At 54.5% G+C, this 230,686-nt stretch carries 223 protein-coding genes, 7 tRNA genes, 3 pseudogenes and 1 riboswitch (1 of these 234 only partly in view); of the genes and pseudogenes, 105 read left to right on the forward strand and 128 right to left on the reverse strand.

The genetic code is table 11. The features are described from left to right. Together prs and dauA are read left to right on the forward strand one after the other, a co-directional pair. A partial coding sequence (prs, locus tag B3B59_RS12615) for a ribose-phosphate diphosphokinase (RefSeq protein WP_286809154.1) occupies positions 1-819 on the forward strand: 819 nt, incomplete at its 5' end. 120 nt (positions 820-939) lie between these two features. After that, positions 940-2,616 carry a C4-dicarboxylic acid transporter DauA gene (gene dauA, locus B3B59_RS12620; RefSeq protein ID WP_040078463.1) on the forward strand — a complete coding sequence of 559 codons (1,677 nt, stop codon included), beginning with the start codon at positions 940-942 and terminating at the stop codon, positions 2,614-2,616. Here the strand turns inward: dauA and B3B59_RS12625 are convergent. After that, positions 2,611-3,645: a MerR family transcriptional regulator gene (locus tag B3B59_RS12625; protein WP_286809157.1), complete on the reverse strand. Its 1,035-nt coding sequence runs from the start codon at positions 3,643-3,645 to the stop codon at positions 2,611-2,613. The two genes, dauA and B3B59_RS12625, sit on opposite strands and share 6 nt — an antisense overlap. 116 nt (positions 3,646-3,761) lie before the next feature. Next, the gene (ychH, locus tag B3B59_RS12630) at positions 3,762-4,037 is read right to left on the reverse strand and encodes a stress-induced protein YchH (protein ID WP_046885176.1); all 276 of its coding nucleotides are present in this window, start codon (positions 4,035-4,037) and stop codon (positions 3,762-3,764) included. A 273-nt stretch (positions 4,038-4,310) separates the two neighbouring features. Between ychH and pth the strand changes: the two genes are divergently transcribed. Continuing rightward, a complete protein-coding gene (gene pth / locus B3B59_RS12635; protein WP_040075229.1) occupies positions 4,311-4,895 on the forward strand; it encodes an aminoacyl-tRNA hydrolase in 585 nt (194 codons plus the stop codon). Positions 4,896-5,021: 126 nt separating this feature from the next. After that, positions 5,022-6,116 (forward strand): redox-regulated ATPase YchF, encoded by a 1,095-nt coding sequence (gene ychF / locus B3B59_RS12640; RefSeq protein WP_286809159.1) that lies wholly within the window; start codon positions 5,022-5,024, stop codon positions 6,114-6,116. A 57-nt stretch (positions 6,117-6,173) separates the two neighbouring features. On the opposite strand, the gene B3B59_RS12645 is transcribed toward ychF, so the two are convergent. Together B3B59_RS12645 and B3B59_RS12650 are read right to left on the reverse strand one after the other, a co-directional pair. Beyond that, a complete protein-coding gene (locus B3B59_RS12645) occupies positions 6,174-8,168 on the reverse strand; it encodes a TonB-dependent receptor domain-containing protein (RefSeq protein ID WP_207291894.1) in 1,995 nt (664 codons plus the stop codon). Between the two features lie 10 nt (positions 8,169-8,178). After that, entirely contained in the window at positions 8,179-9,237 is a 1,059-nt protein-coding gene (locus B3B59_RS12650; protein ID WP_286809161.1) for a YncE family protein, read from the reverse strand. 267 nt (positions 9,238-9,504) lie between these two features. Between B3B59_RS12650 and B3B59_RS12655 the strand changes: the two genes are divergently transcribed. From B3B59_RS12655 to B3B59_RS12665, 3 genes are all read left to right on the forward strand, one after another. Next, positions 9,505-11,793: an FdhF/YdeP family oxidoreductase gene (locus B3B59_RS12655; protein ID WP_286809163.1), complete on the forward strand. Its 2,289-nt coding sequence runs from the start codon at positions 9,505-9,507 to the stop codon at positions 11,791-11,793. Positions 11,794-11,893: 100 nt separating this feature from the next. After that, a complete protein-coding gene (locus tag B3B59_RS12660) occupies positions 11,894-12,631 on the forward strand; it encodes an AzlC family ABC transporter permease (RefSeq protein WP_263617498.1) in 738 nt (245 codons plus the stop codon). A gap of 55 nt (positions 12,632-12,686) precedes the next feature. After that, positions 12,687-12,953 carry an AzlD domain-containing protein gene (locus tag B3B59_RS12665; RefSeq protein WP_286783680.1) on the forward strand — a complete coding sequence of 89 codons (267 nt, stop codon included), beginning with the start codon at positions 12,687-12,689 and terminating at the stop codon, positions 12,951-12,953. Here the strand turns inward: B3B59_RS12665 and B3B59_RS12670 are convergent. Both B3B59_RS12670 and B3B59_RS12680 read right to left on the reverse strand, forming a co-directional pair. Next, positions 12,951-13,733: pseudogene (locus tag B3B59_RS12670) on the reverse strand (phosphate/phosphite/phosphonate ABC transporter substrate-binding protein); the annotation flags it as partial. The gene B3B59_RS12665 and the pseudogene B3B59_RS12670 overlap by 3 nt on opposite strands. A 216-nt stretch (positions 13,734-13,949) precedes the next feature. Then, entirely contained in the window at positions 13,950-15,152 is a 1,203-nt protein-coding gene (locus B3B59_RS12680; protein ID WP_286809166.1) for an MFS transporter, read from the reverse strand. Positions 15,153-15,267: 115 nt separating this feature from the next. Here B3B59_RS12680 and B3B59_RS12685 point away from each other — a divergent pair, with 115 nt between their 5' ends. Continuing rightward, positions 15,268-16,224, forward strand: a complete 957-nt coding sequence (locus tag B3B59_RS12685; protein WP_212475659.1) for an AraC family transcriptional regulator — start codon at positions 15,268-15,270, stop codon at positions 16,222-16,224. A gap of 52 nt (positions 16,225-16,276) precedes the next feature. On the opposite strand, the gene B3B59_RS12690 is transcribed toward B3B59_RS12685, so the two are convergent. Next, complete coding sequence (locus tag B3B59_RS12690) at positions 16,277-17,026, reverse strand: phage antirepressor KilAC domain-containing protein (RefSeq protein WP_040075218.1); 750 nt, start codon at positions 17,024-17,026, stop codon at positions 16,277-16,279. 141 nt (positions 17,027-17,167) lie between these two features. Continuing rightward, positions 17,168-17,953 (reverse strand): OBAP family protein, encoded by a 786-nt coding sequence (locus B3B59_RS12695; RefSeq protein ID WP_040075216.1) that lies wholly within the window; start codon positions 17,951-17,953, stop codon positions 17,168-17,170. Between the two features lie 227 nt (positions 17,954-18,180). On the opposite strand from B3B59_RS12695, the gene B3B59_RS12700 reads away from it, so the two are divergent. Next, complete coding sequence (locus B3B59_RS12700) at positions 18,181-19,857, forward strand: alpha,alpha-trehalase (protein WP_286809169.1); 1,677 nt, start codon at positions 18,181-18,183, stop codon at positions 19,855-19,857. A 38-nt stretch (positions 19,858-19,895) separates the two neighbouring features. Here the strand turns inward: B3B59_RS12700 and B3B59_RS12705 are convergent, their stop codons facing one another. Further along, a complete protein-coding gene (locus B3B59_RS12705) occupies positions 19,896-20,150 on the reverse strand; it encodes a GlsB/YeaQ/YmgE family stress response membrane protein (RefSeq protein ID WP_046885150.1) in 255 nt (84 codons plus the stop codon). Between the two features lie 204 nt (positions 20,151-20,354). On the opposite strand from B3B59_RS12705, the gene ycgR reads away from it, so the two are divergent. Continuing rightward, positions 20,355-21,086 (forward strand): flagellar brake protein YcgR, encoded by a 732-nt coding sequence (gene ycgR / locus B3B59_RS12710; protein ID WP_286809172.1) that lies wholly within the window; start codon positions 20,355-20,357, stop codon positions 21,084-21,086. 36 nt (positions 21,087-21,122) lie between these two features. On the opposite strand, the gene emtA is transcribed toward ycgR, so the two are convergent. Continuing rightward, entirely contained in the window at positions 21,123-21,734 is a 612-nt protein-coding gene (gene emtA / locus B3B59_RS12715) for a membrane-bound lytic murein transglycosylase EmtA (RefSeq protein WP_040075211.1), read from the reverse strand. 113 nt (positions 21,735-21,847) lie between these two features. Between emtA and ldcA the strand changes: the two genes are divergently transcribed. Beyond that, positions 21,848-22,762 (forward strand): muramoyltetrapeptide carboxypeptidase, encoded by a 915-nt coding sequence (gene ldcA, locus B3B59_RS12720; protein WP_286809175.1) that lies wholly within the window; start codon positions 21,848-21,850, stop codon positions 22,760-22,762. 97 nt (positions 22,763-22,859) lie between these two features. Beyond that, a complete protein-coding gene (locus B3B59_RS12725; RefSeq protein ID WP_233804200.1) occupies positions 22,860-24,593 on the forward strand; it encodes a potassium/proton antiporter in 1,734 nt (577 codons plus the stop codon). A gap of 444 nt (positions 24,594-25,037) precedes the next feature. Here the strand turns inward: B3B59_RS12725 and dadX are convergent, their stop codons facing one another. Together dadX and B3B59_RS12735 are read right to left on the reverse strand one after the other, a co-directional pair. After that, on the reverse strand, positions 25,038-26,108 hold the full coding sequence (gene dadX / locus B3B59_RS12730) for a catabolic alanine racemase DadX (protein WP_207291904.1): 1,071 nt from the start codon (positions 26,106-26,108) through the stop codon (positions 25,038-25,040). A gap of 13 nt (positions 26,109-26,121) precedes the next feature. Next, on the reverse strand, positions 26,122-27,420 hold the full coding sequence (locus tag B3B59_RS12735; protein WP_286809178.1) for a D-amino acid dehydrogenase: 1,299 nt from the start codon (positions 27,418-27,420) through the stop codon (positions 26,122-26,124). A gap of 323 nt (positions 27,421-27,743) precedes the next feature. On the opposite strand from B3B59_RS12735, the gene B3B59_RS12740 reads away from it, so the two are divergent. Then, a complete protein-coding gene (locus tag B3B59_RS12740; RefSeq protein ID WP_040075205.1) occupies positions 27,744-29,276 on the forward strand; it encodes a SpoVR family protein in 1,533 nt (510 codons plus the stop codon). Positions 29,277-29,307: 31 nt separating this feature from the next. On the opposite strand, the gene fadR is transcribed toward B3B59_RS12740, so the two are convergent. Then, entirely contained in the window at positions 29,308-30,027 is a 720-nt protein-coding gene (gene fadR, locus B3B59_RS12745; protein WP_040075204.1) for a fatty acid metabolism transcriptional regulator FadR, read from the reverse strand. Positions 30,028-30,223: 196 nt separating this feature from the next. On the opposite strand from fadR, the gene nhaB reads away from it, so the two are divergent. Together nhaB and dsbB are read left to right on the forward strand one after the other, a co-directional pair. Continuing rightward, positions 30,224-31,762 carry a sodium/proton antiporter NhaB gene (gene nhaB, locus B3B59_RS12750; RefSeq protein ID WP_286809179.1) on the forward strand — a complete coding sequence of 513 codons (1,539 nt, stop codon included), beginning with the start codon at positions 30,224-30,226 and terminating at the stop codon, positions 31,760-31,762. Between the two features lie 144 nt (positions 31,763-31,906). Next, a complete protein-coding gene (gene dsbB / locus B3B59_RS12755) occupies positions 31,907-32,437 on the forward strand; it encodes a disulfide bond formation protein DsbB (protein ID WP_040075202.1) in 531 nt (176 codons plus the stop codon). A gap of 43 nt (positions 32,438-32,480) precedes the next feature. On the opposite strand, the gene B3B59_RS12760 is transcribed toward dsbB, so the two are convergent. The 3 genes from B3B59_RS12760 to B3B59_RS12770 all read right to left on the reverse strand — a co-directional run bounded on the left by B3B59_RS12760 (position 32,481) and on the right by B3B59_RS12770 (position 33,997). Beyond that, positions 32,481-32,921, reverse strand: a complete 441-nt coding sequence (locus B3B59_RS12760; protein WP_040075201.1) for a YcgN family cysteine cluster protein — start codon at positions 32,919-32,921, stop codon at positions 32,481-32,483. Between the two features lie 94 nt (positions 32,922-33,015). Then, positions 33,016-33,675, reverse strand: coding sequence for a fumarylacetoacetate hydrolase family protein (locus B3B59_RS12765; protein ID WP_046885141.1), 660 nt, complete (start codon positions 33,673-33,675; stop codon positions 33,016-33,018). Positions 33,676-33,721: 46 nt separating this feature from the next. Next, complete coding sequence (locus B3B59_RS12770; protein ID WP_040075199.1) at positions 33,722-33,997, reverse strand: YcgL domain-containing protein; 276 nt, start codon at positions 33,995-33,997, stop codon at positions 33,722-33,724. 124 nt (positions 33,998-34,121) lie between these two features. On the opposite strand from B3B59_RS12770, the gene minC reads away from it, so the two are divergent. From minC to minE, 3 genes are read left to right on the forward strand one after another with little or no spacing between them, the layout of a single operon-like run. Then, complete coding sequence (minC, locus tag B3B59_RS12775) at positions 34,122-34,829, forward strand: septum site-determining protein MinC (protein WP_286809180.1); 708 nt, start codon at positions 34,122-34,124, stop codon at positions 34,827-34,829. A 23-nt stretch (positions 34,830-34,852) separates the two neighbouring features. Next, positions 34,853-35,665 carry a septum site-determining protein MinD gene (gene minD, locus B3B59_RS12780; protein ID WP_040075197.1) on the forward strand — a complete coding sequence of 271 codons (813 nt, stop codon included), beginning with the start codon at positions 34,853-34,855 and terminating at the stop codon, positions 35,663-35,665. 3 nt (positions 35,666-35,668) lie between these two features. Then, positions 35,669-35,938, forward strand: a complete 270-nt coding sequence (gene minE, locus B3B59_RS12785) for a cell division topological specificity factor MinE (RefSeq protein ID WP_040075196.1) — start codon at positions 35,669-35,671, stop codon at positions 35,936-35,938. A 42-nt stretch (positions 35,939-35,980) separates the two neighbouring features. Here minE and rnd read toward each other — a convergent pair whose 3' ends face one another. The 5 genes from rnd to B3B59_RS12810 all read right to left on the reverse strand — a co-directional run bounded on the left by rnd (position 35,981) and on the right by B3B59_RS12810 (position 42,366). Then, positions 35,981-37,108, reverse strand: coding sequence for a ribonuclease D (gene rnd, locus B3B59_RS12790; protein ID WP_286809181.1), 1,128 nt, complete (start codon positions 37,106-37,108; stop codon positions 35,981-35,983). A 74-nt stretch (positions 37,109-37,182) separates the two neighbouring features. Then, a complete protein-coding gene (fadD, locus tag B3B59_RS12795) occupies positions 37,183-38,868 on the reverse strand; it encodes a long-chain-fatty-acid--CoA ligase FadD (RefSeq protein WP_286809182.1) in 1,686 nt (561 codons plus the stop codon). Positions 38,869-39,071: 203 nt separating this feature from the next. Next, a complete protein-coding gene (locus tag B3B59_RS12800) occupies positions 39,072-39,656 on the reverse strand; it encodes a Slp family lipoprotein (protein WP_286809183.1) in 585 nt (194 codons plus the stop codon). Between the two features lie 37 nt (positions 39,657-39,693). Further along, a complete protein-coding gene (gene tsaB / locus B3B59_RS12805) occupies positions 39,694-40,389 on the reverse strand; it encodes a tRNA (adenosine(37)-N6)-threonylcarbamoyltransferase complex dimerization subunit type 1 TsaB (RefSeq protein WP_212475639.1) in 696 nt (231 codons plus the stop codon). 66 nt (positions 40,390-40,455) lie between these two features. After that, positions 40,456-42,366: an ATP-dependent DNA helicase gene (locus B3B59_RS12810; protein WP_286809184.1), complete on the reverse strand. Its 1,911-nt coding sequence runs from the start codon at positions 42,364-42,366 to the stop codon at positions 40,456-40,458. A 126-nt stretch (positions 42,367-42,492) separates the two neighbouring features. Between B3B59_RS12810 and B3B59_RS12815 the strand changes: the two genes are divergently transcribed. After that, entirely contained in the window at positions 42,493-42,837 is a 345-nt protein-coding gene (locus B3B59_RS12815) for a RidA family protein (RefSeq protein ID WP_040075190.1), read from the forward strand. An 8-nt stretch (positions 42,838-42,845) separates the two neighbouring features. Here the strand turns inward: B3B59_RS12815 and B3B59_RS12820 are convergent, their stop codons facing one another. Continuing rightward, positions 42,846-43,028 (reverse strand): YoaH family protein, encoded by a 183-nt coding sequence (locus tag B3B59_RS12820; protein WP_040075189.1) that lies wholly within the window; start codon positions 43,026-43,028, stop codon positions 42,846-42,848. Positions 43,029-43,089: 61 nt separating this feature from the next. Here B3B59_RS12820 and pabB point away from each other — a divergent pair, with 61 nt between their 5' ends. The 4 genes from pabB to B3B59_RS12840 all read left to right on the forward strand — a co-directional run bounded on the left by pabB (position 43,090) and on the right by B3B59_RS12840 (position 48,311). Further along, positions 43,090-44,451, forward strand: coding sequence for an aminodeoxychorismate synthase component 1 (gene pabB, locus B3B59_RS12825; protein WP_286809186.1), 1,362 nt, complete (start codon positions 43,090-43,092; stop codon positions 44,449-44,451). A 3-nt stretch (positions 44,452-44,454) separates the two neighbouring features. Further along, positions 44,455-45,033: a CoA pyrophosphatase gene (locus B3B59_RS12830; protein WP_040075186.1), complete on the forward strand. Its 579-nt coding sequence runs from the start codon at positions 44,455-44,457 to the stop codon at positions 45,031-45,033. Positions 45,034-45,216: 183 nt separating this feature from the next. Further along, positions 45,217-46,581, forward strand: coding sequence for an L-serine ammonia-lyase (sdaA, locus tag B3B59_RS12835; RefSeq protein ID WP_040075185.1), 1,365 nt, complete (start codon positions 45,217-45,219; stop codon positions 46,579-46,581). A gap of 131 nt (positions 46,582-46,712) precedes the next feature. Then, positions 46,713-48,311 (forward strand): EAL domain-containing protein, encoded by a 1,599-nt coding sequence (locus B3B59_RS12840; protein WP_286809190.1) that lies wholly within the window; start codon positions 46,713-46,715, stop codon positions 48,309-48,311. On the opposite strand, the gene yoaE is transcribed toward B3B59_RS12840, so the two are convergent. Then, complete coding sequence (yoaE, locus tag B3B59_RS12845; protein WP_040075182.1) at positions 48,312-49,871, reverse strand: CNNM family cation transport protein YoaE; 1,560 nt, start codon at positions 49,869-49,871, stop codon at positions 48,312-48,314. It lies immediately after the preceding gene. Positions 49,872-50,334: 463 nt separating this feature from the next. On the opposite strand from yoaE, the gene manX reads away from it, so the two are divergent. The 5 genes from manX (at position 50,335) to mntP (ending at position 54,471) form a co-directional block, all read left to right on the forward strand. Further along, positions 50,335-51,297: a PTS mannose transporter subunit IIAB gene (gene manX / locus B3B59_RS12850; protein ID WP_040075180.1), complete on the forward strand. Its 963-nt coding sequence runs from the start codon at positions 50,335-50,337 to the stop codon at positions 51,295-51,297. 47 nt (positions 51,298-51,344) lie between these two features. Then, positions 51,345-52,145, forward strand: a complete 801-nt coding sequence (gene manY / locus B3B59_RS12855) for a PTS mannose transporter subunit IIC (protein WP_040075179.1) — start codon at positions 51,345-51,347, stop codon at positions 52,143-52,145. Between the two features lie 12 nt (positions 52,146-52,157). Further along, positions 52,158-53,009 carry a PTS mannose transporter subunit IID gene (locus tag B3B59_RS12860; RefSeq protein ID WP_040075177.1) on the forward strand — a complete coding sequence of 284 codons (852 nt, stop codon included), beginning with the start codon at positions 52,158-52,160 and terminating at the stop codon, positions 53,007-53,009. Positions 53,010-53,064: 55 nt separating this feature from the next. Next, entirely contained in the window at positions 53,065-53,523 is a 459-nt protein-coding gene (locus B3B59_RS12865) for a DUF986 family protein (RefSeq protein WP_286809192.1), read from the forward strand. 197 nt (positions 53,524-53,720) lie between these two features. Beyond that, a riboswitch (yybP-ykoY riboswitch) is annotated at positions 53,721-53,856 on the forward strand. A gap of 48 nt (positions 53,857-53,904) precedes the next feature. Beyond that, complete coding sequence (gene mntP / locus B3B59_RS12870; RefSeq protein WP_040075175.1) at positions 53,905-54,471, forward strand: manganese efflux pump MntP; 567 nt, start codon at positions 53,905-53,907, stop codon at positions 54,469-54,471. Here the strand turns inward: mntP and rlmA are convergent. From rlmA to mgrB, 7 genes and pseudogenes are all read right to left on the reverse strand, one after another. After that, positions 54,468-55,283, reverse strand: coding sequence for a 23S rRNA (guanine(745)-N(1))-methyltransferase (gene rlmA / locus B3B59_RS12875; RefSeq protein ID WP_233802935.1), 816 nt, complete (start codon positions 55,281-55,283; stop codon positions 54,468-54,470). The genes mntP and rlmA overlap by 4 nt on opposite strands. Positions 55,284-55,349: 66 nt before the next feature. Continuing rightward, positions 55,350-57,068 carry a peptidoglycan glycosyltransferase FtsI gene (gene ftsI, locus B3B59_RS12880; protein WP_212475631.1) on the reverse strand — a complete coding sequence of 573 codons (1,719 nt, stop codon included), beginning with the start codon at positions 57,066-57,068 and terminating at the stop codon, positions 55,350-55,352. A gap of 219 nt (positions 57,069-57,287) precedes the next feature. Further along, positions 57,288-57,497, reverse strand: a complete 210-nt coding sequence (cspE, locus tag B3B59_RS12885; RefSeq protein ID WP_001062678.1) for a transcription antiterminator/RNA stability regulator CspE — start codon at positions 57,495-57,497, stop codon at positions 57,288-57,290. Positions 57,498-57,509: 12 nt separating this feature from the next. Then, positions 57,510-57,654, reverse strand: a pseudogene (locus B3B59_RS12890) (DUF2627 domain-containing protein). Positions 57,655-58,177: 523 nt separating this feature from the next. Beyond that, a complete protein-coding gene (locus B3B59_RS12895; RefSeq protein WP_286809194.1) occupies positions 58,178-59,167 on the reverse strand; it encodes an MBL fold metallo-hydrolase in 990 nt (329 codons plus the stop codon). A gap of 20 nt (positions 59,168-59,187) precedes the next feature. Beyond that, complete coding sequence (locus B3B59_RS12900) at positions 59,188-59,478, reverse strand: YebO family protein (RefSeq protein ID WP_046885127.1); 291 nt, start codon at positions 59,476-59,478, stop codon at positions 59,188-59,190. A gap of 74 nt (positions 59,479-59,552) precedes the next feature. Further along, positions 59,553-59,696, reverse strand: coding sequence for a PhoP/PhoQ regulator MgrB (gene mgrB, locus B3B59_RS12905; RefSeq protein WP_207291949.1), 144 nt, complete (start codon positions 59,694-59,696; stop codon positions 59,553-59,555). A gap of 161 nt (positions 59,697-59,857) precedes the next feature. Here mgrB and B3B59_RS12910 point away from each other — a divergent pair, with 161 nt between their 5' ends. Further along, entirely contained in the window at positions 59,858-60,097 is a 240-nt protein-coding gene (locus tag B3B59_RS12910; RefSeq protein ID WP_286809522.1) for a YobH family protein, read from the forward strand. Positions 60,098-60,146: 49 nt separating this feature from the next. On the opposite strand, the gene kdgR is transcribed toward B3B59_RS12910, so the two are convergent. After that, positions 60,147-60,938 carry a DNA-binding transcriptional regulator KdgR gene (gene kdgR / locus B3B59_RS12915; protein ID WP_040075168.1) on the reverse strand — a complete coding sequence of 264 codons (792 nt, stop codon included), beginning with the start codon at positions 60,936-60,938 and terminating at the stop codon, positions 60,147-60,149. A 177-nt stretch (positions 60,939-61,115) separates the two neighbouring features. On the opposite strand from kdgR, the gene B3B59_RS12920 reads away from it, so the two are divergent. Next, positions 61,116-62,486, forward strand: coding sequence for an MFS transporter (locus B3B59_RS12920; RefSeq protein ID WP_286809196.1), 1,371 nt, complete (start codon positions 61,116-61,118; stop codon positions 62,484-62,486). Between the two features lie 48 nt (positions 62,487-62,534). On the opposite strand, the gene htpX is transcribed toward B3B59_RS12920, so the two are convergent. From htpX to B3B59_RS12940, 4 genes are all read right to left on the reverse strand, one after another. Next, entirely contained in the window at positions 62,535-63,416 is an 882-nt protein-coding gene (htpX, locus tag B3B59_RS12925) for a protease HtpX (RefSeq protein WP_046885124.1), read from the reverse strand. A 193-nt stretch (positions 63,417-63,609) separates the two neighbouring features. Beyond that, entirely contained in the window at positions 63,610-65,658 is a 2,049-nt protein-coding gene (gene prc, locus B3B59_RS12930) for a carboxy terminal-processing peptidase (protein WP_207291951.1), read from the reverse strand. 19 nt (positions 65,659-65,677) lie between these two features. Continuing rightward, positions 65,678-66,364 (reverse strand): RNA chaperone ProQ, encoded by a 687-nt coding sequence (proQ, locus tag B3B59_RS12935; protein WP_040075164.1) that lies wholly within the window; start codon positions 66,362-66,364, stop codon positions 65,678-65,680. A gap of 97 nt (positions 66,365-66,461) precedes the next feature. Beyond that, complete coding sequence (locus B3B59_RS12940) at positions 66,462-66,959, reverse strand: GAF domain-containing protein (protein ID WP_040075162.1); 498 nt, start codon at positions 66,957-66,959, stop codon at positions 66,462-66,464. A 131-nt stretch (positions 66,960-67,090) separates the two neighbouring features. Here B3B59_RS12940 and yebS point away from each other — a divergent pair, with 131 nt between their 5' ends. The 5 genes from yebS (at position 67,091) to B3B59_RS12965 (ending at position 73,132) form a co-directional block, all read left to right on the forward strand. Beyond that, complete coding sequence (gene yebS / locus B3B59_RS12945) at positions 67,091-68,374, forward strand: membrane integrity lipid transport subunit YebS (protein ID WP_046885122.1); 1,284 nt, start codon at positions 67,091-67,093, stop codon at positions 68,372-68,374. Next, a complete protein-coding gene (locus B3B59_RS12950; RefSeq protein ID WP_046885121.1) occupies positions 68,343-70,976 on the forward strand; it encodes a PqiB family protein in 2,634 nt (877 codons plus the stop codon). Before yebS ends, B3B59_RS12950 begins: the two co-directional genes overlap by 32 nt. Before the next feature lie 76 nt (positions 70,977-71,052). After that, positions 71,053-72,495 (forward strand): 16S rRNA (cytosine(1407)-C(5))-methyltransferase RsmF, encoded by a 1,443-nt coding sequence (rsmF, locus tag B3B59_RS12955; RefSeq protein WP_286809198.1) that lies wholly within the window; start codon positions 71,053-71,055, stop codon positions 72,493-72,495. A gap of 103 nt (positions 72,496-72,598) precedes the next feature. Then, on the forward strand, positions 72,599-72,838 hold the full coding sequence (locus B3B59_RS12960; RefSeq protein WP_040075156.1) for a YebV family protein: 240 nt from the start codon (positions 72,599-72,601) through the stop codon (positions 72,836-72,838). Positions 72,839-72,940: 102 nt separating this feature from the next. Further along, positions 72,941-73,132 (forward strand): YebW family protein, encoded by a 192-nt coding sequence (locus B3B59_RS12965; RefSeq protein ID WP_040075154.1) that lies wholly within the window; start codon positions 72,941-72,943, stop codon positions 73,130-73,132. On the opposite strand, the gene pphA is transcribed toward B3B59_RS12965, so the two are convergent. Then, the gene (gene pphA / locus B3B59_RS12970; protein ID WP_286809200.1) at positions 73,133-73,777 is read right to left on the reverse strand and encodes a protein-serine/threonine phosphatase; all 645 of its coding nucleotides are present in this window, start codon (positions 73,775-73,777) and stop codon (positions 73,133-73,135) included. It abuts the gene before it with no gap. Positions 73,778-73,891: 114 nt separating this feature from the next. Between pphA and B3B59_RS12975 the strand changes: the two genes are divergently transcribed. Continuing rightward, positions 73,892-74,134, forward strand: coding sequence for a hypothetical protein (locus B3B59_RS12975; RefSeq protein ID WP_046885117.1), 243 nt, complete (start codon positions 73,892-73,894; stop codon positions 74,132-74,134). 175 nt (positions 74,135-74,309) lie between these two features. Here the strand turns inward: B3B59_RS12975 and B3B59_RS12980 are convergent, their stop codons facing one another. Genes B3B59_RS12980 through yobA form a run of 3 tightly spaced genes read right to left on the reverse strand, consistent with a single transcriptional unit; the run spans position 74,310 to position 75,904 of the window. Continuing rightward, positions 74,310-74,648, reverse strand: a complete 339-nt coding sequence (locus B3B59_RS12980) for a YebY family protein (protein ID WP_040075152.1) — start codon at positions 74,646-74,648, stop codon at positions 74,310-74,312. A gap of 16 nt (positions 74,649-74,664) precedes the next feature. Beyond that, complete coding sequence (gene copD / locus B3B59_RS12985) at positions 74,665-75,537, reverse strand: copper homeostasis membrane protein CopD (RefSeq protein WP_286809204.1); 873 nt, start codon at positions 75,535-75,537, stop codon at positions 74,665-74,667. Position 75,538: 1 nt separating this feature from the next. Continuing rightward, positions 75,539-75,904: a CopC domain-containing protein YobA gene (gene yobA / locus B3B59_RS12990; protein ID WP_286809206.1), complete on the reverse strand. Its 366-nt coding sequence runs from the start codon at positions 75,902-75,904 to the stop codon at positions 75,539-75,541. A 137-nt stretch (positions 75,905-76,041) separates the two neighbouring features. Here yobA and B3B59_RS12995 point away from each other — a divergent pair, with 137 nt between their 5' ends. Together B3B59_RS12995 and exoX are read left to right on the forward strand one after the other, a co-directional pair. Continuing rightward, the gene (locus B3B59_RS12995; RefSeq protein WP_040075148.1) at positions 76,042-76,272 is read left to right on the forward strand and encodes a DNA polymerase III subunit theta; all 231 of its coding nucleotides are present in this window, start codon (positions 76,042-76,044) and stop codon (positions 76,270-76,272) included. A 326-nt stretch (positions 76,273-76,598) separates the two neighbouring features. Continuing rightward, positions 76,599-77,261, forward strand: a complete 663-nt coding sequence (gene exoX / locus B3B59_RS13000; RefSeq protein WP_207291958.1) for an exodeoxyribonuclease X — start codon at positions 76,599-76,601, stop codon at positions 77,259-77,261. On the opposite strand, the gene ptrB is transcribed toward exoX, so the two are convergent. From ptrB to yebF, 3 genes are all read right to left on the reverse strand, one after another. Then, on the reverse strand, positions 77,258-79,318 hold the full coding sequence (gene ptrB / locus B3B59_RS13005; RefSeq protein ID WP_286809208.1) for an oligopeptidase B: 2,061 nt from the start codon (positions 79,316-79,318) through the stop codon (positions 77,258-77,260). The two genes, exoX and ptrB, sit on opposite strands and share 4 nt — an antisense overlap. Before the next feature lie 89 nt (positions 79,319-79,407). Beyond that, entirely contained in the window at positions 79,408-80,058 is a 651-nt protein-coding gene (locus tag B3B59_RS13010; RefSeq protein ID WP_207291960.1) for a tellurite resistance TerB family protein, read from the reverse strand. Between the two features lie 92 nt (positions 80,059-80,150). Continuing rightward, positions 80,151-80,498, reverse strand: coding sequence for a protein YebF (gene yebF, locus B3B59_RS13015; RefSeq protein WP_286809211.1), 348 nt, complete (start codon positions 80,496-80,498; stop codon positions 80,151-80,153). A gap of 149 nt (positions 80,499-80,647) precedes the next feature. On the opposite strand from yebF, the gene purT reads away from it, so the two are divergent. Next, the gene (gene purT, locus B3B59_RS13020) at positions 80,648-81,826 is read left to right on the forward strand and encodes a formate-dependent phosphoribosylglycinamide formyltransferase (RefSeq protein ID WP_286809212.1); all 1,179 of its coding nucleotides are present in this window, start codon (positions 80,648-80,650) and stop codon (positions 81,824-81,826) included. Between the two features lie 44 nt (positions 81,827-81,870). Here purT and kdgA read toward each other — a convergent pair whose 3' ends face one another. The 3 genes from kdgA to zwf all read right to left on the reverse strand — a co-directional run bounded on the left by kdgA (position 81,871) and on the right by zwf (position 86,071). Beyond that, positions 81,871-82,512 carry a bifunctional 4-hydroxy-2-oxoglutarate aldolase/2-dehydro-3-deoxy-phosphogluconate aldolase gene (gene kdgA / locus B3B59_RS13025; protein ID WP_040075141.1) on the reverse strand — a complete coding sequence of 214 codons (642 nt, stop codon included), beginning with the start codon at positions 82,510-82,512 and terminating at the stop codon, positions 81,871-81,873. Between the two features lie 39 nt (positions 82,513-82,551). Then, a complete protein-coding gene (edd, locus tag B3B59_RS13030; protein WP_286809214.1) occupies positions 82,552-84,363 on the reverse strand; it encodes a phosphogluconate dehydratase in 1,812 nt (603 codons plus the stop codon). Positions 84,364-84,595: 232 nt separating this feature from the next. Further along, complete coding sequence (gene zwf / locus B3B59_RS13035; RefSeq protein ID WP_040075139.1) at positions 84,596-86,071, reverse strand: glucose-6-phosphate dehydrogenase; 1,476 nt, start codon at positions 86,069-86,071, stop codon at positions 84,596-84,598. Between the two features lie 360 nt (positions 86,072-86,431). On the opposite strand from zwf, the gene B3B59_RS13040 reads away from it, so the two are divergent. Both B3B59_RS13040 and pyk read left to right on the forward strand, forming a co-directional pair. Beyond that, complete coding sequence (locus tag B3B59_RS13040) at positions 86,432-87,301, forward strand: MurR/RpiR family transcriptional regulator (protein WP_046885109.1); 870 nt, start codon at positions 86,432-86,434, stop codon at positions 87,299-87,301. 108 nt (positions 87,302-87,409) lie between these two features. Next, on the forward strand, positions 87,410-88,852 hold the full coding sequence (gene pyk, locus B3B59_RS13045; RefSeq protein ID WP_046885108.1) for a pyruvate kinase: 1,443 nt from the start codon (positions 87,410-87,412) through the stop codon (positions 88,850-88,852). A 46-nt stretch (positions 88,853-88,898) separates the two neighbouring features. Here the strand turns inward: pyk and lpxM are convergent, their stop codons facing one another. From lpxM to znuA, 3 genes are all read right to left on the reverse strand, one after another. After that, positions 88,899-89,870: a lauroyl-Kdo(2)-lipid IV(A) myristoyltransferase gene (gene lpxM, locus B3B59_RS13050; RefSeq protein WP_286809215.1), complete on the reverse strand. Its 972-nt coding sequence runs from the start codon at positions 89,868-89,870 to the stop codon at positions 88,899-88,901. A 118-nt stretch (positions 89,871-89,988) separates the two neighbouring features. Next, positions 89,989-91,308, reverse strand: coding sequence for a murein DD-endopeptidase MepM (gene mepM, locus B3B59_RS13055; protein WP_046885107.1), 1,320 nt, complete (start codon positions 91,306-91,308; stop codon positions 89,989-89,991). Positions 91,309-91,323: 15 nt separating this feature from the next. Next, entirely contained in the window at positions 91,324-92,268 is a 945-nt protein-coding gene (gene znuA / locus B3B59_RS13060) for a zinc ABC transporter substrate-binding protein ZnuA (RefSeq protein ID WP_046885106.1), read from the reverse strand. Between the two features lie 77 nt (positions 92,269-92,345). Between znuA and znuC the strand changes: the two genes are divergently transcribed. Then, positions 92,346-93,101, forward strand: a complete 756-nt coding sequence (znuC, locus tag B3B59_RS13065; protein ID WP_040075130.1) for a zinc ABC transporter ATP-binding protein ZnuC — start codon at positions 92,346-92,348, stop codon at positions 93,099-93,101. Beyond that, entirely contained in the window at positions 93,098-93,883 is a 786-nt protein-coding gene (gene znuB / locus B3B59_RS13070) for a zinc ABC transporter permease subunit ZnuB (protein ID WP_040075128.1), read from the forward strand. The genes znuC and znuB overlap by 4 nt, the downstream gene beginning before the upstream one ends. Before the next feature lie 39 nt (positions 93,884-93,922). On the opposite strand, the gene ruvB is transcribed toward znuB, so the two are convergent. From ruvB to aspS, 6 genes are all read right to left on the reverse strand, one after another. Further along, a complete protein-coding gene (ruvB, locus tag B3B59_RS13075; RefSeq protein WP_040075127.1) occupies positions 93,923-94,933 on the reverse strand; it encodes a Holliday junction branch migration DNA helicase RuvB in 1,011 nt (336 codons plus the stop codon). 8 nt (positions 94,934-94,941) lie between these two features. Next, a complete protein-coding gene (gene ruvA / locus B3B59_RS13080) occupies positions 94,942-95,553 on the reverse strand; it encodes a Holliday junction branch migration protein RuvA (protein WP_040075126.1) in 612 nt (203 codons plus the stop codon). A gap of 81 nt (positions 95,554-95,634) precedes the next feature. Further along, entirely contained in the window at positions 95,635-96,156 is a 522-nt protein-coding gene (gene ruvC, locus B3B59_RS13085) for a crossover junction endodeoxyribonuclease RuvC (protein ID WP_040075124.1), read from the reverse strand. Between the two features lie 34 nt (positions 96,157-96,190). After that, positions 96,191-96,931, reverse strand: coding sequence for a YebC/PmpR family DNA-binding transcriptional regulator (locus B3B59_RS13090; RefSeq protein WP_040075122.1), 741 nt, complete (start codon positions 96,929-96,931; stop codon positions 96,191-96,193). Positions 96,932-96,958: 27 nt separating this feature from the next. After that, entirely contained in the window at positions 96,959-97,402 is a 444-nt protein-coding gene (gene nudB, locus B3B59_RS13095) for a dihydroneopterin triphosphate diphosphatase (protein ID WP_040075121.1), read from the reverse strand. A 1-nt stretch (position 97,403) separates the two neighbouring features. Then, on the reverse strand, positions 97,404-99,176 hold the full coding sequence (gene aspS / locus B3B59_RS13100) for an aspartate--tRNA ligase (protein ID WP_207291967.1): 1,773 nt from the start codon (positions 99,174-99,176) through the stop codon (positions 97,404-97,406). Between the two features lie 264 nt (positions 99,177-99,440). On the opposite strand from aspS, the gene B3B59_RS13105 reads away from it, so the two are divergent. Genes B3B59_RS13105 through cmoB form a run of 5 tightly spaced genes read left to right on the forward strand, consistent with a single transcriptional unit; the run spans position 99,441 to position 103,020 of the window. After that, positions 99,441-100,007 carry a hydrolase gene (locus B3B59_RS13105; protein ID WP_286809217.1) on the forward strand — a complete coding sequence of 189 codons (567 nt, stop codon included), beginning with the start codon at positions 99,441-99,443 and terminating at the stop codon, positions 100,005-100,007. Beyond that, complete coding sequence (locus B3B59_RS13110) at positions 100,004-100,822, forward strand: DUF72 domain-containing protein (RefSeq protein ID WP_040075117.1); 819 nt, start codon at positions 100,004-100,006, stop codon at positions 100,820-100,822. Before B3B59_RS13105 ends, B3B59_RS13110 begins: the two co-directional genes overlap by 4 nt. A 50-nt stretch (positions 100,823-100,872) precedes the next feature. Continuing rightward, entirely contained in the window at positions 100,873-101,268 is a 396-nt protein-coding gene (locus tag B3B59_RS13115; RefSeq protein WP_040075115.1) for an MAPEG family protein, read from the forward strand. Positions 101,269-101,308: 40 nt separating this feature from the next. Beyond that, positions 101,309-102,052 (forward strand): carboxy-S-adenosyl-L-methionine synthase CmoA, encoded by a 744-nt coding sequence (gene cmoA / locus B3B59_RS13120; RefSeq protein WP_040075113.1) that lies wholly within the window; start codon positions 101,309-101,311, stop codon positions 102,050-102,052. Then, the gene (gene cmoB / locus B3B59_RS13125; RefSeq protein WP_207291970.1) at positions 102,049-103,020 is read left to right on the forward strand and encodes a tRNA 5-methoxyuridine(34)/uridine 5-oxyacetic acid(34) synthase CmoB; all 972 of its coding nucleotides are present in this window, start codon (positions 102,049-102,051) and stop codon (positions 103,018-103,020) included. Before cmoA ends, cmoB begins: the two co-directional genes overlap by 4 nt. A gap of 145 nt (positions 103,021-103,165) precedes the next feature. On the opposite strand, the gene cutC is transcribed toward cmoB, so the two are convergent. Both cutC and B3B59_RS13135 read right to left on the reverse strand, forming a co-directional pair. Continuing rightward, the gene (cutC, locus tag B3B59_RS13130; RefSeq protein WP_286809219.1) at positions 103,166-103,909 is read right to left on the reverse strand and encodes a copper homeostasis protein CutC; all 744 of its coding nucleotides are present in this window, start codon (positions 103,907-103,909) and stop codon (positions 103,166-103,168) included. 85 nt (positions 103,910-103,994) lie between these two features. Continuing rightward, positions 103,995-104,555, reverse strand: a complete 561-nt coding sequence (locus B3B59_RS13135) for a VOC family protein (protein ID WP_046885098.1) — start codon at positions 104,553-104,555, stop codon at positions 103,995-103,997. A gap of 173 nt (positions 104,556-104,728) precedes the next feature. On the opposite strand from B3B59_RS13135, the gene argS reads away from it, so the two are divergent. Then, entirely contained in the window at positions 104,729-106,462 is a 1,734-nt protein-coding gene (argS, locus tag B3B59_RS13140) for an arginine--tRNA ligase (protein ID WP_207291972.1), read from the forward strand. 35 nt (positions 106,463-106,497) lie between these two features. Here argS and B3B59_RS13145 read toward each other — a convergent pair whose 3' ends face one another. The 24 genes from B3B59_RS13145 to flhD form a co-directional block, all read right to left on the reverse strand. Further along, a complete protein-coding gene (locus tag B3B59_RS13145; RefSeq protein WP_286809222.1) occupies positions 106,498-107,637 on the reverse strand; it encodes a glycoside hydrolase family 88/105 protein in 1,140 nt (379 codons plus the stop codon). A gap of 10 nt (positions 107,638-107,647) precedes the next feature. Beyond that, positions 107,648-109,225, reverse strand: a complete 1,578-nt coding sequence (locus B3B59_RS13150; protein ID WP_046885096.1) for an MFS transporter — start codon at positions 109,223-109,225, stop codon at positions 107,648-107,650. Positions 109,226-109,482: 257 nt separating this feature from the next. Then, positions 109,483-110,013, reverse strand: coding sequence for a DUF805 domain-containing protein (locus B3B59_RS13155; RefSeq protein WP_286809225.1), 531 nt, complete (start codon positions 110,011-110,013; stop codon positions 109,483-109,485). Positions 110,014-110,050: 37 nt separating this feature from the next. Further along, on the reverse strand, positions 110,051-110,440 hold the full coding sequence (locus tag B3B59_RS13160; RefSeq protein ID WP_286809227.1) for a hypothetical protein: 390 nt from the start codon (positions 110,438-110,440) through the stop codon (positions 110,051-110,053). 243 nt (positions 110,441-110,683) lie between these two features. Beyond that, a complete protein-coding gene (flhE, locus tag B3B59_RS13165) occupies positions 110,684-111,076 on the reverse strand; it encodes a flagellar protein FlhE (protein WP_046885093.1) in 393 nt (130 codons plus the stop codon). Further along, positions 111,076-113,154, reverse strand: a complete 2,079-nt coding sequence (flhA, locus tag B3B59_RS13170) for a flagellar biosynthesis protein FlhA (RefSeq protein WP_046885092.1) — start codon at positions 113,152-113,154, stop codon at positions 111,076-111,078. Before flhA ends, flhE begins: the two co-directional genes overlap by 1 nt. Further along, positions 113,147-114,295 carry a flagellar biosynthesis protein FlhB gene (gene flhB / locus B3B59_RS13175; protein WP_207291976.1) on the reverse strand — a complete coding sequence of 383 codons (1,149 nt, stop codon included), beginning with the start codon at positions 114,293-114,295 and terminating at the stop codon, positions 113,147-113,149. Before flhB ends, flhA begins: the two co-directional genes overlap by 8 nt. Before the next feature lie 145 nt (positions 114,296-114,440). Beyond that, a complete protein-coding gene (cheZ, locus tag B3B59_RS13180) occupies positions 114,441-115,085 on the reverse strand; it encodes a protein phosphatase CheZ (protein WP_040075096.1) in 645 nt (214 codons plus the stop codon). A gap of 10 nt (positions 115,086-115,095) precedes the next feature. Beyond that, positions 115,096-115,485 carry a chemotaxis response regulator CheY gene (gene cheY / locus B3B59_RS13185; protein WP_046885090.1) on the reverse strand — a complete coding sequence of 130 codons (390 nt, stop codon included), beginning with the start codon at positions 115,483-115,485 and terminating at the stop codon, positions 115,096-115,098. A 16-nt stretch (positions 115,486-115,501) separates the two neighbouring features. Beyond that, entirely contained in the window at positions 115,502-116,551 is a 1,050-nt protein-coding gene (locus B3B59_RS13190) for a protein-glutamate methylesterase/protein-glutamine glutaminase (protein ID WP_040075094.1), read from the reverse strand. Continuing rightward, complete coding sequence (gene cheR / locus B3B59_RS13195; RefSeq protein WP_040075093.1) at positions 116,548-117,414, reverse strand: protein-glutamate O-methyltransferase CheR; 867 nt, start codon at positions 117,412-117,414, stop codon at positions 116,548-116,550. Before cheR ends, B3B59_RS13190 begins: the two co-directional genes overlap by 4 nt. A gap of 19 nt (positions 117,415-117,433) precedes the next feature. Then, the gene (tap, locus tag B3B59_RS13200; protein ID WP_046885089.1) at positions 117,434-119,035 is read right to left on the reverse strand and encodes a methyl-accepting chemotaxis protein IV; all 1,602 of its coding nucleotides are present in this window, start codon (positions 119,033-119,035) and stop codon (positions 117,434-117,436) included. A 44-nt stretch (positions 119,036-119,079) separates the two neighbouring features. Next, positions 119,080-120,747 carry a methyl-accepting chemotaxis protein II gene (gene tar, locus B3B59_RS13205; RefSeq protein WP_046885088.1) on the reverse strand — a complete coding sequence of 556 codons (1,668 nt, stop codon included), beginning with the start codon at positions 120,745-120,747 and terminating at the stop codon, positions 119,080-119,082. A gap of 83 nt (positions 120,748-120,830) precedes the next feature. After that, positions 120,831-121,796 (reverse strand): Csu type fimbrial protein, encoded by a 966-nt coding sequence (locus B3B59_RS13210; RefSeq protein ID WP_286809230.1) that lies wholly within the window; start codon positions 121,794-121,796, stop codon positions 120,831-120,833. Next, positions 121,793-124,174, reverse strand: coding sequence for a fimbria/pilus outer membrane usher protein (locus B3B59_RS13215; protein ID WP_207291981.1), 2,382 nt, complete (start codon positions 124,172-124,174; stop codon positions 121,793-121,795). Before B3B59_RS13215 ends, B3B59_RS13210 begins: the two co-directional genes overlap by 4 nt. Beyond that, entirely contained in the window at positions 124,150-124,908 is a 759-nt protein-coding gene (locus B3B59_RS13220) for a fimbrial biogenesis chaperone (RefSeq protein ID WP_040075086.1), read from the reverse strand. Before B3B59_RS13220 ends, B3B59_RS13215 begins: the two co-directional genes overlap by 25 nt. 15 nt (positions 124,909-124,923) lie before the next feature. After that, entirely contained in the window at positions 124,924-125,472 is a 549-nt protein-coding gene (locus B3B59_RS13225) for a Csu type fimbrial protein (protein ID WP_286809231.1), read from the reverse strand. An 11-nt stretch (positions 125,473-125,483) separates the two neighbouring features. Then, on the reverse strand, positions 125,484-126,053 hold the full coding sequence (locus B3B59_RS13230; protein WP_040075084.1) for a Csu type fimbrial protein: 570 nt from the start codon (positions 126,051-126,053) through the stop codon (positions 125,484-125,486). Between the two features lie 454 nt (positions 126,054-126,507). Further along, entirely contained in the window at positions 126,508-127,011 is a 504-nt protein-coding gene (cheW, locus tag B3B59_RS13235; protein ID WP_040075083.1) for a chemotaxis protein CheW, read from the reverse strand. 21 nt (positions 127,012-127,032) lie between these two features. After that, on the reverse strand, positions 127,033-129,051 hold the full coding sequence (cheA, locus tag B3B59_RS13240; protein WP_286782495.1) for a chemotaxis protein CheA: 2,019 nt from the start codon (positions 129,049-129,051) through the stop codon (positions 127,033-127,035). 4 nt (positions 129,052-129,055) lie between these two features. After that, positions 129,056-129,985, reverse strand: a complete 930-nt coding sequence (motB, locus tag B3B59_RS13245) for a flagellar motor protein MotB (RefSeq protein WP_046885083.1) — start codon at positions 129,983-129,985, stop codon at positions 129,056-129,058. After that, positions 129,982-130,869: a flagellar motor stator protein MotA gene (gene motA / locus B3B59_RS13250; RefSeq protein WP_040075080.1), complete on the reverse strand. Its 888-nt coding sequence runs from the start codon at positions 130,867-130,869 to the stop codon at positions 129,982-129,984. Before motA ends, motB begins: the two co-directional genes overlap by 4 nt. A 123-nt stretch (positions 130,870-130,992) precedes the next feature. Beyond that, complete coding sequence (gene flhC, locus B3B59_RS13255) at positions 130,993-131,571, reverse strand: flagellar transcriptional regulator FlhC (protein WP_040075079.1); 579 nt, start codon at positions 131,569-131,571, stop codon at positions 130,993-130,995. 2 nt (positions 131,572-131,573) lie between these two features. Next, positions 131,574-131,924 (reverse strand): flagellar transcriptional regulator FlhD, encoded by a 351-nt coding sequence (gene flhD / locus B3B59_RS13260; protein ID WP_040075078.1) that lies wholly within the window; start codon positions 131,922-131,924, stop codon positions 131,574-131,576. A 792-nt stretch (positions 131,925-132,716) separates the two neighbouring features. On the opposite strand from flhD, the gene uspC reads away from it, so the two are divergent. Continuing rightward, entirely contained in the window at positions 132,717-133,145 is a 429-nt protein-coding gene (uspC, locus tag B3B59_RS13265) for a universal stress protein UspC (RefSeq protein ID WP_286809232.1), read from the forward strand. Between the two features lie 19 nt (positions 133,146-133,164). On the opposite strand, the gene otsA is transcribed toward uspC, so the two are convergent. The 6 genes from otsA to B3B59_RS13295 form a co-directional block, all read right to left on the reverse strand. Further along, entirely contained in the window at positions 133,165-134,589 is a 1,425-nt protein-coding gene (gene otsA, locus B3B59_RS13270) for an alpha,alpha-trehalose-phosphate synthase (RefSeq protein WP_046885081.1), read from the reverse strand. Beyond that, positions 134,564-135,370: a trehalose-phosphatase gene (gene otsB, locus B3B59_RS13275; protein WP_207291986.1), complete on the reverse strand. Its 807-nt coding sequence runs from the start codon at positions 135,368-135,370 to the stop codon at positions 134,564-134,566. The genes otsA and otsB overlap by 26 nt, the downstream gene beginning before the upstream one ends. A 173-nt stretch (positions 135,371-135,543) precedes the next feature. Continuing rightward, a complete protein-coding gene (gene araH, locus B3B59_RS13280) occupies positions 135,544-136,524 on the reverse strand; it encodes an arabinose ABC transporter permease AraH (RefSeq protein ID WP_040075074.1) in 981 nt (326 codons plus the stop codon). Between the two features lie 14 nt (positions 136,525-136,538). Then, complete coding sequence (gene araG / locus B3B59_RS13285; RefSeq protein ID WP_212475588.1) at positions 136,539-138,053, reverse strand: L-arabinose ABC transporter ATP-binding protein AraG; 1,515 nt, start codon at positions 138,051-138,053, stop codon at positions 136,539-136,541. Positions 138,054-138,122: 69 nt separating this feature from the next. Beyond that, on the reverse strand, positions 138,123-139,112 hold the full coding sequence (gene araF / locus B3B59_RS13290; protein ID WP_286809234.1) for an arabinose ABC transporter substrate-binding protein AraF: 990 nt from the start codon (positions 139,110-139,112) through the stop codon (positions 138,123-138,125). Between the two features lie 316 nt (positions 139,113-139,428). Beyond that, positions 139,429-139,986 (reverse strand): DJ-1/PfpI family protein, encoded by a 558-nt coding sequence (locus tag B3B59_RS13295; protein WP_212475586.1) that lies wholly within the window; start codon positions 139,984-139,986, stop codon positions 139,429-139,431. A gap of 534 nt (positions 139,987-140,520) precedes the next feature. Between B3B59_RS13295 and B3B59_RS13300 the strand changes: the two genes are divergently transcribed. Then, complete coding sequence (locus B3B59_RS13300) at positions 140,521-141,024, forward strand: non-heme ferritin-like protein (RefSeq protein ID WP_040075070.1); 504 nt, start codon at positions 140,521-140,523, stop codon at positions 141,022-141,024. A 167-nt stretch (positions 141,025-141,191) separates the two neighbouring features. Continuing rightward, complete coding sequence (locus B3B59_RS13305) at positions 141,192-142,535, forward strand: anaerobic C4-dicarboxylate transporter (protein ID WP_286809235.1); 1,344 nt, start codon at positions 141,192-141,194, stop codon at positions 142,533-142,535. Positions 142,536-142,613: 78 nt separating this feature from the next. On the opposite strand, the gene B3B59_RS13310 is transcribed toward B3B59_RS13305, so the two are convergent. Together B3B59_RS13310 and azuC are read right to left on the reverse strand one after the other, a co-directional pair. Beyond that, positions 142,614-142,865 carry a DUF2766 domain-containing protein gene (locus B3B59_RS13310; RefSeq protein ID WP_263616072.1) on the reverse strand — a complete coding sequence of 84 codons (252 nt, stop codon included), beginning with the start codon at positions 142,863-142,865 and terminating at the stop codon, positions 142,614-142,616. 108 nt (positions 142,866-142,973) lie between these two features. Next, the gene (gene azuC, locus B3B59_RS13315) at positions 142,974-143,057 is read right to left on the reverse strand and encodes a stress response protein AzuC (protein WP_154298819.1); all 84 of its coding nucleotides are present in this window, start codon (positions 143,055-143,057) and stop codon (positions 142,974-142,976) included. A gap of 211 nt (positions 143,058-143,268) precedes the next feature. On the opposite strand from azuC, the gene B3B59_RS13320 reads away from it, so the two are divergent. Next, entirely contained in the window at positions 143,269-144,690 is a 1,422-nt protein-coding gene (locus tag B3B59_RS13320; protein WP_286809238.1) for an MFS transporter, read from the forward strand. A gap of 41 nt (positions 144,691-144,731) precedes the next feature. Here B3B59_RS13320 and B3B59_RS13325 read toward each other — a convergent pair whose 3' ends face one another. After that, positions 144,732-145,370: an RpiB/LacA/LacB family sugar-phosphate isomerase gene (locus B3B59_RS13325; protein ID WP_046885073.1), complete on the reverse strand. Its 639-nt coding sequence runs from the start codon at positions 145,368-145,370 to the stop codon at positions 144,732-144,734. 249 nt (positions 145,371-145,619) lie between these two features. Here B3B59_RS13325 and B3B59_RS13330 point away from each other — a divergent pair, with 249 nt between their 5' ends. From B3B59_RS13330 to ftnA, 3 genes are all read left to right on the forward strand, one after another. Beyond that, positions 145,620-147,797 (forward strand): HD domain-containing phosphohydrolase, encoded by a 2,178-nt coding sequence (locus B3B59_RS13330; protein WP_286809240.1) that lies wholly within the window; start codon positions 145,620-145,622, stop codon positions 147,795-147,797. Positions 147,798-147,894: 97 nt separating this feature from the next. After that, a complete protein-coding gene (yecR, locus tag B3B59_RS13335) occupies positions 147,895-148,233 on the forward strand; it encodes a YecR family lipoprotein (protein WP_040075065.1) in 339 nt (112 codons plus the stop codon). Between the two features lie 208 nt (positions 148,234-148,441). After that, a complete protein-coding gene (gene ftnA, locus B3B59_RS13340) occupies positions 148,442-148,939 on the forward strand; it encodes a non-heme ferritin (RefSeq protein ID WP_040075064.1) in 498 nt (165 codons plus the stop codon). Between the two features lie 38 nt (positions 148,940-148,977). On the opposite strand, the gene B3B59_RS13345 is transcribed toward ftnA, so the two are convergent. Both B3B59_RS13345 and B3B59_RS13350 read right to left on the reverse strand, forming a co-directional pair. Then, positions 148,978-149,217 (reverse strand): YecH family metal-binding protein, encoded by a 240-nt coding sequence (locus B3B59_RS13345; RefSeq protein ID WP_286809242.1) that lies wholly within the window; start codon positions 149,215-149,217, stop codon positions 148,978-148,980. A gap of 66 nt (positions 149,218-149,283) precedes the next feature. Further along, positions 149,284-149,625, reverse strand: coding sequence for a hypothetical protein (locus B3B59_RS13350; protein ID WP_046885071.1), 342 nt, complete (start codon positions 149,623-149,625; stop codon positions 149,284-149,286). A gap of 250 nt (positions 149,626-149,875) precedes the next feature. On the opposite strand from B3B59_RS13350, the gene tyrP reads away from it, so the two are divergent. After that, complete coding sequence (tyrP, locus tag B3B59_RS13355; RefSeq protein WP_286809245.1) at positions 149,876-151,087, forward strand: tyrosine transporter TyrP; 1,212 nt, start codon at positions 149,876-149,878, stop codon at positions 151,085-151,087. Between the two features lie 33 nt (positions 151,088-151,120). Here tyrP and B3B59_RS13360 read toward each other — a convergent pair whose 3' ends face one another. Further along, positions 151,121-151,789, reverse strand: coding sequence for a YecA family protein (locus B3B59_RS13360; RefSeq protein ID WP_046885069.1), 669 nt, complete (start codon positions 151,787-151,789; stop codon positions 151,121-151,123). A 424-nt stretch (positions 151,790-152,213) separates the two neighbouring features. On the opposite strand from B3B59_RS13360, the gene B3B59_RS13365 reads away from it, so the two are divergent. The 5 genes from B3B59_RS13365 to B3B59_RS13385 all read left to right on the forward strand — a co-directional run bounded on the left by B3B59_RS13365 (position 152,214) and on the right by B3B59_RS13385 (position 157,214). Further along, positions 152,214-153,335 (forward strand): branched-chain amino acid ABC transporter substrate-binding protein, encoded by a 1,122-nt coding sequence (locus tag B3B59_RS13365; RefSeq protein ID WP_046885068.1) that lies wholly within the window; start codon positions 152,214-152,216, stop codon positions 153,333-153,335. A gap of 97 nt (positions 153,336-153,432) precedes the next feature. Next, entirely contained in the window at positions 153,433-154,347 is a 915-nt protein-coding gene (locus B3B59_RS13370) for an ABC transporter permease subunit (protein WP_040078459.1), read from the forward strand. Between the two features lie 10 nt (positions 154,348-154,357). After that, positions 154,358-155,629 (forward strand): high-affinity branched-chain amino acid ABC transporter permease LivM, encoded by a 1,272-nt coding sequence (gene livM / locus B3B59_RS13375; protein ID WP_286809249.1) that lies wholly within the window; start codon positions 154,358-154,360, stop codon positions 155,627-155,629. Further along, the gene (locus tag B3B59_RS13380) at positions 155,626-156,501 is read left to right on the forward strand and encodes an ATP-binding cassette domain-containing protein (protein ID WP_286809251.1); all 876 of its coding nucleotides are present in this window, start codon (positions 155,626-155,628) and stop codon (positions 156,499-156,501) included. The genes livM and B3B59_RS13380 overlap by 4 nt, the downstream gene beginning before the upstream one ends. Beyond that, positions 156,498-157,214, forward strand: coding sequence for an ABC transporter ATP-binding protein (locus B3B59_RS13385; RefSeq protein WP_040075056.1), 717 nt, complete (start codon positions 156,498-156,500; stop codon positions 157,212-157,214). The genes B3B59_RS13380 and B3B59_RS13385 overlap by 4 nt, the downstream gene beginning before the upstream one ends. Before the next feature lie 71 nt (positions 157,215-157,285). Here B3B59_RS13385 and B3B59_RS13390 read toward each other — a convergent pair. The 6 genes from B3B59_RS13390 to uvrY all read right to left on the reverse strand — a co-directional run bounded on the left by B3B59_RS13390 (position 157,286) and on the right by uvrY (position 160,826). Then, positions 157,286-157,372: transfer RNA gene (locus B3B59_RS13390), tRNA-Leu, on the reverse strand. A 12-nt stretch (positions 157,373-157,384) separates the two neighbouring features. Continuing rightward, a tRNA-Cys gene (locus B3B59_RS13395) sits at positions 157,385-157,458 on the reverse strand. A 50-nt stretch (positions 157,459-157,508) separates the two neighbouring features. Beyond that, positions 157,509-157,584: transfer RNA gene (locus tag B3B59_RS13400), tRNA-Gly, on the reverse strand. Between the two features lie 151 nt (positions 157,585-157,735). Then, complete coding sequence (gene pgsA, locus B3B59_RS13405) at positions 157,736-158,284, reverse strand: CDP-diacylglycerol--glycerol-3-phosphate 3-phosphatidyltransferase (RefSeq protein ID WP_040075055.1); 549 nt, start codon at positions 158,282-158,284, stop codon at positions 157,736-157,738. A 56-nt stretch (positions 158,285-158,340) separates the two neighbouring features. Further along, the gene (uvrC, locus tag B3B59_RS13410) at positions 158,341-160,173 is read right to left on the reverse strand and encodes an excinuclease ABC subunit UvrC (protein ID WP_040075054.1); all 1,833 of its coding nucleotides are present in this window, start codon (positions 160,171-160,173) and stop codon (positions 158,341-158,343) included. Beyond that, on the reverse strand, positions 160,170-160,826 hold the full coding sequence (gene uvrY / locus B3B59_RS13415; protein ID WP_040075052.1) for a UvrY/SirA/GacA family response regulator transcription factor: 657 nt from the start codon (positions 160,824-160,826) through the stop codon (positions 160,170-160,172). Before uvrY ends, uvrC begins: the two co-directional genes overlap by 4 nt. Before the next feature lie 360 nt (positions 160,827-161,186). Between uvrY and B3B59_RS20550 the strand changes: the two are divergent. Further along, a pseudogene (locus B3B59_RS20550) lies at positions 161,187-161,258 on the forward strand (hypothetical protein); the annotation flags it as partial. A gap of 35 nt (positions 161,259-161,293) precedes the next feature. After that, positions 161,294-161,518 carry a DUF2594 family protein gene (locus tag B3B59_RS13420; RefSeq protein ID WP_040075051.1) on the forward strand — a complete coding sequence of 75 codons (225 nt, stop codon included), beginning with the start codon at positions 161,294-161,296 and terminating at the stop codon, positions 161,516-161,518. A gap of 68 nt (positions 161,519-161,586) precedes the next feature. On the opposite strand, the gene sdiA is transcribed toward B3B59_RS13420, so the two are convergent. The 7 genes from sdiA to fliA form a co-directional block, all read right to left on the reverse strand. After that, entirely contained in the window at positions 161,587-162,309 is a 723-nt protein-coding gene (sdiA, locus tag B3B59_RS13425; RefSeq protein ID WP_040075050.1) for a transcriptional regulator SdiA, read from the reverse strand. Between the two features lie 222 nt (positions 162,310-162,531). Beyond that, positions 162,532-163,284: an L-cystine ABC transporter ATP-binding protein TcyN gene (gene tcyN, locus B3B59_RS13430; protein ID WP_207291998.1), complete on the reverse strand. Its 753-nt coding sequence runs from the start codon at positions 163,282-163,284 to the stop codon at positions 162,532-162,534. Then, positions 163,281-163,949, reverse strand: coding sequence for a cystine ABC transporter permease (gene tcyL, locus B3B59_RS13435; protein ID WP_046884874.1), 669 nt, complete (start codon positions 163,947-163,949; stop codon positions 163,281-163,283). Before tcyL ends, tcyN begins: the two co-directional genes overlap by 4 nt. 20 nt (positions 163,950-163,969) lie before the next feature. After that, positions 163,970-164,956, reverse strand: coding sequence for a D-cysteine desulfhydrase (dcyD, locus tag B3B59_RS13440; RefSeq protein ID WP_046884873.1), 987 nt, complete (start codon positions 164,954-164,956; stop codon positions 163,970-163,972). Positions 164,957-165,060: 104 nt separating this feature from the next. Further along, positions 165,061-165,861, reverse strand: coding sequence for a cystine ABC transporter substrate-binding protein (gene tcyJ, locus B3B59_RS13445; RefSeq protein ID WP_046884872.1), 801 nt, complete (start codon positions 165,859-165,861; stop codon positions 165,061-165,063). Positions 165,862-165,948: 87 nt separating this feature from the next. After that, positions 165,949-166,500, reverse strand: coding sequence for a flagella biosynthesis regulatory protein FliZ (fliZ, locus tag B3B59_RS13450; RefSeq protein WP_046884871.1), 552 nt, complete (start codon positions 166,498-166,500; stop codon positions 165,949-165,951). Between the two features lie 55 nt (positions 166,501-166,555). Continuing rightward, positions 166,556-167,275, reverse strand: a complete 720-nt coding sequence (gene fliA / locus B3B59_RS13455; RefSeq protein ID WP_286809254.1) for an RNA polymerase sigma factor FliA — start codon at positions 167,273-167,275, stop codon at positions 166,556-166,558. A 456-nt stretch (positions 167,276-167,731) separates the two neighbouring features. On the opposite strand from fliA, the gene B3B59_RS13460 reads away from it, so the two are divergent. The 10 genes from B3B59_RS13460 to B3B59_RS13505 all read left to right on the forward strand — a co-directional run bounded on the left by B3B59_RS13460 (position 167,732) and on the right by B3B59_RS13505 (position 176,798). Then, positions 167,732-168,376 carry an acetyltransferase gene (locus B3B59_RS13460; RefSeq protein ID WP_286809256.1) on the forward strand — a complete coding sequence of 215 codons (645 nt, stop codon included), beginning with the start codon at positions 167,732-167,734 and terminating at the stop codon, positions 168,374-168,376. A gap of 104 nt (positions 168,377-168,480) precedes the next feature. Then, complete coding sequence (locus B3B59_RS13465; protein ID WP_046884869.1) at positions 168,481-168,723, forward strand: hypothetical protein; 243 nt, start codon at positions 168,481-168,483, stop codon at positions 168,721-168,723. Between the two features lie 3 nt (positions 168,724-168,726). Beyond that, positions 168,727-169,470, forward strand: coding sequence for an SDR family NAD(P)-dependent oxidoreductase (locus B3B59_RS13470; protein WP_046884868.1), 744 nt, complete (start codon positions 168,727-168,729; stop codon positions 169,468-169,470). An 11-nt stretch (positions 169,471-169,481) separates the two neighbouring features. After that, positions 169,482-170,225 (forward strand): SDR family NAD(P)-dependent oxidoreductase, encoded by a 744-nt coding sequence (locus tag B3B59_RS13475; RefSeq protein WP_286809258.1) that lies wholly within the window; start codon positions 169,482-169,484, stop codon positions 170,223-170,225. Then, on the forward strand, positions 170,222-171,049 hold the full coding sequence (locus B3B59_RS13480; protein WP_286809260.1) for a transketolase: 828 nt from the start codon (positions 170,222-170,224) through the stop codon (positions 171,047-171,049). Before B3B59_RS13475 ends, B3B59_RS13480 begins: the two co-directional genes overlap by 4 nt. Then, entirely contained in the window at positions 171,042-172,004 is a 963-nt protein-coding gene (locus B3B59_RS13485) for a transketolase family protein (RefSeq protein WP_233802785.1), read from the forward strand. The genes B3B59_RS13480 and B3B59_RS13485 overlap by 8 nt, the downstream gene beginning before the upstream one ends. Positions 172,005-172,007: 3 nt before the next feature. After that, on the forward strand, positions 172,008-173,387 hold the full coding sequence (locus tag B3B59_RS13490; RefSeq protein WP_286809261.1) for an AMP-binding protein: 1,380 nt from the start codon (positions 172,008-172,010) through the stop codon (positions 173,385-173,387). Continuing rightward, positions 173,371-174,456: an acyl-protein synthetase gene (locus B3B59_RS13495; protein WP_046884863.1), complete on the forward strand. Its 1,086-nt coding sequence runs from the start codon at positions 173,371-173,373 to the stop codon at positions 174,454-174,456. The genes B3B59_RS13490 and B3B59_RS13495 overlap by 17 nt, the downstream gene beginning before the upstream one ends. Beyond that, positions 174,440-175,687, forward strand: coding sequence for an acyl-CoA reductase (locus B3B59_RS13500; protein ID WP_286809263.1), 1,248 nt, complete (start codon positions 174,440-174,442; stop codon positions 175,685-175,687). Before B3B59_RS13495 ends, B3B59_RS13500 begins: the two co-directional genes overlap by 17 nt. After that, complete coding sequence (locus B3B59_RS13505; protein ID WP_286782542.1) at positions 175,671-176,798, forward strand: FkbM family methyltransferase; 1,128 nt, start codon at positions 175,671-175,673, stop codon at positions 176,796-176,798. Before B3B59_RS13500 ends, B3B59_RS13505 begins: the two co-directional genes overlap by 17 nt. 35 nt (positions 176,799-176,833) lie before the next feature. Here the strand turns inward: B3B59_RS13505 and B3B59_RS13510 are convergent, their stop codons facing one another. After that, complete coding sequence (locus tag B3B59_RS13510) at positions 176,834-177,973, reverse strand: DegT/DnrJ/EryC1/StrS family aminotransferase (RefSeq protein WP_233802777.1); 1,140 nt, start codon at positions 177,971-177,973, stop codon at positions 176,834-176,836. A gap of 257 nt (positions 177,974-178,230) precedes the next feature. On the opposite strand from B3B59_RS13510, the gene B3B59_RS13515 reads away from it, so the two are divergent. Beyond that, positions 178,231-179,055, forward strand: a complete 825-nt coding sequence (locus B3B59_RS13515; protein ID WP_286809265.1) for a methyltransferase domain-containing protein — start codon at positions 178,231-178,233, stop codon at positions 179,053-179,055. Positions 179,056-179,139: 84 nt separating this feature from the next. Here B3B59_RS13515 and B3B59_RS13520 read toward each other — a convergent pair whose 3' ends face one another. The 3 genes from B3B59_RS13520 to B3B59_RS13530 all read right to left on the reverse strand — a co-directional run bounded on the left by B3B59_RS13520 (position 179,140) and on the right by B3B59_RS13530 (position 184,974). Beyond that, entirely contained in the window at positions 179,140-182,496 is a 3,357-nt protein-coding gene (locus tag B3B59_RS13520) for a methyltransferase regulatory domain-containing protein (protein WP_286809267.1), read from the reverse strand. A 45-nt stretch (positions 182,497-182,541) separates the two neighbouring features. Beyond that, positions 182,542-183,936: a hypothetical protein gene (locus B3B59_RS13525; protein WP_286809269.1), complete on the reverse strand. Its 1,395-nt coding sequence runs from the start codon at positions 183,934-183,936 to the stop codon at positions 182,542-182,544. Between the two features lie 201 nt (positions 183,937-184,137). Next, positions 184,138-184,974 (reverse strand): flagellin, encoded by an 837-nt coding sequence (locus tag B3B59_RS13530; RefSeq protein WP_046884856.1) that lies wholly within the window; start codon positions 184,972-184,974, stop codon positions 184,138-184,140. A 378-nt stretch (positions 184,975-185,352) separates the two neighbouring features. Here B3B59_RS13530 and fliD point away from each other — a divergent pair, with 378 nt between their 5' ends. The 4 genes from fliD to amyA are packed head-to-tail and all read left to right on the forward strand — an operon-like array spanning position 185,353 to position 189,109. Beyond that, positions 185,353-186,771: a flagellar filament capping protein FliD gene (gene fliD / locus B3B59_RS13535; protein WP_286809270.1), complete on the forward strand. Its 1,419-nt coding sequence runs from the start codon at positions 185,353-185,355 to the stop codon at positions 186,769-186,771. A 13-nt stretch (positions 186,772-186,784) separates the two neighbouring features. Then, on the forward strand, positions 186,785-187,189 hold the full coding sequence (gene fliS / locus B3B59_RS13540; RefSeq protein WP_046884854.1) for a flagellar export chaperone FliS: 405 nt from the start codon (positions 186,785-186,787) through the stop codon (positions 187,187-187,189). A gap of 5 nt (positions 187,190-187,194) precedes the next feature. Then, positions 187,195-187,569 carry a flagella biosynthesis regulatory protein FliT gene (fliT, locus tag B3B59_RS13545; protein ID WP_046884853.1) on the forward strand — a complete coding sequence of 125 codons (375 nt, stop codon included), beginning with the start codon at positions 187,195-187,197 and terminating at the stop codon, positions 187,567-187,569. A gap of 52 nt (positions 187,570-187,621) precedes the next feature. Further along, positions 187,622-189,109, forward strand: a complete 1,488-nt coding sequence (gene amyA, locus B3B59_RS13550) for an alpha-amylase (RefSeq protein ID WP_233802885.1) — start codon at positions 187,622-187,624, stop codon at positions 189,107-189,109. 41 nt (positions 189,110-189,150) lie between these two features. On the opposite strand, the gene yedD is transcribed toward amyA, so the two are convergent. Beyond that, a complete protein-coding gene (yedD, locus tag B3B59_RS13555) occupies positions 189,151-189,564 on the reverse strand; it encodes a lipoprotein YedD (protein WP_286809523.1) in 414 nt (137 codons plus the stop codon). Between the two features lie 69 nt (positions 189,565-189,633). Continuing rightward, entirely contained in the window at positions 189,634-189,948 is a 315-nt protein-coding gene (gene fliE / locus B3B59_RS13560; RefSeq protein WP_040074974.1) for a flagellar hook-basal body complex protein FliE, read from the reverse strand. 229 nt (positions 189,949-190,177) lie between these two features. Between fliE and fliF the strand changes: the two genes are divergently transcribed. The 14 genes from fliF to rcsA all read left to right on the forward strand — a co-directional run bounded on the left by fliF (position 190,178) and on the right by rcsA (position 201,689). Continuing rightward, complete coding sequence (gene fliF / locus B3B59_RS13565) at positions 190,178-191,860, forward strand: flagellar basal-body MS-ring/collar protein FliF (protein WP_046884852.1); 1,683 nt, start codon at positions 190,178-190,180, stop codon at positions 191,858-191,860. Then, a complete protein-coding gene (gene fliG / locus B3B59_RS13570; RefSeq protein ID WP_040074972.1) occupies positions 191,853-192,848 on the forward strand; it encodes a flagellar motor switch protein FliG in 996 nt (331 codons plus the stop codon). Before fliF ends, fliG begins: the two co-directional genes overlap by 8 nt. Beyond that, complete coding sequence (fliH, locus tag B3B59_RS13575) at positions 192,841-193,551, forward strand: flagellar assembly protein FliH (RefSeq protein WP_046884851.1); 711 nt, start codon at positions 192,841-192,843, stop codon at positions 193,549-193,551. The genes fliG and fliH overlap by 8 nt, the downstream gene beginning before the upstream one ends. Further along, complete coding sequence (gene fliI, locus B3B59_RS13580; protein ID WP_046884850.1) at positions 193,551-194,921, forward strand: flagellar protein export ATPase FliI; 1,371 nt, start codon at positions 193,551-193,553, stop codon at positions 194,919-194,921. The genes fliH and fliI overlap by 1 nt, the downstream gene beginning before the upstream one ends. Positions 194,922-194,942: 21 nt before the next feature. After that, positions 194,943-195,386 carry a flagellar export protein FliJ gene (gene fliJ / locus B3B59_RS13585; RefSeq protein ID WP_040074969.1) on the forward strand — a complete coding sequence of 148 codons (444 nt, stop codon included), beginning with the start codon at positions 194,943-194,945 and terminating at the stop codon, positions 195,384-195,386. Continuing rightward, positions 195,383-196,594 (forward strand): flagellar hook length control protein FliK, encoded by a 1,212-nt coding sequence (gene fliK, locus B3B59_RS13590; protein ID WP_286809272.1) that lies wholly within the window; start codon positions 195,383-195,385, stop codon positions 196,592-196,594. Before fliJ ends, fliK begins: the two co-directional genes overlap by 4 nt. 106 nt (positions 196,595-196,700) lie before the next feature. Then, entirely contained in the window at positions 196,701-197,168 is a 468-nt protein-coding gene (gene fliL / locus B3B59_RS13595) for a flagellar basal body-associated protein FliL (RefSeq protein ID WP_040074967.1), read from the forward strand. A gap of 4 nt (positions 197,169-197,172) precedes the next feature. Beyond that, on the forward strand, positions 197,173-198,177 hold the full coding sequence (gene fliM, locus B3B59_RS13600) for a flagellar motor switch protein FliM (RefSeq protein WP_040074966.1): 1,005 nt from the start codon (positions 197,173-197,175) through the stop codon (positions 198,175-198,177). Next, the gene (gene fliN, locus B3B59_RS13605; RefSeq protein WP_040074965.1) at positions 198,174-198,587 is read left to right on the forward strand and encodes a flagellar motor switch protein FliN; all 414 of its coding nucleotides are present in this window, start codon (positions 198,174-198,176) and stop codon (positions 198,585-198,587) included. Before fliM ends, fliN begins: the two co-directional genes overlap by 4 nt. Before the next feature lies 1 nt (position 198,588). Beyond that, positions 198,589-198,963: a flagellar biosynthetic protein FliO gene (gene fliO / locus B3B59_RS13610; protein WP_286809274.1), complete on the forward strand. Its 375-nt coding sequence runs from the start codon at positions 198,589-198,591 to the stop codon at positions 198,961-198,963. Then, on the forward strand, positions 198,963-199,700 hold the full coding sequence (gene fliP, locus B3B59_RS13615; protein WP_040074963.1) for a flagellar type III secretion system pore protein FliP: 738 nt from the start codon (positions 198,963-198,965) through the stop codon (positions 199,698-199,700). The genes fliO and fliP overlap by 1 nt, the downstream gene beginning before the upstream one ends. A gap of 9 nt (positions 199,701-199,709) precedes the next feature. Further along, the gene (gene fliQ, locus B3B59_RS13620) at positions 199,710-199,979 is read left to right on the forward strand and encodes a flagellar biosynthesis protein FliQ (RefSeq protein ID WP_040074962.1); all 270 of its coding nucleotides are present in this window, start codon (positions 199,710-199,712) and stop codon (positions 199,977-199,979) included. Between the two features lie 8 nt (positions 199,980-199,987). Beyond that, entirely contained in the window at positions 199,988-200,782 is a 795-nt protein-coding gene (gene fliR / locus B3B59_RS13625; protein ID WP_040074961.1) for a flagellar biosynthetic protein FliR, read from the forward strand. A 283-nt stretch (positions 200,783-201,065) separates the two neighbouring features. Continuing rightward, on the forward strand, positions 201,066-201,689 hold the full coding sequence (gene rcsA, locus B3B59_RS13630; protein WP_046884848.1) for a transcriptional regulator RcsA: 624 nt from the start codon (positions 201,066-201,068) through the stop codon (positions 201,687-201,689). A 78-nt stretch (positions 201,690-201,767) separates the two neighbouring features. On the opposite strand, the gene dsrB is transcribed toward rcsA, so the two are convergent. Further along, a complete protein-coding gene (gene dsrB / locus B3B59_RS13635; protein WP_046884847.1) occupies positions 201,768-201,956 on the reverse strand; it encodes a protein DsrB in 189 nt (62 codons plus the stop codon). 126 nt (positions 201,957-202,082) lie between these two features. Here dsrB and yodD point away from each other — a divergent pair, with 126 nt between their 5' ends. Together yodD and B3B59_RS13645 are read left to right on the forward strand one after the other, a co-directional pair. Continuing rightward, positions 202,083-202,310 (forward strand): YodD family peroxide/acid resistance protein, encoded by a 228-nt coding sequence (yodD, locus tag B3B59_RS13640; protein WP_046884846.1) that lies wholly within the window; start codon positions 202,083-202,085, stop codon positions 202,308-202,310. A 298-nt stretch (positions 202,311-202,608) separates the two neighbouring features. Beyond that, positions 202,609-203,421 carry a mannosyl-3-phosphoglycerate phosphatase-related protein gene (locus B3B59_RS13645; RefSeq protein ID WP_286809275.1) on the forward strand — a complete coding sequence of 271 codons (813 nt, stop codon included), beginning with the start codon at positions 202,609-202,611 and terminating at the stop codon, positions 203,419-203,421. On the opposite strand, the gene dgcQ is transcribed toward B3B59_RS13645, so the two are convergent. The 3 genes from dgcQ to B3B59_RS13660 form a co-directional block, all read right to left on the reverse strand. Continuing rightward, complete coding sequence (gene dgcQ, locus B3B59_RS13650) at positions 203,406-205,094, reverse strand: cellulose biosynthesis regulator diguanylate cyclase DgcQ (RefSeq protein WP_286809276.1); 1,689 nt, start codon at positions 205,092-205,094, stop codon at positions 203,406-203,408. The two genes, B3B59_RS13645 and dgcQ, sit on opposite strands and share 16 nt — an antisense overlap. 116 nt (positions 205,095-205,210) lie before the next feature. Continuing rightward, entirely contained in the window at positions 205,211-205,393 is a 183-nt protein-coding gene (locus tag B3B59_RS13655; protein WP_040074953.1) for a YodC family protein, read from the reverse strand. Between the two features lie 67 nt (positions 205,394-205,460). Then, positions 205,461-206,372: a DUF808 domain-containing protein gene (locus B3B59_RS13660; RefSeq protein ID WP_046884929.1), complete on the reverse strand. Its 912-nt coding sequence runs from the start codon at positions 206,370-206,372 to the stop codon at positions 205,461-205,463. A gap of 178 nt (positions 206,373-206,550) precedes the next feature. Here B3B59_RS13660 and yedA point away from each other — a divergent pair, with 178 nt between their 5' ends. After that, positions 206,551-207,465, forward strand: a complete 915-nt coding sequence (gene yedA / locus B3B59_RS13665; RefSeq protein ID WP_233802756.1) for a drug/metabolite exporter YedA — start codon at positions 206,551-206,553, stop codon at positions 207,463-207,465. Here yedA and B3B59_RS13670 read toward each other — a convergent pair. From B3B59_RS13670 to B3B59_RS13680, 3 genes are read right to left on the reverse strand one after another with little or no spacing between them, the layout of a single operon-like run. Continuing rightward, positions 207,425-207,928 (reverse strand): very short patch repair endonuclease, encoded by a 504-nt coding sequence (locus B3B59_RS13670; protein ID WP_286809278.1) that lies wholly within the window; start codon positions 207,926-207,928, stop codon positions 207,425-207,427. The two genes, yedA and B3B59_RS13670, sit on opposite strands and share 41 nt — an antisense overlap. Beyond that, complete coding sequence (locus tag B3B59_RS13675) at positions 207,909-209,342, reverse strand: DNA cytosine methyltransferase (RefSeq protein WP_286809280.1); 1,434 nt, start codon at positions 209,340-209,342, stop codon at positions 207,909-207,911. The genes B3B59_RS13670 and B3B59_RS13675 overlap by 20 nt, the downstream gene beginning before the upstream one ends. A gap of 50 nt (positions 209,343-209,392) precedes the next feature. Then, positions 209,393-210,088, reverse strand: coding sequence for a phosphohydrolase (locus B3B59_RS13680; RefSeq protein ID WP_286809282.1), 696 nt, complete (start codon positions 210,086-210,088; stop codon positions 209,393-209,395). Between the two features lie 620 nt (positions 210,089-210,708). Between B3B59_RS13680 and B3B59_RS13685 the strand changes: the two genes are divergently transcribed. The 3 genes from B3B59_RS13685 to dcuR all read left to right on the forward strand — a co-directional run bounded on the left by B3B59_RS13685 (position 210,709) and on the right by dcuR (position 214,237). Beyond that, the gene (locus tag B3B59_RS13685) at positions 210,709-211,785 is read left to right on the forward strand and encodes a porin (RefSeq protein WP_286809283.1); all 1,077 of its coding nucleotides are present in this window, start codon (positions 210,709-210,711) and stop codon (positions 211,783-211,785) included. 131 nt (positions 211,786-211,916) lie between these two features. Continuing rightward, positions 211,917-213,515 (forward strand): sensor histidine kinase, encoded by a 1,599-nt coding sequence (locus tag B3B59_RS13690; RefSeq protein WP_286809284.1) that lies wholly within the window; start codon positions 211,917-211,919, stop codon positions 213,513-213,515. Then, a complete protein-coding gene (dcuR, locus tag B3B59_RS13695; protein ID WP_263616090.1) occupies positions 213,512-214,237 on the forward strand; it encodes a two-component system response regulator DcuR in 726 nt (241 codons plus the stop codon). The genes B3B59_RS13690 and dcuR overlap by 4 nt, the downstream gene beginning before the upstream one ends. Before the next feature lie 146 nt (positions 214,238-214,383). Here the strand turns inward: dcuR and B3B59_RS13700 are convergent. Further along, a tRNA-Ser gene (locus tag B3B59_RS13700) sits at positions 214,384-214,473 on the reverse strand. Positions 214,474-214,566: 93 nt separating this feature from the next. On the opposite strand from B3B59_RS13700, the gene mtfA reads away from it, so the two are divergent. Together mtfA and B3B59_RS13710 are read left to right on the forward strand one after the other, a co-directional pair. Next, positions 214,567-215,364 carry a DgsA anti-repressor MtfA gene (gene mtfA, locus B3B59_RS13705; RefSeq protein ID WP_207292012.1) on the forward strand — a complete coding sequence of 266 codons (798 nt, stop codon included), beginning with the start codon at positions 214,567-214,569 and terminating at the stop codon, positions 215,362-215,364. Positions 215,365-215,464: 100 nt separating this feature from the next. Beyond that, a tRNA-Asn gene (locus B3B59_RS13710) sits at positions 215,465-215,540 on the forward strand. Between the two features lie 61 nt (positions 215,541-215,601). Here B3B59_RS13710 and B3B59_RS13715 read toward each other — a convergent pair. The 3 genes from B3B59_RS13715 to nac form a co-directional block, all read right to left on the reverse strand. Next, positions 215,602-216,609, reverse strand: a complete 1,008-nt coding sequence (locus B3B59_RS13715; protein ID WP_286809287.1) for a hypothetical protein — start codon at positions 216,607-216,609, stop codon at positions 215,602-215,604. 317 nt (positions 216,610-216,926) lie between these two features. Beyond that, on the reverse strand, positions 216,927-217,877 hold the full coding sequence (gene cbl / locus B3B59_RS13720) for an HTH-type transcriptional regulator Cbl (protein WP_040074944.1): 951 nt from the start codon (positions 217,875-217,877) through the stop codon (positions 216,927-216,929). A 96-nt stretch (positions 217,878-217,973) separates the two neighbouring features. Continuing rightward, on the reverse strand, positions 217,974-218,891 hold the full coding sequence (gene nac / locus B3B59_RS13725; protein ID WP_040074943.1) for a nitrogen assimilation transcriptional regulator NAC: 918 nt from the start codon (positions 218,889-218,891) through the stop codon (positions 217,974-217,976). Positions 218,892-219,213: 322 nt separating this feature from the next. Between nac and B3B59_RS13730 the strand changes: the two genes are divergently transcribed. Continuing rightward, positions 219,214-219,289 (forward strand) — tRNA-Asn (locus B3B59_RS13730). A 116-nt stretch (positions 219,290-219,405) separates the two neighbouring features. On the opposite strand, the gene B3B59_RS13735 is transcribed toward B3B59_RS13730, so the two are convergent. Genes B3B59_RS13735 through B3B59_RS13750 form a run of 4 tightly spaced genes read right to left on the reverse strand, consistent with a single transcriptional unit; the run spans position 219,406 to position 224,156 of the window. After that, positions 219,406-219,933: a fimbrial protein gene (locus B3B59_RS13735; protein ID WP_286809289.1), complete on the reverse strand. Its 528-nt coding sequence runs from the start codon at positions 219,931-219,933 to the stop codon at positions 219,406-219,408. 42 nt (positions 219,934-219,975) lie between these two features. After that, positions 219,976-220,929, reverse strand: a complete 954-nt coding sequence (locus tag B3B59_RS13740) for a fimbrial protein (protein WP_286809291.1) — start codon at positions 220,927-220,929, stop codon at positions 219,976-219,978. Then, positions 220,913-223,447 (reverse strand): fimbria/pilus outer membrane usher protein, encoded by a 2,535-nt coding sequence (locus B3B59_RS13745; RefSeq protein ID WP_286809292.1) that lies wholly within the window; start codon positions 223,445-223,447, stop codon positions 220,913-220,915. Before B3B59_RS13745 ends, B3B59_RS13740 begins: the two co-directional genes overlap by 17 nt. A 34-nt stretch (positions 223,448-223,481) precedes the next feature. After that, positions 223,482-224,156 carry a fimbrial biogenesis chaperone gene (locus B3B59_RS13750; RefSeq protein WP_207292017.1) on the reverse strand — a complete coding sequence of 225 codons (675 nt, stop codon included), beginning with the start codon at positions 224,154-224,156 and terminating at the stop codon, positions 223,482-223,484. 332 nt (positions 224,157-224,488) lie between these two features. Between B3B59_RS13750 and shiA the strand changes: the two genes are divergently transcribed. The 3 genes from shiA (at position 224,489) to B3B59_RS13765 (ending at position 229,161) form a co-directional block, all read left to right on the forward strand. Then, positions 224,489-225,799, forward strand: a complete 1,311-nt coding sequence (shiA, locus tag B3B59_RS13755) for a shikimate transporter (protein WP_286809294.1) — start codon at positions 224,489-224,491, stop codon at positions 225,797-225,799. A 113-nt stretch (positions 225,800-225,912) separates the two neighbouring features. Further along, a complete protein-coding gene (locus B3B59_RS13760; protein WP_286809295.1) occupies positions 225,913-227,367 on the forward strand; it encodes an AMP nucleosidase in 1,455 nt (484 codons plus the stop codon). A gap of 18 nt (positions 227,368-227,385) precedes the next feature. Beyond that, positions 227,386-229,161, forward strand: a complete 1,776-nt coding sequence (locus tag B3B59_RS13765; RefSeq protein ID WP_286809296.1) for an aminopeptidase P family protein — start codon at positions 227,386-227,388, stop codon at positions 229,159-229,161. Positions 229,162-229,214: 53 nt separating this feature from the next. On the opposite strand, the gene B3B59_RS13770 is transcribed toward B3B59_RS13765, so the two are convergent. Then, positions 229,215-229,290, reverse strand: a tRNA-Asn gene (locus tag B3B59_RS13770). 80 nt (positions 229,291-229,370) lie between these two features. Further along, positions 229,371-230,686, reverse strand: partial view of an EmmdR/YeeO family multidrug/toxin efflux MATE transporter gene (locus B3B59_RS13775; protein WP_286809298.1) — the 3' portion only. The gene runs 148 nt beyond the window's last position; 1,316 of the gene's 1,464 nt are visible here — the last part of the coding sequence; its start codon lies beyond the right edge, outside the window; it ends in the stop codon at positions 229,371-229,373.

Below are 230,686 nucleotides of genomic sequence, written 5' to 3' on the forward strand. Positions count from 1 at the left end.
ATTAACGAAAATGTACGCGGTGGTGATATTTTCATCATCCAGTCCACCTGTGCTCCAACGAACGACAACCTGATGGAATTGGTTGTTATGGTCGATGCCCTGCGCCGTGCTTCTGCAGGCCGTATCACGGCTGTTATCCCTTACTTTGGCTATGCCCGCCAGGACCGTCGCGTCCGCTCCGCGCGTGTGCCAATTACCGCTAAAGTTGTTGCTGACTTCCTCTCCAGCGTAGGCGTTGACCGTGTTCTGACGGTTGACCTGCACGCTGAGCAGATCCAGGGCTTCTTCGACGTTCCGGTTGATAACGTATTCGGCAGCCCAATCCTGCTCGAAGATATGCTGCATCTCAACCTGGACAATCCTATTGTGGTTTCTCCGGATATCGGCGGCGTGGTTCGCGCACGTGCTATTGCCAAACTGCTGAACGACACCGACATGGCGATCATCGACAAGCGTCGTCCGCGCGCTAACGTCTCTCAGGTGATGCACATCATCGGTGACGTTGCTGGCCGCGACTGCGTGCTGGTTGATGACATGATCGATACCGGCGGCACCCTGTGCAAAGCCGCGGAAGCCCTGAAAGAGCGTGGTGCTAAGCGTGTATTTGCTTATGCAACACACCCTATCTTCTCGGGTAATGCGGTAAACAACCTGCGCAACTCCGTTATTGATGAAGTTGTGGTTTGCGACACTATCCCGTTAAGTGATGAGATCAAGGCGCTGCCAAACGTGCGCACCCTGACCCTCTCCGGGATGCTGGCCGAAGCGATTCGTCGTATCAGCAACGAAGAATCTATCTCGGCTATGTTCGAACACTAATCGGACGCAGCCTGAAAACCCGCTACGGCGGGTTTTTTTGTCTGTGAGTTTCATTTGTATGATTAATGCCTCCTTCACCTGCCATTGATATGACAGATGATGCGCACACGGATGATGATTGTGAAAAACGCTTCCTCTCATGTTCTGCCCTTTCGCGCCCTCATCGACGCTTGCTGGAAAGAGAAGTACACCCTGTCGCGCCTGACGCGTGACCTGATAGCCGGGATCACCGTCGGCATTATCGCCATCCCGCTGGCGATGGCGCTGGCGATAGGGAGCGGCGTGGCGCCGCAGTATGGCCTCTACACCGCCGCAGTGGCGGGGATCGTTATCGCCCTGAGCGGCGGATCGCGCTACAGCGTCTCCGGCCCCACCGCCGCCTTTGTCGTGATTCTCTATCCGGTTTCCCAGCAGTTTGGTCTTGCCGGCCTGCTGGTTGCCACCCTGATGTCAGGCGGATTTCTGATCCTGTTTGGCCTGGCGCGCTTCGGCAGGTTGATTGAGTACATCCCTCTTCCGGTGACCCTGGGCTTCACCTCCGGGATCGGGATCACTATCGGGACCATGCAGATAAAAGATTTTCTTGGCCTGCAGTTAACGCATGTGCCGGAACATTACTTGCAAAAGGTGGGCGCGCTGGCGATGGCGCTGCCGACGGTCAATCTGGGGGATGCCGCGATTGGCATCGTCACGCTCGGCACCTTAATTCTGTGGCCACGGTTAGGCATTCGCCTGCCGGGGCATCTTCCGGCGCTACTGCTGGGCTGTGGGGTCATGGGCGTAGTGAACCTGTTGGGTGGGCAGGTGGCCACCATCGGTTCGCAGTTCCACTATCTTCTGGCGGATGGCACGCAGGGCAACGGTATTCCGCAGCTGTTACCCCAGTTGGTTCTCCCCTGGGATATGCCGGGTTCTGATTTCACCCTGAGCTGGGATTCTCTGCAAGCCCTGCTTCCCGCTGCGTTTTCAATGGCGATGCTGGGTGCTATCGAATCACTCCTGTGCGCCGTGGTACTGGACGGCATGACGGGCACCAAACACAACGCCAACAGTGAACTGATAGGCCAGGGGCTGGGGAATATCGTTGCACCGTTCTTTGGCGGGATAACCGCCACGGCCGCGATTGCCCGTTCTGCCGCCAACGTACGCGCCGGGGCGACGTCGCCCATCTCCGCAGTGATCCACGCCCTGCTGGTGATCCTCGCCCTGCTGGTGCTGGCACCGTTACTCTCATGGCTGCCGCTCTCGGCGATGGCTGCCCTGCTGCTGATGGTGGCCTGGAACATGAGCGAGGCGCACAAGGTGGTGAACCTGCTGCGCCGGGCCCCGAAAGACGACATCATCGTGATGCTCATCTGTATGTCCCTGACCGTCTTGTTCGACATGGTGATAGCGATTAGCGTCGGGATCGTACTGGCATCCCTGCTCTTTATGCGCCGCATTGCCCGCATGACGCGACTTGCCCCGGTAAATGTCATTGTGCCCGACGACGTGCTGGTGCTGCGGGTTATCGGCCCGCTGTTCTTCGCAGCGGCAGAGGGGGTGTTTAATGACCTGGAGGCCCGAATCGTAGATAAACGCGTCGTGGTGCTGGAGTGGGACGCAGTGCCGGTACTGGATGCGGGCGGTCTGGACGCCTTCCAGCGCGTTGTGCAACGTCTGCCGGAAGGCTGTGAATTACGGATCTGTAACCTGGAGTTCCAGCCGCTGCGCAGTATGGCGCGTGCGGGGATCCAGCCAGTTGCTGGCCGCTTGTCATTCTATCCGACCCGCGACGCAGCGTTAGAAACGTTATGAATGGCGGCGCTGCATCATGATGCCAATCGCCTGTTGTAGCCAGCCAAGCACTTCAGGCGTCATCCAGGTCCCTTTCATCAGATGGGGCTCCTGCTCCATCGCCTGGCGAAATTTCTGCTGCGTCACCGGGTCGGTTCCTGCATAGGACTGAAACAGTTCGAGCCACGTTTGCGCCAGAGCCTGCGCCTGCGGGCTCGCGGCTGACAGCCCTTCCCGACAGGCCTGGTGCAGTTTCGCCACCAGCGAGGGCCACTCCATCATCCGATCAAAGTAGTGGGCGCGGGTAAAGGCCATCTCCTGCGGGGTGAGATAGCGCTGCCAGATGGCGAGCTTGCTCTCGGCAAAGGCCCGGGTGATAAAATCGAGGATATCGGTGTTGATACCGGTCTGTTCGCGCATCTGCGGCTCCACGCTGTGCATCTCGTTCAGCCGGGTCAGAAACTCGGGCTTGCCGGCGGTATCTTGCTCCAGCTGCGTCATCCAGCGGGTGGCTAATGCTGTCGCACGCGGATCATCCACCCCGACGCTCTCTTCCAGCAACGCCTGCGCCTCGGCAACCAACCCGCTCCAGGTAGCGGCCAGCGCCTCTCCCTGTACGGCAAACGGCAACTGCTGTAACTCTTCTTTGCTAAACCAGCGATCGTACATATTCATTAACTCCAGCGTGTGTAGCCAGGACTCCAGATCGGGCTCGCCGCCGGCGGCCAGTTCGCAGCGCAGGCCAGCCAGCTGCTCTCGCAGGGTATGAATGCTGCGTAGTTGCTTATCCAGCAAGGCAATTTGCCCATCAAGCAGTTCAGCCATAGAGTGCGTATCCCGATCGAGGCAATCCTTTATCTCAGCAAGCTCCAGCCCGGCTTTAGCCAGCACCTGAATACGGTGCAGGCGCTGAACATCCGCCAGGTTATAGAGTCGGTAGCCTGCCGCACTTCTGGCGGAGGGGAGCAGTAAGCCTGTTTGTTCATAGTGGTGAAGTGTCCGGACGGTGATCCCCGCTCGCGTTGCCAACTGCCCAACCTGAATTAACATTGCTGCTCCTTTTTTCGCGCCATCGATGACACTGTGGATCCTGACGTTACGTGAGGGTCAAGGCAAGGGGCAAAAAAAAACGGCTCCCGCAGGAACCGTCTTGATGGCATCCCAGATTAACTGGGCTTATGTTGATCGCGGCGACAACGTTTGTCGTAGTGGCGTACCCACCAGTATTTGTCGCAGACCTGCTCATGGCCGCTGACGCGGGCTCCTGCGAGCCAGAGAACGGCGCCCAGGAAGATGCTCAGTATCGCGCCATGCGCAAAGTATTGTGGCAGGTTAAATTGCGGAAGCTGGTTTAAAATAGAGTAACCGACGCCCCCTACCATGACGATCAATCCCAACCCCATGAGCACGTTACCGAGTAACGAAGCGTTTCTGCGTTTCATGTGTCACCTCCGGAACTTTGGGTTGCAGGGTTAACTATCCCTAATCCTGATGTGCAAAGTATAGACAGCCCCCCTTTTATTGGTTGCGGGAGCGATCACATTTATGCACTTTGAGTCAACAAAACTTTACAAATAACCTATTGAGCTACTTGAAAATCTAATGATTCAGCGGAGCAATTATTCCATTCCCAAACATCGGGCGGCAGAATTTTGTCAAGCGGCGCGGCAGACAGTACACTACGCGCCAGACTTAGAACCCTCAGGAAGTTAAACGTGACGATTAAATTGATTGTCGGCCTGGCCAACCCTGGCGCGGAATATGCGGCAACCCGCCACAATGCGGGCGCATGGTATGTCGACCTGCTGGCTGAGCGGTTACGTGCCCCCCTGCGCGAAGAGCCAAAATTCTTCGGCTATACCTCCCGCATTAACCTTGCCGGCGCAGATGTGCGTCTGCTGGTGCCGACCACCTTTATGAATTTAAGCGGCAAAGCCGTGGCGGCGATGGCCACCTTTTATCGCATCAACCCGGACGAAATCCTGGTGGCGCATGATGAGCTCGATCTGCCGCCCGGCGTGGCGAAGTTTAAACTCGGTGGCGGCCACGGTGGCCATAACGGCTTAAAAGACATTATTAGCAAACTGGGCAATAACCCGAATTTCCACCGTTTGCGCGTCGGGATAGGCCATCCGGGCGATAAAAACAAAGTTGTAGGCTTTGTGTTAGGTAAACCTCCCGCCTCCGAGCAGAAATTGATCGACGACGCGGTTGACGAAGCGGTGCGTTGTACGGAGATCTGGATTAAAGAGGGCTTAACCAAAGCCACTAATCGTCTGCACGCTTTCAAAGCGCAATAAGCGGCGTCACGCCCCTTTTTTGCCCCGCGCGCTGCGGGTTACGTGTATAATAGGCGTAGTTATTTACTTTTCTTCGACTCGTTATGCTTAACGTGTTGAATATCAAGATATTAAGGTGATTCAGAAATGGGATTCAAATGCGGTATCGTTGGTCTGCCTAACGTTGGCAAATCCACCCTGTTCAATGCGCTCACGAAAGCGGGTATCGAAGCGGCTAACTTCCCGTTCTGTACCATTGAGCCAAACACCGGTGTCGTGCCGATGCCTGACTCACGCCTGGATCAGCTGGCAGAAATTGTTAAGCCACAGCGTATTCTGCCGACGACGATGGAGTTCGTGGATATCGCGGGGCTGGTAAAAGGGGCTTCTAAAGGTGAAGGTCTGGGCAACCAGTTCCTGACTAACATCCGTGAGACCGAAGCGATTGGCCACGTTGTGCGTTGCTTTGAGAACGACAACATTATCCACGTGAACAATAAAGTGGATCCGGCTGACGATATCGATGTGATCAACACCGAACTGGCGCTGGCGGATCTGGATACCTGTGAACGTGCGCTGCAGCGCGTGCAGAAGAAAGCCAAAGGCGGCGACAAAGACGCGAAAGCGGAACAGGCTGCGCTGGAAAAATGTCTGCCACAGCTGGAAAACGCCGGCATGCTGCGTGCGCTGAAAAACTTGACCGACGAAGACAAAGCGGCGATCAAATACCTGAGCTTCCTGACTCTGAAGCCAACCATGTATATCGCAAACGTCAATGAAGACGGTTTCGAGAACAACCCTTACCTGGATAAAGTACGCGAAATCGCCGCTGCGGAAGGCTCCGTTGTGGTGGCGGTTTGTGCGGCTGTTGAATCCGACATCGCTGAGCTGGACGACGCCGACCGTGAAGAGTTTATGGCCGAGCTGGGTCTGGAAGAGCCGGGTCTGAACCGCGTGATCCGCGCGGGCTACCAGCTACTGAACCTGCAAACGTACTTCACCGCTGGCGTGAAAGAAGTGCGTGCATGGACCATCCCGGTAGGCGCAACGGCTCCGCAGGCGGCTGGTAAAATCCATACCGACTTCGAGAAAGGCTTTATCCGTGCACAGACCATCGCCTTCGACGACTTCATCACCTATAAGGGTGAGCAAGGGGCGAAAGAGGCCGGTAAGATGCGTGCAGAAGGGAAAGATTACATAGTGAAAGATGGCGACGTGATGAACTTCCTGTTCAACGTCTAATTCTCCCCTGCCCAAACAAAAATCCACGCCCCGGCGTGGATTTTTTTTTAACTGTCCTTAGAACTCTACCCTTGCGCCAAGGTTGTAGCGGCGCCCTTCCAGGACCGACGCTTCGTTATAAGAGGTGGAATGAAGCGGATTCGCATCAAACAGGTTATAGATGCCCGCCATTAACGTCAGGTTCTTATTCACCCGATACCGCGTCCCCAGATCCATTACAGCATAGGCTTCGGTCGAGGTGGATTTACCGATATCCGGCGTGTTGCTCCGCCAGCTCGCTTTCGTCCAGAGTTCCAGATCGTTCAGCGCTTCCCAGGTCAGGGAGATATTGGCCATGCTGGTCGGGAATTCGTTCAGCGCATCCCCTTTATACTGGCCGCTCTTCTGCTCGCTGTGGGTATAGGTGTAGTTTACGTTAGCCTTCAGGGTCGGCGTGGCCTGCCAGTCACCGTTCAGCTCCAGACCGTAAATTTCCGCATCACTGACGTTAAAGTACTGGGAGACCGATTCAGCTTCGTAACCGTTGTAGACACACATCTGCGTCGCGGTCGCGGTACAGATGGTGTAATCGCTGATCTTGTCTTTGAATTTGGTGTGGAAGACAGTGGCATCCAGCGCCAGCGTATCCTTCTGCCAGTAAACCCCCACCTCGGTGTTGACGCTCTTCTCCGGTTTCAGGTCGTCATTACCGATACCAATCTCAGAGTAGGGATAGCTGCCATACACGCTGGTAAAGCCGGAGTTGTTCTGACGGAGGTCCGGCTTTTTATAGCCCGCAGAGACGCCGCCTTTTACTGCCCAGTTTTCATCGAGCGTCCAGTTGCCGTAAAGTTTTGGCGTTACGTGGTAGCCGAAGTAGCTGTCGTGATCCAGACGCGCCGAGGTGGTCATCGTAAAGTCTGGCACAATCATCCATGCATCTTCAGCGAACACCGCCCAGCCATCGCGGCTGATCTTGCTTACCGGCGTTACCCCTGGCACCTCTTTGTCGGCGATGCCGAAGGTGTCGTCCAGCTCATTACGCGTATAGTTTGCCCCCAGCGTCAGCTTGTGATCGCCCAGGGTGAAGGTGTTGGCACTGTTGGCCTCAAAGTTATTCTGTTTGACGAATTGCGGTGACAAATACGGCACGCGGTACTCAGTACGTGCTTTTTCATAGCTGACAAAGTTCTTCGACTCGAGGATATCACCGTACCAGGCGTGCTGAGACAGCGAGATTGCATCGCGATCGAAACCCCAGTACCAGGGGTTACCGTGGCGGGTTTTCTCCTGATGCCCTTTGACCGCATTGAGATCCCAGAGCTGTGTATCGGTCGGCGACATGGAGATGGTGGCATCCAGGTTGCCCGCCTCGTGCTTAACGAAGCGCTCTTTATCGGGGCTGTCATCATCGCGACGATCCAGATAATCCGCCGCCAGGCTAACGCCAAGCTTGCCCGGAATAACGGGCCCCATCAGGAACAGATTGGTCTGGTTGGTATTACCGTATTCGCTCTTTTCCTGCAGGAAGTAGTTATCCTCCAGCACGCCGGTCCAGCTATCAAGGTTATAGCCTTTTTTGGTGATCACGTTGACCACCCCACCGATGGAGTCCGAGCCATACAGCGAAGACATAGGTCCACGAATGACCTCTATACGCTCGATGGCCGCGATTGGCGGCATAAAGGCCGCTTCGGTACCAATGTGGTGACCATATGGACGAGATTCACGGGTCCCCTGCTTGATCCCGTTCACCATATACGACGTATAGGACGAGTCCATACCGCGCATCTGCACGTCACCGGTCGCCAGGCTACCGTTGCCGCTGCCCGTTAACACACCCGGCATCTCCCGGAGTGCCTCGGTAACGTTCTGGTTCGAGCGGGTGTTCAGCTCTTTCTCATTGACCACCGAGATGGTGGCCGGTGCTTCGCGGCGCTCCTGGCTGAAACCGGTGGCGGTTACTACCAGCTGATCTTCGTTCGCCGGATCGCTATCGGCGGCGATGGCGGCAGGCGTTATGCCGGTTAAGGCGAGCGAAATCGCCACGGCCATGCGTGTCCTGGTTATCACGACGTATTCCTTAAAGTTGGGTTAAATCGATCTTGAGAACGTAGTCAGCTTTATTCGCCTTCTCATCCTGTTTCACGCTGACATACAACGTGTTGGCATCCGGAGAGAGCACCAGGCTGTTAGGCATCGCCGCCGTTGTAATGGTGTGTTTGACGGCGTTGGTTTTCGCATCGATGACGCTAATCTGGCGATCGTTACGATGGGTGACATAGACCTCGTTGCGCACGCCGTTGTAAAGCGCGGCAATGGAGTTCGGGGTGGCGATGCGTTGCTTTAGCTTGCCGGTCGCCAGCTCGACCACCAGCACATCGCGCGTATTGGTATCTGCGATATAGCCCACGCCCGCTGCGGGGTTAAGCGCAATATTGAGGAAGTAATGGTCGGTCTCTTTGGGATCCACCTTCACGCGCGAAAGCACCTCTGAACTCTTGCCATCCAGGGTCACCAGCTCGCCGCTTCCGGTTACGGCATAGACTTTGTCCGCTGCAGCATCCACCGCAAACCCAACCGGATCCATCCCTTCGAGGGTTTTCGTCAATGCCTGTTTTTGCGTATCCACGACCCACAGCAGCCCTTTTCCTTTGCCGCCCATGCCGGAGATATAAAGACGCTGATGCTTCTTATCCAGCACCGCTTCGCGCGGATGGATCCGTTTCTTAGGATCGCTGGCGTCACTCAGTTGCAGAGTTTTGATCGCCTTGCCGCTGTGGGTATCCAGCGCGGTGATGGAGCCATCCAGCGCATTGCCCATCCAGAGCACGTGGTTCTCCTGATCGAGCGCCAGCGCAAAGATGCGCCGTTCGGTATCGATGCTCTTTTTCACCGCCAGAGAGTCTGCAGCCAGTTCAAAAAGGATGCCGGTGGTTTTGTCGGCCGCAAAAGAGGGGGAAGAGGCGGCATAGACCGTGTGCCGGGCGTTGTCATAGGCCAGTTCGTAAACCCCGCGCCCCAGCGCCTGGGAGTGAAAATCCTTTTCGCTAAATGTTTTTGCTAACGCTGAACCAGAGTACAGGGCCAGCGCAATAGCCACTGCGCAGAATGCTTGTTTCTTAGGTTGTTGAGGTGTCATGTCATTTTTCTTTACATTTAATTACGTAAAGCAAATGATAATTATTATTAATATCATATTTAATTGCACTGCAAACTTAAATACCTACCAATTTTTGCCTTATTTGCGCATTTATTAACCACCGGATATTAAAATGCCAACCCGATCCCGCTTTTCCTCACGAAAGTACGGCGTCAGTGACCCAATGTTTACTTTTCTCCACGTCTAAAAATGCTATTACTAATAAGCAACATTTATGTAGCAATTTCAGATCAGTCAGGAGTTCCAATGAATAAGAAAAGACGCTCCGTTCCCGGCATCCGTCATTACGATGGCCCCGCCGGGGGATGGGGAGCGCTGAAAGCCACCGCCATCGCCGTACGCACTCAGATGGATGCCCTGGAAGCCCCTGCTACGCTGTTACGCACTAACCAGCCCGACGGCTTTGACTGCCCCGGCTGCGCATGGCCCGATAAAGAACACAAATCCACCTTCCAGTTTTGTGAAAACGGCGCAAAAGCCGTCACCTGGGAGGCGACCACCAAACGCGTCACCCCGGAATTTTTTGCCAACAACAGCGTCTCCTCGCTGTGGGCTAAAAGCGATTACGAGCTGGAGGGCTATGGTCGCCTGACCCACCCGATGGTGTACGACAAAGCCAGCGACTCCTTCCGCCCGGTTGAGTGGCAAGAGGCATTCAGGCGAATCGGTGAGAAACTCCGTCAACTCGACCCCGACGCCGTTGAGTTCTATACCTCTGGCCGGGCGTCGAATGAAGCGGCGTTTTTACTGCAGCTTTTTGCCCGTGAGCTGGGCACCAATAACTTCCCGGACTGCTCCAATATGTGCCACGAAGCCACCAGCACCGGTCTGCCGCGCTCAATCGGCATCGGCAAAGGCACCGTATCGCTGGAGGATTTCGATAAAACCGAGCTGGTTATCTCTATCGGCCATAATCCCGGGACTAACCACCCTCGGATGATGGGCACCCTCCATGAGCTCTCGCGCCGCGGCGTGCCGATCATCGTCTTCAACCCGCTGCGTGAACGCGCTCTGGAGCGCTTCGCCGATCCGCAAAGCGTGGTTGAGATGGCAACCCTGGGTTCAACAGACATCGCGTCAACCTACTTTCAGGTCAAAGCAGGCGGCGATGCCGCCGCGCTAAAAGGGATCGCCAAACATCTGCTGGAAAGAGAAGTACGCGAGGGCGGGATCCTCGACCAGCCGTTTATCGACGCACATACCCAGGGATTTGCCGATTTCGCCGCGGATATCGCGGCCACGGGCTGGGAAGAGATTGAGCAAGAGTCCGGGTTAACCCGTGAGGATCTGGACGCGGTAGCGCGCGCCTACGCTAAATCGAACGCTACTATCATTACCTATGGCATGGGTGTTACTCAGCACAACAAAGGCACCGCTAACGTGCGCCTGATTGCTGACCTGCTCCTGCTGCGCGGCAATATTGGAAAGCCCGGTGCGGGCATCTGCCCCCTGCGTGGCCATTCAAACGTACAGGGCAACCGCACGGTGGGCATTACCGAAAAACCGACCGCCGCCTTCCTGTCCCGTATCGAAGAGGTGTTTGGCTTTACCCCGCCGACAAAACATGGCCACGATGCGGTGATGGCCACCCAGGCGATGATCGCCGGGGAAGCCAAAGCGCTGATCTGCCTGGGCGGTAACTTTGCCGTGGCAATGCCCGACCATGAACAGGCGTTTCCGGCACTGCAGAAGCTCGACCTTAGCGTCCACGTAGGCACGAAGCTAAACCGCACCCACCTGCTGGTGGCGAAAGAGACCTGGCTCTTCCCGTGCCTGGGACGCACCGAGCTCGATATGCAGCGCACCGGGCGTCAGTCGATAACGGTTGAGGACTCCATGTCGATGGTACATGCCTCGTCGGGAAAACTCCGTCCCGCCTCGCCTCACCTGCTCTCAGAGCCGGCCATTGTGGCCGGGATGGCGAGAGCCGCCCTGCCCGACAGCAAAGTCAACTGGGAGGAGCTGGTCGCTGATTACGATCTGATCCGCGATCGTATTGAGCAGACTATTCCCGGCTTTACCGACTACAACCAGCGCATCCGCACGCCGGGCGGTTTTCGCATGCCCTTACCGCCTACCGAACGCGTCTGGCCTACCCCAAGCGGCAAAGCGATGTTCTCGGTCTTTGAGGGGGTTGATGAGAACGCCAAAGGGGTGGGCGAGAGTGTACTGCGCCTCATAACCCTGCGCAGCCACGACCAGTACAACACCACCATTTATGCCATGGATGACCGCTACCGCGGGGTCTTTGGCCGCCGCGATATTCTCTTTATGAACGAAGAGGACATGACGGAACGTGGGCTGGAGCATGGCGACAGGGTAGATATCGAAACCGCGCTGTCGGGTCACGCCCAGCGTCTGGAAGATATTACGGTGGTCGCCTACAGCATCGCCCGGGGCTCGGTTGGGGCCTATTATCCGGAAGCCAACGTGCTGGTGCCGCTGGATTATCTTGATAAAGAGAGCGGCACCCCTTCTTACAAATCGGTACCCGTTCGCCTTACGCTGCGCTCGAAAGAGATCCGCCCGCTGTAGCGTTTGTCATGCCGGGCAGTACGCCCGGCATAAATTTTACTGTCGCGCATTCCCCGTTTTCTGAAGATAATCACCCGGTGAGGATAAAACGGGACGCGCGATGTTAATGAAAACACAACCACTCCACAGGGATGCCGTTTTGGCGTTTCGCGCAGGCGTATCGGCCTGTTTACCAACCATTCCGGGCTACTGGAGCATTGGCTTTGCCGCCGGCGCCATAGGCACCCTTTCCGGTTTCACCACCCTACAAACCGCACTGCTGGCCAGCCTGCTTTACGCCGGGTCGGCGCAGTTTCTGTTTTACTCCCTCTGGGCGACGGGGGCAGAGGTCGCCTCGGTGGTGTTCAGCGTTCTGCTGGTCAACCTGCGTTATTTACTGATGAGTTCAGCCATGAGCGTCTTTTTTCGCGAACACACTACCCTGCAAAAGATCGTGAGCGGCCTGCTGTTAACGGACGAAACCTTCGGCGTGGCGGTACAACATGGCAGCCAGCAAAGCAAAGTCCGCTTTGCCTGGATGTTCGGACTGAACGTGGCCGCCTGGCTAAACTGGATCCTGGCCTGCGTGGTAGGGGCATGGCTCGCCGCTGCGCTGCCACCGGCGTTGATGGAGGGGCTGAGCTTTAGCCTAGTGTCGATGTTTATTGGCCTGGTGCTGATGCTGTGGTTTGCCAGCCAGCGCAAAATTCTGGAGACCTTCAGCATTTCGGCGGCGGTTATCGTCACCCTCTTCACCGCCGGGCAGACCGATATCAGCATTGTTATTATCATTGCCGCCTCGGTGGCCGCGACCCTGTCGACCCTGGGTCTGCGCCTGTTCTACAAAGGAGAGCGCTAATATGGAGCGAAATATTCTGCTGGCGATCGTCGCGTCTGCCCTGGTGACCGCCCTGATGCGCACTATACCGATTCTGCTGCTATCACGTTTCCGGCTCGCCCCGGTGGTGCAACAGTGGCTGAGCTTCATCCCCGCCGCGATCATGGCGGCGATCATCACCGCCGAGCTGCTGGGTAAACCGGCGCTTACTCCCTCCGGCATGAGTCTCTCCCTCGTGGCGGCCATCGTCGCTGCGGTGGCCGGGGTGGCGACCCGCAGCCTGTTTGCCACGGTCATCGTCGGCATGATGGCCTTCACCGCACTCAATTTCTTTTTCGGATAGACGCGTGACCCTGAGCCCGGCGGCGGCATCACGCCGGGTCAACAGCACTTGCCACGCCTCGCGCGACATTTCGCTAAATCCCCTGATCAGCACCCTTTGCGCCGTCGGGCTGTGAGCGACCTCCTCCAGTGCGCCGCGTAATGCCGACACCGTCGCATCCGGCGTGCCTGCTGGGGTGATGAGCGGCAGCCCCGGCGCGAGTGGGCTACGGCCGATAATAGATAACCCCTGCAACAGCTCCGGCTCATGACGCTGTAATAGCGCCCAGGTCACACAGTCGATCGCGGCAATATCCGCCTGCCCTTCGCGTAGCGCCACCAGCGACTGGCGATGGCTGCCGCTAAAGAGGGTCGCAGCGAAAAAATGTGTTTCAACGCCGAGTCCGGCGATCATGCCCAACAGCACGTTATAACCGGACCAGGAGTCGGGGGCGTTACATACCACCCTTCGGCCACGAAAATCCGCCAGGGTTTTGCCCTCCTCCTCTGAGCGGGCCACCAGCCAGCTGCGGTAATGAACGCCTTCGCATCCCAGCGCCGAGTAATGAAATGCTCCCACCACCTGCACATCGGGTAGTTGGGTCATTAAAGGAAAGCCGCAACTCTGGCTCAGGAGCAGATCGGGGCTGCGCCAGTGGTGGAGAAGGTCGGCGGGCAGGACGGGTTGAAGATGATCGACCGCCAGCCCCTGCTTCACCAGTTGCGTTTTTACCGCCAGCCAGAAGGCCTGGTTGTCATCCGGATTAACCGCGTACATGGGAAAGGCGAGCGGACTGCTCATCCGCGCCTCCCGGATGGGCAGTGACATCCAACGGGCGTTTCCAGAACTGGCGTAACCATTCGCTATCCCCCTTACCACAATTTCCTGGTTGCGCCGGTGATAACGTACCCTGTCGCGCAGCCACACCGTGCGAAGACCGTACCAGGGCCACCCTGGCAGGTCGTGATGTAGAGAATGATAGTTGAGATTAAAAACCGCAGCTGCCGGTAAAGGAACTCACTCCGCTTGCCCGGTTACCGGTTTAACCCGCACGCCGGCAAAGACCATCACCATCGCAGCGACCAGCAGCACGCCGCTGGCGGTAAAGACGCCGCTGGCACCGTTAAGATCAAATACTGCTCCGCCCCCTGCTGCACCGGCGCTGATGGCCAGTTGAATGGAGGCCACCATTAACCCGCCGGCACTTTCCGCTTCATCTGTGACCGTAGTGGCAAGCCAGGTTGACCAGCCCACCGGCACCAGCCCAAAGGCAAACCCCCACAGCGCTACCAGCAGACCATCCAGCATCGCCAGGTGCCCGAAAGCCGCCATCAGCAGTGCCAGGATACCCATGGCAAACGGCACCAGAGCCAGCGTGAGACGGAGGTTTCGCGCCAGCAGGTGTCCGGCAATGGAGGTCCCCACAAAGTTGGCAATACCAAAACCGAGCAGGATCAGTGAAATGGTCTCGACGCTCGCCTGGCCAACGGTCTCAAGGAAGGGGCGCAGATAGGTGAAGAAGGCAAAATGACCGCTGAAGATGAGGATGGTGGCCAGCAGGCCGCCAACCATTCCCGGGCGGCGGAGCACATGCAGCAACGTGCGCAGGCTGCCGCTGTTTTCCGGACGCATAGCAGGCAGTACCCACAGCTGCCAAAGCAGCGCCAGGCCGCTGGGGATCGCACAGAGGATAAAGACGTTACGCCAGCCAATCAGGCTGCCAAGATAGCTGCCGAGCGGTGCGGCGACCACCGTGGCAATCGACACGCCGGAGAAGATGATCGCCAGCGCCTTTGGTACATCGGCGGGGGGCACCAGGCGCATGGCGGTGGCCGTGGACATCGCCCAGAATCCGCCTATCGCTACACCCAGCAGCAGACGGCCTGCCAACAGTACCTCCAGCGAAGGGGCAAATGCCACCAGCAAGCTAGAGACAATCTGCATGATTGAGAAGAACATTAACACCCAGCGCCGATCGTTGCTTTTGGTCGCCGGGGTGATCAGCAACCCCGTCACCAGCGCCACCAGCGCAGTGGCAGTCACGGTCTGCCCTGCCACGCCCTCGCTAACGCCCAGGCTTGCCGCCATTGGGGTGAGCAGGCTGGCAGGCAAAAACTCGGCGGTAATGAGCCCGAAGACCCCCAGCCCCAGTGACCAGACCGCACGCCAGGCGGGTCTGGCAGGGGTTAAGGCCTGGCTGGCCGCGATAGATGAATTCATCTGTTATTCTCCGGTTATTAAAATGTGACATCTGTCGCAAATAATAGGAAGTTCACCCCGGACGATCTATGACATATAATCTCCAATTATTGATTAATCGTCCGGAGTTGCCGTTATGACCCTCCATGCCCCTGATTTGATCAGCGAAATGCTGCGCGGAATGCGCCTCTCCGGGGTGAAATATCGCCGTATCGAAGCCAGCGCCCCCTTCGGCGTAGCGTTCAGCCATGCGCCCGGAAAGGCACAGTTTCACTTTATTAGCCGGGGTCCGGCGGTACTGAAAATGGAGAGCGGCGCAACCTTTGCGCTGAACAGCGGCGATGCGCTGTTTATTCCCAACGGTAATTCACATGCCCTGCTCTCTGACGAACATGCCGACGTTACGCCGGTGTCGGCCTTCCCCAGCGAGCCGATTTGCAATTCGGTATGTGATATTCACTGCGAGCCGTGCCCGGACAGTGAGAATGTGATTATTTTCAGTGGATGTATGGATTTCGAACTGGGGGGGATGCAGCCGCTGATCCGCGCCATGCCTGAGGTGATGATGGTCAGCCGACTCATGTCCACCTGGCCTGAAATTCACCCGTTACTGGCCGCGATGGAGCGCGAATCGACAGCCCAGCAGGTGGGTTTTGCCGGGATACTCGCCCGTCTGGCAGACGTGGTAGCCGCGCTGATCGTGCGCGGCTGGGTTGAATCCGGCTGCGGCAAAGCCACGGGTTGGGTACAGGTGCTACGCGACCCACGCCTGAGCCGGGCGATTTATGCCATGCACCAGCAGCCAGGCATAAACTGGAGCGTGGCGGAGCTGGCCAGAGAGGCGGGGACATCGCGCTCGGTCTTTGCTGAGCGTTTTCTCTCCGCCACCGGCACGACGCCGGCCAAATATCTGGGCGAGCTTCGGATGCGGCTGGCGATCCAGTATATCGGGCAGGAAAATCAGGCCATCGAGACCGTGGCACTGCGCCTGGGCTACAGTTCGCTGGCGGCCTTTAGCCGGGCATTTAAGCGTATCGTCGGCCATTCGCCGGGGGCGCTGCGCGAGGCAGGCCAGGTGCCTGAGGAGATTTGACCCTCTCGCCCCCGGCGTGGCGCCGGGGTACGAAGGGTGATGTACGCGGGGGTTATAGCCAGTTTTGCCCTGGGGTTGCCCCCTCGCTGCGCTCATCGCGCGGTACTTCAATCAACAGCGAAGAGAGGTGTTTTGCCCACAGTCCGGCAACCCATTTCACGCCGCGCGCCGTAAAGCGAGCCTGAGACCAGCTATGCTGGTTTTCACCCACGCCGCTGTGCAGGGTAAAATAGCCCGCCTCAATGTGATGCTGTGGCGGTACCAGGGTTCCCCCCACGCGCTGCATGATATTACGCTCCAGTAAAAATGCCCGGAACGCAGGCTCTTTCGCGTTCAGCATTTTACAAAGCTGACGAAAGCCCAGCGATGTATTCACGCTAATGAACTGATCAAAAAAGGCGGCCTTTGGGGCGGAACGGGCAAGTTCCTCCTCCGCACGCTGGCGTTTTTCGTACTGCTCGGCCCACGCGCGCGCCGCCGCTGCCGGGTTAGTGAAATCAGGAAGATTGACGCTTTTCTCTCGCTCCTGCCAGCGATCCAGCATGGTGGCGGTAAAGGCCGGAGAGATGCGCGACACCGTCAGCAGGGAGTCGCGTTTGTTCAGCAAAAACTCCTGCCGCATTTCACCTTCACGCTCATACACACTCGCCGTCACCGGCTGCGAAAGACGTTGCGCCGTTTCCAGGCTTTTAACCATGCGCTTCACCTCGGTATGGGTCATACCGATCACCTTCGCGATTTCACGGCTGCTGATGGTGGCAGGCTGCTCATAGGACGGGAAACTTTCAACAGGAATTACCATAGGATTCACCCCTCACTCATACAATACTCGGGTAATTTGCTCTAATAGTATACAAATACCTGTTTAAATATCCAGTATAATTTTTGTCCATTTTACGACGCGTGCTGGCCTACCACTAACAGGATCCCATCATTATGATCTTTAAGGTGAATGCTGTTCAGAGGTGCCGAAATGCGCGGTATCACCCTTGCCATGCTCTCCACTTCCCTTCACGCGCTGGAGCTGTATGACCTCCCCGTGCTGCCAGGCATTGGCCCCCTTCGCTACCGGGTGCGCGACGATATCAGCGCGCTGACGTTTAATCTCCTGCGTATTGATCTTCAGACGACGATCGCGATCCGCCAGCAGCCCAGGATCGAGTTGCCCTTCTCCCGTGAAGCCCATCATCAGTGCCGGTATACCCAGCGGCAGGTTTTTATCCCGATCGGTATGCCAGGTGTGCCAGGTCTTGCCGTAGGTGTTCACTATTTTTTTCATTAACGCCTTATCCGCGACGGCAGGCAGCCCCGGCGCCACCAGACTCCCTGATTTCACTTCGTACTGATGGCTGTGCCAGAGTTTTTTCTCTTCTGGCGGTAAGGTGTTAAAGAGACGTTCGCTGATGATGTACTCCACCCCCATCAGCCGGGCATCCCGGGTATTACCATCATAAATGACCGCCTGCATGACATCGTCATTCAGTACCGTCACATAATGATGGGCCTCCATTTGCCCATTTTTATCCCCGCTATAGAAATGGAAACCATCCAGATAAGCGCTAATGGCATCAATAGGGGGGCGAGACTGAATGACTTGCGCACCCGTTTCCAGCGTACTGAGAGTCGCGGAAGTCTTCTCTCCGGGGATCGGCGTTTGCGGCGGCGTGTTATTCGCCCCGCAGCCGACAAGCATCACCATGGCTGGAACGAACAGAGACAGAAATTTCATGAGCACTCCCTTTATGTTAACCCGGTTATGAAGGTAGTGCAGGCTCGGGAATTAATCCGGTGAAAAGGCAAAAAAGCGCACTTTTACTCTGGCCACTGCGCAGCGGTAAATTGTCTGTAACTGCGCAAAATGCCGTATCCGGCACGCGAAATGTCTCAGATTCGTCTAAGGTTTTCAGGTGATTGATGACAGCGGACACGCTGCTCAGCAACTTAAGGAGAATCACCATGATAACACCTCAACTGCGCCCTGCGCTGCGGCTGGCAATGGGTGGCATATTGCTTGGTTTTAGCGCCTGTAGCCTTGCAGACGATGCCCCTGCCGGGCAGCCGCAATCCCCTGATATCCTGTTTGGTCCGCTGTTTAATGATGTACAGAGCGCCAAGCTCTTCCCCGACCAGAAGACCTTTGCCGATGCGGTACCCAAAAGCGATCCGCTGATGATCCTGGCCGATTACCGTATGCAGCGAAATCAGTCCGGCTTCGATCTGCGCCATTTTGTGGATATGAACTTCACCCTGCCCAAAGCGGCCGAAAAGTATGTTCCCCCCGCAGGACAGAGTCTGCGTGAACATATTGATGGTCTCTGGCCCGTGCTGACGCGCACCACCGATACCGCCGGCAAATGGGACTCCCTGCTTCCGCTGCCTAAGCCGTACGTAGTGCCGGGCGGCCGTTTTCGTGAGGTCTATTACTGGGATAGCTATTTCACCATGCTGGGGCTGGCGCAGAGTGGCCACTGGGATAAGATTGCCGATATGGTGGCGAACTTCGGGCATGAGATCGACGCCTGGGGACACATTCCTAACGGCAACCGCAGCTACTACCTGAGCCGCTCCCAGCCGCCTTTCTTCTCACTGATGGTAGAGTTACTGGCGACCCACGATCCCGAGGCGCTGAAGCAGTACCGTCCTCAGATGGAGAAAGAGCATGCCTACTGGATGGAGGGCGTCGATGCACTCCAGCCGGGCCAGGCTAATCAACGCGTGGTGAAACTGGAGGATGGATCCATTCTCAACCGCTACTGGGACGATCGTGACACGCCGCGTCCGGAGTCGTGGATGGATGATGTGACTACCGCCAAAAACAACCCCGATCGACCGGCGACGGAGATCTACCGGGATCTGCGTTCTGCGGCCGCTTCCGGCTGGGACTTCAGTTCGCGCTGGATGGACGACCCGAAAAAGCTGGGCACCATACGCACCACCAGCATTGTGCCGGTAGATCTGAACGCCCTGATGTTCAAGATGGAAAAACTGCTGGCAAAAGCCAGCCAGGAAGCGGGTGACAGCGCCGCGGCCAGCAAATATGACGGCCTGGCGAGCGCACGTCAGAAGGCGATGGAGAGCCACCTGTGGAATGATAAAGAGGGCTGGTATGCCGATTACGACCTGAAAACCAAAAAGGTCCGTAACCAGCTGACCGCCGCTGCACTCTTCCCGCTGTATGTGAATGCGGCTGCGCAGGATCGCGCCGATAAAGTGGCGAAGGCCACCGCGTCGCGTCTGCTGAAACCCGGTGGCATTACTACCACTACCGTTAACAGCGGTCAGCAGTGGGATGCCCCAAACGGTTGGGCGCCGCTGCAGTGGGTCGCAACCGAAGGGTTGCAGAACTACGGGCATAAAAAAGTGGCGATGGATGTGACCTGGCGCTTCCTGACCAACGTACAGCACACCTACGACCGGGAGAAAAAACTGGTGGAGAAATATGACGTCTCTACCACCGGCACGGGTGGCGGTGGCGGCGAATATCCGCTGCAGGATGGTTTCGGCTGGACTAACGGCGTGACCCTACAGATGCTGAGCCTGGTTTGTCCTAAAGAGAAACCGTGCGATAGCCTGCCCGCAAACCAACCCGCGGCAAACGATGAGCCTGCCCCGCAGGCTCAGGCCGCGCAATAAAGAAAAAGGCCCTCAGATGAGGGCCTTTTTTTACGACGTTATGCGCGACGTAACAACCTGAATATACCCAGCACAACGATGGCGCCGACCACGGCGACCAGGAAACTGTGCAAATTAAAACCGGATACACTGCCGCCGATACCGAACATGGTGGCCAGCCAGCCGCCCACGACAGCACCCACGACGCCCAGGACACAGGTCAGAATAAAGCCGCCGCCATCACGACCAGGCATAATAAACTTGGCGATAACGCCAGCAACCAGACCAAACACAATCCAGGCGATGATACCCATAGCGATGCCCTCTTGCTTTGAATGGTGCGCGAGACACCTGTCCGCGCAGGTAATGTAAGTATAGGCAATGGTGGGAAAATCATTTTCTTCTCACTGACTTAATTCGCCAGGCATAACGAAAAAAATCCCTGGTTTGTATTAAGTTCTGCGCAGGTGCTGCCGATAACTCAGGGATAGTCTCTCAATATCGAGGAGCCCCAGGGCGTGAGTAATTACAGTGAGCAGTTCCTGAAAAACAATCCGCTGGCTGTGTTAGGTGTATTACGGGACCTGCAAAAAAATGATGTCCCGGTGCGTATTAGCTGGGGCAACAACCAGTTTATTAGCAAGATTCTCGACCTCTCACCTGATAACGTGATTATTGACCTGGGTAGCCAGGACTATGAAAACCGCGCGGTGCTGCGCGCTGAGAGCCTCTGCATCACGGCAGATACCAAAGGCGCCAAGGTTGAATTCACGCTGCCGGCATTTGAAGAAGGAGAGTATCAGTCGCTGCCTGCTTTCGTTGCCCCCCTGCCCGATTCCGTCTGGTTTATTCAGCGTCGCGAGTTTTTCCGTATTCCTGCGCCACTGCACCCCGCTTACTACTGCAGAGCCAAAATGCCGGACAAGAGTGAACTGCGCTTTCGCCTGTATGACCTCTCGCTGGGGGGGATGGGCGCATTAATGGAGGGCGCGAAACCGGAGTCGCTGGTAGAAGGAATGCGTTTTTCGCAGCTTGAGCTGGATATGGCGAACTGGGGGATATTTCGTGTCGATGCCCAGCTGATCTCCGTGAGCGAGCGGCAAGTGGTGGACGGTAAAAACGAGACCATTTCTACCCCGCGTCTCAGCTTCCGCTTCCTGAACGTCAGTCCGGCGGTTGAGCGCGATCTGCAACGTATCATCTTCTCACTGGAACGCGATGCGCGCGAGCGCGCGAGCAAAGTGCGCTGAGGATAACCGGGCAGCGTGGGGCTGCCCGGCCTGTTTTTACATCGCGTCCATCGCTTTCTGTACTTTCCAGATATAGCGCGGTGCCTGCGGAGCCGGATGGTTTTGCACTACGTGATCGTAAAACTCCTGTTTATTGAGATCGTTGATCTCGCTTATTGCCTTTTTACGATCCGACGAGAAGGTTCGCAGTAACGCGCCTGCCCCGTTCACGTATGAAACCACCAGCGCATACTGCATCACTTCCGGGTCTTCAATTCCCTTCAGAATGCCGTGTTCGAGAATACTCAGATAGGCCGTGCCCATCGAGATATTGCGCTCCGGGTTTTTCAGCTCGCTGGTAGAGGGCTCACCCTTCCAGCCCATATAGCGATACACTTCGCGCCCGGCCGTGGAGGCTTTAAGCTGCATCAGCCCAACCGCGTTGGATTTACTCACCAGCGTCGGATTACCACCCGACTCCACCGCGATAATAGCGGTGATCAACCGTGGGCTCACCCCCCATGCCGCACCGGCTTTTTCGGTGATAGGCATCCACTGCATAGCGCGTTTGACCGGCACTTCCGGGTTCCAGGGTTGTTGTTTGTAATCCTGCTTCGACGAACAGCCCGCCAGCAATACCATTAAAAAAGCAAACCATCTCAATTTCACGTCATCTATCCTTATGGCCAGTCATCGCAGCTGCCCTCTCATCCACTTGCTGAAGGGCAATAACAAGCGGCATGATATATACATTTGGTTTTATAAGTCAGCAAGGAAATGCCATGTCTCAGTTTCATCTTATCGCTCCGTCCGGGTACTGCATAAACCAGGAGGCGGCGCAGCGGGGAATAGCGCGTCTCATTGAGAGCGGCCATAGCGTACAAAATCAGACAATTGTACCCCGCCGCCAGCAACGTTTTGCCGGCACCGAAGCGCAGAGACTGAACGATATCAATGCGCTAGCCACGCTGCCCGGCGCTGATCAAATTGTGATGGCGGTACGCGGCGGCTACGGTGCCAGCCGCCTGCTGGAGCAGATTGACTGGGCAGGGCTGGGGAGACGTCAGCAACAGGATCCGCTGCTCATCTGCGGTCACAGTGATTTTACCGTGATTCAGTTGGGTCTGCTGGCGCTGCACAATGTCATCACCTTTAGCGGCCCCATGCTGGCGGGCAATTTCGGCGCCCCGACGCTGGATGCCTTTACCATCGACCATTTCTGGCGGGCGCTGAGAAATCCTACCTTCACCCTGCACTGGCAGGGTCAGGGCCCTTGTTGCACCTGCGAGGGTCAACTCTGGGGCGGCAACCTGGCGATGCTGGTATCGCTGATTGGCACCCCCTGGCTACCCGTCATTGAGAACGGCATCCTGGTGCTGGAAGATATCAATGAGCATCCGTTCCGTGTTGAACGCATGCTGTTGCAGCTACACCATGCGGGTATCCTCGCGCGCCAGCGGGCGATTGTGTTGGGCAGTTTTAGCGGCGCAGCCGCCAATGATTACGATGCCGGCTACGATCTGCAAACCATGATCGATTACCTTCGTAGCAGAGTAGCGGTACCGGTGATCGCCGGACTCGATTTCGGCCACGAACAGCAGACGGTCACGCTGCCGCTGGGTGCGCAGGCAGTCCTTTTAAACGATGAAAAGGGCACCTCTTTAACGGTTAGCGGCCATCCGGTCATAAAGTCATAAAAAAAGGTGCTTAACCGCCTCATTTAAACGCTGTGAGTGTCGTTAATATGTTAGGGTTTTAATAACAGTCACAGCGTCAGGCGGGAGTAAGCAAACATTGGATGCCGCAGCAATAATCAGTCTCTTTATCCTGGGTTCAGTTCTTGTAACCTGTAGTATTTTATTAAGTTCGTTTTCTTCCCGTCTCGGCATACCTATTCTGGTTATTTTCCTGGCTATCGGCATGCTCGCAGGCGTTGATGGCGTGGGCGGTATTCCTTTCGATAACTACCCCATGGCGTACATGATCAGTAACCTCGCGCTGGCGGTGATCCTCCTTGACGGCGGCATGCGCACGCAGGCCAGCTCCTTTCGCGTAGCGCTGGGCCCGGCCCTGTCGCTGGCCACGGTCGGAGTGCTTATTACCTCAGGCCTGACGGGAATGATGGCGGCATGGTTATTTAAGCTGGATATCATGGAGGGGCTGCTGATTGGCGCCATTGTCGGCTCTACCGACGCCGCCGCGGTTTTTTCCCTGTTGGGGGGCAAGGGGCTTAACGAACGTGTCGGCTCCACGCTTGAGATTGAATCCGGCAGCAACGATCCCATGGCGGTATTTCTCACTATCACGCTGATTGAGATGATTCAGCAGCACGAAACCGGCCTCAGCTGGATGTTCGCCTGGCACATCATCCAGCAGTTTGGTCTGGGCATCATTATCGGTCTCGCCGGGGGGTATTTGCTCCAGCAGATGATTAACCGTATTTCGCTGCCTGGCGGTCTCTACCCCTTACTGGCGCTCAGCGGCGGGATTTTGATCTTTGCCCTTACCACCGCGCTGGATGGCAGCGGCATCCTGGCGGTTTATCTGTGCGGCTTTTTGCTGGGTAACCGGCCTATCCGTAACCGGCACGCCATTTTGCAGAACTTCGACGGGCTAGCCTGGCTGGCACAAATTGGCATGTTCCTGGTGCTGGGGCTGCTGGTGACCCCGTCCGATCTGCTGCCAATTGCCGTACCGGCGCTGCTCTTATCGGCATGGATGATCTTCTTCGCGCGTCCACTGTCGGTGTTTGCTGGCCTGCTGCCGTTCCGCGGATTTAATCTCCGCGAGCGCATCTTTATCAGTTGGGTTGGTTTACGCGGCGCGGTGCCGATCATCCTGGCCGTCTTCCCGATGATGGCGGGGCTGGATAACGCCCGCTTGTTCTTCAATGTGGCCTTCTTTGTGGTGCTGGTGTCGTTACTCTTCCAGGGGACGTCGCTGGGCTGGGCGGCCAAAAAAGCCAAAGTGGTGGTGCCGCCGGTCGGCTGGCCGGTCTCCCGCGTCGGGCTGGATATTCATCCGGAGAACCCGTGGGAGCAATTTGTTTACCAGCTCAGCGCCGATAAGTGGTGCGTGGGCGCGTCACTGCGCGACCTGCACATGCCCAGCGAAACACGCATCGCCGCGCTGTTTCGTGATAACGCTCTGCTGCACCCTACCGGTAGTACCCGCCTGCGCGAGAACGATATTCTCTGCGTGATTGGCCGCGAGCGAGACCTGCCTGCGCTGGGCAAGCTGTTTAGCCAGTCGCCGCCGGTGGCGCTGGATCAGCGCTTCTTCGGTGATTTTATTCTGGAGGCCAGTGCCAAGTTTGCCGATGTGGCCTTGATCTACGGTCTTGATGAAGGTCTGGAGTATCGCCAACAGCAGCAGACACTGGGTGAGATTATTCAGCAACTGCTGGGCGCCGCGCCGGTAGTGGGTGACCAGGTGGAGTTTGCCGGGATGATCTGGACCGTCGCTGAGAAGCAAGATAACGCAGTCCTGAAGGTGGGTGTTCGCGTTGCTGAGGATGGTGAAGAGTAGCGGCCTTGTTTATCGTATAAACAAGGCAATCTGAGGGTTGTAATGCCGATCAGTTAAGCACGGTGGAATTGTTCCGTTCACCTCATGTTCAGCAGAATATGGCATCACACCACCCGTGAACGTGATAAGGGGGACCGCCGGGTCCCCCTTATCAATCCCCGCGGCCCCGCGACGAAATCGGTGCTTCGCACTGCGCTCACCTCCCGACCTCCTGCCTGCGGTCGGCTCAACTCGACGTCCCTGTCTCGCTTCGCCTCTGGCCGCCATCCATGGCGTCCAGCCCTTGTCATCCGGTCTCCGGTTCGCCGATTTCAGCGGGGAGTCAACACCCGTGCCCCGGTCAGGCCGCTGAGGAAACGGCATAGAACAGAAATGCTTTAGTTAACGGAACAATTCACCCTACTTAACTGACTGGCATGACATCCCACGTTGTTTTTTTAGTGGTTACACCGTCACGACCGGTACCCGCGGCGCCAGGGCGCACATCAACTCGTAACCGATGGTGCCTGCCGCTGCGGCGACATCATCAATTTTTATCTCGTTGCCCCAGAGCTCAACCGGTGAACCGATACCCGCCTGCGGGCACGGCGTTAAGTCAATGGCCATCATATCCATTGAGATAGCGCCAACGGTGCCGGTGCGTACCCCATCCACCCATACCGGGGTGCCGTTGGGGGCGATGCGCGGATAACCATCGGCATATCCCCCCGCCACGATGCCGATCCGCTGCTCCCCGCTGGCGCGGTAGCGGCTGCCATAACCTACGGCATCACCCGCCTTCAGGGTCTGTACGCCGATAATTTCGCTGCGCAGGGTCATCACCGGTTTTATTCCGCTATTCGCTACATCCTGCCACTGACCCGACGGCGAGGCGCCGTACAAAATGATGCCGGGGCGCACCCAGTCGAAATGGGCCTGAGGATGCCAGAGCGTGGCCGCCGAGTTAGAGAGCGACCGCGGGCAGTTAAGCCCCTCGGCCGCCTGTTCGATACGCGCCATTGGCGCGGTAATTCCGTCGGGCAGTTCCGATTCGGCGAAGTGGGACATTAAAGTCATTTCGCCCACATTCTGCATGGCGCGCAGCTGCTGCCAGACGCTGTGCACCCGCTCAGGTGGGAAGCCCAGCCGATTCATGCCGCTGTTGACCTTCACGTAAATATCCAGCGGCGCGTGCAGTTTCGCATTTTGCAGAACCTTGACCTGCCAGTTGCTGTGAATGCTGGTGGTAAGACGATATTTATCCAGCAGGGGTAACTCATCCGCATGGAAGAATCCCTCGAGCAGCAAAATCGGCCCTTTCCAGCCGCGCTCACGCAGCAGGATCGCCTCTTCAAGATTGAGCAAGGCAAAACCATCGGTAGCGCTTAAGGCGCTCCAGATGCGATCCAGACCATGGCCATATGCATTAGCTTTGACCACCGACCAGACGCGTGAAGCTGGCGCAGCGCGACGCACAACCTGCAGGTTATCCTTCAGGGCCTGCAAATCGATCTGTGCCAGAACGGGACGGGACATGACGACTCCTTTATTAGTTATGTGCGCCGTGCAGGTGTTGTGCGCGTGACGGAGAGTATCCCGGACGATAGCGCGCCACACTTAAATCATCAAACGGAATTACCGGCGTCCGCCCGGAGATCAAATCGCTCAGCAGCTGACCAGAGCCACACGCCATGGTCCAGCCCAGCGTGCCGTGGCCGGTATTGAGCCACAGGTTTTTAAACGGCGTGCGGCCTACCACAGGCGTACCGTCCGGCGTCATCGGACGCAACCCGGTCCAGAAAGTGGCCTGCTCGATAACACCGCCGCGTGGGAAAAGATCCCCGACGACCATCTCGAGCGTTTCACGCCGCGGCTGCAGCAGCTCGGTGTTAAAGCCGACAATTTCAGCCATGCCACCCACGCGGATGCGGTTATCAAAGCGGGTGATGGCAATTTTATAAGTCTCATCGAGAATGGTCGAAACCGGGGCGCCACTCTCCTCTTTCACCGGGATGGTGAGCGAGTAGCCCTTCAGCGGATAGACCGGAATGTCGACAATGCCTTTCAGCATGGCGGTGGAGTATGAGCCAAAGGCCATAACGTAGGCATCCGCTTTGACCACCTCTTCCCCGCATTTCACGCCGTAGATTTTTTCCCCTTCGTACAGCAGCTGATCGACAGCGGTGTTGTAACGGAATTTCACCCCTGCCTGCTCCGCCATCAGAGCCAGGTTCTGGGTAAAGAGCTGGCAGTCGCCGGTTTCATCGTTAGGCAGACGCAGGCCGCCGGTCAGTTTATGCGCCACGTCCGCCAGCGCAGGCTCAATCTGGGCCAGTTGACTGGCTTCCAGCAGTTGATAAGGCACGCCCGCATCCTCCAGCACCGCAATATCACGGGTGGCGTTCTCGTACTGCTGCGCCGTGCGGAACAGCTGCAGGGTGCCGCCCTGCCGTCCTTCATACTGGATATTAGTGCTGGCGCGCAGCGCTTTCAGGCAGTCGCGGCTGTATTCGGCCAGGCGCACCATGCGGCCTTTATTCTCCATATAGTGGCGCGTGTCGCAGTTACGCAGCATCTGCCACATCCACTTTAACTGAGACTGGGTGCCATCCAGGCTTATCGCCAGCGGCGCATGACGCTGGAACATCCATTTAATCGCCTTCAACGGCACACCGGGTGCCGCCCATGGCGCCGCATAGCCTGGCGAAATCTGCCCCGCGTTCGCGGCGCTGGTCTCCAGGGCCGGGCCCGGCTCCCGATCGATGACGGTCACATCATGTCCCGCCTGACTCAGATACCAGGCGCTGGTTACGCCAACGACGCCACTTCCCAGTATGACAACACGCATAGCCACTCCGTTAATAAGCAAAAGAACAATCTTCTGATTACAGATTGATAACTCAGATGAAAATATTATTCAACATACGGCTTTTTTATGGTGACTTACCTCACACCTTCCCCATCAGGCGGGGATGGGCGTTATTTGGCATCTCCTGCTGCGCGTCATTTTTAACCAGTATAAAATTCTGCCAGGACCCCATTTTACCCCGTATTGAAAATGGGAAATCGCAAAGAAAAAAATCCTGCGTCAGCACGCTTTTGAATGGGGTGTTCTATGCTTGAAAAGAGGTTCTCCAGACAGAGAGAGCTAATCACAATGAGGGCGCGCTAATGGCTACTATTGATTCGATGAATAAGGACAGCACACGTCTCAACGACGGACCCGACTGGACCTTCGAGCTGCTGGATGTCTATCTGGCAGAGATCGATCGGGTGGCAAAGTTGTACCGTCTGGATACCTATCCTCATCAGATTGAGGTCATCACCTCCGAACAGATGATGGACGCCTACTCCAGCGTCGGGATGCCCATCAACTATCCGCACTGGTCATTCGGCAAAAAATTTATCGAAACCGAACGCCTCTACAAGCATGGCCAGCAAGGGCTGGCGTATGAAATTGTGATTAACTCTAACCCCTGCATTGCCTATCTGATGGAAGAAAACACCATCACCATGCAGGCGTTAGTGATGGCCCACGCCTGTTACGGACACAACTCTTTCTTCAAGAACAACTATCTGTTCCGCAGCTGGACCGACGCCAGTTCGATTGTTGATTATCTGATTTTCGCCCGAAAATACATCACCGAGTGCGAAGAGCGCTACGGCGTGGATGAGGTGGAGAAGCTGCTCGACTCTTGCCACGCGCTGATGAACTATGGTGTGGATCGTTACAAACGCCCGCAGAAGATCTCTTTGCAGGAGGAGAAAGCGCGGCAGAAAAGCCGCGAAGAGTATCTGCAAAGCCAGGTGAATACGCTGTGGCGTACCCTGCCAAGACGCGAGGAGGAGAAGGCCATGCCCGAGGCTCGCCGCTATCCCTCCGAGCCGCAGGAGAATCTGCTCTATTTTATGGAGAAAAACGCCCCGCTGCTGGAGTCCTGGCAGCGTGAGATCCTGCGCATTGTGCGCAAGGTGAGCCAGTATTTCTATCCGCAGAAACAGACCCAGGTGATGAATGAAGGCTGGGCCACCTTCTGGCACTACACCATCCTTAATCATCTGTATGACGAAGGCAAAGTGACCGAGCGCTTTATGCTGGAGTTTCTGCATAGCCACACGAATGTGGTGTTCCAGCCGCCCTATAACAGCCCCTGGTACAGCGGAATCAACCCCTACGCGCTGGGCTTTGCCATGTTCCAGGACATCAAGCGTATTTGCCAGACGCCGACAGAAGAGGACAAGTATTGGTTCCCGGACATCGCCGGTTCAGACTGGCTGACAACGCTCCACTTCGCGATGCGCGACTTTAAGGATGAGAGCTTTATCAGCCAGTTCCTGTCCCCCAAAGTGATGCGCGACTTCCGCCTGTTCACGGTCATGGATGACGATCGCAATAACTATCTGGAGATTTCCGCGATTCATAATGAAGAGGGATACCGTGAGATTCGCAATCGCCTCTCCTCTCAGTACAACCTGAGTAACCTTGAGCCGAATATTCAGGTGTGGAATGTGGACCTGCGGGGCGACCGTTCATTAACGCTGCGTTATATCCCGCATAATCGCGCGCCGCTGGATAAGGGACGCAAAGAGGTGCTGAAACATGTGCATCGTCTGTGGGGATTTGACGTCACGCTGGAGCAGCAAAACGAGGATGGCAGCGTGGAGTTACTGGAACGTTGCCCTCCGCGAATGAACACGCTGTAAACAAAAAAGCCTCTCGATGAGAGGCTTTTTTTTAGTGACCGTGAATGGCCAGATCGCCGGGCAGCGTCTTCTGCATACGGTGCCAGATCTCACCACTCTCATGACCGTAGCGGCGTACGGTTTCATATACCTGGTCGTGCTGGCTTTCTGAACAGAGCTCGCTGAGCTTGTGGTAAAAACCGAGCGCCAAAGCGCGGGCTTCCGGATTGGCGAAGTAGTGACGCCCGATGCGGGTATACAGACCTTTCATTCCGTTCAGGATCAGCCCGTAAATAGGGTTGCCGGAGGCAAAGGCCAGGCCGCGGAAGATGTTGTAATCCAGGGTGGCAAAGGCATCGGCATGATCTTCAACTTCGGTTGCACGTGCCAGCACTTCCAGCGCCTGGTCCGGATGCTGGCGGAATGCCGTGCGGATGAAGATAGTCGAGATGTTCGTGCGCACAGAGAGCAGGTTATCGATCAACTGCGGTACACTTTCATGATCGAGGCGCGCCAGCGTTTCGAGGATGTTCAGCCCCGATGTCTCCCAGAAGTTATTCACTTTGGTCGGTTTGCCATGCTGGATCGTCAGCCAGCCATCGCGGGCCAGACGCTGCAACACTTCACGTAAGGTAGTACGGGTAACACCAATCAGTTCAGAGAGTTCTCGTTCAGCGGGAAGGATCGATCCAGGTGGGAAACGGTTATTCCAGATGCTTTCGATGATGTACTCTTCCGCGAAACCCGCCGGGCTTTGCGCCTTAATGACCATAGTGAGATTTCCATTACACAGCTTTTTGCTAATGGACTCATCATACCAGAGGCAGGCAGAGGCAGATAGCGCAGCGACGCGAGAAAAAAGGGATCGCTGTTCTATTTTTGTCAATTTACGTCTGCCTCCATGCCCCCTGTGCAGCTCAGTTGCGTATACTTAAATTGTAATTATGTGATGGGCAAGGAAATCTGCTGTGGAAATCTCTTATGGGCGCGCTTTTTGGCGCAATTTTTTAGGTCAGTCGCCGGACTGGTACAAACTGACTCTTCTCGCGTTTTTGATTATCAACCCGGTGATCTTTTTCATTCATCCCTTCACCGCGGGCTGGCTGCTGGTGGCGGAGTTTATTTTCACCCTGGCGATGGCGCTAAAATGTTATCCGCTGTTGCCCGGCGGGCTGTTGGCCTTCGAGGCGATCGTGATCGGCATGACCAGCGCGGACCACGTGAAAACAGAGCTGGCGAATAATCTGGAAGTCTTGCTGCTGCTGATGTTTATGGTGGCAGGGATCTTCTTTATGAAGCAGTTGCTGCTGTTTATCTTCACGCGCCTGCTGCTGAGCATTCCGTCAAAGACCCTGCTCTCCCTTGCTTTCTGCTGCGCAGCTGCATTCCTGTCGGCGTTTTTGGATGCGCTGACGGTAGTAGCGGTGGTCATCAGCGTCGCCGTGGGCTTTTACGATATTTATCACCGGTTCGCCTCCTCGCGCCCGGCAGAGACGCTACAGGATGACAGCCATGTCGATGCCCAACAGCGCGATGTGCTGGAGCAGTTTCGCGCCTTTTTACGCAGCCTGATGATGCACGCCGGGGTGGGTACCGCGCTGGGTGGCGTCATGACCATGGTCGGCGAGCCGCAGAACCTGATTATCGCTAAAGCGGTGGGCTGGGGCTTTGGTGACTTCTTCCTGCGCATTGCACCCGTTAGCTTGCCAGTTCTGGTGTGCGGGCTCTTCACTTGCTGGCTGGTGGAAAAGAGAAAATGGTTTGGCTACGGGACTGAACTGCCTGCCCCGGTACGCCAGGTGCTGCAGGATTATGATGCGAAAAGCCGCAGCCAGCGGACTCGTCAGCAGACGCTTAACCTGATTGTCCAGGGGGTCATTGGCGTCTGGCTGATCATTGCCCTGGCGTTTCATCTTGCTGAGGTAGGCCTGATTGGCCTGTCGGTGATTATTCTCGCCACCTCGCTCACCGGCGTGACCGACGAACACGCCATCGGCAAGGCGTTTACCGAGGCGCTGCCTTTTACCGCTCTGCTGGCGGTCTTTTTTGCGGTGGTGGCGGTCATTGTTGATCAGCAACTGTTTGCGCCTATTATCCACTTTGTTCTGCAGGCCGAGCCGGACGCGCAGCTCACGCTGTTTTATCTCTTTAACGGCCTGCTGTCGTCGATTTCGGATAACGTCTTTGTAGGCTCGGTCTATATTAACGAAGCCAAAGCGGCGCTGGAGAGCGGAGCCATTGATCGCCAGCAGTTCGAGATGCTGGCGGTGGCGATCAACACCGGGACTAACCTCCCCTCGGTTGCCACTCCAAACGGCCAGGCCGCCTTCCTCTTCCTGCTCACCTCTGCGCTGGCCCCACTCATCAGGCTCTCTTATGGCCGCATGGTATGGATGGCGTTACCCTACACGGTGGTCTTAACGCTGGTTGGTTTGTTGTGCGTCAAAATTATGTTGATTCCTCTTACCCACTGGATGATCGGGGCGGGTATACTGGCCGCGCAATAAGTCAGTCAAACCGGGCAGTCAGATGCCCGGTTTGACTTTCCGCATGATAAATATCCGATTACGTTTTATTTTTCGCTGAGCAGGTGGCGTGTGAAATGAATTCGTTTACACTGCGCTTTCTAAGCATGTCCCAGGGAAATGATTATGTTGAGATTTTTGAACCAGTGCTCGCGCGGTCGCGGAGCGTGGTTATTGATGGCGCTGACCGCCTTTGCGCTGGAAATGGTCGCGCTGTGGTTCCAGCATGTGATGCTGCTGCAACCCTGCGTGATGTGTATCTATGAGCGTTGTGCACTATTTGGCATTATGGGTGCCGGTCTGGTCGGCGCTATCGCGCCGAAGACGCCGTTACGCTACGCGGCTATCGCCATCTGGTTATACAGCGCCTGGCAAGGCGTTGAGCTGGCCTGGCAGCACACCATGATCCAGCTGCACCCCTCGCCGTTTATGACCTGCGATTTTGCCGCTCGCTTCCCAGGCTGGCTGCCGCTGGATAAATGGCTGCCGCAGGTGTTTGTGGCATCGGGCGACTGCTCTGTGCGTCAGTGGGAGTTTCTGTCACTGGAGATGCCGCAGTGGCTGGTTGGTATTTTTGCGGCTTACTTCATCGTGGCGCTGCTGGTACTGATTGCGCAACCCTTCAAACCGAAAAAACGCGATCTGTTTGGTCGGTAATGAATGCGAATAAAAAAACCCGCCTCGGCGGGTTTTTTTATGCTTAACGATTGGGATGATTCAAAATGTGGTCTTCCCAGTCGCGCACCTCAGACTCTTTCACCGCAATATGGCGTACCGAAATACGCTCGCCGTGCATCGCCGCTTTCGAACCGGTCAATAACGGGTGCCACGTCGGTAACCCCTTCCCTTCCGCCAGCAGACGATAGGCGCAGGTATGGGGCAACCACTCGAAGGTTGGCAGGTTATCCCGGGTCAATTTTATGCAGTCCGGCTCAAGTTCGAAGCGACGCTCATAATTACGACACTGACAGGTTTTAATATTGAGTTGGTTGCAGGCGACGTTAGTGAAATAGATCTCATCAGAGTCTTCATCCATCAGCTTATGCAGGCAGCACTGCCCGCAGCCATCGCACAACGATTCCCACTCCGCGTCGGTCATTTCGTCGAGAGTTTTGCTTTGCCAGAAAGGGATTTCGCTCATAAGGATGTCCACACGTCAAAAAGAAAGCGCACCTTATAACCAGTCTGGCACGGGGATGCAAGTTTTGCCGCCCATTAGCGGCGGCAAGCTGTGCTTACAGCACGCGGGTTTTCAGCGACTGGCCGTTAAAAGCCACTTCCAGTTCATCCCCGCTATTCAACGGCCCAACCCCATCCGGGGTGCCCGTCAGGATCACATCACCCGGTTTCAGGGTGAAGAAACGGCTCATATAGGCAATAAGCGGGACGATTTTATGGATCATGTCTGCCGTGGTGCCTTCCTGACGCACTTCGCCGTTCACCTTGAGGCTGAGCGGGGTATTTTGTGGATCGTCAGGAAATTCAGAAACAGGCACAAATCCGGAGATCGGGCAGGAATTATCAAAACCTTTGGCTTTTTCCCACGGCTGACCGGCTTTTTTCATTTTGCCCTGTAGGTCGCGCAGCGTCAGATCCAGCGCCACACCATAACCCGCAATCGCCTTCTGGACATGCTCTTCCGAGGCCTGACGAAGCGTTGCGCCAATCAGTACCGCCAGCTCAACTTCATGATGAACTGATCCCAGCCCCTGCGGGAGGGCCAGCGGCTGGCGAATATCGCAAAGCGCTGTTTCAGGTTTAATAAACAGCACGGGTTCGTCCGGAACCGCGCTACCCATTTCCTGAATATGCTTCGCATAATTACTGCCTACGCAAACTACTTTACTTACAGGATAATCGAGTAATGCCCCTTGCCAGTTATGATGCTGATACATAATCGTCCCCTAAAAGGTTAATGTGACGCTGACAGATAATTCTGAACTACTTTTTTCCCTGCTCCGCAAGATGCTGTTTAAGTAAATTCTCCGGAGGAGGAGGAAGCTGTAAATAATAGCCTTGCTCGGCCAGTGCGGTTTTTACTTTTTCGAGGTCGGCATTGATCAATTTTTTACGGCCATCCAGCGGCAGAAGCATCGCCAGCTGGCGTGGACCAAACTGCTTCAGTAATTCTTCAGGCACGCGGGAAAAATCGTCTTTTTTTTCGACATACAGATAAGCCTGGTCGCGTTTGGTACTTCTATAGATCACACAAAACATACTTTTACTCTGAATTAATGGGTGGTTGCTTGCCTCAATATAATAGTGACTATAACATGCCTGATACTCTTCGGAATATCGCGTCGGATACGTCGCGGTTCAAAGCAAATTGAGTAAGGCCAGGATGTCAAACACGCCCATCGAGCTTAAAGGCAGTAGCTTCACCTTATCAGTGGTTCATTTGCATGATGCAAAACCCGAGGTTATTCGTCAGGCGTTAGAAGACAAAATCGCTCAGGCGCCCGCATTTCTAAAACATGCTCCCGTGGTCATTAATGTTAGCGACCTTGACGCACCGATCAACTGGCAGCGCCTGCAGCAGGCGGTGACCTCTACCGGACTACGGATCGTGGGCATTAGCGGCTGCAAAGATGCCGAACTGAAAGCTGAAATCGATCGGGCTGGCCTGCCGCTGTTGAATGAAGGCAAAGAAAAAGCCCCACGCGCCACCCCCACCGAGGCCGCTCCGCCTGCCCCGCCGGTTGAAATTGATAGCACAGTCACAAAAACGCGATTGATTGATCTGCCGGTTCGTTCCGGTCAGCGCATTTATGCGCCAAACTGTGACTTAATTGTGACCAACCACGTTAGCGCGGGCGCGGAACTGATCGCGGATGGCAATATTCATATTTATGGCAGCATGCGTGGACGCGCGCTGGCCGGCGCCAGTGGCGATCGCGACGCGCAAATTTTTTGTACCCACCTGTCGGCGGAGCTGGTTTCCATCGCAGGGGTTTACTGGCTGAGCGATAAAATCCCGGCCGAATTTTATGGCAAAGCGGCGCGTCTGCAACTGGCAGATAACGCTTTGACTGTTCAACCGTTGAATTGATCCCTTTTTAACAAGGAATTTCTATGGCACGCATTATTGTTGTTACTTCGGGTAAAGGAGGCGTTGGCAAGACCACCTCCAGCGCGGCCATCGCTACTGGTTTGGCCCAGAAGGGAAAGAAAACCGTCGTTATCGATTTTGATATCGGCCTGCGTAACCTCGACCTGATCATGGGCTGCGAGCGTCGCGTGGTGTACGACTTCGTTAACGTTATTCAGGGCGATGCCACCCTAAACCAGGCGCTGATCAAAGATAAGCGCACGGAAAACCTTTATATCCTCCCCGCGTCTCAGACGCGCGACAAAGACGCGCTGACGCGTGAAGGCGTGGAGAAAGTGCTGGATGAGCTGAAAAAGATGGAGTTTGACTTCATTGTTTGCGACTCGCCAGCAGGGATTGAAACCGGTGCATTGATGGCGCTCTACTTTGCTGATGAAGCCATCATTACCACCAACCCTGAAGTCTCGTCTGTTCGTGACTCCGATCGTATCCTGGGTATCCTGGCGTCCAAATCACGTCGTGCGGAAAATGGACAGGATCCAATCAAAGAACACCTGCTGCTCACCCGCTACAACCCGGGCCGGGTCAACAAAGGTGACATGCTGAGCATGGAAGACGTGCTCGAAATTCTGCGCATTAAACTGGTGGGCGTTATCCCGGAAGATCAGTCCGTGCTGCGCGCGTCAAACCAGGGTGAACCTGTTATTCTCGACGCCACCGCCGACGCGGGTAAAGCTTATGCTGATACCGTAGACCGTCTGCTTGGTGAAGAACGTCCTTTCCGCTTCATTGAAGAAGAGAAGAAAGGTTTCCTCAAACGCCTGTTCGGAGGATAAGTTATGGCATTACTGGACTTTTTTCTCTCGCGGAAAAAAAGCACCGCCAACATCGCGAAAGAGCGACTGCAAATTATTGTGGCGGAACGACGCCGCAGCGACGCTGAGCCGCACTACCTGCCTCAGCTGCGTAAAGACATTCTGGAAGTGATTTGTAAATACGTGCAGATTGACCCGGAAATGGTCTCTGTACAGCTGGAGCAACGGGACGGGGATATCTCGATTCTGGAGCTCAACGTCACCCTACCAGAAGCGGAAGAGTCACGTTCATAGTGACGTATAGCGCCGGGCAGCGCGCTGCCCGGCCTACCCTTCTTACAGCGGATAGTTTTTCAGCAGTGCGTTCAGGCGTTCAGCCATCAACTCCCCGCGCCAGCCTGCCATCAGCTCCGGCAACCCGTTCTGCGGTTTTAACTGCCAGTGCCAGTTGAGCAACTGATTGATTTGACGACGTGACGCCAGCAGCTCTGCGCTGAGTTTGCTCTCTGTCGCCACCTCCTGGACCAGCGCCTTGATCTCTTTAAACGCTTTACGGTAGCCAGGCATGTCCATAAGATTCAACAGCGATTCCGGCAGTTCGTCTTCCGGGATCTCCTGCGCTTTGGCCACCAGCGCCAGTAACGTTTTGCCGTGGAAACGGATCTCGCTACCGGAGAGGCCAATGCTGTCCAGCTCACCCATGCTGCCCGGCATAAAGCGCGCCACGCCCCAGAGATGTTCTTCCCGCACCACAAAATTCACCGCCATGTCGCGGTCGCGGGCTTTACGCAGACGCCATTCCGCCAGCAACTGCAGACAAGCCAGCTGGCGCGTACGCAGCTGTGAAGCGTTATTGATGTCGCGCCAGGCGTCTTTCGGGTCGACGGTCTCCTGACGACGCTGCTGCGTCATCCGGCACTCGTCCAGCGCGGCTGGCAGCCAGCCAGAGGCTTCGGCCTCTTTCATCAGCTGTCCGGCAATGGGCAGCAGATAGAAAACGTCGGCGGCGGCGTAATCAAGCTGGCGCTCGGTAAGCGGACGCGCCAGCCAGTCGGTACGGGATTCGCTCTTATCGATAGCCAGTCCGGTGTACTCTTCGACCATCGCGGCAAAGCCCCAGGAGAGCGGACGACCGGAGAAGGCGGCCAGAATCTGAGTGTCGATAAGCGGTTGCGGCATAATGCCGAAGGTATTCAGGAAGACTTCCAGATCTTCACTCCCGGCATGCAGATATTTGGTCACAGCGGTGTTCAGCATCAGCTCGCGCAGCGGCGCCCAGTCGGTGATGCCGAGCGGGTCAATTAAGGCCAGCCGTTTGCCATCATACATCTGGATCAGGCCCAGCTGTGGATAGTAGGTGCGGGTACGAACAAACTCGGTATCCAGGGCGATAGCGGGTGCATCACGCGTGACATCGCACAGGGAGGCCAGCTCGTCGTTGGTGGTGATCATCTGGTAATTCAAAACAAGTTCTCTTTGGTTTGCGCCCATAAAAAAACGCCGGCTTAGCCAGCGTTTTGGGGTGACTCACACGAAGCTCAGGCCTTATTGTCGCTTTTGGCGCGCGCTTCGTCACGTAATTCTCGTCGTAATATCTTGCCGACGTTGGATTTTGGCAGTTCATCACGAAACTCAACCAGTTTCGGGACTTTATACCCGGTAAGCTGGCGTCGGCAGAAGGTAATCAGCGCCTCTTCGGTCAGCGACGGATCCTTTTTCACCACGAAAATCTTCACCGTTTCGCCGCTTGTACCGGCCGGTACGCCGACAGCGGCCACCTCCTGCACCCCGTTGTGCTGCATAACCACTTCTTCGATTTCGTTGGGATAGACGTTGAATCCGGAGACCAGAATCATATCTTTCTTACGATCGACAATACGCAGGAAACCCTCGTCATCCATCACGGCGATATCACCGGTATGAAGCCAGCCGTCTTTGATGATCTCATCGGTGGCGTCCGGACGCTGCCAGTAACCCAGCATGACCTGAGGCCCTTTCACGCACAGCTCGCCGGGCTCGCCTGGCGCCACTTCATTATCGTTATCATCCACCAGTTTGGCTTCCGTCGAGGGCACCGGCAGGCCAATGCTGCCGCTGTGATAGTCAATATCGTGCGGGTTGACGCTGACCAGCGGCGAGCACTCGGTGAGCCCGTAGCCTTCAAGCAGATATTGGCCGGTCAGTTTCACCCAACGTTCGGCAACCGCCTGCTGCACCGGCATACCGCCACCGGCAGAGAGGTGCAGGGTTGAGAAATCGAGTTGCTGGAACTCTTTGTTGTTCAACAGCGCATTAAACAGGGTGTTAACCCCGGTCATGGCGGTGAAGGGGTATTTCGCCAGCTCCTTCACCAGGCCCGGGATATCGCGCGGGTTGGTGATAAGCACGTTTTGTCCGCCCAGTTCGATAAAGAGCAGGCAGTTCATGGTTAGTGCAAAGATGTGATACAGCGGAAGCGCGGTGATCACCAGCTCTTTGCCACGATGGAGCAGCGGGCCGTAGGTGGCGTTTACCTGCTCGAGGTTGGCCAGCATATTTCGATGGGTCAGCATCGCCCCTTTCGCTACGCCGGTGGTGCCGCCGGTATATTGCAGAAACGCCAAATCTTCCGGGACGATTTCGGGTTTAACATACTGCATGCGGTAGCCCGTCTGCAGGGCCCGGCGGAAGGAGATAGCATCTGGCAGGTGATATTTGGGTACCAGCCGCTTAACGTATTTGACGACGAAGTTCACCAGCGTACCCTTCGCGGTGGAGAGCTGATCGCCCATCCGTGTCAGGATCACGTGTTTGACCTGAGTTTTATCCACCACTTTTTCCAGCGTGTGGGCAAAGTTAGAGACGATAACAATCGCCGCCGCACCGCTGTCATTTAGCTGGTGCTCCAGCTCACGTGGGGTATAGAGCGGGTTGACGTTAACTACGATCATGCCTGCGCGCAAAATGCCAAACAGCGCGACCGGGTATTGCAGCAGGTTTGGCATCATCAATGCCACCCGATCCCCTTTTTGTAACCCTAAGCCTTGCTGGAGATAGGCGGCAAAAGCCCGGCTGCGCTCTTCCAGTTTGCGGAAGGTCATGACCTCGCCCATGTTCATGAACGCGGGCTGGTCGGCATAGCGTGCCACCGAATGTTCAAACAGTTCAACCAGGGATTGATAGCGGTCAGGATTGATCTCCGCAGGAACATCCGCGGGATAACGGTTTAGCCAAACCTTATTCAATGAATCACCTCTGAAATGAGTATTTGTCGTCATCACAACCCCGGTTAAATACAAAGTGTTAACATTATATTAACTCAGCGTACCAGTTTATTAATTGTCCGCTTTTCGGGTTGCGAAGCACGTCACTATTTATTTTTGTTATATCCGTATAAAACGAGAAACAGCGGCGAGGCCGCTGTTTCTTTTTCAATAATAACAGTAAGTTACTCTGTCACTACGTTCTGAACGCGAGCTGGACCGGGGTTATACCAGCCCCAGCCACCGTAGCCGCCATAACGGTACGGATGGGGTCCCCAGTACCAGGGATCGATAGGCTGCGGCGGCATCATGACCTGTTGCGTAACATGCCAGCGTTTGTAGCCGTTGGCCTGCATGGTCATAAATTTATAGGGGGTGCTGCCCACCTTGCCTTCCGCCGTACCGGTGATAGGACCCACGACGGTGACCAGTTGCCCACGGAAATCAACCGGGTCGAGGAACCCGTTCACGTCCGCATAGATACGGCCACGTGACGCTTCGCCCAGGATCGGACGCGCGCCACTATCGAGTGCGACCGTGGCAATCTCCAGCCGGGTTTTACCCTGCTGGTTGTACACCTCGACCACCTTACCGCCAAAACGCGCTTCCTGGCCGACGTAAAGTTGAGGTGCGTTCATCACCCGGACCAGATCTTGCTGCGGCGTCGGGCTGCTGCCTTTGATGGCGTCCGGTACCGATACGCATCCACTCAATGCCAGCGCCACCGCGCCGGCCGCCAGAAGGCGTACTACATAATTATGAACCGCCATGATGCGACCCCTTTTTCTCAGTTCCTGATACTGAGATTCACTCGCGGCCTGGAAGTTTCTTCCATGCAACCTCGTTTCGTAAATAAACTGGTTCGGCCTTCTCAACCGCCACCGTTTTGCCTGCTGCCAGCAGCTGGCAGGCGATGGGGAGCATGTCTTCGGCTTCAGGCAGCAACATCTCGCCCTCTTCCAGCGTTACGCCACTCTCCTGCGCCATATCCGGCCAGGCTTTCCAGCCCGTACCCACCGTAGCCCAGACGCCGGAAAGCTGCTTCAACCGTTCGCTGACGGCTTCCGGCTTGAGTACCGCTTCACTCTCTTCACCGTGCCAGACGCCCTGTTCATCACGGGTGTACTCCGCCCAATAAACTTCACCCATGCGGGCATCAATGGCGGCCAGCACGCGGGTGGCGCCGGTTTTACGCCAGGCGCCCTGCGCCATGGTTGCCAGGGTAGAGACGCCAATCATTGGCAGCCCGGCGCCGAGCGCCAGCCCTTGCGCAATACCGATGCCAATACGCACGCCGGTAAAGCTCCCCGGGCCGCGGCCAAAGGCCAGTGCGTCGAGGTCGGTTAAAGTGGTGTCGCCCTGAGTCAGGATCATCTTTACCAGCGGTAAAATGCGCTGGGTGTGTTCTCGTGGGCACTCTTCGAAATGAGCAGAGATGGCACCGTCATTCCACAGGGCAACAGAACAGGCCTCTGTGGCGGTATCAATAGCCAGAATTCGCATCAGTTGTCGCGCTCTCGCAGTGGGTCAATACAAAATGGCGCGCATCTTAGCACACTCCAGGGCAAATTACTCCGCCGATGGCGCGGCCAGGAAACGCACTGCTCGATTGATGTCCCGCGTGCGCGGCGCGGGTGGCAGACTGGCAATAAAGGTTGCGCCGTAAGGACGCATCACCAACCGGTTGTCGCATATCACCAGCACGCCCCGGTCGTCTATATCGCGGATAAGACGCCCTACCCCCTGTTTAAGGGTGATCACCGCGTCCGGTAGCTGCACATCGTCAAAGGGATCGCCTCCGCGCAGGCGGCAATCCTCCATACGGGCCTTCAGCAACGGATCGTCCGGCGAGGTAAAGGGCAGCTTATCGATAATGACCAGAGAAAGCGCATCGCCGCGGACATCCACCCCTTCCCAGAAGCTGCTGGTTGCCACCAGCAGGGCATTGCCGTGGCTAACAAACTGCTGCAACAGTTGACCTTTGCTGGTCTCACCCTGTAGCAGCACCGGCAGGGTCATGGTAGCGCGGAACTGCTCTGCCAGGTCGCGCATCATGGCGTGAGAGGTGCAGAGCATAAAGCAGCGCCCGTTGTTCGCCTCGATCATCGGTTTAAGCATCGCCGCCAGGTGGCGCGCTGCGCCGGGCTGATTCGGCAGCGGTAAATTGCGTGGCACGCAGAGCAACGCTTGGGTCGCGTAATCAAACGGGCTGGGTAGCAGCAGCGACTCCGCCTCGTTAATCCCCAGTCGTTCGGTGAAGTGGTGCAGGTCATCATTTACCGAGAGGGTCGCGGAGGTGAAAATCCAGCTCCCCGGTTTGTCGGCCATGACTTCTTTGAATTTGTCCGCCACGGTAAGCGGCGTAAGGGCCAGGGTGAAATGGCGTGAGTTACATTCGTACCAGTAGCTATATCCTGGTTGGTTGATCTCTTTCAGGCGCTTAAGACGGGCACGGTAGAGGGTGGCGCGTTCAAAGGCGGCGTCCAGTAATGCGGAGCGGCCCAGAGATAATTTCGCCACGTCATAGCAGAGCGCCAGCGCATCATCCAGCAGCAGGAGCGCGCGCTGAATAGTATTGTCTGCCAGAAGTTCACGCAGATTGCCGCGAAAGCCCGGATCGCCCAGCTGCATGCGGAAATCCTGTGTACTCTGCGCCAGACGGTCCGCGCATTTTTGTAACTGCTGGGTATCCTTCAGTTCGGTGCGGTAAGCGATAGTGAAATCTTTGGCCAGATCCAGCAGCTGACGGCTGGAGAGGGACTGGCCGAAATATTGACTGGCAATATCCGGCAGCTGATGGGCCTCATCGAAGATCATCACGTCAGCCTCGGGGATCAGTTCACCAAAGCCGCTCTCTTTCACCACCATATCGGCCAGAAAGAGGTGATGGTTGACCACCACGACGTCAGCGTCCATCGCCGTCTTACGCGCTTTCACCACGAAGCAGTCTTTATAGAGCGGGCAGTCGCTACCGAGGCAGTTATCGTTGGTGCTGGTGACCAGCGGCCAGGCGGCAGAATCTTCGGCCACGCTGGCGCAGGTGCTGATATCGCCATCCTGGGTCTGGTTGGCCCAGGCGCGAAGGATGATGACATCGCTCAGCGTTTGTACCGGCAGATCGCCCCCCGCCAGCGCTTGTTGCTCCAGACGTTCGAGGCAGAGGTAGTTTGAGCGCCCCTTCAGTAATGCCAGCCGGCCTTTATATTTGAGAGCCTTGGCCACGGTGGGCAGATCGCGACTGTAAAGCTGATCCTGAAGCGCTTTCGAACCGGTCGAGATAATGACCTTTTTCTTCGCCCGTAGCGCAGGCGCCAGATAGGCGTAGGTTTTCCCGGTCCCGGTCCCCGCTTCCACGACCAGCGGCTGCCCGTTATCGATCGCGCGCGCGACGGCATGCGCCATCTGGCGCTGGGGCTCACGCGGTTTAAAGCCAGGAATTGCTTTTGCTAACTGCCCGTCTGCTGCGAAATCGTCTGCCACTCTGCCCCCTGTAATTTTGCACAGGGGATTATGTCAGGCTGCCGGGCCTTGCGCCAGTCGATAGTGACGGCGGCGAGACAATATGGCAGTCTTGCCCGGCAATGAAAAAATAACGAGGAGACGTTTATGACAATTGTGCGCATTGATGCCGAAGCCCGCTGGTCTGATGTGGTGATCCACAACCAGACCCTCTACTACACCGGGGTACCGGAGAATCTGGATGCCGACGCCTTTGAGCAGACGGCCAACACCCTGGCACAGATTGACGCTATCCTGCAAAAACAGGGCAGCGATAAATCGAAGATCCTGGATGCGACCATTTTTCTGGCGAATAAAGATGATTTTGCGGCCATGAACAAGGCCTGGGATGCGTGGGTAGTCGCGGGCCACGCGCCGGTACGCTGCACCGTACAGGCCACGCTAATGAAACCGCAATATAAGGTTGAGATTAAGATTATCGCCGCGGTATAACGCGCCGGTTATTCTTCTTCATCATCCTCAAAACGCGCCACGATCCGCTCGCCGGTATGGGTGGCGCGAAGTTCTTCTGCCACCTGCGCAATGGCCTGGCCGCTGCTCATCCCTTCGGACATTAACGTCTGAATGCGTTCAACTGCTTTCTGCTGCTGCTCGTGGCTCAGTGAAGGTAAACCTGCAAACATCATTAACTCCTGCTAGATTATCAGCGCTAATTATTTCACGCTGCCCGGTTGTTTGCTATAGATGAACTCGTTATCCCCCACCGTTATTTCGTTACCCTGGCGTCCAGACGCCGCTGAAGCATGGTTTGCGCCGCTGAGCCATCAACCCTGGGCGATGCTGCTGCATTCCGGCCACGCTGACCATCCCTATAGCCGGTTTGATATTCTGGTGGCCGATCCCGTCGCCACGCTGGTTACCGAGGGTGAGCTTACCCGAATAACGCGGGAGACGGTGTTCGAATCGTCTGGCTGCCCATTGAGCTTGCTGCAGCAGACGCTGGACGACCTGGGCCTGCCTGCGGATGCGCACCCCGATCTGCCTTTTCAGGGCGGCGCGCTGGGGCTCTTTGGCTACGATCTGGGTCGTCGCTTTGAAACACTGCCGCAGCAGGCAGTTGACGACATCAGCCTGCCGGATATGGCGGTGGGGCTGTACGACTGGGCGGTCATTGTTGATCACCATAAACAGGCCGTATCGCTGGTCTGCCATGGCGATGCGAAGGCGCGACTGGCGTGGCTGGAAGCACAGCGTCCCCCGACCAGGCAAACCCCGTTTCGCCTCACCTCTGACTGGCGCGCAAACATGACCGCGCTGGAGTATGACGCAAAATTCCGCCAGGTGCAGGCTTATCTGCACAGTGGCGATTGCTATCAGGTGAATCTTGCCCAGCGTTTTCAGGCTCACTATCAGGGTGATGAGTGGCAGGCATTTACTCGCCTGAATGCGCAGAACCGCGCCCCCTTCAGCGCCTTTATGCGCCTTGAACAGGGGGCGATTCTGAGCCTGTCACCTGAGCGCTTTATTCATCTGGCCGAGGGCGAAATTCAGACCCGCCCCATTAAAGGCACGCTACCGCGTCTTACCGATCCCGACGACGATCGCCAGCAGGCGGAAAAACTGGCCGCCTCCCCGAAAGATCGCGCCGAAAATCTGATGATCGTAGATTTGATGCGTAATGATATCGGGCGCGTGGCCGAACCCGGCAGCGTGCGGGTGCCCGAACTGTTCGTGGTGGAGCCTTTCCCGGCGGTTCACCATTTAGTGAGTACGATTACCGCGCGCCTGCCCGCATCGCGCAGCGCCTGCGATCTGCTGCGGGCGGCATTTCCAGGGGGGTCGATTACCGGTGCGCCAAAGGTGCGGGCAATGGCAATTATCGACGAACTGGAACCCCAGCGCCGTAACGCCTGGTGCGGCAGCATCGGCTATATCAGCCTCTGCGGTACCATGGATACCAGCATTACCATCCGCACCCTGACCGCCTTTGACGGGCAGCTATACTGCTCTGCAGGCGGCGGTATCGTGGCTGACAGTGAGTCGGCGGCGGAGTATCAGGAAACCTTTGATAAAGTGAACCGTATACTGCAACAACTGGAGAGTTAAAGCGTGGAGACCCGCAATCTGACCCTGGATGATTTTTTATCGCGTTTTCAGTTATTACGGCCGCAGGTCAATAGCGCCTCGCTTAATCAGCGCCAGGCCGCGGTGCTGATCCCGGTGGTACGTCGCGACGAACCCGGACTGTTGCTCACTCAACGCTCCCCGCTGATGCGTAAACATGCCGGTCAGGTTGCCTTCCCCGGTGGCGCGGTAGACAGCAGTGATGCTTCGCTGATTGCCGCCGCGTTGCGCGAAGCGCAGGAAGAGGTGGCGATTCCGCCCGAGGTTGTGGAAGTGATTGGCGTGCTCCCGCCTGTCGACAGCGTGACCGGGTTTCAGGTTACGCCGGTGGTGGGGTTGATTCCGCCAAATCTGCACTATCACGCCAGTGAAGATGAAGTGGCGGCGGTATTTGAAATGCCACTGGCGGAGGCCCTGCGTCTGGGTCGTTATCACCCCCTCGATATTCATCGTCGCGGCCACCATCATCGGGTCTGGTTATCCTGGTACCAGCATTATTTTGTCTGGGGCATGACGGCAGGCATTATTCGTGAACTGGCGCTGCAAATTGGCCTGAAGCCTTGACTATACTTTACATTCCCGACTTTTTACTGCGTTTGCGATCGCTCTCTCGCTATTAGTAAAACCGCCGTTAGCCATTAGTTTAATTCATGTGAATAGTTGAGCTGACGATCAGGTTCCCTCTTACACTATGCGCAGTTATAACATCGTTACTGGAAACCCGGTAACCCTGTCAGGAGTGTTAAAGTGATTAGTATATTCGACATGTTCAAAGTGGGTATTGGCCCCTCCTCTTCCCACACTGTCGGCCCTATGAAGGCCGGTAAACAGTTCGTCGATGACCTGGTCGAAAAAGGATTACTGGAAAGCGTTACCCGTGTTGCCGTAGATGTCTATGGCTCGCTCTCTTTAACGGGTAAAGGCCACCACACCGATATCGCCATCATAATGGGTCTGGCCGGAAATATGCCGGATACCGTTGATATTGACGCCATTCCGGCGTTTATTCGCGACGTTGAAACGCGCGGCCGCCTGCTGCTGGCTAACGGCCAGCACGAAGTCGATTTCCCGCAGGATGACGGCATGCGTTTTCGCAGCGACAACCTCTCACTGCACGAAAACGGTATGCAGATCCACGCCTTTAACGGCGATAAAGTGATTTACAGCAAAACCTATTACTCCATCGGCGGTGGTTTCATCGTTGATGAAGAGCATTTCGGTAAAGATACGGCCGGTGATGTCAATGTCCCCTATCCGTTTAAATCCGCCCAGGAGATGCTGAACTACTGCAAAGAGACCGGCCTGTCGCTTTCCGGCATGGTGATGCAGAACGAACTGGCGCTGCACAGTAAGAAAGAGATCGAAGAGTACTTTGCGAACGTGTGGCAGACCATGCGTGCCTGTATCGATCGCGGTATCAATACTGAAGGCGTATTGCCTGGCCCACTGCGCGTGCCGCGTCGTGCCTCGGCGCTGCGTCGCATGCTGGTGACCACCGACAAATACTCCAATGACCCGATGAACGTGGTGGACTGGGTAAACATGTTTGCCCTGGCGGTCAACGAAGAGAACGCAGCCGGTGGCCGCGTTGTGACGGCCCCAACTAACGGCGCCTGCGGGATCGTGCCGGCGGTACTGGCTTATTACGATCACTTTATCGAATCCGTGAGCCCGGACATCTACATTCGTTACTTCCTGGCCGCGGGTGCGGTGGGCGCGCTCTATAAGATGAACGCCTCCATTTCCGGCGCGGAAGTAGGTTGTCAGGGTGAAGTGGGCGTGGCCTGCTCGATGGCTGCTGCCGGTCTGGCTGAGCTGCTGGGCGCCAGTCCGGAACAAGTTTGCGTTGCTGCAGAGATTGGCATGGAGCATAACCTCGGTCTGACCTGTGACCCGGTCGCCGGTCAGGTACAGGTACCGTGCATTGAGCGTAACGCCATTGCGTCGGTCAAAGCGATCAATGCCTCACGCATGGCGATGCGTCGTACCAGCGAGCCGCGCGTTTCACTGGATAAGGTTATCGAAACCATGTATGAAACCGGGAAAGATATGAACGCGAAATATCGCGAAACTTCCCGCGGTGGCCTGGCTATTAAGGTGCAGTGCGACTAATACTCCCTTTCGCCCATCTGCAACGGATGGGCGAAATTTCTCCCCTCGTCTCGTCTCCTTAATATTTCCCCACTACACTTGCTGTATTGCCTGCGGCATTGGGTGCCCCTGGCTTACCGGATGACCCCTGCATGCAAACTGCGCAAAGGATAATCACCCATTATCGTCGAAAACGCCTCGCGGTTTGCGTGGTGGTTGCGGTTCTCACCCTGATTACGACCCTTGGCATCCGCTTTATTTCACAACGTAATCTCAACCAGCACCTTACTGTTGCCTTTGTCACCCACGCCGTCGAGGCGCTGGATAAAATTTTGCTGCCGTTGCAAGCCAGCCGTGAAACGCTGCTGCCGCTGGTAGGACGACCATGCCTTTCTACCCACTTGCTGTTGCGCCGACATGCCGCCACCCTGCAGACGGTGCGCACGATCGGGCTGGTTAAAGACGGGATCCTTTACTGCTCCAGTATTTTTGGTCAACGCGATGTGCCTGTTCGCCAACTCCAACCTGCGCTTCCCTTCCCGGAACCTTTACTGGTGCTGTCGACGGATCGGTCACTGCTGCATGGTAGCCCCATTCTGATCCAGTGGTATCCGCTGCCTGGTAACAGCCAGAACGGGGTCATGGAGGGGGTCAATATCGATCTGATTGCCCGCATGATCCTCGAACCGCAAGCCCCCCTGATTAACGAAGTTACCCTGAGCGTAGGCAATAAACACCTGCGTTACGGATCGAATGTCTCTGATACCCTGACACACAATGCTGGCGACAAAATTTATCGCCAGCCGTCGGGTAATTTCCCCTTTACCATCACCGTCAGCGGCCCGGGCCCTACGGCGTTAGCGTTAAAGGATCTTCCTGGCCAGTTGCCACTGGCTCTGCTGTTAAGCCTGCTACTGGGCTATATCGCCTGGCTGGCCACCGCAAACAGGATGAGCTTTACCTGGGAGATAAATCTCGGCCTTGCCGCCCGCGAATTTGAGCTGTTCTGCCAGCCGCTGATGAACGCGCGTAATCAGGAGTGCGTCGGCGTGGAGATCCTGCTGCGCTGGAACAATCCGCGCCAGGGGTGGATCTCCCCTGACGTGTTTATCCCCCTGGCTGAGGAACATAATTTGATTATTCCCCTCACCCGCTATGTCATCACGGAAACCGTACGCCAGCTGACGGTATTCCCGGCAGATCCTGGCTTCCATATCGGAATCAATGTTGCCGCCAGCCATTTCCGCCATGGCGTGCTGCTGCGCGACCTGAACCACCACTGGTTTAACGCCCGCCCGGTACAACAGCTCATAATTGAACTGACCGAGCGCGATGCCCTGCTGGACGTGGATTGCCGCCTGGTACGGGAATTACACCGAAAAGAGGTCAAACTGGCGATTGATGATTTTGGCACCGGGAATTGCTCGCTCTCATGGCTGGAAAAGCTGCATCCGGATGTCCTGAAAATTGATAAGTCATTTACGGCTGCGATAGGGACGGACGCGGTGAACTCTACCGTGACCGATATCATTATTGCCCTTGCACAGCGGTTGAACATTGAACTGGTGGCAGAAGGGGTAGAAACCCCTGAACAAGCGCGTCATCTTCGCCAGCGCGGGGTGCACATTTTGCAGGGATATTTTTATGCGCGACCGATGCCGCTAAGAGACTTTCCGGGGTGGCTGGCGGGGAGTTCGCCCCCGCCAGCGCCGCATAACGGGCAGATCATGCCCGCGATGCCGCTACATTAATTACTCGTCTTCTTCGTGCTCTGACTGCTCTTTAACAATACGCACCAGATCCACACGGTAGTCGTTCGCCGTCACAATGGTGATCTTCAGCGGCGGCAGTTCCAGAACATCACCGGTACGCGGGATCTGACCATTAATGGCAATGACCAGACCGGCTACGGTGGCGATATCGTCATCATGGTTAGTCAGGTGCTCCAGCCCCAGCGTGTGTTGCAGCGCATGCAGGTCGGTGGCGCCTTTTACCAGCCAGCCGTCGTTATCGGCAACGATTTCCGGCGTTTCGTCGGCATCCGGGAACTCACCGGCAATCGCCTCCAGCACGTCCAGCGGCGTAACCAGCCCCTGAACCACACCAAACTCGTTGGTCACAATAACAAAGCTACCGCGAGCACGACGCAATACGCCCAGCAGGTTAATCGGGTCGAGCGTTTCCGGTACCACAATGGCCGGCGATGCGGCGGCTATAGCCTCGACATCTACACCCTCTTCCAGCGCAACCAGAAGCTCTTTAGCACGTACCACACCGATAATTTCATCCAGCTCGCCGCGACATACCGGGAACAGACTGTGTGGCGAAGAGAGCAGTTGCTGGCGGATTTCATCCATGCTCAGGCTGGCGTCAACCCAACTGATTTCACCGCGGGGCGTCATGATGCCACGCAGAGAGCGGGAGGCGAGCGACAGTACGCCGTTAATCATGTAGCGCTCTTCTTCAACAAAAGCACCTTCGGGTACCGGCACCGTCACATGGTTTTCGCTCTCCGGCTGAACCGTTGCCTGGCGACGACCGCCCATCAGACGCAAGATGGCATCCGCAGTACGCGCACGCAACGGCTGGTTAGATTGCTGACGAATGAAGTTACGTCGCGCAACCTGGTTGAAGAACTCAATGATGATCGAGAAGCCAATCGCCGCGTACAGGTAACCTTTCGGAATATGGAAGCCGAAACCTTCTGCGACCAGGCTCAAACCAATCATCAGCAGGAAGCTCAGACAGAGCACCACCACCGTCGGGTGTTCGTTGACGAATCGCGTCAGCGGTTTCGAGGCCAACAACATCACCGCCATGGCAATGACCACCGCGGCCATCATGACCGGAAGATGGTTTACCATACCCACTGCGGTAATGACCGCATCCAGGGAGAAGACCGCATCCAGCACCACAATCTGCATTACCACAACCCAGAAGCTGGCGTAGCCTTTACCATGCCCGCCATCATGCTGCCGGTTTTCAAGCCGTTCGTGTAGCTCAGTCGTGGCTTTGAAGAGAAGGAATAGTCCCCCCACTAGCATGATCAGGTCGCGTCCTGAGAAGGTAAAATCCCACACGCTGAAGAGCGGTTTGGTGAGAGTAACCATCCACGAAATAACGGAAAGCAGCGCAAGACGCATAATCAGCGCCAGCGACAGGCCAATAAGGCGTGCTTTGTCACGTTGTTTAGGCGGCAGCTTGTCCGCAAGAATGGCAATAAACACCAGGTTGTCGATGCCGAGCACAATCTCGAGCACCACCAGCGTGAGAAGCCCCACCCAGATTTGCGGGTCCATTAAGAATTCCATGACAAGCTCCTGCTGAAGGAATGACAAAACGGCGCCGCGTTAGAAACGGGCGAAGCGGTAAAAGACGATTTAAGTGTGTGGCGAGAATCGCCGGTGAGGCTGATCCAAAGGGATCGGGTAGGTGACTGACGTCGGTGACGGTCCATACAGTGGGCTATAGCCCATTACTCCTGACAATTAAACGGAAGGTAAACATATCAGAGACATGAGCTTTAAGGCAAAGATTTACTTTCCTTTGCAAACAGATGTTACCGTCTCCATTTCGCGCCGCAAATTATCCAACACGCTAAAGCTAAATTACGGATCTTCATCACATAAATTATTTTTTCACTGTCTAAAATAATTCGCTGAAGTCTGAGTTAGTTCTACTCTAACCCTTATCTGAATCGATTCGCTGTAATGAACACGATTTATGATGCCCTCGTCACACAGGTGCATAAACGATAATAAATGGAGGTAGCAAGTGACCATTGCTATTGTAATAGGCACACATGGTTGGGCTGCAGAGCAGTTACTCAAAACAGCAGAGATGTTGCTTGGCGAGCAGGAAAATGTTGGCTGGATCGATTTCGTGCCCGGCGAAAATGCCGAAACATTAATCGAGAAATACACGGCTCAACTTGAAAAGCTCGATACCCGCAGCGGCGTGCTGTTTCTCGTCGATACATGGGGTGGCAGTCCGTTTAACGCCGCCAGCCGCATTGTCGTCGATAAAGAGCACCATGAAGTCGTGGCTGGCGTTAACATTCCGATGCTGGTCGAAACGCTGATGGCGCGTGACGATAACCCGAGCTTTGACGAACTGGTAGCACTGGCGGTAGAAACCGGCCGCGAAGGCGTGAAAGCGTTGAAAGCTCAGCCAGTAGATAAACCCGCGCCGGTGGCGGCAGCGCCGAAAGCGGCAACGCCTGCCAAACCGATGGGGCCAAATGATTATATGGTTATCGGCCTTGCCCGTATCGATGACCGTTTAATTCACGGCCAGGTGGCAACGCGCTGGACCAAAGAGACCAATGTACAACGCATTATCGTCGTCAGTGATGAAGTTGCCGCAGACACCGTCCGCAAAACCCTTCTTACCCAGGTCGCTCCACCGGGCGTAACCGCTCACGTGGTGGACGTTGCCAAAATGATCCGCGTTTACAACAACCCGAAATATGCGGGTGAACGCGTCATGCTTCTGTTTACTAACCCGACAGACGTCGAGCGTCTTGTTGAAGGCGGCGTGAAAATCACCTCCGTCAACATCGGTGGTATGGCTTTCCGTCAGGGAAAAACGCAAGTCAACAACGCGATTTCAGTCGATGAAAAAGATATCGAAGCCTTCAATAAACTGAATGCACGCGGTATCGAGCTGGAAGCCCGTAAGGTTTCTACCGATCAGAGACTGAAAATGATGGATTTGATCGGCAAAGTTGGGAAATAACCCGGCGCTGATTTTTCACACAAAGCTTATGTTATAGGAGAAGTACAATGGAGATTACCACTCTTCAGATTGTGCTGGTGTTCATCGTCGCGTGTATTGCGGGTATGGAATCCGTACTTGATGAATTTCAGTTTCACCGTCCGTTGGTCGCCTGTACCTTAATTGGTGCCGTTCTTGGCGATATGAAAACCGGTATTATCATCGGTGGTACCCTGGAAATGATCGCCCTGGGCTGGATGAACATCGGTGCGGCCGTTGCCCCGGATGCGGCCCTCGCCTCCATCATCTCTACCGTTCTGGTTATTGCCGGGCACCAAAGTATCGGCGCCGGTATCGCGCTGGCTATTCCACTGGCCGCGGCAGGCCAGGTTCTGACCATCATTGTTCGTACTATCACCGTTGCCTTCCAGCACGCTGCCGATAAGGCGGCCGATAACGGCAACCTGACGGCACTCTCCTGGATCCACGTTTCATCCCTGTTCCTGCAGGCGATGCGTATCGCAATCCCGGCGGTTATCGTTGCTATCTCCGTCGGTACCAGCGAAGTGCAGAGCATGCTGAACGCCATACCAGAAGTGGTAACCGGGGGTCTGAACATCGCCGGTGGCATGATCGTTGTGGTCGGTTATGCGATGGTTATCAACATGATGCGTGCAGGCTACCTGATGCCGTTCTTCTACCTCGGCTTCGTGACCGCGGCGTTTACTAACTTCAACCTGGTTGCTCTGGGTGTGATTGGCGCCGTCATGGCGATTCTCTACATTCAGTTGAGCCCGAAATACAACCGCGTAGCGGGTGCGCCAGCGCAGGCGGCTGGTACTAACGATCTCGATAACGAACTGGACTAACAGGTGAGCGACATGGTTGATATGACTAAAACTACCCCAGAGAAGAAACTGACTCCGGGCGATATTCGTGGCGTGTTCATCCGTTCAAACCTGTTCCAGGGTTCGTGGAACTTCGAACGTATGCAGGCGCTGGGCTTCTGCTTCTCAATGGTGCCGGCGATTAAACGCCTGTATCCAGAAAATAACGAAGCACGACGTCAGGCAATTAAACGTCACCTGGAATTCTTCAACACCCATCCGTATGTTGCCGCCCCGGTTCTGGGCGTGACTCTGGCGATGGAAGAGCAGCGTGCGAACGGCGCAGAGATTGACGATGGTGCCATCAACGGTATCAAAGTAGGTCTGATGGGGCCGCTGGCGGGCGTGGGTGACCCGATCTTCTGGGGTACGGTGCGTCCAGTCTTCGCCGCGCTTGGCGCTGGTATTGCGATGAGCGGTAGCCTGCTTGGTCCACTGCTGTTCTTCATTCTTTTTAACCTTGTCCGCCTGGCAACCCGTTACTACGGCGTGGCTTATGGCTATCGTAAAGGCGTGGACATTGTTAAGGATATGGGCGGCGGCTTCCTGCAAAAACTGACCGAGGGGGCCTCCATTCTCGGCCTGTTTGTGATGGGCGCGCTGGTTAACAAATGGACGCACGTTAACATCCCGCTGGTGGTCTCTACCATCACCGGTCAGGATGGTCAGACGCGCGTGACCACGGTGCAAACCATCCTTGACCAGCTGATGCCTGGCCTGGTTCCGCTGCTGTTGACCTTCGCCTGTATGTGGCTTCTGCGTAAGAAAGTTAACCCACTGTGGATTATCGTTGGCTTCTTTGTCATCGGTATCGCGGGCTATGCTGTTGGCCTGCTGGGTCTGTAAGACGTTGCGTTAAACGCCGGGGGCTTGCCCCCGGCTTTTTTTATCTGGAGGATGAATGACGATCACGGACATCGTACTGGTTTTGTTTATTGTTGCCCTTCTGGCTTATGCCATCTACGACGAATGGATCATGCCGCGACGTCATGGCGCGACGCTGCTGTCTATCCCCCTGCTACGTCGCGGCCGCGTTGATGCCTTCATCTTTGCCGGCCTGCTGGTGATTCTGATTTATAACAACGTAATGAACGGCGGTGCATTATTAACCACATGGTTATTATGTGCGCTGGCATTAATGGCGATCTATCTGTTCTGGATCCGGGCACCCAAAATCATCTTCAAAAAGGATGGGTTCTTTTTCGCCAATGTATGGATAGAATATAACCGTATTAAAGAGATGAATTTATCGGAAGATGGCGTGCTGGTGATGCAATTAGAACAGCGGCGTCTGCTCATTCGGGTACGGAATATAGACGACCTGGAAAAGATATACAAATTACTTGTTAAAACTCAATAGCTTAAAATTATAGCACTGGCTATATTTGGACTGGTTTTCTCCGCACAATTATAGCCAAAGCTATATTAGACAATAAAATCCACTTATATTTATTAACGTTATTCTCACCAATAAACCCAAATGAAAATCGTTATCAATAAGTTAGTGAAATTATAATTCCTGAATATTGTTTTAACGGCTAAAAATATGTTAAGGTTGCGCCCGTCGTTGGGGAGTAGCCGATTTCCTTTCAAGGAAATGTACGTGTCAACATACTCGTTGCAAAACGTGGCACGTACGGACAGTTCATATCAGAACTGTCAGGCGAGACCATAGATACATCTACTGCTGTTTACTGGGGGCAGTGATGTGTCATATGGAGATCCCGGTCTGGACGCACTTATGAATCTCTCAGCAACACTTCTACTGGCCTTTGGCATGTCGATGGACGCATTTGCGGCCTCGATGGGGAAAGGCGCCACCCTGCATAAACCTAAATTCTCTGAAGCACTGCGCACTGGCCTTATCTTTGGCGCAATCGAAACCCTGACGCCGCTTATCGGCTGGGGTTTGGGTATGCTGGCAAGCCAGGTTGTGCTGGAGTGGAATCACTGGATCGCCTTTGTGCTGCTGGTCTTCCTCGGTGGGCGTATGGTCATTGAAGGTTTTCGCAACGAGCGTTGTGAAGATGACGCGCCGGTTCGCCGTCACGGCTTCTGGCTGCTGGTGACTACCGCGATTGCCACCAGCCTGGATGCGATGGCGGTGGGCGTCGGTCTGGCATTTCTGCAGGTTAATATTATCGCCACCGCCCTGGCCATTGGCTGTGCGACATTCATCATGTCAACGCTCGGGATGATGATCGGTCGGTATATTGGCCCGCTGTTGGGTAAACGGGCCGAAATTCTGGGAGGCGTTGTACTGATAGGTATTGGTGTACAAATCCTCTGGAGCCACTTCGCTGGTTAATCGACACGCTGCCAGCAGTGGATGCTGAAATCCGTCTGGCAACGGAATACCTTCTCGTTCTTTAATGCGTCCCACACCGCCGGTTTTGCCCGCCAGGCAAACGGCGTCATCTGTAACAAGGCTACCGCCTCTTCTCCGCTCAGGTTCATCTCATACCCGAGTTCTTGCTCATCAGCCAGTCGGAAACCGCTCAGTTGCTCAGAATGTGGAGCGTGAAGCTGTACCTCATCGTAAATCAGACCTTTTAGCTCCATCAGATGGCGTGGCCCTGGCGTCACGGTGATCACCCAACCCCCTGCTTTCACCACTCGCGCCAACTCTTCGCCTTTGCACGGGGCATAGATGCGGATAACCGCGTCCATGCTGTTATCGTTAAACGGCAAGCGATGGCTGGAGGCCACACAAAAAGTCACGGCAGGGTAGCGTTTGGCGGCAGCGCGAATAGCGACCTTAGAGACATCGAGGCCAAACGTGCTTGCCCCCTTTTGCCGGGCGATATCTGCAAACGCGGCGGTGTAATAGCCTTCACCACAGCCGATATCCAGAATCGTGGCGGCGTTATCTGCCAGTTTCGTTGCCAGCAAGTGCCCAACCCGGTCGCGCAGTGGCTGATAATGGCTGGCGTCCAGGAAAGCCCGGCGTGCCTGCATCATCTCTGCGCTGTCACCCGGATCTTTAGAGCGTTTATGCTGTACCGGCAGCAAGTTAACATACCCCTCTTTCGCCAAATCGTAGCGGTGCCCCTGTGGGCAGGCATAGCTTTTATCGGTTAGCACCAGCGGCGCATGGCAAAGTGGACAACAGAAGGACATGGTAACTCCGGGCAATCGTAAAGGGCGAGAGTTTACCGCTAATTGCCCGGTTATAAAACGCCTGACTTAACGCATCACAATGAGATGGCTCGATTCCGGAGCGAGACCATCGGGTGGAATATTTTCGAGCCGAAGCACATCTCCCATTATCTGGCTAAAGACCGGAGCCGACACCGCCCCGCCATAGTAGGCGCCGTTCTGGGGATCGTTAATTACCACCGCCAGCGCAAAGCGCGGACGACTGGCGGGCGCAACGCCGGCAGTATAGGCCACGTACTTATCGACATACTTACCGCTCTCATCAATCTTTTTCGCGGTACCGGTCTTAACGGCAACCCGGTAGTCACGTACCGCCGCTTTCACGCCGCCGCCGCCCGGCAGCGCCACGCTCTCCATCATATGCTCAACCTCTTTCACGATCTCTGTCGGCATGACCTGGGTGCCCATGACCGGAGGATCGATACGCGTGATCGACAGAGGGCGCTCTACGCCGTAGCTACCAATAGTGGCATAGACGTGTGCCAACTGCAGTGGCGTGACCATCAGTCCATAGCCAAAGGAGAACGTAGCCCGATCCAACTGACTCCAGAATTTGCGCTCAGGTAGCAGGCCGCTGCTTTCGCCGGTTAGCCCCAGCCCGGTGCTGCGTCCAAAACCAAAACCTTTATAAGTATCCAGCAGGCGCTGAATGGGCATCGCCAGCGAAAGGCGTGATACCCCGGTATCGCTCGATTTTTGCAAAATGCCGGTCATCGTCAGCTCAGGATAGTAACCTACGTCGCGGATACGGTGTCCGGCCAGCGTATAGGGATGCGTATCGATTACGCTGTCAGGCTGCACCAGCCCTTGTTTGAGAGCGGTCATCAGCACCAGCGGCTTAACGGTTGAGCCGGGTTCGAAGGTGTCGCTAATGGCGCGGTTGCGGAAATCGTTCAAGGTTGCCCCTTCACGATTATTGGGGTTGAAGTCCGGGAAGCTCGCCATGCTGAGAATTTCACCCGTCCGCACGTCAATCAGTACTGCTGCACCGGATTCCGCTTTGTTCCAGGCGACGGCATTATCCAGGGCATCCTCTGTAATCGTCTGCAATCGTGCATCAATGCTGAGGTGAATAGTATGAGCGGGGACCGGTGGCTGCTCGGTGATATTTTCAATGACATGCCCATATCGGTCTTTACGTACCTTGCGCAGGCCCGGTTTGCCAGTGAGCTGTCGATTAAAGCTCTTTTCAATCCCTTCTATACCTTGCCCATCAATATTGGTAAAACCAATTAAGTTGGCCGCTACGTGTCCTGAAGGGTAAAAACGGCGCGACTCATCTCGTAGGTTAATGCCCGGCAGATGCAGTTTCTCGATCCATTGCGCCTGCGCCGGATCGATCTGTCGAGCCAGGTAAATAAAACGACCACGCGGATTACTATTGATACGCTGTGACAAGGTGTCGAGCGAGAGATGCAGTGTGTTCGCCAGGGCTTGCCAGCGGTCATCAAACCCTACGCCCCCCTTCTCCCGCACCGTTTTGGGGTCGGCCCAGACCGCCTGAACCGGCACGCTCACTGCCAGCGGCCTGCCCTCCCGGTCAACTATCATTCCGCGAGGTGCATCGATGGGTACCTCACGCAAGGAGCGCCTATCCTCCTGCGCCACCAGCGTATCCGGCTTGATAATTTGTAACCAGGCCACGCGAGCCAGTAGAAAAACGAGGCTGCAAAGTATGACAAAGCAGAGTAAAGCAAAACGCGTCGGGGTGAAATTTGCTGCGGGGTTGAAAGGTCTTTTTTTCACCGTGGCTCCAGGGCTATTAAACAACGCCCTGATTTAACGGGAAATTTGCACGGTGCGGGTAAAAACAATGCTAATAACTTCGCAGCTTTGCAACAAACTGCGAACAGAAGGCCTTGTGTTAACACTTTGAAAAGCAGGCATTAAAAAGCCCCGCATTAGTGCGAGGCTTTATGTGCTCAGCTGAAACGAACTGGCGTTTCAACGTTGGCAGGGGTTCGATCAGATAGCGGTTACGTTAACAGCAGCCGGACCTTTCTGGCCGTCCTGAATTTCGAACTCAACGTTCTGGCCTTCAGCCAGAGTTTTGAAGCCATTGCCCTGGATTGCAGAGAAGTGTACGAATACATCTTTGCTGCCGTCAGCTGGGGTAATGAAGCCAAAACCTTTAGACTCGTTGAACCACTTAACTTGACCTTTAATCTTTGCCATTTGCAAAATTCCTTAGAGTGTTTTCATAGCCCGCAGGCATTAACTGAGATAAAACTGAGACATTACTGCATGAGGCACTAATATAAGGTTCGGCAGAGAAGCGGTATTCAACGACAACGTGTTTACTCAGGACTTCTTTACTGAAAATGCCACACATAAACAGAACTGTACCTCGTTTGACCCAAACCGTGTTATCACATACAACGTAAATAATGGCAAGCCATTTTTAAACGTGTCTCGATCAGTCGCACAAATTCCGAAGCTAACTTGCCACAATCTGCACGGTAAGCAACGTGTACGGTATACCGGGCCTGAGTGGTGCTTGTCCAGTCACTGTCTTCATAAGCGCTGTAATCTAAGACTTTTTTACCATAGCTCAATAACTTCCGAACGTCCAGCCAGGCTATTAATTTTTCTGGATGAGGCTATTTTGTTAGAACTTTTTCCGAAACGTTATGCACAAATGATCGTAACGGTAAAGTGGGTTGTCTTGATAAAACATTGTATATCGCTTCGCCTCTTTCTCTATTTACATGGGCAATTCTAATTTCTCTCTGCACCAAAATAATGAAACTTTTATGATCTTGCCTCAAAAAAAGGCAAGCAAAACGTTTCGATAAAAATAAAACATTAATGGTACAGGTTAATATCAGAATAATAGTAAACGAAGCGATGAATAGTCATAAGGATAAATATTGACCGATGTTTAGTATTTTGAAGTTATTGTTAATTGTGGCTGTATGATTGAATGCTTGCCGTAGTTCAGCCACGGGTTCATCAAGCGACTCATCGGCCAGTTCGAAGACGCCCCAGTGAATGGGGATGGCAAGCGGCATTCCTAGCTGCTGCCAGAGGGAGACTGCCGAACGCGGGTCCATATGGTTTGTCGCCATGAACCATTCTGGTGCATATGCGCCTATCGGGAGGGCGATCGCATCGAGTTTACCGAAACGCTGCGCAATGGTGAGTAACTCTGGCGTATATCCGGTATCGCCGCTGAACCAAAATCGCCGTTCACTGCCCTCGAATACCCATCCACACCAAAGCGCACAGTTCCGATCCCAAAAGCTACGCATGCTCCAGTGCTGGGCCGGAACGGCACTGTAGGTGATGCCTTGATGCACATAGCTTTGCCACCAGTCCAGTTCAACAATGTGCTTCGCGCCCCGACGTCGAAACCAGTCCCCCAGCCCCAGAGGGACAAACAGAGTAAGCTCTGGAAATCGTTGCAATAACTGACGAACGGTAGCGGAATCGAGGTGATCATAATGATTATGAGAGATGACTAGCGCATCGATGGGCGGTAGCCCAGCCACGCTAATCACCGCAGGGGTTTTGCGCAGCGGTCCGGCAAAACTTACGGGCGAGGCACGCCGGGAGAACACCGGGTCCGTGAGAATATACTGACCACTGATTCGCAGCAATAGACTGGCATGGCCCAGCCACCAGACAGCGTCACCTTCGGGGGTAGTAAGATCGACAGGTTGGCACCAGTCCTGGATAAATTTTTCATAGCCGCCGCGAGGAGGTTTCGGTAAACCGGCAGCTTTGCGCTCTTTGCGCCAGCGCTCAACGTCTCCAGGCTGGTGCCCAGCAGCAGAAGTATTGCGAAAACCCTGCGGGGTATGGTGAGGCAGGGAGGGGTTATACCAGGGATTTTTCCGGGTCATGTTCACCTCCCCAAACGCGATTAACGCTCAGCGACCAGACGAATAAAGTCGTCGCTCTCATCTTTCACGGGCGCAGCAGCGGGTTTTACCTCTTCTTCGACGTCCGGTTCATTGGCTTCACACAGACGACGAAGCAGCGCATTTTGTCTTTTCTGGAGATCAACTAACGTCTCCAGTAACTCAATTTGTTCATTTGTCCGGGAGCTGGCGCGGTTGACGAAAAACCACAGTACCAAACCCACCACCAGCAACACGACGGATATGACCAGAGATGCCATGCTAAGCACTCCAGTATTCAACAACTCACCCATTTCACCACCTCACTAAAAACGGCTATTTTACCACTCGCGTTGAGGAAGGAAATCACTTGCCATAAAAATGCCTGCTACCAGGGGATAAACTTATTGATAGAACATATACCGCTAAAAAACTGTACATCCTGATCGCACATCACATTGATCATCTGCGTCCACATAACGACGCAGGCAATCAACACTACCACCAGAATGACCCAGCGTATTTTCTTCACTACACTCTCCGTCTACTCACTTAGGCTACCAGGTTACCATGCTTAACTTAAACCGGGGCTAACTGTAACGCCATCGTCCCGTTTTCGGAATCATGTACTTGTTTCATATAGCTAACAGGATAGGCTTAGAGGCAGGAAGAACCATTATAAAAGAGGCAATGATGCGCTTAATTATTCGCACAGTTGTGATTTTAGCCCTTATCTGGATTGGTTTATTGTTGTCAGGCTACGGTATCTTGATTGGCAGTCATGAAAACGCTGCGGGGCTGGGTATCCAGTGTAAATACCTCACTGCACGTGGCACCAGCACGGCCCAGTACATCCATTCGGATAGTGGGATTATCGGCCTGACCAACTGCCCAATTTTGCGTAAAAGCGCAACGGTCGTTGATAACGGCTAACCATCGGTATTAGTGAAAAGCCGCTAACATAGCGGCTTTTTTTTAGTGTTCAGAACGGATAGTCGTTATAGCCCATCTGTTCAGAAATTTTTCGTGCCGCGGTATGCAGCATTTCAACGTACTCATGCAGACGCTCTTCAGAGAAGCGTAGCGTCGGGAAAGAGATACTCAGGCCAGCGATCACCACACCAAAGCGGTCAAACACCGGGACGCCAATACAGCGCAGCCCTTCTTCCTGTTCCTCGTTATCTTCACCGTAACCCTGTTCACGTACCTTATCCAGTACCGTGAGTAACCCTTCCGTGGTGGTGATCGTACGCTCAGTACTGCGTTTGTACTCGACACCTTCCAGAATTTGCTTAACCTCTTCGCGGTCACGCCATGCCAGTAAAACCTTACCGATGGCCGTGCTGTAGAGCGGATTACGGCGACCGATACGGGAGTACATACGCAGGTTGTACATCGAGTCGATCTTATGGATATAAACAATGCTGTCTTCGTCCAGCGCCCCCAGGTGCACAGTCTCTTTCGTCAGACGCGAGAGTTCACGCATCTGAATATCTGCGCTACGAATCAGGTCGACGTTTTGCAACGCGCGCGCGCCCAGCTCAAACAGCTTCAGGGTCAGAGAGTATTTTTCCGACTCCCCTTCCTGCGCAACATAGCCCAGTGACTTCATGGTCTGCAAAAAGCGATAAACGGTGCTTTTCGACATCATCACACGCTGTGACAGCTCGGTAATACCAATTTCGCGCTCTTCTCCAAGCGCCTGCAGGATGCCAAACACCTTCAACACAGAAGAGACAGAATCTGGTTGTTTATCCAAATCTGCGATTGCCATTTATCACCTCAAAGCAAGTGTTTTATAAAAATCAGAACTGGTTTTTATTATAAATTCGTACTGGCTTCGCTGCAATCAATCCTGGCTTACCTGGTTACAAATCTGCGACATATAACCAAAATAAGCATGTTAAAATAATTACCCTGAATATAATTACCTCTGACGCAGATCGATGACATGACCACGACTCCTCCTGATGGCCTGCCCTTACCGCAGCGCTATGGCGCGATAGCCACTATTATTATTGGCATCTCCATGGCCGTACTGGACGGGGCCATTGCCAACGTCGCGCTGCCAACCATTGCCAGCGATCTGCACGCCTCTCCTGCCAGTTCTATCTGGATTGTTAACGCCTATCAAATTGCCATCGTTATCTCGCTGCTCTCGTTCTCTTTTCTCGGGGATATGTTTGGCTATCGCCGCGTTTATCAATGCGGCCTGGTGGTCTTTACCATTACGTCGCTATTTTGCGCTCTCGCAGATAACCTCCCGATGTTGACGCTGGCACGTATTGCGCAGGGCTTTGGTGGTGCGGCGCTAATGAGCGTTAATACCGCGTTAATCCGGCTCATCTTTCCGAAGCGCCAGCTTGGGCGCGGCATGGGCATTAACTCGTTTATTGTGGCGGTCTCTTCCGCCGCGGGACCGACCCTCGCAGCGGCGATCCTCTCCGTGGCCTCCTGGCAGTGGTTATTCCTCATTAACGTACCGCTGGGCGTTGTGGCGCTGCTCTTTGCGCTGCGTTTTCTTCCCGCGAATGCGGCGAAGAGCAGCATGCCGCGCTTCGATCTACCGAGCGCCGTCATGAACGCCCTGACCTTCGGTTTGCTTATTACTGCCCTCAGCGGCTTTGCTCAGGGGCAATCGCGGCTCTTAATCGCCGGTGAAGTGATTGCATTGTTGATTATCGGCTTCTTTTTTGTCCGTCGTCAGCTCGCCCTGCCGGTGCCGCTGCTGCCGGTAGACTTACTGCGTATTCCGCTCTTCTCCCTCTCTATTTGCACCTCGATTTGTTCATTCTGCGCGCAAATGCTGGCCCTGGTTTCGTTGCCCTTCTTCCTGCAAAGCGTGGTTGGACGTTCGGAAGTGGAGACGGGACTGCTCCTGACCCCCTGGCCGCTGGCAACCATGGTGATGGCCCCGCTGGCAGGCTACCTGATTGAGCGTCTGCATGCCGGGTTACTGGGGGCACTGGGACTGGCCGTGATGGCATCCGGCTTGTTTGCCCTGGCTTTGCTGCCCGCCGCCCCGGGCGATCTGGATATCATCTGGCGTATGATTTTATGCGGCGCGGGGTTTGGACTGTTTCAGTCGCCCAATAATCACACGATCATCACCGCCGCCCCACCCCACCGCAGCGGAGGAGCCAGCGGTATGCTCGGCACGGCGCGCCTGCTGGGGCAGAGTAGCGGCGCTGCGCTGGTGGCATTAATGTTCAATATGGCCGGCGATAAGGGTACGCATGTGGCTTTGATCACCGCAGGTGCCCTCGCGACGCTTGCGGCGGTAATAAGCGGTATGCGGATCACCCAGTCTAAACGCAGCTAATAAAAAAGCGCGTCGAATGACGCGCTTTATTTGTCTGCCCGGGCGGGCTTACTTCAGATATTCCCCACTACGTAACGCTTCGATACGTTTATCCAGCGGCGGGTGAGACATGAACAGCTCGCTCAGCGATTTAGATTTACCGTTGATGCAGAATGCCATCATGGTGTTTGCTTCCTGCGGTTCGTAGCTGGTTTTCAGACGCTGCAGGGCAGCAATCATCTTCTCGCGACCCACCAGTTTTGCCGAGCCCGCATCCGCGTGGAATTCACGGTGGCGGGAGAACCACATGGTGATAATGCTTGCCAGGATACCAAACACCAGCTCCAGCACCATTGAAACTGCAAAGTAGATCAGTGGGTTGCCGTTGTTACCTTCACCTTCATCACGGTTGCCGCCCATAAATCCGGCCGCGATCTGCGCCAGAATACGTGAGATAAAGATCACGAAGGTGTTCACTACGCCCTGGATCAGGGTCATAGTCACCATATCACCATTGGCAATGTGGCTAATTTCGTGAGCGATAACCGCTTCGGCTTCGTCACGGCTCATGTTCTGCAGCAGGCCAGTGCTGACGGCAACCAGTGAGGCGTCACGACGCGCACCCGTTGCGAAGGCGTTGATATCCGGCGCGTGGTAAATAGCCACCTGTGGCATTGCGATACCTGCCTGGCGGGACTGGTTTGCCACGGTGGTCATCAGCCACTGTTCCATATCATTGCGGGGTTGCTCAATCACTTCGCCGCCCACGGATTTGAGCGCCATCCACTTCGACATCAGCAAAGATACAAAGGAGCCACCAAAACCAAACAGCAGCGCCATAATTAACAAGCCCTGAACGCTGCTCGACTGAATTCCCGTCAGGCTTAGCACGAGCCCGAAGACCACCATCACCGCAAGGTTGGTGAGCAGGAAGAGCGCGATTCGCATCATAATTTTCTTTTAACCTCAGTTTAACAAAACGCACTATGCGATTACCCACATCGTATGGGTATTGCGGCTATTTTCAAGGATTCAGGGGGCGTAAGTCATCAGAAAGACACAACTTTACATTAGAAATGGACTCGCTTACCGCAGCATGCAGAAAGCAAAAAAACGGGCACAATTTCTTGTGCCCGTGGGGGGATTATTTTGTCGGAGCGGGCTCAGCCGCGGGCCGATCTTTTTCCTGTTTCGCCAGGTCAATGGCGATTTTTACCGTCTCGTCCAGATAAGGATCGGGCTCCTGGTAATCTTTCGGTAGATCGTCCAGTTTTTTGAGCAGCGGTTTGCCTTCGCGTTTGAAACGATCGTTAATGCGCGCCAGGCGGGTAGCATCATCTTCTTCGTTCTCTTTCTCACGCTGAGCGTAGTTCAGGGAGACAATATTTCGCTTCGCCTTCAGCGCATTGAAGCGGGCAATGTCCTTCATGATGTACTGGAATTCCGGATCTTTCGCGATACGTTCGTCATGCTGTTTTAACAGCGCCGGACCAAACTGCGTCATATCACCGGACTTCACGTAGGTGGCAGCGTTAATGCTATCCCACGGCAGTGCATTATCCTCGAACTTCTCGCCGGTTTCCGTCTCTTCATTGCCGGTCGGCATGATGATGTCTGGCGTCACGCCTTTACGCTGCGTACTGCCACCGTTCACGCGATAGAATTTCTGAATGGTGTACTGTACAGACCCCAGAGCCGGCCATTCCGGACGGAGCATCTGATCGTAAATACGGTTCAGGGAGCGATACTGCTGTACCGTACCTTTCCCGAAGGTTGGCTCGCCGACCACCAGGGCACGTCCATAATCCTGCATTGCCGCCGCAAAGATTTCTGAAGCAGAGGCGCTGAAGCGGTCAACCAGTACGACCAGCGGGCCTTTGTAATAGACTACGCCATCGGTATCGGCATCTTCACGCACTTTACCGTTGTTATCACGAACCTGAACGACCGGGCCGGACGGAATGAACAGACCAGAGAGCGAAACCGCTTCAGTCAAGGCACCGCCGCCGTTAGTACGCAGATCAATGATCACACTGCTGACGTTCTGTTTTTCGAGCTTCTGCAGCTGCACTTTTACGTCGTCCGTCAGGCCGACGTAGAAACCTGGGATATCCAGTACCCCAACCTTCTCTTTACCGACGGTTTTCACCGACATTTTGACTGCACGGTCTTCCAGACGGATACGCTCGCGGGTCAACGTAATGATACGGGTTTTCGTGCCTTTCCCGGCAGGCAAGATCTCAAGACGCACTTTGCTGCCTTTAGGCCCTTTGATCAGGGCAACAACGTCATCCAGACGCCAGCCAATCACATCGACCATATTCTGGCCCGTCTGGCCGACACCAACGATGCGATCGCCAACGCTAATGGCCTTACTCTTGGCAGCAGGGCCACCCGCAACCATAGAGTTGATCACGGTATAGTCGTCATCCATCTGCAGCACCGCGCCAATCCCCTCGAGTGAGAGGCTCATCTCGGTATTGAACTGTTCGGTGTTGCGTGGGGAAAGATAGTTGGTGTGAGGATCAATTTCGTGCGCGAAGGCAGTCATCGCCAGCGAGAACACATCTTCGCTGTTGGTCTGCGCCAGGCGGCGAATAGCAAATTTGTAGCGGCGGGTCAGCGTTTCGCGGATCTCTTTCTCATCTTTACCGGTGAGTTTGAGGCTCAGCTGATCGTACTTCACTTTACCGTCCCACAGCGCATTCAGCTCGGCTTCATCTTTAGGCCACGGCGATTTGCTGCGATCGAGATTAAAGGTGTCGTTGCCGGTAAAGTCCATCGGACGCGCCAGCACCTTGAGCGCATATTCATAACGCTCAAAACGACGCTTCTGCGCCAGATTGTACAGGTCGTAGAAGAGGTCGAGTTTACCGCTGCGCAGTTCGTCGCCCACCACCGATTTACGCTTCGCAAACTGCTCGACATCGCTGGCCAGCAGAACGTTGTGGCTATAATCCAGCAGGTTCAGATAGCGGTCAAAGATTTTGCCTGAGAAAGCCTGATCGAGGTCGAACTGACGGTAATGCGAGCGAGTGAAGCGCGATGTAACGCGCTCACTGACCGTTGCGTGCTGGGTCTCTTCCTTCAGAACCGGAATTTGATCCACCCGCGTAATCTCGTCCACCGCAAAAGCGTGGCCTGTTATAGCAAACAGGCCAGCCAGCGCGGTGAGCTTAAAAAATGTGTTCATGCCGGGCCTGGCCTCCGTTTCAGAACAACAAGTGCTCTGCGCGTACAATCATTGACATACCAGAAGTCAGCTGTACTCGTACGCCATCTTTGGTGATTTCCGTTACGGTGGCGTCCATAGCGTTATTACCCGCTTTCACCTTCAGTGCCTGACCCACGCTCAGTGCGTTGATATCAGAAACCGGGGTGTGGCGCTGCTCTTCACGAGGCGCACGAGGGGCTTTCGCTGCTGGTTTATCAGCACGAGGCTTACGCTCGGTGTTGTCGGTACGACGCTGGGCCGGACGAGGTTTACGCTCACGACGTGGCGCCTCTTCCTGACCGTTCGCCGCTGCAGCTTCGCGTTTTTTCGCCTGCTGCTCAGCACGCTGAGCCTGTACGCGTGCTTTGGCTTCTTCGAGCTGCTTACGCGCATGTTCTACGTGTTGCTCATCCAGCACACCGCATGGGTTGCCATCAAGATCAACACGCGTTGCGCCCGCTTTGATACCGTACAGGTAGCGCCAGCTCGATGTATAAAGACGTAATGCGGAACGAAGTTGGGTCTTGCTGAGATTCAGCTCGCCCTCAACACGCGATACGAGATCCTGGAAGATACCAATCTTCAGGGGGCGTGCTTCGCCTTCGGCACTGAAACAGTGAGGAAAACGTTCGGCCAGAAATGCGATAACTTCTTTACTGCTATTCAACTTAGGTTGATTTTCCATGAAATTTCCTGATTACAACGGACGTTGCCAACTCGCCGCAGGCATGAACAGGCGTCATTATAATGACGCCATCGGTAAATGCTACGTTATCCGTTGATTATCCTGCGACACTCGCAAAGAATTTTTGATAATCGGTCGCCGCCAGCACGTTTTCGAGATTCGCCACCAGCTCGCGCAGCCCCTGCTCATCCTCGTGTGAGAAGCGGCCGAAAGCCGTGCTGTCGATATCCAGTACGCCAATAATCTGATTTTTGACCTGCAGAGGCAGGACGATTTCAGAATTACTGGCTGCGTCGCAGGCAATGTGCCCGTCAAATGCGTGAACATCTTCCACACGCTGCACCTGATTTTGCGCCACGGCGGTACCACACACACCGCGCCCTACCGGGATACGCACACAGGCCAGACGGCCCTGGAACGGCCCCAACACCAGGGTTTCGCCTTCCAGTAAATAAAATCCCGCCCAGTTGACTTCACTCAGACGCTCAAACAACAATGCACTGGTATTTGCCAGGGTGGCTAAAAAACTGGTTTCACCTGCCATTAATGCCTGAAAATCACGGTTGAGATCCGTGTAGAATTCTGTTTTGTTCATTATTCAATCACTTGGTTGACTTACAAAATTACAGCATAGCCTATTAAAATAAGCATTAAATGCGTTCATGCTCAAGATGAATCCATTCATGAGTTAAGATAACTATTAACTATCCTTTTCATGCGCGACCCATGGCACTTAAAACACCGAAAATAACGCCAGTAAAAAAGATAACCGTGCATTCCGTCGGCGACGCACTGCCTCGTGCACATTATCAGCGTTGCCCGCAATGCGATACGCTTTTTACGTTGCCAAAGATGAAATCGCACCAAAGTGCTTATTGTCCTCGCTGCGACGCTAAAATTCGTGATGGACGTGACTGGTCCTTGACCCGACTGGCGGCGATGGCGGTCACCATGCTGCTGCTCATGCCGTTCGCCTGGAGCGAACCGCTGCTGCATCTGTATCTTCTCGGAGTGCGCATCGATGCCAACCTCCTGCAGGGGATTTGGCAAATGAGTCAGCAGGGCGATCCCCTCACCGCCTCCATGGTGCTGTTCTGTACCGTCGGCGCGCCAGCGGTGTTAGTAGCGGCTATCGCTTATCTCTGGCTGGGCAACATCCTGGGAATGAATTTGCGTCCGGTACTGTTAATGCTGGACAGGCTTAAAGAGTGGGTCATGCTGGATATTTATCTGGTGGGCATTGGCGTGGCCTCCATCAAGGTCCAGGATTATGCCTTCCTCCAGCCAGGCATCGGCCTTCTGGCATTTATTGCTCTGGTATTGCTGAGTATCTTGACGATGATTCACCTCAACGTTGAGCAATTGTGGGAGCGATTTTACCCACAACGCCCAGCAACCCGCTATGATCCCGCATTGCGGGCCTGTCTCGGTTGCCACTTTACCGGGCTGCCGGATGCGCGCGGACGCTGCCCGCGCTGCCATATCCCGCTACGCCTGCGTCGCCATAATAGCCTGCAAAAGTGCTGGGCTGCGCTAATTGCCTCGATGGTATTGCTGTTGCCTGCTAATCTTTTGCCCATCTCGATCATTTATGTGAACGGCGAACGGCAGGCAGATACCATCATGTCGGGGATTATTTCGCTGGCAGACAGCAACATCGCTGTCGCCGCGATTGTCTTCATCGCCAGTATTCTGGTGCCCTTTACCAAAGTTCTGGTGATGTTTACCCTGCTAATCAGCATTCATTTCAAATGTGAGCAAGGGCTGAAAACCCGTATCTTATTATTACGTTTCGTCACCTGGATTGGCCGTTGGTCAATGCTCGATTTGTTTGTTATTGCCTTAATGATGTCGCTGATCAATCGCGATCAGCTCCTCGCTTTTACTATGGGACCCGCAGCGTTCTATTTCGGCTCTGCGGTGATATTGACTATTCTTGCAGTGGAATGGCTGGACAGCCGCTTACTTTGGGACGCACATGAGTCAGGAAACGCCCGCTTCGCCGACTGAAGCGAGAATTAAAACGAAACGTCGTATTTCACCGTTCTGGTTACTGCCTGTCATCGCGCTAATGATCGCGGGATGGCTGATCTGGACCAGCTACCAGGATCGCGGCAACAGCATCACCATCGACTTCCAGAATGCGGATGGCATCGTGGCTGGCCGCACCCCTGTGCGTTTTCAGGGGGTGGAAGTTGGCACCGTACAGGATATTTCGCTGGATAAAAAACTGAACAAAATTCAGGTTCGCGCCAGTATTAAATCCGACATGAAAGATGCCTTGCGCGAAGAGACCCAGTTCTGGCTGGTCACGCCAAAAGCCTCCCTGGCCGGGGTCTCCGGGCTGGATGCGCTGGTCGGCGGTAACTATATCGGCATGATGCCGGGCAAAGGCGAGCCGCAGGATCACTTTACCGCGCTGGATACTCAGCCGCGCTACCGTCTGAACAACGGCGATCTGATGATTCACCTGCATGCGCCCGATCTGGGATCGCTCAACAGCGGTTCGCTGGTCTACTTCCGTAAAATTCCCGTTGGGCGCGTTTATGACTATGCCATCACCCCTAACAAGCAGGGGGTGACGATTGACGTCCTGATCGAACGCCGCTTCACGAACCTGGTGAAAAAGGGGAGCCGCTTCTGGAACGTCTCCGGGGTAGATGCGGATATCAGCCTGAGCGGCGCAAAAGTGCAGCTCGAAAGTCTGGCCGCACTGGTTAACGGCGCTATCGCCTTTGACTCACCGGAAGACTCCAGCCCGGCCAAACCGGAAGATAACTTTGGTTTGTACGAAGATCTGGCTCACAGTCAGCGTGGGGTTATTGTGAAGCTGGCCCTTCCCTCAGCTGAAGGTTTAAAAGCCAACTCCACGCCGCTGATGTACCAGGGTCTCCAGGTCGGTCAGTTGACTAAACTGACGCTGAACCCGGGAGGTTCCGTTACCGGTGAGATGACGGTCGACCCGAGCGTGGTGGATCTGCTGCGTGAAGATACTCGCCTTGAACTGCGCAGCCCAAAACTGTCGCTGAACAATCCAAGTATTAGCACCCTGCTGACGGGCAGCACCTTTGAGCTGATCCCCGGCGGCGGTGAGCCCACCAATACTTTCGTGATTGCCCCTGCGGATAAAGCCTTGCTACAAAAACCCGGCGTTGCCACCGTAACCCTGAGTGCGCCGGAAAGCTATGGCATCGAGGCCGGACAGCCGCTAGTTTTGCATGGGGTGCAGGTCGGCCAGGTACTGGAGCGCAAGTTGACCAGTAAAGGCGTCAGCTTCTCGGTCGCCATCGATCCCGAGTTCCGGGAATTGATTCACGGTGACAGCAAATTTATCGTGAACAGCCGTGTCGATGTCAAAGTCGGGCTGGATGGCATTGAGTTCCTTGCCGCCAGCGCCAGCGAATGGGTCAGCGGCGGTATTCGTATTCTGCCTGGCGCCAAAGGGGAGCTGCGTAACAGTTACCCTCTTTACGCTAATCTCGATAAAGCGCTGGAGAACAGCCTTAGCGATCTGCCGACCACGACCCTCACGCTGACTGCCGACACCCTACCGGACGTGCAGGCAGGCTCCGTGGTGCTATACCGTAAATTCGAAGTGGGTGAAGTGATTACCGTGCGCCCAAGGGCCAATGCCTTTGATATCGATCTGCATGTCAAACCGGAGTACCGCAATCTGCTAACCGCCAATAGCGTGTTCTGGGCAGAAGGCGGAGCCAAAGTTCAGCTCAACGGCAGTGGGTTAACGGTGCAAGCCTCTCCACTTTCGCGCGCCCTGAAAGGAGCCATCAGCTTTGATAACTTAAGTGGTGCAGGCGCCACCCAGCGTAAGGGGGATAAACGGATACTTTATCCATCCGAAACCGCCGCGCGCGCGGTGGGCGGGCAGATTACGCTCCACACCTTCGATGCGGGCAAGCTGGCAGAAGGGATGCCGATTCGCTATCTGGGCATTGATATTGGCCAGGTCCAGTCCCTGAAGCTGATTACCGCACGTAATGAAGTGCAGGCGAAGGCGGTACTTTACCCGGAGTATGTCGACACCTTCGCCCGGGCCGGTACGCGTTTCTCGGTCATCACCCCCCAGATCTCCGCTGCCGGTGTGGAACATCTCGATACTATTCTTCAGCCTTATATCAACGTCGAGCCAGGCCGGGGTAATGCGCGTCGTGATTTTGAACTGCAGGAAGCCACCATCACCGACTCGCGCTATCTGGATGGGCTAAGTATCGTGGTGGAGGTACCAGAGGCAGGTTCACTGGGCATCGGTACACCGGTCCTGTTCCGCGGCATCGAAGTGGGTACGGTTACTGGCCTGACGCTGGGGACGCTCTCCGATCGCGTTATGGTTGGCCTGCGTATCAGCGAACGTTACCAGCATCTGGTGCGCAATAACTCCGTTTTCTGGCTGGCCTCAGGCTATTCGCTTGATTTCGGCCTGGTAGGCGGCGTGGTGAAAACCGGTACCTTTAACCAGTTTATCCGGGGCGGTATTGCCTTTGCGACTCCGCCTGGCACACCGCTGGCACCGAAAGCCCAGCCGGGTAAACATTTCCTGCTGCTGGAAAAAGAGCCGAAAGAGTGGCGTGAGTGGGGAACCGCCCTGCCGCGCTAAGCTGCACGCTCCGGTGTCAACCCACCGGAGCGTTTATGGTACACTGCGCGCCTCTTTGACTCCCTGTGGTGCGCCCGTGACTCAACGTCCCGTATATCTTCCTGAAGACTTCCTGGTGCAGATGCGCCAGGCCATGCCTGAACATCTCTCTTTCGATGCGTTTATCGCTGCCTGCCAGCGCCCTCTGCGGCGCAGTATTCGCGTAAATACGCTGAAGATAAGCGTGAGCGATTTTCTCACGCTGGTCGCCCCTTACGGCTGGCAACTTACGCCGGTTCCCTGGTGTGAAGAGGGATTCTGGATCGAGCGTGATGACGAAGAGGCCTTGCCGCTGGGCAGTACCGCAGAACATCTATCCGGTCTGTTTTACATTCAGGAAGCCAGCTCCATGCTGCCGGTTGCCGCCCTGTTTGCCGATGGCGAATCACCCACCCGGGTGATGGACGTGGCCGCTGCGCCGGGCTCTAAAACGACCCAGATTGCCGCCAGAATGGGCAACCAGGGAGCTATTCTGGCCAATGAGTTTTCTGCCAGCCGGGTCAAGGTGCTGCATGCCAATATCAGCCGCTGCGGTATTAGCAACGTAGCATTAACCCATTTTGATGGCCGCGTCTTCGGCGCAGCCCTGCCGGAGGCTTTCGACGCCATTCTGCTCGATGCCCCCTGCTCCGGTGAAGGGGTGGTCCGTAAGGATCAGGACGCCCTGAAAAACTGGTCAGTAGAGAGTAACCAGGCGATCGCCGCGACCCAGCGTGAGCTCATTACCAGCGCGTTTCACGCCCTGCGACCTGGCGGTACGCTGGTTTACTCCACCTGTACCCTCAATCGCGACGAAAATGAAGCGGTCTGCCTGTGGCTGAAAGCGCAGTATCCGAACGAGGTCGAGTTCCTGCCGCTGGATGGACTTTTTGCCGGGGCAAAAGAGGCCACTACCTCCGAGGGCTTCCTGCACGTCTTCCCGCAGATTTTTGATTGTGAGGGTTTCTTCGTGGCTCGCCTGCGTAAAATTGCCTCTGTCGAACCGCTCCCGGCCCCGACCTTTAAGCCTGGAACCTTTCCTTTCATGCCAGTAAGAAACAAAGAAGCGGCGCTCATTACCGCGGCGGCAAATCGGAGCGGCCTGAACTGGGGCGACCATCTGCGTTTATGGCAGCGTGATAAAGAGATCTGGCTCTTCCCGGTAGAGATGGAACCGCTAATTGGTAAAGTGCGTTTCTCACGCATTGGTATACGCCTGGCAGAAGTCCATAATAAAGGCTATCGCTGGCAACACGAGGCGGTAGTGGCGCTGGCAGGTGACAGCAACTGCTTTGAACTCAGCTGGCAGGAAGCCGAGGAGTGGTATCGTGGGCGTGATGTTTACCCAGAGGTGATGCCCACCGGAGACGATGCGATTGTCACTTTCCAGGGCATTCCAATTGGTCTGGCGAAAAAAGTGGGGTCGCGCCTGAAAAATAGCTATCCACGTGAACTGGTTCGTGACGGTCGGCTCTTTACCGGTAACGCTGAAAAAGGCTAAAAAAGGCACTTTTTTACTGGCGCATTTGCTTTTCCTTTACCAGGCTAAAAGATGGGTGACCATACTGGTCGTACCAGAATTAGCCTGTATACCGGAGAGCATTATGACGAAAACCAATGTGCGCATTGGCGCATTCGAAATCGATGACGCCGAGTTGTCTGGCGAAAATCAAGGCGATCGAACGTTACGGATCCCCTGTAAATCCGACCCGGATCTCTGCATGCAGTTAGACGCATGGGATGCCGATACCAGTGTCCCCGCGATTCTCGATGGAGAACATTCAGTCCTGTACCGTGAGCACTACGATCATCAATCTGATGCCTGGATCATGCGCCTTGCCTGATTCAAAGAGAACCCGCCCACAGGCGGGTTATTTATCTCATAATTACCTCTCCTCCCAATCATCCCCTACAATATCAGTACGGTAGTTAATTTTGAGGACGTGATGTTCGCACTGGTTCTGTTTGTGTGTTACCTGGACGGTGGTTGTGACGATATTGTGGTGGATGTCTATAACACCGAAGAGCAATGCGTTGCCTCCATGGACAATCAGCGAATACGCCACGGCGGTTGCTACCCGGTAGAGGATTTTATCGATGGATTCTGGCGGCCTGCGCAGGAGTATGCCGATTTCTAATCACTGCAACTGCGCCAGCGTCAAGGTGCCGCCAAAGACCGCGCCGGTATCAATATAGTGAAGGCCGGCAAAATCGATGCGTTTTTCCAGTGGCGTGTGGCCAAACCAGAAGTGGTCGGCGCCGCCAATCCCCTCCCCTTTTCCTGCCATCAGCTTGCTAATGCGGCTGCGATCCCACAGCAAGCTATGCTTATCTACGGGTTTATCCCGCACATAACAGGAGGCAGGGTAATCTGCATGGGCAATCACGTTCAGGCCGTTTCGGCAGGTGATCTCGATTACCCAGGGTAGCTTGTCGCAAGCAGCAAAGAGGGTCAGCGCCTGAGCTTTTGAATCATCGTCCAGTTCTGCAAACCATGCACCACCATTCATCAGCCAGAGCGCATAGGTCTGAGATGCAATCGCATCCAGTGCCATCTGCTCATGGTTTCCCCGTACGGCGCGAAACCATTTTTCAGTGATAAGGTGCAGACACTTCAGGCTTTCTGGGCCGCGATCGATGAGATCCCCTACGGAAATAAGGAGATCCTGATAGGGATTAAATTTCTGACGCTTTAGATGCTGCATCAGCAGTTGATAGCAGCCGTGAATATCGCTGACCACCCAGACGTGCCGCCAGCGATGGCCATCAAGTGAGAGATACATAACGCCTCCTCGCGCACTGTATTGGCCCGTCAGACGAAAGGGAGAAATGGCCTGCGAAATTAAATAATTACTCCTGAAAATGACAATATCGCGTTCAGATCGTAAGGCGCTAAAATGGGTTCTCGCCAAATCGCTGCTTTCATTACTATCGAACAAAAATTTAACAAAACGACAAAAAAGCGCTGGACTCCTGCCTGCCCCGTTGTGGTATGGTTTAAAGAATTATCAGGGATGAAATCGATCTGCAAAAATATGCAATGGAAAATAGCATTTATTTTCAAGCAGATAAAAAGAGACCGAATACGATTCCTGTATTCGGTCCAGGGAAATGGCTCTTGGGAGAGAGCCGTGCGCTAAAAGTTGGCATTAATGCAGGCTAAAGTCGCCTTGCACTATAAGAATAGATGACAGCGCCAGGTTTTCCAGTCCGCATCAAAAGTGGTCAGAAAAAAAGCGCCCGCCTGTTCTTAAACAAAAAAAACCGCAACGCTTCCAAAGAGAAGCCTGCGGTTTTTTTACTGGAAAGACGTTATTAGCAGAGCTTGCTGGCGCGCTCAATAAACGGGGCCAGACTCATCTTCTGTCCTGGGTTAGCCGGGTCATCAACCTGAATCACGCTGATTGGCTGACCACTACTTTTACCGCTTTTCACCTGCTGTTGTGCAACCTCGTTCAGGGGATACTGCACCAGAGTGCTGGGGTTGATGGCATAGAGCGCCTGACCCGGACGGCAGGTCAGCATGACCTCTTCACGGTTAAAAGCCCATTTATCTTTACCCACTTCAAACCGGCTAACGGTAATCACCTGCGGCGCAGCCATGGCGGTGGCGGAACAGGCCAGCAATAAAAGAGTAAGTACGGTTTTTTTCATCTGTAGATTCACCTTGTCAGAAGGGCTCCCAGGTAGCAAACAGGCTGACCATCGCCAGCACCAACGCCCCCAGCACAACCTCAGTCTGCGTCATTCTGATAAAAAACTGTTGCGCAGGCCCATGATGAGCAGTAAAACGCGGAACCAGAACATACCGGTTCACTAGCGCAATTGCCACCATCAACGCCACCAGCGCACATTTCAACAAAAGCATCTTTCCCCAGTCGCTGTTCAGGGGATTGGTCCAGCCCCGGATAAGCAGCGCATTATTCACACCGCTTATCACCACCCCGGCAACGGCATAGTGGCCATAACGGGAAAAACGCATCATGGTATGGATGGCCGCATTTTGCCAGTGTCCGCGCGTCAGGCGCAGACAAAAAAGCAGCGGCAGTAAACTGCCAACCCAACTGGCGGCGCAAAGCAGATGCAGGGCATGATTAATGCGTTGCGCTAACCCTGCCGCACCGTCGTTCATCGCTGAATGACCCGTTCCGGCCAGTAACACAAACTGCGCGCAAGCCAACAGTAGCAGTAAACGTGGACCACTTCGGGGCTCCAGCCAGGCGATACAGGCGGTAATAACGGCCAGCAGAATCTGCCATAACCAGACTCGACCAAACTGCGTGCTGGCCACTGCCTGCCAAATATCGGGACGTAACACATCTTGCCAGCCATTCCCCATTAGCCCACCCTGCAGCATCATCATGAGCAGCGCCGAAATGGCACTCACTAATACCGCATATTTCTGCTGGCGCGCAAAGCGACGGGTCATAAGCCGACGCAGCGACGAGGGTGCCAGCCATGCGCTGTAGAGCGCATTGCCGAACAGCATCATCAATGCGGCAAAATGGATAAAGCGCAGGGTGACGTAGCAAAGCCCCAGCATCTTATTTCACGCTAAAGCGGTAGCTGCCTTTAGTCTTATGTCCATCCACCGAGACCACATGCCAGTCCACTTTATAGCTGCCAGGCTTCAGGGGGGTTTCGAGCGGCACAATCAACTGAGTGTGATCCTTCTCGTTGCGTTTGATGGCGCCGGTTTTAATAATTTGCTCTTTATCCCCCGTCACCGAGACGCCACTAAAACCGGTCTCAACCCCTTCGGAAAAATTCAGGGTCAGGGCCTGCGGTGCGGCAGTTACGGCTGCATCGGCGGCGGGATACTGGTGTTTAAGGTGCGCGTGGGCCAAAACGGCGGGGGCCGTCAAGGCCGCGAGTAAAACCAGCGCGGTGCGAAAAGCGGTGTGTGCCATAATGAGCATTCCTTTTGGTTATGACTGTTTGATAAAGAATAACGCTCTATAATGCTTGCGTCGAGGATCATCCCATCCGGGCTTGCCAGCAGCCCAATCTGCAGGTAACGTTGCCCCGCAATATAAAGGAGACGGATATGCAAACCAATCTCGCCGCCCTCCCGCAGGAGGAGATGGACAAAGTGAATGTCGATTTAGCTGCGGCCGGCGTCGCGTTTAAAGAGCGCTACAATATGCCTATAGTGGCCGAAGTTGTAGAGCGTGAACAACCCGCCCACCTGCGTGACTGGTTCCGTGAGCGCCTGATTGCGCACCGCTTGAGCTCTGTCAATCTCTCCCGCCTCCCCTGGGAGCCGAAAGTTAAGTAAAGTATTTCCTTATACTGAGTATGCAGAATACAAGGCCCCTGATGACAGAGGGGCTTACTGGATCTTTGCAACCAGGTGCATAAGGAAATCAGGATATCTCACCGGCCAATCGCCACGATCCGGTATCCCCCTCAGCATCATCGGGGAGTGGTTACTCCCCTCGTTCGTCATCATTTAATGACCCCGCCGTTCAGGGGCGCTGCCCTCTCTGGTCTGTTTTCCATAACAGAGCCACAGGTGATGCTCTGCCCCGCCGCTTTACGGCTCAGGGTTGGCAAGGGGATATCATTCCATTACGCTAAGCGTTTTAGGGCCAGGAGAGCGCCATGTTACGCGTCATCGATACCGAAACCTGCGATTTACAGGGTGGGATAGTAGAAGTGGCTTCTGTCGACGTTGTAAACGGACAGATCGTCAACCCCATGAGCCATCTGGTGCGTCCAGACCGGCCCATCAGCCCGCAGGCCATGGCAATCCATCGCATCACGGAGTCGATGGTAGCGGATAAGCCCTGGATTGAAGAGGTGATCCCGTTTTATCACGGCAGCCCGTGGTACGTAGCGCATAACGCCAGTTTTGACCGTCGCGTGTTACCGGAAATGCCCGGCGAGTGGATCTGCACCATGAAACTGGCGCGTCGCCTGTGGCCAGGTATTAAATACAGCAATATGGCGCTTTATAAATCCCGTAAGCTAAGCGTGAAAACGCCGGAAGGGTTACATCATCACCGGGCTTTATATGACTGCTATATTACGGCCGCATTGCTGATTGATATAATGAACACCACGGGCTGGACGCCGGACGAGATGGTCACCATTACCGGCCGCCCCGCCCTGTTAACCACCTTTACCTTTGGTAAATACCGTGGAAAACCGGTCGCAGAAGTGGCGGATAAAGATCCGGGCTATCTCCGCTGGTTATACAACAATCTGGATCGGATGAGCCCGGAACTGCGTCTGACCTTAAAACACTATCTTGGCGAAGCCTAATCGGCCTCCCGGCCTGTCAGCGTCCCCTGTGCCAGGCCGATAATGAAGGCATACTCCAGGGCTACCCCTTCGTACGATTTAAAGCGTCCCGATTTACCGCCATGTCCCGCGTCCATATCCGTACAGAGCAACAGCAGGTTATCGTCTGTCTTCAGCTCTCTCAGCTTCGCCACCCACTTAGCCGGCTCCCAGTATTGAACCTGAGAGTCGTGCAGCCCGGTAGTCACCAGCATATGCGGATAGGCCTTAGCCTCGACGTTGTCATAGGGGCTGTACTCTTTCATGTAACGGTAATAGGTTTCATCCTGCGGATTCCCCCACTCTTCAAATTCGCCAATCGTAAGGGGAATAGATTCATCCAGCATGGTGGTCAGCACATCAACAAACGGCACCTGCGCAACCACGCCTTTGAACAGTTCAGGGCGTTGATTAATCACGGTCCCCATTAACATACCGCCGGCGCTGCCGCCCATCGCAAAACACTGCTCCCGATCACCGTAGCCCTGAGCCAGCAGCCCTTCGCAGACGTCCAGATAGTCATTGAAAGTGTTTTTCTTCTTCAGGAATTTGCCATCTTCATACCAGTGCTGCCCGAGCTCACCGCCACCGCGTATATGAGCGATAGCATAGACAAAGCCGCGATCGAGCAGGCTTAAGCGGCTTCCGCTGAAGTCGGCGTCGATGCTGGAACCATACGAACCATAGCCGTAAATCAGGATGGGATTTTTACCGGGCTGGAAGTGCTGCTTATGGTAGACCAGCGATACCGGCACTTCACTGCCGTCGCGAGCCACTATCCAGACGTGTTCACTGCGGTAATTTTCAGCATTGAAGCCCTTAACTTCAGCCTGCTTAAGCACCTTGCGTTCCCCGGTATCCATATCCAGTTCAAACAAGGTGTCAGGCGTGGTCATCGATGAATAACCGTAACGCAGGCGTGAGGTCTCCGCCTCAGGGTTATAGCCGATCCAGGTCACATAGGCCGGATCGTCAAACGCAATACCGATCACCTCGCGAGTTTTGCGGTTGATCTGGCGAATACTGGTCAGCCCACGCTGGCGCTCCTCAACGACAAGCCAGTCGGTGAAAAGGGTAAAGCCTTCCAGCATCACCTGCTCCCGCGCCGGGATCAGCACCTCCCACTTACGCTCATCGCGTACCCGGGTTTTGTAGAGACCAAAGTTTTTCCCTTCCCGATTCGATCGCAAATAGAAGGTGTGCTGGAAATGGTCAAGGCTGTATTCATGATCCTTGCGTCGGGGCAGGAAGCAGAGCGGCTGCGCGTCGGGCAATTCGGCATCCAGCAGCAACACTTCTGTGGTGGTCGCGCTGGCCAGAAAGATAATGATGTAGTGCTTCGAGGTGGTTTTATGCAGGCTAACGTAAAAGGTTTCGTCTTTCTCTTCATACACCAGTTCGTCAGTGGCCGCAGGTGTACCGACGGTATGACGCCACACCTGATAAGGCAGCAGCGTTGTAGCATGTTTTTTAACGTAGTACACCGTTTCGGAATCGTTCGCCCAGACAAAATCTGGCGAGACATTATCCAGCATTTCCGGATACCAGTTACCGCTCTCCAGATTGCGAAAACGCAGGCCATACTGACGCCGTGAGAGGTAATCTTCTGCCAGAGCCATAATGGTGTTGTCTGGCGAGATGCCCATGCCACCCAGGGTGTAAAACTCGCTGTGCGCCGCACGCTTGTTGGCATCCAGCAGCGTTTCCCACTCTTCCCACTCAGCGCAAAGCACCGACTGACGCTGATAAATGGCGTACTCATTGCCCGGTTCATAGACGTGACGGTATCGGTAGCCGTTTCTGCTCCACGGCGCAGAGACATCCCGCTGCGGTACGCGTTCTACCATCTCGCTGAGAAGGCGATCTTGGAGCGCCTGTTGTGAGGCCATGACCTTACGGCCATAGTCATTCTCCTGGTGCAGGTAATCCAGCACTTCCGGTTGCGAACGATTATCGTCCCGCAACCAGTAGTAGTTGTCGATACGCGTATCACCGCGGGCGGTGATCGCGTGAGGAATACGGCGGGCTTTCGGTGGCATGACGATTTTATTCTTCTGCGATTAACACCCTATAAGGGTGGCAAATCACACGAATGATGCAAGCGAAACGCGCGGTCATGCACAAAAATTTATCCCGGTAGTGCCTGTTTCTGCTGCTTTATATCCTGTTCAATGCCCTCCCGAACCTCCTGCGGGATCTTTAAAGCATCGCCCAGCGCATTCAGATAGCTGCGCTCCATAAAATGGTCGATGTCGATGGCGGCACAGCTCAGAAAGTAGACCTCCAGCGCCTCTTCCTCGTTTTTGACCCCCTGGGCCAGGCGTGCGGGATCAAGAGGTTGTTCGATGGCGCGTGCGACCAGGGCCCGGCCCTGCTCTTCTACGCCTGCTTCACGCATCTGCTGCTCGATTGCGGCACGTTCGGTCGCATCAATATGTCCGTCGCTTTTTGCGGCAAACACCAGCGCAAGAATAAGGCGCTCACTGCGTTCATCGAGGGAGGATGACTGTTGACCAAACTGCGGCTCATCCTGATGCGCCCCTCGAATTTTGTCCTTATATTTATTCCACAGCACCGTACCAGCAACCGCTCCGCCCCCGGCCAATAACGCACCGGTGCCATATTTAGTCAGCAATTTTCGGGATGATTTATTAGCGACCAACAGGCCGGCAAGCCCGCCCAACGCGCCGGGTACCAGCAATTTACTCAGCCCTTCACCCGAGCCGTTCGATGACTTCTGACCCAACATAGACTGTATTTGATTCAACCAGTTCGACATGATTCCCCTCGCATTTTAGTTCATCAATTTCACAGCCTAAGCGAGGGGATGTCAGGAAATGTCTGCGGCATAAAAAGAAGCGAAAATTCATATTACTGCGCGACGTACTGCGCGCTGCCGGCTGCGCAATCAATTTTTACCTGATAATGAATATCGGCGCTCTTACCGCGCACCGTCAGCGGCACGGTCCAGTGGTTATCCTGACTTTTGACCTGTTGCGGATTGATCCAGGCGACCGGATCGGCCTGCCCCAGCTTCTGTTGATCGTCCGCCCAGCGGACAATACGATTTTGCAGGTAATCCCGTTTTACGCTGGCGGCGATACCTTCCGCATTTTGCCCTTCACAGGCAGGAAACTTCACCGTTTTCTCACTTTTTGCCTGCGCGCCGACGCTGGCGACCAGTAGCACGGCGACCATTACGACCCCTGTTTTGTTCATGCTCTTCTCCTGTGATTTAACACATTGACAAGCATGGACTAAAAACAGGGCTTTGCCAGTAACGCGCTGTAACAGAGGCAGATTCTGTAACAGAAGACAGACGCAAACGTTTTCGTTTATACTGTGCGCAACTTTTTCAGGGGGATGTTATGACTCGTTTAGGTACTGCGCTGCGTCCGGCAGCCACGCGTGTAATGCTGTTAGGCTCCGGTGAGCTGGGAAAAGAGGTCGCCATTGAGTGCCAGCGTCTGGGAATTGAAGTTATAGCGGTCGATCGTTATCCCGATGCGCCCGCCATGCACCTCGCGCATCGCTCGCACGTCATTAACATGCTCGACGGCGATGCCCTGCGCGCCCTGATTGCTAAAGAGAAACCGCATTTTGTGGTTCCCGAGATCGAAGCCATCGCGACCGACACCCTGCTGGCGCTTGAGGCCGAAGGCCAGCGCGTGGTGCCCTGCGCCCGCGCCGCGAAGTTGACCATGAACCGTGAGGGCATCCGTCGGCTGGCCGCCGAAGAGCTGGCGATCCCCACCTCCAGCTACCGTTTTGCCGACAGCAAAGAGGCCTTTTTACAGGCGGTGAACGAGATTGGCTACCCGTGCATCATTAAGCCCGTGATGAGCTCTTCTGGCAAAGGCCAAAGCTTTATCCGTACGTCTGAACAGCTCGATGCGGCCTGGGATTACGCGCAACAGGGTGGTCGCGCGGGAGCCGGACGGGTGATTGTTGAGGGCGTTGTGAAGTTTGATTTTGAAATCACGCTGCTTACCGTCAGCGCCGTCGACGGGGTGCACTTCTGCGATCCTATTGGTCACCGTCAGGAAGATGGCGATTACCGCGAGTCCTGGCAGCCACAGCAGATGAGTCCTCTGGCGCTGGAGCGCGCGCAGGAGATCGCCCGCAAAACCGTCTTAGCCCTGGGCGGTTATGGTCTGTTTGGCGTGGAGCTGTTTGTCTGCGGCGATGAGGTGATCTTTAGCGAGGTCTCCCCTCGCCCGCATGATACCGGCATGGTGACCCTGATATCGCAAGATCTGTCCGAGTTTGCGCTGCACGTGCGTGCTTTCCTCGGCCTGCCGGTGGGCGGAATTCGTCAGTACGGCCCGGCGGCATCGGCGGTGATTTTGCCTCAGCTTACCAGCCAGAATGTCATTTTCGACCATCTCGACGACGCGGTCGGTGCCGGTTTGCAGCTTCGTCTGTTCGGCAAGCCCGACATCGACGGATCCCGTCGCCTGGGGGTGGCGCTGGCGACCGGCGAGACCCTTGACGACGCGGTTACACGGGCTAAAGCCGCTGCCAGCGCGGTGAAAGTGGAAGGATAAAAAAAACGGGCCTGATGGCCCGTTTTTTTATGCTCTGACAGCGATTACTGCTGCGCACCCTCAACGGCTTCGCGCGCCAGTTTGGTGATACGATCCCAGTCACCCGCTTCCAGTGCATCAGCAGGAACCAGCCAGGAGCCACCGATACAAAGCACGCTTTTCAGCGCCAGGTAGTCACGGTAGTTGGCTGGAGAGATACCGCCGGTTGGGCAGAAACGAACCTGAGAGAATGGACCCGCAATTGCCTGCAGCGCTTTGGTGCCGCCGTTCGCTTCCGCCGGGAAGAATTTGAACTCTTTCAGACCGTAGTCCATGCCCAGCATCAGCTCGGAGACGGTGCTGATCCCAGGAATCAGAGGAATAGTGCCTTCGGTTGCTGCTTTCAGCAGCGGCTCAGTCAGGCCCGGGCTGATAGCAAACTGCGCACCGGCTTCGGTGACGTCGGCCAGTTGCTGCGGGTTCAGTACGGTACCTGCGCCAATGATCGCCTCGGGCACTTCTTTCGCAATGGCACGGATAGCATCCATCGCGCATGCGGTACGCAGGGTCACTTCCAGCACACGTACGCCGCCAGCGACCAGGGCTTTCGCCATCGGTACCGCATGTTCCAGCTTGTTCACCACAATTACCGGCACAACCGGGCCCGTTTTCAGGATTGCTTCTGCACTTGTTTTCCAGTTTTTCATCAGAGTTTTTCTCTCGCCAGATCGATAATTCTTGTCGTCTTAAAACGTAATACAGGTCGCGCCCTGCTCCGCGCCGGAGAGTTTCTCGCGCAGCGCGCTGAACATTTCGCGCCCTGTGCCCACGCGCGATGCGCTCAGGTCAGGAATATGCGGCTTGCGTGCGGCAAGCACGTCTTCATCCACCAATAAGGTCAACTCACCGTTCTGGCCGTTTACGCGGATGATGTCGCCATCGTAAACCTTCGCCAACAGACCACCGTCATACGCTTCCGGGGTGACGTGGATAGCTGAAGGCACTTTACCTGATGCGCCGGAGAGGCGTCCATCGGTTACTAACGCAATTTTGAAACAGCGGTCCAATAATACACCAAGTGGCGGCATAAGTTTATGTAATTCTGGCATCCCGTTCGCCTTTGGCCCCTGATGACGTACCACCACCACGCAGTCTCTATCCAGCAGACCTGCCTCGAAAGCAGGCAATACATCATGCTGGCTTTCAAAGACCACCGCGGGGGCTTCTATGATCTGGTTTTCTACCGGCACCGCAGAGGTTTTCATCACCGCCCGGCCCAGATTCCCACTCAGCACTTTAGTACCGCCGTGGAGAGAGAACGGTTTTTCGATGGTGGCAATGACGTTTTCATCCAGCGACGCGGTTGCGCCGTCGCGCCAGTCCAGCTCGCCATTATTCAGCCAGGGCTCCAGGGTGTAGCGCGTCAGGCCAAAGCCTGCCACGGTGTTGACGTCTTCATGCAGCAGGCCACCTTTCAGCAGCTCACGCATTAGCACCGGTACGCCGCCCGCGGCCTGGAAGTGGTTAATATCTGCCGGGCCGTTCGGGTAGAGGCGAGCCATCAGCGGCACCACTTCAGAGAGTTCGGAGAAGTCATCCCAGTTAATCAGGATACCTGCCGCCCGCGCCATCGCCACCAGGTGCATGGTGTGGTTGGTGGAGCCACCGGTTGCCAGCAGGGCTACGATCCCGTTCACCACCACTTTTTCATCGACCATTTTGCCCATCGGCATCCATTCGTTGCCGTTGCCGGTAAGACGCGTCACCTGACGGGCGGCGGCTTCAGTCAGAGCCTGCCGCAGAGGCGCATCCGGTTGAATGAAAGATGAGCCCGGAAGCTGCATACCCATGAACTCCACCACCATCTGGTTGGTGTTGGCGGTACCGTAGAAAGTGCAGGTTCCCGGTGCATGGTAGGAGGCCGCTTCCGCCTCCAGCAGCGCGGCACGATCGGCTTTGCCTTCTGCGTAGAGCTGACGGACGCGGACTTTTTCTTTATTAGGTAAGCCGCTGGCCATCGGGCCTGATGGCACGAAGATTGCCGGAAGGTGACCAAAAGAGAGCGCCGCCATCACCAGGCCCGGGACAATTTTATCGCACACGCCCAGATAGAGCGCGCCATCAAACATATTATGAGACAACCCTACCGCGGCGGACATGGCAATGACTTCACGGCTCAGTAGCGACAGTTCCATACCGTCCTGCCCCTGGGTTACACCATCACACATAGCCGGAACTCCGCCCGCAACCTGCCCCACCGCATTGGCGCTGTGCAGGGCTTTGCGAATGATATCCGGGTAGCGCTCGTAAGGCTGGTGAGCCGAGAGCATGTCGTTATAGGAGGTGATAATCGCGATATTGTTACGCAGCATGCTCTTCAGCGAGGCTTTGTCTTCCGGCTGGCAGGCGGCAAAGCCGTGGGCCAGGTTGCCGCAGGCTAACTGCGAACGGTGTACCGTGTCACGCTTCGCCTGCTGGATGCGCGCGAGGTAGTCTGAACGGGTCTGTTTTGAGCGCTCAGCAATGCGTTGTGTTACCCGTAACAATGTCGGATTCATAGATGCTCCTCAATATTAATCTGTCCAGGCTCAGGGATTAACAAAGTGTTTCGCACTCTATAACATCGCGGAAACGCTTTATTGCCGGAGCTCAGGGGCAAAATCGCTTCCGGCAGTGTAATAAAAAAAGCTCCGCGGGGAAATCCACGCGGAGCTTAAATGATTAAAAATTACACCGGGCCTGAGTTAGATCATGTTACCGGTAAAATAACCCTCAAGGATTATCCTGACCTTACTCAAATTCGTTCCAGGAACGGCCATCGCGCGTGATCATCGCCACAGAAGCGACCGGACCCCAGGTGCCCGCCTGATAAGGCTTCGGCGCGTCCTGATCGGCAGCCCAGGCTTCGGTGATGGAGTCGACCCACTTCCAGGCCTCTTCCACTTCATCGCGACGCACGAACAGCGCCTGGATACCCCGCATGGTTTCCAGCAGCAGACGCTCGTAAGCATCGGCCAGATGAGTTTCGTTGAAGGTTTCGGAGTAGCTCAGATCCAGCTTGGTAGTCTGCAGGTTGTGTTTGTGATCCAGACCCGGCACTTTGTTCAGAACCTGGATATCCACGCCTTCGTCCGGCTGCAGACGGATGGTCAGCTTGTTCTGCGGCAACTCCTGCCAGGACTCTTTAAACAGGTTCAGCTCTGGGTTCTTGAAGTAAACCACCACTTCAGAACATTTGGTCGGCAGACGCTTACCGGTACGCAGGTAGAATGGCACACCCGCCCAACGCCAGTTATCGATATCAACGCGGATCGCCACAAAGGTTTCGGTATTGCTGGATTTGTTGGCACCCTCTTCTTCCAGGTAGCCCGGCACTTTTTTACCCTGCGCAAAGCCTGCAGTGTACTGACCGCGTACGGTCTTCTCACGCACATTCGAGCGATCGATACGGCGCAGGGACTTCAGCACTTTCACTTTCTCGTCGCGAATATTGTCAGCAGAGAGATCGGACGGCGGCGACATGGCGATCATGCACAGAATTTGCAGCAGGTGGTTCTGGATCATGTCACGCATCTGACCAGCCTGGTCAAAGTAACCCCAGCGGCCTTCGATACCCACCTCTTCCGCCACGGTGATTTCCACGTGATCGATGGTGCGGTTATCCCAGTTGTTCGCAAACAGTGAGTTGGCAAAACGCAGCGCCAGAAGGTTCAGAACCGTCTCTTTACCCAGATAGTGGTCAATACGGTATACCTGACACTCTTCGAAATATTCGCCTACCTGGTCGTTAATTTCGCGGGAGGTATCCAGCGACGTACCCAGGGGTTTCTCCATCACAACGCGTGCTGGTTTGGCGTTCAGCTTCGCTTCGCCCAGCCCTTTGCAGATTGCACCAAAGGTGCTTGGCGGCATGGCAAAGTAGTTGATGGTAACGCGGTTTTGCTGGTCCAGCATCTCGCCCAGGCGGGTAAAGGATGCCGTGTCATTCACGTCCAGGTTGCAGAAATCAAGACGTCCGCTCAGCGTATCCCACAAACTTTCATCGATCTTCTCCTTCATGAAAGTTTCCAGCGCTTCGCGAACGACCCTGGTGTACTCCTCTTTATCCCAGTCCGCGCGACCGACGCCCAGGATACGGGTTTCCGGATGGATCTGGCCCGCTTTTTCCAGTTGATACAGGGAAGGCAGCAATTTACGGCGTGCAAGATCGCCTTTCGCGCCGAAAATGACCAGGTCACATGCCTGGGCTGTTTGCGTTACCGCCATGTCATTCTCCTCAGTTGGATATGCTGGTGCTTTTGCCAGCATATCGTTGTAATTTTATTACAATGCACTGTACTGCTTTTACGTCATTCCCGAAACCATTAGCGCTTAACGACGCGTGCGATACGCTGTTTTTTCATCGCCTGGGCACATGCAGCACGGTAACGACTTATGAAACCGTTTAAAAATCGTCCTGGCTGCGGGAGGCTAAAACCCGACAGCGATCAAGTAATGAAAAAAAACAACAACATTTCTCAGCACGATTTGCCTTTTCCGGAAGTCACAGGCGTATATTCTTGCTAATTAGATCCATGATTTCACGTATTAATGAAATCGCTTCCACCCATGGGCGCCTTGTTAACAATGAACATGCTGGAAAAAATCCAGTTCCAACTGGAACACCTTAGCAAATCCGAGCGAAAAGTGGCTGAAGTCATTCTCGCCTCCCCCGCTCAGGCCATACACTCAAGCATTGCGGCACTGGCGCAGGGATCCGGGGTCAGTGAACCGACCGTCAACCGTTTCTGCCGCAGCATGGACACTCGCGGCTTTCCTGATTTTAAACTGCATCTGGCTCAGAGTCTTGCTAACGGCACACCTTATGTAAATCGTAATGTCGATGAAGACGATAGCGTGGAAGCTTATACCGCAAAAATCTTTGAGTCGGCTATGGCAACGCTCGACCAGGTGCGCCAGTCACTGGATATGACGTCGGTAAACCGCGCTGTAGACCTGCTCACCCAGGCGAAGAAAATCGCATTTTTTGGGCTCGGCTCATCCGCTGCGGTGGCACACGATGCCATGAACAAATTTTTCCGCTTCAACGTGCCTGTTATCTATTCCGACGACATCGTGTTACAACGCATGAGCTGTATGAATTGTAACGAAGATGACGTGGTGGTGTTAATCTCGCACACCGGTCGCACTAAGAGCCTGGTTGAACTGGCGCAACTCGCGCGCGAAAATGATGCCATGGTCATTGCTCTGACCACCGTTGGGACACCGCTGGCGCGGGAAGCCACCCTGGCGATCACCCTCGACGTCCCCGAAGATACCGACATTTATATGCCGATGGTCTCCCGTCTGGCGCAGTTAACGGTGATCGACGTTCTGGCTACCGGTTTTACCCTGCGTCGCGGTGCGAAATTCAGAGATAACTTGAAGCGGGTCAAAGAAGCGCTCAAGGAATCGCGTTTTGATAAAGAGTTACTTATAAAGGGTGATATGCCCTAATCGTTAAAACAAGGTTGTTACTTTTTTCGCTATTCGGTAAGTTTCTGCACAGAGCGCCGAATCAATGTTCACGCAACACCAAAGTTGTTTCAGTCAACGGAGTATTACATGTCCAGAAGGCTTCGCAGAACCAAGATCGTTACCACTTTAGGCCCAGCCACCGACCGCGATAATAATCTCGAGAAAATCATTGCTGCAGGTGCCAACGTGGTACGTATGAACTTCTCACACGGCACGCCAGAAGATCATAAACTTCGTGCGGACAAAGTCCGCGAGATCGCGGCTAAACTGGGACGTCATGTCGCCATCCTTGGCGATCTTCAGGGACCGAAAATTCGCGTTTCGACCTTTAAAGAAGGCAAAGTTTTCCTCAATATCGGCGATAAATTCCTGCTCGACGCCAACCTGGGTAAAGGCGAAGGCGACAAAGAGAAAGTGGGTATCGACTATAAAGGTCTGCCTGCTGATGTGGTACCGGGCGATATTCTGTTGCTCGACGATGGACGCGTTCAGCTGAAAGTGCTGGAAGTCCAGGGAATGCGCGTCTTCACCGAAGTGACCGTTGGCGGCCCGCTTTCTAACAACAAAGGGATCAACAAACTGGGCGGCGGCCTCTCTGCCGAAGCGCTGACCGAAAAAGACAAGGCCGATATTCTTACCGCGGCCCAGATCGGCGTGGATTACCTGGCCGTCTCCTTCCCGCGCTGCGGCGAAGATCTGAACTATGCTCGCCGTCTGGCGCGCGATGCCGGCTGCGATGCGAAAATCGTCGCAAAAGTTGAGCGTGCTGAAGCGGTCTGCAGCCAGGATGCGATGGATGACATCATTCTGGCCTCTGACGTGGTGATGGTGGCACGTGGTGACCTGGGCGTGGAAATTGGCGACCCGGAACTGGTCGGTATCCAGAAAGCGCTCATCCGCCGCGCCCGTCAGCTGAACCGCTCCGTGATCACCGCGACGCAGATGATGGAGTCGATGATCACCAACCCTATGCCAACCCGTGCGGAAGTCATGGACGTCGCCAACGCCGTGCTGGATGGCACCGATGCGGTCATGCTCTCTGCCGAGACGGCGGCGGGTCAGTATCCGGCTGAAACCGTAGCGGCCATGGCGCGCGTCTGTCTGGGTGCAGAAAAGATCCCAAGCATTAACGTCTCAAAACACCGTCTGGACATTCAGTTCGACAATGTGGAAGAGGCGATTGCAATGTCCGCGATGTACGCCGCCAACCACCTGAAAGGCGTAACCGCCATCATTACCATGACCGAATCTGGCCGTACCGCGCTGATGACATCCCGTATCAGCTCTGGTCTGCCCATCTTCGCCATGTCTCGCCATGAACGTACCCTGAATCTCACCGCACTCTATCGCGGTGTAACCCCGGTCTACTTCGACAGCAATAATGACGGCGTCGCCGCAGCTAACGATGCCGTTAATCTGCTGCGTGACAAAGGCTACCTGGTTTCCGGCGATATCGTTATTGTGACCCAGGGTGATGTGATGAGCACCATCGGCTCAACCAACACCACGCGCGTCATGACCGTCGAGTAATCTGTCGCGTTATCGTGATCTAAAAAAGCCCCTGACGGGGCTTTTTTTATTTCTTGCGATAGAGGTCGCTACGTTTGTAGGGCTGTATCTCCCCCGGCTTACGCGTCTTCAGCAACTTAAGGATCCAGGTATACTGCTCCAGATGCGGTCCCACCAGCAGTTCAACCTCTTCATTCATCCGGCGGGCGATGGTGTGATCGTCAGCGGTCATCAGGTCGTCCATCGGCGGGCGCACTTCTATAGTCAGACGGTGGGTCTTGCCATCGTAAATAGGGAACAGCGGCACCACGCGCGCGCGACATACTTTCATCAGGCGGCCAATTGCCGGTAACGTAGCTTTATAGGTCGCAAAGAAATCGACGAACTCGCTGTGCTCAGGGCCGTGGTCCTGATCGGGAAGATAGTATCCCCAGTAGCCCTGACGCACGGACTGAATGAAAGGTTTGATACCATCGTTACGAGCATGCAGACGCCCGCCAAAGCGGCGTCGGACGCTGTTCCAGACGTAATCAAAGACCTTGTTTCCCTGATTGTGGAACATCGCCGCCATCTTCTGCCCCTGGGATGCCATCAGCATCGCAGGAATATCGACGCCCCAGCCGTGCGGCACCAGAAAGATGACCTTTTCGTCATGACGACGCAGCTCGTCGATAATCTCCAGCCCTTTCCAGTCAACGCGCTTTTCCAGCTTTTTTGGGCCGCGCATCGCCAGCTCTGCCATCATCGCCATCGCCTGCGGAGCAGTCGTGAACATGTCGTCAATGAGGGCTTCACGCTCTGCTTCACTCTTTTCGGGGAAGCAGTAGAGCAAGTTAATCTGCGCGCGACGACGCGCGCTTTTACCAAACTTTCCCGCCAGACGCCCTACCGCTCCCAATAGCGGATCGCGAAACGCGGCCGGAGTCAGCGCCAGGCCCGCAAATGCAAAAACACCGATCCAGGCGCCCCAGTGGCGCGGATGGCGAAAGTCTTTCTCAAACTCAGGAATGTATTCAATATTGTTTTTTCTGGTTTCCATGCTTTTTCCAGTGGCGGGTGACGCTGAAAAGAATAATGAGATAGTTTAGCGAGGCAGTGCGTAACGCACAAAAGAAAAAGCCGGCACAGTCACTGTACCGGCTTTGTCAGCAGAGAAATTAATCGATGCTGAGTTGTGGCAGCACCTGTTTCACCTGCGCCAGGTAATCGGTGCGGTCTTTACCGGTCAACCCTTCGGTACGCGGCAGTTTCGCCGTTAATGGGTTAACCGCCTGCTGGTTGATCCACACTTCATAGTGCAGGTGCGGGCCAGTAGAACGACCCGTGTTACCAGAGAGCGCAATACGGTCACCGCGCTTCACTTTCTGGCCGGGTTTCACCAGCAGTTTACGCAGGTGCATATAGCGGGTGGTATAAGTACGACCATGACGCACTGCCACGTAGTACCCTGCTGCACCGCTACGTTTAGCGATCACCACTTCGCCATCACCGACTGACAGCACAGGCGTGCCCTGCGGCATCGCGAAATCAACGCCACGGTGCGGCGCAATACGCCCAGTTACAGGGTTCAGACGGCGTGGATTAAAGTTAGAGGAGACGCGGAACTGTTTAGCGGTCGGGAAACGCAGGAAGCCTTTCGCCAGTCCGGTACCGTTGCGGTCATAGAATTTGCCATCTTCTGCGCGGACAGCATAATAATCTTTCCCATCTGAACGCAGTCGGACACCTAAAAGCTGGCTCTGCTCACGTTTACCGTCCAGCATTTCGCGGGACATCAATACCGAGAACGCATCGCCTTTTTTCAGTTTGCGGAAGTCCATCTGCCACTGCATGGCTTTGATCACCGAGCTGATTTCACCGCTCGTCAGGCCGGCATCACGGGCGCTGGCAACAAAGCTGCCGCCCACGGTGCCTTTAATGGCGCTATTCACCCATTCACCCTGCTGCATCTCACTGCTCATCTTGAAACCGTTTGCAGTACGATCGTAGGTGCGGGTTTCACGACGGGACATTTCCCAGGTCAGGCGTTGTAAATCACCGTTGTCGGTCAGTGTCCAGGAGAGTTGCTGGCCAATTTTCAGGTTACGCAACTCTTTATCGGAGGCAGCAAGCTGGCTGATTTCGCCCATCTCAATGCCATACTGATTAAGAATGCTGCTTAAGGTATCGCCGGTCGAAACGACGTATTCATGGACACCGGCTTCGTTTGCGGTTTTGTCATCGAGCTCATCCTGCGGGATGGCTTCCTCTTCCTGGGGGGCCTGGTCAATAGGCTCACTCGCTTCCGGCAGCAAAGAACGAATTTCACTTCGTTCAAGCTCAATGGTTTTAACGATAGGTGTCGAAACCGGGTGGTAAACGTAGGGTCGCCAGACGGCGACCGCTAAGGTAAGAACGGTAAGCGACCCCAGCATGACGCGGTGGGGCCGGGGCAAATTATTAAATGCCAGGGCGACAGAGCGGGCTATCTGTTGCACGTATTCACTTCCTCGTTAATCTCCTTTCAGGCAGCTCGCATACTGGTTCGCCAGTTGGCTGAGGAACTGCGAATAGCTCGCTTTGCTCAACTGGATATTCGTTCCTAGCGGGTCAAGGGTGCCCATGCGCACGGATGTTCCCCTTGCCACGGCTTCAACGACCGCTGGCCTGAACTGTGGCTCAGCAAAAACGCAGGTCGCTTTTTGCTCAACCAACTGTGTTCTGATTTCATGTAAACGCTGCGCACCGGGCTGAATGACAGGATTCACGGTAAAATGGCCAAGCGGCGTGAGACCGTAATGTTTTTCGTAATAGCCATAGGCGTCATGAAAAACGAAATATCCTTTACCTTTCAATGGTGCGAGCTCGGTACCTACCTGCTTATCGGTTGCGGCAAGCTGTGCCTCAAAATCCTTCAGGTTGGCGTCTAGTTTGGCTCGACTTTGCGGCATAAGTTCCACTAATTTTTCGTGGATTGCAACCGCAGACAACCGCGCTATCTCGGGTGACAGCCACAGGTGCATGTTGTACTCGCCATGATGGTGATGTGCATCACTATTTTCATCGTCACCCTCGCCGTGACCATGATCATGATCGTGGTCCTCTGCCCCTTTCATGAGCAGCGGTTTAACACCAGACAGATCGGCGATGGCAACCTGATTCGCCGCAGGGACCTGTTTGGCAGACTTCTGCATGAAAGCTTCCATCTCAGGGCCAATCCACACAACTAAGTCCGCGTTTTGTAAGCGTTTTACATCAGATGGGCGTAAGGAGTAATCGTGTTCGGAAGCGCCATCCGGCAGTAAAACCTCGGTCTCGGTCACGCCATCGGCAATGGCGGAGGCGATAAAACCGAGTGGTTTAAGCGAAGCGACAACGGCGGCGTTAACATCTTGTGCTGCGGAACCCCACAGCGCAGCGGATAATGCTGCGAAAAGAAGCGTATTTTTATGTAACATAATGCGACTACTGTTCGTAATGAGTGTGTGGAATGTGATATTATAACATTCGATGACTTCTGCAAGCTTAAATTGACATGACTAATTTAGTTTCTCTCGAAAATGTATCGGTCTCTTTCGGTCAGCGCCGCGTCCTTTCTGACGTCTCTTTGTGCCTGAAACCCGGAAGAATACTGACGTTGCTTGGCCCCAATGGCGCCGGAAAATCCACGCTGGTTCGTGTGGTCCTCGGTCTGGTAGCACCGGACGAAGGGCTCATCAAGCGTGACGGAAAGCTGCGCATTGGCTACGTACCCCAGAAATTACATCTGGACTCCACCCTGCCGCTGACCGTAAATCGCTTTTTGCGTTTGCGTCCTGATACGCGTAAAGAGGATATCCTTCCCGCTTTAAAACGCGTGCAGGCCGGACACCTCATCGACGCCCCGTTGCAAAAACTTTCTGGCGGTGAGACCCAGCGCGTCCTGCTAGCCCGCGCCCTGCTGAATAATCCGCAGCTACTGGTGCTGGATGAGCCAACGCAGGGGGTGGATGTTAACGGCCAGGTTGCGCTGTACGATCTCATCGACCAGCTGCGTAAAGAGCTGAATTGCGCCGTGTTGATGGTCTCCCACGACCTGCACCTGGTGATGGCCAAAACCGATGAGGTGCTCTGTCTCAACCACCATATCTGCTGCTCCGGTACCCCGGAAGTGGTCTCTATGCACCCGGAATTTATCTCTATGTTCGGCCCACGCGGTGCGGAACAGCTGGGTATTTATCGCCATCAACATAACCACCGTCATGATTTGCAAGGACGAATTGTTCTGCGCCGGGGAAATGGTCACTCATGATTGAATTATTACTGCCCGGCTGGCTGGCCGGGATTATGCTCGCCTGCGCCGCTGGCCCGCTGGGTTCGTTTGTTGTCTGGCGTCGAATGTCCTACTTTGGCGATACGCTGGCCCACGCCTCGCTGCTGGGGGTGGCCTTTGGCTTGCTGCTGGATGTTAATCCATTCTATGCAGTCATCGTTGTTACCCTGCTGCTGGCAGCCGGTCTGGTCTGGCTGGAGAAGCGCCCTCACCTCGCGGTGGATACCCTGCTGGGTATTATGGCCCACAGCGCGCTATCCCTGGGCCTGGTCGTGGTCAGCCTGATGTCGAATATTCGTGTCGATCTGATGGCCTATCTCTTTGGCGACCTGCTGGCCGTGACGCCAGAAGACTTAATCTCCATCGCCATCGGGGTGGTTATTGTTCTCTCCATCCTCTTCTGGCAATGGCGAAATCTGCTGGCCATGACCATCAGCCCGGACCTGGCCTTTGTCGATGGCGTAAAATTGCAGCGCGTGAAGCTGTTACTGATGCTGGTCACCGCGCTTACTATTGGTGTGGCAATGAAATTTGTCGGGGCATTAATTATCACCTCGCTGCTGATCATTCCGGCGGCGACTGCGCGCCGTTTTGCCCGCACGCCGGAGCAAATGGCGGGTGTCGCCGTTGTTGTGGGGATGGTTGCGGTTACGGGCGGGTTAACGTTCTCGGCCTTTTACGACACGCCTGCCGGGCCGTCGGTGGTGCTGTGCGCGGCGCTGTTATTTATCTTCAGCATGATGAAAAAACCCGCCAGCTAGGCGGGTAGGTCCCCTCTCCCGCCGGGAGAGGGAGAAGCCTCACGGCATAGCGGGTGGGGTGATACCAAAGTGATTCCACGCCCGTACCGTCGCCATTCGCCCACGCGGCGTACGCTGTAAAAAGCCCTGCTGAATCAGATAGGGCTCCAGCACGTCCTCAATCGTTTCGCGCTCTTCACCAATAGCCGCCGCCAGGTTATCCAGCCCTACCGGGCCGCCGAAGAATTTATCCAGCACCGCCAGTAGCAGCTTCCGGTCCATATAATCAAAACCTTCCGCATCGACGTTAAGCATATCCAGCGCCTGGGCAGCGATGTCGGATGAGATCGTCCCATCGTGCTTCACCTCAGCAAAGTCACGCACGCGGCGCAGCAATCGGTTGGCGATACGCGGCGTTCCGCGGGAGCGTTTGGCGACTTCGAAAGCCCCCTCCTCGCTCATCTCCAGCCCCATGTACCGCGCGCTTCGACCCACGATGTGTTGCAGATCCGCGACCTGGTAAAACTCCAGACGCTGCACAATGCCAAAGCGGTCGCGCAGTGGTGAGGTTAATGATCCCGCACGGGTGGTGGCACCAATGAGGGTAAAAGGCGGTAAATCGATTTTAATGGAGCGCGCGGCCGGGCCTTCGCCGATCATGATATCGAGTTGATAATCCTCCATCGCCGGGTAGAGCACCTCTTCTACCACGGGGGATAAGCGGTGGATCTCATCGATAAATAAGACGTCATGCGGCTCAAGGTTAGTGAGCATGGCCGCCAGATCGCCCGCTTTTTCAAGCACCGGGCCAGAGGTGGTACGCAGATTCACCCCCATTTCGTTAGCAACGATATTGGCAAGTGTGGTTTTACCTAGCCCCGGGGGACCGAAAATGAGCAGATGATCGAGGGCATCTCCGCGCAGTTTCGCCGCCTGGATGAAGATCTCCATTTGCGAACGCACCTGAGGCTGGCCAATATACTCGTCCAGTAACTTTGGGCGGATTGCGCGATCCACTGCATCTTCTGTCTGAACGCTGCCTGCCGACACCAGACGGTCTGCTTCAATCATCCTTTACCTCACAATGCCGCGCGTAGCGCTTCACGAATCAGAGTTTCACTGTTGGCGTCCGGCTTCGCGATTTTACTCACCATGCGGCTCGCTTCCTGAGGTTTATAGCCCAGCGCCACCAGCGCGGCAACCGCTTCCTGCTCGGCATCGTCGGTTACAGGTGAGCCCGGAGAGGTAAGCACCAGATCTGCCGCCGGCGTGAACAGGTCGCCATGCAGCCCTTTGAAGCGATCTTTCATCTCAACGATCAGACGCTCCGCGGTTTTCTTCCCGATGCCCGGAAGTTTAATCAGCGCCGCAGGATCTTCGCGCTCCACGGCATTCACAAACTGCTGGGCTGACATGCCGGATAAAATAGCCAGGGCCAGCTTCGGTCCGACGCCGTTGGTTTTTATCAGTTCGCGGAACAGGGTACGTTCTTGTTTGTTATTAAAACCATACAGAAGCTGAGCATCTTCTCGCACCACAAACTGAGTAAAGACAATCGCCTCTTTGCCTGCGTCCGGCAGTTCGTAGAAGCAGGTCATCGGCATATGGACTTCATAGCCCACGCCTCCCGCTTCGAGCAGTACTAACGGGGGTTGTTTTTCAATGATGATGCCTCTAAGTCTGCCTATCACGTGACGCTCCTGCGTTAAGGGCTAAAAATTTCTGCTGCCATAATAAAAAAAGGCTGGATAAACATCCAGCCTGATTTGTCATTATCGTAACCTGCCTCGCGCCAGATTGAGCCGCGACTCGCTCATTTGCACGGCGTTCTGGCTAATATGGCAATGCGTAATCGCAATGGCCAGCGCATCGGCGGCGTCGGCCTGCGGATTAGCGGGGAGCTTTAGCAGAGTTCGCACCATATGCTGCACCTGGCTTTTCTCCGCGCTGCCTATACCCACTACCGTCTGCTTGACCTGCCTCGCCGCGTATTCAAATACTGGCAAGTCCTGGTTCACCGCCGCCACGATGGCGACACCGCGTGCCTGACCGAGCTTTAACGCTGAGTCGGCGTTTTTCGCCATAAAAACTTGCTCAATGGCGAAATAGTCGGGCTGGAACTGAGTGATGATCTCCGACACGCCCGCGTAGATCAGCTTCAGGCGTGACGGGAGATCGTCCACTTTGGTGCGGATACAACCGCTGCCGAGATAGGTTAACTGGCGTCCCACCTGACGAATAACGCCATACCCGGTGATGCGTGAGCCAGGATCAATCCCAAGAATAATCGACATCACGCCTCTCCTGTAATGGGTTTACACGCTCTCATCAGAGCGTCGCTGCAACCTCATCAGAGATTTCACCGTTGTGATACACTTCCTGCACGTCGTCGCAGTCTTCGAGCATGTCGATCAGACGCAGCAGTTTTGGTGCAGTTTCCGCATCCATGTCGGCCTTGGTAGACGGGATCATAGAGACTTCAGCGTTGTCCGCTTTCAGGCCAGCCGCTTCCAGTGCATCGCGCACGGCACCCATCTCTTCCCACGCGGTATAAACGTCGATAGCACCGTCATCGAAGGTTACGACATCTTCCGCACCCGCTTCCAGCGCCGCTTCCATAATCACGTCTTCGTCGCCTTTCTCGAAGGAGATGACGCCTTTTTTGCTGAACAGGTAAGCCACGGAGCCGTCGGTACCCAGGTTGCCACCGGTTTTGGTGAACGCATGGCGCACTTCGGCAACGGTACGGTTACGGTTGTCGGACAGGCATTCCACCATGACCGCCGTACCGCCAGGACCGTAACCTTCATAAATGATGGTTTCCATGTTCGCGTCTTCGTCACCGCCCACGCCACGTGCAATAGCACGGTTCAGGGTGTCACGCGTCATGTTGTTGGACAGCGCTTTATCAATAGCGGCACGCAGACGTGGGTTAGAACCCGCGTCGCCACCGCCCAGACGTGCCGCTGTTACCAGCTCACGAATGATTTTGGTAAAGATCTTACCGCGTTTGGCATCCTGTGCCGCTTTACGGTGTTTGGTGTTGGCCCACTTACTATGACCTGCCATAAAAAGTTCTCCAAAAATCGCGCCTTCTCAGGCAGCGTTAATTACAAATTCTTCAATCGCCTGCCGGTTGCTCCACGACTTGGTCAGTGCAGCGGCTTCCGTCGCATTGACCCAGCGGTAGGTCAGGTGTTCGGTGAACACAATCTCCCGTTCGCGGGGGAGCGCGAGACAGAACCAGGATTCTGTATTGCGCTCGGTACCCGGCGCATAGCGATGACGTAAATGGCTAAAAATTTCAAACTCCACCGTGCGCTGACAGTCCTTCAGGGTCAGTTGCTCGCAAGCAACATCGATGGCGACCTCTTCCTTTACTTCGCGCGCGGCGGCCTGCAGCGCGGTTTCTCCCGCCTCCAGGCTGCCGGTAACCGACTGCCAAAAAGCGGGATCATCGCGCCGCTGCAACATCAGCACCCGCTTCGTGTCCTGGGCATAAATGACAACTAAGACAGAAACGGGACGCTTGTATGCCATATCAGTTTTTCTCTTCCTTTTTCACCACTTCGATGCCGAGCTCAGCCAGAGAGGTCGGGTTGGCGAAGCTTGGCGCTTCTGTCATCAGACAGGCCGCGGCGGTGGTTTTCGGGAAGGCGATAACATCACGGATGTTATCAGTACCGGTCAGCAGCATGGTCAGACGGTCGAGACCGAAGGCCAGACCTGCATGCGGCGGCGTACCGTATTTCAGGGCGTCCAGCAGGAAGCCAAACTTCTCGCGCTGCTCTTGCTCTTCAATGCCGAGGATACCGAACACCGTTTGCTGCATTTCACCGCGGTGAATACGCACGGAACCGCCGCCCACTTCATAACCGTTAATAACCATATCGTAGGCGTTGGCAATGGCCGTTTCCGGCGCAGCTTTCAGCTCGTCTGCGGTCATCTCTTTCGGTGCGGTGAACGGGTGGTGCATCGCGGTCAGGCCGCCTTCGCCGTCGTCTTCAAACATCGGGAAGTCGATTACCCACAGCGGCGCCCATTTGGATTCGTCGGTCAGGTTCAGGTCTTTGCCAACTTTCAGACGCAGTGCGCCCATCGCGTCGGCAACCACTTTCTTGTTGTCCGCGCCGAAGAAGATCATATCGCCATCCTGTGCGTCTGTACGCGCGAGGATCGCTTCCACGATGTCAGCGTTGAGGAATTTCGCCACGGGGCTTGTGATCCCTTCGATGCCTTTCGCCCGCTCGGTCACTTTGATGTACGCCAGCCCTTTGGCCCCGTAAATCTTAATAAAGTTGCCGTAATCGTCGATCTGCTTACGGCTGAGTGCGGCACCACCTGGTACACGCAGGGCAGCCACGCGGCCTTTTGCATCATTAGCCGGGCCCGCGAATACCGCAAACTCAACCTCTTTCACCAGGTCCGCCACGTCAACCAGCTCCATTGGGTTACGCAGGTCTGGCTTATCGGAACCGTAACGACGCTCTGCTTCGGCGAAGGTCATGATCGGGAAGTCGCCGAGATCGACACCTTTCACGTCCTGCCACAGACCGCGCACCAGCGCTTCCATCACTTCACGCACTTGTTCAGCCGTCATGAAGGAGGTTTCGACGTCGATCTGGGTAAATTCAGGCTGGCGGTCAGCACGCAGGTCTTCGTCGCGGAAACATTTTACAATCTGATAATAGCGATCGAAGCCGGACATCATCAGCAGCTGTTTAAACAGCTGAGGGGACTGCGGCAGCGCGTAGAATTTGCCTTTATGGACGCGGGAAGGAACGAGGTAGTCACGCGCGCCTTCCGGGGTCGCTTTGGTCAGCATCGGGGTTTCGATATCGAGGAAACCGTGATCGTCCATAAAGCGGCGCACCAGGCTTGTGATCTTGGCGCGCGTTTTCAGGCGCTGAGCCATCTCCGGGCGACGGAGATCCAGATAACGGTATTTCAGACGCGCTTCTTCAGTATTGACGTGGTTGGAGTCGAGCGGCAGCGACTCTGAACGGTTAATGATAACCAGATCGGACGCCAGCACTTCTACTGCCCCCGTTGCCATCTCCGCGTTGACGTTTTTCTCGTCGCGCGCACGCACGGTACCGGTGACCTGAATGCAGAACTCATTACGCAGTTCAGAGGCCAGTTTTAACGCATCCGCGCGATCCGGATCGAAGAACACCTGCACAATGCCTTCACGGTCGCGCAAATCGATAAAGATAAGGCTACCAAGATCACGACGACGGTTGACCCAACCACACAGGGTAACCTGCTGCCCGACATGGGTCTGACGCAGCTGCCCGCAATATTCTGTACGCATGAGATATCCCTTAACTTAGCCGACGGCTAAATGTTGCCTGTGATGCAGGCTACTATGTCGCAGCTTTTTGTATGTCACAACTGGATGAAAAAAGGCGGCTATTATACTGGAAATTCCGCCGGACGATAAGAGCGAAGCACGGCCAGAAGCGCGATTGCTACTCGCATCTTGCATATTCTCACAAAAATTAACAAAAATATCAGACCTGGAACAGGCCTCCACAGCGTAAGGTGTAGCGAAGCTATTTATTTGACTGGAGAAATTATGTTGAACCTCGACGCCACCAAAACCGCCCTTGTCGTGATTGATTTACAGGAAGGGATCCTGCCGTTCGCCGGAGGTCCTTACACGGCGGACGATGTGGTCAGTCGTAGTGCGCGTCTGGCCGACAAGTGCCGGGCCAGCGGGTCACCGGTAGTGATGGTACGCGTCGGCTGGTCTGCCGATTTTGCCGAAGCGCTGAAACAACCGGTAGATGCTCAGGCTCCGGCGCACGCCCTGCCCGATAACTGGTGGACGTACCCGGTTGCACTGGGTAAACGCGACAGCGATATCGAGGTGACCAAACGCCAGTGGGGCGCATTCTACGGCACAGATCTGGAACTGCAGCTGCGTCGTCGCGGTATCGACACCATTATTCTGTGCGGCATCTCCACCAACATCGGAGTGGAATCAACCGCGCGTCACGCCTGGGAGATGGGCTTTAGCCTGATTATCGCCGAAGATGCCTGCAGTGCCGCCTCAGCAGATCAACACCAGGGCAGCATGACGAACATCTTCCCGCGCATTGGCCGCGTGCGTAGCACCGACGAGATCCTTAGCGCGTTATGATCTATCTGGGCCTGCCCCAATGGTCGCACCCGAAATGGGTGCGGCTGGGTATCACCAGCCTTGAGGAGTATGCTCGCCACTTTAACTGCGTGGAGGGCAATACGACGCTATACGCCCTGCCCCGGGCGGAGATTGTTGAACGCTGGCGTGAGCAGACGACCGATGATTTCCGCTTTTGCTTCAAGTTTCCATCCACCATTTCACACACTGCTGCACTGCGCAACTGCGACGATCTCACAGCGGAATTTTTTACCCGTATGGATCCCCTGGCGAACCGCATCGGTCAATACTGGCTCCAGCTCCCGGCAACATTTGGCCCGCAGGGGCTGCCGGCGCTGTGGCACTTTCTCGATACCCTGCCCAAAGCCTTTACTTACGGAGTGGAAGTGCGCCATCCAGCGTTCTTTAATAAAGGCGAAACGGAAAAGGCGCTCAACCGGGGGTTACATGAGCGCGGCGTGAATCGCGTGATCCTCGACAGTCGTCCCGTACACAGTGCCGTACCCCACAGTGAAGCCGTTATCGACGCCCAGCGGAAAAAACCGAAGGTGCCGGTGCATGCCGTGGTGACCGCCAGCAACCCGATGGTGCGCTTTATCGGCAGCGATAATATGCAGCAAAACCAGCAGATGTTCGCCGTCTGGCTGCAAACATTAGCGAAATGGCAGCAGACCACCACCCCCTATTTGTTTCTGCATACCCCGGATATTGCCCAGGCCCCGGAACTGGTCGATGCTCTCTGGCAGGCCTTGCAGGACGCGCTTCCGGGCCTGGGTCCTGCCCCTGCCATCCCACAACAATCTTCTCTTTTCTAGCCGCACCCCCTATCATAGAAGTGCCATCTGCCAGATAACAGGGAGTTTGTATGGTCAGCGCGCTGTATGCGGTTTTGGGTGCGTTACTGTTAATTAAGTTTTCGTTCGATGTTGTGCGTCTGCGGATGATGTATCGCGTCTCCTGGGGCGACGGTGGGTTTTCTGAGCTGCAAAGCGCGATTCGTGTGCATGGGAATGCCGTGGAGTACATCCCGGTTGCCCTGATCATGCTGCTTTTTATGGAAATGAACGGCGCTGAGACGTGGATGGTGCACGTTTGCGGTTTGCTGCTGATTGCCGGTCGCCTGATGCATTACTACGGCTTTCACAATCGGTTGTTCCGCTGGCGTCGCTCAGGCATGAGCGCCACCTGGTGTTCGCTTTTGCTGATGGTGCTGGCTAACCTCTGGTATATGCCGTGGGAGTTGGTTTTCTCCCTGCATTAGCGCACAATACGCCCCTTTATTTTTCCCGGATTTTAACGTTATGTCAGATCGCGACACGCTTTTTTCTGCGCCTATCGCCAGTCTGGGCGACTGGACCTTTGATGAACGGGTGGCTGAAGTCTTCCCGGATATGATTCAGCGCTCAGTGCCCGGTTACTCTAATATCATCTCCATGATCGGCATGCTGGCGGAGCGTTTTGTTCAGCCTGACACGCAGGTATACGATCTGGGTTGCTCGCTGGGCGCGGCTACGCTGTCGGTTCGTCGTAACGTTAATCAGCCAGGCTGCAAAATTATCGCCGTGGATAATTCCCCGGCCATGGTTGAGCGCTGTCGCCGCCACATCGACGCCTGGAAAGCCTCCACGCCAGTGGAAGTCATTGAGGGCGATATCCGTGATATCGAAATTCATAATGCCTCCATGGTGGTACTGAACTTTACGCTGCAGTTTTTAGAGCCCGCCGATCGTCAACTGCTGCTGAATAAGATCTATCAGGGGCTTAACCCGGGCGGCGCCCTGGTGCTGTCAGAGAAATTTAGCTTCGAAGATGCCAACGTCGGTGAACTGCTGTTCAACATGCACCACGATTTTAAACGTGCCAACGGCTATAGCGAGCTGGAGATCAGCCAGAAACGTAGCATGCTGGAAAATGTGATGCTGACCGATTCGGTCGAAACGCATAAGGCTCGCCTGCGCAGCGCAGGTTTTGAGCATAGCGAGCTGTGGTTCCAGTGTTTTAACTTTGGCTCTCTGGTGGCACTGAAAGGCGGCGAAGCGGCATGATTGAATTCAGTAATTTTTATCAGCTGATTGCAAAGAATCACCTTTCCCACTGGCTGGAGACCCTGCCCGCGCAAATCGCCACCTGGCAGCGCGACCAGCAGCATGGCTTGTTAAAGCAGTGGTCTAACGCGGTGGAGTTTTTGCCTGAGCTTACGCCTTACCGTCTCGACTTGCTGCACAGCGTTACGGCAGAGAGCGAAACGCCGTTAAGCGCCGGGCAGACGAACCGTATTGAAACCCTGCTCCGTAACCTGATGCCCTGGCGTAAAGGGCCCTTCTCGCTCTATGGGGTGGACATTAATACCGAATGGCGTTCTGACTGGAAGTGGGATCGCGTTTTGCCGCACCTGTCTGACCTGTCAGGCCGCACCATTCTTGACGTGGGCTGCGGTAGCGGCTATCACCTGTGGCGCATGATTGGCGCCGGCGCGCACCTTGCGGTCGGTATCGATCCTATGCAGCTGTTCCTCTGTCAGTTCGAAGCGGTGCGAAAACTGTTGGGTAACGATCAGCGCGCGCATCTGTTGCCGTTGGGTATTGAACAACTGCCTGCCCTGAAAGCCTTCGATACGGTCTTCTCGATGGGGGTGCTTTACCACCGTCGCTCCCCGCTGGAACATCTGTGGCAGCTGAAAGATCAGCTGGTCAACGGGGGTGAACTGGTGCTGGAAACACTGGTAATTGAAGGTGATGAGAACGCGGTGCTGGTGCCAGGCGACCGCTACGCACAGATGCGAAATGTCTATTTCATTCCATCCGCGCTGGCGCTGAAAAACTGGCTTGAGAAGTGCGGCTTCGTGGATGTGCGTATCGCCGACGTCTGCGTAACCTCGACCGAAGAGCAGCGTCGTACCGACTGGATGATCACCGAGTCGCTGGAGCAGTTCCTGGATCCGGCTGACCAGAGCAAAACGGTGGAAGGCTATCCTGCGCCGATGCGTGCAGTACTGATTGCAACGAAGCCGTAATCTCTCCTCAATCAGGGCAAGCGAGGCGACTAACGCCGCTGCGGCCTGAAATATGCAGGAGAAAAAAAGGCCCCTGTGTAAAAGGCAGGGGCCTGGTACAAACAAGCATCATATTGGGCGACATGATGCGGCGGTAAAAACGTTGCTACACGTGATAACGGTCAATAATCGCTTTCATTACCGCAACCGACTCTCCATCAACGCTATAGCGGGAGTACTCATCCGCCTCGGCATCCGTCGACATAGACAACCCTGTATTGCGATAACGCATGGGCGAGGGTATCCATTTACCCGCTGAGCTATGCAGCTCCTTCACCCCTGCGTCGAGAAACTTATGCAGATTGCCGGCGCGCACGCCTGCTCCTGCCATGATTATTGGAACACCAGATCGGCCAATAAGTTCCGTAATTAATGAAAGACCTTTCTCTGCGGATGCTTGCTGCCCCGAGGTAAGGATCCGCGCGACGCCGAGTTCCGCCAGCTTTTCATAAGCTTGTCGTGGATCGGCACACATATCGAAGGAGCGATGAAATGTCACCGCCATCCCCTTCGCAGCCGCCATCAGCTTGCGCATTGCCGGCATATTGACTTCGCCATCTTCATCGAGCAGGCCAATCACCACCCCCGGAAAGCCCAGCGCGTTGATATGCGCCACATCGTCCAGCATGGCGCTTAGCTCGCCTGAGCTGTAACAGAAATCGCCGCCGCGGGGACGGACAATGGGATGAACCGGAATAGTGACGGCCTCACGCACTGATTTCAGTACGCCATAAGAGGGGGTTAAGCCCCCCTCTTTCGGTGCCGCGCAGAGTTCGATGCGATCGGCCCCCTGTTGCTGTGCGGTCACGGCGCACTCCATGCTGTAACAGCAGATCTCCAGCACTGCCATGATTCCTCCTTCAAACATCATGAATACGGCATCATGCCATGCCCGAACAGGCCGGACACGGCGGTCGCTCACAAACTTCTACGCGTTATGCTTCGCTGGCGACGATCTGCTCGATAGTCCAGGGGTGAAACTTCACCGTCACGCTACCGTCCGTCACCGCCAGGGTGGGATTCGGCAGGCGCTCGCGCTCCCCTTTGGGTGAACTGCATTTCACAAAAATCCCCGGCTGGCTTAACCCTTCGTCAGAGAGCAGCGCCAGCGCGCGGGCATTCAGGCCGTCGGGGTCGCCGGGCAGAACGATCTCAATGTGCTCCCACCCTTCATGGGGATAGCGCTTCTCACCCGGCCATGGCAGCTCCACCACGTCAAATTGCCAGTGGGCGACGCAGACGGGCTCATGCAGTTTAAACAGGCAGATTGGGCGGCCATTAATGATGTTTTCAGAGAGCAGCTCGCCGCACTGCTCAAAACCTCGACGCCAGCGCTCGGCGGTGGCATTCTGGTGACAGCGCAGGGAGATATGGTCTGCCGCCAGCGGAGCGATCTCTAGCCCCAGGCGTTGAGTCAGCGCGTGAAAATCGCGGGTAAAGCGCGGCAGGTCGGCGCGGATGTCCTGCAGTTCGTCAATGGATTGCCAGTTCGCCATTATTATTACTCGTCCTATCGTACAAAACGGTTAATTTACTCTGTTGCGCGCCGCCCACCAACCGCTGATTTGTCCGGTGCTGACGGCAAGAGGCAATTGCAGTATACTCCCGGCCTCATTCTTAAACTGGCGCGGATGGTTGGTCTGCCGCAGCAAAAAAGTAAGGTATCCAGGTGAATATTCAGGCACTTCTCTCAGATAAAGTCAGTCAGGCACTGATTGCCGCAGGCGCGCCTGCGGATTGCGAACCTCAGGTTCGTCAGTCAGCAAAAGTACAGTTTGGCGACTATCAGGCAAATGGCGTGATGGCCGTAGCTAAAAAACTGGGCATGGCGCCGCGACAACTCGCAGAGCAGGTACTCACTCATCTGGATCTTGACGGTATCGCCAGCAAAACTGAAATTGCCGGACCGGGCTTCATCAATATCTTCCTCGACCCGGCCTTCCTTGCCAGCCACGTTGACGCGGCGCTGAAATCTGACCGTCTGGGCGTAAACCAGCCGGCAGCGCAAACCATCGTGGTGGACTACTCGGCCCCTAACGTGGCGAAAGAGATGCACGTAGGCCATTTGCGCTCCACCATCATCGGTGATGCGGCCGTGCGTACGCTTGAGTTCCTGGGCCACAAGGTAATCCGCGCTAACCACGTTGGCGACTGGGGTACCCAGTTCGGGATGCTCATCGCTTATCTCGAGAAGCAGCAGCAGGAAAATGCCGGTGAAATGGCGCTGGCGGACCTGGAAGGTTTTTACCGCGAAGCGAAAAAACACTACGACGAAGACGAAGCCTTCGCCGAGCGCGCGCGTAGCTACGTTGTTAAGCTGCAGGGCGGCGACGAGTACTTCCTGCAGATGTGGCGTAAGCTGGTGGACATCACCATGTCCCAGAACCAGATCACATACGACCGCCTGAATGTGACCCTCACCCGCAAGGATGTGATGGGTGAAAGCCTCTATAACCCTATGCTGCCAGGCATTGTGGCCGATCTGAAGGCCAAAGGGCTGGCGGTCGAGAGCGAAGGTGCGACCGTGGTCTTCCTTGATGAGTATAAAAACAAGGAAGGCGAACCTATGGGCGTCATCATCCAGAAGAAGGATGGCGGCTATCTCTACACCACCACCGATATCGCCTGCGCCAAATATCGCTACGAAACGCTGCATGCGGACCGCGTTCTCTATTACATTGACTCTCGCCAGCACCAGCACCTGATGCAGGCGTGGACTATCGTGCGTAAAGCCGGTTATGTGCCGGACTCCGTACCGCTGGAACACCACATGTTCGGCATGATGCTGGGTAAAGACGGTAAGCCGTTCAAAACCCGCGCTGGCGGTACGGTGAAGCTGGCCGATCTGCTGGACGAAGCGCTGGAGCGTGCGCGCCGTCTGGTGGCGGAGAAGAACCCGGACATGGCGGCGGACGAGCTGGAAAAACTGGCTAACGCGGTCGGTATCGGCGCGGTTAAATATGCGGATCTCTCCAAGAACCGTACCACGGACTATGTGTTCGACTGGGATAACATGCTGGCCTTCGAAGGCAATACGGCTCCTTACATGCAGTACGCCTATACCCGCGTGCTCTCCGTATTCCGTAAAGCGGCAGTGGATGAAGCGGCCCTTGCCGCCGCAGCGGTAGTCATCTCTGAAGATCGTGAAGCCCAGCTGGCAGCACGCCTGCTGCAGTTTGAAGAGACGCTCTCTGTGGTCGCCCGTGACGGTACCCCGCACGTGATGTGCTCATACCTGTATGACCTGGCTGGCCTCTTCTCTGGCTTCTACGAACACTGCCCTATCCTCTCTGCCGAGAGCGAAGCCGTGCGTAACAGTCGCCTGAAGCTGGCGCAGCTTACGGCGAAGACCCTGAAGCTGGGTCTGGATACCCTGGGTATCGAAACCGTCGAGCGCATGTAAAAAAACAAACCCGGCAATCGCCGGGTTTTTTCTTATCAGAAGTACTTTCGCAAATACTCCGTCAGACAGAGTATCGCCATGGCCTGACCATACGGCATGGAGGTGAGCGGTATCTGGCGATAGAACTCCAGATCGCTGCCCATCCCTGTACCGAATGAGGTTTGCAGCAGCTCCCCTTCCGGCGAAATGTTTTTCACAATGCCGCGAATCGCTTTTTCTGCCACCCCGGCATACTCTGCGCCGACGTACCCTTTGCGCACCGCCTTCAGGATCCCGTAAGCAAAGCCTGCCGTGGCAGAGGCCTCCAGATAGGAGTCAGGATCGTCGAGCAGCGTGTGCCAAAGGCCACTATCATCCTGGCATTTAGCCAGCGCAGCGATTTGCGCATTCAATACCTGAACCAGATAACGGCGCACCGCATTCTGTTTCGGCAGATCCACCAGCTCGAGGAAATCCGGGATCACAATTGTTAACCAGCTATTGCCACGCGCCCAGCGCGCCCTGGCAAAGTTGTGCTGGCCGTCGTAATTCCAGCCGTGGAACCAGAGGCCGGTCTCCCGATCCATCAGGTTCTGTACGTGCAGCAGGAACTGGTAAACCGCCTCTTCCACATACTCGGGACGATTGAGCAGCTTGCCGATTTTTGCCAGCGGCAGCACGGTCATCATCAGAGTGTCATCCCACATCTGCTGATGGTTCTCTTCCGCCAGCGTGATGTGCTGCATGCCACCGTGATCGGTACGCGGCATCTCGTTCATCGCCCACTCCGCCCAGCTCTCCAGCCAGGGCAACCAGGCCGGATTGCGGCTCTCTTCATACCGGTAGGCCAGGGTCAAAAAGGGTGACATCGTATTGACGTTCTTGGTGGTGGCCCCTTCGTTGAAGCGGTCGCGGAACCAACTGTCGATGATATCGCGCATCCCCTCATCACCGGTCTGGCAGTAGTACTGCCAGATACCGTAGAGACCAACGCCGTGCGTCCACTCCCACCCCGCCCAGCCTTTGGTATCGATCACGCGCCCGTCGTCCAGCCGCAGTAAAAACTCACCGGTCTTATCGTGAATGTTCACCAGGTTATGCGTCACCTTTTCAATCAGCGACTTCAGTTCATCCCGGGCGATAAACCGCTCTGGCTGACGCAGTAATGGGCTATGTTTGACAGGCCAAACCTTCATATTCTTAACCTCAGTTATATGTCGAATTCAGTGATGCACGATGTTTCAGAGACGGCGCAGCGGGCTTGTTGCGGTTCAGATAACCGATATTGTTGTTACCCCACAGACACTCGTAAGGCATACCGGCCAGCATTTCCACGGTGGCGCGTGCTTGCGGGGTTGCCGCTTCAGGCATTGCCCTGCCACTTTCACGCATTTTTGCCGTCTCTTCCCGCAGGACACTGTGGGTCTGCAGATTGAGTTTGAAGCGCAGTGAGACCAGGAAGCCGCAGATCAATACCAGAATGGTCCCCACGCTTAAGATCATCAGAATGGTGTGACTCACCCCTTCAGCCTGCACTTTCTGGCCGCTGACGAAGCCGGACATCTGCATCACAATCCCCACCAGCATGACGGCACCCGCCTGGGACGCTTTACGGGTCAGCGTCATGATGCCAGCGAAGATCCCTTCGCGGCGTTGGCCGGTCACGACCTCATCCACATCGGCGATGTAGGTATAAGTATTCCATGGCACATAGTTGATCCCGCCGCGACCCAGACCCGCAACCGCAGAGATCAGCAGCAGCAGAGAGTAGACGTCGCTTAAGCCGGCATAGTAGAGACCCGCATAGGAGAGCGAGGCCAGACCAAAGAGCACAACAACCATGCGATACGAAGGTGCCGGTCCGAAGCGGATGCAGAGCGGGATCATGGCGATAACCGCGATGAACTGGAAGATAGCCATGGTGCCCAGCAGGTTAGAGGCCATGGAGGCTTCCTGCATCAGCACAAATACGACGTAGTAGGTGAATACGGCGTTGAACACATCCTGTGCGATATACCCCCCAAGGTACATCCCCAGATGCTGGCGGAAGATCTTGATGCGCAGGGTTGAGCTCAATTCGGTGATCAGGCGGCTCAGGCTCTGGCTAAGGGTCAGGCTCTTCTTCTCTTCTTCCGCGCGCAGGGCCGCTTCGCTCCACTCTTCACGCGGTCGTTCCCAGGTGAAGAACCAGACGAAGGTCAGCATCAGGGCGCAGAGCACCGAGAAGACCAGGCTGGCATAGAAGAAGGAGATGGGGTTGTCTTTGCCGAATGCGGTCAGCAGGACACCCGGCAAGAACGAGGCGAGAATCGCTGACATCTGCGCCATAGAGATACGGGCGCCAGAGAATTTGGTCTTCTGTTTGAAGTCATCGGTCATCTCCGGTACCAGCGTCTCATACGGCACCAGAATCATGGTGTAGACAATATCAAACACCAGATAGGTGAGCAGGTAGTACCAGAAGCTCATGTCACCGACCCACATCAGCGAGTAGCTGAAGACGCACGGGATACCCAGCAGAATAAAGAATTTGCGACGGCCAAAGCGTTTGCCAAGCCAGGTGGTGCCGAAGTTATCGGTCAGGAAGCCCATCAGCGGACTCACCACCGCATCCAGCACCCTTGCCGCGGCAAAAATAAAGGTGGCTTCGATAGGGGTAAGGCCACAGAAGGTGGTGTAGAAGTATAAAAGCCATGCGGCCGTCAGCGCAGTGGTGCCGGCCCCAAGAAAATCGCCTGATCCGTAGGCCAGGTAGTTTGTGAGTCCAATTTTACGTGTTTTCATTGCCGTCAACCCTGTAAGTTTTGGGAGACTCCCTGACAACCACATTCTTTACGGGAGTGATTACACGGCTACAGTAAGAGTATCACCAGTGGGATACCTTTCTGTTTCTGCCATCCGGGGAAACCATCTGGCAAAAATGCAAAGAGACTCACTACGCGTGTCACTGATTTATAAAACAGTGTTTCTTTTGCTTCAAAAGAGAGGGTCAGAATTGCGAGCCAGTCATCAGATTCGCCTGATGACTGGGCAAAAAGTGATCAGAGCAGTGCGCCTGGGCGGCGGGTATCAGGGCGGGGTTCATTACCAGGAACCGTCGGTTTACAGCATAGCCAGAGGAGAACACAGGACATTATGGTCCCCGCTAAGCTCGCCATGGGGATAACCCACAGGTCGACGGCGTTAACAGGCAGGAGCCGCGAAGCCAGAGTAATCAGCAGCGGCAAGCCAGCCAGTTTGGCGAAAAGCAGCCCGCCGAACCACCAGCCCGATTTACCGATATCGTGCATCCGGCGGATCCCCGCGGCTACGATCGGCGGCAAGAGCACCAGCGGGGCAAGACCGCCAAGCGGAAGTAAGACATACCAGCCCCACACCAGCAACATACCGCCACGGCCTGTCTCGTTCGTCACGCTCAGGGTCAGACCCAAATAGGTCAGCACCGCTATAAATAATAAAATAATAATATTGATGAATATAAATAACCAGAACGCACGCCGTGTCGAACGCCCCCGGTAATCCCCTATTTTCTTCCAGCCTTCGGTGTAGCATTCCATCGCCGTTTTATTCATTTTCCTTCCTTGTTTGTGTGTTAGTAAAAGAGAGCGCTCAGGTTTCTAGCCGTTTGGTTAATAACAGTGAGGCCACCTTCAGGATCTCCGAGGCAATTAACAGACTGAACGCAAGGGTGACGCCGTGCATATTCAGGCCGTTCAAAACCCAGGGTAAAAAAGAGACCGATGGCACAACCATCAACAGCCGCAACGGCGTTTGCCCCAGCGCCAGCCAGCGGGCGTAATGCGGCCGGCAGAACCACAGGGCGGCAGAGCCCCCAATGGAGAGCGTGGTGACGAACGAGAGAATAAATCCCCCTATCAGCCAGCCACCGCCCCCATGCTGCGTATAGAGGTCGCTGAAGCTCATCACATCATCCACCAGTGGGATACGCTGCTGAACAAGATTTTCCGTCAAATACCCTGCGCAATATAACGTATCCATTGCGCCCCAAAACAGAGAGACCTTATATAAATGCCGCATTCCCTGTGCCCTTTTCGTCGTGCTAATTATTTTTGTGAGTTATCAAAAACAGAATATAGATAAATAAAATACCGGAAACTTAGATCGCCAGTATATTCGCAGGGGGACAATTATCTACTTAATTGCATTATTACCAGGGGCAGGCGGGGAAGTGTGGCGGAGGGAAATAGCGCTGCCGCCCCTGAGTGGAGCGGCAGCAGCGGATTAGCGGTAGTTGACAATCACTTCGTTACGCTGAATTTTCAGGGCCGGGATCAGGCGACCACCGCCCGGCACTTCCCAGATAAACCGCAGCGGCTCGGCAGCCGGTACGTTATTGAAGGCATGGGTGGTGCCGCTCTGTCCGTCGAGCTCGGTACAGCGGGATTGCGAACAGAGGCGCGCCCGCAGCCCTGCGGGAATCGGGCCATTGAGCTCATAGCGCCAGGCCACCAGCGTCATCAGACCGGAGACCGGCTCACTGGCCGACAGTGGCCTGGAAGAGGCAGCCACTCCCCGGTTGTTCAGGGTCAGACCGATACTGCTGGCCTGCCAGCTCCCCTCACCCGCCGCCTGCGCCATAAAAGGTAAAACCAACAGCCAGAGTAATTTGCGCATTACTGGCCTCCAATGGTGGCGGTCATACGAATATGACGGTTGTCCGACAGCTCGAGATTCGACAGAACCACCAGCTGCGGCAGGCTGCGACGCAGGAAGCGCGACAGCAGTGGACGTAGCGCATGGTTGACCAGCAGCACCGGCGGTGCCCCCAGCATCTCCTGACGACGCAACGCTTCTTGTGACTGAGCCAGCAGGCGATCTGCCAGCCCAGGCTCCAGGCCACCGCCGCCCTGCAATGCCTGAAGCAACAGACGTTCAAGCGGCGTATCAAGGCCAATGACCTGCACCTCATCGTTGCCCGGGAACCATTGTTGAGTAATGGCGCGACCCAGCGCCACGCGCACCACCGCCGTCAGTTCATGCGGATCGCTTTGCAGCGGCGCGTGCTCGGCCAGGGTTTCAAGAATGGTACGCATATCGCGGATAGGCACCTTCTCTTCAAGCAGATTCTGCAGCACTTTATGCAGCGTGGTGAGGGTCACTACACCCGGCACCAGATCTTCCGTCAGCTTCGGCATCTCCTGGGTGACGCGGTCAAGCAACTGCTGCGCCTCCTGGCGGCCGAACAGCTCGGCCGAGAACTGGCCAATCAGGTGGTTAAGATGGGTTGCCACAACGGTACTGGCTTCCACCACGGTGTATCCCTGAATTTGCGCCTGCTCTTTCAGGGCGCTCTCAATCCAGATTGCCGCCAGGCCAAACGCCGGGTCAGTGGTCTGCTCCCCTGGCAGCGTCCCCGCCGCCGTGCCTGGGTTAATGGCCAGCCAGCGCCCCGGATAAGCATCACCACTGCCAATCTCAACCCCTTTCATCAGGATACGGTAGCGAGCAGGTGGCAGATCCATATTGTCGCGGATATGCACTACCGGCGGCAGGAAGCCCATATCCTGGGCAAACTTCTTACGAATACTGCGAATACGCCCCAACAGCTCACCGTCCTGCTGGAAATCAACCATCGGGATAAGGCGGTAACCCACCTCCATACCCAGAGAGTCTTCCAGTTGAACATCATTCCAGGTCGCTTCAACCGCCTGGCTGTTCTCCGGCATTTTCACCGGCGCCGGCTCCGCCTTCGGTTTGGTTTCACGTCCGCGCAGCCACCACGCCAGCCCCAACAGCGCACCGGTGAAGAGCAGGAAGACAAAGTTAGGCATGCCAGGTACCAGACCCAGCAGACCCAGAACGGCGGCGCTCAGCAACATCACGCTCGGGTTGCTGAACAGCTGGCCAACCATCTGCTGACCCACATCCTGGTCAGTAGCCACGCGGGTAACGATAACGCCCGCGGCGGTAGAGATAACCAGCGCAGGGATCTGTGCTACCAGGCCGTCACCAATGGTCAGCAGCGTATAGCTTTCGGCGGCATGTCCCATATCCATACCGTGTTGCAGAACCCCAACCAGCAGGCCCCCCACCACGTTGATCACCATAATCAGGATCCCCGCGATGGCATCGCCACGCACGAACTTACTCGCCCCGTCCATCGAGCCGTAGAAGTCCGCTTCCTGGGTCACTTCCGAACGGCGTTTTTTCGCTTCATCTTCGGCGATCAGCCCGGCGTTCAGGTCGGCGTCGATCGCCATCTGTTTGCCCGGCATTCCGTCCAGCACGAAACGCGCGCCCACTTCGGCGATACGTCCCGCGCCTTTGGTAATAACCATAAAGTTGATGATAACGAGGATCACGAACACCACGATGCCGATGGCGAAGTTGCCGCCCACCAGGAAGTGGCCAAAGGCTTCCACCACTTTACCCGCTGCCGCAGCCCCCGTATGGCCATCCATCAGGATGATACGGGTAGAGGCCACGTTCAGCGCCAGGCGCAGCAAGGTGGTAAACAGCAGAATGGTTGGAAACGCGGCAAAGTCCAGCGTGCGCTGGGTGAACATCGCCACCAGCAGCACCATAATGGACAGTGCAATGTTAAAGGTAAAAAGCAAATCGAGGATGAATGCCGGCAGCGGCAGTACCATCATCGACAGAATTAGCAGGATGAGAATCGGGCCGGCAAGGATTTGCCATTGCGTCGATTTCAGGTTGCCGGGCAGGCGCAACATTGCCACCAGATTAGCCATCAGTGTCCTTCTCGTTCAAAAAATCCAGCGCTTCAGGCACTGGCAAATTCACCGGTTTCACAGGTTGTTGACCGCCGGCCAGACGCCAGCGCTTCAACTGCCAAACCCACGCCAACACTTCCGCTACCGCGGCATAGAGCTGACCTGGGATCTGCTGTCCAATTTCAGCGTGGCGATAAAGGGCACGCGCCAGCGGCGGCGCCTCCAGCATCGGCACGCGATTTTCACTACCAATCTCACGAATTCGCAGGGCGATAAGACCTGCCCCTTTCGCCACCACCTTCGGCGCGCTCATTTTGTTTTCGTCGTACTGCAAGGCCACGGAGTAGTGCGTCGGGTTGGTGACAATCACGTCCGCTTTTGGCACATCCTCCATCATGCGGCGTCGGGCAGCGGCGCGCTGCATTTGACGGATACGCCCCTTCACGTGCGGGTCGCCTTCCATCTGCTTATATTCGTCACGGATATCCTGGCGGGACATCCGCAGTTTTTTGATGTGGCTGTAAATCTGGAAGATGACGTCAAAGCCCACCATCGGAATGATCGACAGCACCACCAGCAGAGCGCACAAGCCAACCAGGTTGAGGGCATTCGAGATGGCGGTGACGGGCGATTCACTGATCAGCCGCATCATGTCAGGCCAGTGCAGCCACAGATAGAAGCCTGCGGCGCTGCCCATCAACGTCGCTTTCAGAATCGCTTTCAGCAACTCGGCACCGGTCTGGGCGGAGAACATGCGTTTAATACCGGGCAGCGGGTTAAGCTTGGAAAACTTAGGCTGCAGCGATTTACCGCTAAAGACCAGCCCGCCGAGCAGAACCGGGGAGATAAGCGCCACCAGAACCACGCCGACAATCAGCGGCAACAGCGCCACCATAGCGCCTTTAATCAGCAGAATAATCTGCCCGAGGATCAGGTTGGGGTCGTTAACCATACTGTGGTCAAAACGCAGCCCGGCCGAAAGCATCCCTGCCAGCCTGCGGGCAAGAGACTCCCCGCCAAACCAGATAATGCACACGCCTACCACTAAAATGAGCAGGGAGGTGAGTTCTCTGGATCGGGGTATTTGCCCTTCCTCACGCGCTTTATCAAGTCGGTGGGGTGTGGGGGCTTCTGTTTTGTCGTCGCTGTCGTCTGCCACGGCAAGCGTCCCGCAGGTAGAAGTTTGGCAATATCATGCCAGCCGCCTGCAAAGCTAATGGGCAGAGTAAGGGTCAAAAAGGGCAGGTTTTTCGGATATAGGCAAAAAAGCTCCGGTTTCGTTGCCAAAACCGGAGCGATTCAGATTAGAAACCTAAGCTGTCCAGCAGGTCGTCGACCTGATCCTGGCTGGCAACCACACCGGCTTTGGTGGTGTCGAGCTGCGGGCCATTGAGCAGGCTTTCGTTTTCACGCTTCGGACGGGCGGCAGGCTCTGGCATATTTTCCAGCAGTACCATCAGCAACTGACGCTCAATCTCCTGGATCACATCCATCATCCGCTTGATAACCTGACCGGTCAGGTCCTGGAAATCCTGCGCCATCATGATGTCCAGCAGCTGGGCGTTAGTGAAGCTGGTATGACCCGGCACCGCTTTCAGATACTGACGGGTGTCCGTCACCAGCTCACGCGCATCAGAGAGCTCAATCGGGTCTTCGAACCACTCATCCCAGCGTTTGGTCAGGTCTTTGGCGCCCTTCTCCATCTCGTCCTGGTGCGGCTGAGACGCTTCAACGCTGTTCAGCGCACGTTCAGCCGCCTGAGCGGTCATCTGTACCACATAATCGAGACGGTCGCGCGCATCCGGAATCGCTTCCGCGGCTTCGGCAATCGCCTGATCCAGACCCAACTCGCGCAGGCTGTCGCGCAGCATGCGCGTCAGGCTACCGATACGGGCTATGATTTCGCTGGGTGAATGCTCCTCAGCGGGTTTAATTGCAGGCTGCATCATATTCACCACCTTACATGCCGAGTTTCTCGAAGATCTTGCCGAGTTTCTCTTCCAGGGTTGCAGCAGTGAACGGTTTCACCACATATCCGCTTGCCCCCGCCTGTGCGGCAGCAATAATGTTCTCTTTCTTGGCTTCTGCGGTCACCATCAGCACCGGCAGCGCAGACATATTGCTGTCGGCACGAATGGTTTTCAGCAGCTCCAGACCGTCCATGTTAGGCATGTTCCAGTCAGAGATGACAAAACCGAAGCCGCCCGCCTGCAGTTTATTCAGCGCATCTACGCCGTCTTCTGCTTCTTCAACGTTGTTGAAGCCCAGCTCTTTCAGCAGGTTGCGCACGATGCGACGCATGGTGGAAAAGTCATCCACAACCAAAAATCTGAGCTCTTTGTCCGCCATAAAACTACACTCCTCTTTAAATACGTATTGCCTGTCCGGCACTGATTTTTGCCAGCATCTGCTGGCTTACCTGGCTAAGATCGACCACTTCGCTCACGCCACCCATATTGATGGCCTCGCGCGGCATGCCGAACACCACACAACTTGCTTCATTCTGCGCAATCGTCCAGGCGCCAGCCTGGTGCATTGCAAGCATTCCGGCGGCACCATCGTTGCCCATCCCCGTCAGGATCACCCCAACGGCGTTGCGCCCCGCATGTTTCGCCACCGAATGAAACAGCACATCCACCGACGGACGGTGCCGGTTAACCGGCGGCCCGTCATGAATTTTGATTTGATAGTTTGCGCCACTGCGCGCCAGCTCCATGTGCTTATCGCCCGGCGCGATGTAAGCATGTCCCGGCAGCACGCGCTCGCCATCTTCCGCCTCTTTCACGCTGATCTGACACAGTTTGTTCAGCCGCTCAGCAAAAGAACGGGTGAAGCCCGGCGGCATATGCTGAGTGATCAGAATACCGGGGCTGGAGAGCGGCAATGGCTGGAGTACATGGCGAATTGCCTCTGTTCCCCCGGTTGACGCGCCAATAACCAGCAGTTTTTCCGAGCTGAGCAGCGGCCCCGCTTTCAGGGTCGCCGGTGCGGCAATCGGCTTATGCGCCGCAATCTGCGCCCGGGAGGCGGTGCGGATCTTCTCCGCGATCATCTCGCTGTAGGCCAGCATGCCTTCGCGGATCCCCAGTTGCGGTTTGGTGACAAAATCCACCGCCCCCAGTTCCAGGGCTCGCAGCGTAATTTCAGAGCCCTTACCCGTGAGCGAGGAGACCATCACCACCGGCATCGGGCGCAGACGCATCAATTTTTCCAGGAAATCGATGCCGTCCATCCGCGGCATTTCGACATCCAGCGTCAGCACGTCGGGATTGTATTTTTTAATTAAATCCCGGGCGACCAGCGGATCGGGAGCCGTTGCCACCATCTCCATGTCACTGTGACTGTTGATAATTTCGGTCATGATCTGGCGCATCAATGCCGAATCATCGACTGACAAGACCCTGATTTTACTCATGCTTTATCCTTACTCAGCGCATATACCGTTTGCCCACGCAGGCTAAACTCACGCACGAGGTTGCTGAAGTTCTCCGAGTGCCCGGCAAACAGTAATCCGTCCGGCTTGAGCAACGGTACAAAGCGACGCAGAATCTCCTGTTGCGTCGTTTTGTCGAAATAGATCATAACGTTACGGCAAAAAATTGCGTCAAAGGGTCCCGGCACGTTGTACTGCTTATCCAGAAGGTTCAGCTGGGTAAACTCCACGTTGTTGGCCAGCTCCTGACGCACCCGCACCAGCCCCTCGTGCGGGCCGGTACCACGCATGAAGTATCGCTGTAGCTGCTGGGGCGACAGCGTTTTCAGCTCATCCTGACGATAGATACCGCTTTGCGCCTTCTGCAGCACTTCGGTATCGATATCGCTGGCGAACACTTTCCAGCGCCCCGGCGCGGTGCCGAGCGTATCCGCCAGCGTAATCGCCAGTGAATAGGGCTCTTCTCCGGTTGAGGCCGCCGCGCTCCAGACCCGGTACTCTCCGCTACGCCGACGAGCATGCTCCGCCAGCACCGGAAAGTGATGGCCTTCGCGAAAAAATGCCGTCAGGTTGGTGGTCAGCGAGTTGATAAACGCTTGCCACTCCGCGCTGTTCGGGTTTGCTTCGAGCATGCCCAGGTAGCGGCCAAAATCGTCCAGTTCCAGGGTCCGCAACCGCCGAACCAGCCGGTTGTAGACCATGTCGCGCTTGTGATCGGCTAGCACGATCCCGGCACGCTGGTAGATTAACTGACATATCCGACGGAAATGCGCATCGGACAGCGCGAGGCGCTGTGTCATCTGCATAAGTAATGACGATTGCCCTGAGGGCAGAGATGATGTCATAGCGCCTTCTTTATCACTTTCAGGATCCCACTGGCACGGCTTGTGACCGTCCGACTTCTGTTACTTTTACGACCTGCTCACTTACATTAAAAACGGCCACCAGCGAGGTCAGGTGATCCGCCTGGTTGGCTAACTGGTCGGTAGCGGCGGCCGCCTCTTCTACAAGGGCGGCGTTCTGTTGCGTTACCTGATCCATCTGGCTTACGGCCTGGGCAACCTGTTCAATTCCCCGGCGCTGCTCATCCGATGCGGAGGCAATCTCTCCCATAATGTCGTTCACGCGCGTCACCGAACTGACGATCTCCGTCATGGTCTTCGCGGCGGTGTCTACCAGTTCGGAACCCTGCTGAACGCGGGAGACCGACTCTTCAATCAGCACTTTGATCTCTTTTGCCGCGTTGGCGCTCCGGCTGGCCAGATTACGTACCTCACCGGCGACAACGGCAAATCCCCGTCCCTGCTCCCCGGCTCGGGCAGCTTCTACCGCCGCGTTCAGCGCCAGGATGTTGGTCTGGAACGCGATACCGTCAATCACGCTAATAATGTCGCCAATTTTCTGCGAGCTGGTGGCGATATCCGACATGGTGCGCGCCACGTGGGTTGCTTGATCGCCCCCTTTTTTCGCCGTCTGCGCAGCGCTCTGCGCCAGGCCAGATGCCTGGCGAGCGTTATCGGCGTTCTGACTTACGGTCGCCGTCAGCTGTTCCATGCTGGCTGCCGTCTGCGCCAGCGAGGCCGCCTGCTGCTCGGTGCGGGAAGAGAGATCATTGTTGCCTTCGGCGATCTCTGAAATCCCGGTGTGCATGGCATAGCTACCCTGCCGCACATTACTCACCGTTTCGCGTAACGATCCCTGCATCGCCTTCAGGCTGGCAAAGATCGCCGATATTTCGTTTTTACCGTACACCGCCACCGGACGGGCAAGATCGCCTTTGGCGATGCTGTCGAAATGGCTGCTGATGATCGCCAGCGGCTGCACAATCATCCTGCGCGACCAGAACAGCGCCGCGCTGGTCAGCAGCGCGGCCAGAATCACCACGGTGGTGAAGATCACCCCGGACATGTGATAACTGGTGCGGCTGTCGGCCCCCGCCTTCTCGACGAAGTGATTAATCTCCAGCTGCCAGGCATTGAAGCTCTTATCAAACGCCGCCTGAGACTCCTGCACCGGCGCGGTGAGGAAGTCCGACAGCTGATTGTTTTCAAGCCATGTGGCCTGGTGCTCCAGATCGCCGTGCCACTGGGCATACCCTTTCTGCATGTCTGTACGCAGTTTTTTACCCTGCTCACTGAGGGTATCCTGCGCGATAAAAGCCTTAAACATCGTGTCAGCCTGCTTCAGGCTGTCCCGCGCGGTTACCATCAGCGCTTTAATATCATCCGGCGGATAACTCAGCGCGGTTAAGGTTCCCGCCTTGTTGAGCGCGGTGCTGGCCTGTAAAAGCACGGCGCGGGTCTGCGCCAGTGCGGAGCGTTGTTGATTGCTGGTCTCGACTTCCTGCAAATTCTGATAGCCATCGCGAAACGCCCAAAAAGACAACCCGTTACTGCCAACCTGCAACACACCGCAAAGGATCAGAATCAAAAACAGTGTGGTCGAGATACGAATACGATTTAACATCCACGCTCCCATTCAGCGGCCAGCAGCCGCGGTTTAAAGTTCAGTCAAAATGTTTCCCAGTTCTCTTCTTGTCCGGCTGTCGGCACGCGTAAGCTGCCTGGCGCGGCGGCGGATGCCGTCGTACCAGGGTTTCTGCGGGCTGAAACCAATTTTGTAGGTGCTGCAGTAAGACGAAACGCCGAGACGGCCATCTTCAGACGGCTCGCCTGGTCTTCCAGCGCAGCGGCCGCCGCAGCGGACTCCTGCACCAGCGCGGCGTTTTGTTGTGTTACCCGATCCATCTCTGATACCGCCAGAGCGACCTGATCGATACCCCGGCTCTGTTCATCAGATGCCGAGGCGATTTCACCCATGATGTCGTTTACGCGGGTCACCGCATTCACGATGTCATTCATGGTCTCGCCAGCGGTTTCGACCAGCACCGAGCCGGTATCCACACGCGAGACGGAGTCTTCGATTAACGCTTTGATCTCTTTGGCGGCATTGGCGCTGCGGCTGGCGAGATTACGTACCTCCCCTGCTACTACAGCGAAGCCACGCCCCTGCTCACCGGCGCGGGCAGCTTCTACCGCGGCGTTGAGGGCTAAAATATTGGTCTGGAAAGCAATACCGTCGATCACGCTGATGATGTCGGCGATTTTTCGCGAACTATCGGCAATCTCGTGCATGGTTTTCACCACGCCATCTACCACTTTCCCGCCGCGCTGGGCAGTTTCCGACGCACTTTCTGCCAGATGCGAGGCCTGGCGCGCATTGTCGGCGTTTTGTTTTACCGTCGCGGTCAGCTGTTCCATGCTGGCAGCGGTCTCCTCCAGCGCGGAAGCTTGCTGCTCGGTACGGGAGGAGAGGTCATTGTTACCCATGGCGATTTCGCTGGTGCCGTCGTAGATGGCATCAGAGCCGTGACGCACGTTGGTTACCGTTTCGCTAAGGGAGCGCTGCATATGATCCACGCTGCTGGCCAGCTCGCTGATCTCGTTGCGCCCGGAAATCACCAGCGTCTGGGTCAAATCGCCGCTGGCAATGTCTCGGATGTGGGTAATGACGCGCCCCAGCGGGTTGAGCAGAATATGACGAATACCGTACCAGACGCCGACCAGCACAATGACCAGCGCCAGTGCCAGCGATGCCATTTGCCATTTAGCAAACTGGTAGTCATTGGCGCTTTCGCTAAAGGCGGTGTGATACTGTTCGGCGCTGGCTTTGGCGTAGTCGCCAAGCGCGGCGCCGAGCGCGTTCTGCATCCCCTGCGTCGGCTGGGCAAAGTAGGCATCCATGTTCCCGCTTTCGAGGAACTGAATCAGCTCCGCCAGCGCGGCGGCATAGTTGCGGTACTTCTCTTCAATATTGTTGCTGGCATCGACCATCGTCGGTAGCGGCGCGATAGCCTTAAAGGCCTCGTAGTGTTTACCGGCTTCATCCAGCGTGGTACGCGCATTCTTCAGCAGTTCCGTTTTGGCACTGCTCTGCTGGTTATTAGGATCCATCATCATCCGGGCGGAGGAGCGGCTGAGGTTGATGCGGGTTTGCAGCATCAAATCCCAGGTGGTGGTCAGCTCGCTTTGTTGCAGGCGTAAATCATTGGATGCGGCGAAGCTCTCCTGATTTTCCTTTAACGATGAGAAAAAGAGACCGCCGGAAATCAGCTGCAGAAGTGCGAAGACAACCAGCACTAACATCAGCATTGTGACAACGCGCATACGGTTCAACATACAACACCTTCTCCTGGATTGGTTATCGGTGTTATCGGCACAGCTGACGGGAACTTTACATTTGCGAAAGGGAAAAGCGCGGCTTAGAAGGCGACATCAACAATCAGGGTATCGGTGTAACTACCGGCGGGCGGGGTGGCCTGGGTCGTCAGGACTTTGGCGGTGTAATTATAGGTACGCAGCAGGCCATCGGCGCTGACCTGTGAGGAGGTGCCGCTGGACCAGCGCTCCGAACCGCTGCTTCCCCAGCGGTTGGCAGTGGCGCCTTTATAGATGTCATAGCTCATGCGGTTACTACCGCTGGCCATTTGCCGCACGTTGTTAAGGGCATTAGCGCCATTGTTAATGCCAATGGTGTAAACGCTGCCCTTGGTACAGGAGACAGAGATTGCCTGCGAGACCGTGGGGAAATTTTGCACCAGCGGCGCACTGTTGAAGTTGATATCCGGCGTGGTCATGGCGCTACAGTCGTTGGTGACATTGATATCCACCGCGATGCTGGTGGTGACCGTACCGGTTTGCGGCGTAAGGCATAATCCGACCGCCCCCACCGAGCAGACGTTGTAATAGATGCTGAAATTGAGGGTGACCCGATAGGGTCCGGCGGTGACATTCTGCCCGGCCAGGGTACGAAAATAGAGCGGAATATTATACTGCCGACTGCCCAGCAGACCCAGCAGCGTGTTGCCGCTCCAGGTGAAGGTTCTGCCGATCTGCACTTCGTTAGCGGTATTACACCCGGAGGCGCCGCACAGCCGGACAGGGATGACGTCGGTGATTGCCGCATTATCGGTGCGTTTCAGGGTCGCGCGATTCGACGCGGCAATGGTGGCCCCGGTGTACGTTAAGGTGATGGAGTCGTTGGTCAGCAAATTCAGTATTGCATCACAGTTCACGACCAGCGTGCCGGTGGTCTGCACTTCATTGCTACCGCTCAGCGCAAAAGAGGTCACGCTGCCAAAGTTGGCGTTCAGGGTGCTGGCAGTACAGGCTCCCCAGCTGGCGCCGGAGAGCATCAGCAGCATAAAGAGCAGTAGCAGGCGCTTCATGGCGTCAGCCTGCAGGTGAGTGGACCGTATGTTTGCAGCTTATGGTCCGGGTTGGCGGCCAGTGTGAGGGTGACCTTGCAGGTTTTGCCTTCCGGGGTGCGCACCTCTAACGGATTGATGTCGTTCAGATCCTCGAGCCAGGCGATACCGTCATACCCCACGGTAGCGTTGGAGTGCGACGCCCGTCGAACCTGGCTGCCCAACGGAATAGCATGCCCTTCCCCATCGTGCAGAATCACGCTGGCGACCCGCTCCTGCTCCATCGGAAAATCAACCAGATAACCGCTATTACGGCGCAGGGCGACCCGGCGTTCGGTCTCTTTCAGCCGGGTATCGGCAGGGAGATCGAGAGTGTTAATGCTGTAGCTGGCGGGATAATAGGCCGAGACGCCGCTAACCAGCAGATAGCCATTCCTGTTCGTTTTTCCGACCGGCTGGTTTTCATAGCTGACCGGCACGTCCGGCTGCCCGTCGGTGCTGATGACCACGAAGGCGTCGTTGATCTTATTGGCGGCAAAGAGTTCGCCATCCATCAGCACCACCGAACCTAACGCTTCGCCCCACCAGGTCATCATGTCACGTTCGCCGTAACCGCCGCCCTGCACTTCAATATTGTTATTGCGCCAGCCCAGCGACGCCTGCTGATAGTTGCTGGAGCGGGACTGCCGCGCCAGCGCCATGTTCCAGCTAAAGCCGCCGTCGGTCGGCATCGAATGGTTGTAGTTGAGACGCTGGGTACTGCCCGAATCCGGCGTATTCTCCAGGGTTACCGCAGCACTGTCGCGCTCACCAAGCGGAATTTGCAACGACATGGCCACGGTCCAGTCGCCGCGCTGCTGATCCCGGCTGGCGGCCAGATAGATACTGCTGCTGCCCCAGAGATTGCGGCTCCAGGAGAGGTTAAGCAGCTCGGTTTTCTGGCTATCAAAACTCTCTACGCCAATCCATGCAGCACCGATGTTACCGTAATCGCCGAGGTTAACGCTCACGGAGTATTGATCCGTATTGCGGCTGAGACTGGCAATAGGCTGGTTGTATTCGTCATAAATCGTAGGCTGATCGTACAGCGCCAGGTTACCAAAGCCGCGATCGCGGCGGCTGTGCTGGGTAGCAAGACTGAATGCGCTGGTACTGTACTGATAACCCCAGTTGATCTGCTCCCCGTCGTCGCCGCGCATCCGGCTGTGAGACAAGGCGGTATTCACTACCCCAAAGCGACCCAGTTTAACCACCGTGCCTGCCCCGCCAAGAGCCAGCTCCTCCGCCCCCTCAACGTGTCCTTCAAGAGTGAGCCAGTCGGTCAAACCATAGCGGTAGGATCCGCTGCCCGCCGCCGGGCCGTAGTCGAAATTTTCAATCCCGTAGTTACGTCGCAGGCTCCCGAGGGTTATCGCCCCGTCGCTCAGCCCCTCTTTGAGCAGTTCGCTGGTGACGTAAAACGGGAGCGTGGTGCTTACCTGGCGACCAAGCGCATCGGTGGTAACCAGAACCGCATCACCCGCGCCGTTGATATAAGGAAGGTTGGTCAGGGTGAAGGGGCCCGGCTGTAATCGGGTGGAGCCAGCCCGGTAGCCATTCACAAAGAGATCCACCGACGTTGGCACCGCCGCCTCGCCGGAAAATTCCGGCAGTGGCCAGGTCACAAGGTCCGGGCGCAGCGAGAAGTCACGGCCGTAGCTGATACCGCCCATGCGCACGCTGCTGCTCCAGCTCAGGGCATCGCTGATCACATCCCCGGCGCTCCAGGTGATGGCGTCATCTTCATTGGTCACCAGCAGCGTCGTGTCGTAGCGCACATACCCCTCCTGCTGGCCACCGCCAGAGAAGTTTTGCCGGTAATAACCGGTCGAGGATAATGAACCCCGGTCGTCAAAATAGCGGAATTCATGCCAGAGAGAGGCTTGCCCGCCCGCGTGCTCGGTTTTGCTGGAGTAGAAGTCATAGTTCAGCAGCGCCCCTCTGCCGTAACGCGGTTTGCTCTGGGCAGGCGTGCCGCCGAAGGGGGTAACCCTGGCAGAGATCCAGTCTCGCGGCACGCTCAGCAGTAGACGCTGGCCGGCGCTATCATATTCGGTTCTGACGCCTGTTAGCTGCGCCAGATTGACTTCGCCTGGCGGCACTTTTTCCGGCGGTAGTCCGGCGCGCAGCAGATCGGCGCTGGAGATCCAGAACTCACCGTTACGCTGGCTCACAGGCACTACCTGTCCGGTGTCGTAATGGTTAACGATCAACCCCAGTTGAAATACGGCTTCGTCATTTAACGACTGCGGTGCAGGTGGCGGCGGTAAAGCGTCATCGCCGGTTTCTGCCCAGCTCGCGGTCGACAGACAAAGCAGCATCATCATGGTCGGTTTCAGTTGACGGGGGCCGACTGCCATCGCGTATCCCGGGCATTAATTTCCGCACTCATCTGTCCCGGCTGGCCAATCCCGGCAGGCAACGGCCAGCTGCGTTCGCTGCCCGGTAAAACATAGCCGAGCAAACCATCCGCGATAGTTCGTTGCTGCCCGCCCTGCGAAAGGGTGACCTTGCTTAAGCGAACATGCACGTCGCTGCGGTTACGCACCTGTAGCGCCGGTTGTCCATTGTCGCGAACCACTCGCCAGCTCAGGGCATTGGTATCGACCAGAGCGTGATGCTCACCCTCTTTAATGGTCGGGATCCCCTGTCCATAAACAAACAGCGGAATGGAGTAACGCATCTGCAGTTTCAGGCCCATTTGCGGCGTCGCGTTGTCCTGAGGCTGGGGAATTTCATCGACAATAATGCGGTAGGCCTGCTCAACGCCCACCGGCACATCACCTTGTTTAATCAGACGAATCAGCTGTTTACTGCCTTTCGCGATGGTGACGATAGGAGGGCTGGCGACCACATCCTGCTGCGCGGTGTAGCGCTCAAGGCCATTCTCCTGCCGCCAGCGCACAATGCGCACCTGCATGGTGGTGGCGCTGTTTCCCTGATTCTGCACCCACAGCTCGGTCGCTTTGGTATCCGCAGAGAGCCAGGGATCGATTGGCCAGAGTAGAATGGTTGCCGCGCCGTGCGCCGTGCCTGCCGTGATGCCCAGCGCCATGGCTAACGCCAGCGCCCTGCCGGATGCAAATATCCTCATCGTCCTTCTCCCTATTCACCATGACAAGGTCACGGTGAGTTGATCTGAATAGTTTCCTGCCGGGCTAAAGCCGGTCAGAAGCGCCACGCCAAAAAGTGGCAAGGCAATGTTATTGCTATTGGTATAGGCCACCGGAATGGCCTGGTTTACGCCGATTTCACTGTTGGCCCCAAGCGAACTGCTGCTGTAGAGGCGGTACGCCACGCGCTGAGTCCCTCCGCTGCGCTGCATATTCCGTACCGAGGTGTAATACTGGCCACCGTCGATAGTCATGCTCAGCGCCACGCCGGGTGTACAGGCAATGCTGAGCGCGCCGTTAGGGACAAAACTGGTGCTGACCTGGCCGCTCTCCACCCCGGAGCGGGTACCAAAGTTGAGCGTCCCTAACACACTGCCCGTGCCTGCCATCACCGAGCATCCGGGAGTGATGGTGGCGTTAACCCTGAACTGCTGGGTGGTGATCGCCTGAGCGCTCTGTGTTACCAGCAGCGCCAGGCTTAGGCAGAAAAATGTGCGCAGCTTCCCCTTACCCCGTAGCCGGAGCGATGCACTCTCTACGCGCATTGCGGGACAGCTTAATAGGTGACGCTAACGTTGATGGTATCGGTGTAGGTGCCGGGAACAACCGTCACGCTGTTACCACCACCGGTAATTCGGCCATACAGCGTATAGCTGTTTACGCCCCCAGCGGTGGATGCAATCGGAAGCGGTGCGTTATTGGCAATGATGTTGTTGTACCCGCTGTCGCTAAACAGACTATAAGCCACGCCCTGTGCGGCATTGGCCGTATTCACCAGATAGCGCGTTGGGGTCCCTGGCGTACCCACTACCGTACCAGGGGCCGTGGAGTTGGTGTTGCCGGTAATGGCCACCGTATAACTGTCGGTGGTGCACTGGATGGTAAAGGTATTGCCGCCGCTGGCCCCGGTAAGCTGGGTAGTCAGGGTGGAGAAAGTCGCCGGGTGAGTACCGAAGTCCAGAGTACCGAAGTTAATGCCGTTTTGCGTTGGCGATCCGTTGATCAAGCATCCGTTGGTCAACGTCAGGGTTGCGCCAATCGTCCCGCTGCTGGTTACCGCCTGCGCCGAACCGGCACTTAACGCCAACAATGAACCTGTGAATATCGTGAGAAGTTTCCTGTTCATTTTCCACCCTCCAGAAAATGTTATCAGCCGTTGTCTATTTGGCTAACGCATAATTGGTGCTGACTCATTATTGTTATTTATGAGTCACTAAAATGAATTTAGTTTACGGAACGACAATCAGCCACTTTTATTGCACTCTATCGGAAAAAACGGGTGTTAATTTTTAATACACATCAAAAACAACAACTTAATGTGATTTTACTTTTCCTGGATCGCTGTTTTTTAGAGTTTTAGCGATTTAATTTATGATCATGTTCGCAATTCAGGGCGCTGAAAGCTTTCAGGATAAATAGCCTGAAGGGGTTATATTTAAATTCTTATAATAAACAGTTAAGGATAGCTAAATAATAGGCGGGCTATTTATTCGAAATATATTTTGCAGAAGCGTTTTTTTTACGAGGAAAAAGCAGAAAAGGGGATAAAAAAACGGGAGGGATTCCCCTCCCGTTACACATCAGGCTACGTGCGTCGCGGCAATGTCCAGTAGTGCCATCTCATCGCTGTTCAGTAACTTCTCGATGTTCACCAGAATCAGCATCCGCTCACCCAGCGCACCCAAACCGGTCAGGTACTCGGTTGACAGCGTCACCGCGAATTCTGGTGCCGGGCGAATCTGATCGGCAGTCAGGGAGAGGACATCAGAGACGCCATCCACCACAATGCCCACCACACGCTGACCGAGATTCAGTACGATCACGACGGTGTTATCGTCATAATCCACGTCGCCCTGGCTAAACTTCACGCGCAGATCGACGATCGGCACGATGACGCCACGCAGGTTCGTTACGCCTTTAATGAATTCAGGCGTGTTAGCAATGCGAGTGACCTGATCATAGCCACGGATCTCCTGCACTTTCAGAATATCGATACCGTATTCTTCGTCACCTAAAGTGAATACCAGGAATTCCTGCCCTGACGGCTCGCCGGCCAGCTTGGTTACATTACTCATACCGGTCATGTTATTACCTTCTTAACAGTATCAGGCGGCTGTGTACGCCACACGTTGTTCACGATTTAAACCCTGAAGCGCCGAAACATCGACGATCAGCGCCACGCTGCCATCCCCAAGGATGGTGGCGGCTGAAATTCCAGGCACTTTGCGGTAGTTGCTTTCCAGGTTCTTCACCACGACCTGGTGCTGGCCAATCAGCTGATCGACCAGCAGCGCATAACGACGACCCGCGCTCTGCAGAATGACCACAATCCCCTGCGTCGCCTCGGTTTTGGCCCCTGCCACATCGAACACTTTCCACAATTCCACCAGCGGCAGGTACTCGCCACGCACTTCCAGTACGCGCTCGCCACCCGCCAGCGGATGCAGATCTTCTTCGCGCGGCTGCAGTGATTCCATTACTGCGTTCAACGGCAGAATGAACACTTCGCCTGCCACTTTCACCGACATACCGTCGAGGATCGCCAGAGTCAGCGGCAGCAGGATACGAATGGTGGTACCCGTGCCCTGTTTAGACTGAATCTCAACGTGGCCGCCCATCTCCTGGATGTTACGTTTCACCACGTCCATGCCCACACCGCGGCCAGAGACGTCGGTCACCTGCTCGGCGGTGGAGAAGCCAGGGGCGAAGATCAGCATGCCCACTTCTTCGTCGGTCATGTTTTCACTGACTGCCATCCCCTGGGAGATCGCCTTCGCCAGAATACGCTCGCGGTTAAGGCCTGCCCCGTCATCGGTCACTTCGATGCAGATGTTTCCGCCCTGGTGTTCCGCAGAGAGAATCAGATTCCCGACCGGTGATTTGCCTGCGTTCACGCGGGTTTCCGGCAGCTCGATCCCGTGGTCGAGGCTGTTACGCACCAGGTGAGTTAACGGATCGATAATGCGCTCGATCAGGCTCTTATCCAGCTCGGTGGAACTGCCCATCAGAGTCAGCTCAATCTGCTTATTCAGCTTGCCCGCAAGGTCACGCACCAGACGCGGGAAGCGGCTGAAGACGTATTCCATCGGCATCATACGGATCGACATAACCGATTCTTGCAGATCACGGGCGTTGCGTTGCAGCTGGCCCATGCTGGTGATCAGGTCACCGTGGTTGACCGGATCCAGCTCGTTCGAGCGCTGGGCCAACATTGACTGGGTAATCACCAGCTCGCCCACCAGGTTGATCAGCTGATCGACTTTTTCAACCGCCACGCGGATGCTGGTCGATTCGCTGGAGCGCGCCGCCGGTTTTTCCGCGCGGTTTGGCGCGGCCGCTTCGCGAGGCGCGGCTTTTACTGCCGGTGCGGCAGGAACGACGGCCGGTGCAGCCGGGGTTTCGGCAACCGCGACCACCTCAACGGCGGCTGGCTCGACGGCAGCTGGCGTTTCAAAGCTAATCTGATCCGGTTCAATCACGAAGCAGAGCACCGCCACAACATCATCTTTACCGATGTCGCCATTCAGGGTCGCGGCAAGAGTATCTTTCCCTTTCACCACGTCGCTCAGCGTAGCGAGGTTGCTCAGCTCTTCTTCGAGAAGGTTAACTTCGCTCTCTTTCAGACCAGACAGCACGATACGCAGACGATCGTCCTGGGCTGGTGCCGCGGCAGGGGCGGTCTCTACAACGCTCAGTTTCGCCGGCGCAACGGCAGGTACCGCCGCTTCGCCTTTGGCTTCCAGCGCTAACTGGCGCAGAGCGTTGCAGATATATTCAAAGCTGGCGGCATCCGGCTCTTGCGAGCTTTTATAGGCGTCGAGCTGTTCCTGCATAATATCTTTGGTTTCCAAAAACAGGTTGATAATATCGGTATTGAGCTGCATCTCACCGCGCCGCGCTTCATCCAGCAGGTTCTCCATTAAATGGGTCGTCTCCTGCAGAATGGTGAAACCAAAGGTTCCGGCGCCTCCTTTTATAGAGTGCGCAGCACGAAAGATGGCGTTGAGCTGCTCAGAGTCCGGTGCTTCGGGCACCAGGTCCAGCAGGTGTTGCTCCATATCAGCCAACAGTTCGTCGGCTTCATCAAAAAACGTCTGGTAAAAATCGCTAATATCCATGCTCACGCTATCACCTCGGATTGGCTGGTGGCGATGTTGGAACGGCAGCCGAAGGCAAGGCGCCAGGCTGTTTCAAATCATCCAGTGACTCACTCTGACTCTCGGCGTTTTCATGCAGGATGGCCTGCTCCGCCTGGTTGTTGAGCACTAAAAGACTAATACGACGGTTAATGGCATCATCCGGGCCGCGATCGCTCATGCGCATGGTTGCGGCCATGCCGACAACCCGCAGCACTTTGCCATCGTCCAGGCCACCTATCACTAATTCGCGGCGGGAGGCGTTAGCGCGATCCGCAGAGAGCTCCCAGTTGCTATACCCTTTTTCACCGTTGGCATACGGGAAGTCATCGGTGTGGCCGGAGAGGCTAATTCGGTTCGGGATCCCGTTCAGCACCGGGGCGATCCCGCGCAGAATATCGCGCATGTAGGGCTCCACTTCGGCGCTGCCGGTTTTAAACATCGGGCGATTCTGGCTGTCGATGATTTGAATACGCAGCCCTTCCTGCACCAGATCGATCTTCAAATGCGGACGCAGCGCACGCAGTTTCGGATCTGCCTCGATCAACTGGTCGAGATCGCCGCGCAGTTTTTGAAGGCGACTGCGCTCCATGCGTTTTTTCAGCTCGTCGATGTTCGGTTCGCGTTTCACTTCGCCCTTGGACTGGGTGTAGTCATCGCCCCCGCCAGGAATCGGGCTATCGCTATTGGAGATACGCTGCCCACCGGTCACCGCCGTCGCCAGCGGGGTACGGAAGTATTCGGCAATCTGGATCAGCTCTTTCGGGCTGGAGATTGAAATCAGCCACATCACAAGGAAAAACGCCATCATCGCGGTCATAAAGTCCGCATACGCGATTTTCCACGAGCCATGGGAACCGTGCCCATGGCTTTTGTGTTTGCGTTTTTTAACTATGACGATGGGATGGGACTGGTTTTTCATGCGTCCTCAGTGGTCGTCTGTTGGTTGGGGTTTTTCACCGCACGCACGTGTTCTTCCAGTTCGATAAACGACGGACGCTCGCTGGAGTAGAGGGTCTTACGCCCAAATTCCACTGCAATTGGCGGGGCATAGCCATTAAGGTTGGAGAGCAGCGTGATCTTGACGCACTGCATCATCTTGGTGGTTTCGGCGCTCTTCTGACGCAGTACGGAAGCCAGCGGCGAGATAAAGCCGTACGCCAGCAGGATCCCGAGGAAGGTACCCACCATGGCGTGGGCAATCAGCGCCCCCAGCTCTGCCGCGGGACGATCCGCCGAAGCCAGGGCGTGTACCACCCCCATTACCGCGGCCACGATCCCGAACGCCGGCAGGGAATCCCCCACCAATGCCAGGCTATTCGCCGGCACTTCGGATTCGCTTTCATGGGTTTCGATCTCTTCGTCCATCAGGGCTTCGATCTCGAAGGTGTTCATGTTGCCGCTGATGATCAGACGCAGGTAGTCAACGATGAAATCGAGCATGACGGTATCCGCGATAATACGTGGATAGCTCGCGAAGATTTCGCTCTCTTTCGGGTTTTCAATATCCCGTTCCAGCGAGAACATCCCCTGCTGACGCGACTTCGCCATCAGGCGATATAGCAGTGCCAGCAAGTCCATGTACATACTTTTGGTGTATTTAGAACGACGGAACAGCAAAGGTAACGCCTTCAGCGTCCCCTTGATCGCTTTACCGTTGTTACCAACGATAAAGGCCCCCACCCCTGCGCCGCCGATAATAATCAGCTCGGCCGGTTGATAGAGTGCCCCAAGGTGCCCGCCGGTCATCATGTAACCGCCGAAAACTGTACCGAGAACAACCAGGTAACCTAATAAGATAAGCACGACATCATCCTTCCGCTAGTGACTTTCGCAGGATGCGCAGCTCGGGAGGTTTAGCCAAACGGCGGGTAAAAAAAAGCAGCGGTAATCACTTACCGCTGCTGGAATCTTGCCCACACGTAAGGGTTAAACAGCCTGTTCGATCTGTTCATCCAGCAGTTGTGGAATAATATCGGCAGCCTCCCGGGAAAGTTTACGTCTTTTTACGGCTCGGGATGGAGGCTGGCACAAACTACAGGCGAAGCTGCCTGCAGGCTGATGAGCGTGGGTGATAAAGTTGCCGCCGCAGCAGTTGCAGCGAGAGAGTTCCAGCATTCCGCTTTCAACGAAACGCACCAGTGTCCAGGCACGCGTCAGTGCCAGCAAAGGCCCCTCTTCCGGCTGTGGACACTGTTCAAGATAGAGTTTGTAGGCTTTGATAACGGCATCAACGCCGCTACATAAGCCAGTCTTCAGTAAATACTGCCAGGCATTGCAGAACATCGAAGCGTGAATGTTCTGCTCCCAGGTCATAAACCAGTCGGTTGAGAACGGCAGCATGCCTTTCGGCGGAGGGCTACCGCGCAGCTCTTTGTACAGTTTGATAAGGCGACCACGGCTCAGCTGAGTCTCGCTTTCCAGCATTTGCAAACGAGCACCAAGCGTAATCAGTTCCATCGCTAACTGAATGTCTCGCGCTTCCTGAACAATGCTTTTTTCGCTCATTATCAGGCCCTTTTTTTCCTTGCCGCATCATCAGGCTGGCTGATTTCGTTGAGCAGGCGTGTCGAGAGTAAAATACCGGTATGGACCTGTTGCAGATCGTCAACACGGGATTCTTGAGTGAGACGCGTAATAGCCTGAGGATTATCGAAGCGGAACTGGCAAACCAGCTGATTCGTCTCGGCTAATTTAACCATCTGTGGCAGTGTTAATCCGCCCAGAGAGGTCGCCATCTCTTCGTTGATACCCAGTCGGAACATAGCGGACGCCTTGTCCTGGCTAATCAAGCGCTGTGCTAGCAATAAATATGACAAGTTGATGTCATAAACGTGTTTTAGCAACTCGGATGTATGCATTTTTCCCATCCCGAATAACCAACTAATATTTTTATGCGGTGTAACCGCACCCCGTGATGTCGCCGGGAAAAACCCCGGTAAAAAAGAAGAAAAGGCTAAAATGCATAGTTGAATTAAGGTTTGTATAGAGTCCGAACGACACGAAAAAATAGATTCCTTTTCTTCGCGTTTATCATTTCTTACAAATAACTAAGATTTTTCCTAATTCGACGCAACTGTACTCGTCCGGTTTGTCACATACAATGCAGCCCTCGCTGAAATTTAAAATAAATGTGATCCACATCACATAATTTAAGTGAATTTGAGGCAGAAATCCATCAGTATGACTTCTAATTTGCCCTCTTTTTGAACGATTAAGGGAAGAATATATTCTGAACAGACGAATACTCATGCAGAAGTGTTAATAAGTCAGGCACGCATCTTGCCGAGAGCGTCCGTCATCGCCCCCTACGCAATATCAACCATTTCTATGTTAGAAACGTTAATAAAATACTCTTTAAATACAGCCGCATGGGGCATGTCAATAGGTAAACTATTACCTTGCGTTACCATTTTTTGGGTCGTTGATTTTGTTTAAAAGAGGTTGGCCGATGTGGATTGAATTTGTATGATTTCGGTTAAGTGCATGTTTTTTGACTTGCTATGCAGTACACGGATTATTCTTTCTATAAGAATAATTAATGAATAATTATGATTAGCGTCACACAATTGACATGTCTACCCCTTGCGCTGAAAAACATTCCGCGCTAAAGCTGATGAATAGACCGCTCACGCTCTAAAAAGGAGTGTCCAATGCGTTACTCCCATCTGCTTGTTTCTGTTGCTGTTTCTCCTGAAAGCTATCATCTCCTCGCCAAAGCGGTGGCCATCGCCCGCCCTTATCAGGCCAAAATTACGGTGGTTACGCTTAGGGCTGAACCGGAAATGTATAACCAACTCGCCGCGCCAATGCTGGAAGATATTCGTGGGGTTTTACAGGAAGAAACGCAGACATTTTTGAATGAACTTGTCGCGCAGGCAGAATATCCTCTCACCCGCGCAGTGATTGCAACGGGTGAATTGAGCGAATATATTCTCGATATTTGTGAAAAGCAGCAGGTCGATTTAGTGGTATGTGGCAATCATAATCAAAACTTTTTTTCCCGGACTACCTGTTCTGCTAAAAAAATTGTTAGCAGCACTAAAGTCGACGTGCTGTTAATACCGCTCGGCGGTTTATAAAACCACCGGCGGTATGACCTCAGGCCAGTTTAGGAAAAGTTGCGACCTTTTTTTGGAGATTGCTCTCCACGCTGCGAGCGGTTATTTGATTTAAATCGTCAATAAAACGCGCCTGCCAGCGATCAATATCGTTCTCTTTAATAATTTTCATCATTTCTGCATGACGCGAAATACGTTCCGTTAACGGCATCGTTAATGCACGGTTGAGTGCGTTCGCCACATCATCGCGGTCATAAGGATTGACGATCAACGCTGAGGTCAATTCGTTCGCCGCGCCGGCAAACTGTGACAGCACCAGCACACCGGGATCGGCAGGATCCTGCGCGGCGACATACTCTTTCGCCACCAGATTCATCCCGTCACGCAATGGCGTAACCAGACCGACCTCCGCATAGCGGAACACCTTCATCAGAATTTTGCGATCAAAATGCTGGTTGAGGTAGTAAAGTGGGGTCCAGCCCAACTGACCATAGCGGCCGTTAATACGCCCTGCTTCGGTCTCCAGCTGATGGCGGATGTCCTGATAAGCCTGCACCTCTCCCCGGGACGTAGGGGCAATCTGGGTGTAACGAATTTTGCCATGATGCTGCGGGAACTTGTCCAACAGGGTTTCAAAGGCAAGGAAACGCTCCGGCAACCCTTTGGAATAGTCCAGACGCTCTACGGAGAAGATATTCTTCACGTTTTTCAGTTCGTTTTTCAGCTGCGCCAGTTTTGGCGGCAGAGGTCCGGAAGCGTCGGCGGCAATCTCGTCAGGTTCAATACCAATCGGATACACTTCGGTGCGGAATCGCTTACCCCAGGCGCTGTAAGAACCATCATCGTGGCTGGTCAGGCGCGTTTTGCTGGCGACACAATCCAGGAAAGCCATCTGATCGTTATCGGTCTGGAAGCCCAGAAGGTCGTAATCACACAGCGCTTCCAGTAGCTCTTCTGCAGGCGGCAGCGCGTTAAAGATCTCAGGGGTCGGGAAAGGAATGTGCAGGAAAAAACCGACCCGGTTATTTACGCCACGTTTGCGTAGCTCACCGGCGAAAGGCAGCAGATGATAATCATGTATCCACAGCCTGTCGTCCTCTTCCACCAGCGGCAGCAGTTTGTCTGCCAGCATGCTATTTACCCGGGTATACCCTTCCCAGGACTCACGCTGGAACTTAACCAGATCCAGACGATAGTGAAACGCTGGCCACAGTACGGCATTTGAAAACTGACAATAGTACTCTTCGTAATCCTGCTCGCTAAGGTTAAACGATGCCCAGGTGATGTTCCCGCGCGTCTCCTTTTTAAGCGGCTGATCCTCGTTGCCTATGTCTCCGCTCCAGCCAAACCAGAGGCCGCCTGCGGCTTTTAACGCCCCAAGTACCCCGACAGCAAGACCACCCGCACTGGCTTTTTTATCGTCCGGCGGTGCGATTCGGTTAGAGACTACGACTAAGCGACCCATAATGATTTCTCCTGTTAGTTTGCGCTATTTCTTCTTCTTGTTTCTGGTTAGCGACTTGTTTAACCCATTCCCAGACGCTGGAGACGCCCTCCAGGCGCCATTTTGCCGCGGTATGACCCGGGCCAACCTTCACAGATAAACCCTCCGCCTGGTTTACCACATTGAATCCGTACTCATCCGTCAGGTCATCGCCGAAAAAGACCGGCGTTTTACCCAAAAACGGCGGTTCTGCCATAAATGCAGCGATGGCCTCACCTTTGTTGATGCCTTTTGGCTTCAACTCCACCACGCATTTACCCGGCTGAAGTGACAGCTGAGGGGTTTTCTCCACCATACGGGACGCCAGCGCCATGATTTCCGCCTCATACTGCGGCGCGCGCCGATAGTGCAGCGCAAAGGCCATTCCTTTCGCTTCCAGCTCGGTTCCCGGCAATGCGGCAAGCGCGATGGCCAGCTCGGCATGCAGCGATTGAATCAGGCTGGTCGGGAGGGAAATAATATGAGAGTGATCATGGATGTCGCGGCGCTCTGCCCCGTGTACGCCAGCAAGCGGGAAACGGTATGGTGCGGCCAGCTGATCAAGCTCGGCCATTGAACGCCCTGATATCAATGCCAGTGCCCCCTGATTTTGTAGCGCAAGCTGATTAAGCGCCTGCAAGACATCAGGTGGAACAACAACCTCGTCCGGATGTGGTTTTATCGTCGCCAGCGTTCCGTCGAGATCAAAAAAATAAGCAAAATTTCCAGCTAACACAGGCGGTGCAGTTAACGTATCTGCCACACTTGTCCTCCTCACAGTTAATGAGATATCAAGTAACGGATATCTCTACAGCCATGTAAGTATAGACAGTGTGACGCTGCTCGCCATTTGAAGACCCCCTTCCCGCTGCGGCTGGAAGGGGGTTTTGTAGGCAACTACACTTAAAAGTTGGGTCGCCAGAGGGGGATTTTTGCTTAAACTGTGCGCTTCGCTTTTTGCTTATAACGGTCGAAGATCACCGCTGCCAGCAGGATGAGGCCGCGAACCACGTACTGCGAGAACGGGGAGATATTCAACAGGTTCATCGCGTTTTCCACCGTGCCGAGGATCAGGATACCGGCCACGACATATGAGATTTTTCCGATGCCGCCTTTCAGTGAAACCCCGCCTAAAACGCAGGCTGAGATGACAATCAGCTCATAACCGATGGAGGTCATCGGCTGGCCGCTGGTCATACGCGATGCCAGGATAATACCCGCCGCTGCCGACACCAGCCCCGAAAGAACGAAGATAATGATTTTGGTGCGTACAACCGGTACCCCGGCCAGACGCGCCGCCTCTTCATTACCGCCAATGGCGAGGGTATTACGGCCAAAAGTGGTTCTGTTGAGCAGGAAACCAAAGATAATCAGGCACCCGACCGTCAGCCAGATAGGCGCCGGCAGCCCTAACCAGTTGGCATAGCCGAGCGTAAAGAAGCGCTCGTCTTCGATACCCACCGCTTTACCATCCGAAATGATATAGGCCAGCCCACGCACAATCTGCATGGTGGCTAAGGTCGTGATCAGGGCATTGATTTTCAGGCGGGCGATGACAAAGCCGTTCACCAGCCCACTCGCCACGCCCAGCAGCAACCCGGCCGCGACGCCAATCCACAGACTTTCGGTCATATTGATGACCACCGCCGTGGTGACCCCGGCGCAGGCGATGACAGAGGCCACCGACAGGTCAAAATCACCGGATGCCAGACAGAACAGCATTCCGCAGGCGACCATCCCGGACATAGAGATAGCCAGCCCCAGCCCCTTCATATTGATAAAGGTGGCAAAGTTGGGCACGAAAATGGCGCAGCCGAGAAACAGTACGGCGAAGACCACCAGCATGCCGTATTGATCCCAGATACGCCCAAAGCTGAAGGCCGATTTTGGCGCTCCGGAAGTTGTGACAGAGGACATCATATTCTCCTTAATCAGGCGACTGCCTGGCTAACTTTAGGCATCGCAAGGCTTAACGCCTGCTGTTCATTCGCCTGTTCATGAAGTAATTCACCGGCGATTTCACCTTCCCGCATCACCACTACGCGGTCGGCAACCCCCAGTACTTCCGGCAGATCGCTGGAGGCGAAGAGCACCGCCACTCCGCGTTTTGCCAGCGCGTAAATCACATTGTAGATTTCATGTTTCGCCCCAACGTCAATGCCGCGGGTCGGTTCATCCAGCAAGATCACTTTCATCTCTTCCGACAGCCAGCGCCCAAGAATCGCCTTCTGCTGGTTACCGCCAGAGAGGTTCATAATCAGCTGTTCGGCACCCGGCGTTTTGATATTCAGAGAACGAATGTGGTGGTCGGCATTACTCACCTCCCAGCTATCGTTAATCAGGCAGCCGGCGCGGATGGTTTTACGGCGCGCGGAAATATTGATGTTATCGCGCACTGAATGCACCGGGATGATCCCCTCGGCTTTACGATCTTCGGGGCAGAGCATCATCCCCGCACGAATGGCGTGAGCAGGCTTCTGAATATCGATCCGCTGTCCGTCGATATAGACTTGCCCTTCGGTGATACGCGTTCCACCAAACAGCCCTTTCATTAATTCACTGCGCCCTGCCCCCACGAGGCCAAACAGACCGACGATTTCGCCGCTGCGCACCGTCAGGCTAATGGGCTTGCGTACGCCAGGGGCTTTAACCTCCTCCAGACGCAGCAATTCACCGCCATACTGACGCGGCTCCCAGTGATAGATATCCCCCAGGTCGCGGCCCACCATCGCCTGCACCAGTTGATCATGATTGACCTGCTGCATATCAGAGAAGGTGCGCACATAGCGGCCATCTTTAAAGACGGTGATGGCATCGCTGAGGGCAAAAATCTCTTCCATACGGTGGGAGACATATAAAATGACGCGCCCCTCTTTGCGCAGCTCGCGAATCACGCGGAAGAGGTTGTCGATTTCGCGCGCCGAGAGCGAACTGGTCGGTTCATCAAAGGCGATGACTTTGGCGTTTCGCGCCAGCGCCTTGGCGATTTCAACCATCTGCCACTGACCAATTGAGAGATACTTAAGCGGCGTCTGCGGGTCAATATCCAGGCCGAGATGCTTAAGCTGCAAACCGGCTTCGTAATTGAGCAGGGAGCGGTTCACAAAACCGCCTTTATGGGGCAACTGGCCGAGATAAATGTTCTCGGCGACCGTCATCTCCGGCACCAGATGCAGTTCCTGATAAATAATCGCCACCCCGGCATTCAGCGCGGCGGTGGTGTCAGCAAACGAGACCTGCTCCCCTTTCAGGGCCAGGCTGCCCGTGGTCGGGGCGTAGTTACCGCTGAGAATTTTCAGCAGTGTGGATTTTCCGGCGCCGTTCTCCCCCATCAGGGCATGAACCTGACCGGCATAGCAATCGAAGCTGATATCGGTAAGGGCATTAACACCGGGGAAGGTTTTGCCGATGCCGCGAAAAGAGAGATAGGGTTCAGACTGTTGCATAACGTCTCCGAAGATCGAGTAGTGAACGTCTGGCCCTCTGCACAGCGCAGAGGGCGCAATCACAGTAACTTATTTACCGCCCAGCCCTTTTTTCTCCAGCTCTGCTTTAAAGTTGTCGCGGGTGATCAGCACCACGTCGGTCACTTCGGTAAACTTCGCCGGTTCTGCGTCTTTGGTCACCCAGTTATAGAGCATTTCGCTGGATTTATAGCCATGCACGTCCGGGCTTGGCAGCAGAGAACCGTAGAAGCCGGTCGCCTTCGCTTTCGACAGTTCACTCACCGCATCCACGCCATTGATACCGATACCGATAACGTCTGCGGCTTTAAAGCCCTGACCTTCTGTTGCACGCACGCCACCCAGCACGGTGTTATCGTTCATCCCTAACACCAGCCAATGCTTCACTTCCGGGTGCTGTACCAGCATGGAGTTCGCGGCATCGAATGCCCCTGGGATATCGTTAGATTTAGTTGGCACTTTGTAGATCTGTTTTTCCGGGAAGCCTGCAGCCTTCAGCGCATCCATGGAGCCGGTGGTACGACGACGCGCGGTATCCAGCTCATCTGCGGTAATCGCCATTACGCCGGTCTCTTTCACGTCCCAGCCGCGCTTTTGCATCTCTTTGTATAACTCTTGCCCCTGACGCTCACCGATTTTGGTGGCGGCCATCATCACCAGCGGTACGGTCTCCATCGGTTGACCTTTGGCGTTGACGAACTGGTCATCTACCGCGATCACTTTCATGTCGTAGCCGCGCGCTTTCGCCATGATGGCCGAGCCCAGTTTGGGATCCGGAGTACAGATGACAAACCCTTTCGCGCCGCTGGCCGCCAGGCTATCGATGGCGTTCAATGTTTTCTCACCGTCCGGCACGGCAATTTTGATCACCTCGAAACCTAAATCCTTGCCGGCTTTGTCAGCAAATTTCCATTCCGTCTGGAACCAGGGCTCCTCTGGTTGTTTCACCAGAAAACCGAGCTTCAGATTCTCTGCCATAGCGGATTGTGACATAACCGCGGCCAGACCAATGGCCGCCAGCGCTTTAGTAAATTTGTGCATGGTAAACTCCAGCTTTAATGTTCTTTTCTGTAGGGAAAACGTATTCAAATTTAATTTTATCGGACTTAAAACAAGGCATTAGCGCCAGAAGGGATTAAAGCGCGTTTGCTTGAGATAGTTTTAGCGGGAAATTAATCATCCATAAGAGAGCGCCATCACACGGCAGAATTACAGTAATTGCGTACATAAATTCAGCGAAAAATGACATAAAAAAAGGGGGTTTTGTCAGACAAATCAAGAGGGGGTAAGCAGGATAATCCATAACTTCAGCTATGATATCCTTGTGAAATGGGCGCCATAGCGCCCGTAAGAAAAATTACCAGGCGTAATAGATATGGTCGGCGTGATCGCGTACCGGAGCTTCGTCTTTTAAAAGACGCGCCGCCAGCGTCAGGGCAAAATCGAACGCATGCCCTAATCCTTTGCCGCTAAGAAGGTGGCCATCTTCTACAACCGGGGCATCAATATAGACGCCATCTTTTACGTCCTGCCAAAGATCGCCTGAACAGACATAGCGGCGCCCTTTTAATAAACCATTGCCGCCCAGTACACGTGCCGCCGCTGAGCAGATGGGGCAGATATATTTACCCATCTCATCGTGTGCCGCCACAAAGCGCACCACCTCTTCGCTGGCGGCCAGATTGACACTGCCCTGCGGCCCGCCGGGCAGGACAACGGCGTCGTAGCGGGTCTCGCGCTTTTCACTCAGGGTGCTGTCTGCCACCATGGGAATATTATGGTAACTCACTACCGCACGCGACTCAGCGCAGGCCAGCGTCTCGACCTCAATGTGCATGCGACGCAGGATATCAATGGTAATAATCGCTTCTGCTTCTTCAAAACCGGGTGCCAGCAGCACCGCCACCTTTGCCATAAACCACTCCCGTATCCAACAAAGATAAAACAATATTTCATTTTTACAGAAGTTTTGCCAGCAAACCTCATGATGGATCACAGAACGGGCTAAAGCTGGGGAAAGGCTTTTGAAGATGGCGTTTAGCCCTCGTTGTGCTGAATAAATAATCAGCGCGTGTGAACTGAGACAGGGACACTGGTTTTTATTGTTTGGATCATTTTTCTCAAGCGCATAAAAACAGGGGGGATTGATAAAGACCCATCCGGATCAATAAATGGAAATAAATTATATATATCAACATGTTATAAGAAAAATAACTACCAACTAAATTGTCAATATCTTCCCTGCGTTAAGTTTTATAAATTAAGAGTAATGAACGGTAAGAATATATTTATAAGGATTTTCTTATAAATGCGCCAGGGGTATTATAATTTGTGTTAAGTGCATTTAATGAATATTTCTCATCTTTCATCTTCTGAAGAGCAACTATATTTATAAGCCCTTCGAGGTGAAATTTACCCCGTTCAAGACCCCAAATAAAAGGAAGTTATTATGGTTGTTCAGGTCATGATGAAGAAACTTAACACCCAGATGAATCGGGAGTATTACGCTTCTAATCTTTATCTGCGCCTCAGTGAATGGTGCTCACACAACAGTCTGAATGGTACAGCAACATTTTTGCGTACCCAGGCGCAGAGCAACGTCACGCAGATGATGCGCGTATTTGACTTTATAAAAGCCTCTGGCGCCATGCCGGTACTTGAAGCCATTGATTTGTGCGACGAAGATTACTCAACGCTGGAAGCGCTCTTTCAGCGAACGCTTGAAGATTATGAACAGCGCCATCATAACCTTGCGGAATTAACGCAGGATGCCAGAGCGCTGAAAGATAGCAGCACGCTCAATTTCCTGCAGGAAATTAAACAAGAACAGCAGCAAGATGGCCTGTTATTAAAAGCGGTACTCGACGAAGTGAAGAATGCCCGCCAGGCGGGCTTATGTCAGGAACAGACCGACCGGCATCTCCTGAATATTGTCAGCCATCAGCACCATTAAACCTCCTGTTGCTTAAACGCCCGGCTCCGCCGGGCTTTTTTATGTTACGCAAAAGTTACTAACGCATTGCTTTTATTAACTTTTAATAAATCCGATCCCGCTCGCAATGAATACCCACACATCATGCAATGATTTGGCAAAATCTATTTACATTGATGAGGGCGTTCATGATTACGATGGAATTTCTGGTCATTATCCTCTGCCTGCTGGCGGGTACGCGGTTTGGCGGTATGGGGCTTGGCCTGATAAGCGGCATTGGGCTGTTTATTCTCTGCTTTATCTTTGGCCTGCAGCCCGGTAAACCCCCGGTCGATGTGATGCTCACCATCCTGGCGGTGATCGGCTGTGCGGCCACGCTGCAAACCGCAGGCGGGTTAAATGTGATGATGCAGTTTGCGGAACGGCTGCTGCGCCGACATCCTCAGCACATTACCCTGCTGGCACCTTTTACCACCTGGATGCTGACCTTTCTCTGCGGCACGGGGCATGTGGTTTACACCATGTTTCCTATTATCGCCGACATCGCACTGAAAAAAGGGATCCGCCCCGAGCGCCCGATGGCCGTGGCCTCTGTTGCTTCGCAGATGGCGATCACCGCATCGCCAGTCTCTGTGGCGGTGGTGTCACTGATCTCTATCCTTGCCCAGCATCACGGGGGCGGTCAGGCCTGGGGCATTCTGCAGATTCTGGCCGTGTCAGTACCCGCGTCGTTAGCGGGTGTGGCGATAGCGGCGCTCTGGAGCCTGCGCCGGGGCAAAGATCTGGCAGATGATGAAGCGTTTCAGAAGCGAATCAGCGATCCTGGGCAACGAAAGTTTATTTACGGTAGCACTGAGACCCTGCTTAACCAGCAATTTCAAAAACATGCCTGGTGGTCAACGTGGATCTTCTTTGCCGGTATTGCGCTGGTGGTTCTGCTGGGGGCGTTACCTGATTTACGGCCGGCATTTGAGGTGAAAGGCAAGCTGACCCCGCTCTCAATGAACCTGGTCATTCAGATGATGATGCTGATAGCCGGTGCGGTAATGCTGGTGGTCTGCAAGGTTAATCCCTCATCCATTTCCAATGGCGCGGTCTTTAAAGCGGGTATGGTGGCCATCTTCTCGGTATTTGGCGTGGCGTGGATGAGCGATACCTTTTTCCAGGCCCATCTGGAAGAGTTAAAAATGGCCCTGGAGGGGGTAGTGAAGAACCATCCCTGGACCTACGCCCTCGTGCTGTTTTTAGTCTCAAAACTGGTGAACAGCCAGGCGGCAGCCTTAACCGCCGTCGCGCCGATGGGGCTTATGCTGGGCATCGATCCCAAAATGCTGATTGCTTTCTTCCCCGCTTCGTACGGCTATTTTGTCCTGCCTACCTACCCCAGCGACCTCGCCTGTATCGGCTTTGACCGTTCCGGCACTACGCGGATTGGCAGATTCATCATCAACCACAGCTTTATCTTACCGGGGCTGATTGGGGTAAGCTGCGCCTGCGCGGTCAGTTACATGCTGGTGCAGTTGTTCTTCTAAAAACCTTTCCGGGCGGCGCGCTGCCGCCCGTTTAAAAACTTCACAAAAACGTTTCTAAATTCAAAACATCGGTTTATTTTAATGGGATTCGCCCTGCGGAGTGAACTTAAGCTCAATCAACGCAATGGCTTTCTGAATGGCGCGCAGGGTGACCGGGTCGGCGGCGGCAGGATGGCTGGTAAAATCGATGTTTTTGAGCTGGGTGGTCATCTTCTCGCGAACTTCGACCGGGGCGATGACGTCAAGCACGTCCAGAATCTGTTTAATGACCAGCTGGCAGGCGACCACGTCAGAGACCAGCTCCTGATCGGCACTCAGGTTTTGAGACATTTGGCTTCTCCTTATTGAAAGGCGGCCATAGTAGCAAAACTCCTGCCCTTGCACCTTCCCGGATGCCGTTTTCGGGCATAAAAAAACCTGCCGCAGCAGGTTTTTTTATCAGAACATCGCGCCAGGCGGGACGTCTTTGAAGGTTTTGCAGTAGGTTTCCCACATGCTCTTCAGGATTGCGCGCAGTTTCATCGGTATGCTCCGGTTGTTTTTATGTGCAGGTGTTTTGGTTGATGCGCTTATAATATGACCTGCATCACAAAAATCAATGGTTTTGTGATGCCCATCACTCATGCAAATGCCAGATAAATGGCGCATTTGACCAAAAATATAAGCAAAAACATGAGATTAAAATTAAACAAATCTCAGTAAAATTTAAAATTTTTTTAGTGGCAGAGGACTAATGGCAGAAAACAATACCGGTAAAACCTCCGGTGGGCTCTCGCCCGCCGCGCTGTTGGTTGCCGGCGCCTTCTTTATGGAGTTTCTCGATGGCACCGTGATCGCCACGGCGCTTCCTGATATGGCTAAAAGCTTTGGCGTTCAGGCGGTCGATCTTAACATTGGCATTAGCGCCTATCTGATTACCCTGGCCGTGCTCATTCCGGCCAGCGGCTGGATTGCAGACCGCTTTGGCGCACGCAAAGTCTTTGCGCTTGCCTTAGCCATTTTCACCCTTGCCTCGGTATTTTGCGGGCTGGCCAATAGCGTCGATCAATTTGTCGCCATGCGTATTTTGCAGGGGATGGGCGGCGCCTTGATGGTACCGGTCGGGCGACTGGCCGTACTGCGCACTACGCCAAAACATCAGCTCATTACCGCTATCGCCACCCTCACCTGGCCTGCGCTGGTGGCCCCCATTATCGGACCTCCGCTCGGAGGCTTTATTACCAGCTATGCCAACTGGCGCTGGATCTTCTTTATCAATGTGCCGCTGGGCTTGATAGCTATCGCCCTGGCCCTGCGCATTATTCCCGATATCCGCGAGGAGGCCCGCCGTCCGTTTGACACGCCAGGCTTCATCGCCACCGCCATTGCGATGGTAAGCCTGGTCTATGCCATGGAGTCGCTGGGTGTCGGGCAGATTGACCTGGGGTTGACCCTGGGTTTGCTGGCACTCGGCACCGTCACGCTGGTCTGGGCTCTGCGCCACTTCCTGCGGGCACCATGGCCCATGATCCGCCTCGATGCCATGCAGGTGCCGACGTTTCGCGTCACAATGTACGGTGGCTCATTATTCCGCGCCTCTATCAGCGCGGTGCCGTTTCTGCTGCCGCTGCTGTTTCAGGTGGGGTTTGGAATGGATGCGTTTCACTCAGGGCTGTTGGTGCTGGCGGTATTTGTCGGTAACCTGACCATCAAACCGGCAACCACGCCGCTGATTCGCACGCTGGGATTCAAAAAATTGCTGCTCATCAACGGGACGCTGAACGTCCTGGCGCTGTTAGCCTGTGCCTTGTTGACCACCGAGACGCCCGTCTGGCTTATTATGCTGATTCTCTATCTCGGCGGCGTGTTTCGTTCAGTGCAGTTTACCGCAATTAGCACCCTCGCTTTTGCAGATGTCCCTTCACCACAAATGAGCTATGCCAACACCCTCTTCTCGACCGCTACCCAACTGGCCGTGGGGCTGGGCATCACGCTTGGCGCAATCGGGATCCGCATTGGCGAGCTTTTTAGCGAGATGCTGGAGATTAACGCGCTGCCCGGCATTAGCTTCCGGCTGGCGTTTGTGGTGATTGCGCTGATCTGCCTGGCAGGCATGTTCGATACGCTGCGGCTGACGAAAAACGCCGGTAGCGCCGTCTCGGGTAAGCAGGCATAAAAAAAGCCAGCTGCTGCTGGCTTTTTATTACTACCAACATATTAGCCAACAATACCGCGAACAAAGGCTTCGATCTCTTTGTCCTGGCAGTTTTCAAAGAAGCACTGCTGGAAGCGCTGACCCGTTACTGCGGTTTTCACCAGTTCCGGATCGATGGCGCGCAGCGTGTCGAGATAGTTATCTTTGACCACCGCCGCTTTCACCTGGTTAAGAATGCCGGCATTACGCACCTGCGGCTCTTTACGCTCTGGTGGATAGCCTTCGCCTTTACGCCCCGTGAAGGCTTTTTCAAAGATAAAGCGCACGTTCAGCTCTGCACCCCAGCCGAAGCCTTTCGCAAAAGGCAGCGCCAGCGCGTTACCGTTGTTAATCTGTGCAAACAGGAACGCATCTGCCGGATCGATGCAGTAGCCGCAGTTCACCCCCGGATGGATGTTCAGGGACATCAGTGCACCCTGGCCAGTGCCGCAGCCGGCGATAACAAAATCAACTGCTTTGGAGTTGAGCAGGATGCTCGCCATGATACCGAGGTGAATATAGGTCAGATGGTGATCTTGCTCATCGCTCATGCCGACGTTAAACACCGGGAAACCTTTCTCATCGGCAACGGCGTTTAATTCATTGAGGATGATGGCGTTTTTGCTCGCCTGGCTATTTTCCATCATCAGTGCAATTTTCATTCTTCATCTCCTGAATGCGTGGCGGGCTTTCCCGCGGTGAATAGCTAACCTTTTCAACCTTACTACCTAGCAAACAGACTTTCAAATTAACTGAAAAATAGTTTTAAAAAATAAAGATGGGCTCACAGTTTCGTCCTTTAACCGTTTTGCTGCATGGATTCACAACCTGAAAAAAAGCTTAGTCGCCCTGCTCTTCTTTTGACTAGACTGCAAGAAAAAGACGACAAACCATCAGTTCGAGGTTTAACTGTGAATTTGCGCCGCCCGACGCTTCGTTTCACCGCTTTGCGTGTCGCCATCCTGTTTATGACGACATTATGGACCCCCTGGCTACTTGCCAGCTCAGAGCCTGCCGCTGACGCAGTGCCGGTCTGGATCTACAATGCGGACAGCTTCGAATTCTGGCACACGCCGCAGGGTGAGGCGCGCGGGTTTTATCCCATACTCGTTTCCGCCCTTAATCAACGTTTTAACCTCAATCTGCAACTGCGTCCGATTTCCGGCAGTGAAATTGGCCAGCGTTTTAATACCGACGCTTATGGAGTCTATGTGGGCGTCTTGCGCACAGAACAGCGAGCCCGCACCAAACTCCTCTCCTCCCGGCTATTTGATAATGAAGTGGTAGCCGCCAGCCAGACACAGCAGATTAGTACGCTGGAGCCGTTACGCCATGCTCGCGTCCTGTTTCGCGAAAACGACGCTACCCTCGCAAGCGTGAAACAGCGCTACCCCGATCTCACCTTCCGCTCTCTGCGCGAGGTGGCCAGCAGCGATGAAGCGTTTCGACTGTTGAGCGAGAATAAAGCCGATTTCTACATTAACGACGCCAGCGAAATGGAGAATACGGCCCGCTATTATGTTATCTCCCGCCCCTTCCCCGAACTTCGAATTCCGGTAGTCATGGCCTTCAGCCCCGATCTGCGCCCGTTACGGGAGCAGGTCAACACGTTAATTAGCGAATGGTTTCGTAGCGGAAAGATGCGCCACCTGCTCGAAGAGAGTAAGCGCAATTATCTCCTGAGCCGTATCACGCTGTCTGAGGCCGAGCGCGACTGGTTACAGCAGCATCATTTACAGGTCTGGCTGCCCAAAAATGAGAACTACGCCCCGCTGATCTGGAGAGAGGGTCAGGGTTATCATGGCATCGCCCTCAATATGATCAACGACATGCGCGAACTGCTGGGGATGAAAGTGGACGTGCAGTTTATCGATGATTACGCAACTGCCCTGCGAAAGCAGCAGTGGCCGGTGCGGCTACTCAATATCACTGAGTCGAAAGGTGATAACCTCACCCAGGGGCAGATTGGGCCCACCATTCCCTGGCACAATGCGTATTACAATCTTATCGGCCACCCCTTTTTGTGGGATGAAGAGAGTATCCGTAATCAGCGTATCGGGGTACTCACGGGCTCCTTTGCTCAAACCTATCTGCAACGTCGCTTCGGCGAGGACGTGACGATCGTTAACCGCGCCTCTGTCGACCAGTTGATCGCTGCCATAGAAGATAAAGAGATAGATTATATTCTCGGCGACCTCAGTACGCTGGAATCCGCCCTTCGCGGAAATGAACTGTTCCGCGGCGTGCTCAAAGTGGCAGGGGTAACCCGGTCAGAGTTCGAGATCGGTCCCTGGGTCGCCCCCGACCATCCGCTGCATAATCTGCTGAGCCAGGTACAGCGGCTCTCCAGTTTCCGCACGCAGCTCGAACGGCAGGAAAAACCGGATACCTTACCAGAGCTGACGAAAAACAGCTGGAAGATGATCAGCGTAATACTGCTTATCGCCTCGCTATTCAGCCTCGGAATGCTGGTGATGATGTGGCGGCACATGCAGAAAAACCGGCTGGTCAATCGCAATATCGTGCAGGCGCTGGAGAAGGTCAACCGCGCACACGATGACGAAACCGGCAGCCATATTCAGCGGGTGGCGAAATATTGCGGGATGATGGCTCGTGAACTGGGCCTGCCCCGCCGTACTGTCCACGATATCGAACACTTCGCCTCACTCCACGACGTTGGCAAAATTGCGGTGCCCGATCGTATTCTGCGTAAACAGGGCAAACTCACCCCGGAAGAGTTCAGCGAAATGAAACTGCACGTGCTGAAGGGCTGGCGCGTTATTCAGGGGCTGGGACTGGGGCCCGTGGCGGAAAACATGATCCACTTCCATCATGAGAAGTGGGATGGCAGTGGCTATCCCCAGGGGCTACGCGGCGAGGAGATTCCAGTAGAGGCGCGTATTCTGGCGCTGGCGGACGTCTACGACGCCCTTCGTCAGAAGCGGATTTATAAACCCGCCTTCAGTCATGAAGAGGCCTGCGAGGTGATCCTCGCAGGCAACGGACGCCATTTCGATCCCATGCTGGTTCAGTTATTTCGCCGTCACCATCTGGCGTTTCAGGCCATCTTCGACAGCATGGCCGATTAACTATCAGTAAAGAAAGGGGATAAACCCCGGCTATTCAGGCCATTGCGCGCGCAGGGTCACGGTAGGATAAGCTATTTCACCTCATGCAGAGTGTTCCATGAAGAAAGTATGCCTTAGTGCCCTGCTCTTATTGCTGACGGGATGTAGCGTAACCCGGCAGGCGGAAGTGAGTCGCGTCGATGTGCCGCAGGGCCTCGTCTGGATGAATTACGGTCAGGCCGCACTGCAAAATGCCCGCTACGACGCTTATGTGACAAACGGCACCGCCACCCGCGAATGCCAGGCGATGGGCTATAACACGGCCATGGCCTACGGACAGCCGGTTAAAACCTGTAGCGTGATTAGCGGCTCGCTGTGCCTGAACGAAACGGTGACCATTCAGTATCAGTGTCAGGGCTTTGCCCCAAATCCGGTGACGGCCCCCGCTTATTATTAATCTGATTGCCAGTTTATCCGGCTGGCAATATTTCGATTAAACACGAAACAGAATAATTCTCATTAATATAATTTAATAAGCCTCAATGCGTGTTATTCCCATTCGTATTATGATCATTTAATTATTTATTTTAACTTTTGCAAATACATAAATAACAAATTATAGTGGCGTTCGCGTTGACCAATGAATAATAAAACGGAGCGACACCATGCTTAAACCTGAAATGATCGACAAGCTGAATGAGCAAATGAATCTGGAGCTTTTCTCCTCTCTGCTGTATCAACAGATGAGCGCCTGGTGTAGTTACCATAGCTTTGAAGGCGCTGCGGCTTTCCTGCGCCGCCACGCTCAGGAAGAGATGACGCACATGCAGCGCCTGTTCGATTACCTGACCGATACCGGCAGCCTGCCGCGCATCGCACCGGTCGCCTCGCCCGTCGCTGAATATGGCTCACTGGATGAATTGTTCCGTGCCACCTATGAACACGAGCAGCTGATCACCCAAAAAATTAATGAGCTGGTTCACTCTGCTATGATCGGCCAGGATTATCCCACCTTTAATTTCCTGCAGTGGTATGTCGCGGAGCAACACGAAGAAGAGAAACTGTTTAAATCTGTTCTCGATAAACTGTCGCTGGCGGGTAAATCGGGCGAAGGTCTGTACTTTATTGATAAAGAGCTGGCAACGCTCGACGCACAGAAATAATTATTCCGCGGCGCCTTCAACGGGCGCCGTTATTATTTTCAGTGCTTACATATCTTACTTTCGTCTGTTGTGAACCCCGACTCCAGCGGAATAAATTTCCCTTTCTCGGCCAGAAAAGCCACCAGCTCTGCCGCGGTCATCTGCGCGGCTGAACAGGTGTGAAAACGTGCCTCATCACCAAAACGCGCAATAATGGCCGCCACCAGGCTCTGCCGGGTGTAGCGCTCGCCGGATGCTATCATCATGGTTAATACTTCGTGACCGTGTATCGATGCCATAAACCCTCCAGATTAAAGCCGCAGCCTACCCGTTTCGCCCTACGCTTGCCTTGCGCTGGCGCAGGTTTACATGCAGCCTGCACAGCTGGTGCAGCGCCAGTCATGGCGATTTACGGCCTGATAAAACTGGCGGTATGAGCGGCTTTCCAGCGGTATGCCCTGGTCGTAAAAGAGGTCGGTTAGCCACTCCACGTTTGCAATGATCCACTCATCTTCTTCCAGACCCTGCGCAAAGGTCTCGTCCTCCGGATCAATGATGGAGTAAATGCCCCAGGTCCCCATCTCTTTTTCGCGTCGCGATTCGGGCAACGTCAGGGGCTGCCCTTGCCAGAGGATCGTCCAGTGTCCGTGACAGAGCAAATTACCTGAGCGGCTCCAGGATGCCTGAAATGGGTTGCTGTCCGTCATCACTACCTCATTTTTTTGATTATTTGCGGGATTTGTTTACGTTACGCCCGATTGTGCCGGGAAAACATTGTCCTTATGAAGTAGATGGATTTACCAAATTTGTTGGGCAAATGTCCGGAAAGTATCTCCGGCGAGTTTTTCCGTAAAAAAATAATTACAGAGCATGTAACGCCGGTTTGACGAGGCGGCACTTTTCCCTTACTCTGCGCCGCAGATTGGTTCGCGGTATGGCAATGCTGTAGAGGAAAGAGTGAAAAACAGAACGCTGGGAAGTATTTTTATCGTCGCCGGAACGACGATTGGCGCAGGAATGCTGGCAATGCCGCTGGCGGCTGCAGGAGTCGGGTTTGGCGTTACGCTGGCGTTGCTGGGCGGATTATGGGCGCTAATGTGTTACACCGCCTTGTTGCTGCTGGAAGTGTATCAACACGTTCCTGCCGATACCGGCCTGGGTTCGCTGGCGGGTCGCTATCTGGGCCGCTATGGTCAATGGCTTACCGGCTTTAGCATGATGTTCCTGATGTATGCCCTGACGGCGGCCTACGTGAGCGGCGCCGGCGAGCTGATTGCTTCCAGCATTAATGACTGGTTCAGTGCGGATATCGCCCCCTCTACCGGCGTGATCTTCTTTACGCTGATTGGCGGCGCGGTGGTCTGCGTGGGTACCGCCCTGGTGGATCTCTTTAACCGCTTCCTTTTTACCGCCAAAATTATCTTCCTGGTGGTCATGCTTGCCTTACTGGCGCCGCACATTCATCAGGTCAACCTGCTCACGTTACCGCTGGAAAAGGGGCTAGCGCTTTCGGCTATCCCGGTTATTTTTACCTCATTTGGCTTCCATGGTAGCGTACCCAGCATTGTCAGTTACATGAATGGCAACGTACGTAAGCTGCGCTGGATTTTTATCACCGGTAGCGCGATTCCGCTGATTGCCTATATTTTCTGGCAGCTGGTCACGCTGGGCAGTATTAACGCGCCTACCTTTATGGGGCTGATGGCCAACCATTCCGGGTTGAACGGTTTCCTGCAGGCACTGCGGGAAGTGGTTGCCTCACCGCACGTGGAACTGGCCGTGCATCTGTTTGCCGATCTGGCGCTGGCAACCTCGTTCCTGGGGGTGGCGCTGGGGCTGTTTGATTACCTTGCCGATCTGTTCCAGCGTAGCCGGTCCGCTGCCGGGCGGATACAGACCGGGGTCATCACTTTCCTGCCGCCGCTGGCGTTCGCCCTCTTCTATCCGCGCGGATTTGTTATGGCGCTGGGGTATGCCGGCGTCGCGCTGGCGGTGCTCGCCCTACTGCTTCCGTCGATGCTGGCATGGCAGAGCCGCAAACAACACGCTGCTGGAGGGTACCGGGTGCCAGGCGGGAAACCGGCGCTCTGTCTGGTCTTTGCCTGCGGGGTTGGCATTATTCTGGTGCAGCTGGCTATTGCTGCCGGGCTGTTACCGGAACCCGGATAAAATAAAAGGGCTCATTGTGATGAGCCCTCTTTATTAATGTAAGCAGCAGCTTTTAAACTTCTTACCGCTGCCACACGGACAGGGATCGTTACGCCCGACTTTGGTGCCATTAATCACCGGCTGCTGGCTTACTGGCTGCTGCGGATTCGCTGCCCAGTACGCATACAGACGCAGCGCCGCCGGGCGAATCTGCGCTACGCTTTCGTGGAACGCCTCTTCGGTCATCTCATCCAGACGGGAGAAGTTCTCTTCTGAGCCGTGCAGAGCAATAAGATCCAGATCGGCTTTCAGCGTTTCTGGCAGGGTTGACCAGTCGGTGAGTGCCACGCCGCGCATATAGCCGAAGCACCACTCTTCCACCACGGTATACTCCTGCCCATCCATCTCGTTAAAACCAAACATCGGCTCAAACTGATCCGGATAGTCGCTCAGCCGTTCAGCAATGTCGTTCATGTGCTTAAAGCTGAGGTTAATGAAACGGTTCATTTCGCGCTCATTTTTCCAGCGTGGAATGTTCTTCTCACCGCCCCATACGGCCACCAGCCAGCGATCCGGTTCAACCACTACCGGGCCGGAGAGCACGGCAGTCAGCATACCGTCGAGCTCTGAGACGTCCATAATCGATTCGTCGTCATGACCATAAGCCATTAACGTCTCTTCCAGCCACTCCATTTCGGATGCATTTAATGGGCCTTCGGACATGATTGCGCTACTCCTGAATAAAAATGTATTCCCTCGATCGTAACACATAACGCCCCACTACGGGCGCACGACCTTGCCTGGCTAACAGGGCCCCAAATCGTGACCGTTGCACAACTTACGGGCATTCATGTTAATGGGATGTGATCCCCGCTGGAATTTCACCTCGCCGCCTCAGGCGGCGTAAAACGGCGCTCTATACTTAGAATTGTCGGAACCCAGACGATGGGTTTACGACCTGGCAACAATTTTGCTTATTTTTTCCTCGCGGCGATCTCGCCTCAGGAAACCTCGCCGTCATAAGCAGAGCCTTGCTGGTCTGTCGTTCAGAGCTTTGTGTTCTCATTAATGTGTTGGTATTGGGTGCGCCATCCGGCGTTCGGCTACACAGGGTTGCGCAAAAACCGCTCAGAAAAGGTACATCATAATGTCGCTGAAACTAATCAGAAGTCCTCTTTCGCTGGTGTTGGCAGGTTGTCTGGTGACGGCATTTTCCGCCCAGGCAGATATCGTTATCGGTGTGGCCGGGCCCTTTACCGGCCCGAACGCAACCTATGGCGACCAATACTGGCACGGCGCAACCCAGGCCGCCGAAGATATCAATGCCGCAGGGGGGATCAACGGCGAGAAGATTAAGCTGGTACAGGGGGATGATGCCTGTGAACCCAAACAGGCCGTTGCCGTGGCTAACCGCCTCGTCGATCAGGATAAAGTGAAGGCCGTGGTCGGCCATTTCTGCTCTTCATCGACCATGCCGGCCTCCGAGGTATATAGCGATGCCGGCATCATCGCCATCACCCCCGGCTCTACCAACCCACTCATAACTGAACGCGGCATGAGCGATATGTTCCGCATGTGCGGGCGCGATGACCAGCAGGGTCAGGTGGCGAGTGACTTCATCATCGATAAGTTGAAAGCCAAACGCGTGGTGATCATTCACGACAAAGATACCTACGGACAGGGGCTGGCGGATGCGACAAAGGCCGCGCTGGCGAAACGCGGCGTGAAGGATGTGATGTACGAAGGGCTGTCGCGCGGTGAGAAAGATTTCAACGCGCTGGTCACCAAAATTGGCGCGCAAAAGCCAGACGTTGTCTTCTTTGGCGGCTGTCATCCTGAGGCCGGGCCGCTGGTGCGCCAGATGCGCGAGCAAGGGGTTCAGGCCAAATTCTTCTCCGGCGACTGTATTGTGAATGAGGAGATGGTTACCGCTGCCGGTGGCGCGCAGTATACCAATGGCATCTATATGACCTTTGGCAAAGATCCGCGTCTTATTCCGGATGGCAAAGCGGTTATCGAGAAGTTCCGTACCGCCAAATTTGAACCTGAGGGATACACCCTCTACGCCTATGCCTCTATTCAGGCCATTGCCGCCGCCTTTAAGGCCAGCGGTGGTCCCGACTCGGCCAAAGCCAGCGCCTGGCTGAAAGCGAACCCGGTGGAAACGGTCATGGGTAAAAAGGCCTGGGACGAGAAAGGCGACCTGAAGGTCTCTGACTACGTGGTCTACCAGTGGGACGATAAAGGCAAATACCAGGAAGTGCCGTAACGGGACGGCGTCACGCTCATCGTCGGCAGGAACCTCTGCCGACGCACGATAACCAGAGGGCCGCACTCCCTGCGGCCTGACACACGAGCGCGCGATGATGAGTACATTCTTTTTGCAACAGCTGGTCAATGGCCTGACGCTGGGTTCGGTCTACGGATTAATCGCCATCGGCTATACCATGGTTTACGGCATTATCGGCATGATCAACTTCGCCCACGGCGAGGTGTATATGATCTCCGCCTATCTTTGCGCTATCGGTCTCGCCCTCCTCGCCTTCTTTGGGCTGGAGTCCTTTCCTTTGTTGATCCTCGGCACGCTGGTTTTCACCATTGTGGTCACGGGGGTATATGGCTGGACCATCGAACGCATTGCCTATAAGCCGCTACGTAACTCTACCCGGCTGGCACCCCTGATCTCTGCCATCGGGATGTCATTGATCCTGCAAAACTATGCCCAGCTTAGCCAGGGGCCGCGCCAGCAAGGGGTCCCTACCATGCTGGACGGGGTCCTGCGTTTCCATATTGGCGAAGGCTTTGTGCAGATCACCTATACCAAAGTGTTTATTTTGATCGCCTCGTTTGCCGGCATGGCGCTGTTAACCTGGATCATCGCCCATACCCGGCTGGGCAGGATGTGCCGGGCGGTGCAACAGGATCGTAAGATGGCCTCGATTTTGGGTATCAATACCGACCGCATCATATCGCTGGTGTTTGTGATTGGCGCCGCGATGGCCGGCCTGGCAGGGGTATTGATCACCATGAACTACGGCACCTTTGATTTCTATGCCGGCTTCGTGATTGGGATAAAAGCCTTCACCGCCGCCGTGCTGGGGGGGATTGGCTCGCTGCCCGGAGCGATGCTCGGCGGACTCATTCTTGGGATTGCTGAAGCGCAGTTTTCAGGGATGGTGAACTCCGACTACAAAGATGTCTTCTCGTTTGGCTTGCTGGTGGTGATCCTGATTTTCCGTCCTCAGGGACTGCTCGGCCGCCCAGTTGTGGCTAAGGTGTGAGGGACGAACAATGGCTGGTGATTTCTCACTGAAGCGCTGTCTGCTGGATAGCCTGCTGGCAGGTATGATTGCCCTGATTATTTTTGGCCCCATCGTCGGCGTGGTGCTGGATGGCTACAGCTTTAATTTTGAAGGACGGCGGCTGGCATGGATTGTGGCGACCGTGGTGCTGGGACGATTTTTACTGAGCGCCTTTCTGATGACCGCCGCCGGCAAGCGCCTGTTAGCGCGCTTCGACACCGACAACGCCGGGGTCTATGTTCGCCCGCCGGGGTATAAAAGCCGCCTGCGCTGGATAATCCCCCTGCTGCTGGCCCTGGCCCTCTGCTTTCCCTTTATCGCAACCAAGTACCTGCTGACGGTGGCGATCCTTGGGTTGATCTACGTCCTGTTGGGGCTGGGGCTGAACATTGTGGTCGGGCTGGCGGGACTACTGGACCTGGGCTACGTGGCATTTTACGCCATCGGCGCTTATGGCCTGGCGCTGGGGTATCAATATCTGGGTCTGGGATTCTGGACGATGCTGCCGCTGGCGGCGCTGATGGCGGCCGCGGCCGGCGCGCTGCTCGGTTTCCCGGTACTGCGGATGCACGGTGACTATCTCGCCATCGTGACGCTCGGCTTCGGGGAGATTATCCGGCTTATCCTCAACAACTGGCTCAGCTTTACCGGCGGACCAAACGGTATATCTGCCCCGCCTCCGACCCTGTTTGGCCTGGAGTTCGGACGGCGTGCAAAGGATGGCGGCGTTCCATTTCACGAGTTTTTCCACCTCACCTATAACCCCAATCTGAAGTTCATCTTTATTTATGCCGTCCTCATACTGGTGGTGATGCTGGTTCTGTACGTCAAGCATCGGCTGACCCGCATGCCAATTGGCCGGGCGTGGGAAGCGCTGCGCGAAGATGAGGTGGCCTGCCGCGCGATGGGGTTGAATCACGTGCTGGTGAAATTGTCTGCCTTTACGCTCGGCGCCTCGACTGCCGGGATCGCAGGGGTGTTTTTCGCCACCTATCAGGGTTTCGTCAACCCCACCTCCTTTACCTTCTTTGAGTCGGCACTGATTCTCGCCATTGTTGTGCTGGGTGGGATGGGATCGACGCTGGGTGTGGTGCTGGCGGCATTTGTTCTGACCGTCACCCCTGAACTGCTGCGCAGCTTCGCCGAATATCGCGTCTTGCTGTTTGGCATGCTGATGGTGGTGATGATGATCTGGCGGCCACGGGGCCTGATTCGCATCAACCGCAGCGGTTACGCCCCGCGCAAGGGAGTAGCACCATGAACGGGACCATACTGAACGTGGAGCACCTGATGATGCACTTTGGTGGTATCAAGGCGCTTAATGACGTGAATCTCGAGGTGCAGCGCGGATCCATTACCGCGCTTATCGGCCCCAACGGCGCCGGAAAAACCACCGTGTTTAACTGCCTCACCGGTTTTTATAAAGCGTCGGGCGGGAGCATTCTCTTTCATACCCGCCAGAGATCCACCAATGTGATTCAGGTGCTGGGGCAGAAGTTCCAGCCCGGCGACTGGATCAACCCGGCCCAGTTGGGGCAACGGCTGTTCTTTAAAATGTTTGGTGGTACCCATCTGGTCAACCGCGCCGGACTGGCGCGTACCTTTCAAAATATTCGCCTGTTTCGGGAAATGTCAGTGGTAGAGAACCTGCTGGTCGCGCAGCATATGCGCGTTAACCGCAATCTTCTGGCGGGGGTGCTCAATACCCCTGCTTACCGCCGGGCAGAGAGCCAGGCGCTGGACCGGGCCTTTTACTGGCTGGAGGTGGTGGATTTGGTGGATTGCGCTAACCGGCTGGCGGGCGAGATGTCTTACGGCCAGCAGCGGCGCCTGGAGATCGCCCGCGCCATGTGCACCGGCCCGGAACTCATCTGTCTGGATGAACCCGCTGCCGGGTTAAACCCGGTGGAAACCCGTGCGCTGAGCAAAATTATTCGCTTTTTGCGCGACCATCACCACATTACGGTCCTGTTGATTGAGCATGATATGGGGATGGTGATGGAGATCTCCGATCATATTATTGTTCTGGACCATGGAGATGTGATTGCCCAGGGGAAACCTGACCAGATACAGCATGATGAAAAAGTGATTGCTGCGTATCTGGGCACCGATGAATCCGAGGTGAATCTATGAGCCTGCCGATGCTGGAGTTTCGGGAAGTCGACGTTTTCTACGGCGCGATTCAGGCGTTAAGGCAGGTGTCGCTGCAGGTTAATGCGGGGGAGACCGTGGCGCTGATAGGCGCGAACGGCGCCGGAAAGTCGACGCTGTTGATGTCCATCTTTGGCCAGCCGCGTATTCGTCAGGGGCAGATCCTCTTTTGTGGCGAGGATATCAGCCATAAATCTACACACTACGTTGCGTCGGGCGGCATCGCTCAGGCACCGGAAGGACGGCGGATCTTTCCGGATATGACCGTTGAAGAGAACCTGCTGATGGGCACCATTCCGGTGGGGAATCAGTATGCGGCCGAGGATCTGCAAAGCATGTTTGACCTCTTCCCGCGCCTGAAAGAGCGGCGTAGGCAGCGGGCCATGACCATGTCCGGCGGCGAACAGCAGATGCTGGCCATCGCCCGGGCGTTAATGAGCCGTCCCAAATTGTTGCTGCTGGACGAGCCCAGCCTCGGCCTCGCCCCTATCGTGGTGAAACAGATATTCCAGACGCTGCGCGAGCTGGCCCGCAACGGGATGACAATCTTCCTGGTTGAACAGAATGCGCACCATGCCCTGAAGTTGTCCGATCGCGGCTATGTAATGGTTAACGGGCAGATTCGCCTGAGCGGCAGCGGTGAGGCGCTGTTAGGGGACCCGGAGGTGAGAAAAGCGTATCTGGGTGGGGTGTAACAAAAACAAAAAAACCACCCGGAGGTGGTTTCACGACACTGCTTATTGCTTTGATTATTCTTTGTATCCCATGGTACCCGGAGCGAGACTTGAACTCGCACAGCGCGAACGCCGAGGGATTTTAAATCCCTTGTGTCTACCGATTCCACCATCCGGGCTCGTGAAGAAAGTGGAGGCGCGTTCCGGAGTCGAACCGGACTAGACGGATTTGCAATCCGCTACATAACCGCTTTGCTAACGCGCCTTAAATCTTCTGTCTTTCGACGGCATCCGCAACTGCCGATGCACTTAATTTGGAGCGGGAAACGAGACTCGAACTCGCGACCCCGACCTTGGCAAGGTCGTGCTCTACCAACTGAGCTATTCCCGCAATCATCAAGTCATTCGCTAATCACTTGATTTTGCTATCGACTGGCTAGCTGTGCCGCCGTTCGATGCGTTGCATTCTACTTATATGACGTTTTGAGTCAACGTTAATTTTCATCAGCATTGTTCGTTTGCTGAAAATTACGGCGAAACGATCACTGTTCAAGCAAATCGCCACGTGCGGCGTTCAAATACTGCAACATAGACCAGAGCGTGAGCACCGCTGCCACCCACAGCAGACCGATGCCGGCCCACTCTACCCAGGCGTTCGGACGCCACAGCATCCAGACCAGCGAGGCCATTTGCGCAGTGGTTTTCACTTTGCCAATCCAGGAGACCGCCACGCTGCTGCGCTTGCCCATCTCAGCCATCCACTCACGCAACGCCGAGATGATAATCTCGCGGGCAATCATGGTTGCGGCTGGCAAGGTCACCCACCAGCTGTGATAGTGCTCGGCGACCAGCACCATTGCAATGGCGACCATCACTTTATCAGCCACCGGGTCAAGGAACGCGCCGAAGCGGGTGCTCTGATTCCAGCGGCGCGCCAGATAGCCGTCAAACCAGTCGGTGACGGCGGCGACAAGAAAAATAAGTGCACATGCGAATGGCGCCCAGATGAAGGGCAGATAAAACGCCACTACAAAGAACGGGATAAGTACGACACGAAAAAGCGTGAGTAGCGTTGGAATATTTAATCGCATAGTGACGGTAACTGTTTGTTGGCAGTAAATATTAGCTCTATGTTGCTACAGAGCCCTCAATGTTTCAACGAGTAGTAGATCTTTTCTGCCAACGCTTGCGAAATACCCGGCACTTTTGCAATTTCCTCAACGCTGGCGTTGAGTAAACCTTGCAATCCGCCCATATATTTCAACAACATCTGGCGACGTTTTGGCCCAACGCCCTCAATGGTCTCCAGCGTACTGGTATTTTTGACCTTCGCCCGCTTTTTACGGTGACCACCGATCGCATGATCGTGCGACTCATCGCGAATGTGCTGGATGACGTGCAGCGCCGGTGAGTCCGGCGGCAAGCTGAATCCCTCCCCTTCCGGCTCCAGGAATAGCGTCTCCAGGCCCGCCTTGCGATCGGTACCTTTGGCGACACCCAGCAGCAGAGGATGATGCTTATCCCAGCTGACGTCCAGTTCGGCAAACACCGTTTTCGCCTGGCCTAGCTGCCCCTTGCCACCGTCAATCAAGATAACATCCGGGATCTTGCTCTCTTCAATCGCTTTACCGTAGCGGCGGCGCAGGACCTGATTCATGGCAGCGTAATCATCACCCGGAGTGATGCCAGTAATATTGTAGCGGCGATATTCTGCGCGCAGAGGGCCGTTGGCATCAAAGACCACACAGGATGCGACGGTCTGCTCGCCCATGGTGTGGCTGATGTCGAAACACTCCATGCGTTTCACTTCCGGCAATTTCAACACCGTCGCCAGCGCGGCAAGACGCTGATGAACTGTAGATTGCTGTGACAGTTTGGTGGTCAGCGCCGTGGCCGCGTTGGTTCGTGCCAGCTTAAGATAACGGGCCCGATCGCCGCGTGGACGGGTCTGCACATTTACGCGACGCCCGGCCAGCTCAGAGAGCGACTCTGCTAACAGCGTTTTATCGGTAAGGTTGAAATCGAGTAAGATTTCCGAGGGGAGCGTACGCATCTGGCTTCCCTGCAGATAGAACTGCCCGACAAAGGTTTCGACCACTTCACCCAGCTCGGTGCCACCCGGTACTTTTGGGAAGTAACTCCGGCTGCCCAGCACTTTACCCTGACGAATAAACAGCACGTGGACGCAGGCCATGCCCGCATCAAACGACACGCCAATAACATCCAGATCGTCACCATTATTGGAGACGAACTGCTTCTCTGTGACCCGGCGCACGGCCTGAATCTGATCGCGAATGCGCCCTGCCTCTTCGAAGGCCAGCGCCTGGCTCGCTTTTTCCATCCGCTCAATAAGCTGCGTGAGCACCTGGTCATCTTTACCGGCCAGGAACAGCCGCACGTACTCCACCTGCTGCGCATACTCCTCTTCGCTGACCAGCCCGGCGACGCAGGGCCCCAGGCAGCGACCAATCTGATATTGCAGACACGGGCGCGAGCGGTTACGGTAGACGCTGTTTTCGCACTGGCGAACCGGGAAGATTTTTTGCAGCAAAGCGAGCGTTTCACGCACTGCGTAACCATTCGGGAACGGACCGAAATACTCCCCTTTCGCATGCTTTGCACCGCGGTGCATCGCCAGGCGCGGGTGAGTGTCGCCGCTGAGGAAAATAAACGGATAGGATTTGTCGTCGCGCAGCAGTACGTTGTAGCGAGGTTGATAGAGCTTGATGTAGTTATGTTCAAGCAGCAGCGCTTCCGTCTCCGTATGGGTGACGGTTACGTCAATTTGCTGGATTTGCGCGACGAGCGCTTCCGTTTTACGGGACGCAAGATTGCTACGGAAATAGCTGGAAAGACGCTTTTTAAGGTCCTTCGCTTTACCGACATAGATAACCGTACCGCCAGCATCGTACATCCGGTAAACGCCGGGCTGGCTGGTCACGGTTTTCAGAAATGCACTGGATTCAAACACATCACTCACTGACTGGTTAAGGTCTCTGCATTACACAGACCATGGCGAATGGCCAGGTGAGTGAGTTCGACATCACCATGAATGTTCAGTTTACTGAACATACGATAGCGGTAGCTGTTCACCGTTTTCGGGCTGAGATTAAGCTGCTCGGAAATCTCATTCACCTTCTGGCCTTTGGTTATCATCAGCATAATCTGCAATTCGCGCTCAGACAAACTGGCAAAGGGTGATTCGGTCTTTTCTGGCTCAATCTGGCTTAGCGCCATCTGTTGCGCAATGTCAGAGGCAATATAGCGCTGTCCGGCGTGAACAGAGCGAATGGCGTTGACCACCTCTTGCGGCGCAGCGCCTTTGCTTAAATAACCTGCAGCACCTGCCTGCATAACACGCGCAGGAAGGGGGTTCTCGGTATGCACCGTCAGCATAATGACTTTGGTGTCTACAAAGGCGCGGGCGATTTTTCGGGTTGCTTCAAGCCCGCCGATCCCAGGCATATTCATATCCATCAGGACAACATCGGCGGTATTGGCGCGGCACCATTTTACGGCGTCTTCACCGCAGCAGGCCTCACCGGCAACTTTAATACCCTTAATATCTTCCAGAATGCGTCGTATCCCTGCGCGCACCAGTTCGTGGTCATCAACAAGAAGGACGTTGATCAATGGAAAGTCTCCAGAATAGGGATAACGCTATGGAATGCTAATGTCGTATATATTACCGTTTTTTACCTCAACTTTAAAACGTTAAAAATGCAGATAAGCGATACCGAACAAATTTTTGGAAATTAACCTATACAGTAACTGGAAACGATAAGAAGGCACTTCAACGCTTGTCGCTAAATTTTAGCTCCCTTTTTTCAGAAGGTTACAATTGTTCAGGCGGGGTTGCGTTCACCAATATAATTTTCAAATTTTTGTAACAATAATTAACTGCATTAAAACTGGCGGTATATGTTAATTGTCAGTAAAAGCAAGATGAAGTTTATGCTTATTGATTGTTTATTCAATTAAACCGCATGCCAAAAGTACAAAAAACAACCGCTGCATTTTTTTGTCAAGCTTGTGGTATACTCCGCCGCCTTAACTAAGGTCTAAGCGCGTATGCGCCGTTTTTATAATGAGGAAAATGAATGAGCACACCTGATTTCGCCACTGCGGAAAATAACCAGGAACTGGCGCAGGAAGTCTCCTGTCTGAAATCCCTTCTGACCCTGATGCTTCAGGCAATGGGCCAGGCTGATGCGGGTCGTGTGATCCTTAAGATGGAAAAGCAGATCGCGCAAATGGAAGACCAGGCTCAGGCCGACGTATTTTCCAGCACGGTTAAGCAGATTAAACAAGCTTACCGTCAGTAAAAACAAAAACGGCTGAACGCATTGCATTCAGCCGTTTTTTCGTCTGGCACGCAGAACGTCAGAACGCGTCAGATAATGCCCGTCGCCGCCGCATAACAGGCTATCTGCGTTTTGTTTGGCGCATTGAACTTCTTCTGCATATTCTTCTGATGGAAGTTCACCGTATTTTCAGAAATAGAGAGAATAATCGCTATTTCTGCTGAGGTTTTTCCTTCCGCCGTCCATTTCAGAATCTCTTTCTCGCGCTTGCTGAATTTCATCTCTGGCGGCATCACCATTTCATGTTCCAGACGCAACAGGGTGGTCAGCGCCATCTGCACCAGCATTTGCAGACGCAACTCCAGCTCTTCTTTGCTGAATCTATTAATGCCTTGCACCGTGCTGGAGACGGACAGAAAACCGAGCGCATGATTCGGTAACATCAGGCACTGGGTAATTCCCCTGCGCAGCCCATGCTCCCGTGCGCCATCCCATAGGGGTTGCGCATCGGCAAACAGCGCGTCATTCCAGGGAAGATGGCCGTGCACAAAATTCTCTGGTTTGAGTACCGGATCGATGGCGAAATAATTCTCCGCCTGATAATGCGATAGCCATTGCGCCGGATAATTACTCTGCAATGAGAGTTTAGGCCGGGTAAACGGCACGGGATGACGGACACAAAGCGAAAAATAATCGAACTCTAGTGCCTGTGTTTGTCGCAGAAGTTCGGAATATACCTGATCGGCCGAAGTCATTTCCTGAAACCGAAGATAGCAATCCCGTCGCCATGTGAAAAAGTCTGAATCCTTCATACTTACGGAATGAAGCCCCTGTAAAAGATAATCATTATTATGGATTGATTAAACTAACACATAAATCTTATTTATATGTGTAAAATATCGACCACAAGGGAAATTTGTACAGAATTTATGTGGTTACAGCAATTCAGACAGAATAAAACAATATATGTAAAGACTTTCAGGGGGAATTATTTGCTCCAGATAATGTTTCTGGAGCAAAAAAGAACAAAGATTCTACTGAAGAAGGAATTTTTCCAGGAACTGTCGGGTACGCGGCTGTTGCGGATCGGCGAATAACGCTTTTGCCGGCCCTTGCTCAACAATACGCCCCTGATCCATAAAGATAGCCCGGTCCGCCACGTCACGGGCAAAGCTCATCTCATGGGTCACAATCACCAGCGTGCGCTTCTCCTGAGCCAGTTGACGGATGGTATTTAATACCTCCCCCACCAGCTCTGGGTCGAGTGCGGATGTGGGTTCATCAAACAGAATCACCTCCGGGCGCATTGCCAGCGCGCGGGCAATAGCCACGCGTTGCTGCTGCCCGCCGGAGAGACGGCGCGGATAACTGGTCTCTTTCCCTGATAGTCCCACCTTGGCCAGCAGTTCGCGGGCGCGGGTTGTCGCCTCCTCTTTCGGCTCACCTTTTACGATAACCGGCCCTTCTATGATGTTCTCCAGCACCGTGCGATGAGGGAACAGATTGAAGCTCTGGAAGACGAAACCCACATGCTGGCGCAGACGGCGAATTAGCCCCTTCTGTTGCCCCATGGGTTTACCGGTATCAATAGTGATATCCCCTACCCGGATGGTGCCGCCTTCTGGCTGCTCCAGCAGGTTTATGCTGCGCAGTAAGGTAGTTTTACCTGAGCCGCTGGGGCCGATAATGGCCACCACTTCGCCCTGCTGCACCTCCAGATCGATACCATGCAGTACCGTTTGACCGTGGAATTTTTTAACCAGGTTTTTGACTTCGATAGCACTCATTTCGGATCACGCTCCTGGCGGTTCAGCTGGTTTTCAAAGTAATTTTGCAGCGCGGAGAGAACCGTCGCCATCACCCAGTAAATCAGAGAGGCCGCCAGATACATGGTGAATACCTCCAGCGTACGCGACGTAATCAGCTGCGCCTGACGGAACAGTTCCGGCACCTGAATCGTGGCCGCCAGCGACGTATCCTTCACCAGGCTAATAAAACTGTTGCTAAGCGGCGGTAATGCTACGCGCGCCGCCTGCGGTAAAATCGCCCTGCGCAGCGTCTGCCACGGCGTCATCCCGATACTGGCTGCGGCTTCCCACTGCCCTTTATCAATAGACGAAATGGCGGCACGGAGTGTTTCAGAAGTATATGCCGCCGTGTTAAGCGATAACCCAATCATGGCCGCCGGGATGGGATCCAGCTCAATACCAAACTGCGGGAGACCGTAATAGATCATAAACAGCTGGGCAATCAGCGGCGTGCCGCGGAAGACTGAGATGTAAAAACGCGCCAGCCAGCGCACCGGCAGAATCGATGACATGCGCATCAACGCCAGTATAAAGCCCAGCAGCAACCCAAAGAACATGCCGCCGATACTCAGTTGCAGCGTAAATACCGCCCCTTTGAGCAAGAAGGGCAAGGAGTCGATAACCAGTTGGATACTTTCTTGCATTCGAATTTTTCTACCCGCAGTTAAACATGAGGATGGTAGGCAAAAAGAGCCGGCGCTCCGCCAGTATGGACAAACAAAATAGGCCCTTCATCCTTAAAGCGTTTCTGGCTAATCCCATCGATAAGCCCTGCCATGGCTTTGCCCGTATAGACCGGGTCGAGCAGGATACCTTCCAGGCGCGCCAGCAGTTTGACGGCTTCCATCCCCTCATCATTCGGCGTGCCATAGCCTGGCGCAAAGTAGTCATCCCAGAGCGTGATGTCCGCGCTGGCCGTGACTTCCAGCGCTTGCGCCACCGCCTGTTGCAGCGTGACCACTTTCGGTTTTTGATCCGCAATGCTGCGCGAGACCGTCACGCCAATGAGCTCAACCTGCGGCATAAGCTGTTCCAGCCCTACCGCCAGCCCGGCATGCGTGCCCGCGCTACCCGAGGCCACCACTACCGACGAAATCCCTACCGCACCTTCACACTGCTGGGCAATTTCCAGCGCGCTCTCCACATAGCCCAGCGCGCCCAGTGCGTTTGATCCGCCAACGGGAATGACATAAGGTCGGAACCCCTGCGCTTCAACGCGGGTGGCCAGTTCATCAAGCTGCGTGACAGGGTCGTGCAGGGCATCGCACATTTCAATCTGCACATTAAACAGGTCGAGCAGCAGGCGGTTGCCGTTGGTGAGATAGTTTTCCGCGCGGGTGCCAATCGGATTTTCCAGCAAGGCCACACAGTGTAGTCCCAGCTTCGCGGCGACGGCCGCGGTCTGACGGACGTGGTTCGACTGAATAGCGCCGGCGGTGATGAGCGTATCGGCCCCCTCACGCAGGGCTTCAGCGGCCAGAAACTCCAGTTTGCGCAGTTTATTACCGCCCATTGCCATTGGAGTCACATCGTCCCGTTTGATCAGTATGTCGCGGCCCAGGTAATCCGATAAGCGAGGTAGATATTCGAGCGGCGTCGGTGCGCCAATAAATTCCAGACGCGGATAACGCGTTAAGTTTTGCAATGACATGGATTCCCCCGGCGGGTCTGTTTAATCTGTTATTATTTATTATGCACGTAGATCGGCAGGAAATAAAAAAGGCGCTGAATAAGCGCCTTTTTCTGAGCAAATACTTATTGGGTGACGTCTGCGCCGAACCACTTCTCAGAGAGTTTCTTCAGCGTGCCATCTTTCTGCATATCGGCAATCGCGCCATCGATGGCTTTCACGAGGTCTTCATTGTCTTTACGCACGGCAACACCGGATTCCTGACGGGAGAACGCGTCACCGGCCACTGCCAGGGTGTCTTTGGTTTTCTTCACCAGATCCAGCGCAGCAAGACGGTCAACAAGGATGGCGTCGATACGGCCTACGCGCAGATCCTGGTATTTAGTCGGGTCATCATCATAAGTGCGGATATCCACGCCCTGTACGTTCTGGCGCAGCCACTCTTCATAGTTAGTGCCCAGACCAACCCCCACTTTCTTGCCTTTCAGGTCGGCGGCGGTTTTGATGCTGCCTTCATTCCCTTTCTTCACCAGCGCCTGAATACCTGAGACGGTATAAGGCGTCGAGAAGTCATACTTCTTCTTACGCTCGTCAGAGATGGTGACCTGGTTTATCACCACGTCGATACGTTTAGAGTCCAGCGATGCCAGCATCCCGTCCCACTTGGTCGGCTTCAGCGAGGCTTTGACCCCGAGATGCTTCGCCAGCTCCTCGGCAAACTCCACTTCAAACCCGGTCAGTTTACCGTCGTCACCCTGGAAGCTAAACGGAGGATAAGTACCTTCCAGCCCAACCAACAGCGTACCGCGCTCTTTGACTTTATTTAACAGACCTTCGGCGGCGAAGGTTTTGACACTCATACCCGCAACCAGCGCCACGGCCATAACACCCATCAGCGCCTGACGACCCAGAAGTGCTAATTTCATAAGTACCCCGATATAGTGGAATTTTGACTGTAGTGTAGGGCGTTTGGCCCACAGGTCAAACACGACTGCGCTACATGTTATTCATTTTTAATATATATCAGAAGTTGTCTCGAGGAGGACTTTCTGCTTCTGCACCGCCGGCATTTGCGCCTTAAACTGTGCATATTTACGCAGCGCAATTCGGTAGTTGTTGGTGCTGGTGACGGGCAGCCACGGCTCCAGATTTTCATCCAGTAAACCGCTCTTCAGCAGATCGCGAGAAATCGCTTGTGTGGTCAGATGCTGGCCAAGACGACGCAGGCGCACGACATATTCGCGGACCGTGCCGTGGCTCATCTCGGTTTGCTCAAACAGGAACTGTTTGAAGCCGATAATATCAAAAAAGTCGCTCTGTTCTTTGCAGTGAAGATCGCCGCAGAAACGACATAACGCCACCCACTCTTTCTGCTCTTCTTGCCACGCGGCTTCGTCCATCAAGGTATCGAGGCGGGAAATCGCAATCTTGTTCACGATCTCACCGCGACGAACCAGCGTGATGCGGTCGAGCAATTTATGGCAATGGGCGCAATGCGTCTGGCTGTGTTTAAAGTCTTTCAGATAGCGGCTTAAAGGCCGTCTTTTAGATTGCTGCACCGTCATGATAACTCCTGGTTGTCAATACGTTGTGCGGCACTTTTCGGATGAAATGAATCACCTATAACTTACCCAGTTTGGTACGTAAGCGTTTAATGGCCTGACTGTGCAGCTGACTTACCCGTGACTCCCCGACTTCCAGTACCGCGCCAATCTCTTTGAGATTGAGCTCTTCCTGGTAATAGAGCGTCAACACCAATTGCTCACGTTCCGGTAAAGCTTCTATCGCTTCCATTACGCGCTGGCGTAAATTGCCTTCAAGTAATTGGTGTAACGGGTTTTCCTGCTGATGATCTTCAGTCACGAGCTCGATGCTATCGCCATGCTCTTCACGCCACTCGTCATAAGAGAAGAGTTGGCTATTATTGGTATCGAGCAACATCTGGCGATATTCGACAACAGCAATACCCAGACGCTCCGCCACTTCGGTTTCGGTTGCGTTACGTCCAAGCTCCTGTTCCAGCTGTCCCATCGCCTGCGCCACTTCGCGTGCGTTACGTCGGACGCTGCGCGGCACCCAGTCCCGGCTGCGCAGTTCGTCCAGCATCGCACCACGAATACGCTGTACTGCGTAAGTAGTAAATGCCGTTCCTTGCAGAGCGTCGTACCGGTCAACTGCATTCAATAACCCGATACCGCCCGCCTGTAGCAGATCGTCCAGTTCCACGCTCGCCGGCAACCGCACCTGTAGGCGCAATGCTTCGTGACGCACTAGTGGTACATAACGCTGCCACAGCGAGTGTTTATCCATTACACCTTCAGCGGTATAGAGTGAATTCACGATAAACAGCCCTGCGTTAATTGAGTTATCGGCATGATTATCCGATTCTGCAGGGCGTTCAATTGGATGAATAGTGGGTGAAATGAGGGGTTATTTAGAGTAATAAAGATATACCAAGATAGTAAACCATTGTTGTATATAGCTATTCTAATTTTTCAGTAACAATTCTGGCAGCAATTTGTCGCTAAAGCTGAATTCCGCTTCCAATAAACCCGTCTGTTTTGTTACGTCTCGCTTTAATATATCTCTTACAAACCTAATGCCAGCACAGGATTTATTGAAGAAAAACCCGCCTTTTCCAATCCGCTAATTAACGAGAAAAAATGACGGCTATTCCTTCCCTGAAAGGTCTCGCGCCTGGTTTATATTAGGCCCAAAGTATTAATTCAGGCATCCTGGCAGTCAGAGAGCAAGGTTGCGGCGAGGCTCACTCAGCCTTAAGGCGTTGGGGATAAGATGAAACTGGCAATTTATGGCGCAGGTGGCCTCGGCAGAGAAGTGCTTGAACTGGCACAAGAGATAAACGCTACGGAATTGCGCTGGGATGCTTTATGTTTTATCGAGGATAATCCCCGGGCCGATCAAATGAACGGCTGTCCCGTTGCCCCCCTGCACGCGCTGATACCCGACGAATATGAAATCGTCATCGCCGTAGGCGAACCCTCATTGCGTCACACTCTGGCACAACGGGTCATTGAGAGCGGGTTCAGGTTGGCCACGCTTGTTCATCCCGGTGCCCGCCTGAGCGCCTCCTGTACCCTCGGAGAGGGATGCGTAATCAGCTATGGTGCCTTCATCTCTTGCGACACCGTCATTAGCAATAATGTGCATCTTCAGCCTAATGCCAGCCTGGGACACGATTGCCATATAGGGCAGGACTCCATTATCTCTTCTTATGCCAATCTTGCGGGTAAATGCAGGATCGGCGAACGCGTCTTTATTGGTATGAACGCCGTTATCCGTGAAACCACATCCATTGGTGATGACACTATTGTCAGTATGGGAGCCGCCGTTTTTAACGACATCGCACCCGCAATGATTGTGATGGGTAATCCGGCGCGGGCGATTCGTCCGAATATGGATAATAAAGTATTTAAGTAGACCCTATTTTCTGGCGCCCAAAATAGCCTTCCCTTTTTGGCTATAACCCGGTCGCCTAACACATTTAGCTATTAAAAATTTCCTCGCCATCCTGGAGAAAAATGATGTCAAATTTGGAAACTTATAACCGTATCTTCACTGAAACCTTTGAAGTACCAGAAGATATTTTGGTTGGCTATAAATATCAGGATACCCCATCCTGGGATTCCGTCGGTCATATGACCATGATTGCATCACTTGAAGATGCCTTTGACATCATGATGGACACAGATGACATCATTGAATTCGCGTCATGGGAAAAGGGCAAAGAGATCCTGAAAAAATACGATGTAGAAATTCAGGGCTAAGTGATGATGCTTCACGCAAAAACGGCTGTGATCACAGGGTGTTTGCAGGGTATCGGTAAAGCTACGCTGGAAACCTTCGCCCGTTCGGGTGCGACAGTATTTGCTTGCTGCCAGGCCCCCGAGCCTGCCTTTACTGATTTCATCACAGAAATTAGCGAGAAATATCAGGCGGAAATCATTCCGATCTATTTCGACCTGCAGGATAACGAGGCAATAAAACAAGCCGCAATGACCATTCAGAAGACCAAAAAAAAGGTAGATATTTTGGTCAATGTGGCTGGTGCTAATTTTGATGCCAATTTCCAGATGGTCACGCTCGAACAGTTGCAAAAGACGTTTACTATCAACTTCTTCTCGCAAATCGCTTTTACGCAATATATTGCCCGTATCATGCTGCGCCAGAAAAAGGGCAGCATTATCAATATTTCCAGTATCTCTGCCCTTGACGGAAATCCGGGTCAATTGGCTTATGCCAGCGCAAAAGCCGCGTGGATTGCAGCCACCAAAACACTGTCTGCTGAGCTCGGCCCGCAGGGCGTGCGAGTTAACGCCATCGCGCCAGGCGTGATTAGTACAGCAATGACAGCCGCACTCTCAGAAGAAGTTATGGCACGGCAAATGGCGCGTTGCGAATTAAAACGCCCGGGTTTGCCTGAAGAAGTGGCGAACACGTTGCTGTGGTTGGCGTCCGATGCCTCCAGTTATACCACCGGGCAGGTTATCCGCATCGATGGCGGAATGGGTTGAGGGAAGCAGAAATGTTGATGCAGGGTAAAACCGTTTTAATTACTGGCTGCCGCCGCGGCATGGGTCTCGCTATGGTCGAGGTATTTGCCGCCAATGGCGCAAACATTTACGCCCATGCGCGGAAAGCTGATGATGCGTTTATTGAGAACATGGCGGCTATAGCAGACCGCCACCAGGTGGCGATCTGGCCTGTCTGTTTCGATATGACCGATTATGGCGCAATGAAACTGGCCATCAAAAACATCATGTCCGACAAGCGCCCGCTGGATGCGGTGATCAATAACGCCGGCATCACGTTGAATAGTCTGTTCCAGATGACCAGTGAAGCGCAGCTCCGTGAACAGTTTGAGGTGAACTTCTTCTCTGTTTATCTTTTCAACCAGTACATCGCCAGATTGATGGTTCGCAATCAGCGCGGCAGCATTGTAAATATCGCCTCGACGGCTGGGGAAGATGGTAATCCGGGTAAATCTGCCTACGGCGCATCAAAAGCCGCGCTTATTGCGATGACAAAATCCATCGCGGCGGAGCTGGGTGAAAAAGGGATCCGCGCCAACTGTATCGCGCCCGGCATTACGGATACGGATATGCTGCTGACGATGCCCGATCACGTGGTGGAAGAGGCCAAAAATAGCGCCGATCTGCGACGCGCAGGTACTCCGGCAGAAATTGCAGAGGCTGCACTGTTCCTGGCAAGCGATCTCTCGTCCTACATTACCGGCCAAACGATCCGCGTGGATGGCGGTTTGAAATGATACATACGCACTCAGAGACAGAAAACGCCGCGCGTCGTATTAGAGAGCAAATTTTGCGCGTGGCTCATCATGCCCCAAGCGATGGTGTGCATATCTCGCCTGCCCTTTCGATGGTGGATATCCTCAGCGTTCTGTACGGCGAAGTCATGCGCTATGAAGCCAAAGACATCACCCGCTCAGATCGCGATGTTTTTATTCTGAGTAAAGGCCACGCCGCGTTGGGTCTTTACGCCACGCTGTGTGAGTTTGGCATCATGACCGAAGAGCAGCTCAACACCTTCGAGTTGAACGGTTCTGTCCTGCAAGTGCATCCCACCAAGCATCCCGAATACGGCATCGACTTTTCCGGCGGTAGTCTGGCTCAGGGACTCTCCTTTGCCACGGGGCTGGCGCTGGGCCGCCGTCTTAAAGGCGAACCCTGGCATACGTATGCCTTAGTGGGAGATGGCGAGTGCAATGAAGGCGCCATCTGGGAATGTGCTTTCATGGCCGCGCATCATCACGTGGATAACCTGACGCTGATTGTCGATCGTAATGGTTTACAGTCTGATGGTCACACTGAAGATGTCATGCGCATGGATCTCGAAGCCCTCTGGCGCGCCTGCCACTGGGAAACCCTTGTCTGTGACGGACACGATCTGCGGGAACTGGCTGACGCTTTTGCGCAGCCGCACAACGGCAAACCCAAGGTAATTATTGCAGATACCATCAAGGGTAAAGGCGTGTCCTTCATGGAGAATAATAAAGAGTTTCACCGCAATCGCATTTCAGCACAACAGCTCAGCGATGCGCTCGTTGAACTTAATGGGGCACACCATGCTTGAGTTTAAACCTGCCACCATCCGTTCATGGTCCATGCTCGGCTCACGCGGCACCTTTGGCATGGCGCTGCTGGAACTGGCACGCGAACACGAAAACATCGTGGCCCTTTCCGGCGATCTGTGTAAGTCCTCCGGTCTTGACCGCTTCACTACCACCTTCCCTGAGCGCTTCTTCAACGCCGGGATTGCCGAACAGAATATGGTCGGTGTGGCTGCGGGTCTTGCGGCCAGCGGCTTTGTCCCATTTGTCACCTCGTTTCCCAATTTCCTGACCCTGCGTGCAGCCGAACAGGTGCGCTTAAACCTGGGCTATATGCAGGAAAACGTGAAGCTGGTTGGTCTGGCTTCAGGATTGGCAACAGGCATGTTTGGCGCCACCCATCACGGCATTGAAGAGCTGGCGATGCTGCGTTCCGTTTCGAACATCACTATTTTTTCCCCGGCGGACTGTACGGCCACGGTGAAAATGACCCAGGCGGCTTTTGAGCATGCGGGGCCGGTTTATCTGAGGCTGACGGGCGGCATGCGTGCGCCCATCGTCTATAAAGAGGACTTCGAACTGGTGCCAGGCAAAGCCAATACGTTGCGTGAAGGTGGGGATATTGCCATTATCGCCACCGGCAGCATGGTCCATACTGCGCTCACCGCAGCCGGGCATCTGGCGGACCAGGGCGTGCAGGCCACGGTGATTGACATGCACACAATCAAACCTCTGGATGTGGCGACACTGCAACAACACCTGGATAAAAAACTGCTTGTAACGGTAGAAGAGCACAGCGTGACGGGTGGTCTGGGCAGTGCCGTTGCGGAGTATATTGCCGGGGAAGAGCGTCGGCCGAAACTGATGATCGCCGGTATTCCTCAGGGCTATCCCCACGCTGGGGACTATGCCTGGATGCTTGAGCAAAGCGGGCTTACTGCAGCTCAGCTGACTGCCCGGATAGTGGGTGCATTATAAATTATGGCGTTCTGGCATAATGATAAGGTTTCACCTGACCATCTCGCTTTAGTCGACGATCGAGGAGAGACCCTTAGCTGGGGTGAGCTCACAGACCGCGTTCAGACGCTGGCTGATACCATCCCGCCTCGTACACTGGTCTTTATTTTCTGCAAAAATCAGTGTGACACCGTTATTGGTTATCTGGCTTGTCTTAAGCAAAATGCCGTGGCACTGATGCTTGACAGCGAGCTTAACGACGCCATGGTTCAGTCACTCATCGACACTTACCATCCCACGTTTTTATGGCGCGAGGAGCACGGTACTTTCCGCCTGCATGCTACCGGTCTTACGCCATTCCCGCTGCATGATGATCTTGCCCTTTTGATGACGACCTCAGGATCCACTGGCAGTCCCAAACTGGTGCGATTAAGTCAACGCAACCTGGAAAGTAATGCCACAAGCATTGCAAACTACCTTGCTATCGACGCTAAAGAGCGCGGGCTGGTCAGCTTGCCGCTGAATTACGTGTATGGGTTATCTATCGTCAATAGCCATCTGAAGGCTGGCGCCACGTTGCTTCTGACCAGCGCAAGCGTCATGCAGCGTGAGTTCTGGACATTTGTGCGTGATGAACGTGCCACCTCGCTTGCCGGGGTGCCCTACACCTGGGAGATGCTCAAAAAATTGCGTTTTATGCGCATGGATCTTCCTGATGTGCGAACGCTAACCCAGGCGGGCGGAAAACTGGCCCCTGCGCTGGTGAAAGAGTTCACCGATTATGCCGATCAGCACGGAAAACGGTTTGTGGTGATGTATGGCGCAGCTGAAGCAACCTCGCGTATGGCCTGGCTTGCCCCAGAATTTGCGCAACGTAAAAGCGGCACCATTGGTACCCCCATCCCCGGCGGCGAATTTCTACTGCTTGACGAAAATGGCGACATTATCACCGCCCCCGATATTGACGGAGAGTTGGTCTATAAGGGGGAGAACGTGGCGCTGGGTTATGCAGAGCGTGGTTGCGATTTGGCATCAGGAGATACCTTTCAGGGTACTCTGCACACCGGCGATATTGCGCGCGTAGATACCGACGGGTTTTACACCATTGTGGGTCGTAAAAAGCGTTTCCTGAAGATTTTTGGCAACCGCGTCGGCATGGACGAGATGGAAACGCTACTGAAAACCGCATTCCCGGGCCTTCACTGCGCCTGCGATGGCCGCGATGATCTACTCTGTATTTTCATTACTGATGCCGCTCTTGAAAGCGCAGTAAAACAGTATGCAGCGGCGGCAAGCCAGCTCCATCACTCCGCGTTTCGCGTTATCACTCTGGATGAGATTCCCCAAAACGCCGCGGGTAAGACGATTTATCATGAGCTGAAAAATCATGTCCCTTCCGTTTGAAGCAATACTAACGCAGGCGCCCTACTCGCTCGCACGGGAAGAGAAGCATGCGCTGCAACTGGCCAGGCTGCGCGCCCTTACCGCGCACCATTATGCCCAGTGCGAACCTTATCGTCGGATGCTGGATGCGCAATCCTTTGACCCCGCGACGCTTAACGATGTGGCTTCATTGCCGTTTCTTCCGGTTTCTCTGTTCAAGACACTGAAATTACAAAGCGTACCGGATAGCGACATCGTAAAAACCATGACCTCATCGGGTACAACTGGTCAGCAGGTTTCGCGTATTTATCTGGATAAGGCAACCGCCTCCCACCAGCAAAAAACGCTGGTAAAAATTGTCAGTCAATTTACCGGCTCCGGGCGTTTGCCGATGCTGATTATCGACTCTCCTGAAGTGTTAAAAGACCGCCAGCAATTCTCTGCCCGTGGCGCCGGGATTTTAGGTTTCTCGTTATTTGGCAGCGATCGTGCCTGGGCGTTAGACGAGAACATGAAGCTGAATTTGCCCGTTATTGAAGCCTTCTTAGAGAAGCATCAAGGGAAGCGGATTTTGCTGTTCGGTTTCACCTTTATGGTCTGGCAGCATTTCTATCAGGCATTAAAAGCCAGCGCTCAAAAGATTGATCTCAGTAATGCCCTGTTAATCCACGGCGGCGGCTGGAAAAAACTGCAAAGTGAAGCGGTGACCCCCGAGGTCTTTGCTGAAAGCCTGCATGCGCTTTGCGCCCTGCCGGCGGTACACGATTACTACGGCATGGTCGAACAAACCGGCTGTATTTACATGCAGTGCGAGCAGGGACATTTGCATACGTCGATTTTCTCAGACGTCATTATCCGTGACCCGCGCGATTTTTCCGTCCTGCCTCACGGCCAGTCAGGCATTATCCAGGTGATCTCCCTGTTACCCGAATCCTATCCCGGACACGCTTTGCTAACCGAAGATGAAGGCGTCATCCTGGGTGAAGATGACTGTAGCTGCGGACGAAAAGGCAAATATTTGCGTATCTCAGGGCGGTTGAAGAAAGCCGAATTACGAGGGTGTAGCGATACCTATGCAGCACAATCTTAGCGGTCTGAATTTTATGCTGGGAGATGAAACGCTCCTGCACAGCATGCCTGCGCAAAAAGCGTTACCCCTTTTTGCCCCGGAGGTTATCGCTTTTCTGGACACCTTTTCCCGCCTCACGTTAGCCGATAGCGAAGCGAAAAGCTGGCCGGACGTGGTCAGTCTGGGATTCTGGTGTCGTCCCTCATCGATTGCGCGTATGCAGTCTGAAAACCGTTCCGCTGCGCACCGCTGCGGCCGTGGCGTGGCGTTTCATATTGCGCCCGGCAACGTCGCGGTGAATTTTGCCTATTCGCTTATCACTGGGCTATTAACCGGTAACGCTAATATTGTCCGTCTACCCGGACGCGAGCACCCCCAGACGGCGATAGTCGTACGGTTAATCAAAAGTGCGCTCCAAAGCCACCCCATGATGCGACCCAGAATTATTCTTGTCCGTTATGATCGACAGCGGCACATCAATGATGCGCTGTCGGCATTATGTGACACGCGCATCATCTGGGGTGGCGACAAGACCATAGCGGATTTGCGTCACTCTTCACTGCCGCCGCGGGCACTGGATATTGCTTTCGCCGACCGTTACTCCATCGCGGTGATTAATGCTGATGCGTATCTGGCGCATCCTGAAAAGGAACAGCTTGCGCGGGCATTTTACAATGACACGCTATTAAACGATCAGAACGCGTGTACCTCTCCGTCTCTTATCGTCTGGCTGGGTGAGAATGTTCAGCAGGGACGCGCCCTGTTCTGGCAGAATTTTGAGGCGCTTGCCACCGCGCGTTATACGCCTGAGCCCATCTCTGCGGTAAATAAACTGACGCAGTTATATTTACTCAGTGCCCAGGTGACTGGCGTGAGAAAAGTCTCGGGAGCACAAAATACCGTCGTGCGCGTTGAGCTCTCTGATCTTGAGGAAGGGACGCTCGACTGGCGCGGCAATGGGGGTTTTTTCATGGAGTATGTGGCGCGGTCGCTTGATGAAATCAATCCAGTTTGTCACTCACGATGCCAGACAATGGCCACCTTTGGCGTCTCGTCTGACGAGCTGAATAATTGGCTTGCTTCGGGGCTCAGAGGTGTGGACCGTATCGTTCCCCTTGGCCAGACGCTTGATTTTTCACTGCAGTGGGACGGCTATGATTTGGTCGCCATGTTAACGCGGGTTATTGCTCTTCCCCCCTCTTCCCCTTCCCTTGCGCCTAATGCTGGAGAAAATATTGAACGCCGTACTTGATATGCTCAGTGAAACCCGCAATCACTTCATCGATACGATGGCGCAGATGCAAACTAACGGTCACCCCATCGTGCTTTGTGGTGCAGGTTATGTCGCGCAAATCACCTGGGATTTTATGCAGCGTCAGGGAATGTCTGTCGATTATGTGGCGATAAGTGACGCGTGGCTGAAACCCGGGGATGAATTCAATGGCCACCGCATTGTGAGTGTAGAGTCTCTCACGGCTCAGGAATCGAAATATAACTACATTATCGCTATGCAGTTTATCGATGAGCCATTACGCGTCCAGCTTGAACGTACTGCCGGCGAAATCCTCTTTTATGATCCCACCTTTGTGGGCATTAATGCGGGTGAGCACTTTACGACGGCGTGGTGTGAAACGCATCAGGAGAGGCTTAATGCGTTTTATGCCAACCTGGCTGACGAAGCGTCAAAAACCACATTAATTGCTTACCTGAACCAGCGAATAAGTGCGCGCGAAATCTATTACCACAGCGTCTATCATCCGGAACATTACTTCCCACGTGAGTTGATTCGCTTCGGTGCCGACGAGATCTTTGTGGATGGCGGAGCCTATAATGGCGACAGCATCGCCGCTTTTGTCAGCGCCCTTGAGCAGCAAAATGTTGCCCCTGCGGCGAAAATTTTCGCGTTTGAACCGGACAAAATGACCTTCGCACTCCTGGAGCAAAACACGGCGAATTTGCCCCAGTGCGTCTGCATCAATGCTGGAATATGGAATACCAATACTACGCTGCGTTTTAATGCCGGCCTTGCCCTCTCCTCCGCCATAACGGATGCGCCTGACGGCGATGAAATTGCGCTTAACAGTATTGATAACGTGGTTGCTGGCGAGAAAGTGACTTTTATTAAGATGGATATTGAAGGATCAGAACTTGAGGCATTAAAAGGTGCTCAGGCGACGATAGCGGAACATTATCCGATACTGGCAATTAGCCTTTACCATAAGCCAGCCGATCTCATCACCATTCCACAGTTTATTCATCAGATACAGCCTGGCTATCGTTTTTACCTGCGTGCTCACCATCCCAGACTGGCCTGTGAATTAGTGCTTTACGCCATTCCTGCGCACCGGCTCCCCACCCATTAATAAAAAAAGGCTTTGGTATCCAAAGCCTTTTTACATTAAGCAACCTGACGATTTAATGACGGGATCGTAGCGTAACGCCGTAGAGTCTCTATGACCCGCATTTGATCCTCGATTTTCAGGCCGGGATAGATAGGCAGACATAGTATCTGTTCGGCAAGTCGACTGGCGACAGGCAATTTGTCTGATGCCGCAGACGGCAGATGATTATACATCGCAAACGAGCTAATGAGCGGGTAGAAATAACGGCGGCAATAGACATCCTCCGCTTTCAATGCTTCGTAGAGCGCATCCCGACTCAGTGGAAAACTGTCGTCAATAAGGATCGGATAATAAGAGTGATTCCATTCAAAACGGTCTTTTGGATCAAAGAAGGTTACGCCGGGAATATCTTTCAACGCCTCGCTGTACCGTTCTGAAATCGCCGCTCTTTCCTGTAAAGCACTATCAATATATTGCAACTGAAGCAGACCAAAGGCCGCTTCCATCTCATTCATTTTGGCGTTGATACCCGGCGCGACAACGCGCGTTTCACCGGCGAAGCCAAAGTTTTTAAGATAATCAATACGCTGTTTAGTACGGCTGTCGTGGCAAATTATCGCCCCGCCCTCAAAGGTATTAAACACTTTGGTTGCGTGGAAGCTTAATACCGACAGATCGCCATGGTTGAGGATACTGGTCTCGTTCTGGCGAACGCCAAAAGCATGGGCCGCATCGTAGATAACTTTTAACCCATAAATATCGGCAAGCTGCTGAATCTTATCTACATTGCAAGGAATGCCATAGCAATGAACGGGCATAATTGCTGTGGTTTGAGGCGTGATCAACTCTTCAATGCGTTCAGGATCGATATTAAAGGTGTGCGGGTCAATGTCGGCAAAGACGGGCGTTAAACCATTCCATAACAGGGTGTGCGATGTCGCGACAAAGGAGTACGGGGTGGTGATCACTTCTCCGGTGACCCGCAGCGCCTGAAGCGCGGTCAACAATGCCAGCGTACCATTAGCAAAAAGGCACACGTATTTCACACCCAGATAGCGTGCCAGGGCTTCTTCCAGTTCCTGATGAAATTCACCGCCGTTAGTAAGAATTCGGTTCTGCCAGATTTTTTGAAGATAAGGCATGAACTCCTCTAAAGGAGGCAATAAAGGGCTGGTGACGAAAATTTTATCGCCCATGTGCAAACCTGCATGTAATGAAGACGTGATTCATCATAGCGAGCAAGACCGCCAGCTTATCGGTAAAATAACCGACATTTTACAGCCTATTTGAACTCACTTTATGCAGAGCCCCTGCCATCGTGAAAACAAGGGCTGAAAAAGGCATCTGTTTTGCGCCTGATCCTTTCAAAGATGTGCGACATTTATCAAGACGAGCTTTCAATCTCATTCATCATCTGCGCTGAATGGCAGCATATTCTATAACGTGGAGCATCATGACGAACTCATGCCTCATCTGTAACAGCGAAATGAAGTTCTATTTCGAAAAAGCCAAGTATCTTGCACCTTCAGCGGAAAAATTCACGCAAAACCTGATGCCAGTGCAATATTACCAGTGTCCTGAATGCGGGTTTTTTAGTTCGAAAACGCATCAGGAACTCTCCCTGAAGGAGTGGGAAAAATTCAACACGGATTTTCACCATTACAATGAGAATGGCGGGCGCGAAACGCTGGGCTTCAATCAGCCTCCCTATGCTGAACAGGCGCTGATGATTGAGTTGCTGGCATGTAATAATATTATCGACGACAGCCGAATTCTTGATTATGCAGCAGGCTACGGTACGCTTAGCCATCTCATCCAGAAGTATTTCAATCGTAACACCTTTTGCTACGACAAATATGTCCAGAACCCGGACTTCACCTACATTGACGAACCCGAAGACAAAGGCTGGTCTTTAGTCATCAACTCCGCCATGTTTGAGCACGTGTTAACCCGTAACGATCTGGATAACGTTAACCGGTTGGTCTCAGATGCGGGCAGTTTATTTATTCATACCGTCGTTGTTGAGAAAGTCCCTGAAGATCCAAACTGGTTTTATATCGACGTCCCGGTACATACCTGCGTGCATACCAATAAAAGTATGAGCATTTTGATGGAACAGTGGGGATATCGCTCTTCGGTCTACAGTCCTAAAAGCAAATCGTGGGTTTTCCTGCGACAGCCTTACAAGGAAGTGAAGCCTGTTATCGAACGCATCAACCAGGAGCTGCAAACAACCTGGCTTTTCGGTAAAGATGGATTTCTCGATTACTGGAAATAATATTGCCGATCTAAAAGGCAGGTAGCATGTTATTGCCACCTGCCCTTTCACTACCGACGCATTACTCTGTCATCAGTTTCATCATCATCCGTTTAATGTCTGACTGGTAATAATCAGCTCGTGGGGTTGTTCTCCACGACAATACATATGCCATGCTTCCCTGAGCGCTTTTTCTAAATTCGCCGCAATTTCATGACCAGACGCGTTCGCTACCGGGATTCTGGCACGCATTCCCTGACGAATGATGGCAAGCTCAGCAATCTTGTCCCCCCAGGCAACGGCTTTATCGATGTAGTCCTGTTCATCAACGGCAATAAACTGTTCAAGATGATATCCCCCCATAATATCCACACCCTGCAGACAAGGGATCGTTGGCCCGCTCAGAGTCAGGGTCGGGACGCCCATCCATGCGCCATGATGAGTCGTGGTCCCTCCGGTATACGGGAAAGTATCCAGTAAAATATCGATCTCATGGTGATAAGCGAGATACTCATCCAGCTCAGCTAAACCTCTGAAAATCAGTCTATCCTCGGTAATCCCCAGCTTCTGCATGCGCTTTGTCATTGCAGCAACCATATCCGCATCCGTCATGAATCCCATCAGCAGTTTTGATTCAGGATAGGCCAGCATGATTTTCGCCCATACGCCAAGCACATGGTCATTAAGCTTTTTAGCCCGGTTGAAGCTACCAAAGGTGATATACCCATTACGTCGCGCAGGGAGTTCATTTATCTCCGGGCTTTGCGGATGCGGCTCGAAGTGCTTACGCGTCTCGACAAACATGATCTTCTCAGTGAGCTGATCTCTGAGAACCTGTGACTGAGTCAGGGTCGTCGGCAATAAAATGTAGTCCATTTGACTGATGCCCGTCGTCCCGGGATAACCTATCCAGGTCAACTGGATCGGCGCTGGACGCAGCGCAAATGCGGGTAGACGGTTATAGGCTGTATGCCCCGATAAATCGAAGAGGATATCAATTTCATCGCCGGCGATGACATTGGCCAGCTCTATATCACTGAGGGCATCAACCTGACGCCATAACGTCGCGGTATCACGAAAGTGTCGATAAACGCTGTCTTCATTCATGAAAAGCGTACTGTAGGCCACCAGTTCGAATTTTTCACGATCCAGTGCGTTCCAGGTCGGCAGCAAAAAATTGGCTACGGGATGTTTACGTAAATCGCCGGAAACGAACCCTATTCTGAGCTTTCTGTCCGGTTCTTTCGTATTTTTTAAGACGGGTTTAAATTCGCACCCTTGCGCCCATTCATCAACCCGATGACCAAACTCGCGATGTTTTCGCAGCAACTCTTCAGGGGATACCGTAGCATCATGGCTCATGACAAAGAGTAAGTTACTAAAGTACCCGAAATTGTAATTACTCATCTCGACCGCTTTTTCCATAAAATAGCGGGCTTCAGCCATTTTATGGTTATCGCTCAGGATGATACCGGTCAACCCAAGCGAGTTCGCCCCCGGATGCTGGAAGCGCATTATTTCACGGCAACATTTTTCCGCCAGGGTCATATCACCATAGGCGTGGTGAAGAGAAGCGAGACTAAGCCAGTAGTCTATATTTTTAGGGTTAAGCCGCGTCAATGTACGAATAATATTCCGCGCGCAGTAAAACTCCCGTTTTTTCTGTAAGACCGTTGCTAAATCGTAGTAAATATCGAGACTGGTAAAGTAATACCCCATCAATTTGCACAGCGCTGCCAGCGCGTCATCCCATGAAGACGTCAACACGCATGCCCGGGAATAACAACGAAGTATATGAATATTATCAGGATCAATTTCTATTAATCCCTGCGCATACTCTCTGGCCTTTTGAGTTTGACCTTTTCTGATAAACTCATTCACGCGTTGATAGACAGAATCGACGTTGTAATCGGCTAGCGCAGGCTCATGGACATCATCCTGCAACAAGCCCCCTCGCTGATGATTAACGCTCAGCAGCAACAGGAAAGGTATTTGGGATTTTAATACATCCGTCATGCCTGCTCGTAAGAAAAGCTGTAGCTGATTTTTCCAGGCCGCAGATGACCCTATCAACAAGCCTTTCATTTTTAACGTTGAATAATGTTCCCAGGCGGTCCGGCTCGCAACATTCATCTCAGCGTGTATAAAATTCCACTCTTCAGGGGTTAACGTCACGGATTCCCCCCAAAGATTAAGCACAGGGGTATTTTCAACCGGACATGCCGAAGGTAACGCTCCTACAAATCTCAGCTGTTCGTTCTGCGCACTATTATACGCTGACGGCGAAGCACTCCAGTAAAGCCCTTCGGGGCCGCTCATAAACAGTGACTTCAGCGACTCCCATACCGTCTCATGGATATCTTCTTTTGACTCGGGCGACTGGCAATTAAAGACCAGCTGCTCAAAACTTAATGACATCGGCCAGGCGCTACCCAGCAGCTCCATAATGCGTATGATTATGCCGTTATCGCTGCGTATCACCTTTCCCTTGCTAGTTTTATAGAGATGGGAAGCCTTAGCCGCATCGACTTCTACCGGTAAGAAACATCCCGCCCAGTGCAGGTTTTTCAACTCACCCAGTTCAGGTTGATTCTGAGGCGTGGTTGCAGCCTGGTGGCAGAGCAGCGTAAAGCGCTCTCGCCGCTGTACAGCATAATCGAGATACTGCTGCGCCATCAGCCGACTGGCATCGGCGCTGACGGCATTTAACATCTCTTCAATGGCAGGATTGTAAAAATGGCCCATCTCATACTGGGGCATGAGATCGCCGAGATACTGTAAGCCCACCTCGTGCGCCTGCGCATTGAATGCAGTCAGATTACAGGCCCCGTCCGTTGGAGTCAGATATCGCAACGCCAGCTCAGTATCGTCCATCTTTTCAGCGCTAAGAACTTCGTTTTTTAACGCTCCCTCTTCCAGCGTCACCAGCATAAAACTTAACATCGCGCGCGCTGTGGCAAGGAGATCGCTCCCCTCTTGCGCACGTTCCAAATGAAAACGTAACGCTTCACCTAAGGATAACTGGGTAACGCTCCCTGGCAGTACCGACCATTTTATAGCGATCACGCCTGTGGCGGATAAATGCGCTTTGCTCCACTGCAGCAATGCTTCACGCTCGGTTTTGCCAAGGAATGAAAAGGTGTGGTGAATGATAATGTAATCAAACTCACCAGGATCCGCGGCCAGAAGGTCGCCTAATCCAGCGGCAAAAACCTCAACGTTAGCGCATCCCTGGCTTGTAATATGTTGTTGGCCCTGAAGAATGGCCTGCTCATCGATATCAATGCCAATGGCGATACTTTGTGGATTAGCAACGGCTTGCGTAATAAGACGCAACGCCGAACCACAACCCAGTTCGAGAATACGTGCATTCGCAGGAGAGGTTGTCGCAAGATCGTTGATCTTTGCGGCGGCATGAATGGCCTCGGGAGTAATCCGATAGCCTGGATAATTTGTTGTCACATTCTCTTCCAGATCGTCGTTATGCTGTTTTCCCTTTTGAGGGAATTAGTGATGATATTTATGCTTGAGCGACGCTAAATATTCTGCACTGGCGCGGTTATTTCTCTCATTAACCCAACAGAAAGCCTCAGTTTGATTCTTGCTACTGAGTAGAGAGTCACAATCAACCCGGGAGATTTGCATCTGTTCCGATCCCGTAAAGGTGTCGAGAACGGCAAACAGTGCCACCGGATCAAGACCGTAAGTGGCGTTCCCATTTTTAAGATTGACGTCAATAAACCCGGCGACCCGATCAAGGTAACGTTGGGTCAGCTCAACAGGATTCGCATAGATAAAGCCTGGGGAAATCTCCTCCCAAAACGGTGCGGTTTCACTGTGTAATAACATGAGTGGCGTAGTTTGAGATGCCCAGCGTTGACGCATTAATGTATTGGCATTGAGAGCAATAATCGGCGTGGCGAATTTTTGCAGCGCATGTCGCAGGAAAACGATTCGACGGCAGGCGTAGTAAACGGACATCGCCTCATGATCTGGAATCTCTTCGTGGGTGGCAGAAATATGGAGTTCAGGCAGGCGCTCACGCAGTGACATTACGCTCTGTTTGACCTCCTCATCACAGTTGAAGAGATGAAGATGGACATCCAGCACATCGCGGTTGGTTTCATAAACCGAGTACAGCAGCGGTATCGCGTGTTCGAAATAGTCATATTTATCGCAGGCTACCAGAACCGTCGTTTTACTGTTCGACGTTTTTGCGATCCATTCTGCGTAATCGCCATCAGAAATTTGATGCTCGCGCTCATTGAGGGGTCTGAAATCGATATAGGAATCGGGTATCCCCCCCAGTTTGTAGATGCCGCAGGTGATCATTAACAACGCCATTGGGTCTTCGCCAATAAGCGAAGCATCTTCAGTCAGCGCCTGAATCACCACCATCGCCTGGTTGTAATCATTTTCCATCAAACAGATCAGCAACAATATTTTCAGGACCGGCCCTGACTTACTGACTAGCGAAAGATTATTATTGATTAAGAAAAGCGCAGAGGAAATTTCGTTAATGCGGAAAAGAATCTGAATAGCGGCAACCAGATAATTTACGTTACTGTCGCCTTTCAATGCGGCAACAACAAACTCAATAATTCGGGGATTTAATTCAGCAGAGAGCCGTTGACGCTCTTCTGATTCAGCCTCGTCAAGGGCATAGTTCGCCAGTACGATTGCACAGAGAAGATGCTTCAACGCCTCTTCTTTTTCTGGCTCGAGCTCCGTCCTCACTGCGCGTATCTGGGGTTCGAGGCGCTCGAAATGGGGGCTTTTGAAACTGAAGATCTCCGCGACGATATGCGTAGGCATAACGTCTGTTTCGGGCAGTTCAATCAGTCTGGTAAATAAATTGCGATAAAACTGACGCATAGCCCGGCTTCGTGCAAATTCACTCATCGTAATAACTCATCGGTAAATGTCGTCAGACGACTAAAAAGAGGGTTTTACGCAGAGTAGCACCCGGCAATACGGGCCTATGAAAGGAAAACGCTGTGAATTGCAGTCTTATTTTGCACATTACGGAAGCGGGTATTCGGACTCAATGCAATAAAAAAAGGTTGCTGTTTCCAGCAACCTTTTTTGCACTTACCGCGTCTATTAACGCAGCAGGGACAGCATTGCCTGTGGAACCTGGTTTGCCTGAGACAGTACAGAAGTACCAGCCTGCTGCAGGATCTGTGCGCGAGACATGTTGGAAACTTCGGTAGCGTAGTCTGCGTCCTGAATACGGGACTGTGCAGCAGACAGGTTAGAGATAGAGTTGTTCAGGTTGTTGATGGTAGATTCGAAACGGTTCTGAATCGCACCCATGTTTGAACGAGCAGTATCGATTTTGCTGATTGCGTTGTCAGCTGCAGTGATGAATGCTTTAGCAGAGCTGTTGTCGGTGATGGTACCGGTCAGGCCAGCGTCGAGGCTGGTAGCTTTAGCATTGATCAGCGCGCCAGTGGTGATAGAGATGGTGTCAGTTGCACCAGTACCCGCACCCACCTGGATGTTCAGAGACTGAGTCAGGCTACCATCAAGCAGTTTTTTACCGTTGAAGTTAGCTGCGCCAGCGATACGGTCGATTTCACCCAGACGCTGAGTAATTTCAGTGCTCACAGAAGCGTAGTCAGTAGTACCGTTGGTGTCGTTCGCGGCCTGAACAGCCAGCTCACGGATACGCTGTAAGTTGCTGTTGATTTCGTTCAGGTTGCCTTCAGCAGTCTGAACCAGGGAGATACCGTCGTTGGCGTTACGCGCCGCCTGGGTCATACCCTTAACCTGAGCGGTCATACGGTTAGCAATCGCCTGACCAGCAGCGTCATCTTTAGAGCTGTTGATACGCAGACCAGAGGACAGACGCTCGATAGCAGTGCCCAGGGAAGACTGAGATTTGTTCAGGTTGTTCTGAGTGGTCAGGGACAACAGGTTAGTATTGATAACGGCCATAATATTAATTCCTTAAACAAAAATGGTTTCTAGGTCGGTGCCTAACACTCACGGCGTCTCTCACCGTCAACAAGGTTATCGACGTCCCGGCAACAGACTTTAGAAAATATCTTATAAAAAATTCAAATTATTGTTATTTAAGGTATTTTTTTATTTTATTTCTTATGAAGCCCCGTCCGCGGACATCGCCATAGCTCAAATCGTTCATTTTTCACGCTCAGAAAAAAACCGTAAAGCAGATAACGCGCGTTAAAAACCTGACGCTATAAAAGCATATAGAGGTGTTTTTTTTGCCCGATTAATTTTTTCCATACAGCGTAAACTTTTCATCATTTTGGCCGATATAGGTCTGAAACAACCATTGGAAAGGAATAAATTATGGCCACTATTAGCAACCTTGGGGTGGGGATGCCAGGTTTGCAAGATCTGTACGATAAGTTACAGGCTGCGGAAGAGACGAAGTTAACGGCTATTGCCACACAGAAAACGAAATATGATGCGCAGATTACCGGTTACGGCAAACTGCAAAGCGCGCTGACCACTCTGCAAACTGCTGCGGCTAAACTGGCCAAGACAGATACATGGAACTCAACATCTGTCACCAGCACCAATACTGCCTTCGCAGCCACCACGTCAACAAATGCCAACGTTGGCGAATTTACCATTAATGTCAGCAAAATTGCCAAAGGTCAGGTACTGACTACCGCACCGGGCACCATTGATAGTAATACCAAACAGCTGGGTGAAACCACGGCGGGGAACAGTCGTACCATCACCATTACCCAGGCTGGCGCCGACAGCAAACCCTTAACCGTGACGCTGGCCGATGGCGATACCTCCCTGAATGGTATTGCTAAAGCCATTAACGCGGCCAACGGCAACGTCTCTGCAAGTATTGTGAAAGCAGATACCGGCGATTACCGTCTGATGCTGTCATCAAAAACCACGGGTACCGACTCGGACATGACGGTTACCGTCACCGGGGACGACACGCTGAATGCGGTGATTGGCGGAGCGGCACTTAATGAACAAGTAGAATCACAAAACGCCGTCGTCAACGTCAATGGCATCGATATCATCCGTCAAAGTAACACCGTAACGGACGCTCTCCCTGGGGTCACCTTAACCCTGAAGGCGCCAAGTACCGCCGATGAAACGCTGTCTGTCACCCGCTCTACCGACGATAACAAAAAAGCCATAACTGAGTGGGTTACTGCTTATAACTCCCTGCAATCTACCATTACTTCTCTGACCAAGTATGTCCCGCCAGCAACAGGTGCAACGGCTCAGAACTCCGGTAACGGCGTGTTGATGGGTGACAGCACTATCAGGGGAGTACAGTCAGATCTGCGTGCTTTATTGACCAATGTCCAGACAGGTTCTTATGCGATTATGGCGCAACTGGGTATCACCCAGGACCCGTTGAAGGGCGCTGACGGCACGTTTGGTAATCTGAAGATTGACGATAAAAAGTTAACTCAGGCGCTGACAGACAATCCGGCTGGCGTTCAGGCTTACTTCGTCGGGGACGGTAAAACGACCGGTTTCGCCACCCAAATGAATAACAAACTGACAGATATGCTGAGCACCTCTGTGGGTAAAGAAGGTGTTATTCAGAACGCGAAAGACGGAATCAACGCCACACTGAAAACAATTGGCCAACGTTATGACGCGATGGAACTGTCTATTGAAGCCACAATGGCCCGGTATAAAAAGCAGTTCAGTGACCTGGATTCACTGGTCACTAAATTTAACAGCACTGCGTCTTACCTGACCTCGCAGTTCAGTAGCAAATAAGAAAGGAACCGATATGTATAGCAATTCTGGTGTACAGGCCTATCAAAAGGTAGGTCTCGAATCTGCCGTTTTGAGTGCCAGCCCGCACCAGTTGGTTGTCATGCTGTTTGACGGTGCTTATAGCGCGCTTGTAAGAGCGCGCCTTTTTCTTGAGCAGGGGGATATTCCTGCGAAAGGGGAGGCGCTTTCAAAAGCCATCAACATCATCGACAATGGCTTAAAGGCTGGCCTGAACATGGAAGTCGACAGCGACTTACCGGCTAATCTCGCCGCGCTATATGACTATATGGTACGCCGCTTACTACACGCGAACTTACGTAATGATGTCGAGGCGATTGTCGAGGTTGAGGGTTTATTGAATAACATTGCGGACGCGTGGAAACAGATCGGCCCCAATGCTACCTCCATTTCAGGATAATCTTGATGAATAATCCTAGCACTGCTCTTCACAACTGGCAGGCCCTACATGCCCTGAGTATTGCCATGCTGAATCTCGCACATTCCGGCTCCTGGGATGAGCTGGTTCAAAAAGAGACAGAGTACGTTAAGTTAGTCGAAAGCATCGGACAGAATTCGATCTCATCCTGTCCGCCAGCGCAAATTGAGCAGGCACGTTTTCTGCTGGAAAAGGTGCTGCAAAATGAAACTGAATTGAAAGAGTTGTTATCGGCAAGAATGGATGAGCTGCGCAAGTTGATCACGCAAACCGGTAAACAACAATCTATTTCTACTGCTTATGGCAAACTCTCTGGCAATATTCTTTATCCAGAAAGCCTGACCCGCGACACCCAATTATGATTTCTTCATCCATACTCCAGAGGTCTGCCTAACGGCTTCTGGAGCACGGATGATGAAAAACCCCACCCTGTTACAACTCTTTCACTGGTATTACCCCGACGGCGGAAAACTCTGGTCTGAAGTAGCCGAACGTGCTGACGGTCTCAATGACATCGGCATCAATATGGTCTGGCTGCCTCCGGCCTGTAAAGGCGCCTCTGGCGGCTATTCCGTAGGCTATGACACCTACGACCTTTTCGATCTTGGTGAGTTTGACCAGAAAGGCTCGGTCGCGACCAAATACGGTGATAAAGCCCAACTTCTCGCCGCCATCGATGCGCTGAAACGCAACGAGATTGCCGTTCTGCTTGATGTTGTGGTGAACCATAAAATGGGCGCCGACGAGAAAGAACCGGTCCGCGTGCAGCGAGTGAATGAGCAGGATCGTACCCAGATCGACGATGAGATTATTACCTGCGAAGCCTGGACCCGTTATACCTTCCCCGCCCGCGCCGGGCAATACTCGCGTTTTATCTGGGATTACAAATGCTTCAGCGGCGTGGACCATATCGAAAATCCGAATGAAGACGGCATCTTCAAAATCGTTAACGACTATACCGGCGAAGGGTGGAACGACCAGGTTGACGATGAAATGGGCAACTTCGACTATTTGATGGGTGAAAACATCGATTATCGCAACCGCGCCGTGACGGAGGAGATCAAATACTGGGCGCGCTGGGTCATGGAGCAGACCGGCTGCGACGGCTTCCGGCTCGACGCGGTGAAACACATTCCGGCGTGGTTTTATAAAGAGTGGATTGAGCACGTTCAGGAAGTGGCGCCAAAGCCGCTGTTCATCGTGGCGGAGTACTGGTCTCACGAGGTGGATAAACTGCAGCAATATATCGATCAGGTTGAAGGTAAGACCATGCTGTTCGATGCCCCGCTGCATATGAAATTCCACGAAGCGTCGCTTCAGGGACGGGATTACGACATGAGTCAGATCTTTACCGGCACGCTGGTGGAAGCCGATCCCTTCCACGCGGTCACGCTGGTGGCTAACCACGATACCCAACCGCTGCAGGCGCTGGAAGCCCCGGTGGAAGCCTGGTTTAAACCTCTGGCGTATGCCCTGATCCTGCTGCGGGAAAATGGCGTCCCCAGCGTCTTTTATCCGGATCTCTATGGTGCCAGTTACGACGATACCGGCGGGGATGGCGAAACCTACCATGTTGATATGCCGGTCATTGAACATCTGGATAAACTCATTCTCGCCCGTCAGCGCTATGCACATGGGATCCAGACCCTCTGGTTCGATCATCCTAACTGTATCGCCTTTAGCCGCAGCGGCACGGAAGAAGATCCCGGCTGCGTAGTGGTACTGTCCAATGGCGATGAGGGAGAGAAAACAATCACCCTCGGCGAAAATTATGGCAACAAACAGTGGAAGGATTTTCTCGGTAACCGCGACGAGACCGTCATTACCGATGAAAGCGGCACCGGGGTCTTCACCTGCCATGGAGGCAGCGTCAGCGTGTGGGTGTTAGAAGAGGTGCTGTAGTAACGAGACCGGGTAGTGCTTGTGCCCTACCCGGCGCGGTTTTATGGCAGTTGGCTGGCGAGCGGTGCTTTCTCCAGCGCGTCAGCACACTCTACGGTAGGCCGGGTCACGCGTTCCAGCGTCATCCCATCGTACTCAAGCAGGCTGCCATCGCGTTCGAGAGAATAGATATCGAGCTTGCTGGTCACGTTGTAAAAATCATCTGAACGCAGCATGACTTTTCCCGTTACCGCAATCACCCGTTGCCACTGGCGACAATCCAGCGTATCGCCCTGCGGGGTCACCACCAGGGAAGCGATGGCCTCCGGGCTGACCAGTTTGCTCTGTGGCCCTTTCGTCTGCCAGTAGCCCGCCAGACTGGCCGGGACCGGATGTTTAACCACATCCTGATAGTTATCAACCTGCACACATCCGCTTAAGGCCAGCAGCGCACCAATAATTGCTATTTTTTTCATCATCTTTCTCACATGAGAAGAAAAAAATATTGTGGCATTAAAGCGATGAGGCCGCCAGCCTGATAAAACCTAAACCTGCATGGACATGACGTCCTGATAGGCCTGCATCAGTTTATTACGGACCTGAATACCCATCTGCATCGACACAGAGGCTTTCTGCATATCGGTCATCACGTCATTCAATGCTACGCCTGGCTCTCCCAGGGTGAATTTCTCTGCCTGGGTGCGGGCGGCAGACTGGGTTTCGCTAATGCGGTCCAGCGCGGCATGCAGCTGACCGGCAAAGCTCACGGTTGGCTGCACATCCGCCACGTTCTGATTACGGGCCGTCATTGCCGTTGCCTGCAACTGGCTGATAACGCCTTCAATACCCTGAATTGCCATGACTCTCCCCTGGATGGATTTTTACGCGCTCAAGAGTACCAGCCTGTCAATAAGATAAAGGCGCTAAATAGCGCGAAAAAACCAGGTTATTTGACGCATAGAAAATCCCGAATCATCAAATAATGACACAGCCATCAAATATGGAATTTTTGTCGTGTTTGCCGACCCGGGAGTCTGTTTTGTTTCTCTACACGAATAATGTAATCCACGAAGAGTCACGAGGTGCGCTATGAGTGCAACAGCAACAACAGCACCTCAAACTAAACCTCTCGAGTGGATGAGTCGCCTGCGCGCGAACCCAAAAGTACCGCTGATTGTCGCCGGTGCTGCTGCTATTGCTATCATTGTCGCCATGGTCCTGTGGGCCAAAGCCCCTGACTATCGCACCCTTTATAGCAACCTCTCCGATCAGGATGGCGGTGCCATCGTCACCCAATTGACCCAAATGAACATCCCTTACCGCTTCGCTGATAATGGCGGTGCGCTGGAAGTTCCGGCAGACAAAGTTCATGAATTGCGCCTGCGTCTGGCCCAGCAAGGTCTGCCGAAAGGCGGCGCCGTGGGCTTTGAGTTACTGGATCAGGAAAAGTTTGGCATCAGTCAGTTCAGCGAGCAGGTCAACTACCAGCGTGCGCTGGAAGGTGAACTGGCCCGCACCATTGAAACCCTGGGGCCGCTGAAAAGCGCCCGCGTTCACCTGGCCATGCCGAAGCCATCGCTGTTTGTCCGCGAGCAAAAAGCCCCTTCCGCCTCCGTTACCGTAAACCTGGAGCCTGGCCGTGCGCTGGATGAAGGCCAGATCAACGCGGTTGTGCACCTGGTTTCCAGCGCTGTTGCCGGTTTACCGCCGGGCAACGTGACCCTGGTAGACCAGAGCGGGCACCTGCTGACCCAGTCCAATACCAGCGGTCGCGATTTGAATGATGCCCAGCTGAAATACGCCAATGATGTTGAAAGCCGCGTTCAGCGCCGCATCGAATCTATCCTCGGCCCTATTGTCGGTAACAGCAATGTCCATGCGCAGGTCACCGCGCAGATCGACTTTGCTAATAAAGAGCAGACTGAAGAGCAGTATCGTCCGAACGGTGAAGCGTCGCAGGCGGTAATGCGTTCACGTCAGGTTAACGAGAGTGAGCAGATTGGCGGCCCGAATGCGGGCGGCGTGCCGGGTGCGCTCTCTAACCAGCCTGCACCGGCCAACACGGCACCGATCACTACGCCGGCTCAGAACCAGCAGGGTCAGCAGAATAATCAGCAACAGACGACGTCAACGGCGGCGAATTCCGGCCCACGCAACAGCAGCCGTAATGAAACCACCAACTACGAAGTTGACCGTACGATTCGCCACACCAAACAGAATGTGGGCGACATCGAGCGTCTCTCCGTTGCCGTGGTGGTGAACTACAAAACCCTGCCAGATGGCAAACCCCTGCCGCTCACCGCAGAGCAGATGAAACAGATTGAAAATCTGACCCGCGAAGCGATGGGCTACTCCGAGAAACGTGGCGACACGCTCAACGTGGTCAACTCGCCGTTCAGCGCAACGGACGAAACAGGCGGTGAACTGCCGTTCTGGCAACAGCAGACGTTTATTGATCAGCTGATGTCTGCCGGTCGCTGGCTGCTGGTTCTGCTTGTCGCGTGGCTGCTGTGGCGTAAAGCCATTCGCCCACAGCTCAATCGCCGTGCAGAGGTTATCAAGGCACAGCAAGAGATGCTCACGCAGCGTGAAGAGACCGAAGAAGCGGTGGAAGTCCGCCTCAGCAAAGACGAGCAGCAACAGCAGCGTCGTGCTAATCAGCGCCTGAGCGCCGAGGTCATGAGCCAGCGTATTCGCGAAATGTCAGATAACGATCCGCGCGTCGTGGCGCTGGTCATTCGCCAGTGGATGAGTAACGAAGAACATGAGTAATCTTTCCGGAACGGACAAAAGTGTCATCCTGCTGATGACCATTGGCGAGGATCGTGCGGCAGAGGTGTTTAAACACCTCTCCCAGCGCGAAGTTCAGATCCTCAGTTCAGCGATGGCGAATGTACGCCAGATCTCGAACAAACAGCTGACCGACGTGCTGGCCGAGTTTGAGCAGGAAGCAGAACAGTTTGCAGCGTTGAACGTCAATGCCAACGAATACTTGCGTTCAGTGCTGGTCAAGGCACTCGGCGAAGAGCGTGCCGCCAGCCTGCTGGAAGACATTCTCGAAACCCGCGACACCGCCAGCGGTATCGAAACGCTTAACTTTATGGAGCCGCAGAGCGCCGCCGACCTTATTCGCGACGAGCATCCGCAGATCATCGCCACCATCCTGGTTCACCTCAAGCGTGGCCAGGCGGCAGATATCCTGGCGCTGTTCGACGAACGTCTGCGTCACGATGTCATGCTGCGTATCGCCACCTTCGGCGGCGTGCAGCCTGCCGCACTGGCAGAGCTGACCGAAGTGTTGAACGGCCTGCTCGACGGCCAGAACCTCAAGCGCAGCAAAATGGGCGGCGTGAGAACCGCAGCCGAAATTATCAACCTGATGAAAACGCAGCAGGAAGAGGCCGTTATTTCGGCGGTGCGCGAGTTCGATGGCGAGCTGGCACAAAAGATTATCGACGAGATGTTCCTGTTCGAAAACCTGGTCGAAGTGGACGATCGCAGTATTCAGCGCCTGCTGCAGGAAGTGGACTCCGAATCGCTGCTTATCGCCCTCAAAGGGGCCGAACAGCCGCTGCGCGAGAAATTCCTGCGCAATATGTCCCAGCGTGCAGCCGATATCCTGCGCGACGATCTGGCCAACCGTGGTCCGGTACGTCTGTCTCAGGTGGAGAACGAGCAGAAAGCGATCCTGCTTATTGTTCGTCGTCTGGCCGAAACCGGCGAGATGGTAATTGGCAGCGGCGAGGATACCTATGTCTAACGAACTGCCGTGGAAGGTCTGGACACCGGATGACCTCGCCCCTCCCCTCGCGGAGTTTGTGCCTGCCGTAACGGCGACAGAGACGCCCGACGGCGAAGAGACCGACGTGCCCGAGCTTAGCGAAGAAGAGCTTAAGGCGCAGCAGTTAGCGCAGATCCAGATGCAGGCCCACGAGCAGGGTTATACCGCGGGCATGAACGAAGGCCGCCAGCAAGGGCACGACAAGGGTTACCAGGAGGGTCTGGCTCAGGGGCTGGAGCAGGGTCTGGCGCAGGCGCGTCAACAGCAAGCGCCTCTTCATGCCCGTATGCAGCAGCTGGTGAGCGAATTCCAGCATACGCTGGATGCGCTGGACAGCGTCATTGCCTCACGCCTGATGCAGATGGCGCTGGAAGCCGCGCGTCAGGTTATCGGCCACACGCCGCCGGTAGACAACTCGTCGTTGATAAAACAGATCCAGGGTCTGCTCCAGCAGGAGCCGCTGTTTAGCGGTAAGCCGCAGCTGCGCGTCCATCCGGACGATCTGCAGCGAGTGGAAGAGATGCTGGGTGCCACGCTTAGCCTACACGGCTGGCGTCTGCGTGGCGACCCGACGCTGCATCACGGGGGCTGTAAAGTCTCTGCGGATGAAGGCGATCTTGATGCCAGCGTCGCTACCCGCTGGCAGGAGCTGTGCCGTCTGGCAGCGCCGGGAGTCGTCTGATGACCGCGCGCCTCACCCGCTGGCTCACCACGCTGGATAATTTCGAAACGAAAATGGCGCAGCTGCCTTCGGTTCGTCGTTACGGTCGTCTGACCCGCGCTACCGGCCTGGTGCTGGAAGCGACCGGCCTGCAATTGCCGCTGGGCGCCACCTGTATTATTGAACGTCAGGACGGCGCCGATATCCGCGAAGTTGAAAGCGAAGTGGTCGGTTTTAACGGCCAGCGGCTATTCCTGATGCCGCTGGAAGAAGTCGAAGGCGTTCTCCCCGGCGCCCGCGTTTACGCCAAAAGTTTAACCGGTGACGGTCTGCAGAGTGGCAAACAGCTGCCGCTCGGGCCGGCGCTGCTCGGTCGCGTACTGGATGGTGCAGGTAAACCACTCGACGGCCTGCCTGCGCCGGATACCACCGAAACCGGGGCCCTGATCACCGCCCCCTTCAACCCATTACAACGTACGGCGATCGAGCATGTGCTGGACACCGGCGTGCGTCCAATCAACGCCTTGCTGACCGTCGGCCGTGGTCAACGTATGGGGCTCTTTGCGGGCTCGGGTGTCGGTAAATCGGTGCTGCTGGGCATGATGGCCCGCTACACTCAGGCCGATGTGATCGTGGTGGGGTTAATCGGCGAGCGTGGCCGCGAAGTCAAAGATTTTATCGAGAACATTCTCGGTGCAGAGGGGCGCGCCCGCTCGGTGGTGATTGCCGCCCCGGCCGATGTGTCTCCCCTGTTACGCATGCAGGGTGCCGCCTATGCCACCCGTATCGCCGAAGATTTTCGTGACCGCGGTCAGCACGTACTGCTGATCATGGACTCCCTCACCCGCTACGCCATGGCGCAACGTGAAATCGCGCTGGCGATTGGCGAGCCGCCGGCCACTAAAGGCTATCCGCCGTCGGTGTTTGCCAAACTCCCGGCGCTGGTAGAGCGTGCCGGTAACGGCATCACCGGTGGGGGCTCCATCACCGCGTTTTATACGGTCCTGACCGAGGGTGATGACCAGCAGGACCCTATTGCCGACTCCGCGCGCGCCATCCTTGATGGGCACATCGTGTTGTCGCGCCGCCTGGCCGAGGCGGGTCACTATCCGGCCATTGATATCGAAGCGTCAATCAGCCGTGCGATGACCGCGCTGATTAGCGAGAAGCATTACGCCCGCGTGCGTAACTTCAAACAGTTGCTCTCCAGCTTCCAGCGTAACCGCGATCTGGTCAGCGTCGGCGCCTATGCCAAAGGCAGCGACCCGATGCTCGACAAGGCGATTGCGCTCTGGCCACAGCTGGAGGCCTATCTGCAACAAGGTATTTTTGAAAAAGCTGACTGGGAAGATTCGATTCAGGCTCTGGAGCATATTTTCCCGCAGGTGTAACAGAGGTAGAGGGCGAAGGTCATGGCACAAAATAGCGCATTAACGACGCTGAAAGATCTGGCCGAAAAAGAAGTTGATAACGCCGCACAACAACTCGGCGCTATGCGTCGCGGCTATCAGCAGGCTGAGGAGCAGCTAAAAATGTTGATCGACTATCAGCATGAGTATCGCTCCAACCTCAACAACGATATGACACAGGGCATCGGCAGCCAGCGGTGGATCAACTATCAGCAGTTTATCCAGACGCTGGAAAAGGCGATCGATCAGCATCGCCAGCAGCTTGACCAGTGGAACCAGAAAGTCGATACGGCGCTCAATTTCTGGCGAGAGAAAAAACAGCGGTTACAAGCCTGGCAAACCCTGCAGGAGAGACAAGTGGCCGCCGCGACTCTGGCCGAAAACCGCCTTGATCAGAAAAAAATGGATGAGTTTGCCCAGCGCGCTTCAATGAGGAAACCTGAATGATCACACTGCAACAACTGCTCTCAAGCGATACCGACCTTACCGGCGGTGCGCTGGGCGGTAAAGCCGCCGACGGCGGGCAAGATTTTCTTGCTCTGCTGGCGGGTGCATTAACCGATGCGAAAGCGCAGGGCAAAGAGACGCCGCTGACGCTTAGCGATCTGCAGGCGGCAGGCGACAAACTGTCGAAAGCAGCGCTGTTAAAAGGCGACGAAAGCCTGGATGCCAGCGCCCTGAGCGATCTGCTGGCAAGTAAAGAGATTAAATTCACTGACGATAGCGTTCAGCAGGGCACGCTGCAGGGGCTGGTCTCTGGCCTAATGCCGGCGGGTAAAACCGATGTGCTGAAGACGCTGACGCAGGCGGTTAAAGAGGCCGATAGCAAAAGCGAGCTGAGCGATGACGAGCTGGCGGGCCTGAGCGCCCTGATGGCGATGCTGCCGCATCAGCAGCAGGCCAGCACCATCGCCGCGCCGAAAGTAATGAGCAGCGACGCCATTGCCGTCCAGGTTCCGCTGACGGGAGCGAGCGCCGGACGTCAACCTGCGCTGGAGACCGACGCCCAGCGCACCGGTAAACAGGTTGCTCAGGATCCGACCGTAGCGCTTCCGGGCAATAATCAGCTCTCCCCAGCCGTAGCGGCGGTCGCTACGAAGCACGAGGTGGATAGCACCCCTTCTCCAACGGTATCTGGCACGCCAACCGCCAGCATCGCCCCCGTACTGAATACCGCCAATGCCGCACAGCCAACCCTGGTTGCCGCGCCGGTAGTCAGCGCGCCGCTGGGCAGCCATGACTGGCGCCAGAGCGTTAGTCAACACATCACCCTGTTTACCAAAGAGGGGCTGCAGAGCGCCGAGCTGCGTCTGCACCCCGAAAATCTGGGTCAGGTGCAGATTTCACTTAAACTGGATGATAACCAGGCGCAGTTGCAAATGGTGTCAGCGCACAGCCACGTGCGGGCCGCACTGGAAGCCGCCATTCCGGTTCTGCGTACCAACCTGGCTGAAAGCGGTATTCAGCTTACCCAAAGCAGCGTGAGCAGCGAGAGCTTTGCCGGACAGCAAAATGCCTCGTCGCAGCAGCAGGGACAGGCTTCCCGCTCTGGTCATCAGGGTGGTTTTAATGAAGAGAGCGATGAGATTCTGCCAACCCCGGCCGCCTTGCAGTCTGCCGCCCGCGGTAATGGTGCGGTAGACATCTTCGCCTAAACGCCAGAGGTAGCGTGATTATCCTCGTCTTTTCCACGCTTTGACGCGGTAAGGACACGGGATAATCACTTTATTAGCAGTACCCGAAACAGGAAGCTCGTATCAGATGACTGACTCCGCTATCAGCAAAAAAAGTAAGCGTTCCATCTGGATCCCGCTGCTGGTGTTGATTACCCTCGCCGCCTGCGCGACCGCCGGTTATAGCTACTGGCGCATGAACAAGGCACCGACAGAAAAAGTAAAAGAAGAGATTCCGCCGCCACCTGCGCCGGTCTTCTTTGCGCTGGATACCTTTACCGTCAATCTGGGAGACGCAGATCGCGTCCTCTATGTCGGTATCACGCTGCGTCTGAAAGACGAAGCGACCCGCACACGTCTGAGCGAATATTTGCCAGAAGTGCGTAGCCGTCTGCTGTTGCTGTTCTCCCGTCAGGACGCATCACAGCTCGCGACCGATGAAGGTAAGCAAAAACTGGTAGACGCTATTAAGCAAACGCTGGCCGTACCGCTGGTATCTGGCCAACCTAAGCAGGAAGTCACTGACGTTCTGTATACAGCCTTCATTCTGCGGTAAAGACATGGGCGATAGTATTCTTTCTCAGGCTGAAATCGATGCGCTGCTTAATGGCGACAGCGATAAGAGCGATGATCCAACGCCAGGGATAGCGGGTGAGAGCGATATTCGCCCCTATGACCCGAATACTCAGCGTCGCGTAGTACGTGAACGTCTGCAGGCGCTGGAGATTATTAACGAACGTTTTGCACGTCAGTTCCGTATGGGGCTGTTTAACCTGCTGCGTCGTAGCCCGGATATCACCGTTGGCGCGATCCGCATTCAGCCGTATCACGAGTTTGCCCGTAACCTGCCGGTGCCGACCAACCTCAACCTGATTCATCTGAAACCGCTGCGCGGTACAGGTCTGGTGGTCTTCTCGCCGAGCCTGGTGTTTATCGCGGTCGATAACCTCTTCGGCGGTGATGGGCGTTTTCCGACGAAGGTCGAAGGTCGTGAGTTCACCCATACGGAGCAGCGGGTCATTAACCGCATGCTGAAGCTGGCGCTTGAAGGCTACAGCGATGCCTGGAAGGCGATTCACCCGCTGGAAGTGGAGTATGTGCGTTCGGAGATGCAGGTGAAATTCACCAACATCACCACCTCGCCTAACGATATCGTCGTGAATACCCCGTTCCATGTGGAGATCGGCAACCTGACCGGCGAGTTCAATATCTGTCTGCCGTTTAGCATGATTGAGCCGTTGCGCGAAGTGCTGGTCAACCCGCCGCTGGAAAACTCTCGTCATGAAGACCAGAACTGGCGTGAGAACCTGGTGCGTCAGGTGCAGCACTCACAGCTGGAGCTGGTGGCGAATTTTGCTGATATCTCAATGCGGTTATCCCAGATTCTGAAATTACAACCCGGCGATGTTCTGCCGATAGAAAAGCCCGATCGCATCATTGCCCATGTGGATGGCGTACCCGTCCTGACCAGCCAGTACGGCACAATCAACGGTCAATACGCGTTACGAGTAGAGCACTTGATCAACCCGATTTTGAATTCGCTGAATGAGGAACAGCCCAAATGAGTGATATGAACAATCCGTCCGATGAAAACAGCGGAGATATGGACGATCTGTGGGCTGAGGCGTTAAGCGAACAAAAAGCACCGGCCAGCAAAAGCGCGGCGGATGCGGTATTCCAGCAACTGGGCGGCGGCGATGTTAGCGGCACCCTGCAGGATATCGATCTGATTATGGATATCCCGGTCAAGCTGACCGTTGAGCTGGGTCGTACCCGCATGACCATTAAAGAGCTGCTGCGTCTGACGCAGGGTTCCGTCGTGGCGCTGGAAGGCCTTGCCGGTGAGCCGCTGGATATTCTGATCAACGGTTACCTGATAGCCCAGGGTGAAGTCGTGGTGGTTGCCGATAAATATGGCGTGCGTATCACCGACATCATTACCCCGTCTGAACGTATGCGTCGTTTGAGCCGTTAAGATGACGACACAGGCCACCGTATCACAGCCCTCTGCAGTTCCAGGCTCGCCGCTGTTGCAGGTGAGCGGCGCGCTGCTGGGGATTATCGCGTTTATCCTCGTGGTGGCCTGGCTGGCAAAACGCGTGGGTCTGGCCGGTAAAAACGCCGGTGCACGTGGCCTGAAGCTCAGCGCCAGTACCTCGCTGGGTCCACGCGAACGCGTGGTGATTGTTGAGGTTGAAGATGCCCGGCTGGTGCTGGGCGTTACGGCGTCAAACATCCAGATTCTGCACAAATTGCCGCCTGCGCCCGTTTCCACCGACGCAGCCGCAGAAGTTCCGGCGGATTTCCAGTCCGTTATGAAGAGTTTGCTTAAGCGTTCCGGGAGATCCTGATGCGCCGTTTGTTATCCCTTACGCTTGCAGGCCTTGCGCTGTTTGCTCCTTCCGTATATGCCCAGTTGCCCGGTCTGATCTCCACCCCGATGGCAGGCGGCGGCCAGAGCTGGTCGCTACCGGTACAGACGCTGGTTTTCATCACCTCGCTGACCTTTATTCCGGCTATTTTGCTGATGATGACCAGCTTCACTCGCATCATCATCGTTTTTGGTTTACTGCGTAACGCCCTCGGCACCCCGTCGGCGCCACCCAACCAGGTGCTGCTGGGGCTGGCGCTTTTCCTGACCTTTTTCATTATGTCGCCGGTTATCGACAAGATTTATACCGACGCGTATCAGCCCTTCAGCGAAGAGAAAATCTCCATGCAGGAAGCGCTGGATAAAGGCGCCCAGCCACTGCGTGAGTTTATGCTGCGTCAGACCCGTGAAGCGGATCTGGCTCTCTTTGCGCGTCTGGCTAACGCTGGCCCAATACAGGGACCAGAAGCCGTCCCTATGCGCATCCTGTTGCCAGCCTACGTGACCAGTGAGCTGAAAACGGCTTTCCAGATCGGCTTTACCATTTTTATTCCGTTCCTGATTATCGACCTGGTGATCGCCAGCGTACTGATGGCTCTGGGTATGATGATGGTGCCTCCGGCGACCATTGCCCTGCCCTTCAAGCTAATGCTGTTCGTACTGGTGGACGGCTGGCAGCTGCTGGTGGGCTCGCTGGCACAGAGTTTCTACAGTTAAGGGGCGGCCATGACACCCGAATCGGTAATGATGATGGGCACGGAGGCGATGAAGATTGCGCTTGCCGTTGCCGCCCCGCTGCTGCTGGTGGCGCTGGTAACAGGTCTGATAATCAGTATCCTGCAGGCCGCCACCCAGATTAACGAAATGACCCTCTCCTTCATCCCGAAAATTATCGCTGTCTTCGTGGCGATGATTATCGCGGGTCCGTGGATGCTAAACCTGCTGCTCGATTACATGCGTAATCTCTTCAGCAACATTCCTTACATCATCGGCTAGCACAGGCGATGCTGCACTTTACCAGCGACCAGTGGATCCACTGGCTTAGTCTCTACTTCTGGCCGCTGCTGCGGGTGCTGGCGCTGATCTCAACAGCGCCTATTCTCAGTGAACGCTATATTCCAAAGCGGGTGAAGATTGGCCTCGGGTTTATGATTACGCTTATCATCGCCCCGTCGTTGCCCCCCGTAGAGGTGCCCATTTTTTCTGCCGGGGCGCTCTGGCTGGCGTTACAGCAAATTCTGATTGGTGTGGCCATCGGCTTTACGATGCAGTTTGCCTTCGCCGCGGTACGTACCGCAGGGGAAGTCATCGGGCTGCAGATGGGGCTCTCCTTCGCCACCTTCTTCGATCCCGGCAGCCATCTGAATATGCCGGTACTGGCCCGCATTATCGATATGCTGGCGATGCTGTTGTTCCTCACCTTTGATGGGCATCTGTGGCTCATCTCAATGCTTGTAGATACCTTCCATACGCTGCCAATTGGCGGTAACCCCGTTAACAGCAACGCCTTTATGGCGCTTACCCGCGCCGCCGGAATGATCTTCCTTAACGGTCTGATGCTGGCACTGCCCATCATTACGCTGCTGCTCACGCTTAACCTGGCGCTGGGTCTACTCAACCGTATGGCACCTCAGCTGTCAGTCTTTGTGATTGGTTTTCCGCTGACTCTGACGATTGGCATACTGCTTATTTCGCTGTTAATGCCATTTATTGCGCCATTCTGCGAACACTTATTTGGTGAAATATTCAATCTCTTAGCCGATATAGTAAGCGAAATGCCAGCAAATACTAACCCGTAATTTTTATATTGTCTTTCTGAGGATATTCCTAAAATATTTTTAGAAAAACATCTTCCAGGATATATCTGGTGCGGTTTATTTGTTTTTATGCTCCTCACATTCCTCAACATTTACTTTACTTTGAGAAGATTCCTGGCAAATTATACGTAACTTTACGAGATAGTGAGTTCGCCTGAAAGTCCTTGTAATGCTCACAGGTTATTAGTTATTTCCATCCCGTATGGCTGTTTTGAGCTCTCAGGCTGGTGGTGAATTATCGTTACGCATTGAGTGAGGGTATGCCATGTCAACGATCATTATGGATTTATGCAGTTACACCCGGCTAGGGTTAACCGGGTACCTGGCTAGCAGAGGGGTAAAAAAGAGAGAAATCAACGACGTACACTCCGTTGACGAACTTGAAGCCGCTTGTGATGAATTGAAGCCAGGTGTGGTGTTTATTAATGAGGACTGTTTCATACACGATCCCGCTAACAGTCAGCAAATAAAGCAAATCATTAATCAGCATCCGAAAACTATGTTTATAGTTTTTATGGCGATAGCCAATATTCACTTCGACGAATATTTGCTGGTACGTCAGAATCTTCTTATAAGCTCGAAATCCATTAAGCCAGAATCTCTGGATGAACTTCTTGGCGATTATTTGAATAGAGCGATTAAGAATGTAGGAACAATTAATTTACCGACTTTATCATTAAGCCGTACTGAATCAAGTATGTTAAGAATGTGGATGGCGGGTCAGGGAACCATTCAGATATCTGACCAAATGAATATCAAAGCAAAAACGGTATCGTCACATAAGGGTAATATTAAAAGGAAGATTAAGACGCATAATAAGCAAGTGATCTATCATGTGGTACGTTTAACCGACAACGTGACCAACGGAATTTTCGTCAATATGCGTTAACCCTGTGCAATCTCTGGCTATGCCAGAGATTTTTATCTCTCCCCTTATCCGGGGCGGCCTCACTCCCTCTCGCAGCCTTTACTCATCGCGTTCAACAAAGATACCGTCGGGATGTCCCATCTCATTGAAGAACCAGATACCAAGCGGGTAATCCTCCAGCGAGACCAGATACATTGTCCCTTCATTAAAGGGTTCTACCGCCAGCACCACACCCGGGCGACGCGGCCCACCGTCCGTTTTTACCGTAACCCGATCGTTGACCTTCATACAATCCTCCTCTGGTTTTGAGCCAGTGTAGAACAAATTGCGTCTACTGGCAGTGCCCCTATGCACGATTGCCGCTTTTATCGGCAGTCTATACTTACGGGTGAATGCTTAAACGAGGTATATAAAATGAAGACCGCCAAAGAGTACAGCGACACTGCCAAGCGTGAAGTGAATATTGACGTCGATGCCCTGCTCGCCGCCATTAACGAGATCAGCGAAAGTGAGGTTCGCCGCATTGAGGGCGAGCCGGCACGGGTGATGGTGGATGGACGGGACTACCACACTTACCATGAACTGGCTGAAGCGTTCGAACTGGATATTCATGATTTTAGCGTGACGGAAGTGAACAGATAAAGCTGAAAAAAATCCCGGTCATGGGGTGACCGGGATTAAACTTGCTCATGCAAGAAGCACTTGAAAATTCGTTACACCAGGAAATCTGATGTCGGGGATTACCTTATCTGCAAATAATTTGCATGACAAGGAAATATCCTCTATCTGAATAGATGGTCTAAGTAACCTACATTTTGGTTATAAGTGTCAGGGCGCATGGCCTCTGGGTTTGATGGTAACGATCCCAAATACGGTCTTACTCATCGCGATTTTTTTTAAGATAAATCTTACTAACGTAGCTATTAACGCGGGAGACGCTATGCCTTCACTTCAGGATCCCTTGCTGATTTTCTCCGATCTCGACGGCACCTTGCTGGACATTCATACCTACAACTGGGCGCCTGCCGCCGACTGGCTTGAGAAGCTGCAAGAACATCAGATCCCGGTCATTCTGTGCAGCAGTAAGACCGCTGCTGAGATGCTGGCGATTCAGAGCGATCTGGGGTTAGATGGCCTGCCGTTTATTGCTGAAAACGGTGCGGTGATACAGCTGGACGCACGCTGGGATGACCACCCCGATTCGCCAAGGTTAATTAACGGCGCCCCACACGAAGAGATCGTCAGCGTCATTAATCAACTGCGCGACCAGCAAGGATTCAAATTCACCAGTTTCGATGACGTTGAGGTCAAAGTCGTGGGTGAATGGACCGGCTTAACGCGGGAGAGAGCGACGCTGGCGCGCCTGCATGAGGCATCAGTGACCCTGATTTGGCGCGACAGCGATGAGCGGATGGCGGCCTTTAACGAGGCGCTGGACGCGGTAGGGCTAAAGTTTGTCCAGGGAGCCCGCTTCTGGCACATCCTGGATGCCCGTGGTGGAAAAGATCAGGCCCTGCGCTGGCTGGCCGAACAGTACCGTTTACGCGAAGGGGTCGCCCCCGTCACGCTGGGCCTGGGTGATGGCCCGAACGATGCTCCGCTACTCGACAGTGTGGATTACGCTGTGGTGGTGAAAGGGATTAACCGACTTGGCGTCCCTCTGCAAAAAGATACCCCGGAGCGGGTTTATCACACCCGTCAGGAGGGGCCGGAGGGCTGGCGCGAAGGACTGGATCACTACTTCTCGTCCTGACTGATCACCCGGTTACGCCCGCGCTGTTTCGCCTGATAGAGCCGGGCGTCGGCAATGGATTGCAGTTGTTCAAATTCGTAATTGCCTTTTTCTCCGGCGCAGCTCACCCCAATCGAGATGCTAATACGTACCGTCTGACTCTTTTGCACCAGAATCTCCCGGCGGTTAACCCTCGCCCGGATCCGCTCAGCCACCTGAGATGCCTGCGCAAGCGTAGTATTGGGTAATACCACGCAAAACTCTTCGCCTCCTACCCGGCCGGCCACGTCACTCTCCCGGAGCGTGCTGACAATCAACCCTGCGGTATGAATCAGCACTTTGTCCCCGGCCTGATGCCCGTAGCGGTCGTTAATACTTTTGAAATGGTCGAGATCCATCTGGATCACCGAGAAGGGCTGATTCTGTCTCTGACAGCCGGCGGCCAGCGTTTTGGCCTGCTCAAAGAGGGCACCCCGGTTATGCAGACGGGTCAGGGGATCATGCCAGGCCTGCCACTGTAAGGTGTGTTGCAGGCTGTACATATTGCTCACCATACGGCGAATCACCAGCCATGACCCCACCAGCATGGCGGTAAATAGCAGCCAGAGAAGCGCCAGTACTACCGAGATACGGCCAAAATCTCCCTGCAAGCCTTCGTCCAGCCGATGCACGCGTAGCAGCACACCATCAAAATGATTCAGACGATGCCAGCTCAGGTAACGACTCCCCAGTCGCACTCCCCCTACGTTGTCGTGCTCTAGCGCAAAGGCAAGCTGCGCCCGCTCCCGTTCATCAAACTGACTGATTCTCTCTGCCTGCTTCACGGATGAGACAAGCAAGGTTAACTGATTGTCGTAAAGCTGGTATTCACCATCTTCGTAACCGTCCAGCGCTTCGCTTAGCATCTGCCCGACGGCCGTCACGGTAAAATCGATCGCCAGAACGCCATACCAGTACTGCTGATGATCGACAGGCACGCTGACGGTCACCGTCTGTTCATCGCCGGACCAGGATTGCGCGGGACGGGTGAACCAGCGTACGCCACGGCTGCTGTTACTGGATTCCGATTGCTGCGTAAACCAGGGGCTGGTCACTAAATGATAGTAACGGGACGGGATTGCGCCTCCCCAGTCGGCAATATTACTGGAGACATAAAACCCGGCGCGGGAGACATACATGATTCGCCTGGCAAGCTTTGCCAGCGGCGAGGTGATTCGCATCAGATACCCCACCTCAAAAGCCGCCCTCAGCTCGTCAGCAATAAGCATCTCATCGCGACGCAGACTGACTGTTTGCATCACAAACGCATCGGAAACACCGTTGAGCGGCAGCGTCCGGTGTTCATCGAAAGTGAGTTGCCATGAAGGCTGAGCGCTGATGTCCGAAAAGCGCGCCACGCTCTGACGCAGCAAACCTGAGATCAGCGGCGTATGCAGCGCGTCGTACATTCCATTACGGAAGAAAAGGAGTTTATCGACGCTGTATTCCAGTTGCCTGTCGAGCGAGTTAGCCACCGTTTCCAGATGGTTACGTTGGCTGGAGATGTAGGCATCTTCCAGCACCACCACTTCACGCCAGGTAAGGAGTGTGGAGAAGATCAGGACGGTAACAAAACAGAGTGTCACAATCCGGCCAGGATGTAGACGCTGACGTAAGAAAAACGGGGGTTTTCTTACCCTATTCTCATGCTGCACACACTCTCCATGATAACGATCTTACGGCAACGCGCTGCCGGCGGTTTCGCGAGACTTCGCGCTTAGCAGCGATTATAGCGTACGAAAACGCCCGGCATAGCCGGGCGTTGCGTGACCTAAGCCTGATCCTGGCTGCGGTAGCCGTCACCATGCTGGAGTTCGTCTTCACGAAACGCCTCCCGCTTGATGCCATAACCATCATACCAACGACACTCCACCATGCCGCTGGAATAGCCGGTCACGACCATACGCGGACCGCCGCTTTTAGGCTTAACTTCATCGCTGACCAGAAAGACCATAACTGCCTCCTTTATCAGTGCGAAACTGTTTCAATTTAGTCGAGGAATGGCGTTTCTGCGCTCTTTTTTAGTGCGCGCTACCTCGCATTTTGCCAATGCCCTTTACCAGCGCAACGACAACCGCCCCGATAATGAAGCCCAGCACCAGGTTTAATAACGTCGGCAGGATGGCCGCCATCACGGTACCCTGCGCCTCGGCAAAATGGAGAATGGCATGATGCAGCGGCGCGATGCCATGAACAACGATGCCGCCCCCAACCAAAAACATGGCCAGCGTGCCGATGACTGAGAGCGATTTCATCAGCCAGGGCGCAATGAACAGCAGAGCTTTTCCGAGCCACTGCGCCAGCGCTGCGCGTCTCTCTGCCAGCCAGTAGCCCATATCATCAAGTTTAACGATGATACCAACCAGACCATAGACGCCAATCGTTACCAGTACGGCGATACCAGAGAGCACCAGCACCTGATTCAGCAGCGGCGCGTCGGCAACAATACCCAGCGTAATCGCCACGATCTCGGCCGAGAGAATAAAATCGGTGCGCACCGCCCCTTTCACTTTATCGCGCTCAAAGGCCTTGGGGTCGGCGGCGGCCAGCGCTTCCAGACGCTGCTGACGCGCCGCCGGGCTCTCTTTCTCTTTACGTGACTCGAAGGTATGCAGCACTTTCTCTACCCCTTCGAAGCAGAGAAACGCGCCACCAATCATCAGCAGAGGGGTAATAGCCCAGGGAATAAAGGCACTGATCAGCAGTGCCAGCGGTACCAGAATCACCTTATTGAGAAGGGAACCCTTCGCCACGCTCCACACTACCGGCAGTTCACGATTGGCGCGCACCCCGGTGACCTGCTGCGCATTTAACGAGAGGTCGTCCCCCAGAACCCCGGCCGTCTTTTTCGCGGCCAGTTTACCCATCACGGAGATATCATCCAGCAAGGTGGCTATGTCATCCAGTAAAGTTAATAAGCTACTTCCTGCCACAATGAACATCCTTCTTTTATTGTTAAAAACCTAAATAGTATGGAGTAAAACCGGCAAGCCTGAAACCACCACGCCTCGTCAACAAATAATTCACATCACCTACACAATTAAAGCGCTCGCCAGCGTGATAGTTTTAACGTTAACTATACGCGACCTTTTTATTTCGCCGTGAGGGAGTATGCGTATCAGGCACTTGTTACCGCTTATTGGCGCGCTATTTGCGCTTTATATCATCTGGGGTTCCACCTATTTCGTGATCCGTATTGGCGTAGAGAGCTGGCCGCCACTGCTGATGGCCGGGGTTCGCTTCCTCTCGGCGGGTCTCTTGTTACTGGCCTTCTTATTTCTGCGTGGACACAGACTGCCGCCGCGCCGCCAGCTGCTGAATGCGGCCTTGATTGGCGTGCTATTGCTGGCGGTGGGCAACGGATTTGTCACCGTGGCGGAACACCAAAATGTGCCGTCGGGCATTGCCGCTGTGGTGGTGGCGACCGTACCGCTCTTTACGCTCTGTTTCAGCCGGCTGTTTGGCATCAAAACGCGCAAGCTGGAGTGGCTGGGAATTGGCATCGGGCTGGCGGGCATTATTCTGCTGAACAGCGGCGGTAACCTGAGCGGTAATCCCTGGGGGGCGCTGCTGATTCTGATCGGTTCCATGAGCTGGGCATTCGGCTCGGTCTATGGCTCCCGTGTCGAACTCCCGTCCGGCATGATGGCCGGTGCAATCGAGATGGTGACGGCGGGGATAGTATTGCTTGTCGCGTCTCTGCTTTCCGGGGAGAAACTGACAGCCCTCCCCGACCTGTCGGGCTTCCTGGCGGTGGGATATCTCGCTATCTTCGGTTCAGTGATAGCGATTAATGCTTATATGTTCCTGATCCGCAATGTCTCCCCCGCCGTGGCAACCAGCTATGCCTACGTAAACCCGGTGGTCGCAGTGCTGTTGGGAACCGGACTTGGCGGCGAAACGCTCTCCTCCGTTGAGTGGATAGCGTTGGGCATTATCCTTATGGCCGTAGTGCTGGTCACGCTGGGTAAATACCTGATCCCCGCTAAGCCGGTGGTTGCGCCGTGTCCGGCGGAAAAACCCTGAGCGGGCGAATGCCCTGAGTGTCGATCTGCGCGTTTGTCCCTTCTGCGCAGATCCACTCTTCCAGCCGCGCGTTAAGAGCGGCATCGGTTAACTTCATTTTGCCCCGCAGCGCACATTCCCACACCACGAGTACCCGCCAGCCTTGCTGGTCGAGCAATCCCAAATCGCGTCTGTCACGCGTCACGTTCTTACCAATTTTCTCCAGCCAGAAGTCGGTGCGCGTTGCCGGGACTTTAAACAGATAGCAGTCGTGGTGATGCCAGAAACAGCCGTGCGTAAAGATTACGCAGCGCCACTCATCCAGCACAAAATCGGGTCGACCGGGTAGCGAACTGTCCTGCACGCGGAAAGCAAATCCCGCCTGCGTGAGAAGCCCGGCCAGCCGCTTTTCGATTGCGGTATCACGCGTGCCAATGGCACGCATGTTTTTACTGCGGGTCGCCTTATTGTGGACATCCGTCATTGACGGCCTCATGAGTGCGATGTTGTGCCGCCTGCAATATGCGTGATTTTAAAAGCCTGGCCACAGCGGCAAAGGCAGGCACCACCACCGAATTTCCGAATTGCCGGTAGGCCTGGGTATCCGAAACCGGGATCCGGAAGCGGTAACCCTGCGGCGTTTCAAACCCCATCAGGCGCGCGCATTCGCGTGGCGTAAGGCGACGCGGACGATGACGCTGATTGTCAGGATCGTCAAAATCTTTCTCACCCAGGGCTTTATCCCAGCCCCGGTCAATCAGGATTTCGGCGCCGTCTTTGTAGTAACGCGCAGAGAGGGTGCGCGCCACGCTATGGGGGTTGGTGGGATCTACCATGCCAAATCCAAAACCATTCCCTTTCGCCTGATGTTTTTTCGCATAGCGATACAGGTACTTCCACAGGACCGGGGTAAGAATAAATTTGGCATCGACGACCGGCTCTAGCAGCTCGGCAATGGTCGGACGATGTTGCGGATAATGCGCGGGCAAGTCACGCAGGGTAAAGTCGCCACGCAGGTTGAGATCGCGCCGGAACCCCACCAGCACGATGCGCTCACGGTGCTGCGGCAGAAAATGTTTGCCATCGATAATTTTCGGATCGTCCGGGCCGCTCTCATCGGCATCTGAGACGTCATAACCCAGCTCATCGAGGGTTTGCATAATGATGCGGAAGGTCTTGCCGCCATCATGGCTTTTCAGATTTTTGACGTTCTCCAGCACAAAGATGGCCGGCCGGCGTGCGTCAATAATGCGCGCCACATCGAAAAACAGCGTGCCCTGAGTATCGCAAGCAAAACCGTGTGCCCGACCGAGCGCATTCTTTTTTGATACCCCGGCAAGGGAAAAGGGCTGGCATGGAAAGCCGGCCAGCAGCACATCATGCTGGGGGATCACGCTGCGAATATGGTCCGCGGCCTCCTGGTCCGTTACCCCTTCGTGATGGCTCAGGGTTACCTCACGAATATCCTCGTTAAAGGTGTGCGCATCAGGATCGCAATACCAGTTGGCTTTATAGGTGCGTACCGCATGTTTGTTCCATTCGCTGGTAAAGACGCACTGCCCACCAATGGCCTCAAAGCCGTGGCGAATACCGCCGATACCGGCGAAGAGATCGATAAAGCGGAAGGCCGGTCGGCTCTGCGTAGCTGGGGGACGAGGCAACAGACTGTGTAAAAAAGTAAATTCGCGATCGCTCAGGCGCTGCCCTGCCCGGTCGCTGATCAACAGGCGTTTAACAATAGCCGGGCTCCAGTGCCCCTCTCCCTGACCATTCAGAAGCGTTGCCAGGGTTCTGGCATCATAAATGTCCAGCAGCTGGCGTAACAGCGTCTGAACGGACGCGGTGGATTTTTCTGCCAGCAAAAAGGCGGAGTTCGTCAATGATAAATTTTCCTGCATACATTTAACCAGGCCTGGGAGAGAGCTGAAGAGATTACCACATAACCGCCTTACAGCGTTGCGCGGAAACGCTGTAGCACCGTCTCGTCAACCCCGAGGCAATCGCCGGCTAACTCAGCACTCAGTTTGGCCATAAACTGGATTAAAAAATCGGCATTATGGCGCGCCAGCGCTTGTCCGGCGGCAGTTTGCATGGTTTCGGGCAGGCGTAACAGCTTTGTCTGGAAATGGTCCAGGGCGTATGCCCGGTCATTCAACGCTCGGCGATCGGCGAAAGGGTCCTCGGCATCAAAAAGTGGCACGCCCAGGGCACCGGAAACGGCAAACACCCGCGCCAGGCCGATCGCCCCTAATGCCTCTAGCCGGTCAGCATCCTGAACGATTTTCGCCTCCAGCGTCCGGGGCGTAATGGCTGCGCTAAAGCTGTGCGCTTCGATCGCATGCTGAACCGCCGGATAGTGCGTGCCGGGAAAATCTGCAAAATAGTCGCGCAGAATGTCCAGCGTGCGTTCGGCTGCCAATACTGACGAGCGGCTACGCTGCGGGTGGTTTTTGGGAAGGCTCACGATGTCATGAAAATAACAGGCGGTAAGAATGACCAGCGGCTCGACCGGCTGGTTAGCCATCAGCCGCTGGGCAGTATGCCAGACGCGGCGAAAATGGGAGATATCGTGTGCTGCATCATCGCTGGCGTGATGTTCCGCCAGCCACTGTTCAAAATGTTGCTGCCACTGGGCAAGTTCCATAGCCGTTTCCACAAGACTGAAACGGGTACATTAGCAATTAATCAACGCGCTGACACGTTCATCAAAGCGTTGCCACAGGCGATGCTGTCGCAATTTGCAAAGTCGGGTTTTCAGACCTTTTCGCATGACCGCCTGGGTACACCGCGGCGCCAGCCGTTACTTTTTGGGTTAATTTCATAAAATATTCCTAAAAGTTAATTTTATTCTGGCGATCGATTTTAAATAAGTAAACACTATGCAATTATTATCCCGTTTATGCTTTTTATCGTTTAGCGCTCTCATGCCATTCATTCCTATCCGTTATGCCCAATAGCCACATTGGGCTTTTTTTTCCACTTCACCCCCTTTTCGCCCCATAAGCGATCCAAAACCATCATCAGTAACAATCAAATTAACCAACACATAACTAGCTGATATCTAAATCAATAGATGTCATTTATCTTCTTTTTCGCTTGAATAGATAAATAATATAAAACACTCCTCATTAATATTTTGAAATACTTTTAACCTTTCGAATGAGATATTTTCAAAAGATCGCAATTGCGTCATGAAATAGTATTATTCCGCACCCGGAGTGGGTCGCAATTATTCATATAAACAATATATAAAGGATATATATAATGAAAAGAAAAGTTCTGGCAGTTCTGGTCCCCGTTTTATTATCCGCTGGCGCTGCCAATGCAGCAGAAATCTACAATAAAGACGGTAATAAATTTAACCTGTATGGAAAAATGGTTGGGAAACGCATCTGGAGCGAGGCCGACAGCAGCAACAGCAGCAACGCCGATGACTCCTATGCCCGTTTCGGCATCAAGGGTGAGACCGAAATTACCGATCAACTGACCGGTTTCGGTCAATTCGAATACAACCTGGAAGCCAGCAAGCCGGAAGGCGCACAGGATGAAAGCACGCGTCTTTCCTTCGCGGGTCTGAAATTCGGTGATTTTGGCTCCTTCGATTACGGCCGTAACTATGGCGTGGCTTATGACGCAGCGGCTTACACCGATATGCTGGTTGAATGGGGCGGCGACGCCTGGTCAGCAACCGACAACTTCATGACCGGCCGTACGACCGGCGTGGCCACCTACCGTAACAACGATTTCTTCGGCGCGGTTGAAGGCCTGAATTTCGCCCTCCAGTATCAGGGCAACAACCACGACAAAAACCTGCGTAAAGGTAACGGCGATGGCTACAGCACGTCCCTGAGCTATGAAATTGATGGCTTCAGCTTTGTGGGTGTCTATGGCAAATCAGATCGTACTGATACTCAGGCTTCAGACGGCTACGGCGACAACGCTGAAGTGTGGTCTCTGGCGGCAAAATATGATGCAAATAATCTTTATGCCGCGGTAATGTACGGCGAAACCCGTAACATGTCCTGGGCTGGTAGCGACATTGGCTTTGCCAATAAAACCCAGAACGTTGAAGCTGTGGTCCAGTATCAATTCGACTTTGGCCTGCGTCCATCCCTGGGTTATGTCTACTCCAAAGGCAAGGATTTGGGTGCGAAAGAGGGTGAAAAAGGGACTAATGCAGATCGTCTTAACTATGTCGAACTGGGTACCTGGTATTACTTCAACAAGAACATGAACGTCTACGCTGCTTACAAATTCAACCTGCTGGACGACCGGGATACCGCCATCACTGGCGCCGACAATGGCGACCAGATAGCGCTGGGTATCGTTTACCAGTTCTAAGGATCTCTTCCCCCTATTCAGGCCCGCCACGTTGCGGGCTTTTTTCTTTCCTGCCCCACCAGCTTAACCTGGCTTTAACAATCGTGCGGCATCGGCGATAATAGCGCTTTTCTGCCCTTTCCGGAGTTTCAATGCGCGATCTGCCCCACGTGACTACCCCGCACAAGCGCCCAATGAAACTGACGACCCTGGTGACTCTGATGGTGTACTCCGTGACGGGCTCCATTCTGTTGGTCATTTTTGCTCTCTACTTTGCGCAGATCACCAAAGCGACACGCGAAGGGGTTAAAGAGACGGCGCTGGCGGTGGCGAGGACGCTGGCCGACAGTCCTGACGTGGTGCAAGGGTTAGAGCACCCTCCTCAGAGCAACCTGATTCAGCCAATCGCCCTGGCGGTAATGCAGCGCAACAATTTGTTGTTTGCCGTCGTCACGGATATGCGCGGAATACGTTATTCCCATCCCAACCCCTCGTTGCTCGGAAAAGCCTTTATCGGGGAGGACCTGCGCCCTGCCCTGCAGGCAAAAGAGAATGTCGCCATCAACCACGGCGTGCTCGACGAGGCGCTACGGGTTTTCACGCCCGTTTATAACGCCAGCCGCCAGCAGATTGGCGTGGTGTCAGTAGGTATTTCGCTGGAAAAAGTGGAGCAACAAATCAGCCGTAACCGCTGGGATGCCATCTGGCTGGTATTGTTCAGCGCCCTTCTGGGTGCGCTGGCTGCCTGGGGGTTGGCCAGAATGCTCAAACGCGTACTCTTTGGCCTTGAGCCCTGGGAGATTTCCGCGCTCTTTGAGCAGCGTCAGGCTATGTTGCAATCACTGCGTGAAGGGGTTATTGCGGTCGATCAACAGGGGCAGATTACGATGGTCAATCTCGCCGCGCGCCAGATTCTTGCCGACGATCCCCTTAATACGCCGTTACTGGCTACGCTGCGTGAAGTCTCCCGCAGCGGACAGGCGCGTGAGGATCAGGAGATCAACTGCAACGGTCGTCTGTTACTCTGCAATACCTTGCCCATCAGGGCGCATAATCAGCAGGCTGGCGCGATTACCACCTTCCGCGATAAGACCGAAATCAGCCAACTGATGCAGCGTATGGATGGTCTGGTGAGCTACCTCGATGCCCTGCGTACCCATTCTCATGAGTTTATGAATAAGCTGCATGTGATACTCGGCCTGCTGCATATGAAACGCTATGACAAACTGGAGACGTACATACTGCAAACCGCGCAAAATTATCAGCTCGATGTGGGCGCGATTCAGCGGACTATCCAGTCTCCGGTGGTAGCGGGTTTTCTGTTGGGCAAAATTACCCGCGCGAAAGAGGCGGGCTTTACCTTAACCCTGGCTGATGAGTGCCGGGTACCAGACAACCCTAATGAAGAGCAAACCGCCGTCCTGGTTACCGTCCTGGGTAACCTGATAGAAAACGCCCTGGATGCGATGGCAGCGCAGCCGGCGGGAGAAGTCAGCCTGCTGCTCCATTACCAGAACGGCATACTGAGTGGCGAAGTGAGTGACGACGGGCCGGGCATTCCGGCGCAGAACCTCTCAGCAATCTTTGATAAAGGCTTCTCGACCAAAGGTGAACACCGGGGCGTGGGGTTGTATCTTGCGCGCCAGCAACTTGAAAAGCTGGGGGGCGAATTGAGCGTGGAATCAGAGCCAGGCGTGTTTACACAATTTTTTGTGCAAATCCCCTGGGACAGTGAAAGGAATAGCGCGTGATAAATGTTTTGATCGTCGATGACGATGCCATGGTGGCCGACCTGAACCAGATGTATGTGAACCGTGTCGAAGGATTCCACTGTAGCGGTATCGCCTCTACCCTGACGCAGGCCAGGAGGATAATCAGTGACAACACCTCGCCGATAGATCTTATTCTGCTCGACGTCTATATGCAGCAGGAGAGCGGCCTGGATCTGCTACCGGTAATACGCGCCTCTGGCCGTTCAATTGCAGTCATTATGATCTCATCGGCATCCGATGCTGCCACCGTTCAGACCTCGCTGCACTATGGCGTGGTCGATTACCTGATTAAACCCTTTCATTTTCCGCGTTTTGAAGAGGCACTCACCGGCTGGCGAGCTAAGAAACAGGCTATGGACGCGCATCAGCATTATGAGCAGGCGGACGTGGATAAGCTCCTGCATGGCAGTACCGCCGAATTTATGGAGAACAAACGGCTGCCGAAAGGGTTAACGCCCCAGACACTACGTACGCTCTGTTTGTGGATCGATGCCAATCCAGGCATGGAATTTTCAACCGATGACCTGGCCAATGCGGTCAAAATTTCGCGGGTGTCATGCCGTAAATATCTGATATGGCTTGCGCAGATTAATCTGCTTTTTACCCGTATTCACTACGGTGCCACCGGGCGTCCGGTCTATCGCTATCGACTGCGACCCGAGCAGGAGGCGCGGCTGAAACAGTTCTGCGAGCCGGGTTAAGAATCGACGCAACAAGACAATAGCATCGCTGAAACATCCTGATTTAGCTCACAGATATCGTGACGAAGCGGTAAAGGAATGTTACTTAACGCGATCAGAGTGATAAGGTACGCAACGCAGGAAGAGGTCGACAGCCTGAAAAGATGTGGCGGAGAGAGGGGGATTTGAACCCCCGGTAGAGTTGCCCCTACTCTAGTTTTCGAGACTAGTCCGTTCAGCCGCTCCGGCATCTCTCCGTTTTGATGGTTGCCATGATGCCAGGTAATTTGGCATTTTAACAGTCCATAACCGTTCAATTTTGTTCAAGTGACGAGTTTGCGAGCAAAGCGATGATTAAGTGGCCCTGGAAATCTAATGAATCCGCGCGTAACACGGCATTCCCCTGGGAAGAAGCGCTGGCGATCCCGGTGTTGGCCTGGCTTCCGGACGAGGATAAACATCAACTCGCTCAGCTGGCAGAACGTTTTTTACAGCAAAAACGCCTGGTTGCGCTGCAAGGTTTTGAGCTTGATGAACAGAAGAGTGCGCGTATCGCCCTGCTCTTCTGCTTACCCGTGCTTAAACTCGGTATTGAGTGGCTGGATGGTTTCCACGAAGTGCTGATCTACCCTGCCCCCTTCGTCGTCGATGACGAGTGGGAAGATGACATCGGGCTGGTGCACAATCAACGCATGGTGCAATCTGGCCAGAGCTGGCAACAGGGGCCCATTATCCTGAACTGGCTCGATATTCAGGACTCCTTCGACGCCTCCGGATTTAACCTTATCGTGCATGAGGTGGCGCATAAGCTCGACACCCGCAATGGCGATCGCGCCAGCGGTGTGCCCTTTATCCCGCTGCGGGAAGTCGCAGGCTGGGAGCACGATCTCCATGCGGCCATGAACAATATTCAGGATGAGATCGATCTGGTGGGGGAGAGTGCAGCGAGCATAGATGCTTACGCCGCAACCGATCCGGCGGAGTGTTTCGCCGTGCTGTCCGAATACTTCTTCAGCGCCCCTGAACTGTTCGCCCCTCGCTTCCCGTCGCTCTGGCAACGGTTCTGCCATTTTTATCAGCAAGATCCCCTGCAGGGAATTCGTAATAACGAAGCGCGTGATGGCGATACAGGCGTTCAGGTACATTAAATCAGCGGTTTGTGGCTTAATTAATCAGTTGATTCAGTGCGTTAAATTTAGTGTTGACACAAAATAGCGAGGCCATTAACATGCGCCTCGTTCACACGATTCCTCTGTAGTTCAGTCGGTAGAACGGCGGACTGTTAATCCGTATGTCACTGGTTCGAGTCCAGTCAGAGGAGCCAAATTTGAAAAGCCTGCTTTTAAGCAGGCTTTTTGCTTTTCTGCGTCCGGGGCGCATTTTTGCTATTTTCCACCGTGCTCCGGGGCGTCACGGTTGAGCACCTCACCGCAGAGGCGCATTTCTGGCGGCTCTGCAGGGGTGATAACGCCAATTCGCACTGGCAACGCATCCGCTTGCTGGCACGCTTTTTTCAGCTGTTGCCACGCCTCTGCCTCCGACTCCATGTCACTTATCAGGGTATCAAACGCCCCTTCAACGACCTCAATCTTGACAGGCTGATCGTCATGAGGTTCGCTGGGTTCGCGCTCCCCTTCCCCGGTAAGGGTACTCTCCAGCTCGCTGAGCCTGCTGGTTAAGATCGCCAGGTTGTTTTCTGCCGCGTTCGGTGAATAGAAAAATAACCCGCTAATAAATAACGCTTCCATCACTTCGAAGAAGGCAAAGGTCGTGTCGCCGTAAACGTAGAGGCCTCGTTCGCTGCGCCGCACTCCCGAGATCTGTTCATTGAGCAGTTCCTCTTTCTGCGAAACCGTGAGCGTCTGCTTGTTGTAGAGAATAACCGGCAAGTTTTTAATTTCGTGGATATTCTCACTCAGACTCCAGCGCTCCTTCTCGCCCTGGATAAAACCAGACGCATCGCAGACGCTTTCAATATCAAATTCATCTGTGGAGAAGCGCTCGCGATTAAAATAGTCGCTCACGTCCTCGCTCTCCTCCATGCCTTCCCGCACCCAGCAGCGATAGACTGAACTTCGGCGATCAATGCCAATCCACTCCAGATCCACGGTGCCAGGGCTCGAGGGTTTTCTTGCCTCGTCAATCCATGCGCCGACATCTCTGTCGAGATAGGCGCCAAGCAGGTCTTTCCAGGGCTCAATCGCCACGAAGATATTGGCGAGGGTTGTCCCTGCTTCAATGATGACGGGATGGCGAAAAAATCTGAGGAGGAACCAGGGATCGGTAGCGGCAGTGGTGTTCTGTATTGCCAGCAAGGGCAACGCTGTTGTCTCATCGTAATGTGAGCGGAAACGCAGTACCGAATCGGTACAAAAAATTAATTCACCGTCCATCTTGTCTCTGGCTCCTGATGTTGTGTTGCAGCCCTGCAAATCAAACCACTCATCAAAACTGTCCGTCGTTTTGATCGCCCATACGGGATCTCCTGAACATAGAACACAAGCCTTACAGGTGTAAAGCTACAGGAGAGAGTGTGCCGGGCTGACAGATAAAAAGGTATCGGCCTTTACAGGATGTGCGAGTGAGGCTTCGCCATAAGCCTGATGGGGATGAAACCTACACTTTTGCGTGCGACCATTGTCGCAACGCGCGCCAGTGCGGGCGTAAAAAAACCTGCGCAAGGCAGGCTTTTGTCGCGGGTGCGCAGGTTCTAAATCTGATAATCAAGCGCCACCTCTTCCGGCTCCATGGCCTGGCGCTTAATTTCATCCACCGACAGGCCGGCGTTACAGAGTTCTATGAAACGCCAGACGTAGTTACGCTGCAGTTGGCCGCGCTTCAGACCAAGCCAGACCGTATTGGCATCGAAAAGGTGGCGTGTATCAAGGCGCACCAGATTACCCGGCTCGCTCTCAGTGCCGGACTGCTCGGCCACCAGCCCGATTCCCAGGCCCAGCTCAACGTAGGTACGAATCACGTCGGAGTCCTGGGCACTGAGCACAATGTCTGGCGTTAACCCTTTACGATGAAAGGCTTCATCGATGCGCGAACGCCCGGTAATACCCTGCCGATAGGTAATCAACGGCCATTTATTGATCTCTTCCAGCGTAAGTGGGTTTATCTGCGTCAGGGGGTGATCGGTCGGCAGGAGGAGCGTGTGATGCCAGCGGAACCAGGGAAAAGCCACCAGCTGCGGATCATTGCTTAAACGCTCGCTGGCGATACCGATATCCGCCCCACCATTTTGCAGCAGAACGTCTATCTCCTGGGGTGTCCCCTGGATCAGCTCCAGGCGCACCTGCGGAAACAGCTCGCGGAAAGCCTTAATCACCGGCGGCAGACTGTAACGTGCCTGGGTATGGGTGGTGGCGATAGTCAGCACCCCGGAGGCATCGTTGGTAAAGAGGTCGGCCAGACGGCGAACGTTACTGGCTTCGTTGAGAATACGCTCTGCGATGGTCAGCAGCGCTTTTCCCGGTTCGGTCATCCCCAGCAGGCGCTTACCGCGGCGGATGAAAATCTCGATACCCAGCTCCTCTTCCAGCTCACGGATATGGCGACTGACGCCGGACTGAGAGGTATAAAGCATATTGGCGACCTCGGTCAGGTTGTAATCCCGACGGGCCGCCTCGCGAATAATTTTAAGTTGCTGGAAGTTCACTGTTCGCTCCGGGACATCTGACATGGCTCTATTGTTAGAGCCTGCCTACCACGAGAACAAATAATAAAAACCCGCATCTTATGCTTTTATGGAATATTAACTCACCAGCTGCAGTTCTCTATTCTCCAGCGATGGACGACTCACCAGCGACATCAGGATCTCTTTAACTGCCTGAGCCTGAGGTGACAACGAACCGCGGGCAGAGACATTAAGCGAGAGCGGCAAACTCATCGAAGGCGTAGTAATACGGGCCATCCAGCCGTTCGCTGCACTGCAGAGAGAACGCGCGGCAGATTCAGGCAGAACCGTCACGCCCATACCGCTGGCGATCGCCGCAGTCAGGGTCGAGATAGAGTCGATTTCACCGATGATTTTCGCCGTCAGGCGGCGCAGGGAAAAGGCCTCATCGACCCGCAGGCGTACGGCGCTGTAATCACGGGGCAGGAAGAGGTTCATCTCTGCGACGGCCGTAAGATCGACGCTCTGCCCTGGGCAATCGCGCGTTCCTACCAGGAAAAGATCTTCTTTTAGTAACGGCTGGCTGGTGATACCTGCCACCGGCGAACGATCGTAGAGCACGGCCATATCCAGCTGGCCGCTCAGTAATTTATCGTTCAGGACGGAGCCGCTGTTCTCATGCAGATAAACCAGTACTTCTGGCAGTTCGGCGCGAACGGCCTGCAGCAGCGGCATGGTCACAGAGGAGGCCGCCGTTCCGGGCGCCAGGCCAATTGAAACCTGTCCGGTTAGCGTCTGCCCGACGTTGCATACCGCCAGCTGTGCCTGTTCGCACTGACGCAGAATAGTACGTGCATGGGTATAAAGGATCTTTCCGGCTTCCGTTGGCGTGACGCCGCGCTTGGTACGGATTAACAGCTGCTGATCCATTTCGCCTTCCAGAGTAGCAACCTGTTGGCTCAACGCGGGCTGCGCAATATGCAGCACTTCTGCGGCCTGAGTCAGGCTACCGATGTCGACGATTTTTACGAAGTATTTCAGTCGTCTTAAGTTCATTTTGCCCCCTGTACGAAATGCGTTGCCGGTTCCGGCGCGAATTGTTGTAGAGGGTTTTGCAAGATGCTTGCCAGTTTTGGAGAGGAGGTCGGATATGTTCGCTAAGCGCCTGAAAATAAGAGATTCCAATTGTTAGCCGTCAAAAGAGAAGCGTAACAGTGGTTTCTGATCTGCCCCATTAGGGGTATGAGTGCACCAAATCTGTGCAATCCGTTGGCAAAATCAGCACTTTGTTGATTTTGTCAGCAAACGATACACAAGGCGGTTTTCCCCCTTTGACAAGCGCATCGGACGCCGCTAATATTCGCCCCGTTCACACGATTCCTCTGTAGTTCAGTCGGTAGAACGGCGGACTGTTAATCCGTATGTCACTGGTTCGAGTCCAGTCAGAGGAGCCAAATTTTAAGAAACCGCTCAGGGAAACCTGAGCGGTTTTTTTACGTTTGCCCTTAAGGGTTCGGGCAGAGTCCGCATGGCCTTCTGCCCTGGCCCGACTAAGACAACGCGTCCTGATTTACTGGTATTCAAACGCGGCCACAATGACCGACGAGACATCGCCGGGCATCACCGAACCCGCTTTTGACAGCACGCGTGCCTGCAGTTTAAACGTCGTACTGCCCTCGCTGACGGCACCAATCAGTGAGCTGTTATTGCTCAAAATGGTGTCGGTCGTCTGCTGCGATAACTCGACAGCGGTGTTGGCTGCCGCATTAGCGGCACTGTTTGCCCACAGGGTGCTGTCGCCAGAATCAGGTGTGCCAGTAAAGGTCACCTTCACGTTGGTGGTACTTGCCGGGCAGCCCGCCACGGGGAGATCGAAGGTTTTTAACGTGGTACCTGCGCCCGCTGTTGCCAGGCTGGACGCCTGAATAGCTTGCCCTAAGTCCACATTCAGCGCACTTGAACCTCCATTAATTGTTGTACACGGTGAAGCAATCACTTTTCCTGTTACGTTAATATTAACGTTATCTGCCGCATAGATATTTCCCGCAAACAGCATGGCCGAAACGGAACCCGCCACATAACATAAATATTTTTTCATTATTAGCCTGCCTTGGCATCGGTATTTAGAGATTACATTGGATTATTGATATGTCAGCGTGAGCGTAGCTGAACTATTGGCTTCGCCGACGGAAACACGGTTTTTTGTTTGATAATAACGCGCAGTAATAGGAAATGTTTCGCTCCCGCCGCTGGAGTGTTTTAATGCAAGTGTGCTGTTAATAATAAGTGGTTTCCCATCATATAATAACTGTACTCCAACGCCTTGCGCTGTATTTGCCCTCCCTTGATTATTCAGTGCCAGTACGCTGGCGTCACTTACATCTGGATTTTGCGTGCCATTTAATGTCACGTTGATATTTGCATTTCTGTCGCAATTCAGCCCGAGATTTTGGGTGCTGGTTTTCGCTGCAATAAAACCGACCGTTGTACCGAATTCTGAATTCAATACATTCCCGACAGGAAATGTTAACTGGGGCGTCGTGACAGAACAGGCGACCTGTGCAACATAGCCCCCCATCAGATTAATGGTCACCGGCGTGATACCGGAAACGGTCCAGGTGCCTAACTGTGCTACCGTAAATGATCCCGGTTGGATATCCCCTGTTTTATATAACCGATATCTTACCCACGGCATATTCACCGTAGCGTTGCCCGTTTGGTCTGTTGACGCCGGGTTGTCTAATTTTCCCCAGCCCAAATCAACCTCTATGGCGACGCCTGGAATATTGGTGGCATAGGCGTGAGCAATAGAAGTGGGTATCCCGCCAAGATAGGTCATCTTGTAATAGTTGGTATTGTCGCCGGTACAACTCAGTAATGTCGCCCCCTCACCGGAAGAGCTGGAGTATATTACCGACCCCACCGGCGCATCCCGCTGCACAATAACCCCGCTGGGTGTGAACCCAAGAGTTTGTGGCTCCATGCCGCTGGCAAAATTACAGGTTGCGCAGGCCGGCTCGCTGACGCCAAAGATTATCACCAGCATAAAAAACCTGAGGGCGTTATTTAACCCAATTTTATTTGCAATGTTCATTGCTTAGCACCACTCCTGATTCTGCATCCTGCTGATGAAGGGTAAAGTTCACCCGGCACTGCTCATTCTTTTCCTTGCCCCATTGCGCCAGGAGATCACCGTTAACGGGTAGCCCGGTTAAATAGACTTGCCCCGCGTCTCCCACGATGAATCCCGCCCCGTTTTGCTCGCCGCTCAGGGTGACCGTCGTGCCAAAAGGCACAGGCCGACCATCGGTTTGGGTCAGCGTCATCAGGACGCGATTACCGACGTTGGCGATATATTGCGCGCGCACGATGGCGCCTCGCGTGGGGATCACGGTCTGCGTGGTTAACTGCAGATCAACGTCATCGGATAAGGTCGCCGGATCCAGGGAAAGGGTATTTTTACGATACGGGGAGATATTGCTGACTACGGTATAGCCGCGATAGTCGGTCTTCACGCCGGACTGACCGGTCACGCCGACGCCGGATGCGCCTGGCGCTTTGACCAGCGCCAGCGTTTCGCCGAAAGGCTGTGCCAGGGTAATGCCGTCGGCATGCGCCAGAATGCCGCCGTTCAGGCCATAGTTCATCCGCTGGCGGGTTTCGTCATAGCTATAACCGCCGATGACTTCGCCATAGGTCCCGTGGTAATCGGCGCTGACATTACCCAAATGCCCTGCACCGTCATTCCCATAGCCTTGCTGCAGGCTCCAGCTCAGCGCATCCCCCTGCATGGCTGTGCCACTCAACCCCAGCGAATGGGTGGTCTCCCCCTGTTTACTGGTATTCAGGCCGTAATTGGCCCAGGTATGGCTCAGGAACCGGTCGAGCGGAATACTGACATTCACCGCAAAAATCTGGTCTTTCGGGTAGGTTTTCCCTTCGTTGCCGCCCCCCGCGCTGGCGTTGTTGCTGTAGGTGTAATTGATCCCCCATGAGATACCCTGCCAGGCGTTGTTATAGCTCAGGCTGTACGAGCTCATGGTCTTGCTGGCGTTCCAGTAATCCTCCCGGATTGCGCTGCCGCTAAGAGAGCCATAAGCGGGTCCCAGCGTCTGGCTTAGCGTCAGCTCGGCCCGGCTGCGGCGACGATCCTGCAGGGTATTATCGTCACTCCAGGAGTCCAGCACCTCCTGCATACCGTAATAACCTGCCGTGGAGTAGCGGTAGCTGGTGGCAGAGAAGGTGGTTCCGGTATCGGTAAAATTCTTACTGAAGCGTATGCGCCAGGCTTGTCCCTTCGACGAGCTCGCCCCTTTCGGGCTTGACCAGGCCTGGGTCACATCGACAGATAACGCACCCATTCCGCCCATATTTTTACCGACGCCCAGAGCGTAAGCCTGGTACGGAGTGGATTGCTGCACGCCGCCGTACAAGGTAAATCCCTGAGGCAGACCATAAATAGCAGTGCCAAGAAGGAGGTTTTTTTTATCCACATTGCTGTCGCTGGGGCGATAGTGACCGCACGTCAGGCTGTACTTCAGCCGCCCTTCCCGCTGCAACACGGGAACCGACGCAAAAGGCACAACAAAATCCTGTTCGCTCCCGTCCGACTCTTTTACGGCGACATTGAGATCGCCCGCGCCACCGGTTGGGTACATGTCGGTAATTTCAAACGCGCCCGGCGCAACATAGGTCTGATAAATAACGTAACCATTCTGTCGCACAATGACTTGCGCATTGGTACGCGCAATACCGCGCACCACCGGCGCATAGCCTTTCAGACTATCGGGCAGCATATCGTCGTCGGAAGCCAGCTGGCCGCCGCGAAAGGGCAGGCTATCAAAGACGTCGGAAGGCGAGGTGCTGTCACCGAGGGTCATCTGGCTTTTTAAGAGCACGATGTTGCGCTGGGCATAGGTATAGGCCGAATCCCACCGCGCCTTACCGTCAGAATCACGATTCCAGGTGGTGTAATTACGCAGGCGCCACGGCCCGATATTGATCCCCGGACGCAGGTTGGCGTACTGGCTGTTGCTGTTACCAGAGGTACGGTTTCTGCTCCAGCTATTATCGCCGCTGAGACTGTAGTTCAGTAAAAGGGCATTAATCCCCTCATCCCACATCTCCGGCGCAACATAGCCCCGGGCCTGCGAGGTTAATGCCGCCTGAGGCAGGGTTAACAACAGCTTTTGTGAACCGAAGATAAAATCAGCCGACGCCTCGGGGATCGCGGCTAAATTAACGCATCCGTGGCCTTCATCGAGCCGGGGGTAAAGCCCAGTTTTTACGCCATAGCTTTGCAGCAACCCTTCCGACAGGCAGGGCTGCAGGCTGTGATCCCCTTGTGCATTTTCTACGCGGACAAATTCAATCTCGCGGGTATCTACCGTTTGATCGTTGAGTACGACCTCCACGCGATATTTACCTGGCGCCTGAGCACCGGCCTCAAATTGTGAAAGATCGACCCCTTTCATTGAAGGGTTGTCCACTTCCAGTAATGCCGGATTAAAATACTCTTCCGCGCTGGCATTCTGCATGACCGCGGGGAGCGCCAGTGCAATCAGACAGGCGAGACGGGCCCGGGGAAACCAGGGATACATTTTCTTCTGCATAACGCGTAATACCTATTCCCTGGTTTTATATCCGTTAAATAGCGGCGCGATGAATGGCACCCACGCCACCATAGTCATTAATCAATTTGAACGTCACCGGCCCGGTGTTAACGCCCGCGGGTAAGGCAAAAGCGGCCGATGCCCCAGGCGCAACGTAGGTGGGCTCGGGGACATTTTTTCCTGCAACCGTTATCTGATTAAAATTCATATAATAATGAGAGGGGTTGCTGACAAGAATTTGTCCGCCGGCGATTCGCCACACCAGGTCATTGGCGAAGTTTTCCGCCCCTTTATCTCGCAGTCCTACCGGGCGATATATTAATTTGATGCGTGTTTTTATCGCGATCTGCAATGAGTTGGCTTTTTTTTCAGCCGCCGGAATTGCTTTAATGTTAAGCCAGTACATCGACTCTTTATTATCCGGCAGATTTCCCGCCCGCACGATGCGCATCACGTTCTCTTGCCCGCGATCCAGTCGATAAAGCGGTGGCGTAATAATAAAAGGCACCTTCCCGGCGCTTTTATCCGGATTATCTAGCCAGGACTGAATTAAATAGGGCACGTTGTCCGGGTTGGAAACGCTCAGTGCTGCCTCTTTTTTCCCGCCGTCATAAATGACGCGAGTGCCGCCGATATTTACCCCGGCGTTAACCGACGTGATATATAACAGCAGCAACAAAGTTAATAATGCCTTCTGAAGACCTTTCATTAAAAATCCGTTATTTCATGTGGCTGATAACGCTATTCACATCTGCCGTACCCGGCTTATTTATTACTAACATCTATTATTTAATGCTTCGTCATAGGCAACAATCGAGGCGCGGTGTAATTTTATTCGCGTAACATCTTGCTCCTGATGGCGTGCCCGTTCAGGCCTTGGCATGGCCCGGCGGGGCGGTTTTCATCTCCGGACGATTTAATCGTTTTCTCCTGTGCGCAGTCGCGGTAGTCTCATAAGCGTTGCCAATGTTTCGGCGACGGCTATGTGAGTAATCTTTAATCGATACCTATAAAAAGAAATAAGTGACAGACAGGATAACTATGGATTCCACCCTCACCTCCCCTTGCCCCGACCCGGAGGCACCTTCGCTCAATCGCGCCCGCCGGGCAGCCCTCGGCAGCTTCGCTGGTGCCGTCGTCGACTGGTATGATTTTCTGTTATATGGCATCACCGCGGCGCTGGTCTTTAACAGTGAATTCTTTCCGCAGATAGGCCCGGCGATGGGAACGCTCGCCGCCTTTGCTACCTTTGGCGTTGGGTTCCTCTTTCGTCCGCTGGGCGGGATTATCTTCGGCCACTTCGGCGATAAGCTGGGCCGCAAGCGGATGCTGATGCTTACCGTCTGGATGATGGGCATTGCCACGGCGCTGATTGGCTTACTGCCCTCTTTTGCCACGATTGGCTGGTGGGCTCCGGTTCTGCTGGTCACCCTGCGCGCCATTCAGGGCTTTGCCGTAGGCGGCGAATGGGGGGGTGCTGCACTGCTCTCCGTCGAGAGCGCCCCTGCGAGGAAGAAAGCGTTCTACAGCAGCGGCGTACAGGTGGGTTACGGGGTGGGTCTCCTGCTCTCGACCGGCCTGGTTTCGCTGATAAGTGCCCTCACCACCAATGAGCAGTTCCTGAGCTGGGGCTGGCGCATTCCGTTTCTCTTAAGCATCGTGCTGGTGATTGCCGCACTGTGGGTGCGTAACGGGATGGAAGAGTCCGCCGAATTTGAACAGCAGCAAACCACACCGGCTACAAAAGAGCGCTTACCGGTAATGGAGGCCCTGACCCGCCATCCGGGCGCATTCCTGAAAATTATCGGCCTTCGTCTGTGTGAGCTGTTGACGATGTATATCGTCACGGCGTTCGCGCTGAACTACTCCACGCAAAATCTGGGGCTGCCGCGCGAGCTATTTCTCAATATCGGCCTGCTGGTGGGTGGGCTGAGCTGCCTGACTATCCCCTGCTTCGCATGGCTTGCGGATCGCTATGGTCGTCGTCGGGTCTATATCACCGGCGCGCTTATCGGCAGCCTCAGCGCCTTTCCGTTCTTTATGGCTCTGGAAGCGCAGTCCATCTTCTGGATTGTGGTTTTCTCTGTGCTACTGGCGAACGTGGCCCATGACATGGTGGTATGCGTGCAGCAGCCGATGTTCACCGGCATGTTCGGGGCCCGCTATCGTTATAGCGGCGCAGGGGTCGGTTATCAGGTCGCCAGCGTAGTCGGCGGCGGCTTCACCCCCTTTATCGCCGCCGCACTGGTCACCTTCTCCGGTGGCGACTGGCACAGCGTGGCTATCTATCTGCTGGCGGGCTGCCTGATTTCAGCCCTCACCGCCCTGCTGATGAAATCTCCCGCCCCATAATCTCTACAGCGAAGGCGTTCTGCCTTCGCTGCTTCGCGTTGCCTGACTTTTGTTTCATAAGACGGTGTCATACTATCGGGTATGTCGTACACCTGTGGAACAAGGAGAAAGAGATGAATAATAAGGGCTCCGGCCTGACCCCGGCTCAGGCACTGGAAAAACTGAACGCGCTGTACGAGCAGTCAGTAAGCGATTTACGTAGTGCCATCAGTGACTATATTGAAGACGGTATGCTTCCTGATGTGGAAGCCAGAGCCAACGGTCTGTTTGTCTATCCATCGCTTTCCGTCACCTGGGATGGCAGCGTGACCAACTCCCCCAAAACCCGCGCCTATGGCCGGTTTACGCACGCGGGCTGCTACTCCACAACCGTGACCCGTCCGATGCTGTTTCGCCCCTATCTGGAAGAGCAGTTAACGCTGCTGTATCGGGATTATGACGCCCATATCACCGTAGAGCCTTCGCGCCACGAGATCCCCTATCCCTACGTGATAGATGGCTCCGCCCTGACGCTGGATCGCTCCATGAGCGCCGGGCTGACGCGCCATTTCCCGACCACCGAGCTGTCGCAAATTGGTGATGAGACCGCTGACGGGATCTACCATCCGGCGGAGTATTCCCCCCTTTCGCACTTTGATGCGCGCCGGGTGGATTTCTCGCTGGCGCGTTTGCGCCATTACACCGGCACCCCGGCAGAACATTTCCAGCCGTTTGTGCTGTTCACTAACTACACCCGCTATGTGGATGAGTTCGTGCGCTGGGGATGCAGCCAGATCCTCGATCCGGATAGCCCGTACATTGCCCTCTCCTGCGCAGGCGGGATCTGGATAACCGCCGAGACCGAGGCGCCAGAACAGGCCATTTCTGATCTGGCGTGGAAAAAACACCAGATGCCGGCCTGGCACCTGATCACCGCTGACGGCCAGGGCATCACCCTGATTAACATCGGGGTAGGACCGTCAAATGCCAAAACCATCTGCGATCATCTTGCGGTGCTGCGCCCGGATGTCTGGCTGATGATTGGTCACTGCGGCGGCCTGCGTGAAAGCCAGCTGATTGGCGATTACGTACTGGCGCATGCTTATCTGCGTGATGACCACGTGCTGGATGCCGTCCTGCCTCCGGACATCCCTATTCCGAGCATCGCCGAGGTACAACGCGCGCTCTACGACGCCACGAAAGAGGTGAGCGGTATGCCGGGTGAAGAGGTTAAACAGCGCCTGCGTACCGGTACGGTGGTGACAACCGATGACCGCAACTGGGAATTGCGTTACTCCGCCTCAGCGCTGCGCTTCAACCTGAGCCGCGCGGTGGCCATTGATATGGAAAGCGCCACTATCGCTGCCCAGGGTTACCGTTTCCGCGTCCCTTACGGCACCTTGCTGTGCGTATCCGACAAACCTTTACACGGCGAAATTAAGCTGCCCGGGCAGGCGAACCGCTTCTACGAGGGGGCGATCTCCGAGCATTTACAGATTGGCATTCGGGCCATTGATCGGCTGCGGGCCGAAGGCGATAAGCTGCACTCGCGCAAACTGCGAACCTTTAACGAGCCGCCGTTTCGCTAATCATAAAAAAGGAGCGTTATGCAAACCCCATCCCCTCTATCCGCGCTGCGCGAATGGCTTCGTGCGCAGAACCTTGACGGCATGATCGTGCCGCGGGCCGATGCCTTTCAAAGCGAATACTGCGCGCCGCACGATGACCAGCTGGCCTGGTTGACCGGCTTTGACGGTTCAGCGGGCCATGCGTTGATCCTCCAGGATCGGGCACTGATGTTCGTCGATGGCCGCTATCAGGTTCAGGTCCGTGAGCAGGTTGATTTAAACGCCTTCGAGATCCTGCATCTGCACAACGATCCGCTGGCCCCCTGGCTGCGGGAGAATCTCCGCCCCGGTGCGCGTATCGCGTTTGAAGCTATGTTGATGACCCCGGCGCAATACGACGCTCTGCGTGCCAGCCAGTGTACGCTGGTGCCGCTGAATGACTCCCCCTTCGACGACATCTGGCACGATCGCCCCCCGGCTCCGGTTGGGGCCATCCGCGAAATGCCGTATGAATACAACGGGGAGAACAGCGCCGACAAACGCCAGCGCGTGGCCGCCCTGCTTGATGCTCACAATGCGGATTACCTGGCGATTACCCAGCCGGACAACATCGCCTGGCTGCTGAATGTACGTGGCAGTGATATTCCAACCAGCCCGGTGCCCAACTCGTTTGCCCTGCTGGGACGCGATGGTCGCGTCGAGTGGTTTGTTAACGCCGATAAGACCCGCTCGCTCTCCCCTGCGCTACTGGCGAGCCTTACCCTCTCTCCAGAAGGTGATTTCCTCTCCCGGAGCCAGCATCTTTCGGCGGGCAAGCGCGTGATGATGGATGCCGATACCGCCCCCGTAGCCCTGCGTTTTGCGGTAGAAAAATCGGGTGAGATCGTCTGGAATGCCGATCCCATCACCCTGATGAAGGCACTAAAAAACCCGGTGGAGCTGGCGGGCTATCGTCAGTCTCACCATTATGACGGCGCGGCATGGGTTAATTTCCTCGCCTGGCTGGCACGTGAAGTGCCCCGGCGTGAGGCGGCTGGCAATCCGCTCACCGAGCTGGAAGCGCAAGAACAGCAGTTGGCTTTCCGCGCGCAACAGCCCGGCTTTATCGAGCCCAGTTTTGCCACCATTTCAGCCTCCGCCAGTAATGCGGCAATGTGCCACTACCACTCAAGCGAAAGCACCAACAAGGCCATCACCCACCGCGACTTTTATCTGAACGACTCGGGCGGCCAGTATCATAATGGCACCACCGATGCCACGCGCACCCTGGCCTACGGCCCGCTGAGCGCTCAGTGTCGTCTGCACTATACGGCCGTGCTCAAAGGGTTCCTGTCGATGATGAGCCTGCAGTTCCCGTCCGGCACCCAGGGACACCAGATTGACGCCTTTGCCCGCAGATCTCTGTGGGAGCTGGGTCTCGATTTCGATCACGGCACCGGCCATGGCGTGGGGCATCAATTGCTAATTCATGAAAACCCGCACCGCATCGCGAAAAAGGTCAATCCATGGCCGCTGGTGGCGGGGAATATTATGACCATCGAACCGGGTTACTATCTGGCCGATGCGTATGGCATTCGTATTGAAAACCAGGTGGAAGTGGTAGAGAGCCTGCCGGGCTTTTGCAAATTCGCCTCGCTGACGCTTATCCCGATCGATTTGAGTCAGGTGGAACTGCACCTGCTGAGCGAGCAGGAAAAACAGTGGCTGGACGACTACCACCAGCAGGTGCGGGAGGTACTCATGCCGCTGGTAGAGAGTGAGGCGCAGCAGTGGCTACTTGCCGCAACCGCCCCGATTCAGCGCCTGAAGGGGTAAATTCCCGGACGCAGAAAAGCAAAAAGCCTGCTTAAAAGCAGGCTTTTTAAATTTGGCTCCTCTGACTGGACTCGAACCAGTGACATACGGATTAACAGTCCGCCGTTCTACCGACTGAACTACAGAGGAATCGTGTGAACGGGGCGCATATTATCGATGCCACCCGGCGATGTCAAAGGCAGAATGCACATTTTGAATCGATTGCCGAATTATTCTCCAGTTTGCGCATCTATAAGTCGTTCTTTTGGCGCTTCCCGGACCGGACGCGGGTATTTCCACAGCCAGCGTCCACTCACCATTCGCCAGTAGAAGAACGCGCCGCGTACCGCCCAGTCCAGGAACATCCCCAGCCAGACGCCGACCACACCCCATCCCAGCATGATACCCAGCGTGTACCCGGCCACGACACGACAGCCCCACATACCGAGCATGGAGACCCACATCGCAAAACGTGCATCACGTGCCCCCTTCAGACCGGCAGGTAACACCCAGGAGGCAGCCCAGATCGGCATAAAGGCGGCGTTAAGCCAGATCAGGATCACTACCACATCTTTTACATCCTGCTCATGGGTATAGAAGGAGGCCATCAGACTGGCAAACGGCGCGGTACCCCAGGCGATGGCGGTTAACCCTATGGTCGAGAGCCAGAAAACATGTCGGAGCTGCCGCTCGGCCTGGCCAATCTGCCCTTTGCCCAGGCGTTTACCGGTGATGATGGTGGATGCCGAGCCGAGGGCGTTCCCCGGCAGGTTAATCAGCGCCGCAATGGAAAAAGCAATAAAGTTGCCGGCGATGACGTCGGTGCCCATCCCGGCAACAAACATCTGCGTCAGTAATTTTCCGCTGTTAAACAATACGGATTCAATGCTGGCCGGCACGCCAATACCCATCACCTCCCAGATAATGGCGAAGTTAAGCGGCCGAAAGTAGCTCTTCAGGCTGATGCGAAGCGAGGGAGTGAACCCCACCGCCAGCACTGCAATAATAGCAATCGCGCCAATATAGCGAGAGATGGTCAGCCCCAGCCCGGCGCCGATAAAGCCCAGTCCATCCCAGGAGAAAATACCGTAGATCAGCACGCTGCTGATCATGATGTTCAGTATGTTCATCCCGCCGTTAATCATCAGCGGAATTTTCGTATTGCCTGCCCCACGCAAGGCCCCGCTGCCAATCAGGGCGATGGCTGCCGCGGGATAGCTCAGCACGGTCATTTCCAGATACGAGAGCGCCAGGGCCTTAACCTCGTTTGTCGCCTCCCCCGCCACGATGTTGATGATCTCTTCACCGTAGTAGTGGATCACCGCCGCCAGCACTATCGAGAACAAGGTCATGATCACCAGCGACTGGCGGGCAGCAGCGCGCGCGCGTCGCGGATCGCGCTTTCCGAGGCTGAACGCCACCACCACCGTGGTACCCAGATCGATAGCCGCAAAGAAGGAGATGATGACCATGTTAAAGCTATCTGCCAGACCCACGCCCGCCATCGCCTCCTTGCCCAGCCAGCTGACAAGGAAGGTGCTCAGCA

Source organism: Leclercia sp. UBA2479 (genome assembly GCF_002341985.1).
Classification (GTDB): Bacteria; Pseudomonadota; Gammaproteobacteria; order Enterobacterales; family Enterobacteriaceae; genus Enterobacter; species Enterobacter pneumoniae.

Coding starts and splice junctions, on each gene's coding strand:
- B3B59_RS12625 (WP_286809157.1), bottom strand. CDS start 3,645: ATGTTAATTCAGGTTGGGCAGTTGGCAACGCGAGCGGGGATCACCGTC.
- ychH (WP_046885176.1), bottom strand. CDS start 4,037: ATGAAACGCAGAAACGCTTCGTTACTCGGTAACGTGCTCATGGGGTTG.
- ychF (WP_286809159.1), top strand. CDS start 5,022: ATGGGATTCAAATGCGGTATCGTTGGTCTGCCTAACGTTGGCAAATCC.
- B3B59_RS12650 (WP_286809161.1), bottom strand. CDS start 9,237: ATGACACCTCAACAACCTAAGAAACAAGCATTCTGCGCAGTGGCTATT.
- B3B59_RS12655 (WP_286809163.1), top strand. CDS start 9,505: ATGAATAAGAAAAGACGCTCCGTTCCCGGCATCCGTCATTACGATGGC.
- B3B59_RS12660 (WP_263617498.1), top strand. CDS start 11,894: ATGTTAATGAAAACACAACCACTCCACAGGGATGCCGTTTTGGCGTTT.
- B3B59_RS12665 (WP_286783680.1), top strand. CDS start 12,687: ATGCGCACTATACCGATTCTGCTGCTATCACGTTTCCGGCTCGCCCCG.
- B3B59_RS12680 (WP_286809166.1), bottom strand. CDS start 15,152: ATGAATTCATCTATCGCGGCCAGCCAGGCCTTAACCCCTGCCAGACCC.
- B3B59_RS12685 (WP_212475659.1), top strand. CDS start 15,268: ATGACCCTCCATGCCCCTGATTTGATCAGCGAAATGCTGCGCGGAATG.
- B3B59_RS12690 (WP_040075218.1), bottom strand. CDS start 17,026: ATGGTAATTCCTGTTGAAAGTTTCCCGTCCTATGAGCAGCCTGCCACC.
- B3B59_RS12695 (WP_040075216.1), bottom strand. CDS start 17,953: ATGAAATTTCTGTCTCTGTTCGTTCCAGCCATGGTGATGCTTGTCGGC.
- B3B59_RS12700 (WP_286809169.1), top strand. CDS start 18,181: ATGATAACACCTCAACTGCGCCCTGCGCTGCGGCTGGCAATGGGTGGC.
- B3B59_RS12705 (WP_046885150.1), bottom strand. CDS start 20,150: ATGGGTATCATCGCCTGGATTGTGTTTGGTCTGGTTGCTGGCGTTATC.
- ldcA (WP_286809175.1), top strand. CDS start 21,848: ATGTCTCAGTTTCATCTTATCGCTCCGTCCGGGTACTGCATAAACCAG.
- dadX (WP_207291904.1), bottom strand. CDS start 26,108: ATGTCCCGTCCCGTTCTGGCACAGATCGATTTGCAGGCCCTGAAGGAT.
- B3B59_RS12735 (WP_286809178.1), bottom strand. CDS start 27,420: ATGCGTGTTGTCATACTGGGAAGTGGCGTCGTTGGCGTAACCAGCGCC.
- B3B59_RS12740 (WP_040075205.1), top strand. CDS start 27,744: ATGGCTACTATTGATTCGATGAATAAGGACAGCACACGTCTCAACGAC.
- fadR (WP_040075204.1), bottom strand. CDS start 30,027: ATGGTCATTAAGGCGCAAAGCCCGGCGGGTTTCGCGGAAGAGTACATC.
- dsbB (WP_040075202.1), top strand. CDS start 31,907: ATGTTGAGATTTTTGAACCAGTGCTCGCGCGGTCGCGGAGCGTGGTTA.
- B3B59_RS12760 (WP_040075201.1), bottom strand. CDS start 32,921: ATGAGCGAAATCCCTTTCTGGCAAAGCAAAACTCTCGACGAAATGACC.
- B3B59_RS12765 (WP_046885141.1), bottom strand. CDS start 33,675: ATGTATCAGCATCATAACTGGCAAGGGGCATTACTCGATTATCCTGTA.
- B3B59_RS12770 (WP_040075199.1), bottom strand. CDS start 33,997: ATGTTTTGTGTGATCTATAGAAGTACCAAACGCGACCAGGCTTATCTG.
- minC (WP_286809180.1), top strand. CDS start 34,122: ATGTCAAACACGCCCATCGAGCTTAAAGGCAGTAGCTTCACCTTATCA.
- minD (WP_040075197.1), top strand. CDS start 34,853: ATGGCACGCATTATTGTTGTTACTTCGGGTAAAGGAGGCGTTGGCAAG.
- minE (WP_040075196.1), top strand. CDS start 35,669: ATGGCATTACTGGACTTTTTTCTCTCGCGGAAAAAAAGCACCGCCAAC.
- B3B59_RS12800 (WP_286809183.1), bottom strand. CDS start 39,656: ATGGCGGTTCATAATTATGTAGTACGCCTTCTGGCGGCCGGCGCGGTG.
- tsaB (WP_212475639.1), bottom strand. CDS start 40,389: ATGCGAATTCTGGCTATTGATACCGCCACAGAGGCCTGTTCTGTTGCC.
- B3B59_RS12815 (WP_040075190.1), top strand. CDS start 42,493: ATGACAATTGTGCGCATTGATGCCGAAGCCCGCTGGTCTGATGTGGTG.
- B3B59_RS12820 (WP_040075189.1), bottom strand. CDS start 43,028: ATGTTTGCAGGTTTACCTTCACTGAGCCACGAGCAGCAGCAGAAAGCA.
- pabB (WP_286809186.1), top strand. CDS start 43,090: ATGAACTCGTTATCCCCCACCGTTATTTCGTTACCCTGGCGTCCAGAC.
- B3B59_RS12840 (WP_286809190.1), top strand. CDS start 46,713: ATGCAAACTGCGCAAAGGATAATCACCCATTATCGTCGAAAACGCCTC.
- yoaE (WP_040075182.1), bottom strand. CDS start 49,871: ATGGAATTCTTAATGGACCCGCAAATCTGGGTGGGGCTTCTCACGCTG.
- manY (WP_040075179.1), top strand. CDS start 51,345: ATGGAGATTACCACTCTTCAGATTGTGCTGGTGTTCATCGTCGCGTGT.
- B3B59_RS12860 (WP_040075177.1), top strand. CDS start 52,158: ATGGTTGATATGACTAAAACTACCCCAGAGAAGAAACTGACTCCGGGC.
- B3B59_RS12865 (WP_286809192.1), top strand. CDS start 53,065: ATGACGATCACGGACATCGTACTGGTTTTGTTTATTGTTGCCCTTCTG.
- mntP (WP_040075175.1), top strand. CDS start 53,905: ATGAATCTCTCAGCAACACTTCTACTGGCCTTTGGCATGTCGATGGAC.
- rlmA (WP_233802935.1), bottom strand. CDS start 55,283: ATGTCCTTCTGTTGTCCACTTTGCCATGCGCCGCTGGTGCTAACCGAT.
- cspE (WP_001062678.1), bottom strand. CDS start 57,497: ATGGCAAAGATTAAAGGTCAAGTTAAGTGGTTCAACGAGTCTAAAGGT.
- B3B59_RS12895 (WP_286809194.1), bottom strand. CDS start 59,167: ATGACCCGGAAAAATCCCTGGTATAACCCCTCCCTGCCTCACCATACC.
- B3B59_RS12900 (WP_046885127.1), bottom strand. CDS start 59,478: ATGGGTGAGTTGTTGAATACTGGAGTGCTTAGCATGGCATCTCTGGTC.
- B3B59_RS12910 (WP_286809522.1), top strand. CDS start 59,858: ATGCGCTTAATTATTCGCACAGTTGTGATTTTAGCCCTTATCTGGATT.
- kdgR (WP_040075168.1), bottom strand. CDS start 60,938: ATGGCAATCGCAGATTTGGATAAACAACCAGATTCTGTCTCTTCTGTG.
- B3B59_RS12920 (WP_286809196.1), top strand. CDS start 61,116: ATGACCACGACTCCTCCTGATGGCCTGCCCTTACCGCAGCGCTATGGC.
- htpX (WP_046885124.1), bottom strand. CDS start 63,416: ATGATGCGAATCGCGCTCTTCCTGCTCACCAACCTTGCGGTGATGGTG.
- prc (WP_207291951.1), bottom strand. CDS start 65,658: ATGAACACATTTTTTAAGCTCACCGCGCTGGCTGGCCTGTTTGCTATA.
- proQ (WP_040075164.1), bottom strand. CDS start 66,364: ATGGAAAATCAACCTAAGTTGAATAGCAGTAAAGAAGTTATCGCATTT.
- B3B59_RS12940 (WP_040075162.1), bottom strand. CDS start 66,959: ATGAACAAAACAGAATTCTACACGGATCTCAACCGTGATTTTCAGGCA.
- yebS (WP_046885122.1), top strand. CDS start 67,091: ATGGCACTTAAAACACCGAAAATAACGCCAGTAAAAAAGATAACCGTG.
- B3B59_RS12950 (WP_046885121.1), top strand. CDS start 68,343: ATGAGTCAGGAAACGCCCGCTTCGCCGACTGAAGCGAGAATTAAAACG.
- B3B59_RS12960 (WP_040075156.1), top strand. CDS start 72,599: ATGACGAAAACCAATGTGCGCATTGGCGCATTCGAAATCGATGACGCC.
- B3B59_RS12965 (WP_040075154.1), top strand. CDS start 72,941: ATGTTCGCACTGGTTCTGTTTGTGTGTTACCTGGACGGTGGTTGTGAC.
- pphA (WP_286809200.1), bottom strand. CDS start 73,777: ATGTATCTCTCACTTGATGGCCATCGCTGGCGGCACGTCTGGGTGGTC.
- B3B59_RS12975 (WP_046885117.1), top strand. CDS start 73,892: ATGGGTTCTCGCCAAATCGCTGCTTTCATTACTATCGAACAAAAATTT.
- B3B59_RS12980 (WP_040075152.1), bottom strand. CDS start 74,648: ATGAAAAAAACCGTACTTACTCTTTTATTGCTGGCCTGTTCCGCCACC.
- copD (WP_286809204.1), bottom strand. CDS start 75,537: ATGCTGGGGCTTTGCTACGTCACCCTGCGCTTTATCCATTTTGCCGCA.
- yobA (WP_286809206.1), bottom strand. CDS start 75,904: ATGGCACACACCGCTTTTCGCACCGCGCTGGTTTTACTCGCGGCCTTG.
- B3B59_RS12995 (WP_040075148.1), top strand. CDS start 76,042: ATGCAAACCAATCTCGCCGCCCTCCCGCAGGAGGAGATGGACAAAGTG.
- exoX (WP_207291958.1), top strand. CDS start 76,599: ATGTTACGCGTCATCGATACCGAAACCTGCGATTTACAGGGTGGGATA.
- ptrB (WP_286809208.1), bottom strand. CDS start 79,318: ATGCCACCGAAAGCCCGCCGTATTCCTCACGCGATCACCGCCCGCGGT.
- B3B59_RS13010 (WP_207291960.1), bottom strand. CDS start 80,058: ATGTCGAACTGGTTGAATCAAATACAGTCTATGTTGGGTCAGAAGTCA.
- yebF (WP_286809211.1), bottom strand. CDS start 80,498: ATGAACAAAACAGGGGTCGTAATGGTCGCCGTGCTACTGGTCGCCAGC.
- purT (WP_286809212.1), top strand. CDS start 80,648: ATGACTCGTTTAGGTACTGCGCTGCGTCCGGCAGCCACGCGTGTAATG.
- kdgA (WP_040075141.1), bottom strand. CDS start 82,512: ATGAAAAACTGGAAAACAAGTGCAGAAGCAATCCTGAAAACGGGCCCG.
- edd (WP_286809214.1), bottom strand. CDS start 84,363: ATGAATCCGACATTGTTACGGGTAACACAACGCATTGCTGAGCGCTCA.
- zwf (WP_040075139.1), bottom strand. CDS start 86,071: ATGGCGGTAACGCAAACAGCCCAGGCATGTGACCTGGTCATTTTCGGC.
- B3B59_RS13040 (WP_046885109.1), top strand. CDS start 86,432: ATGAACATGCTGGAAAAAATCCAGTTCCAACTGGAACACCTTAGCAAA.
- pyk (WP_046885108.1), top strand. CDS start 87,410: ATGTCCAGAAGGCTTCGCAGAACCAAGATCGTTACCACTTTAGGCCCA.
- lpxM (WP_286809215.1), bottom strand. CDS start 89,870: ATGGAAACCAGAAAAAACAATATTGAATACATTCCTGAGTTTGAGAAA.
- znuA (WP_046885106.1), bottom strand. CDS start 92,268: ATGTTACATAAAAATACGCTTCTTTTCGCAGCATTATCCGCTGCGCTG.
- znuC (WP_040075130.1), top strand. CDS start 92,346: ATGACTAATTTAGTTTCTCTCGAAAATGTATCGGTCTCTTTCGGTCAG.
- znuB (WP_040075128.1), top strand. CDS start 93,098: ATGATTGAATTATTACTGCCCGGCTGGCTGGCCGGGATTATGCTCGCC.
- ruvB (WP_040075127.1), bottom strand. CDS start 94,933: ATGATTGAAGCAGACCGTCTGGTGTCGGCAGGCAGCGTTCAGACAGAA.
- ruvC (WP_040075124.1), bottom strand. CDS start 96,156: ATGTCGATTATTCTTGGGATTGATCCTGGCTCACGCATCACCGGGTAT.
- B3B59_RS13090 (WP_040075122.1), bottom strand. CDS start 96,931: ATGGCAGGTCATAGTAAGTGGGCCAACACCAAACACCGTAAAGCGGCA.
- nudB (WP_040075121.1), bottom strand. CDS start 97,402: ATGGCATACAAGCGTCCCGTTTCTGTCTTAGTTGTCATTTATGCCCAG.
- aspS (WP_207291967.1), bottom strand. CDS start 99,176: ATGCGTACAGAATATTGCGGGCAGCTGCGTCAGACCCATGTCGGGCAG.
- B3B59_RS13105 (WP_286809217.1), top strand. CDS start 99,441: ATGTTGAACCTCGACGCCACCAAAACCGCCCTTGTCGTGATTGATTTA.
- B3B59_RS13110 (WP_040075117.1), top strand. CDS start 100,004: ATGATCTATCTGGGCCTGCCCCAATGGTCGCACCCGAAATGGGTGCGG.
- B3B59_RS13115 (WP_040075115.1), top strand. CDS start 100,873: ATGGTCAGCGCGCTGTATGCGGTTTTGGGTGCGTTACTGTTAATTAAG.
- cmoA (WP_040075113.1), top strand. CDS start 101,309: ATGTCAGATCGCGACACGCTTTTTTCTGCGCCTATCGCCAGTCTGGGC.
- cmoB (WP_207291970.1), top strand. CDS start 102,049: ATGATTGAATTCAGTAATTTTTATCAGCTGATTGCAAAGAATCACCTT.
- cutC (WP_286809219.1), bottom strand. CDS start 103,909: ATGGCAGTGCTGGAGATCTGCTGTTACAGCATGGAGTGCGCCGTGACC.
- B3B59_RS13135 (WP_046885098.1), bottom strand. CDS start 104,555: ATGGCGAACTGGCAATCCATTGACGAACTGCAGGACATCCGCGCCGAC.
- B3B59_RS13145 (WP_286809222.1), bottom strand. CDS start 107,637: ATGAAGGTTTGGCCTGTCAAACATAGCCCATTACTGCGTCAGCCAGAG.
- B3B59_RS13150 (WP_046885096.1), bottom strand. CDS start 109,225: ATGAAAACACGTAAAATTGGACTCACAAACTACCTGGCCTACGGATCA.
- B3B59_RS13155 (WP_286809225.1), bottom strand. CDS start 110,013: ATGAATAAAACGGCGATGGAATGCTACACCGAAGGCTGGAAGAAAATA.
- B3B59_RS13160 (WP_286809227.1), bottom strand. CDS start 110,440: ATGGATACGTTATATTGCGCAGGGTATTTGACGGAAAATCTTGTTCAG.
- flhE (WP_046885093.1), bottom strand. CDS start 111,076: ATGCGCAAATTACTCTGGCTGTTGGTTTTACCTTTTATGGCGCAGGCG.
- flhA (WP_046885092.1), bottom strand. CDS start 113,154: ATGGCTAATCTGGTGGCAATGTTGCGCCTGCCCGGCAACCTGAAATCG.
- cheZ (WP_040075096.1), bottom strand. CDS start 115,085: ATGATGCAGCCTGCAATTAAACCCGCTGAGGAGCATTCACCCAGCGAA.
- cheY (WP_046885090.1), bottom strand. CDS start 115,485: ATGGCGGACAAAGAGCTCAGATTTTTGGTTGTGGATGACTTTTCCACC.
- B3B59_RS13190 (WP_040075094.1), bottom strand. CDS start 116,551: ATGAGTAAAATCAGGGTCTTGTCAGTCGATGATTCGGCATTGATGCGC.
- cheR (WP_040075093.1), bottom strand. CDS start 117,414: ATGACATCATCTCTGCCCTCAGGGCAATCGTCATTACTTATGCAGATG.
- tap (WP_046885089.1), bottom strand. CDS start 119,035: ATGTTAAATCGTATTCGTATCTCGACCACACTGTTTTTGATTCTGATC.
- tar (WP_046885088.1), bottom strand. CDS start 120,747: ATGTTGAACCGTATGCGCGTTGTCACAATGCTGATGTTAGTGCTGGTT.
- B3B59_RS13210 (WP_286809230.1), bottom strand. CDS start 121,796: ATGAAGCGCCTGCTACTGCTCTTTATGCTGCTGATGCTCTCCGGCGCC.
- B3B59_RS13215 (WP_207291981.1), bottom strand. CDS start 124,174: ATGGCAGTCGGCCCCCGTCAACTGAAACCGACCATGATGATGCTGCTT.
- B3B59_RS13220 (WP_040075086.1), bottom strand. CDS start 124,908: ATGAGGATATTTGCATCCGGCAGGGCGCTGGCGTTAGCCATGGCGCTG.
- B3B59_RS13225 (WP_286809231.1), bottom strand. CDS start 125,472: ATGCGCGTAGAGAGTGCATCGCTCCGGCTACGGGGTAAGGGGAAGCTG.
- B3B59_RS13230 (WP_040075084.1), bottom strand. CDS start 126,053: ATGAACAGGAAACTTCTCACGATATTCACAGGTTCATTGTTGGCGTTA.
- cheW (WP_040075083.1), bottom strand. CDS start 127,011: ATGACCGGTATGAGTAATGTAACCAAGCTGGCCGGCGAGCCGTCAGGG.
- motB (WP_046885083.1), bottom strand. CDS start 129,985: ATGAAAAACCAGTCCCATCCCATCGTCATAGTTAAAAAACGCAAACAC.
- flhC (WP_040075079.1), bottom strand. CDS start 131,571: ATGAGCGAAAAAAGCATTGTTCAGGAAGCGCGAGACATTCAGTTAGCG.
- flhD (WP_040075078.1), bottom strand. CDS start 131,924: ATGCATACATCCGAGTTGCTAAAACACGTTTATGACATCAACTTGTCA.
- uspC (WP_286809232.1), top strand. CDS start 132,717: ATGCGTTACTCCCATCTGCTTGTTTCTGTTGCTGTTTCTCCTGAAAGC.
- otsA (WP_046885081.1), bottom strand. CDS start 134,589: ATGGGTCGCTTAGTCGTAGTCTCTAACCGAATCGCACCGCCGGACGAT.
- araH (WP_040075074.1), bottom strand. CDS start 136,524: ATGTCCTCTGTCACAACTTCCGGAGCGCCAAAATCGGCCTTCAGCTTT.
- araG (WP_212475588.1), bottom strand. CDS start 138,053: ATGCAACAGTCTGAACCCTATCTCTCTTTTCGCGGCATCGGCAAAACC.
- araF (WP_286809234.1), bottom strand. CDS start 139,112: ATGCACAAATTTACTAAAGCGCTGGCGGCCATTGGTCTGGCCGCGGTT.
- B3B59_RS13295 (WP_212475586.1), bottom strand. CDS start 139,986: ATGGCAAAGGTGGCGGTGCTGCTGGCACCCGGTTTTGAAGAAGCAGAA.
- B3B59_RS13300 (WP_040075070.1), top strand. CDS start 140,521: ATGGTTGTTCAGGTCATGATGAAGAAACTTAACACCCAGATGAATCGG.
- B3B59_RS13305 (WP_286809235.1), top strand. CDS start 141,192: ATGATTACGATGGAATTTCTGGTCATTATCCTCTGCCTGCTGGCGGGT.
- B3B59_RS13310 (WP_263616072.1), bottom strand. CDS start 142,865: ATGTCTCAAAACCTGAGTGCCGATCAGGAGCTGGTCTCTGACGTGGTC.
- azuC (WP_154298819.1), bottom strand. CDS start 143,057: ATGAAACTGCGCGCAATCCTGAAGAGCATGTGGGAAACCTACTGCAAA.
- B3B59_RS13320 (WP_286809238.1), top strand. CDS start 143,269: ATGGCAGAAAACAATACCGGTAAAACCTCCGGTGGGCTCTCGCCCGCC.
- B3B59_RS13325 (WP_046885073.1), bottom strand. CDS start 145,370: ATGAAAATTGCACTGATGATGGAAAATAGCCAGGCGAGCAAAAACGCC.
- yecR (WP_040075065.1), top strand. CDS start 147,895: ATGAAGAAAGTATGCCTTAGTGCCCTGCTCTTATTGCTGACGGGATGT.
- ftnA (WP_040075064.1), top strand. CDS start 148,442: ATGCTTAAACCTGAAATGATCGACAAGCTGAATGAGCAAATGAATCTG.
- B3B59_RS13345 (WP_286809242.1), bottom strand. CDS start 149,217: ATGGCATCGATACACGGTCACGAAGTATTAACCATGATGATAGCATCC.
- B3B59_RS13350 (WP_046885071.1), bottom strand. CDS start 149,625: ATGACGGACAGCAACCCATTTCAGGCATCCTGGAGCCGCTCAGGTAAT.
- B3B59_RS13360 (WP_046885069.1), bottom strand. CDS start 151,789: ATGTCCGAAGGCCCATTAAATGCATCCGAAATGGAGTGGCTGGAAGAG.
- B3B59_RS13365 (WP_046885068.1), top strand. CDS start 152,214: ATGTCGCTGAAACTAATCAGAAGTCCTCTTTCGCTGGTGTTGGCAGGT.
- B3B59_RS13370 (WP_040078459.1), top strand. CDS start 153,433: ATGAGTACATTCTTTTTGCAACAGCTGGTCAATGGCCTGACGCTGGGT.
- livM (WP_286809249.1), top strand. CDS start 154,358: ATGGCTGGTGATTTCTCACTGAAGCGCTGTCTGCTGGATAGCCTGCTG.
- B3B59_RS13380 (WP_286809251.1), top strand. CDS start 155,626: ATGAACGGGACCATACTGAACGTGGAGCACCTGATGATGCACTTTGGT.
- B3B59_RS13385 (WP_040075056.1), top strand. CDS start 156,498: ATGAGCCTGCCGATGCTGGAGTTTCGGGAAGTCGACGTTTTCTACGGC.
- pgsA (WP_040075055.1), bottom strand. CDS start 158,284: ATGCGATTAAATATTCCAACGCTACTCACGCTTTTTCGTGTCGTACTT.
- B3B59_RS13420 (WP_040075051.1), top strand. CDS start 161,294: ATGAGCACACCTGATTTCGCCACTGCGGAAAATAACCAGGAACTGGCG.
- sdiA (WP_040075050.1), bottom strand. CDS start 162,309: ATGAAGGATTCAGACTTTTTCACATGGCGACGGGATTGCTATCTTCGG.
- tcyN (WP_207291998.1), bottom strand. CDS start 163,284: ATGAGTGCTATCGAAGTCAAAAACCTGGTTAAAAAATTCCACGGTCAA.
- tcyL (WP_046884874.1), bottom strand. CDS start 163,949: ATGCAAGAAAGTATCCAACTGGTTATCGACTCCTTGCCCTTCTTGCTC.
- dcyD (WP_046884873.1), bottom strand. CDS start 164,956: ATGTCATTGCAAAACTTAACGCGTTATCCGCGTCTGGAATTTATTGGC.
- tcyJ (WP_046884872.1), bottom strand. CDS start 165,861: ATGAAATTAGCACTTCTGGGTCGTCAGGCGCTGATGGGTGTTATGGCC.
- fliZ (WP_046884871.1), bottom strand. CDS start 166,500: ATGACGGTGCAGCAATCTAAAAGACGGCCTTTAAGCCGCTATCTGAAA.
- B3B59_RS13460 (WP_286809256.1), top strand. CDS start 167,732: ATGAAACTGGCAATTTATGGCGCAGGTGGCCTCGGCAGAGAAGTGCTT.
- B3B59_RS13465 (WP_046884869.1), top strand. CDS start 168,481: ATGTCAAATTTGGAAACTTATAACCGTATCTTCACTGAAACCTTTGAA.
- B3B59_RS13470 (WP_046884868.1), top strand. CDS start 168,727: ATGATGCTTCACGCAAAAACGGCTGTGATCACAGGGTGTTTGCAGGGT.
- B3B59_RS13475 (WP_286809258.1), top strand. CDS start 169,482: ATGTTGATGCAGGGTAAAACCGTTTTAATTACTGGCTGCCGCCGCGGC.
- B3B59_RS13480 (WP_286809260.1), top strand. CDS start 170,222: ATGATACATACGCACTCAGAGACAGAAAACGCCGCGCGTCGTATTAGA.
- B3B59_RS13485 (WP_233802785.1), top strand. CDS start 171,042: ATGCTTGAGTTTAAACCTGCCACCATCCGTTCATGGTCCATGCTCGGC.
- B3B59_RS13490 (WP_286809261.1), top strand. CDS start 172,008: ATGGCGTTCTGGCATAATGATAAGGTTTCACCTGACCATCTCGCTTTA.
- B3B59_RS13495 (WP_046884863.1), top strand. CDS start 173,371: ATGTCCCTTCCGTTTGAAGCAATACTAACGCAGGCGCCCTACTCGCTC.
- B3B59_RS13500 (WP_286809263.1), top strand. CDS start 174,440: ATGCAGCACAATCTTAGCGGTCTGAATTTTATGCTGGGAGATGAAACG.
- B3B59_RS13510 (WP_233802777.1), bottom strand. CDS start 177,973: ATGGGCGATAAAATTTTCGTCACCAGCCCTTTATTGCCTCCTTTAGAG.
- B3B59_RS13515 (WP_286809265.1), top strand. CDS start 178,231: ATGACGAACTCATGCCTCATCTGTAACAGCGAAATGAAGTTCTATTTC.
- B3B59_RS13525 (WP_286809269.1), bottom strand. CDS start 183,936: ATGAGTGAATTTGCACGAAGCCGGGCTATGCGTCAGTTTTATCGCAAT.
- B3B59_RS13530 (WP_046884856.1), bottom strand. CDS start 184,974: ATGGCCGTTATCAATACTAACCTGTTGTCCCTGACCACTCAGAACAAC.
- fliD (WP_286809270.1), top strand. CDS start 185,353: ATGGCCACTATTAGCAACCTTGGGGTGGGGATGCCAGGTTTGCAAGAT.
- fliS (WP_046884854.1), top strand. CDS start 186,785: ATGTATAGCAATTCTGGTGTACAGGCCTATCAAAAGGTAGGTCTCGAA.
- fliT (WP_046884853.1), top strand. CDS start 187,195: ATGAATAATCCTAGCACTGCTCTTCACAACTGGCAGGCCCTACATGCC.
- amyA (WP_233802885.1), top strand. CDS start 187,622: ATGAAAAACCCCACCCTGTTACAACTCTTTCACTGGTATTACCCCGAC.
- yedD (WP_286809523.1), bottom strand. CDS start 189,564: ATGAAAAAAATAGCAATTATTGGTGCGCTGCTGGCCTTAAGCGGATGT.
- fliE (WP_040074974.1), bottom strand. CDS start 189,948: ATGGCAATTCAGGGTATTGAAGGCGTTATCAGCCAGTTGCAGGCAACG.
- fliF (WP_046884852.1), top strand. CDS start 190,178: ATGAGTGCAACAGCAACAACAGCACCTCAAACTAAACCTCTCGAGTGG.
- fliG (WP_040074972.1), top strand. CDS start 191,853: ATGAGTAATCTTTCCGGAACGGACAAAAGTGTCATCCTGCTGATGACC.
- fliH (WP_046884851.1), top strand. CDS start 192,841: ATGTCTAACGAACTGCCGTGGAAGGTCTGGACACCGGATGACCTCGCC.
- fliI (WP_046884850.1), top strand. CDS start 193,551: ATGACCGCGCGCCTCACCCGCTGGCTCACCACGCTGGATAATTTCGAA.
- fliJ (WP_040074969.1), top strand. CDS start 194,943: ATGGCACAAAATAGCGCATTAACGACGCTGAAAGATCTGGCCGAAAAA.
- fliK (WP_286809272.1), top strand. CDS start 195,383: ATGATCACACTGCAACAACTGCTCTCAAGCGATACCGACCTTACCGGC.
- fliL (WP_040074967.1), top strand. CDS start 196,701: ATGACTGACTCCGCTATCAGCAAAAAAAGTAAGCGTTCCATCTGGATC.
- fliM (WP_040074966.1), top strand. CDS start 197,173: ATGGGCGATAGTATTCTTTCTCAGGCTGAAATCGATGCGCTGCTTAAT.
- fliN (WP_040074965.1), top strand. CDS start 198,174: ATGAGTGATATGAACAATCCGTCCGATGAAAACAGCGGAGATATGGAC.
- fliO (WP_286809274.1), top strand. CDS start 198,589: ATGACGACACAGGCCACCGTATCACAGCCCTCTGCAGTTCCAGGCTCG.
- fliP (WP_040074963.1), top strand. CDS start 198,963: ATGCGCCGTTTGTTATCCCTTACGCTTGCAGGCCTTGCGCTGTTTGCT.
- fliQ (WP_040074962.1), top strand. CDS start 199,710: ATGACACCCGAATCGGTAATGATGATGGGCACGGAGGCGATGAAGATT.
- fliR (WP_040074961.1), top strand. CDS start 199,988: ATGCTGCACTTTACCAGCGACCAGTGGATCCACTGGCTTAGTCTCTAC.
- rcsA (WP_046884848.1), top strand. CDS start 201,066: ATGTCAACGATCATTATGGATTTATGCAGTTACACCCGGCTAGGGTTA.
- dsrB (WP_046884847.1), bottom strand. CDS start 201,956: ATGAAGGTCAACGATCGGGTTACGGTAAAAACGGACGGTGGGCCGCGT.
- yodD (WP_046884846.1), top strand. CDS start 202,083: ATGAAGACCGCCAAAGAGTACAGCGACACTGCCAAGCGTGAAGTGAAT.
- B3B59_RS13645 (WP_286809275.1), top strand. CDS start 202,609: ATGCCTTCACTTCAGGATCCCTTGCTGATTTTCTCCGATCTCGACGGC.
- B3B59_RS13655 (WP_040074953.1), bottom strand. CDS start 205,393: ATGGTCTTTCTGGTCAGCGATGAAGTTAAGCCTAAAAGCGGCGGTCCG.
- yedA (WP_233802756.1), top strand. CDS start 206,551: ATGCGTATCAGGCACTTGTTACCGCTTATTGGCGCGCTATTTGCGCTT.
- B3B59_RS13670 (WP_286809278.1), bottom strand. CDS start 207,928: ATGACGGATGTCCACAATAAGGCGACCCGCAGTAAAAACATGCGTGCC.
- B3B59_RS13675 (WP_286809280.1), bottom strand. CDS start 209,342: ATGCAGGAAAATTTATCATTGACGAACTCCGCCTTTTTGCTGGCAGAA.
- B3B59_RS13680 (WP_286809282.1), bottom strand. CDS start 210,088: ATGGAACTTGCCCAGTGGCAGCAACATTTTGAACAGTGGCTGGCGGAA.
- B3B59_RS13685 (WP_286809283.1), top strand. CDS start 210,709: ATGAAAAGAAAAGTTCTGGCAGTTCTGGTCCCCGTTTTATTATCCGCT.
- B3B59_RS13690 (WP_286809284.1), top strand. CDS start 211,917: ATGCGCGATCTGCCCCACGTGACTACCCCGCACAAGCGCCCAATGAAA.
- mtfA (WP_207292012.1), top strand. CDS start 214,567: ATGATTAAGTGGCCCTGGAAATCTAATGAATCCGCGCGTAACACGGCA.
- B3B59_RS13715 (WP_286809287.1), bottom strand. CDS start 216,609: ATGGACGGTGAATTAATTTTTTGTACCGATTCGGTACTGCGTTTCCGC.
- nac (WP_040074943.1), bottom strand. CDS start 218,891: ATGAACTTAAGACGACTGAAATACTTCGTAAAAATCGTCGACATCGGT.
- B3B59_RS13735 (WP_286809289.1), bottom strand. CDS start 219,933: ATGAAAAAATATTTATGTTATGTGGCGGGTTCCGTTTCGGCCATGCTG.
- B3B59_RS13740 (WP_286809291.1), bottom strand. CDS start 220,929: ATGAACATTGCAAATAAAATTGGGTTAAATAACGCCCTCAGGTTTTTT.
- B3B59_RS13745 (WP_286809292.1), bottom strand. CDS start 223,447: ATGCAGAAGAAAATGTATCCCTGGTTTCCCCGGGCCCGTCTCGCCTGT.
- B3B59_RS13750 (WP_207292017.1), bottom strand. CDS start 224,156: ATGAAAGGTCTTCAGAAGGCATTATTAACTTTGTTGCTGCTGTTATAT.
- shiA (WP_286809294.1), top strand. CDS start 224,489: ATGGATTCCACCCTCACCTCCCCTTGCCCCGACCCGGAGGCACCTTCG.
- B3B59_RS13760 (WP_286809295.1), top strand. CDS start 225,913: ATGAATAATAAGGGCTCCGGCCTGACCCCGGCTCAGGCACTGGAAAAA.
- B3B59_RS13765 (WP_286809296.1), top strand. CDS start 227,386: ATGCAAACCCCATCCCCTCTATCCGCGCTGCGCGAATGGCTTCGTGCG.